The 230,686-nt window shown below is 68.8% G+C and carries 193 protein-coding genes, 2 pseudogenes and 1 riboswitch (2 of these 196 cut by a window edge); of the genes and pseudogenes, 93 read left to right on the top strand and 102 right to left on the bottom strand.

All coding sequences use genetic code 11. The features are described 5' to 3' along the window. The 3 genes from OO71_RS33165 to OO71_RS33155 all read right to left on the bottom strand — a co-directional run. A protein-coding gene (locus tag OO71_RS33165; RefSeq protein ID WP_033293883.1) for an MFS transporter crosses the window boundary here: on the bottom strand, window positions 1-1,238 show its 5' portion. 154 nt of this gene lie to the left of the window's left edge; 1,238 of the gene's 1,392 nt are visible here — the first part of the coding sequence; it begins with the start codon at window positions 1,236-1,238; the stop codon falls past the left edge of the window. Between the two features lie 79 nt (window positions 1,239-1,317). Further along, the gene (locus OO71_RS33160; RefSeq protein ID WP_051792529.1) at window positions 1,318-3,669 is read right to left on the bottom strand and encodes a GH92 family glycosyl hydrolase; all 2,352 of its coding nucleotides are present in this window, start codon (window positions 3,667-3,669) and stop codon (window positions 1,318-1,320) included. 60 nt (window positions 3,670-3,729) lie between these two features. Continuing rightward, complete coding sequence (locus OO71_RS33155) at window positions 3,730-6,537, bottom strand: ABC transporter substrate-binding protein (protein ID WP_033293882.1); 2,808 nt, start codon at window positions 6,535-6,537, stop codon at window positions 3,730-3,732. 251 nt (window positions 6,538-6,788) lie between these two features. Here OO71_RS33155 and OO71_RS33150 point away from each other — a divergent pair, with 251 nt between their 5' ends. Beyond that, complete coding sequence (locus tag OO71_RS33150; protein ID WP_156096670.1) at window positions 6,789-8,135, top strand: hypothetical protein; 1,347 nt, start codon at window positions 6,789-6,791, stop codon at window positions 8,133-8,135. Window positions 8,136-8,185: 50 nt separating this feature from the next. Here OO71_RS33150 and OO71_RS33145 read toward each other — a convergent pair whose 3' ends face one another. Both OO71_RS33145 and OO71_RS33140 read right to left on the bottom strand, forming a co-directional pair. Next, window positions 8,186-10,351, bottom strand: a complete 2,166-nt coding sequence (locus OO71_RS33145; protein WP_033293880.1) for a 3-hydroxyacyl-CoA dehydrogenase NAD-binding domain-containing protein — start codon at window positions 10,349-10,351, stop codon at window positions 8,186-8,188. A gap of 4 nt (window positions 10,352-10,355) precedes the next feature. Continuing rightward, complete coding sequence (locus tag OO71_RS33140; protein ID WP_033293879.1) at window positions 10,356-11,567, bottom strand: acetyl-CoA C-acetyltransferase; 1,212 nt, start codon at window positions 11,565-11,567, stop codon at window positions 10,356-10,358. A gap of 148 nt (window positions 11,568-11,715) precedes the next feature. Between OO71_RS33140 and OO71_RS33135 the strand changes: the two genes are divergently transcribed. The 4 genes from OO71_RS33135 to OO71_RS33120 all read left to right on the top strand — a co-directional run bounded on the left by OO71_RS33135 (window position 11,716) and on the right by OO71_RS33120 (window position 16,782). Then, the gene (locus OO71_RS33135; RefSeq protein ID WP_033293878.1) at window positions 11,716-12,903 is read left to right on the top strand and encodes a TetR/AcrR family transcriptional regulator; all 1,188 of its coding nucleotides are present in this window, start codon (window positions 11,716-11,718) and stop codon (window positions 12,901-12,903) included. A gap of 53 nt (window positions 12,904-12,956) precedes the next feature. Further along, window positions 12,957-14,147 carry a low temperature requirement protein A gene (locus OO71_RS33130; protein WP_033293955.1) on the top strand — a complete coding sequence of 397 codons (1,191 nt, stop codon included), beginning with the start codon at window positions 12,957-12,959 and terminating at the stop codon, window positions 14,145-14,147. A gap of 96 nt (window positions 14,148-14,243) precedes the next feature. Continuing rightward, window positions 14,244-15,539, top strand: coding sequence for an acyl-CoA dehydrogenase family protein (locus OO71_RS33125; RefSeq protein ID WP_033293877.1), 1,296 nt, complete (start codon window positions 14,244-14,246; stop codon window positions 15,537-15,539). 37 nt (window positions 15,540-15,576) lie between these two features. After that, window positions 15,577-16,782, top strand: coding sequence for an acyl-CoA dehydrogenase family protein (locus OO71_RS33120; protein WP_033293876.1), 1,206 nt, complete (start codon window positions 15,577-15,579; stop codon window positions 16,780-16,782). Between the two features lie 79 nt (window positions 16,783-16,861). Here OO71_RS33120 and OO71_RS33115 read toward each other — a convergent pair whose 3' ends face one another. Continuing rightward, window positions 16,862-17,107 carry an AMED_5909 family protein gene (locus OO71_RS33115; protein WP_033293875.1) on the bottom strand — a complete coding sequence of 82 codons (246 nt, stop codon included), beginning with the start codon at window positions 17,105-17,107 and terminating at the stop codon, window positions 16,862-16,864. A 215-nt stretch (window positions 17,108-17,322) separates the two neighbouring features. On the opposite strand from OO71_RS33115, the gene OO71_RS33110 reads away from it, so the two are divergent. Both OO71_RS33110 and OO71_RS33105 read left to right on the top strand, forming a co-directional pair. Continuing rightward, the gene (locus tag OO71_RS33110; RefSeq protein WP_033293874.1) at window positions 17,323-18,066 is read left to right on the top strand and encodes a DUF5919 domain-containing protein; all 744 of its coding nucleotides are present in this window, start codon (window positions 17,323-17,325) and stop codon (window positions 18,064-18,066) included. 9 nt (window positions 18,067-18,075) lie between these two features. Beyond that, the gene (locus tag OO71_RS33105; RefSeq protein WP_033293873.1) at window positions 18,076-18,546 is read left to right on the top strand and encodes an NUDIX hydrolase; all 471 of its coding nucleotides are present in this window, start codon (window positions 18,076-18,078) and stop codon (window positions 18,544-18,546) included. Between the two features lie 44 nt (window positions 18,547-18,590). Here the strand turns inward: OO71_RS33105 and OO71_RS33100 are convergent, their stop codons facing one another. From OO71_RS33100 to OO71_RS49465, 3 genes are all read right to left on the bottom strand, one after another. Then, window positions 18,591-20,546 (bottom strand): hypothetical protein, encoded by a 1,956-nt coding sequence (locus tag OO71_RS33100; RefSeq protein WP_211260689.1) that lies wholly within the window; start codon window positions 20,544-20,546, stop codon window positions 18,591-18,593. Further along, window positions 20,543-20,875 (bottom strand): hypothetical protein, encoded by a 333-nt coding sequence (locus OO71_RS50515; protein WP_156096669.1) that lies wholly within the window; start codon window positions 20,873-20,875, stop codon window positions 20,543-20,545. Before OO71_RS50515 ends, OO71_RS33100 begins: the two co-directional genes overlap by 4 nt. A 245-nt stretch (window positions 20,876-21,120) precedes the next feature. Further along, complete coding sequence (locus OO71_RS49465; protein ID WP_162186143.1) at window positions 21,121-22,362, bottom strand: dsDNA nuclease domain-containing protein; 1,242 nt, start codon at window positions 22,360-22,362, stop codon at window positions 21,121-21,123. 669 nt (window positions 22,363-23,031) lie between these two features. Between OO71_RS49465 and OO71_RS33095 the strand changes: the two genes are divergently transcribed. After that, the gene (locus tag OO71_RS33095; protein WP_033293871.1) at window positions 23,032-23,580 is read left to right on the top strand and encodes a dihydrofolate reductase family protein; all 549 of its coding nucleotides are present in this window, start codon (window positions 23,032-23,034) and stop codon (window positions 23,578-23,580) included. A 288-nt stretch (window positions 23,581-23,868) separates the two neighbouring features. Here the strand turns inward: OO71_RS33095 and OO71_RS33090 are convergent, their stop codons facing one another. From OO71_RS33090 to OO71_RS33065, 6 genes are all read right to left on the bottom strand, one after another. Then, entirely contained in the window at window positions 23,869-24,918 is a 1,050-nt protein-coding gene (locus OO71_RS33090; protein ID WP_033293870.1) for an alpha/beta fold hydrolase, read from the bottom strand. 107 nt (window positions 24,919-25,025) lie between these two features. Beyond that, window positions 25,026-26,183, bottom strand: a complete 1,158-nt coding sequence (locus OO71_RS33085; protein ID WP_033293869.1) for an acyl-CoA dehydrogenase family protein — start codon at window positions 26,181-26,183, stop codon at window positions 25,026-25,028. Next, window positions 26,180-28,165 carry an acetyl/propionyl/methylcrotonyl-CoA carboxylase subunit alpha gene (locus OO71_RS33080; protein ID WP_033293954.1) on the bottom strand — a complete coding sequence of 662 codons (1,986 nt, stop codon included), beginning with the start codon at window positions 28,163-28,165 and terminating at the stop codon, window positions 26,180-26,182. Before OO71_RS33080 ends, OO71_RS33085 begins: the two co-directional genes overlap by 4 nt. Window positions 28,166-28,170: 5 nt before the next feature. Next, window positions 28,171-29,784 (bottom strand): carboxyl transferase domain-containing protein, encoded by a 1,614-nt coding sequence (locus OO71_RS33075; RefSeq protein WP_033293868.1) that lies wholly within the window; start codon window positions 29,782-29,784, stop codon window positions 28,171-28,173. A gap of 180 nt (window positions 29,785-29,964) precedes the next feature. Further along, window positions 29,965-30,462 carry a hypothetical protein gene (locus tag OO71_RS33070; protein ID WP_156096668.1) on the bottom strand — a complete coding sequence of 166 codons (498 nt, stop codon included), beginning with the start codon at window positions 30,460-30,462 and terminating at the stop codon, window positions 29,965-29,967. A gap of 52 nt (window positions 30,463-30,514) precedes the next feature. Continuing rightward, on the bottom strand, window positions 30,515-31,105 hold the full coding sequence (locus OO71_RS33065) for an SACE_7040 family transcriptional regulator (RefSeq protein ID WP_033293866.1): 591 nt from the start codon (window positions 31,103-31,105) through the stop codon (window positions 30,515-30,517). Window positions 31,106-31,258: 153 nt separating this feature from the next. On the opposite strand from OO71_RS33065, the gene OO71_RS33060 reads away from it, so the two are divergent. Further along, window positions 31,259-32,059: an SGNH/GDSL hydrolase family protein gene (locus OO71_RS33060; protein WP_051792528.1), complete on the top strand. Its 801-nt coding sequence runs from the start codon at window positions 31,259-31,261 to the stop codon at window positions 32,057-32,059. 66 nt (window positions 32,060-32,125) lie between these two features. On the opposite strand, the gene metX is transcribed toward OO71_RS33060, so the two are convergent. Together metX and OO71_RS33050 are read right to left on the bottom strand one after the other, a co-directional pair. Further along, a complete protein-coding gene (metX, locus tag OO71_RS33055; RefSeq protein WP_033293865.1) occupies window positions 32,126-33,241 on the bottom strand; it encodes a homoserine O-acetyltransferase MetX in 1,116 nt (371 codons plus the stop codon). Further along, window positions 33,238-34,536 carry a bifunctional o-acetylhomoserine/o-acetylserine sulfhydrylase gene (locus OO71_RS33050; RefSeq protein ID WP_033293864.1) on the bottom strand — a complete coding sequence of 433 codons (1,299 nt, stop codon included), beginning with the start codon at window positions 34,534-34,536 and terminating at the stop codon, window positions 33,238-33,240. The genes metX and OO71_RS33050 overlap by 4 nt, the downstream gene beginning before the upstream one ends. Before the next feature lie 171 nt (window positions 34,537-34,707). Between OO71_RS33050 and OO71_RS33045 the strand changes: the two genes are divergently transcribed. Beyond that, the gene (locus tag OO71_RS33045) at window positions 34,708-35,190 is read left to right on the top strand and encodes a hypothetical protein (RefSeq protein WP_033293863.1); all 483 of its coding nucleotides are present in this window, start codon (window positions 34,708-34,710) and stop codon (window positions 35,188-35,190) included. Here OO71_RS33045 and OO71_RS33040 read toward each other — a convergent pair. Continuing rightward, window positions 35,178-35,552: a glyoxalase superfamily protein gene (locus OO71_RS33040; protein ID WP_033293862.1), complete on the bottom strand. Its 375-nt coding sequence runs from the start codon at window positions 35,550-35,552 to the stop codon at window positions 35,178-35,180. The two genes, OO71_RS33045 and OO71_RS33040, sit on opposite strands and share 13 nt — an antisense overlap. A gap of 107 nt (window positions 35,553-35,659) precedes the next feature. Here OO71_RS33040 and OO71_RS33035 point away from each other — a divergent pair, with 107 nt between their 5' ends. Beyond that, a complete protein-coding gene (locus tag OO71_RS33035; protein WP_033293861.1) occupies window positions 35,660-37,228 on the top strand; it encodes a PucR family transcriptional regulator in 1,569 nt (522 codons plus the stop codon). Window positions 37,229-37,296: 68 nt separating this feature from the next. On the opposite strand, the gene OO71_RS33030 is transcribed toward OO71_RS33035, so the two are convergent. Then, complete coding sequence (locus OO71_RS33030; protein WP_033293860.1) at window positions 37,297-38,238, bottom strand: zinc-binding dehydrogenase; 942 nt, start codon at window positions 38,236-38,238, stop codon at window positions 37,297-37,299. Window positions 38,239-38,428: 190 nt separating this feature from the next. Here OO71_RS33030 and ald point away from each other — a divergent pair, with 190 nt between their 5' ends. Together ald and OO71_RS33020 are read left to right on the top strand one after the other, a co-directional pair. Then, a complete protein-coding gene (gene ald / locus OO71_RS33025; RefSeq protein WP_033293952.1) occupies window positions 38,429-39,544 on the top strand; it encodes an alanine dehydrogenase in 1,116 nt (371 codons plus the stop codon). Window positions 39,545-40,045: 501 nt separating this feature from the next. Continuing rightward, window positions 40,046-43,801 (top strand): ABC transporter ATP-binding protein, encoded by a 3,756-nt coding sequence (locus tag OO71_RS33020; protein ID WP_425388726.1) that lies wholly within the window; start codon window positions 40,046-40,048, stop codon window positions 43,799-43,801. Between the two features lie 51 nt (window positions 43,802-43,852). Here the strand turns inward: OO71_RS33020 and OO71_RS33015 are convergent, their stop codons facing one another. Continuing rightward, entirely contained in the window at window positions 43,853-44,125 is a 273-nt protein-coding gene (locus OO71_RS33015) for a hypothetical protein (RefSeq protein ID WP_033293858.1), read from the bottom strand. A 1,099-nt stretch (window positions 44,126-45,224) separates the two neighbouring features. Here OO71_RS33015 and OO71_RS33010 point away from each other — a divergent pair. Continuing rightward, the gene (locus OO71_RS33010; protein WP_084145446.1) at window positions 45,225-48,944 is read left to right on the top strand and encodes a multifunctional oxoglutarate decarboxylase/oxoglutarate dehydrogenase thiamine pyrophosphate-binding subunit/dihydrolipoyllysine-residue succinyltransferase subunit; all 3,720 of its coding nucleotides are present in this window, start codon (window positions 45,225-45,227) and stop codon (window positions 48,942-48,944) included. A 56-nt stretch (window positions 48,945-49,000) separates the two neighbouring features. Here OO71_RS33010 and OO71_RS33005 read toward each other — a convergent pair whose 3' ends face one another. Continuing rightward, on the bottom strand, window positions 49,001-49,450 hold the full coding sequence (locus OO71_RS33005; RefSeq protein WP_033293857.1) for a nitroreductase family deazaflavin-dependent oxidoreductase: 450 nt from the start codon (window positions 49,448-49,450) through the stop codon (window positions 49,001-49,003). Between the two features lie 156 nt (window positions 49,451-49,606). Between OO71_RS33005 and OO71_RS33000 the strand changes: the two genes are divergently transcribed. The 3 genes from OO71_RS33000 (at window position 49,607) to OO71_RS32990 (ending at window position 52,672) form a co-directional block, all read left to right on the top strand. Then, window positions 49,607-50,839: an FAD-dependent oxidoreductase gene (locus OO71_RS33000; RefSeq protein WP_033293856.1), complete on the top strand. Its 1,233-nt coding sequence runs from the start codon at window positions 49,607-49,609 to the stop codon at window positions 50,837-50,839. A gap of 82 nt (window positions 50,840-50,921) precedes the next feature. Beyond that, complete coding sequence (locus OO71_RS32995; protein ID WP_033293855.1) at window positions 50,922-52,139, top strand: MFS transporter; 1,218 nt, start codon at window positions 50,922-50,924, stop codon at window positions 52,137-52,139. 5 nt (window positions 52,140-52,144) lie between these two features. After that, window positions 52,145-52,672 carry a GNAT family N-acetyltransferase gene (locus OO71_RS32990; RefSeq protein ID WP_033293854.1) on the top strand — a complete coding sequence of 176 codons (528 nt, stop codon included), beginning with the start codon at window positions 52,145-52,147 and terminating at the stop codon, window positions 52,670-52,672. On the opposite strand, the gene OO71_RS32985 is transcribed toward OO71_RS32990, so the two are convergent. From OO71_RS32985 to OO71_RS32970, 4 genes are read right to left on the bottom strand one after another with little or no spacing between them, the layout of a single operon-like run. Further along, a complete protein-coding gene (locus OO71_RS32985) occupies window positions 52,669-53,559 on the bottom strand; it encodes an ABC transporter substrate-binding protein (protein WP_033293853.1) in 891 nt (296 codons plus the stop codon). The genes OO71_RS32990 and OO71_RS32985 overlap by 4 nt on opposite strands. After that, window positions 53,556-54,260 (bottom strand): ABC transporter permease, encoded by a 705-nt coding sequence (locus OO71_RS32980; protein WP_033293852.1) that lies wholly within the window; start codon window positions 54,258-54,260, stop codon window positions 53,556-53,558. Before OO71_RS32980 ends, OO71_RS32985 begins: the two co-directional genes overlap by 4 nt. Further along, window positions 54,257-54,949, bottom strand: a complete 693-nt coding sequence (locus tag OO71_RS32975) for an ABC transporter permease (protein ID WP_033293851.1) — start codon at window positions 54,947-54,949, stop codon at window positions 54,257-54,259. The genes OO71_RS32980 and OO71_RS32975 overlap by 4 nt, the downstream gene beginning before the upstream one ends. Further along, window positions 54,949-56,037: an ABC transporter ATP-binding protein gene (locus tag OO71_RS32970; protein ID WP_033293850.1), complete on the bottom strand. Its 1,089-nt coding sequence runs from the start codon at window positions 56,035-56,037 to the stop codon at window positions 54,949-54,951. The genes OO71_RS32975 and OO71_RS32970 overlap by 1 nt, the downstream gene beginning before the upstream one ends. Window positions 56,038-56,133: 96 nt before the next feature. Between OO71_RS32970 and OO71_RS32965 the strand changes: the two genes are divergently transcribed. Beyond that, window positions 56,134-57,549, top strand: a complete 1,416-nt coding sequence (locus OO71_RS32965; RefSeq protein ID WP_033293849.1) for a bis-aminopropyl spermidine synthase family protein — start codon at window positions 56,134-56,136, stop codon at window positions 57,547-57,549. 139 nt (window positions 57,550-57,688) lie between these two features. Continuing rightward, a complete protein-coding gene (locus OO71_RS32960) occupies window positions 57,689-58,942 on the top strand; it encodes an ATP-binding protein (RefSeq protein WP_245633863.1) in 1,254 nt (417 codons plus the stop codon). Between the two features lie 54 nt (window positions 58,943-58,996). Here the strand turns inward: OO71_RS32960 and OO71_RS32955 are convergent, their stop codons facing one another. Beyond that, window positions 58,997-60,181: an NAD(P)-dependent malic enzyme gene (locus tag OO71_RS32955; protein ID WP_033293847.1), complete on the bottom strand. Its 1,185-nt coding sequence runs from the start codon at window positions 60,179-60,181 to the stop codon at window positions 58,997-58,999. Window positions 60,182-60,524: 343 nt separating this feature from the next. Here OO71_RS32955 and OO71_RS32950 point away from each other — a divergent pair, with 343 nt between their 5' ends. After that, the gene (locus tag OO71_RS32950; RefSeq protein ID WP_033293846.1) at window positions 60,525-61,130 is read left to right on the top strand and encodes a dTDP-4-dehydrorhamnose 3,5-epimerase family protein; all 606 of its coding nucleotides are present in this window, start codon (window positions 60,525-60,527) and stop codon (window positions 61,128-61,130) included. On the opposite strand, the gene OO71_RS32945 is transcribed toward OO71_RS32950, so the two are convergent. Continuing rightward, window positions 61,119-62,729 carry a GMC oxidoreductase gene (locus OO71_RS32945; protein WP_033293845.1) on the bottom strand — a complete coding sequence of 537 codons (1,611 nt, stop codon included), beginning with the start codon at window positions 62,727-62,729 and terminating at the stop codon, window positions 61,119-61,121. The two genes, OO71_RS32950 and OO71_RS32945, sit on opposite strands and share 12 nt — an antisense overlap. A 42-nt stretch (window positions 62,730-62,771) precedes the next feature. Further along, the gene (locus OO71_RS32940; RefSeq protein ID WP_033293844.1) at window positions 62,772-63,260 is read right to left on the bottom strand and encodes a hotdog fold domain-containing protein; all 489 of its coding nucleotides are present in this window, start codon (window positions 63,258-63,260) and stop codon (window positions 62,772-62,774) included. Window positions 63,261-63,346: 86 nt separating this feature from the next. Here OO71_RS32940 and OO71_RS32935 point away from each other — a divergent pair, with 86 nt between their 5' ends. Both OO71_RS32935 and OO71_RS32930 read left to right on the top strand, forming a co-directional pair. Then, window positions 63,347-63,937 carry an acid phosphatase gene (locus tag OO71_RS32935; protein WP_033293950.1) on the top strand — a complete coding sequence of 197 codons (591 nt, stop codon included), beginning with the start codon at window positions 63,347-63,349 and terminating at the stop codon, window positions 63,935-63,937. A gap of 1 nt (window position 63,938) precedes the next feature. Beyond that, the gene (locus OO71_RS32930; RefSeq protein WP_033293843.1) at window positions 63,939-64,421 is read left to right on the top strand and encodes a GNAT family N-acetyltransferase; all 483 of its coding nucleotides are present in this window, start codon (window positions 63,939-63,941) and stop codon (window positions 64,419-64,421) included. On the opposite strand, the gene OO71_RS32925 is transcribed toward OO71_RS32930, so the two are convergent. Then, window positions 64,418-64,900, bottom strand: a complete 483-nt coding sequence (locus tag OO71_RS32925; protein ID WP_084145445.1) for a hypothetical protein — start codon at window positions 64,898-64,900, stop codon at window positions 64,418-64,420. The genes OO71_RS32930 and OO71_RS32925 overlap by 4 nt on opposite strands. Window positions 64,901-65,222: 322 nt before the next feature. Here OO71_RS32925 and OO71_RS32920 point away from each other — a divergent pair, with 322 nt between their 5' ends. Next, window positions 65,223-66,149 carry a diacylglycerol/lipid kinase family protein gene (locus OO71_RS32920; RefSeq protein ID WP_033293842.1) on the top strand — a complete coding sequence of 309 codons (927 nt, stop codon included), beginning with the start codon at window positions 65,223-65,225 and terminating at the stop codon, window positions 66,147-66,149. A gap of 274 nt (window positions 66,150-66,423) precedes the next feature. Continuing rightward, window positions 66,424-66,678, top strand: a complete 255-nt coding sequence (locus tag OO71_RS32915; protein WP_033293948.1) for a WhiB family transcriptional regulator — start codon at window positions 66,424-66,426, stop codon at window positions 66,676-66,678. Window positions 66,679-67,334: 656 nt separating this feature from the next. Here the strand turns inward: OO71_RS32915 and OO71_RS32910 are convergent. Then, a complete protein-coding gene (locus OO71_RS32910) occupies window positions 67,335-68,855 on the bottom strand; it encodes a sensor histidine kinase (protein ID WP_033293841.1) in 1,521 nt (506 codons plus the stop codon). Between the two features lie 178 nt (window positions 68,856-69,033). Between OO71_RS32910 and OO71_RS53470 the strand changes: the two genes are divergently transcribed. Then, a complete protein-coding gene (locus OO71_RS53470) occupies window positions 69,034-69,108 on the top strand; it encodes a 50S ribosomal protein bL37 (protein ID WP_098515123.1) in 75 nt (24 codons plus the stop codon). 59 nt (window positions 69,109-69,167) lie between these two features. Here OO71_RS53470 and rsrA read toward each other — a convergent pair whose 3' ends face one another. After that, window positions 69,168-69,488 (bottom strand): mycothiol system anti-sigma-R factor, encoded by a 321-nt coding sequence (gene rsrA / locus OO71_RS32905; RefSeq protein WP_033293840.1) that lies wholly within the window; start codon window positions 69,486-69,488, stop codon window positions 69,168-69,170. Further along, window positions 69,485-70,111 (bottom strand): sigma-70 family RNA polymerase sigma factor, encoded by a 627-nt coding sequence (locus OO71_RS32900; protein ID WP_033293947.1) that lies wholly within the window; start codon window positions 70,109-70,111, stop codon window positions 69,485-69,487. Before OO71_RS32900 ends, rsrA begins: the two co-directional genes overlap by 4 nt. Before the next feature lie 184 nt (window positions 70,112-70,295). Here OO71_RS32900 and ybaK point away from each other — a divergent pair, with 184 nt between their 5' ends. After that, on the top strand, window positions 70,296-70,775 hold the full coding sequence (ybaK, locus tag OO71_RS32895; protein WP_033293839.1) for a Cys-tRNA(Pro) deacylase: 480 nt from the start codon (window positions 70,296-70,298) through the stop codon (window positions 70,773-70,775). 94 nt (window positions 70,776-70,869) lie between these two features. Here the strand turns inward: ybaK and OO71_RS32890 are convergent, their stop codons facing one another. Both OO71_RS32890 and OO71_RS32885 read right to left on the bottom strand, forming a co-directional pair. Further along, on the bottom strand, window positions 70,870-71,478 hold the full coding sequence (locus OO71_RS32890) for an alpha/beta hydrolase family protein (RefSeq protein ID WP_033293838.1): 609 nt from the start codon (window positions 71,476-71,478) through the stop codon (window positions 70,870-70,872). Further along, window positions 71,475-72,230 (bottom strand): SOS response-associated peptidase, encoded by a 756-nt coding sequence (locus OO71_RS32885; RefSeq protein ID WP_033293837.1) that lies wholly within the window; start codon window positions 72,228-72,230, stop codon window positions 71,475-71,477. The genes OO71_RS32890 and OO71_RS32885 overlap by 4 nt, the downstream gene beginning before the upstream one ends. A gap of 119 nt (window positions 72,231-72,349) precedes the next feature. Here OO71_RS32885 and rsgA point away from each other — a divergent pair, with 119 nt between their 5' ends. From rsgA to OO71_RS32870, 3 genes are all read left to right on the top strand, one after another. Beyond that, a complete protein-coding gene (gene rsgA, locus OO71_RS32880) occupies window positions 72,350-73,375 on the top strand; it encodes a ribosome small subunit-dependent GTPase A (protein WP_033293946.1) in 1,026 nt (341 codons plus the stop codon). Window positions 73,376-73,579: 204 nt separating this feature from the next. Further along, window positions 73,580-74,476 carry an SCO4651 family lipoprotein gene (locus tag OO71_RS32875; protein WP_033293836.1) on the top strand — a complete coding sequence of 299 codons (897 nt, stop codon included), beginning with the start codon at window positions 73,580-73,582 and terminating at the stop codon, window positions 74,474-74,476. Between the two features lie 146 nt (window positions 74,477-74,622). Further along, window positions 74,623-75,405, top strand: a complete 783-nt coding sequence (locus OO71_RS32870) for an SCO4651 family lipoprotein (protein WP_033293835.1) — start codon at window positions 74,623-74,625, stop codon at window positions 75,403-75,405. 128 nt (window positions 75,406-75,533) lie between these two features. On the opposite strand, the gene OO71_RS32865 is transcribed toward OO71_RS32870, so the two are convergent. Both OO71_RS32865 and OO71_RS32860 read right to left on the bottom strand, forming a co-directional pair. Then, window positions 75,534-76,025 carry a DUF6912 family protein gene (locus OO71_RS32865; protein WP_156096667.1) on the bottom strand — a complete coding sequence of 164 codons (492 nt, stop codon included), beginning with the start codon at window positions 76,023-76,025 and terminating at the stop codon, window positions 75,534-75,536. Continuing rightward, entirely contained in the window at window positions 76,022-77,419 is a 1,398-nt protein-coding gene (locus OO71_RS32860) for a WS/DGAT/MGAT family O-acyltransferase (protein WP_033293834.1), read from the bottom strand. The genes OO71_RS32865 and OO71_RS32860 overlap by 4 nt, the downstream gene beginning before the upstream one ends. 34 nt (window positions 77,420-77,453) lie before the next feature. Between OO71_RS32860 and OO71_RS32855 the strand changes: the two genes are divergently transcribed. Next, entirely contained in the window at window positions 77,454-78,218 is a 765-nt protein-coding gene (locus tag OO71_RS32855) for a TrmH family RNA methyltransferase (protein WP_033293833.1), read from the top strand. Here OO71_RS32855 and OO71_RS32850 read toward each other — a convergent pair. Further along, window positions 78,211-78,594, bottom strand: coding sequence for an HAD-IA family hydrolase (locus OO71_RS32850; RefSeq protein ID WP_033293832.1), 384 nt, complete (start codon window positions 78,592-78,594; stop codon window positions 78,211-78,213). The genes OO71_RS32855 and OO71_RS32850 overlap by 8 nt on opposite strands. 168 nt (window positions 78,595-78,762) lie before the next feature. Here OO71_RS32850 and OO71_RS32845 point away from each other — a divergent pair, with 168 nt between their 5' ends. After that, window positions 78,763-79,239, top strand: coding sequence for an Rv3235 family protein (locus tag OO71_RS32845; protein ID WP_033293831.1), 477 nt, complete (start codon window positions 78,763-78,765; stop codon window positions 79,237-79,239). 23 nt (window positions 79,240-79,262) lie between these two features. Here OO71_RS32845 and OO71_RS32840 read toward each other — a convergent pair whose 3' ends face one another. The 6 genes from OO71_RS32840 to mtrA form a co-directional block, all read right to left on the bottom strand. After that, window positions 79,263-80,576, bottom strand: a complete 1,314-nt coding sequence (locus OO71_RS32840; RefSeq protein WP_084145444.1) for a cytochrome P450 — start codon at window positions 80,574-80,576, stop codon at window positions 79,263-79,265. A 48-nt stretch (window positions 80,577-80,624) separates the two neighbouring features. Beyond that, a complete protein-coding gene (secA, locus tag OO71_RS32835) occupies window positions 80,625-83,531 on the bottom strand; it encodes a preprotein translocase subunit SecA (RefSeq protein ID WP_033293830.1) in 2,907 nt (968 codons plus the stop codon). Window positions 83,532-84,546: 1,015 nt separating this feature from the next. Then, the gene (hpf, locus tag OO71_RS32830; RefSeq protein WP_033293829.1) at window positions 84,547-85,230 is read right to left on the bottom strand and encodes a ribosome hibernation-promoting factor, HPF/YfiA family; all 684 of its coding nucleotides are present in this window, start codon (window positions 85,228-85,230) and stop codon (window positions 84,547-84,549) included. 2,374 nt (window positions 85,231-87,604) lie between these two features. Then, window positions 87,605-89,356, bottom strand: coding sequence for an LpqB family beta-propeller domain-containing protein (locus OO71_RS32820; RefSeq protein WP_033293828.1), 1,752 nt, complete (start codon window positions 89,354-89,356; stop codon window positions 87,605-87,607). Then, window positions 89,353-91,083, bottom strand: a complete 1,731-nt coding sequence (mtrB, locus tag OO71_RS32815; RefSeq protein WP_033293827.1) for an MtrAB system histidine kinase MtrB — start codon at window positions 91,081-91,083, stop codon at window positions 89,353-89,355. Before mtrB ends, OO71_RS32820 begins: the two co-directional genes overlap by 4 nt. A gap of 7 nt (window positions 91,084-91,090) precedes the next feature. Then, window positions 91,091-91,768 (bottom strand): MtrAB system response regulator MtrA, encoded by a 678-nt coding sequence (mtrA, locus tag OO71_RS32810; RefSeq protein ID WP_005150760.1) that lies wholly within the window; start codon window positions 91,766-91,768, stop codon window positions 91,091-91,093. Window positions 91,769-91,941: 173 nt separating this feature from the next. Here mtrA and OO71_RS32805 point away from each other — a divergent pair, with 173 nt between their 5' ends. Together OO71_RS32805 and OO71_RS32800 are read left to right on the top strand one after the other, a co-directional pair. Next, on the top strand, window positions 91,942-92,727 hold the full coding sequence (locus OO71_RS32805) for an IclR family transcriptional regulator (protein ID WP_033293826.1): 786 nt from the start codon (window positions 91,942-91,944) through the stop codon (window positions 92,725-92,727). Window positions 92,728-92,826: 99 nt separating this feature from the next. Next, complete coding sequence (locus tag OO71_RS32800) at window positions 92,827-95,055, top strand: FAD-dependent oxidoreductase (RefSeq protein WP_033293825.1); 2,229 nt, start codon at window positions 92,827-92,829, stop codon at window positions 95,053-95,055. On the opposite strand, the gene OO71_RS32795 is transcribed toward OO71_RS32800, so the two are convergent. Next, a complete protein-coding gene (locus OO71_RS32795) occupies window positions 95,046-95,936 on the bottom strand; it encodes an SDR family oxidoreductase (RefSeq protein WP_033293824.1) in 891 nt (296 codons plus the stop codon). The genes OO71_RS32800 and OO71_RS32795 overlap by 10 nt on opposite strands. 85 nt (window positions 95,937-96,021) lie before the next feature. Here OO71_RS32795 and OO71_RS32790 point away from each other — a divergent pair, with 85 nt between their 5' ends. Next, a complete protein-coding gene (locus tag OO71_RS32790) occupies window positions 96,022-96,594 on the top strand; it encodes a TetR family transcriptional regulator (RefSeq protein WP_033293823.1) in 573 nt (190 codons plus the stop codon). Here OO71_RS32790 and OO71_RS32785 read toward each other — a convergent pair. Together OO71_RS32785 and OO71_RS32780 are read right to left on the bottom strand one after the other, a co-directional pair. After that, the gene (locus tag OO71_RS32785) at window positions 96,591-97,232 is read right to left on the bottom strand and encodes a dTMP kinase (protein WP_033293822.1); all 642 of its coding nucleotides are present in this window, start codon (window positions 97,230-97,232) and stop codon (window positions 96,591-96,593) included. The two genes, OO71_RS32790 and OO71_RS32785, sit on opposite strands and share 4 nt — an antisense overlap. A gap of 25 nt (window positions 97,233-97,257) precedes the next feature. Beyond that, the gene (locus tag OO71_RS32780) at window positions 97,258-97,512 is read right to left on the bottom strand and encodes a hypothetical protein (RefSeq protein ID WP_033293942.1); all 255 of its coding nucleotides are present in this window, start codon (window positions 97,510-97,512) and stop codon (window positions 97,258-97,260) included. A 301-nt stretch (window positions 97,513-97,813) separates the two neighbouring features. Between OO71_RS32780 and OO71_RS32775 the strand changes: the two genes are divergently transcribed. Then, window positions 97,814-98,806 carry a hypothetical protein gene (locus OO71_RS32775; protein ID WP_033293821.1) on the top strand — a complete coding sequence of 331 codons (993 nt, stop codon included), beginning with the start codon at window positions 97,814-97,816 and terminating at the stop codon, window positions 98,804-98,806. 333 nt (window positions 98,807-99,139) lie between these two features. Here the strand turns inward: OO71_RS32775 and OO71_RS32765 are convergent, their stop codons facing one another. Further along, window positions 99,140-99,607, bottom strand: a complete 468-nt coding sequence (locus OO71_RS32765; protein ID WP_033293819.1) for a YbaK/EbsC family protein — start codon at window positions 99,605-99,607, stop codon at window positions 99,140-99,142. A gap of 46 nt (window positions 99,608-99,653) precedes the next feature. On the opposite strand from OO71_RS32765, the gene OO71_RS32760 reads away from it, so the two are divergent. Further along, window positions 99,654-100,196 (top strand): helix-turn-helix domain-containing protein, encoded by a 543-nt coding sequence (locus tag OO71_RS32760; RefSeq protein WP_051792527.1) that lies wholly within the window; start codon window positions 99,654-99,656, stop codon window positions 100,194-100,196. Here OO71_RS32760 and OO71_RS32755 read toward each other — a convergent pair. The 3 genes from OO71_RS32755 to ahcY all read right to left on the bottom strand — a co-directional run bounded on the left by OO71_RS32755 (window position 100,193) and on the right by ahcY (window position 102,509). Continuing rightward, complete coding sequence (locus OO71_RS32755) at window positions 100,193-100,645, bottom strand: type II toxin-antitoxin system VapC family toxin (protein ID WP_033293818.1); 453 nt, start codon at window positions 100,643-100,645, stop codon at window positions 100,193-100,195. The two genes, OO71_RS32760 and OO71_RS32755, sit on opposite strands and share 4 nt — an antisense overlap. Further along, on the bottom strand, window positions 100,639-100,926 hold the full coding sequence (locus tag OO71_RS32750; RefSeq protein ID WP_033293817.1) for a FitA-like ribbon-helix-helix domain-containing protein: 288 nt from the start codon (window positions 100,924-100,926) through the stop codon (window positions 100,639-100,641). Before OO71_RS32750 ends, OO71_RS32755 begins: the two co-directional genes overlap by 7 nt. A 101-nt stretch (window positions 100,927-101,027) precedes the next feature. Next, window positions 101,028-102,509 (bottom strand): adenosylhomocysteinase, encoded by a 1,482-nt coding sequence (gene ahcY, locus OO71_RS32745; RefSeq protein WP_033293816.1) that lies wholly within the window; start codon window positions 102,507-102,509, stop codon window positions 101,028-101,030. Window positions 102,510-102,594: 85 nt separating this feature from the next. Here ahcY and OO71_RS32740 point away from each other — a divergent pair, with 85 nt between their 5' ends. Then, complete coding sequence (locus OO71_RS32740) at window positions 102,595-104,874, top strand: hypothetical protein (RefSeq protein WP_156096665.1); 2,280 nt, start codon at window positions 102,595-102,597, stop codon at window positions 104,872-104,874. Between the two features lie 236 nt (window positions 104,875-105,110). Here OO71_RS32740 and OO71_RS32735 read toward each other — a convergent pair whose 3' ends face one another. The 8 genes from OO71_RS32735 to OO71_RS32700 all read right to left on the bottom strand — a co-directional run bounded on the left by OO71_RS32735 (window position 105,111) and on the right by OO71_RS32700 (window position 113,178). After that, window positions 105,111-105,842 carry a hypothetical protein gene (locus tag OO71_RS32735; protein ID WP_051792526.1) on the bottom strand — a complete coding sequence of 244 codons (732 nt, stop codon included), beginning with the start codon at window positions 105,840-105,842 and terminating at the stop codon, window positions 105,111-105,113. A 273-nt stretch (window positions 105,843-106,115) separates the two neighbouring features. Then, window positions 106,116-107,630 carry an amino acid permease gene (locus tag OO71_RS32730; protein WP_033293815.1) on the bottom strand — a complete coding sequence of 505 codons (1,515 nt, stop codon included), beginning with the start codon at window positions 107,628-107,630 and terminating at the stop codon, window positions 106,116-106,118. Between the two features lie 77 nt (window positions 107,631-107,707). After that, on the bottom strand, window positions 107,708-108,622 hold the full coding sequence (locus OO71_RS32725; protein ID WP_033293814.1) for a cation diffusion facilitator family transporter: 915 nt from the start codon (window positions 108,620-108,622) through the stop codon (window positions 107,708-107,710). Window positions 108,623-108,723: 101 nt separating this feature from the next. Then, on the bottom strand, window positions 108,724-109,956 hold the full coding sequence (manA, locus tag OO71_RS32720; RefSeq protein ID WP_033293813.1) for a mannose-6-phosphate isomerase, class I: 1,233 nt from the start codon (window positions 109,954-109,956) through the stop codon (window positions 108,724-108,726). 67 nt (window positions 109,957-110,023) lie between these two features. Beyond that, window positions 110,024-111,109, bottom strand: coding sequence for a hypothetical protein (locus OO71_RS32715; protein ID WP_033293812.1), 1,086 nt, complete (start codon window positions 111,107-111,109; stop codon window positions 110,024-110,026). Continuing rightward, window positions 111,102-111,329 carry a Trm112 family protein gene (locus tag OO71_RS32710; protein WP_033293811.1) on the bottom strand — a complete coding sequence of 76 codons (228 nt, stop codon included), beginning with the start codon at window positions 111,327-111,329 and terminating at the stop codon, window positions 111,102-111,104. The genes OO71_RS32715 and OO71_RS32710 overlap by 8 nt, the downstream gene beginning before the upstream one ends. A 65-nt stretch (window positions 111,330-111,394) precedes the next feature. Further along, window positions 111,395-112,750, bottom strand: coding sequence for a phosphomannomutase/phosphoglucomutase (locus OO71_RS32705; RefSeq protein ID WP_033293810.1), 1,356 nt, complete (start codon window positions 112,748-112,750; stop codon window positions 111,395-111,397). Between the two features lie 74 nt (window positions 112,751-112,824). Then, window positions 112,825-113,178: a DUF3499 domain-containing protein gene (locus tag OO71_RS32700; RefSeq protein ID WP_033293938.1), complete on the bottom strand. Its 354-nt coding sequence runs from the start codon at window positions 113,176-113,178 to the stop codon at window positions 112,825-112,827. Window positions 113,179-113,257: 79 nt separating this feature from the next. Between OO71_RS32700 and OO71_RS32695 the strand changes: the two genes are divergently transcribed. Next, window positions 113,258-113,722 (top strand): metallopeptidase family protein, encoded by a 465-nt coding sequence (locus OO71_RS32695; protein ID WP_033293809.1) that lies wholly within the window; start codon window positions 113,258-113,260, stop codon window positions 113,720-113,722. Window positions 113,723-113,806: 84 nt separating this feature from the next. On the opposite strand, the gene OO71_RS32690 is transcribed toward OO71_RS32695, so the two are convergent. Beyond that, on the bottom strand, window positions 113,807-117,100 hold the full coding sequence (locus tag OO71_RS32690; protein WP_033293808.1) for a glycosyltransferase family 2 protein: 3,294 nt from the start codon (window positions 117,098-117,100) through the stop codon (window positions 113,807-113,809). A 913-nt stretch (window positions 117,101-118,013) separates the two neighbouring features. Further along, window positions 118,014-118,259, bottom strand: coding sequence for a WhiB family transcriptional regulator (locus OO71_RS32685; RefSeq protein ID WP_211260707.1), 246 nt, complete (start codon window positions 118,257-118,259; stop codon window positions 118,014-118,016). 302 nt (window positions 118,260-118,561) lie between these two features. On the opposite strand from OO71_RS32685, the gene OO71_RS32680 reads away from it, so the two are divergent. Continuing rightward, window positions 118,562-119,320, top strand: a complete 759-nt coding sequence (locus OO71_RS32680) for a site-2 protease family protein (RefSeq protein ID WP_033293806.1) — start codon at window positions 118,562-118,564, stop codon at window positions 119,318-119,320. Window positions 119,321-119,324: 4 nt separating this feature from the next. Here the strand turns inward: OO71_RS32680 and OO71_RS32675 are convergent, their stop codons facing one another. From OO71_RS32675 to mshB, 3 genes are read right to left on the bottom strand one after another with little or no spacing between them, the layout of a single operon-like run. Further along, the gene (locus OO71_RS32675; RefSeq protein WP_033293805.1) at window positions 119,325-120,107 is read right to left on the bottom strand and encodes a hypothetical protein; all 783 of its coding nucleotides are present in this window, start codon (window positions 120,105-120,107) and stop codon (window positions 119,325-119,327) included. Beyond that, window positions 120,100-120,501 carry a hypothetical protein gene (locus OO71_RS32670; protein ID WP_033293937.1) on the bottom strand — a complete coding sequence of 134 codons (402 nt, stop codon included), beginning with the start codon at window positions 120,499-120,501 and terminating at the stop codon, window positions 120,100-120,102. The genes OO71_RS32675 and OO71_RS32670 overlap by 8 nt, the downstream gene beginning before the upstream one ends. Further along, complete coding sequence (mshB, locus tag OO71_RS32665) at window positions 120,498-121,325, bottom strand: N-acetyl-1-D-myo-inositol-2-amino-2-deoxy-alpha-D-glucopyranoside deacetylase (protein ID WP_033293804.1); 828 nt, start codon at window positions 121,323-121,325, stop codon at window positions 120,498-120,500. The genes OO71_RS32670 and mshB overlap by 4 nt, the downstream gene beginning before the upstream one ends. A 730-nt stretch (window positions 121,326-122,055) precedes the next feature. Between mshB and OO71_RS32660 the strand changes: the two genes are divergently transcribed. The 5 genes from OO71_RS32660 to OO71_RS32640 all read left to right on the top strand — a co-directional run bounded on the left by OO71_RS32660 (window position 122,056) and on the right by OO71_RS32640 (window position 128,051). After that, on the top strand, window positions 122,056-123,804 hold the full coding sequence (locus tag OO71_RS32660) for an ABC transporter family substrate-binding protein (RefSeq protein WP_033293803.1): 1,749 nt from the start codon (window positions 122,056-122,058) through the stop codon (window positions 123,802-123,804). 186 nt (window positions 123,805-123,990) lie between these two features. Continuing rightward, on the top strand, window positions 123,991-124,971 hold the full coding sequence (locus tag OO71_RS32655; protein WP_033293802.1) for an ABC transporter permease: 981 nt from the start codon (window positions 123,991-123,993) through the stop codon (window positions 124,969-124,971). Continuing rightward, window positions 124,964-125,932 (top strand): ABC transporter permease, encoded by a 969-nt coding sequence (locus OO71_RS32650; protein ID WP_033293801.1) that lies wholly within the window; start codon window positions 124,964-124,966, stop codon window positions 125,930-125,932. Before OO71_RS32655 ends, OO71_RS32650 begins: the two co-directional genes overlap by 8 nt. Further along, a complete protein-coding gene (locus tag OO71_RS32645) occupies window positions 125,929-127,023 on the top strand; it encodes an ABC transporter ATP-binding protein (protein ID WP_033293800.1) in 1,095 nt (364 codons plus the stop codon). Before OO71_RS32650 ends, OO71_RS32645 begins: the two co-directional genes overlap by 4 nt. After that, window positions 127,020-128,051 carry an ABC transporter ATP-binding protein gene (locus tag OO71_RS32640; protein ID WP_033293799.1) on the top strand — a complete coding sequence of 344 codons (1,032 nt, stop codon included), beginning with the start codon at window positions 127,020-127,022 and terminating at the stop codon, window positions 128,049-128,051. Before OO71_RS32645 ends, OO71_RS32640 begins: the two co-directional genes overlap by 4 nt. Window positions 128,052-128,061: 10 nt before the next feature. Here the strand turns inward: OO71_RS32640 and OO71_RS32635 are convergent, their stop codons facing one another. Together OO71_RS32635 and typA are read right to left on the bottom strand one after the other, a co-directional pair. Further along, window positions 128,062-129,834, bottom strand: coding sequence for an ABC transporter family substrate-binding protein (locus OO71_RS32635; protein ID WP_156096664.1), 1,773 nt, complete (start codon window positions 129,832-129,834; stop codon window positions 128,062-128,064). Window positions 129,835-130,008: 174 nt separating this feature from the next. After that, entirely contained in the window at window positions 130,009-131,937 is a 1,929-nt protein-coding gene (gene typA, locus OO71_RS32630; protein WP_033293797.1) for a translational GTPase TypA, read from the bottom strand. Window positions 131,938-132,160: 223 nt separating this feature from the next. On the opposite strand from typA, the gene OO71_RS51350 reads away from it, so the two are divergent. Next, window positions 132,161-132,319, top strand: a complete 159-nt coding sequence (locus tag OO71_RS51350) for a hypothetical protein (RefSeq protein WP_169776593.1) — start codon at window positions 132,161-132,163, stop codon at window positions 132,317-132,319. 3 nt (window positions 132,320-132,322) lie between these two features. Here the strand turns inward: OO71_RS51350 and OO71_RS32625 are convergent, their stop codons facing one another. Further along, window positions 132,323-132,622, bottom strand: coding sequence for a YciI family protein (locus OO71_RS32625; RefSeq protein ID WP_033293796.1), 300 nt, complete (start codon window positions 132,620-132,622; stop codon window positions 132,323-132,325). Window positions 132,623-132,791: 169 nt separating this feature from the next. On the opposite strand from OO71_RS32625, the gene trpS reads away from it, so the two are divergent. Further along, complete coding sequence (trpS, locus tag OO71_RS32620; protein ID WP_033293795.1) at window positions 132,792-133,811, top strand: tryptophan--tRNA ligase; 1,020 nt, start codon at window positions 132,792-132,794, stop codon at window positions 133,809-133,811. A gap of 49 nt (window positions 133,812-133,860) precedes the next feature. On the opposite strand, the gene OO71_RS32615 is transcribed toward trpS, so the two are convergent. Genes OO71_RS32615 through OO71_RS32605 form a run of 3 tightly spaced genes read right to left on the bottom strand, consistent with a single transcriptional unit; the run spans window position 133,861 to window position 136,310 of the window. Continuing rightward, on the bottom strand, window positions 133,861-134,256 hold the full coding sequence (locus OO71_RS32615) for a (deoxy)nucleoside triphosphate pyrophosphohydrolase (RefSeq protein ID WP_033293794.1): 396 nt from the start codon (window positions 134,254-134,256) through the stop codon (window positions 133,861-133,863). Between the two features lie 24 nt (window positions 134,257-134,280). After that, window positions 134,281-135,603 (bottom strand): ATP-binding protein, encoded by a 1,323-nt coding sequence (locus OO71_RS32610; RefSeq protein ID WP_033293793.1) that lies wholly within the window; start codon window positions 135,601-135,603, stop codon window positions 134,281-134,283. After that, window positions 135,600-136,310 carry a response regulator transcription factor gene (locus tag OO71_RS32605; protein WP_033293792.1) on the bottom strand — a complete coding sequence of 237 codons (711 nt, stop codon included), beginning with the start codon at window positions 136,308-136,310 and terminating at the stop codon, window positions 135,600-135,602. Before OO71_RS32605 ends, OO71_RS32610 begins: the two co-directional genes overlap by 4 nt. A gap of 146 nt (window positions 136,311-136,456) precedes the next feature. Between OO71_RS32605 and OO71_RS32600 the strand changes: the two genes are divergently transcribed. The 3 genes from OO71_RS32600 to OO71_RS32590 all read left to right on the top strand — a co-directional run bounded on the left by OO71_RS32600 (window position 136,457) and on the right by OO71_RS32590 (window position 139,494). Continuing rightward, entirely contained in the window at window positions 136,457-137,542 is a 1,086-nt protein-coding gene (locus OO71_RS32600) for a sigma-E factor regulatory protein RseB domain-containing protein (RefSeq protein ID WP_033293791.1), read from the top strand. Continuing rightward, window positions 137,539-138,543 carry an ABC transporter ATP-binding protein gene (locus OO71_RS32595; protein ID WP_033293790.1) on the top strand — a complete coding sequence of 335 codons (1,005 nt, stop codon included), beginning with the start codon at window positions 137,539-137,541 and terminating at the stop codon, window positions 138,541-138,543. The genes OO71_RS32600 and OO71_RS32595 overlap by 4 nt, the downstream gene beginning before the upstream one ends. Before the next feature lie 72 nt (window positions 138,544-138,615). Then, entirely contained in the window at window positions 138,616-139,494 is an 879-nt protein-coding gene (locus tag OO71_RS32590; protein ID WP_033293789.1) for an ABC transporter permease, read from the top strand. On the opposite strand, the gene OO71_RS32585 is transcribed toward OO71_RS32590, so the two are convergent. From OO71_RS32585 to OO71_RS32575, 3 genes are read right to left on the bottom strand one after another with little or no spacing between them, the layout of a single operon-like run. Beyond that, a complete protein-coding gene (locus OO71_RS32585) occupies window positions 139,464-140,498 on the bottom strand; it encodes an ABC transporter ATP-binding protein (protein WP_033293788.1) in 1,035 nt (344 codons plus the stop codon). The genes OO71_RS32590 and OO71_RS32585 overlap by 31 nt on opposite strands. Further along, the gene (locus OO71_RS32580; RefSeq protein WP_084145442.1) at window positions 140,498-142,123 is read right to left on the bottom strand and encodes an ABC transporter permease; all 1,626 of its coding nucleotides are present in this window, start codon (window positions 142,121-142,123) and stop codon (window positions 140,498-140,500) included. The genes OO71_RS32585 and OO71_RS32580 overlap by 1 nt, the downstream gene beginning before the upstream one ends. After that, window positions 142,099-143,166 carry a thiamine ABC transporter substrate-binding protein gene (locus tag OO71_RS32575; RefSeq protein WP_425388725.1) on the bottom strand — a complete coding sequence of 356 codons (1,068 nt, stop codon included), beginning with the start codon at window positions 143,164-143,166 and terminating at the stop codon, window positions 142,099-142,101. Before OO71_RS32575 ends, OO71_RS32580 begins: the two co-directional genes overlap by 25 nt. Before the next feature lie 21 nt (window positions 143,167-143,187). Beyond that, window positions 143,188-143,298, bottom strand: a riboswitch (TPP riboswitch). Between the two features lie 93 nt (window positions 143,299-143,391). On the opposite strand from OO71_RS32575, the gene OO71_RS32570 reads away from it, so the two are divergent. Continuing rightward, on the top strand, window positions 143,392-143,685 hold the full coding sequence (locus OO71_RS32570; RefSeq protein ID WP_033293787.1) for a 4a-hydroxytetrahydrobiopterin dehydratase: 294 nt from the start codon (window positions 143,392-143,394) through the stop codon (window positions 143,683-143,685). Between the two features lie 492 nt (window positions 143,686-144,177). Here OO71_RS32570 and OO71_RS32565 read toward each other — a convergent pair whose 3' ends face one another. Then, a complete protein-coding gene (locus OO71_RS32565; RefSeq protein ID WP_156096663.1) occupies window positions 144,178-144,861 on the bottom strand; it encodes a hypothetical protein in 684 nt (227 codons plus the stop codon). 661 nt (window positions 144,862-145,522) lie between these two features. Between OO71_RS32565 and OO71_RS32560 the strand changes: the two genes are divergently transcribed. After that, window positions 145,523-148,402, top strand: coding sequence for a DEAD/DEAH box helicase (locus tag OO71_RS32560; protein ID WP_051792525.1), 2,880 nt, complete (start codon window positions 145,523-145,525; stop codon window positions 148,400-148,402). Here OO71_RS32560 and ychF read toward each other — a convergent pair. After that, window positions 148,399-149,481, bottom strand: coding sequence for a redox-regulated ATPase YchF (gene ychF, locus OO71_RS32555; protein ID WP_033293785.1), 1,083 nt, complete (start codon window positions 149,479-149,481; stop codon window positions 148,399-148,401). The two genes, OO71_RS32560 and ychF, sit on opposite strands and share 4 nt — an antisense overlap. 105 nt (window positions 149,482-149,586) lie before the next feature. Between ychF and OO71_RS32550 the strand changes: the two are divergent. The 3 genes and pseudogenes from OO71_RS32550 to OO71_RS32540 form a co-directional block, all read left to right on the top strand. Beyond that, a pseudogene (locus tag OO71_RS32550) lies at window positions 149,587-150,630 on the top strand (bifunctional transcriptional activator/DNA repair enzyme AdaA); the annotation flags it as partial. 419 nt (window positions 150,631-151,049) lie between these two features. Next, entirely contained in the window at window positions 151,050-151,397 is a 348-nt protein-coding gene (locus OO71_RS32545; RefSeq protein ID WP_211260717.1) for a DNA glycosylase family protein, read from the top strand. A gap of 15 nt (window positions 151,398-151,412) precedes the next feature. Further along, entirely contained in the window at window positions 151,413-151,916 is a 504-nt protein-coding gene (locus tag OO71_RS32540; protein WP_156096662.1) for a methylated-DNA--[protein]-cysteine S-methyltransferase, read from the top strand. A gap of 714 nt (window positions 151,917-152,630) precedes the next feature. Here OO71_RS32540 and OO71_RS32535 read toward each other — a convergent pair. Both OO71_RS32535 and OO71_RS32530 read right to left on the bottom strand, forming a co-directional pair. Continuing rightward, a complete protein-coding gene (locus OO71_RS32535; protein ID WP_033293783.1) occupies window positions 152,631-155,594 on the bottom strand; it encodes an AAA family ATPase in 2,964 nt (987 codons plus the stop codon). Then, entirely contained in the window at window positions 155,591-156,745 is a 1,155-nt protein-coding gene (locus OO71_RS32530; RefSeq protein ID WP_033293782.1) for an exonuclease SbcCD subunit D, read from the bottom strand. Before OO71_RS32530 ends, OO71_RS32535 begins: the two co-directional genes overlap by 4 nt. A 219-nt stretch (window positions 156,746-156,964) precedes the next feature. On the opposite strand from OO71_RS32530, the gene OO71_RS32525 reads away from it, so the two are divergent. After that, the gene (locus tag OO71_RS32525) at window positions 156,965-157,879 is read left to right on the top strand and encodes a DNA recombination protein RmuC (RefSeq protein ID WP_033293781.1); all 915 of its coding nucleotides are present in this window, start codon (window positions 156,965-156,967) and stop codon (window positions 157,877-157,879) included. Window positions 157,880-158,982: 1,103 nt separating this feature from the next. Beyond that, window positions 158,983-159,870 carry a DUF6542 domain-containing protein gene (locus OO71_RS32520; protein WP_033293780.1) on the top strand — a complete coding sequence of 296 codons (888 nt, stop codon included), beginning with the start codon at window positions 158,983-158,985 and terminating at the stop codon, window positions 159,868-159,870. A 312-nt stretch (window positions 159,871-160,182) separates the two neighbouring features. On the opposite strand, the gene OO71_RS32515 is transcribed toward OO71_RS32520, so the two are convergent. Then, window positions 160,183-161,193, bottom strand: coding sequence for a 4-hydroxy-3-methylbut-2-enyl diphosphate reductase (locus tag OO71_RS32515; RefSeq protein ID WP_033293779.1), 1,011 nt, complete (start codon window positions 161,191-161,193; stop codon window positions 160,183-160,185). Between the two features lie 151 nt (window positions 161,194-161,344). Here OO71_RS32515 and OO71_RS32510 point away from each other — a divergent pair. The 6 genes and pseudogenes from OO71_RS32510 to OO71_RS32485 all read left to right on the top strand — a co-directional run. Next, window positions 161,345-161,971 (top strand): annotated as a pseudogene (locus OO71_RS32510) (lipid droplet-associated protein); the annotation flags it as partial. A 566-nt stretch (window positions 161,972-162,537) separates the two neighbouring features. Beyond that, entirely contained in the window at window positions 162,538-163,794 is a 1,257-nt protein-coding gene (gene xseA / locus OO71_RS32505) for an exodeoxyribonuclease VII large subunit (protein ID WP_033293778.1), read from the top strand. After that, window positions 163,791-164,198, top strand: a complete 408-nt coding sequence (locus OO71_RS32500; RefSeq protein WP_162186142.1) for a hypothetical protein — start codon at window positions 163,791-163,793, stop codon at window positions 164,196-164,198. The genes xseA and OO71_RS32500 overlap by 4 nt, the downstream gene beginning before the upstream one ends. After that, window positions 164,195-164,419 carry an exodeoxyribonuclease VII small subunit gene (locus OO71_RS32495; RefSeq protein ID WP_033293777.1) on the top strand — a complete coding sequence of 75 codons (225 nt, stop codon included), beginning with the start codon at window positions 164,195-164,197 and terminating at the stop codon, window positions 164,417-164,419. The genes OO71_RS32500 and OO71_RS32495 overlap by 4 nt, the downstream gene beginning before the upstream one ends. A gap of 88 nt (window positions 164,420-164,507) precedes the next feature. Beyond that, window positions 164,508-165,566, top strand: a complete 1,059-nt coding sequence (gene glpX, locus OO71_RS32490) for a class II fructose-bisphosphatase (protein ID WP_033293776.1) — start codon at window positions 164,508-164,510, stop codon at window positions 165,564-165,566. Window positions 165,567-165,585: 19 nt separating this feature from the next. After that, entirely contained in the window at window positions 165,586-166,338 is a 753-nt protein-coding gene (locus tag OO71_RS32485; RefSeq protein ID WP_033293775.1) for a S1 family peptidase, read from the top strand. Window position 166,339: 1 nt separating this feature from the next. Here OO71_RS32485 and OO71_RS32480 read toward each other — a convergent pair whose 3' ends face one another. Further along, entirely contained in the window at window positions 166,340-167,311 is a 972-nt protein-coding gene (locus tag OO71_RS32480) for an NAD(P)/FAD-dependent oxidoreductase (RefSeq protein WP_033293774.1), read from the bottom strand. A gap of 133 nt (window positions 167,312-167,444) precedes the next feature. Between OO71_RS32480 and OO71_RS32475 the strand changes: the two genes are divergently transcribed. Beyond that, a complete protein-coding gene (locus tag OO71_RS32475; protein WP_156096676.1) occupies window positions 167,445-168,842 on the top strand; it encodes a class II fumarate hydratase in 1,398 nt (465 codons plus the stop codon). 18 nt (window positions 168,843-168,860) lie between these two features. On the opposite strand, the gene OO71_RS52555 is transcribed toward OO71_RS32475, so the two are convergent. Beyond that, window positions 168,861-170,270, bottom strand: a complete 1,410-nt coding sequence (locus OO71_RS52555) for a DMT family transporter (RefSeq protein ID WP_245633862.1) — start codon at window positions 170,268-170,270, stop codon at window positions 168,861-168,863. A gap of 88 nt (window positions 170,271-170,358) precedes the next feature. Here OO71_RS52555 and pdxR point away from each other — a divergent pair, with 88 nt between their 5' ends. The 4 genes from pdxR to OO71_RS32450 all read left to right on the top strand — a co-directional run bounded on the left by pdxR (window position 170,359) and on the right by OO71_RS32450 (window position 176,739). Continuing rightward, the gene (gene pdxR, locus OO71_RS32465) at window positions 170,359-171,726 is read left to right on the top strand and encodes a MocR-like pyridoxine biosynthesis transcription factor PdxR (protein ID WP_033293772.1); all 1,368 of its coding nucleotides are present in this window, start codon (window positions 170,359-170,361) and stop codon (window positions 171,724-171,726) included. A gap of 92 nt (window positions 171,727-171,818) precedes the next feature. Beyond that, window positions 171,819-173,501 (top strand): PstS family phosphate ABC transporter substrate-binding protein, encoded by a 1,683-nt coding sequence (locus OO71_RS32460; RefSeq protein ID WP_051792524.1) that lies wholly within the window; start codon window positions 171,819-171,821, stop codon window positions 173,499-173,501. 68 nt (window positions 173,502-173,569) lie between these two features. Then, a complete protein-coding gene (locus OO71_RS32455; protein WP_033293771.1) occupies window positions 173,570-175,102 on the top strand; it encodes an ATP-dependent DNA ligase in 1,533 nt (510 codons plus the stop codon). A gap of 989 nt (window positions 175,103-176,091) precedes the next feature. After that, window positions 176,092-176,739: a Pr6Pr family membrane protein gene (locus OO71_RS32450; RefSeq protein WP_033293770.1), complete on the top strand. Its 648-nt coding sequence runs from the start codon at window positions 176,092-176,094 to the stop codon at window positions 176,737-176,739. On the opposite strand, the gene OO71_RS32445 is transcribed toward OO71_RS32450, so the two are convergent. Next, window positions 176,699-177,919 carry an NADH:flavin oxidoreductase/NADH oxidase family protein gene (locus OO71_RS32445; RefSeq protein WP_033293769.1) on the bottom strand — a complete coding sequence of 407 codons (1,221 nt, stop codon included), beginning with the start codon at window positions 177,917-177,919 and terminating at the stop codon, window positions 176,699-176,701. The genes OO71_RS32450 and OO71_RS32445 overlap by 41 nt on opposite strands. A gap of 96 nt (window positions 177,920-178,015) precedes the next feature. Here OO71_RS32445 and OO71_RS32440 point away from each other — a divergent pair, with 96 nt between their 5' ends. Continuing rightward, window positions 178,016-178,636, top strand: coding sequence for an MBL fold metallo-hydrolase (locus tag OO71_RS32440; protein ID WP_033293768.1), 621 nt, complete (start codon window positions 178,016-178,018; stop codon window positions 178,634-178,636). A gap of 80 nt (window positions 178,637-178,716) precedes the next feature. After that, window positions 178,717-179,214, top strand: coding sequence for a cupin domain-containing protein (locus tag OO71_RS32435; protein ID WP_033293767.1), 498 nt, complete (start codon window positions 178,717-178,719; stop codon window positions 179,212-179,214). 393 nt (window positions 179,215-179,607) lie between these two features. Here the strand turns inward: OO71_RS32435 and OO71_RS32430 are convergent, their stop codons facing one another. Next, on the bottom strand, window positions 179,608-180,075 hold the full coding sequence (locus tag OO71_RS32430) for a DUF309 domain-containing protein (RefSeq protein WP_033293766.1): 468 nt from the start codon (window positions 180,073-180,075) through the stop codon (window positions 179,608-179,610). Between the two features lie 67 nt (window positions 180,076-180,142). Between OO71_RS32430 and guaB1 the strand changes: the two genes are divergently transcribed. Continuing rightward, window positions 180,143-181,582, top strand: coding sequence for a GMP reductase (guaB1, locus tag OO71_RS32425; protein WP_033293765.1), 1,440 nt, complete (start codon window positions 180,143-180,145; stop codon window positions 181,580-181,582). Window positions 181,583-181,645: 63 nt separating this feature from the next. Here guaB1 and phoH2 read toward each other — a convergent pair whose 3' ends face one another. Then, a complete protein-coding gene (gene phoH2, locus OO71_RS32420) occupies window positions 181,646-182,932 on the bottom strand; it encodes an RNA 5'-3' helicase PhoH2 (protein WP_156096675.1) in 1,287 nt (428 codons plus the stop codon). A gap of 734 nt (window positions 182,933-183,666) precedes the next feature. Here phoH2 and OO71_RS32415 point away from each other — a divergent pair. Continuing rightward, window positions 183,667-183,918 (top strand): hypothetical protein, encoded by a 252-nt coding sequence (locus tag OO71_RS32415; protein WP_033293927.1) that lies wholly within the window; start codon window positions 183,667-183,669, stop codon window positions 183,916-183,918. Window positions 183,919-183,972: 54 nt separating this feature from the next. Here OO71_RS32415 and OO71_RS32410 read toward each other — a convergent pair whose 3' ends face one another. Continuing rightward, entirely contained in the window at window positions 183,973-184,731 is a 759-nt protein-coding gene (locus tag OO71_RS32410; RefSeq protein ID WP_084145452.1) for an isoprenyl transferase, read from the bottom strand. A gap of 105 nt (window positions 184,732-184,836) precedes the next feature. On the opposite strand from OO71_RS32410, the gene trhA reads away from it, so the two are divergent. Continuing rightward, on the top strand, window positions 184,837-185,511 hold the full coding sequence (gene trhA / locus OO71_RS32405) for a PAQR family membrane homeostasis protein TrhA (protein ID WP_051792523.1): 675 nt from the start codon (window positions 184,837-184,839) through the stop codon (window positions 185,509-185,511). Between the two features lie 338 nt (window positions 185,512-185,849). Here trhA and OO71_RS46705 read toward each other — a convergent pair whose 3' ends face one another. Continuing rightward, the gene (locus OO71_RS46705; protein ID WP_245633861.1) at window positions 185,850-186,431 is read right to left on the bottom strand and encodes an MBL fold metallo-hydrolase; all 582 of its coding nucleotides are present in this window, start codon (window positions 186,429-186,431) and stop codon (window positions 185,850-185,852) included. Between the two features lie 10 nt (window positions 186,432-186,441). Between OO71_RS46705 and OO71_RS52550 the strand changes: the two genes are divergently transcribed. Both OO71_RS52550 and OO71_RS32395 read left to right on the top strand, forming a co-directional pair. Then, on the top strand, window positions 186,442-186,771 hold the full coding sequence (locus OO71_RS52550) for a hypothetical protein (protein ID WP_245633860.1): 330 nt from the start codon (window positions 186,442-186,444) through the stop codon (window positions 186,769-186,771). Between the two features lie 23 nt (window positions 186,772-186,794). Then, a complete protein-coding gene (locus OO71_RS32395; RefSeq protein WP_051792522.1) occupies window positions 186,795-187,736 on the top strand; it encodes an AraC family transcriptional regulator in 942 nt (313 codons plus the stop codon). Here OO71_RS32395 and OO71_RS32390 read toward each other — a convergent pair. The 3 genes from OO71_RS32390 to OO71_RS32380 all read right to left on the bottom strand — a co-directional run bounded on the left by OO71_RS32390 (window position 187,656) and on the right by OO71_RS32380 (window position 192,203). Then, entirely contained in the window at window positions 187,656-189,497 is a 1,842-nt protein-coding gene (locus OO71_RS32390; protein WP_033293761.1) for an acyl-CoA dehydrogenase family protein, read from the bottom strand. The genes OO71_RS32395 and OO71_RS32390 overlap by 81 nt on opposite strands. A gap of 64 nt (window positions 189,498-189,561) precedes the next feature. After that, on the bottom strand, window positions 189,562-190,119 hold the full coding sequence (locus OO71_RS32385; protein ID WP_033293760.1) for a hypothetical protein: 558 nt from the start codon (window positions 190,117-190,119) through the stop codon (window positions 189,562-189,564). A 92-nt stretch (window positions 190,120-190,211) separates the two neighbouring features. Then, entirely contained in the window at window positions 190,212-192,203 is a 1,992-nt protein-coding gene (locus tag OO71_RS32380; RefSeq protein ID WP_033293759.1) for a thioredoxin domain-containing protein, read from the bottom strand. A 113-nt stretch (window positions 192,204-192,316) separates the two neighbouring features. Between OO71_RS32380 and OO71_RS51035 the strand changes: the two genes are divergently transcribed. Together OO71_RS51035 and OO71_RS32370 are read left to right on the top strand one after the other, a co-directional pair. Continuing rightward, on the top strand, window positions 192,317-192,616 hold the full coding sequence (locus OO71_RS51035) for a helix-turn-helix domain-containing protein (protein ID WP_033293758.1): 300 nt from the start codon (window positions 192,317-192,319) through the stop codon (window positions 192,614-192,616). After that, window positions 192,613-193,836 carry a type II toxin-antitoxin system HipA family toxin gene (locus tag OO71_RS32370; protein ID WP_063740142.1) on the top strand — a complete coding sequence of 408 codons (1,224 nt, stop codon included), beginning with the start codon at window positions 192,613-192,615 and terminating at the stop codon, window positions 193,834-193,836. Before OO71_RS51035 ends, OO71_RS32370 begins: the two co-directional genes overlap by 4 nt. A gap of 2 nt (window positions 193,837-193,838) precedes the next feature. On the opposite strand, the gene OO71_RS32365 is transcribed toward OO71_RS32370, so the two are convergent. Continuing rightward, window positions 193,839-194,165: a hypothetical protein gene (locus OO71_RS32365; protein ID WP_033293757.1), complete on the bottom strand. Its 327-nt coding sequence runs from the start codon at window positions 194,163-194,165 to the stop codon at window positions 193,839-193,841. Continuing rightward, a complete protein-coding gene (gene mca, locus OO71_RS32360; protein ID WP_033293756.1) occupies window positions 194,162-195,076 on the bottom strand; it encodes a mycothiol conjugate amidase Mca in 915 nt (304 codons plus the stop codon). Before mca ends, OO71_RS32365 begins: the two co-directional genes overlap by 4 nt. Window positions 195,077-195,243: 167 nt before the next feature. Between mca and OO71_RS32355 the strand changes: the two genes are divergently transcribed. From OO71_RS32355 to OO71_RS32345, 3 genes are all read left to right on the top strand, one after another. Further along, on the top strand, window positions 195,244-195,702 hold the full coding sequence (locus tag OO71_RS32355; RefSeq protein ID WP_051792521.1) for a DUF4307 domain-containing protein: 459 nt from the start codon (window positions 195,244-195,246) through the stop codon (window positions 195,700-195,702). Window positions 195,703-195,889: 187 nt separating this feature from the next. Continuing rightward, window positions 195,890-196,390: a transcription elongation factor GreA gene (greA, locus tag OO71_RS32350; RefSeq protein ID WP_033293755.1), complete on the top strand. Its 501-nt coding sequence runs from the start codon at window positions 195,890-195,892 to the stop codon at window positions 196,388-196,390. Between the two features lie 98 nt (window positions 196,391-196,488). Beyond that, window positions 196,489-197,286, top strand: a complete 798-nt coding sequence (locus tag OO71_RS32345) for an MBL fold metallo-hydrolase (protein ID WP_033293754.1) — start codon at window positions 196,489-196,491, stop codon at window positions 197,284-197,286. Here the strand turns inward: OO71_RS32345 and OO71_RS32340 are convergent. Continuing rightward, a complete protein-coding gene (locus tag OO71_RS32340) occupies window positions 197,270-197,740 on the bottom strand; it encodes an Lrp/AsnC family transcriptional regulator (protein ID WP_425388724.1) in 471 nt (156 codons plus the stop codon). The genes OO71_RS32345 and OO71_RS32340 overlap by 17 nt on opposite strands. A gap of 121 nt (window positions 197,741-197,861) precedes the next feature. Between OO71_RS32340 and hppD the strand changes: the two genes are divergently transcribed. The 4 genes from hppD (at window position 197,862) to OO71_RS51030 (ending at window position 202,292) form a co-directional block, all read left to right on the top strand. Next, window positions 197,862-199,061, top strand: coding sequence for a 4-hydroxyphenylpyruvate dioxygenase (gene hppD / locus OO71_RS32335; protein ID WP_033293923.1), 1,200 nt, complete (start codon window positions 197,862-197,864; stop codon window positions 199,059-199,061). A 203-nt stretch (window positions 199,062-199,264) separates the two neighbouring features. Beyond that, complete coding sequence (locus tag OO71_RS32330; RefSeq protein WP_033293752.1) at window positions 199,265-199,837, top strand: YbaB/EbfC family nucleoid-associated protein; 573 nt, start codon at window positions 199,265-199,267, stop codon at window positions 199,835-199,837. Window positions 199,838-199,899: 62 nt separating this feature from the next. Then, window positions 199,900-200,205 carry a type VII secretion target gene (locus tag OO71_RS32325; RefSeq protein WP_033293751.1) on the top strand — a complete coding sequence of 102 codons (306 nt, stop codon included), beginning with the start codon at window positions 199,900-199,902 and terminating at the stop codon, window positions 200,203-200,205. Then, a complete protein-coding gene (locus tag OO71_RS51030; protein WP_051792520.1) occupies window positions 200,205-202,292 on the top strand; it encodes a WXG100 family type VII secretion target in 2,088 nt (695 codons plus the stop codon). Before OO71_RS32325 ends, OO71_RS51030 begins: the two co-directional genes overlap by 1 nt. A 399-nt stretch (window positions 202,293-202,691) precedes the next feature. Here OO71_RS51030 and OO71_RS51025 read toward each other — a convergent pair whose 3' ends face one another. Continuing rightward, on the bottom strand, window positions 202,692-202,991 hold the full coding sequence (locus OO71_RS51025) for a hypothetical protein (protein WP_162186141.1): 300 nt from the start codon (window positions 202,989-202,991) through the stop codon (window positions 202,692-202,694). Between the two features lie 295 nt (window positions 202,992-203,286). On the opposite strand from OO71_RS51025, the gene OO71_RS52545 reads away from it, so the two are divergent. The 3 genes from OO71_RS52545 to OO71_RS32300 all read left to right on the top strand — a co-directional run bounded on the left by OO71_RS52545 (window position 203,287) and on the right by OO71_RS32300 (window position 207,056). Then, the gene (locus tag OO71_RS52545; protein ID WP_033293749.1) at window positions 203,287-204,624 is read left to right on the top strand and encodes a hypothetical protein; all 1,338 of its coding nucleotides are present in this window, start codon (window positions 203,287-203,289) and stop codon (window positions 204,622-204,624) included. Window positions 204,625-204,629: 5 nt separating this feature from the next. Further along, window positions 204,630-205,481 carry an immunity 49 family protein gene (locus OO71_RS32305; RefSeq protein ID WP_033293748.1) on the top strand — a complete coding sequence of 284 codons (852 nt, stop codon included), beginning with the start codon at window positions 204,630-204,632 and terminating at the stop codon, window positions 205,479-205,481. A gap of 1,206 nt (window positions 205,482-206,687) precedes the next feature. Then, on the top strand, window positions 206,688-207,056 hold the full coding sequence (locus OO71_RS32300) for a hypothetical protein (RefSeq protein ID WP_425388723.1): 369 nt from the start codon (window positions 206,688-206,690) through the stop codon (window positions 207,054-207,056). Between the two features lie 4 nt (window positions 207,057-207,060). On the opposite strand, the gene ilvA is transcribed toward OO71_RS32300, so the two are convergent. Next, on the bottom strand, window positions 207,061-208,266 hold the full coding sequence (ilvA, locus tag OO71_RS32295) for a threonine ammonia-lyase (RefSeq protein ID WP_033293747.1): 1,206 nt from the start codon (window positions 208,264-208,266) through the stop codon (window positions 207,061-207,063). Between the two features lie 95 nt (window positions 208,267-208,361). Here ilvA and OO71_RS32290 point away from each other — a divergent pair, with 95 nt between their 5' ends. Then, on the top strand, window positions 208,362-208,649 hold the full coding sequence (locus OO71_RS32290) for a hypothetical protein (RefSeq protein ID WP_033293746.1): 288 nt from the start codon (window positions 208,362-208,364) through the stop codon (window positions 208,647-208,649). 692 nt (window positions 208,650-209,341) lie between these two features. Here OO71_RS32290 and OO71_RS32285 read toward each other — a convergent pair. The 6 genes from OO71_RS32285 to OO71_RS32255 form a co-directional block, all read right to left on the bottom strand. Then, window positions 209,342-210,499: a cystathionine gamma-synthase gene (locus OO71_RS32285; protein ID WP_033293920.1), complete on the bottom strand. Its 1,158-nt coding sequence runs from the start codon at window positions 210,497-210,499 to the stop codon at window positions 209,342-209,344. A gap of 77 nt (window positions 210,500-210,576) precedes the next feature. Continuing rightward, complete coding sequence (locus OO71_RS47805) at window positions 210,577-211,296, bottom strand: hypothetical protein (RefSeq protein ID WP_051792518.1); 720 nt, start codon at window positions 211,294-211,296, stop codon at window positions 210,577-210,579. Window positions 211,297-211,381: 85 nt separating this feature from the next. Continuing rightward, the gene (locus OO71_RS32270) at window positions 211,382-211,921 is read right to left on the bottom strand and encodes a hypothetical protein (protein WP_156096656.1); all 540 of its coding nucleotides are present in this window, start codon (window positions 211,919-211,921) and stop codon (window positions 211,382-211,384) included. 249 nt (window positions 211,922-212,170) lie between these two features. Then, window positions 212,171-213,703, bottom strand: a complete 1,533-nt coding sequence (locus OO71_RS32265) for a hypothetical protein (RefSeq protein ID WP_245633859.1) — start codon at window positions 213,701-213,703, stop codon at window positions 212,171-212,173. A 114-nt stretch (window positions 213,704-213,817) separates the two neighbouring features. Continuing rightward, a complete protein-coding gene (locus tag OO71_RS32260; protein ID WP_033293744.1) occupies window positions 213,818-215,188 on the bottom strand; it encodes a cystathionine beta-synthase in 1,371 nt (456 codons plus the stop codon). Between the two features lie 98 nt (window positions 215,189-215,286). Beyond that, entirely contained in the window at window positions 215,287-216,201 is a 915-nt protein-coding gene (locus OO71_RS32255) for a pentapeptide repeat-containing protein (RefSeq protein WP_033293743.1), read from the bottom strand. 120 nt (window positions 216,202-216,321) lie between these two features. On the opposite strand from OO71_RS32255, the gene OO71_RS32250 reads away from it, so the two are divergent. Then, entirely contained in the window at window positions 216,322-217,542 is a 1,221-nt protein-coding gene (locus OO71_RS32250) for an acetyl-CoA C-acetyltransferase (protein WP_033293742.1), read from the top strand. 265 nt (window positions 217,543-217,807) lie between these two features. Then, window positions 217,808-219,460: an ABC-F family ATP-binding cassette domain-containing protein gene (locus OO71_RS32245; RefSeq protein ID WP_033293741.1), complete on the top strand. Its 1,653-nt coding sequence runs from the start codon at window positions 217,808-217,810 to the stop codon at window positions 219,458-219,460. Between the two features lie 54 nt (window positions 219,461-219,514). On the opposite strand, the gene OO71_RS32240 is transcribed toward OO71_RS32245, so the two are convergent. The 3 genes from OO71_RS32240 to OO71_RS32230 form a co-directional block, all read right to left on the bottom strand. After that, window positions 219,515-221,053, bottom strand: a complete 1,539-nt coding sequence (locus tag OO71_RS32240) for a DHA2 family efflux MFS transporter permease subunit (RefSeq protein ID WP_033293740.1) — start codon at window positions 221,051-221,053, stop codon at window positions 219,515-219,517. 189 nt (window positions 221,054-221,242) lie between these two features. Then, a complete protein-coding gene (locus OO71_RS32235) occupies window positions 221,243-222,517 on the bottom strand; it encodes a YeeE/YedE family protein (protein ID WP_033293739.1) in 1,275 nt (424 codons plus the stop codon). A 226-nt stretch (window positions 222,518-222,743) separates the two neighbouring features. Further along, on the bottom strand, window positions 222,744-223,604 hold the full coding sequence (locus OO71_RS32230) for a Bax inhibitor-1/YccA family protein (RefSeq protein ID WP_033293738.1): 861 nt from the start codon (window positions 223,602-223,604) through the stop codon (window positions 222,744-222,746). 319 nt (window positions 223,605-223,923) lie between these two features. Between OO71_RS32230 and OO71_RS32225 the strand changes: the two genes are divergently transcribed. The 4 genes from OO71_RS32225 (at window position 223,924) to OO71_RS32210 (ending at window position 229,799) form a co-directional block, all read left to right on the top strand. Beyond that, window positions 223,924-225,393: a SpaA isopeptide-forming pilin-related protein gene (locus OO71_RS32225; protein ID WP_033293737.1), complete on the top strand. Its 1,470-nt coding sequence runs from the start codon at window positions 223,924-223,926 to the stop codon at window positions 225,391-225,393. A 16-nt stretch (window positions 225,394-225,409) separates the two neighbouring features. Next, window positions 225,410-226,120: a class F sortase gene (locus OO71_RS32220; protein WP_033293736.1), complete on the top strand. Its 711-nt coding sequence runs from the start codon at window positions 225,410-225,412 to the stop codon at window positions 226,118-226,120. A gap of 490 nt (window positions 226,121-226,610) precedes the next feature. Then, complete coding sequence (locus tag OO71_RS32215; RefSeq protein ID WP_033293735.1) at window positions 226,611-228,602, top strand: SDR family oxidoreductase; 1,992 nt, start codon at window positions 226,611-226,613, stop codon at window positions 228,600-228,602. A 120-nt stretch (window positions 228,603-228,722) separates the two neighbouring features. After that, entirely contained in the window at window positions 228,723-229,799 is a 1,077-nt protein-coding gene (locus OO71_RS32210) for a coiled-coil domain-containing protein (protein ID WP_033293734.1), read from the top strand. Here the strand turns inward: OO71_RS32210 and OO71_RS32205 are convergent. Next, window positions 229,772-230,686, bottom strand: the 3' portion of a protein-coding gene (locus OO71_RS32205) for an amidase family protein (RefSeq protein WP_084145438.1). Its footprint extends 444 nt past the window's final position; the window shows 915 of its 1,359 coding nt (coding positions 445-1,359); its start codon lies beyond the right edge, outside the window; its stop codon occupies window positions 229,772-229,774. The two genes, OO71_RS32210 and OO71_RS32205, sit on opposite strands and share 28 nt — an antisense overlap.

Below are 230,686 nucleotides of genomic sequence, written 5' to 3'. Positions count from 1 at the left end.
TGCGCCAGCATCGTCGCCATGACTGCGCTCGACGTCGACGTGCCGACCGAGCGCATGAGCGAGTTGAGGCCGTTCGCCGACGCCGTTTCCGTCACCGGGACCGCGCTCATGATCAGCGCCGGCATTGCCGCGTAAGCAATCCCGATCCCGGCACCGATGATCACGGATGCAATGACAAGCTCGAAGGCGTTGTCCATCAGGAAAATCGCGAACCCGTACCCGACCGCGACCACCGCTGTTCCGGTCATCAGCGTGGCACGGGCGCCGTAGCGGTTGGTCAAGCGCGCGGACACCGGCGAGAGCGCCATCATCACCAGCCCGTTCGGCGCGAGGCACAGACCGGTTTGCACCATCGTGAGCCCGAGTCCGTACCCGGTCACCGACGGCGCTTGCAGCAACTGCGGGAACGAAAGCGACATCGCGTACATCGCGAAGCCGACCATGATCGACGCGAGATTCGTGAACAGCACCGGCCTGCGCGCGGACACCCGCAGGTCCACCAGCGGGTCGCGACGACGCAGCTGATACCAGCCCCAGCCGATGAGCACGACGACCGAAAACCCGGCGAATCCCAGCGTCGCCGGGCTGCCCCAGCCCCATTCGCCGCCCTTCACGATCGGCAGCAGGAAGCTCGTGAGCCCCACGATCAGGCCGAGCGTGCCGAGGTAGTCGAACGGCGCAGGTGTGCGAACCGGCGACTCCGGGACGTACCTCAGGATCAGCAGTGCGCACATGACGCCGAGCGCGGCCGAGCCCCAGAACAGCACGTGCCAGTCGGTGTGCTCGGCCACCACGGCCGCGAGCGGCAGCCCGATCGCGCCGCCGACGCCGAGGGTCGCGCTCATCAGGGAAACCGCACCGCTCACGCGTTCGGCGGGCAGTTCGTCGCGCATGATGCTGATCCCGAGCGGGATCACGCCCATCGCGCATCCCTGCAGCCCGCGGCCGACGACCATCAGCGCGAGGGAACTGGTGAGCGCCGACACGACCGAGCCGGTGACCAGCGCCCCGAGACTGACGAGCAGCATCCGCCGCTTGCCGTAGAGGTCGCCGAGCCGCCCGCTGACCGGCGTGATCACCGCCCCGGCGAGCAACGTGACGGTGATCACCCACGACGCGTCCGCCGGCGTCGTGCCGAGCAGCCGCGGGAACGCCGGGATCAGCGGGATGACCAGCGTCTGCATGAACGACGCGACCAGCCCGCAGGAGGCCAGTACCCCGACGATCGCCCGCGCCATCACGTCCCCGCCTCCCGTATGCCGTACCGGATTTGCACGGTACCGGCCGGATCACCCGGAAAGGACGGGGCGTGATCGATCAGACGTTTCCGGCTGCTCCATTCGGAGCAACGCCGGTGAGCACGAAGTCCAGCTGTCCGCCGTAACGGGTCAGCGACGCCGGTACTTTCCAATCCCGCTGCGGAAAGCCGTTGCGCCACACCGACTGCACGTACTTACCCGAGCCGTGTCCGTTGATCGACAGCACCGCACCGCTGTCGGAACGCACCACGGCGCGCGGGAACAGCGGGCTCGACAGCAGCATCTCGCCCGAGCCCGGCGTGCGCGGGTAGAGGCCGAGCGCGCTGAAGACGTACCACGCCGACATGGTGCCGAGGTCGTCGTTGCCGGGCAGCCCGGACGGACCCGTCGTGTACACCGTGTCCACGATCTGCCGCACCGTTTCCTGCGTCTGCCACGGACGGCCGAGCTCGTTGTACAGCCACGGCGCATGGATGTCGGGCTCGTTCGTCGGGTCGTACTTCAGCGGGCCGCCGCCGCGGAGCTGCCAGTTCCCGGCCGCGTCGTGGAAGAATCCGTCGAGCCGTTTCGCAGCGGTTTCCTTGCCGCCCATGGCTTCCGCGAGCCCGGACACGTCCTGCGGCACCAGCCAGGTGTACGCCGCCGCGCTGCCCTGGGCGAAGCCGCGGTCGCTCGCCGGGTCGAACGGGGTGACCCAGGAGCCGTCGAGGTTGCGCGCCTGCATGTATCCGGTTGCGGGGTTGAAGACGTTCCGCCAGTAGCCGCCGCGCGCGTTCAACTCGGCGGCTTCCTTGGTACGGCCCAATTGCGCCGCCCATTGACCGAGCGCGTAGTCGGCGATCGAGTCCTCCAGCGTCTCAGCTCCGCCGCCCCAGCAGTGGCACCCGTCGTTGGCCGCGTAGTGCGATTGGAGATATTGCGCGAGATTTGGCCGCTGACCGACGCATTGACCCGGGCATCCCGCGTCCGGCAAGCCTTCCGGCCGCGGCACCGTCGCTTGCGCGTACAGTGAATCGAAGGCGCCGCGGTAGTCGAAGTTGCGTACCCCCATGGCGTAGAAAGTCGCGAGCGTTGCGGCCGACGGGTCGCCGGTCATGACATGCGTCGCGCCGTTCACGTGTACCCAGCGGTCCCAGACCCCGTCGTTTTGCTTGGCGTAGTTGAACAACGACTGCGCGAAGTTCCCGGCCACCCGCGGCTTCACCAACGCGAGCAGCTGGATTTGCGCGCGATACTGGTCCCAGCCGGAGAAATTGCTGTACTGCGCGTCCTGGCCGCGTTCGAGCCGATGCGGTACGCGATCCATGCCGAGATACTGCCCGTCGACGTCGCTGACCAGGTTCGGCTGCTGCAGCGAGTGGTACAGCGCGGTGTAGAACACGGTGCGCTGATCGGGTGTACCGCCGCCGATGCGCACGCGGTTCAGCTCGGAGTTCCAGGCCCGGCGGGTCCCGCCCGCAATGGAGTCCACAGTGGACCGCGGCGGCTGCTCCGCGCGCAGGTTCCGCTCGGCGCCGTCGAGGGAGACGTACGAGATCGCGATCCGCATCGTGACCTGGCTGCCCGGCGCGAATCCGACCCAGCCACCGGACCCGCGACCGGCACGGTCCTTGCCGGTCGCGTACCCCTCGCCGCCGCTCTGGTCACGACCGCCCGGCTGCAGAGTGCCGTCACGCCAGGTCCCGTTTCCGGTGAACGGCTGGTCGAACTGCGCGGTGAAATGCAGGCGGTAGTAGCTCTTTCGGTTGTTGACCCCGCCGTTGGCGCGCCGTCCGCAGAACGCGCCGGTGAGCACCGACCCGGTCACCTGGCGGCGCGCCGGATCGATGTGCGTCTCGGCGTCCTCGCTGCCATTGAGCGAATTCGACGTGCGGAACAACAGGTTCGCCGGCTTGTCCACCGGGAACGCCAGGCGGCCGATCGCCGTGCGCTCGGAAGCGGCGAAGTCCGTGGTCACGCCGTTCGCGAGGCCAAGCCGGTACCGCCCAGGCGTCGCCTGCTCGTCCGCGTGGCGGAAATCGCTGGCGTACACGGCATCTTTGGTGTCCGCAGTCGGCGACGACGTGACGTCACCGGCGTACGGCATGATCGGTACGTCCCCCGCGGCGCCGGGATTGCAGCCCGCACCGTTCACGTGCGTGAGGCTGAAACCGCGTAGCCGCGTGGTGTTGTACTGGTAGCCATTGGCCGCGCCGGTGCTGGTCTGGTCGCCGCGGGTGCTGGTGGGGCTCCACGCGAGCATGCCGAACGGCGCGGTCGCTCCCGGGTACGTGTTGCCGTCGCCTGCCGAGCCGATCAGCGGATCGACGGACGCGACCGGGTCGGCCACCGCGGCCGATGACAACGTTGTCGGAATAAGACTGGAGCTGAGCAGAATGGTGGCGAGAACCACCGTGACACGACGGCGCATGGCCGCGACCCTAGCCGGACCCGGTGACATTCGGGAGAATTCAGGCCGAACGCCCCGCGCTCAGCCGTCCGCCGGGCACCAGGGATCGGACGAATGGACCACTGCCTTACCGCAGAAGCCGTGCAGCGCTGCGTCGACCTCCCCGCCTTCCACCCGCAGCACCGCGACCGGCTTGTTCTCCGGCACGTTGCGGCCGATGTCGCCGCCGTAGTCGATGGTTCCGGTGACTCCCTCGATGTATTTGTTGGTCTGGTTGGCATCCGGCCGCGAAGTGTGGATCGCCGTGATCTCGCGCCAGACCGCGCCGGGTGTCACCGGGATGTCCGCCGACGTCTCGCGCAGGTACGCCGTCGCGGTGATCATCACGAGCGCAGCGTCGTATGACAGCGCCGCATGCCCGTCGAAGGAACGGCCGCGTGCCGTCTGCTCGAACGGGAACAGCGTGCGGTTGAGCGTGGTGTAGAAGTCGCGCGCGAGGCCTTTCGCCTCGGTGGCAGGCTCGCTCGCGAGCGACAGATAATAGTACGGCAGCGCGCGATTCTGTTCCCGCGCCACGGAATCCGCGACGAATCGCGAGACGTCGTCGTCGCCGATGATCGTCGCAGTGCTGCCGCATTGTGCTGCCCCGGCGAGGAAATCACCGAAATCGGGTACCCCGCGACCGGCGAAGAATGCGAACCCGTTGTAGGAGCAGGTATCCCGGCCAGCGGCTGCCGCGTTGCCGACGATCCGGTCGCCGTACCGCACGTGCGAAGGCGGCGCGACCTGTCCGCCATCCGGCCCAAACGCGCGTGCTTCGACGGCAAAGCCCCGCTCTTTGTACGACTTCAGCAGATCGTCGCGGAGGTTGGTGCTGTACGTATCGGCGTCGTCGTCGGAGTAGTACACGCGCACGGTGCGCGGCCCGGGTTGCTGGGCAGTGAACGCCGCGGCGACGGCCGCCTCACGCCGGTTCTGTGGCGCGACCTGGAAATAGATCGGGTTCTGGTCGGCGAGCTGGTCGGCCGTGAGCGTGGACGCGACCACCGGGATGCCCGCGTCGCCGAGCGCACGGATCGTCTCGAACGTCGGCTCGCTGCTCATGTCGAGCCCGACCACGCCGACGATGCTCGGGTCCTCCTGCGCCATCCGGCGCAACTGCCGCGCGACCGCCACGCCTTGCCGCATGCCGAGCCCGGCGTTGGCGATCAGCATCCGCACGATCGGCTCGGCCGTCGCGGTCGCGTTGAGCTGCCGCAACTGCGCGACGGCAAAGCCTTCCAGCGACTCGCGTTCCGCAGTGAGCCCTTCGGACGTCCCGTTCGACGACGTCAGCGCCTCCAGGTCGACCAACGTGATGTACGGCCGCTCCGGATGGGCTGCATGCAGTTCCGCGGCGCGCCGGTTCTGGTCGGCGATCACCGATTCGACCTGGCGGATGGTGTCGTCGGCAGGCTGGAAGAGTGTGAACGTCCCGTCCGACATCCCGACGCATTCGGTGCCGGTCCAGGTCAGCCACTCGCTGGTGGTACCGCAGTGACTGGCGCGGAAGCCTTGGTCGCGCACCACGAGAAAGCCCGCGACCAGCAGGAGGATCAGCGCGGGCACCCCGGCCCGTACCCAGCGGGTGGCCCACCAGGCCGGACGGGCCTGCCGCCGGGGCAGGTCGTACGTGTCGCCGAGGGCCATCATCCGCTTGCGCACCTCGGCTTTGCCGCCCTCGGTCTGCGGACGGTCGAGCCCGATCGGCAGGTACCACGCGGTCGGCCGGCGGGCGCGCCGGTCTGCGCCGAGCGCGTTCTGCCAGGCCCGATACGCGTCGGCCGCGTCCGTGGCGTGGTACTTCGGCCGCGTGACGTTCGGCGCGTCATCCGGCGGCGGCGCCTGGCTCGCGCTGACCACGAGCAGCGGGTCGAAGAGCCCGACCTGGTTGCGGACGTCGTTGATCAGCTTCAGCAGCCGGTACCCCCCATTGGCGGTACCCACTTCGTCGAGCAACAGCACCGGGTACGTCATCCGGCGACGGCGCCAGAACTGCCACGGCCGCACGGTATACGCGCGGCGCAGGTCTTCGAGGAACGCGTTGACCAGCAGCCGCGCAACGAATTCCGGCGATTCGTTCTGCCATTCGCCGTCGGTGAGCCGCAAGGCGAAGCGCACGAAACTGCCGGACATCTCCGGCGCGAGATGCGGCTGGCGCAGGAACCAGCGGTACCGCCCGGACAGCCCCGGCACGCGGCCGGTCACCGCGAGCCGGAACGTCGCGAGGGTCAGCAACCGCAGCACCAGCAAGGGAAAGCGCCAGGTCGGATGCTGCGGTACGAGCTCGCGGCTCACGTTGTCGAGCGTCGAGCGGAAGCGGATCAGGAGACCGTTCTCCTGCAGTTCGCGAAGGAGGGTGCGCTCGGGATCGCTGTCGTCGGGCGGAAACCGCTTCGCCATGAGCTGGTCGACCAGCGTGAACAGGCCGAACCGCAACCGGCTACCCCGCGTGCGAGGACTGCGGAGCAGCGTGTTCCGGGTGTGCCACAGGATTTCGCGCACAGCCTCGACACTCGCGTCGGTGGCGTCGCCGGTGGTGTCGGTGTCGGGAAACTCATCGAGAGACAGGTAAGCGAATCGCACGGTCCCGTCGGGTTTTGCCCGCCGCAGCCGGGAACCGAGCTCCTCGAGCACGCCCTCGCGCGCATCGCCGACGAGGCACACCATCGGCAACCCACGCCGCCCGGTCCGCTCGCGGTGATACCCGGGCCGCCACTCGCCGTCATCCCGCAACTCCCGCGGCCGATCACCGACCCGAGGCCGCTGGTAGAGCGCCCCGATGAGCTTGACCAGCCGATCAGCCCCGGCAAACGCGAGCCGCTCCCCCTCCGCGGTGGTCTGTTCCATGCCGCAGTTTCCCATGCGGGAGCGGGAGGGGTCCCGCGTTTGTGCCGATGCCACGGGAACTTTCGGGCAGAGTTGCTTGGCAAGCGGCCGTTCGGGTGGTTCCACAGCGGTGATCACAGACCGTTGCTTTCACGGTCACGAGCCTTCCACCTATCAGCGGCAGACAACCGGCGACAGGTCCGGTGGGCTGGAAGACGCTGTGGGCAAACCACTGACATGAGGGGCGGACGATCGTGGTGTTCGAAGGTGCTTTGAGGCAGCTCACCCAGCGGTCATGGGTGGCGATCCAGTCCACCGATGATCTTGCCCGCCAAGTGCGGAGACAAGCGGCGAAGCGTGACGAGCAGCTGAAAAAGGAAGAACGTGCCCTCCCCCTGCGGAAAAGCTCCCTCGATCCCGTCTCGCGGAACGAGCACTCCAACGGCTTCGACATCACCCCTTGGGAGCTGCTGCAGACATTCGGCCGGGCTACCGCATTGTCGGGGCAGAACCCGTCTCGCGGGCTCTCTCAGCACTGGAACTGCCTGCGCTATCTGACGACTTTGCTGGCCGCGGGCAACCGAATGACTCGGTCCTACGACGGAAAGAACGCCAAATACCACCGGCTGAGTGTTCAGGCACAAGATCTCGGCATCGCTTTCGCCGTCGCCGCAGCGCAGCGGATCCTGCGGAAACGGCATCCGGGTTACCGCTTCGAAGCGGTCGACATCGACCTTGCTCTCGACGCAGGCTGGACATTGCGCGGCCAGAACACTGCGGTGAAGGGCACTGCCCGCCAACGACCTGGCTATTTCCTTGTCGGGAGGCGAGCAGGACAGCCGCTGCTCCTCGTGGTCGTCGACGGACGAGGTTCCCACGGCCGGGCGGCCCTGCAGTACGACCAGCTGGTCAAGTCCGCCGAGCGAGTACACGCGATCGCGCTCGGCGCAACGGATACACCTGCGCCGAGCCTCCTGATGTCAGCTGCGTTCGCGTCCGAAGGCGGAATCGAAATCCGGCTGCTTGATCCGCCGGGGGAAAGTGAACTAGCCATTCCGGGCCAGCCATTGCCAGTCCTGCACGGACCGGTGACGGAGGAGAACTTCTACCCGGACATCGCTACGCAGAGCCAAACCGGCGAGCACCGGAGCCGCCCCGGCTTTCACCTCAAGCCGGATCGGTACGAGTGGTTTTCCCGAGTACTGGTCCGAAGCGCGGCGGCCGCACTACTCACGTTCGTGGGGGATCGCGATCACGCAGACCAGTACCTTACGCGGCGGCAGCAACTCCGGTTGGGGCGTGATCGGTCTCAGCACGCGCTGAACGCCGAATGCGACGTCCGGGTTACGCTCGGCGGAGTAAATCTGGTCGGCACCGATCACATTTTCCGGTTCGAAAGCAAGCGGGTAGAGGTGTTCTCGGCGATGCCCGCGCGTCTGCACACCATACTCGCGGCACAGGACACCAAAGGCTACGAGGATCAGCTGCCCGCAGTCCGGACAGCGTGGGCACAGCGTGTCGAGCGGATTCAGGAAGACTGGAACGGGATCATCACCATGGACGACGACGGAGCGGTGATGGGGCTGCGCTGGTTGGGCGACGGTATCCCGCTCGTGTGACGGAGCCGGTGGGGCCGCCCCGGGAAATCCCCGGAACGGCCCCACCGCCATCACTCGTAAATCTCCCCCCGAGAAGCCTTCGCCACCAAAGACTCCGGCGGCAGGAAGTGGTCACCGTACCGGGCAGCCAATTCCCGGGCCCGGTCGACAAACCCCTGCAACCCGCCCGGATACTGGTTGATGTACTGGATCACCCCACCGGTCCACGCCGGGTACCCGATCCCGAAGATCGACCCGATATTGGCGTCCGCCACCGAAGTCAGCACGCCCTCGTCGAAGCACTTCACCGTTTCCAGTGCCTCGGCGAAGAGCATGCGCTCCTTGAGATCCTCGAACGGCACGTCCGCGCTGCCCGACTTGAACGCGTCCCGCAGGCCCGGCCACAGGCCCGTGCGCTTGCCGTTCTCGTCGTACTCGTAGAAGCCCGCTCCGGTGGAGCGGCCCTTGCGGTCGTACTCGTCGAGCATCCGGTCGATCACGGCCTCCGACGCGTGCGCCGTCCACGTGCCGCCCGCGGCCTCGACCGCGGCGCGCGACTCCTTGCGGATCTTGCGCGGCAGCGTGAGCGTGAGCTCGTCCATCAGCTGCAGCGGCGGCGCGGGGTACCCGGCCTGCGCACCGGCCTGCTCGATCGACGCCGGTTCGACGCCCTCGCCCAGCGCGGCGACCGCCTCGTTGATGAACGTGCCGATCACGCGTGACGTGAAGAACCCGCGGCTGTCGTTGACGACGATCGGGGTCTTGCGGATCTGAAGCGTGTAGTCGAACACCTTGGCCAGCGTGGCCGGCGCCGTCTTCTCCCCGCAGATGATCTCGACCAGCGGCATCTTGTCCACCGGCGAGAAGAAGTGGATCCCGATGAAGTCTTCCTGCCGTTTCACGCCCTCGGCGAGCGTGGTGATCGGCAGCGTCGACGTGTTGGACCCGAGCACCGCGTCGGCGTTGACGACCCCCTCGATCTCGCCGAACACCTTGTGCTTCAGCTCGACGCTCTCGAACACGGCCTCGATCACGAAGTCCACGCCCGCGAAATCGGCCGGGTCGGCAGTCGGCGTGATCCGGGCCAGCAGCTCGTCGGACTTCTCCTGCGTGGTCTTCCCGCGCGAGAGCGCCTTCTCCTCGAGCTTGACCGCGTAGCCCTTGCCCTTGTCGGCCGCCTCCTGCGAAACGTCCTTGAGCACCACGTCGATGCCCGCCTTCGCGGACACGTAAGCGATGGCGGCACCCATCATCCCGGCGCCGAGCACGCCGACCTTGCGCGCGGTGTACTTCTCGAAGCCGTCCGGCCGCGAGCCGCCGGAGTTGATCGTCTGCAGGTCGAAGAAGAACGCCTTGGTCATGTTCTTCGCGACCTGCCCGGTGGCCAGGTGCACGAAGTACCGCGTCTCGACCTGGATCGCGGTGTCGAAGTCCACCTGGGATCCCTCGATCGCGGCGGACAGGATCGCACGCGGCGCGGGCATCGGCGCGCCCTTGAGCTGCTTGCGCAGGTTCGCCGGGAACGCGGGCAGGTTCGCCGCGAAACTCGGGTTCGATGGGGTGCCGCCCGGGATCTTGTACCCCTTGACGTCCCACGGCTGCACGCCGCCTTCGGGGTTGGCCTTGATCCACGCCTTCGCGACGGGCACCAGCTCCTCGACGGTGTCCACGACCTCGTGCACCAGACCCAGCTCCAGCGCCTTGCGCGGCTTGTGCCGCTGGCCCTGCAGGAGCACGTTGAGCAGCGCGTTCTGGATGCCCAGCAGCCGCACCGTGCGGACCACGCCGCCGCCACCGGGCAGCAGGCCGAGGGTGACCTCGGGCAGCCCGATCTGGCTGCCCTTCGCATCGGCCGCAATGCGGTGGTGCGTGGCGAGCGCGATCTCGAGACCGCCGCCGAGCGCCGCGCCGTTGACGGCGGCGACCACCGGCTTGCCCAGCTGCTCGAGCCGGCGCAGGTTGGCCTTCATCTGCCCGGTGCGCTCGGTCATGTACTGCGCGTCCGCGGGTGTGACGCGGATCAGGTCACGCAGGTCGCCACCGGCGAAGAACGTCTTCTTCGCGGACGTGATCACCACGCCGGTGAGGTCGTCCTTCTCCGCCTCCAGCCGCTCCACGGTCGCCGCGAGCGACGTGCGGAAGGCCTCGTTCATCGTGTTGGCGGACTGGTCCGGATCGTCGAGGGTCAGCGTGACGATGCCGTCGGAGTCCTTGTCCCAGCGAATCGTGTCGGTCATGTCCTCACACCCGCTCGATGATGGTCGCGACGCCCATACCGCCGCCGATGCACAAGGTGACCAGCGCGCGGCGCGCCTGGCGGCGTTCCAGCTCGTCGACCACGGTGCCGACCAGCATCGCGCCGGTGGCGCCGAGCGGGTGGCCCATCGCGATCGCGCCGCCGTTGACGTTCACCTTCTCCTCGGGCAGGTGCAGGTCCTTCATCCACTTGAGGACGACGGACGCGAATGCCTCGTTGAGCTCCCACAGGTCGATGTCGTCCGGGGTGAGGCCCGCGGTCTTCAACACCTTCTCGGTGGCCGGCGTCGGGCCGGTGAGCATGATCGTGGGCTCGGAGCCGATGGACGCGGTGGCGACGATGCGCGCCCGCGGCGTGAGGCCGAACGTCTTGCCCGCCTGCTCGCTGCCGACCAGCACGATAGCCGACCCGTCGACGATGCCGGAGGAGTTCCCGCCGGTGTGCACGTGGTCGATCTTCTCGACCTGGTGGTACTTCTGGAGCGCGACGGCGTCGAACCCGCCCATCTCGCCGATCATCGTGAAGGCGGGCTTGAGTTTGCCGAGGCCCTCCACGGTGGAGCCGGGACGGCGGTGCTCGTCGTGTTCGAGGATCGTGACGCCGTTGATGTCCTTCACCGGCACCACGGACTTCGCGAAGTAGCCGCCGGACCACGCCGCCTCGGCCTTCTCCTGTGAACGCACGGCGAACCGGTCGACGTCCTCGCGGGAGAAGCCCTCCATCGTCGCGATCAGGTCGGCGCCGATGCCCTGCGGCACGATGTACTGGTCGTACGCCGTGGCCGGGTCCATGAACAGCGCGCCGCCGTCGGAACCCATCGGCACGCGCGACATGGACTCCACGCCGCCCGCGATGATCAGCTGGTCCCAGCCGGAACGCACCTTCTGCGCCGCGACGTTGGTGGCCTCCAGGCCGGACGCGCAGAACCGGTTCAGCTGCACGCCCGCGACCGTCTCGGGCAGGCCGGACACCAGCGCGGCGGTGCGCGCGATGTCGGCGCCCTGCTCGCCGATCGGGGACACGACGCCGAGCACGATGTCGTCGATCGCCTTCGGGTCGAGGTTCGGGTGGCGGACCTTGAGTTCCTCGATCAGGCCGGCCACCAGGTCGACCGGCTTGGTGCCGTGCAGGGCACCGCCCTTGTTCTTGCCCCGGGGCGTGCGCAACGCCTCGTAGATGTAGGCCTCGCTACTCACTGAAACACTCCTCCGCGAAGCGGCATGGGTGGACACTACTGCCGACTGTACCGCTTGGCCGACGCTAATGCTCATTAACATAATGCCGATGAACCCCATGGTGTCAATGGGTTGCCGACGGTCTGGTCCGCGCTATGGTGAGTTCACCATGAGTACCCAACCCGCCCGCGGCACGCGGCCTCGCGACCGCAAAGCCCAGCTCGCCGCCATCGCGGCCGAGCTGTTTCGCGCCCGCGGGTTCCACGGCGTCTCGGTCATCGACATCGCCGCTGCGGCGGGGGTCACCGCACCCGCGCTGTACCGGCATTTCGCCGACAAGCAGGCGATCCTGACCTACGTCGTACTGGCCGGGATCGACGACATGGAGTCGATCACCGGCGCCGCGCTCGCCGATTCCGCCCCGCTGCCCGAGCAGCTGAACACCCTGTTCACCGGCCTGGCGACGCAGTCGGTCGAGCATCGGGAAATCGCCGCGCTGTGGCGGTGGGAAGGCCCGCATCTGCCGCGCGAGCAACGCCGCGAGATCCGTCGTCGCTCGGCCGCGGTACTGGACGCGTGGACGAAAGCCCTGCTCGGCATCCGCCCCGACCTGGCCGCGGACGAGGCCGAACTACTCTGCTGGGCCGCGCTGTCGGTGTTCGGCAGCATCGCGGCGCACCACACGACGGTGGCACGCAAGCGTTTCGTACCGCTGCTGGTCGAGCTGGCGCAAGCTGTCCTCGACGCGTCCCTGCCGTCGGCGATCGAGCCGCCGCCCTCCGCGGTGACCAGCCTGGGCACCCCATCCCGGCGCGAACAAGTCCTGACCGCCGCGACGACGTTGTTCGGCGAACGCGGTTTCCACGCGGTGAGCATGGAAGACATCGGCGCCGCGGCAGGCATCGCCGGACCCAGCGTGTACCGGCATTTCCCCAGCAAGGTCGCGCTGATGGTCGCGATCGGCCACCGGGCAGCCGACCGGCTCGCCGTAGCCGCCGAACAAGCCCTGCAGGCCCCCGACGAGCGGACAGCGCTGGGCCGCCTGGCCGCGTCGTACGTGCATGTCCTGCTGCGCACTCCGGAACTGCTGGTGTCGTTCACCACCGACCGCGGGACGACGCCGGACCGCGACAAGGCCGACCTGCGGCGCGTCCAGGTGGACTACGTCGGCCAGTGGGTCTCGCTGCTTTCCGCCGTGTTCCCGGAGCTGCCCGCGCGCGAGGCGAAAATCCGGGTCCACGCGGCGCTGACCATCGCGAACGACCTGAGCCGCACCGGACGGGTCAAGAACCGGCCGCACCTGCAGGCGGAGCTGACTGCCCTGCTGCTTGCGGTACTGGGGCTCGACCTCGGCTGAACGCTCTGCGCGGAATCCCTCCTGCCCGGCCCGCGGATGTGCAAGCATTTTCCGTGCCCACGAGACGGTTGCATCTGGTCCGCGCGGACGAGGGTCACCGCGTCACGACCATCGAGCTCTTCTTCGACCTCGTCTTCGTCTACGCCATCACCCAGACCACGCAGCTGATGGCCGGGCACCTGAGCCTGCTCGGCGTCGGCGAGGGGCTGCTGGTGCTGGCGGTGCTGTGGTGGTGCTGGTGCAGCTACGCCTGGCTCGGCACCACCATCCACGTCGACCACGGCATCGCCCGGCTGGCGATGTTCGGTGCGATGGCGGTGATGTTCCTGGTCGCGCTCACCGTGCCGGAAGCGTTCACCGACGTGCCGGGCGGGCTCGACGGGCCGCTGCTGTTCGTCGTCTGCTACGGCATCGTCCGGGTCCTGCACCAGGTCGCGTACCTCGGCGCCGCCCGGCACGACGCCGAGCTCCGCCGGGTACTTCTCCGGATGTTGCGCGGGCTGGTCCCGAGCCTGGCGCTGCTCGCCGTTGCAGCGGTGGTCGGCGGGCCATGGCAGCCAGTCCTGTGGGTCGTCGCGCTGCTGGTGGACTACCTCAACGTGTACCTGTCCGGCCCGGCAGGCTGGCGGCTGAACTCGCCCGCGCACTTCGCGGAGCGGTTCGGGCTGATCGTGATCATCGCGCTCGGCGAATCGATCGTGGCAATCGGCATCGGGATCGGCCAGCTGCCGCTGACCTGGCTCGTCGCCGCGTCGGCGATCTGCGGGATCGCGCTGGCCGCCGGGATGTGGTGGACGTACTTCGACCTGGTGGCACACGTCGCCGAGAGCCGCCTCGCGCGCGCCACCGGGGTCGCGCGGACCAAGATCGCCACGGATTCCTACACCTACCTGCACCTGCCGCTCATCGCCGGCATCGTGCTCGTCGCGCTCGGATTGAAGAAGACGTTCCTCACCCTGTCCGACAGCGCACACCACAGCCCGTCCGACGCACTGCACGGCGTCCCGCTGTGGGCACTCACCGGCGGGCTCGCGCTGTACCTGGTCGCGCTCAGCTCGCTGCGCCGCCGCAACCTCGGCAGCTGGAACCGTCAGCGGCTCGTCGTCGCTGTACTCCTGCTCGCGCTGACACCGCTCTTCGACCACGTCCCCGCGGCCCTCGTGCTGCTGTTCGTCACGGTCGCGGTCCTGCTGCTCATCGCGTTCGAACGCACCCCGCTGGCCCGCCGCCCCACGACCGGGTGACCCGCGCCTGGCGGATTTGCGCATCTCACGCTAACCTACTCACGAGTAGGTAACAGAGGGAGAGGCGACATGGCTGCGCCAAGGAAACGAGACGCAATGGGCCTCGGCCTGGCCGCGCTCACCCGGCTGGCCGGGAGCAAGGCGATCGAGCGGACCGGGCTGCGCGGGCCGGTGCAGAACCTGGTCAAGGCGGGCACCCGCACGGGTTTCCGCGCGGCGGGTGCGGCGACCAGGTCGTTCACGTCGGTCCAGCGGCTGGGTGAACCGGCCCGGCTGGCTCCGGCCGCCGGCAGCGGGCTCTTCGACCTCACGCCGAGCGAGGATCAGCAGCTCATCGTGGAGACGGTCGGCGAGTTCGCGGCCGAGCAGCTGCGCCCGGCCGCAGCCGACGCCGACGAGAAACTCGCTGCGCCGGAAGGTTTGCTGAGCCGCGCGGCCGAGCTGGGCATCAGCCTCGTCGGCATCCCCGAGGAGCTGGGCGGCGCGGGTACCGAGCGGTCGGTGGTCACGAACGCGCTGGTCGCGGAGGCACTCGCGCACGGCGACCTCGGGCTGGCGGTGGCTGTACTGGCGCCGTCGGCGGTGAGCACGGCGCTGGTCGCGTGGGGCGACGAGCAGCAGCAGGCCGATTACGTCCCGGCGTTCACCGGCGACCAGGTCCCGGCCGCGGCGCTCGCCCTGCTCGAACGTACGCCGCTGTTCGACCCGTTCAAGCCCGCCACCAAAGCGAAGCGCACCCCGAAGGGTTACCAGCTCGACGGCGTGAAGTCGCTGGTCCCGCGCGCCGCGGAAGCCGAGCTGTTCCTGGTGTCGGCCGATCTGGAAGGCCGCGGGGCGGCGTTGTTCCTGGTGGAATCGTCGAGCGCGGGGGTGACGGTCGAGGCCGAGCCCGCAATGGGCTTGCGCGGCGCCGCCACCGGAAAGCTGCACCTGGAGAAGGTCGCGCTGCCTGCCGGTGCACTGCTCGGCGGCGGCAAGGCAGACGTTTTCACCGAAGTGGTAAGGCTTTCCCGGCTCGGCTGGGCAGCACTCGCGGCCGGGGTCGGCAAGGCGGTGCTGGACTACGTGGTGCCTTACGTCAACGAGCGCACCGCATTCGGCGAGCCGATCAGCCACCGTCAGGCGGTCGCGTTCTCGGTGGCGGACATTGCAATCGAGCTGGAGGGCCTGCGCCTGGTGACGCTCCGCGCCGCCGCGCGCGCCGAGCAGGGTAAGGAATACGCGCGAGAGGCCGCGCTCGCCCGGAAACTCGCCACCGACAAGGGAATGCAGATCGGCAATGCCGGGGTGCAGCTGCTGGGTGGGCACGGATTCGTGAAGGAGCACCCGGTGGAACGCTGGTACCGCGACCTGCGCGCGATCGGCGTGATGGAAGGCGCCGTCCTGCTGTGACCCCTTTGCTTCGCTTGCTGCGAAAGGCTGTGTTTTCATGATCAATCTGGAAACCCCGAAGAAGGCCGGTGCCCTGATCAACCAGGCGTACCAGGCCGCGGCCGAGGTGTTCCGTCCGATCTCCCGCAAGTACGACCGGGCCGAGCACACCTATCCGTCCGAATTGGACATGTTCGCGGCCTTGCTGGACGGCCTGAACTCCTCCGGCGAGGGCGGCGCAGGTGCGGCAGGCGTCCGCCGCTCCCCGGATGCGGGCAGCGGCAACCGTAACGGGGCGAATTTGAATGTCGCGCTGGGCACCATCGAAATGTGCTGGGGTGATGTTGGCCTGTTGCTCTCGATGCCCCGTCAAGGCTTGGGAAACGCGGCAATCAGCTCCGTCGCGACGGACGAGCAACTCTCGCGCTTTGCCGGTCTGTGGGCCGCCATGGCCATCACCGAACCGGACTGCGGCTCGGATTCCGCCGCCATCACCACCACGGCCACAGTGGACGGTGATTCTTATCTTTTGAATGGTGAAAAAATCTTCGTAACGTCCGGCCAGCGTGCCGATGCGGTGGTCGTCTGGGCCACCCTCGATCGGTCCAAGGGCCGCGCGGCAATCAAGTCCTTCGTGGTCGAGAAGGGCACGCCGGGGTTCGAAGTGGTGCGGGTGGAACACAAACTGGGCATCCGCGCTTCGGATACGGCGGTGCTGCGCTTCGAAAACTGCCGGGTACCGAAGGAAAACCTGCTGGGCACTCCGGAGATTGATACGGGAAAGGGCTTCGCGGGGGTCATGCAGACCTTCGACAACACCCGCCCGTTGGTGGCCGCCATGGCTGTCGGCCTGGCCCGCGCCGCCCTGGATGAAACCCGCCGGGTGTTGACGGAATCAGGCATCTTTGTTGATTACGACCGCCCTGCTCTCACCCAGCACGCCGCGGCCGCCACTTTCCTGCAGTTGGAAGCGGATTATGAGGCTGCGTACTTGCTGACGCTGGAGTCGGCCTGGATGGCGGATAACCGTAAGCCCAATTCTTTGCAGGCGTCGATGGCCAAGGCAAAGGCTGGCCGGACGGTGGTTGAGGTGACCCTCAAGTGCGTCGAGCTGGCGGGTGCTTATGGGTATACAGAGGAGTCGCTGCTGGAGAAGTGGTCCCGAGATGCGAAGATCTTGGACATCTTTGAGGGGACGCAGCAGATTCAGCAGTTGATCGTGGCCCGCAGGGTTCTCGGGAAGTCTTCCGCTGAGTTAAAGTAATCCACGGGCTGCCCGGTCGCTTGCCCTCTCGTGCCTCCGCAACCGGGCGTAACGTGTGGTTTCGCCGATCTACCCGGTACTAATCAGCAGGCTTGCCTTCCGCCTCAGGTTGCGCCGAGATCTCGCCCGCCCTCCGTTCCTCGTATCCGGCCCAGTACAACGCCTCATGGTGATGAGTCCGGTCGAGGTCCGCGACAGCCTTGTACAACCGTGCGTTGCCGAGCCGGAACGCCCGCCATGCCGAAGGATTCGCACCACTCGTCGGCCGACGATCCAGCACGACCTCGTGGGCGTCCAGCAACGTCTTCGGCTCACCTTTCGCCACGCCTACTCCTCCCCGCGCCTCGCCCGTCGGCTGGTTACCGCCCCGCTTGTCCGAACCAGGCTGTTTCAACGTTCACGCCTACCTCTGGCGTCATGCCCCAGCGATCTGATGCCTAGTCTCCGTCAAAACGCGGGACGTGATCACCACGTGGCGGGACATCTTGGGACGTCCCTGATACCGTCGAAGACGTCCCTACACGTCCCAAGGGGGTTTCGATGCCGAACGAACGCCTGCGCGACGCGCTGCTTCGCAACGGCCTGACACTGGAGCAGGTCGCCATGGCGGTCGGTGTCGATCAGAAGACCGTAGAGCGCTGGATCACCACGAGCCGGACGCCCTACCCCAAGCACCGGCACAAGATCGCTGCCATGGCGCGCGAGTCAGAGACCTACCTGTGGCCCGACTCGGTCGCCCCGGAGCGCAAAGCCGAGACGGCCGCCGCCGAGCTTGTGCAGGTCTTCCCGCACCGCAATGCCGTCCCAGTCGAATTGTGGGACCGGCTGATCAAGGACGCATCGGAGACCATCGAGATCCTGGTACATGCTGGCTTGTTCCTAGTGGAACGCCCGCGGTTCATCAAGGACCTGGCCACCAAGGCAGCCGCTGGCGCAAGAATCCGACTGATGTTCGGAGAACCCGGCGGAGACAGCGTCGCCCTACGCGGCGACGAAGAGCAACTCGGCGACGGAACGCTCGCCGCACGCATCCGCAATGCACTGGCGTCCTACCGGCCTTTGGTCGGCGTCGATGGAGTGGAGATGCGGTTCCACAACACAACGCTCTACAACTCGATCTTCCGCTTCGACGACGAGATGATCATCAATACGCACGTGTACGGGTTTCAGGGAGCCCACGCCCCCTCTCTCCACCTGCGGAGACTTTCCGCCGGGGACCTCTTCGAGACGTACTCGGAAAGCTTCGAGTCAGTGTGGAACCTCGCCAAGCCCGCCACCTTCTAGGAAGGCAGCATGACCCGAGTCGACTACTACAACGACCCGAATGCGCCGAAGGCCAACAGCATCGCGGTAGCGGTGTCCGCGTTCATCCAGGACGACGAAGGCCGAATTCTGATGATCAGGCGCACCGACAACGACCTGTACTCCATCCCGGGCGGCCAGCTTGAACTCGGCGAGACACTGGCAGAGGCGGCGATCCGGGAGGTCCGCGAGGAGACAGGCATCGATTGCGAAGTCACGGAGGTAATCGGTCTGTACTCAGATCCAAGACACGTCATCGCCTACGACGACGGCGAGGTCCGACAAGAGTTCTCAATTTGCTTCCGCGCCAAAACGACCGGAGGAAGCTTACGCACTAGCAGAGAAAGCAAAGAAGTCCTCTGGCTTCATAAGGAAGGTATCTTCGATCTGAACATTCACGAATCAATCAGGTTGCGACTTAGTCACTCGCTAGAAAATAATAGACCTGTCTATTTTTCTTAGCGTGAGCCACAGCGAGCTTCTTTCCTATAATTACAGATCGTCCATCACTCAGCACCCCTGTCCTCGGCACGTTGCCCCGGGATCCTGATCAGGCGATCGTTGTGATCAACAGTCAATATAACACGATCGACAAGGTCGAGCAGTAAACCCCTCGGCAACTCGTTATCGACCGCCACCAACTGCAAAGCATTACGATAGTCATTATCAATCCGCTGAAGTAGGCGGTAGATATCCGAAACCCTTGCCATGTCGAAGCCCTCATAGCCGGCATTGGCCGAGAGCCCATCCAGGACCAGAAGGCCAGGCATCGGCAGGTTTCTGTCTATTGCGACCGTGTGGTGCGCTAGAGCATGAGCTATATTCACGAGAGTCTTCAGGCCCTGACTTGACAACTTATCGAAATCTCTTCCAGAGATAATAGGCAGGTAGTTACTTCTATTGATTTTTACACTAAGCCCGTCTTCAAACTCCGGAATGTTCAGGAATTTGAGATACTCAAGCATTCTTTTCTCTAGCGCCTTGACATTTTCCTCCGGAGTGGCATCATCAAGTTCCATACCGGATATTTCGGCCAATATCTGCTCACGCTCTTCTTCGAGCGTCGTGCGCTCCTCATCGCGTATCCGCAACTTCTGATGAACCTCAAGATACTCAAGAAGACGCTTTATATTGGCCTCGAGGTCTGCCTCTTTTGCAGCAAAGTATTCAAGACGCTGCGCATTGTCCGAAACGTACGAGGCAGTAAGCTGGTCCAGTTGCGCCGCGGCATCGCCTATACTCGATTCCAGCTTTCGCAACCGCGACCTCAGATCTGCTAGCGTTGCAAGACGCGCTTGTATTACCTCTCCGGTCTCCGCCACTTGTTCTGAAACTCTTGCCTGTTCAGCCAACAAGTCGTCTCGCGAACTGGCGCGACGGGGCTCCTGCATACACAAGTAGCAGTGATCTTTGTCCACCCTCCCGTGATTGATATCGCTACCACATCTTGGGCAGACTACAAAATCAAAGTCAACCAACCATTCATCAGCCACCACCGCACGAGTCAGCCGTGCCGCCTGACTTTTGAGTTGCCGTTCCAGGTCCCTCAAGTCTGATAGCTGCACTTCAATCCGCCGCATGTCCTCCAACATTTCTGCTTGCTCGTTGCGCCGAGCAATGACGGAAGACCTCAGTTCACTTACACCTGGAATCGAACCTACGTCGACGCCAAGTTGAATCTGCGCTTCACGAATTCCTTCGAGTTGACGATGCAGTTCCTCTAGCTCAGCTTCGAGCGCTGGGGCGTCGTAGAAGGGAGTCGCCGACAGCAACGTTCGGATCGCTTCCGAGTCACGATCTATTGCTTCTAACCTAAGCTCAATACTTCGAAGTTCTGCCGCTTTCCTTGCCGCTTCCACGTTGTAGTAGCCATATGCAAGCTCAAAGACCGCGCGCCTTTTCCCGTCTCTAAAAGGATGATGATGACCGAAAACTTGTGTGTCAATTTCATCTCCAGTTACCACGCAGTATCCAAGCCAGTCCGTCATCGTCACCGGCGTGACCGACTCCGTCGGCTTACTGCGAGCACGAGGAACGCTCACCGCCGGGATCGAAAGCTGCTCCAGGAGAAAGGTACTGTATGGCTGCCCTTTTCCACCCGCTGGCAACCTGAAGGCCACAGCTTCCCGTTCCTCATCCGACTGCACCTCCGCCACATCAACAGGCGCGTTATTAGTAGTAACGAGCGGCCTGAAAATCTTCCACTCATGTTGGCTCAAGCGAATATCGCCAAGGAGAGTGCTAATAAACTCGGTTTCGGGCGGCAGCCCCGATGGCACTGCACCCAGAAGTGATCTAATGAGTCGAACAAAAGTGGTCTTGCCACTAGAGATTTCACCCTGCACAATGTTTAGACCTGGCTTGAAGTATACTTCCCTGCCGCCGCCGATAAGATTCAATCTTACTAGTTCGACACTGCGCGCCCTTGAGAAGTTGTCACTGGAGCTTGTTGTGATACTCAAGTTAACTCCTCACGCCAAACAGCATCAGAAATCTCCGGTAGTTCATAGAGATAATTCTTCAGCGTAGTTCCAGACTTATCTAAGTACTTTTTCGCTAGACGCAATCGATCCACGATTTGCGCGAAGCTTTCGTCAGATCGAAGTTCATTTGAAAGACGCTCCCCCCTAGGCGTTGTCCTGTAACCAAAACCAGGACGCCCTCCCAGTGGAGATACAACCACAAGACCTCGACCGATCAATGAGCCCAGAATAGCAAAGTAGGCCGGATCCCAGGGGCCGTAACGGTAGCGCATCATGCGATGCATCAAGCGGGAAGTCAGTTTGGTCAAGTATAGATAGATCCTTCTCACTAGCCCCACGCATAGCTATCACTCGCGAGAAATGCTTCGGATACCTGATCAAAAAGTCCAGCTTGGCAAGTTTTACCCGGCCTTCGAGAGTTCGTTCTCGCCCATTTTTCCCTCGACTGAACTCGTCAATCAAAAGCAGCACTCGCGCTTCAGACTCAGGAGTAGCCCTATACAAGTTCCTGCTCGTACGAGAACGCCTACCGTCTTCCATCGAGGACAGCTTATCACTTGGGGTCACTGACATATCTCCAAGGGAAACGGCATTCATCCGAAAGATGCGCCAGAAAACCGTAGACCCGGAGCCCGTCTCGCGAGAACAAGTCCTTGCGGTCGAGATCTCCCAGTATTCTCGGGTTACTGAGAAATTCTAGCGATATCGACACAGCAGGCTTGGAGAAAATTGCGGGGTTTACAATACCTGCTTGATGAATCCTGTGAGCCGTGGATTTCGCAACAACCAACACTCGAGAGGCGAGTTCTTCCAGGACTTCTTCAGCATCTCGACGCGAAGCGAGTAGAAGTTGCCGTTCGATTTCCATCTCAGCTCGAAGCGACTTAGTTATTTTGGTTGTTTCATCGTCAGCACCGGCTGTCATTAGCTTCAACTCGAGCGCTGACTCGGAACTCCCGTCCCTGACCCGCTGGAGTATTTCACTCGACGTGACATTTGGCGTAAGAGGGGCAATCTCACGGAGAACCACGCAGCTGAGAACCTGGAGACGGCTAACTACAGCGTCACCTGGAGGTCTTGTTGCATCGAGGGTTTGCGTCGGATCAACAAAGGATAACGTTTCTAGCAGTCGTGAGTAAAAACTGAGAACCACCTCCGCCGATTGCGCGGATTCAACTAACTGAAGAAGCTTCCCATACAAGTCTTCAGCTTCAGAGACACTCATCGAAGGCCAGATTCGACCGATTTCTAGGATCGCTTTGGCGTCAACATTGAACCTTGAAGGCTGATTTGGATACACCTTGAATCTAGATAGGAAGTCGTCTAAGTGAACCTTGGGTACGCCAGCCTTTATAATCTTCGTTCGCGTAGATGCGTCGGCCGAGGTCGGATCATGTACGAATTTGACCGTTGCGGCAGCATCTGAGATCGGACCTTCCAAGAACAGCTCGAAGGTCGCTATTGCAAGACATCCGCCTTCCCGGGCGGCAGCATATGAGCGAGCCAGGGATTCGATTCCCGACTTGCACATTTTAGCAATACTCCACGATCCACGGTTCCGCGTTTTGAGCTGAATGAAGCGAATATGGTTCGAATACACCAATACAACATCTTCAACCTGCTCACATACTGCGTACTTCAAATCGGGATCATTATTCAGATGCGCGATCCATAAGCGAACCACTTGCTTCGCCTGCCATCGATAGCGTCCGAAGGTATCTACGCCGGTGGAATCTGACTCCAGACGCGCCACGTTGTCCAGCAAGTCTTTCGCACTAGACGGCGGGTGCTCCATCGGACTCCTCGTGCTAAATGGCAGCGTCTCTCTTGCCGAACTTGGCTCTATGGGATCAAGGGCGCGCCGCCGGTGGCGGCGCGCCTGTCGCGCACGTAGCCCCTCGCCTGGGCGGCCGCATCCGCTTCCGACACGGCGGGCAGCCGCTCCGCTTCGCCCGCCGACAGGGCGGTACGGCCGCCAGCGGGTCACCTGGCGCAGCGCCGCGCGGCGGCGGCACACGAGTCCCCAGAGCCAACGTTGGCCTCCTCTGCGAGCGGTCGTGACATACGGGTCGTTCGTAACTCGATCTCCGTTACGCATCGTCGTGAGGGACCTCCATCCCGACGCCTGATCGTGACAACGGCCGGTAGCACCACGTCAAGACGGTGAAGCGTGTCTTGACCCGGCACCACCGGCCGCGTGCTGGCTTCGTATCGGGATGCAGGGGTAGGTGTGGCTGTTCCGCCAGGCCGTCTCCAGGCCTTCAGAGGCCAGGGAGCAGCGACAGACGACGAGAACTAGCGAGATGCATCAGCGCAGTTCAGAGGCTATTTACCGCGAAGGGAGCGAGGTCGACGAAACCCAGCTGAGAAATTCTGGACATCTTCGAGGGGACGCAGCAGATTCAGCAGCTCATCGTTGCTCGACAGGTTCTGGGGAAGTCGTCCGCTGAACTAAAGTAGCCCGATGCGACCCCTTCGGTATTCGATCAACGTCACGGTGGACGGATGCTGCGATCATCGGGCCATCCCCGCCGATGAGGAGCTTCACCGGCACGCGGAGGGCATCCTCGCGCAGGCTGATGCACTCCTCTTCGGCCGGGTGATCTACGAAATGATGGAGTCCGCATGGCGCCCGTCGAAGCGGGCTGCGGAACTGCCGGAGTGGATGGAACCCTTCGGCCGGACCATCGACGCGGCGCGGAAGTACGTGGTCTCGAGCACGCTCGACCAGGTGGACTGGAACGCGGAACTCGTGCGCGGGAACCTGCAGCACGCCGTTGAGCAGCTGAAACAGGAGCCGGGCAACGGCCTGCTCTTGGGTGGCGTGCAACTCCCGCTGGCGCTGGCGGAGCTGGACTTGATCGACGAGTACGAGTTCATCGTGCACCCGAGGGTGGCGGGCCATGGACCGACCTTGTTCGCTGGGCTCGCAAATTACGTCGACCTGAAGCTGGTGGACCGTCAGGACTTTGCCTCGGGTGCGGTTGCATTGCGGTACGAACCACGGCAGTAGCCGGGACAACGTCGCGTGCGATGCCTGGCAACCGGGGGCTGTCCGTCCTCGGCGCAATCAAGCACCGACCAGCAGGTTCAGCCGTTCCACGCTATCCATCTGACAACGCGGAACTCATACACATCCCCCAACCCGCCACACCGTGGACAGGGCTTGCGGTCTCGATCCATCCCCGAGCCAAAACATTCCGGGCAAGTCTTCGGCTTCGGCATCGATGGCTCCCACGGCGGTAGACGACGAAGTCGTTCTAGCTGTTACCAAATGCCGACGCCAGCAGCCCGCAGGAGATCAACGCTCATCCAGGAACTCATCCAAATACCGCCATGTAGTCCCCCGTGCGCGGCGGCCCGTCAGGACCCCCAAATGCCCACCCGGAGCAGTCCGGAACTGCACCTCAGGCGCATTCTCCAGCAACTGCACCACCCGCTCCACCGAAGCCCGTGGCGCGATCGTATCGTTTTCCCCCGCTACCACCAGCATCGGCGCCTTCACGTCGGACAAACTGATCTTCCGCCCGTTCAGATCGACAGTCCCCTCGGCGAGATCATTGGTCCGGAACAACCGGTGATACAACTGCCCGAAGGTACGCCCGGGATAAGCGTACATATTGTCCATGAAATGATCGACCGCCTCGATCTGGGCCAGATAGTCACGGTCGTCCAGATTTCGGAGGATGGCCAACGGCTTGGTGATTTCCTTCGAAATCCCCGTCGCGCGGAAAACGCGGGTGACCAAATAGGACGGTGCGCCGCCGAAGACGCGGTACACCGGGGTCAGCAGGTGGCCGCCGGTGAGGTCCACCAACGGGCGGAACGGGGCGACGATCGGGATGGCCGTGAAGTCCACCGGGGAGCCGATGGCGGTGATCGACTCGATCGGCAGGTCCGGCTGGTCCGCGTCCACCAGCATCGCGAAAATCCCGCCTAGTGACCACGACACCAGGTGCACCCCTTGGCCACCCGCGTCCTGGCTCACCTTGCGGATGGCGCGCGGCAGTACCTCGTCGATCCAGTGCTCGATGCCGAGGCGGCGGTCGGAGAAGGCGACCATGCCGTAGTCGACCAGGTACGTCGGCCTTCCGGCGTCCACCAGGTGCTCGATCAGGCTGCAGCCGCGGCGCAGGTCGAAGCACAGGGCGGGCGCGGCCAGCGGCGGCACCAGCAGGATCGGCGGCCCGGACACCTCCGCCGCGCCGTGCGTCATGCGGTACACCGAGCGGTTGGGGCCCTGGTCGATCAGCACCCGGGGCATCGGCCGCAGGTCGGCGACCCCACCCTGGAACACCTTGCCCACGACGTTCGCCGCGGCGGCGGCCAGCCGGGCCGGTGGGGAAACCATGTCGCGCCTCCTGCAGTTCGTCCTGCAGGCATCTTGCCGGGTACGCGGCTACCGCATCAACCTGCCACTCCCGCAAGCACCCGGCAAGCACTCGATCAGGCAGACGATCAAGCACCGACCCCCAGGTGCCGCGCGATGAGCATCCGCTGGACCTCGCTCGTGCCCTCGCCGATTTCCAGGATCTTCGCGTCCCGGTAGAACCGGCTCACCGGGAACTCGTTCATGAAGCCGTACCCGCCGAAGATCTGCGTTGCGTCGCGGGCGTTGTCCATCGCTGCGTTCGACGCCACCAGCTTCGCGATCGACGCTTCCTTCTTGAACGGCTCGCCGCGCAGCATCTTCGACGCCGCCTGGTAATACGCGAGACGCGCGGTGTGGGCGCGGACCTCCATGTCCGCGACCTTGAACTGGATCGCCTGGTATTCGCCGATCCGGTGGCCGAACGCGACCCGGTCCTTCACGTACTTCAGGCATTCGTCCACGCAACCCTGCGCCAGACCCACGCTCAGCGCGGCGATCGCGACCCGGCCTTCGTCCAGAATGGACAGGAACTGCGCGTACCCGCGGCCCCGCTTGCCCACCAGGTTCTCGGCAGGCACCCGGACGTCCGAAAAGGACAGTTCGTGCGTGTCCGAGCAGTTCCAGCCGACCTTCGAGTACTTCGGCGCCACGGTGAAGCCCGGCGTACCCGACGGCACGATGATCGCCGAGATCTCCTTGCGGCCGTTCTCCATCACGTCGGTGACCGCGGTGACGGTGACCAGCCGCGTGATGTCCGTACCCGAGTTCGTGATGAAAGCCTTGCTGCCGTTGATGATCCACTCGGCACCGTCGAGCCGGGCACGAGTGCGCGTGGCACCCGCATCCGACCCGCCGCCGGGCTCGGTGAGGCCGAACCCGCCGAGTGCCTCGGCCGTGGTCAGTTTCGGCAGCCAGGTTTCCTTCTGCTCCTGCGTCCCGAACCGGTAGATCGGCATTGCGCCGAGGGAAACCCCGGCCTCCAGCGTGATCGCGACCGACGAGTCGACCCGCGCCAGCTCCTCCAGCGCGAGGCACAGCGCGAAATAGTCCCCGCCCATGCCGCCGAACTCCTCCGGGAAAGGCAGGCCGAACAGGCCCATCTCGCCCATCTTGGCGACCAGGTCGTACGGGAATTCCTCCTTCTCGTACAACGGTCCGATCACCGGCGCGACCTCGTTGTGCGCGAAGTCCTCGACCGTCTTGCGAAGCGCTTCGTACTCTTCGTCCAGCCGGAAGTCGATCACTGCTTCTCCTCTGCTGCGCTCACCACGGCCAGCGTCTCGTCGAGCGCGACCTGCTGGCCCGCCCGCACGGAAAGCTCACTCACCACACCGTCGATCGGAGCCGTGACAGTGTGTTCCATCTTCATCGCCTCGACGACCAGCAGCGGCACCCCGGCACTCACCACGTCACCTTCGGCGACCTTCACCACCAGCACGGTGCCCGGCATCGGGCTCTTCACCGGACCGGCACCCGCCGCCTCGCCGCGTGCGGCCAGCGACACCTCCTGGTCGGCGAATGCGAACGACCGACCCTCCCGAGCCAGCCACACTGTCCTATCCGGACCGTCGGCAAAGCGGTACCGCTCCAGGCCGTCAGCGCGCCGAACCTCCAGCAGATCACCTTCACGACGCGCGGAAACCCGCACCGGCTCAGCGTCGTCCACTGTCACCGAAGCATCCGCCGGGGTGCCTTCAACCCGGACCACGGCCTGGAATTCCCCGGCACGCAACCGGAAAGTGACTCCGCCCGGACCGCTGAGCCGCCAGCCATTCGGCACGTCCCACGGGTCCACCACTGCACCGGACGGCTGCAACGAAAGCAGCCGATCCATTGCCGCAGCAACGAAAAACTCCGGCGGCACATCAGAAGAGACCAATTCGGACAGTCGCCGGTCGACGAGTTCCGTGTCCAGCCGACCGGCGCGCACGTCGTCGTCGGCGAGCAGACCGCGCAGGAACGCGACGTTCGTACCCAGGCCGAGCAACGCGGTGTCAGCCAGCGCCCGGTCGAGTTTCTGCAGGGCCGAAGCACGATCCGGGCCATACGCAATGATCTTCGCCAGCATCGGGTCGTAATTCGACCCGATCACCGCACCCCGGGTCATCCACGAATCGACCCGCACACCGTCGCCCGACGGCTCGTGCACCGCCAGCACCGTGCCGCCGGTGGGGATGAACCCACGCGCCGGATCCTCGGCGTACACGCGGGCTTCGACCGCATGGCCGTCCAGCCGCACGTCCTCCTGCTTCAGCGTGAGTGGCTCCCCTGCCGCCACCCGCACCTGCCAGGACACCAGATCGAGGCCGGTCACCATTTCCGTGACCGGGTGCTCCACCTGCAGCCGCGTGTTCATCTCCATGAAGAAGAACTCGTCCGGATTGTGCGCGGACATGATGAATTCGACCGTACCCGCGCCGACATACCCGACCGACCGCGCGGCTTCCGCTGCCGCCGCACCCATTTTCGCCCGCGTGGCCTCGTCCAGCAGCACCGACGGCGCTTCCTCGATGATCTTCTGGTGCCGTCGCTGCAGACTGCACTCACGCTCGCCGAGGTGCAGCACCGTTCCGTGCTGGTCGGCCAGTACCTGGATCTCGATGTGCCGCGGGGTGGTGACGAACCGCTCCATCAACAGCGTGTCATCGCCGAAAGAGCCCTTCGCCTCCCGGCGCGCGGACTCGATCGCAGCGTCCAATTCGGACTCTTCGTGGACGAGCCGCATACCCTTGCCACCACCACCAGCGGACGGCTTCAGCAGCAGCGGATATCCGACGCGTGCGGCAGCGGCGGCAAACCCGCCCTCCGGAATGTCCACATCGGACGCACCAGGCACCACCGGCACTCCGGCCGCGGACACTGTTGCCTTCGCCCGGATCTTGTCGCCCATTTTGTCAATGGCTTCCGGCGGCGGGCCGATGAACACCAGCCCGGCTTCCTCGCACGCCCGCGCAAACGCGGTGTTCTCGGCGAGAAAACCGTATCCCGGATGAACAGCTTGTGCGCCGGTTTCCTTTGCGGCCGCTACAATCGCCGGGATCGACAGGTAGCTCTTCGCGGCTTCAGCCGGGCCGATGCGCACCGCGGTGTCCGCCTCACGCACATGGCGCGCGTCGGCGTCCGCATCGCTGTACACCGCGACGGAACGAATTCCGAGCTCGCGCAGCGAGCGGATCACGCGGACGGCGATTTCCCCGCGATTGGCGACCAGAACAGTCTCGAACACCCTCATCACATCCGGAAAACGCCGTAGTTGACTTCGGGCAAAGGAGCATTGGCGGCGGCCGACAACGCGAGGCCGAGCACCGTGCGGGTGTCCGCCGGGTCGATCACGCCGTCGTCCCACAGCCGCGCCGTGGAGTAGTACGGGCTGCCCTGCTCCTCGTACTGGTCACGAATCGGGTCCTTGAACGTCTCTTCGTCCTCTGTGGACCATTCACCGCCGCGACCCTCGATCGCGTCGCGCCGGACCGTCGACAGCACCGACGCCGCCTGTTCCCCGCCCATCACGGAAATCCGCGCATTCGGCCACATCCACAGGAACCGCGGCGAATACGCCCGGCCACACATCGAATAGTTACCCGCACCGAACGACCCGCCGATGATCACGGTGAACTTCGGCACCCGCGCGCACGCCACCGCGGTGACCATTTTCGCGCCGTGCTTGGCAATCCCACCAGCCTCGTACGCGCGCCCGACCATGAATCCGGTGATGTTCTGCAGGAACACCAAGGGAATCGACCGGCGGTCACACAGCTCGATGAAATGCGCACCCTTCATCGCGGACTCGGCGAACAACACGCCGTTGTTGGCAATGATGCCGACCGGATGCCCGTGAATGTGCGCAAAACCGGTGACGAGCGTGGCCCCGTATTCCTTCTTGAACTCCGAAAACCGGCTGCCGTCAACGACCCGGGCGATCACCTCGCGGACGTCATAAGGCGTGCGCGAATCCGTGGGTACCACGCCGTACAGCTCACGCGGGTCAGCGGAAGGCTCCTCGATCGCCTGCACGTCCCACGGCCGCGGCGTGCGCGGGCCGAGCGTGGAGACGATGTCGCGGACGATGCGCAACGCGTGCGCGTCGTCGTCGGCGAGATGGTCGGTGACGCCGGACTGTCGCGAGTGCACGTCGCCGCCACCCAGCTCCTCAGCGGTGACCACCTCGCCCGTCGCCGCCTTCACCAGCGGCGGACCGCCGAGGAAGATCGTGCCCTGGTTGCGCACGATCACGGCCTCGTCGCTCATCGCCGGAACGTACGCGCCACCCGCGGTGCACGAGCCGAGCACAGCGGCGATCTGCGGAATACCGCGCGCGGACATGGTCGCCTGGTTGTAGAAAATGCGCCCGAAATGCTCACGGTCCGGGAAAACCTCGTCCTGCCGCGGCAGGAACGCGCCACCGGAGTCGACGAGGTAAATGCACGGAAGATTGTTGTGCAGCGCGACTTCCTGCGCGCGCAGGTGCTTCTTCACCGTCATCGGGTAGTACGTGCCGCCCTTGACCGTGGCGTCGTTGGCCACGATCACGCATTCCCGGCCGGACACCCGCCCGATGCCGGTGATGATGCCTGCCGAGGGCGCCTCGTCGTCGTACAGCCCGGTGGCCGCGAGCGGCGAGAGCTCCAGGAACGGCGAACCCGGGTCGAGCAGCGTGTCCACGCGGTCGCGCGGCAGCAACTTGCCGCGTTCCACATGGCGGGCCCGGGACTTCTCGCTACCGCCGAGCCGGGCCTCGGCCAGCCGCTTGTGCAGGTCCTCGAGCAGTTCGCCGTGTGAGGTGACGCTACGAGTGAAAGTGTCGCTCCGCGGGTCCGCGGAGCTGCGCAGTACCGGCGTGTCCATGACTCCCCGTCGAGACGTTAGCGGTCGTTAACTCCGCCGCCGATGTTAGTGCTCGTTAACCGACGTGTCCAGCCCAGCCGAAAGCACCCCAACGTGGCATTGGTTGCATCTCACGCACCGAATGCCACATTGGGTGCGTCACATGCACCGAATGCCACATTGGGGCGATCGCCGGGACGGTCAGCCCGCGACGGCGTCGGAGATCCAGCCGGCCACCGGCAGGTCCCGCTCCAGGCATTCGACCGACAGCCGGATCGTCCAGCGCAGCGCCTGCAGCAGGAGGCTGTCGACCTCGCCGGGAGCCGCGCTGGCGAGCGCGATCTCCACCTGCTCGCGCGCGGCCGCAGTGTTGCCGTGTACCTCCGCGAGCAGCGTACGGACCGCAGTGCGCACCGGCGGGTCAGCCTGGTCGATCGAGACTTCTTCGCCCGCTTCGTCGAACACCTGCACCTTGACCGGCGCCGTGCCACCGTCACCCAGCGTGGACACCATCGCGCTGCACTCGCCGAAGAGCAGCAACATGAGCGCCTTCGTCTCTTCGGAGCGCTCGCCCGGTTCTTCGGACGACGGCGTGACCTCTTCCAGCGCCTCCGCGTCTTCGCCAAGGCTGATGGCGACGAGCGCGCGCTGCGCCTTCTCGACGAGCCGCTGCTCGCCTTCGCTCCGGTCCGCGGTCACGTGCCTATCAAACACCAGACCGGCGATCGTGGGGATACCCCGGATCCGGGCCTCAACTCGCAGCGGAAAGCGCACCCAGCGCGAGCCGGCACAGCAGATCGGACAGTTCGCCGTCACCGAGATGGCGGTTGTACGGGGTCGAGTTGATCAAGCCGAACACGGCGTGTGCCGCCGACCGCGCCTGCCGCTCCCCGAGCCCCGGCACGGCCTCGCGGATGGCCCGTACCCACACCTCGACGTACTGCCGCTGCAGGGCCCGCACCTGCTTGCGATCACCGTCGGTGAGGTTCGCGAGGTTGCGTTCCTGGACGGTGATGAGCGCCGGATGGTCGAGCGCGAAGTCGACATGGAAGCGCACGAGCGCGGCGAGCAGCTCGTCCGGCGTACCCCCGGCGTCGGCGCGCGCGGTGCCGCCCTCGAGCAGGTAGTGGCTGATCGAGTTGAGCATCTCGCCGAGAATGGCGTCCTTGCTGCGGAAATGCCGGTACAGCGCCGGTCCGGAGATGCCGACGGCCGCGCCGATGTCGTCGATGCCGACGCCGTGGAAACCGTGGTGCGCGAACAGCTCGGCGGCCGCGGCGAGAATCTGTTCCCGCCTGTTCGCCTTCTCGCCGTTCACCAGAGGGGTGGGATTCGCCGACATCCGGCCATAGTAGGTCGCCCGGTTAGCGAGCGCTAACTTCCGGTGCTACTTCCTGGTTGGGCCAAGTGGGGACACCTGGCTTTTCGGGGGTGCCGGTGGGGTTTGCACCTGGTAAAGGTTTAGCGCGTCAAGCTGTCACGACAGGAGTGACCTATGGCCCGTCAACCGTCACGAAGCATCCTTCGGAAGTGCGCGGCCCTGGGGGTCGCTCTCGCCGCCACGCTGGGGTTCGCGAACACCGCGACCGCTGCCGCGGCCAACTACGTCGCGCTCGGCGACTCCTACTCCTCCGGGGTGGGCGCCGGGAGCTACGGCCCCGGCGGCTGCAAACGCAGCGCCAACGCGTACGGCCAGCTGTGGGCCAACGCGCATTCCGGTACGAAGTTCACCTTCCTCGCCTGTTCTGGAGCGCGGACCGGGGACGTGGTGACCCAGATCGGGTCGATGCCGTCGAACGCCACGCTGGTCACAGTGACCGTCGGCGGCAATGACGCCGGGTTCACCGACGTGATCAAGACGTGCACGCTCAACGACGACACAGCGTGCGTCAACCGGGTGAACACCGCGAAGGCCTACGCGCAGAACACCCTTCCGGCGCTGCTGGACCGGGTCTATTCGGCGGCGAAAGCCAAGGCGCCCAACGCAAAGCTCGTGGTGCTGTCGTACCCGCGCTTCTACACCGTGCCGGGCTCCTGCAACGTCGGGCTGAGCGACACCAAACGCTCGGCGATCAACTCCGGCGCCGACACGCTCGCGTCCGTGCTGTCCTCGCGCGCCGCAGCCGCCGGTGCCAAGTTCGTGGACGTCCGCCCGGCCTTCGTGGGCCACAACATCTGCTCCGCCGCCGGCGACTACCTGCACAGCCTGACCTGGCCGGTGGACGAGTCGTACCACCCGACCGCCGCCGGACAACGGGGTGGCTACTACTCGCCGCTCACCTCCGCGATCGGCTGACCTCAATTCCGTGAAGGGAACCATCACGGAATTAGATTCCGTGATGGTTCCCTTCACGGACGTTCTTCACCCCAGCAAAGACTTCACCAGCGCGGCGATCTGGCCGGTTTCGATCAGAAACGAATCGTGCCCGTACGGCGACGAAACCACCTCCGCCACCCCGCCGGCCCCGGCCGCGATCTCCGCCGACTGGTACAGCGGATACAACCGATCGCTGTCCACCCCGGCAACCACCGCCCGCGCCGTGACCCGGCCCAGCGCAGCAGCCACCCCACCACGGCCGCGGCCGATGTCGTGAGTGTTCATGGACTCGGTGAGCACCACATAAGACCCGGCATCAAAGCGGCGGACGAGCTTGTCCGCATGATGGTCCAGATAGGACTCGACAGCGAATCTCCCACCGCGCAACGGATCCTCGCCCTCCTGTGGACGGCCGCCGAACCGCTGCGCCAGCTCCGGCTCGCTGCGGTAAGTCACGTGCGCGATCCGCCGCGCCACCCCCAGTCCGCGGTGCGGACCTTCAGCAGCCGCGTAGTAGTCACCCCCGTGCCAGGCCGGATCGGACCGGATCGCCTCCAGCTGCGGCGCAGTCCAAGCGATCTGCTCGGCCGAAGCACGCGCGGTCGACGCCAGCACCAGCACCGACGCGACCCGTTCGGGTAGCGAAACCGCCCACTCCAGCGCCCGCATCCCGCCCATCGAACCGCCCGCCACCGCGGCCCAGCGTTCGATGCCGAGCGCGTCCGCGAGCGCGGCCTCGGCGTCGACCTGGTCCCGCACCGTCACGGCCGGGAAGCGGCTGCCCCACGCGCGACCGTCCGGGCCGGGCGACGACGGTCCGGTCGAGCCCTGGCAACCGCCGAGGACGTTGGGTACCACCACGAACAGCTGATCGGTGTCGAGCGCCTTGCCCGGTCCGATGAGGCCGTCCCACCAGCCGGGGCTCGGATGGCCGGGAAGAGCCGGACCGGCGGCGTGGCTGTCGCCGGTGAGTGCGTGCTCGACCAGCACGGCGTTGGCCGCGGCGGAGTCGAGCGTTCCCCAGGTTTCGTACGCGAGGGTGTAGCCGGGCAGCGACCCACCGGCCTCCAGCGCGAGCGCGCCGGGACCGGTGAACCACTGCCTTCTGCCGGAGGGGTCCCCCGCCCGCCACGCGCCGGTGACGGGCGGAGGACCGGTCACAGTTCCGCCTTCGCGGCGCGGAAACCTGCCTCCAGGTCGGCCTTCAGGTCCTCGATCCCCTCCAGCCCGACGGCCAGCCGCACCAGGCCCGGCGTGACCCCGCTCGTGACCTGTTCTTCCGCGCTGAGCTGGGCATGCGTGGTCGACGCGGGGTGCACGATCAGGCTGCGCACGTCGCCGAGGTTCACGAGCTGGCTGTGCAATTCGGTACCGTCCACGAACTTCCGGCCCGCCTCGACGCCACCACGCAGCTCGAACGACAGCACCGCACCGACCCCGCGCGGCAGGTACTTCTTCGCTGCCTCGTGATACGGGCTCGACGGCAGCCCGGCGTAATACACCTTCTCGACCTCGTCACGGCCCTCCAGCCACTCCGCGAGCGCCTGTGCGTTGGCGACGTGCCGCTCCAGGCGAAGCGACAGCGTTTCGATGCCCTGCAGGATGAGGAAACTGTTCAGCGGGGCGATGGCCGCGCCGGTGTCGCGCAGGACCTGCACGCGGGCCTTCGCCGCGAACGCACCCGGGCCGAGCGCTTCCCAGTACTTGAGACCGTGGTAGCTCGGGTCGGGCTCGCTGAAGCCGGGGAACCGGTCCGGGTCCTTGCCGAAGTCGAAGGTGCCACCGTCGACCAGCACGCCCGCGACAGTCGTCCCGTGGCCGCCAAGGTACTTCGTGGCCGAGTGCACGACGATGTCCGCGCCGTGCTCGATCGGGCGGACCAGGTACGGCGTGGGCACAGTGTTGTCGACGACCAGCGGGACACCTGCCTCGTGCGCGACGTCGGCGACCGCGCGGATGTCGAGCACGTTGCTGCCGGGATTGGCGAGCGATTCGGCGAAGAACAGCTTGGTGTTGGGCCGGACCGCAGCGCGCCACTGCTCGACGTCGTCCTGATCGTCGATGAACGTGACCTCGATGCCGAGCTTCGGCAGCGTGTAGTGGAAGAGGTTGTAGGTGCCGCCGTAGAGCGCCGGGCTCGTGACGAAGTGGTCGCCCGAACCGGCGAGTGTCAGGATCGCCGCGGTGACCGCTGCCGACCCGGATGCGAACGCCAGCCCGGCCACGCCGCCTTCGAGCGCGGCGACACGCTGCTCGAGCACGTCCTGCGTCGGGTTGTTGATGCGCGTGTAGATGTTGCCGGGCTCGGCGAGGCTGAACAGGTCGGCCCCGTGCTGGGTGTCGCGGAAAACGTAGGAAGTGGTCTGGTAGATCGGCGTGGCGCGGGCCCCGGTGGCCGGGTCGGGTGCCGCACCCGCATGGATCTGCTTGGTCTCGAAGGACCAGTTGTCGGGCATCGGTTTCTCCTAGCGGTCGCGAGGGGTCGGCTGCAGGGCCCGAAGCTAACGACGCGCCGAGCCGGGTCCCAACCACTCTCACGAGGTGGGAGCCCTACGCACGGGAACGTACGGTGAAGTGCCGAGCACTGACGGACGACAGACCCACTGCTGCCGCGCACCCTCTTGGGCATGGATTGGCGAATGCGTCCGGTCACCCGGAAGTGGTTCCTGGTCGGCCACGTCGTCACGTCGGTCGGCTGGATCGGCGCGGAACTCGCGGTGCTCGTGTGCAGCGTGGTCGCAGTGACCGGCTTCGACACAGCGACCACCCGCAGCGCGCACGTGATGGCCGGGCTGCTCGCCAGTGCGCTCTACTTCCCGGCGAGCCTGCTGGCGCTGGCGACCGGGGTCGTGCTCGGGCTCGGTACGAAGTGGAAGCTGGTGCGCCACCGCTGGGTGCTGGTGAAACTCCTGGCGACGCTGGCGTTGTTCGGCGGCGGAAACCTGCTCGTGGTGCCGTCCTTCGTCGCCCATGGCGAGGCTGCGGCGCGTGGCGAAACGATCGGCGCGAGCGCGGTCGCCGGTACCGGCGCGATGAGTGTCGGGTTGACGCTGCTTCTGCTGGCGACCCTGATCTCGTACTTCAAACCGCAGTTGCGTCAGCGTTCCTGAAGCGCGAACCGGTTCCCCTCCGAATCGGTGAACATCGCCCACCAGCCCCACGGCTGTTTTTCCGGTTTCGCGGGGAAATCGACGCCCTTGGCGGACAGCTCGCGGTACGTCGCCTCGATGTCGTCGGCGTGGAAGAAGAAGTTCGACGTCGGCAGCTCGGGCCTGCCCTCGCCCACCGGACCCGACACGTCGAGCACCAGGATCGTGCCGTCCGGGGACGTGACCTCGACCCAGCGGTTGCCCTGGTCGTCGTACGGGGCGTCGGTGGTCACGGTGAAGCCGACCGTCTCGGTCCAGAACGCCTTCGCGCGTTCCTGGTCGGTCACCGGCACGACGATTTTGCGTACTCCCTGGATGCCCATGCGGTCCTCCGTTCCGTCCTGATTGTCCCCAACGTAGTGCCGCAAGTGCCGGAACCGGGGCAGTCTTCTACCGTTCGAGCAAGAACGGAGAAGCACAGGAGGTGGTTGTGGTCTCGGTGCGCAGCGTCGTGGACCGGGTCGGGCCCACGCTGCTTCACGCGCTCTTCGTGCCCGAGGGCTGCCCCGCGGTCGGTGATGTCGTGATCGCCGAGCCGGGCGCGGAGTCCGCCATCGCCGCCGGTGACCTGGTGCTCGGCGTCGCCACGACCGAATCGGCCGACGCCGCGGCACTCGTCCGGGTGAGTGCCGGCCAGGGCGCGGCCGCGGTGCTGCTGAAGCCGCCGCTCGCCGGTAAGCAGGCCGTGCGGCGGGCAGCCAAGACTGCCGGGATCGCGCTGATCCAGGTGCATTCTGCGACGTCCTGGGCTCAGCTGGTGTGGCTGTTGCGCACGGTCCTCGACGCGCTTGCCGACGAATCCGAGGCCCTCGAAGAAGGCGGTGACCCCGGTTCGGGTGATCTTTTCCGGCTCGCCGACGCCGTCGCCGCGGTGGTCGACGCGTCCGTGACCATCGAGGACACCAACTCGCGTGTGCTCGCCTACTCCGCGCGCCAGGACCTCACCGACCCGGCCCGCGTCGCCACGATCATGGGCCGGCGTATCCCCGACGACGTCCTCGCCCGGTTCCGTTCCCGCGGCGTCTTCCGGGAACTGTCGCGGGGCAGGCAGACCATCTTCGTCCCGGCCCAGCGCGACGGCACCCTGCCGCGGCTGATCGTGCCGATCCGGATGGGTGGCGAGCTGCTCGGGTCGATGTGGGCGGTGGTGCCGGGCCCGGTGTCGGAGGAACGCGCGGCAGCGTTCGCCGACGCGGCGCCGGTCGTCGCGCTGCACCTGTTACGGCGTCGGGCACACACGGACGCACAGCGCCGCGCATCGGCCGAACTGCTGCGCGCGGTCCTGGAGGGACAGGTTCCGCCGCGCCGGGTGGTCGCCGAACTGGACCTTGCCGACGAGCCGCACCGGGTCGTCGTGGTGGACGTCAACGGCGGCGACAGCCGAGACGCCGAAGGACTGTTGCTGGCTCTGCTGGAACGGATCTCCCAAGGCGTCGGACGGCGGCCGGTCGCCACCGAACTGGGCGGGCTGCTGTACGTCGTGGTGCCGGACCACGCAGGATCCGGAGGATGGCCGGAACTGCGCGACGCCCTGCTCTCACAACCCGCGTCACGCCGGGGCGGAATGCCGCACGCCGCCGCGGGCGCACCCGCCGAGCCGACCGCGCTCGCGGCTTCCCGCGCCCAGGCCGACGAAGCGCTGGGCCTGCTGCGCGCCGGTCTGGTGGAGGACCGCGTGGTGGCGTACGACGAGGTGTGGACCGCGCTCGTGCTTCACCGCGCAGCCGCCGGGGCGACGTCGGCGCACGTATCCGAGCTCGGCCCGCTCGGCATCCTGCGCGCACACGACGAATCGAGCAACGCCGGGTACGTCGACACTCTCTACGAATGGCTCCGCCACCCCGGCGACCCGCGTGCGGCCGCCGAACGCCTGCGGATCCACCCGAACACGTTGCGGTACCGGATGAAACGACTGCACGACCTGGTCCCGCTCGACCTCGACGACCCCGACGTCCGGCTCGCCCTGCTCACCCAGCTGATCGCACTCCGCTGGAGCTGACGACGTAACTGAGATCGTGGACAGTCGGCCCCTCAGTCAGCGGCCAGGCAAGAAACTGGCGAATGCGGTCATGCGATCAGCAACGTCTTACCGATCGTGCCACGGGATTCGATCGCCGCGTGTGCGTCGGCTGCGCGTTCCAGCGGAAAACGCTGCCCGATCACCGGAGTCAGCTGTCCGGAAGCAGCTGCCGCGAGCGCCGACTCCGTGTACTCGCGCATCGCGGCCACGTCGCCGATTGACCGCACCAGCGTGATGCCGCGGGCGGCAGCGTCCTCTTCGGACACTTCGGACCACGAACCGCTTGCCAGGCCGTAAATTGCCATTCGGCCGCCACGGCGGAGCAACGAAAACGCCGCCGTGCCGACTGCGCCGCCGACGCCGTCGAACACCACATCCACCTCGCCGGCGTGAGCGGTCCAGCTCGGATCGGTGTAGTCGACGGCCAGGTCAGCGCCCAGATCCCGGGCGCGGGCAAGCTTTTCCGCCCCGCCGGCCGCCGCGACGACCTCTGCGCCCGCCGCCTTCGCGAGCTGTACGAGAAGGCTGCCGACCCCGCCCGCGGCAGCTTCCACCAGCACCCGTTCCCCCGGCGCCACCGCGGTCGCGCGCACCAGCCCGGTCGCCGTGCGGCCGTCGGCGAGGAGCGCGACCGCTGCGTCGAGGCTCAGCGCGTCGGGCACCGGGAACACCAGCTCCGCGTCCACGACCACGCGCTGGGCGTACCCTCCGCTGCCGCCGGTGGACGTCACCACGCGCTTCCCGACCAACGCCGGGTCGACCCCGTCCCCGGCGCGGCTGATCACCCCGCCGACCCCGTTGCCGGGCACCATCGGCAGGGCGCCCGCGAAGGGGCCGGTCCCGGTCGCCCGGAACTGCGTCTCCACGAAGGTGACGTTGGCGAACGCCACCTCCACCAGCACCTGCCCCGTACCGGGCGCCGGATCGGGGGCTTCCCCCGCCACCAGCACCGCCGGTCCGCCGAACTCCCGCAGCCACACCGCTCGCATGTACGCCCTTCCTCACCGTCTCCGCCGGAAGCCAGCCAACTACCTCGAGTGCGGTCGAGGTCAAGGGCGTTGTCCTGGCAGCACTATCGACCCCGCGCAAGACTGTCCTGACGGAATGATGACACCGCCGTCCGGGTAGATCACCGTGAGTGGCAGCACCTTCGACTCGATCCGCCGCCAGGAGGCCGCAGTGCGCATCGCCGTTCCCCGTGAGATCAAGAAGCACGAGTACCGGGTCGCGTTGACCCCGGCCGGCGTGCACGAACTGGTCGGTCGCGGGCACGACGTCTTCGTCGAGACGGGTGCCGGGACCGGGTCGTCCATCACCGACGAGGAGTACGTCGCCGCGGGGGCGAAGGTGCTCGCGACGGCGGACGAAACGTGGTCCGAGGGCGAGCTGGTGCTGAAGGTCAAGGAGCCGATCGCCGAGGAGTACCCCCGGCTGCGCAAGGACCTGGTGCTCTTCACCTACCTGCACATCGCCGCGGACCGTCCGCTCACAGACGCGCTGCTGGCCGCGGGCACCACCGCGATCGCGTACGAGACCGTCCAGACGGCGAACGGCGCGCTGCCGCTGCTGGCGCCGATGTCCGAGGTCGCGGGACGGCTCGCGCCGCAGGTCGGGGCGTACGCGCTGATGAAGCCGAGCGGTGGCCGCGGCGTGCTGCCCGGTGGGATTCCCGGCGTGCACCCGGCGCGCGTGGTCGTGATCGGCGGCGGCGTGGCAGGTCTGAACGCCGCCCGGGTGGCGCTGGGCCTCGGCTCGGACGTCGAGATCCTCGACACGAACGTCGACCGTCTCCGCCAGATCGACAACGACTTCGGCGGCCGCATCCGCACGGTCACCTCGAACCGCCTGTCGGTGGAGGAGTCGGTGCTGGAGGCCGACCTGGTCATCGGCGCGGTCCTGGTCCCTGGCGCGAAGGCCCCGAAGCTGGTCTCGAACGACCTCGTCTCGCGCATGAAGCCGGGCAGCGTCCTCGTGGACATCGCCATCGACCAGGGCGGCTGCTTCGCCGACTCCCGCCCGACCACGCACGACGACCCGACCTACCAGGTCCACAACTCGGTCTTCTACTGCGTGGCCAACATGCCCGGCGCAGTCCCCCGCACCTCGACCTACGGCCTGACGAACGTAACCCTCCCCTACGCTGTGGCCCTGGCAGACAAAGGCTGGAAACAAGCCCTGACCGGCAACAACGCCCTGGCCCAAGGCCTGAACACCCACTCGGGCGCCCTAACGAACGCCCCAGTAGCCACCGCCCACAACCTCCCCCACACCCCCCTAGAAACCGCCCTGTCCTGACACACGCAAAGAGGCGAGGGATCCAACGGATCCCTCGCCTCTTTTTTTCACCCACCACAAACAAAAACCCCCACACCAAGCACCGTGGGGGTCCGGGGGGCTCGGCCCCCCGGGTAATACGACGCCCCTTCGAGGTGAAGACGCCGCCAGGCGTCAAACAGGAAGGGCCCAGAAGGGGCGACCCGCTCGACCAGCCTGGGGGTCACTGGGAGCGGGTCGCCAGGTACCAGCTTAGGGAATAAAGGGCGGGTGCGCTTCCCCGGGGTGGGTATCGGTGGTGGTGGGCTTTTTCACCGGGTGAACACGCAACCTGTCGGATCCGGACCACGGACCTGCTCTTTCCGCATGCCAGGGCCGTTTCGGGGGAGTCGGCGGCGGGGTCGGCGGGTTGCCGTCGTGACGAGCGTCGCCCGCCCGCGAGGACGTCGCGATTGCCCGAAAGGTCCCGTGGTCGCGGTCGCGCGGGAATAAACTGTCGGTCCCCTTGCCTAGGGTTGAGATGTGACCACCACTGCGACGCCTGCGCGTCAAGACCGTCCGGCTGTTGGGACGGCGCCTCGGCCCATCGGCTGGGTGCGCCGGTTGTCCGCGGCTTGCTGGGAGCACCGTGGCGTCGTCGTGCTGGCGATGACGGCGGCGGTGCTGAGCGTCGGGGTGCAGGCGGCGACCCCGTTGCTGGTGCGGTCGGCGGTCGACGACGCGGTGGCCGGGCACACTTCGGCGCTGGCCGGGCTCGCGGTCGCGCTGGTGGCGTTGCAGGTGGTGGCGTTCGGGTCGGCGTTCCTGCGCCGGTACGTCGGGGGGCGGCTGGCGCTGGACGTCCAGCACGATCTGCGCAACCGGGTGTTCGGTGCGGTTTCGCGGCTGGACGGCGGGAAGCAGGACGCGTTGCGCACCGGGCAGGTCGTGTCGCGGGCGATTTCGGACCTGCAGCTGGTCACCGGGCTGTTGATGCAGGTGCCGTTGTCGGCCGGGTCGGTGATTTTCGCGGTGCTGGCGCTGGGCGCGATGCTGTGGATGTCGCCGCTGCTCACGCTCATCGCGCTGGTGGTCGCGCCTGCGGTCGGGATCGTGGTCGCGCTGAGCAGACGGCGGCTGTTCCCGGCGACCTGGTCAGCGCAGCAGCGAGCGGCGGACGTCGCGCAGCACGTGGAGGAAACCGTCACCGGCGTGCGCGTCGTGAAGGGGTTCGGGCAGGAAGCCCGCGAGGTTTCGCGGCTGGAACGCACGGCGCGGAAGCTGTTCGCGGAACGGCTGCGGGCGGCGAGGTTGTCCGCGCTGCCAACGGCCACCACCACCGCGTTGCCCGCCGCGGGGCAGGTCGTGGTGCTGGCGATCGGCGGCATGCTGGCGCTGAACGGGGAGATCAGCCTCGGTACGTTCCTCGCGTTCGCCACGTATCTCGCGGCGCTGATCGGACCGGCGCGATTCCTGTCCGGGCTGGTCGTGCAGGCGCAGCTCACCCGCGCGGGTGCGGAACGGGTGTACGAGCTGATCGACGCGCAACCCGAGGTCACCGACAGTCCCGACGCGCGGCCGCTGCCACCCGGGCCGCTCGGCGTCGACCTCGAAGGCGTGAAATTCGGCTACACGCGCAGTGATCCGGTGCTCGACGGGCTCACGCTCAGTGCGCGCCCCGGCGAAACACTCGCGCTGGTGGGCACGGCCGGGTCCGGCAAGTCCACGATTTCCTTGCTGCTGCCCCGGTTCTACGACGTGCACGAGGGTTCGGTGCGGGTCGGCGGGCTGGACGTGCACGACGTGCGGCTGAAGGATCTGCGCCAGGCAATCGGTGTGGTGTTCGAGGAAGCGTTCCTGTTCTCGACGTCGGTACGGGACAACATCGCGTACGGGCGTCCGGACGCGAGCGACGAGGAGGTCTACGCCGCGGCGCGTGCCGCGGAGGCCGACGAGTTCATCCGCGCGCTGCCCGACGGGTACGCCACCGAGGTCGGCGAACGCGGGCTCACGCTGTCCGGCGGGCAACGGCAGCGGCTCGGCCTCGCCCGCGCGCTGCTCACCGATCCGCGCGTGCTGATCCTGGACGACGCCACGTCGGCGATCGACACGATCACCGAGGCGGCGATCCACGACACGCTGCGCGCGGTCACCGCCGAGCGCACCACGCTGCTCATCGCGCACCGGCGGTCCACGCTGCAGCTCGCCGACCGGATCGCGGTGCTCGACCAGGGCCGGGTCATCGATGTCGGCACCGAGGCGGAGCTGCAGGCGCGGTGCCCGTTGTTCCGCGAGCTCGTCGCCGGGCCGGGCGACGACGTCGAGAAACCGCACCACTGTGACAACCTCGAGCCAGGCGCCGACGGCACCACCGCCGTGCTCTGGCCACGCGACGACGACCACGACGAGGTCGACGCGCTCGCCGAGGCCGCGCAAGCCCGCGGTGGCGTACCAGGTGGCGGCACCGGTTTCGCGGGCAGCGGAGCGGACGTCCCGCCCACGCCCGAGCTGCTGGAGGGCGTACGGCGGCTACCTCCGGCAAGCGACCGGCCGCAACTGTCCGATGTGGACGTCACGGCGCCGGATCCGGGGTTCCGGCTGGCGCGGTTGCTGCGTCCGGTGCGGTGGCCGTTGATGGGCGTGATCGGGCTCGTCGCGGCCGACGCGCTGGCGTCGCTCGCGCTACCGGCTTTGTACCAGCGCGGGGTCGACCAAGGGGTGCTGCCGGGAGTGGCGAGCGTCGTGTGGCTGCTCGCGGGGATCGGCGCGGTGGTGGTCGCGGCCGACTGGTTCGTGGTGCGCTGGCAGACGCGGCTCACCGCGCGGGTCGGCGAGACAGTGCTGTATTCGCTGCGCGTACGCAGTTACGCCCATCTGCAACGGCTGGGTCTGGATTACTACGAACGTGAGCTGTCCGGGAAGATCATGACCCGGATGACCACGGACGTCGACGCGTTGTCCACGTTCCTGCAGACCGGTCTCGCGACCGCTGTGGTCAGCGCGCTCACGTTGGTGGGCATTACGGTCGCGCTGTTGGTCACCGATGTCGCGCTGGCTGCGTACGCGCTCGCCATGCTGCCGATCCTGCTCGTCGCCACGCTGGTGTTCCGCCGGGTTGCTTCACGCGCGTACACGGAAGCGCGCGAGAAGGTCAGCGTTGTCAACGCGGACATGCAGGAGAACGTCAGCGGTCTGCGCGTCGCACAGGCGTACACACGCGAAGAGCGCTCGGCGGCCGTGTTCGCGTCGCGCAGTGACGACTACCGGCGGTCGCGGCTACGAGCGCAACGCTACATCGCGACGTACTTCCCACTTGTCACGCTGCTGTCGGACCTGGCGACCACCACGGTGCTCGTGGTCGGCGCAAACCGCGTGGCAGCAGGCACGCTCGAGGCAGGCGTACTGCTCGGGTTCCTGCTGTACCTGCAGCAGTTCTTCTCGCCGATCCAGCAGCTGTCGTCGGTGTTCGACGGATACCAGCAGGCGCGCGTCGGGCTGAGCCGCATCGGCGACCTGCTGCGCACGCCCACGTCGGTGCCCGCCGCGGAACGACCGGTCACGATGCCCGCGCACCTGTCCGGCGAAGTGCACTTCAAGGACGTCGACTTCTCTTATGCCGGCACCGAAAAACCCGCACTGGAACATCTGACGCTGGACGTGTCCCCTGGCGAAACCGTGGCCTTGGTCGGCGCAACCGGCGCCGGTAAATCCACCGCGGTGAAACTCGTCGCGCGTTACTACGACGCGACGGGCGGCGCAGTCTTGATCGACGGCGTCGACGTCCGCGAGTACGACCTGCCCGAACTGCGCGCGCGGATGGGCGTCGTCCCGCAAGAGGCGCACCTGTTCTCGGGCACCGTCGCGGACAACGTGCGCTACGGCCGCCCGTCCGCCACCGACGCCGAGGTCGAAGCCGCAGTACGAGCAGTCGGCGCCATCGACGGGATCGCCGCCCTGCCGTCGGGCTTCCACCAGCCGGTAGGCGAACGCGGCCGCTCGCTGTCCGCAGGCCAACGGCAGCTGGTCGCCTTGGCCCGCGCAGAACTCGTAGACCCGGACGTCCTGCTCCTGGACGAGGCGACAGCCGCCCTCGACCCGTCCACGGAAGCCGCCGTCCTGCGCGCGACGGAACACCTGTCGCGCCGCCGCACCACGTTCGTGGTCGCCCACCGCCTGGCCACCGCGGCCAAGGCGGACCGCATCGTGGTGCTGGACCACGGCCGCATCGTGGAACAAGGCACCCACGGAGAGCTGGTCGCGGCAGGCGGCCATTACGCAAGGTTGTGGGCTTTGGGCTGAACCATTACCGCGCTGCCCGCGCCGCCGGGTTCAGGGAAGCTACCGCCAGGTTCAGGGAAGCTCGCGCCAGCGAAGGTCGCCCCAGCCGGCGGTCGTGACGTCGGCACGCTCGGCCCAGCGAGTCGTACCCGGACGGACGTGCGTGTCCGGCCCGATGGACCAGTCCGGCTCGGCAGGCTCGACGTGGTCGAAGTCCTCAATGCCCGACGGAGTGCGCCACACCGCGGTACAGGAGTCGCACATCAGCACGACGTTGCCATGCTCGGTCACGACGGGCCGGACCAGCCCCTGATCCCAGAACGACGGACACTCCACCAGCCACATCGCACGTCACCACCTCGCCGGAACCACCGCGCCACCCAGCCGACGGGTGCCGCATCCTCCGGCCAGTGCACCCGCCCGGCATGAACACCCGCCCCACAAGACCCCACGAGGGAATCAACGTTGCCCGAAGACCACGTGCCCTCCCGATGAGGACCAGACCACCTCCGAGCCTCGCCCCACCCCGCCGCCATGCCGCGCCATGTAATCCCGCGCGCCGTCCCGCCCTGCCGCCGTCTGTCACGCCGCCATCCCGCGCCACCTGCGCGGTCCCGCCCTGCCACCGTCGTGCCCTGCCGCCAACCCGTCCTGCTGCCATCCGTCGCGCCGCTATCCCGCGCCACTGCTTCCCGCGCGCCACTCCGCCCCGCCGCCATCCGCACCCCACGCGGCATCCCGCCCCATCCACCGTCCGTCGCGCCGCTATCCCGCGCCACTGCGTCCCGTGCGCCATCCCGCCCCTGCCGCCATGCCGCGCTGCCTGCGTCCCGTGCGCCATCCCGCCCCACCGGCACCGCGGCCGCCATCCCGCGCCCCCGTTTACCCGTGCGCCATCCCGCCCATTCGCCCTCCGTCCCGCCACTGCCCCGCCATCCGCACCACTCCGCCCCCGCCGCCATCCCGCGCCACCCGCACCCCGCGCGGCATCACACCCCATCCACCGTCCGTCCCGCCGCTATCCCGCGCCGTCCCGCCCACCGGTATCCCGCGCCACCCCCGCACGCCATCCCACTCACCGCCGCCCGTCCCACCGCCACCCCTCCCTCCGACACCTCACCCAGCCCCGAAACACCACCCCCGGAAAGAGGGAAACCCCCCACCAACCCGCCCACCCCCACTCGAAACCGCCCGGAACCACCCGTCCGCACCAGTGCCGCTCCCGCCGTACCTCCTCGGCCTGCCCGAACGGGCCCTCCTGCTGACCCGCGCGTACCAGACCTTTCGGGGGTTCTCAGCGCACTTGATCGAGTCAGTGATCGATCCCTTAGTGCGCCACGCCTCACACGGGGCAGTTCCATCACACGTCAGTCACGGAGGGGGTTAGCCTGGTAGGCGCATTAGCACAGACAAAGATCGAGACGGATAGAGGCGAGCCCAAGCCGTGTCCAGCAGCAGCCCTGCGTCACAGTTCGGCCCCAACGAGTGGCTGGTCGAGGAGATGTACGACCAGTTCCTTGCGGACCCCTCCTCAGTCGATGCCGCGTGGCACGACTTCTTCGCGGACTACAAGCCGACGCAGTCGGCGCAGGCGAAGGCCGACTCCGCACGGCAGACCGCGGCCACCCCCGGCACGGAGAACGGGCACGTCAGCGAGCCGTCCGCACAGGCGGTCCGCAACGCCGAGTCGGCCGCCAAGCAGGCGGCGGCACCCAAGACCCCCACGACCACCGCCCCGGCCGCCACGGCACCCGCCAAAGCACCGGCACCGGCCACCCCTGCCAAGGCCCCGGCAAAGCCCGCCCAGTCCGCCTCCAAGAGCGAGCCCGAGTCCAAGCAGCTGCGTGGCGCCGCCGCGGCCATCGCCAAGAACATGGACGCGTCGCTCACCGTGCCCACCGCCACGAGCGTCCGCGCGGTACCGGCGAAGCTGATGGCCGACAACCGCATCGTCATCAACAACCACCTCAAGCGCACCCGCGGCGGCAAGATCTCCTTCACCCACCTCATCGGGTACGCCATGGTGCGGGCGCTGAAGGACTTCCCGAACATGAACCGGCACTACCAGCTGGTCGACGGGAAGCCGTTCGCGGTCACGCCGGAGCACGTGAACTTCGGCCTCGCGATCGACATGAAGGGCAAGGACAACTCCCGCACCCTGGTCGTGGCTTCGATCAAGGGCGTCGAGGACCTCACCTTCATGCAGTTCTGGCAGGCCTACGAGGACATCATCAAGAAGGCCCGCAACAACAAGCTCACCGCGGACGACTTCTCCGGCACCACGATCTCCCTCACCAACCCTGGCGGCATCGGCACCAACCACTCGGTGCCGCGGCTGCAGGCGGGCCAGGGCGCGATCATCGGCGTCGGCGCGATGCAGTACCCGGCGATGTTCGAGGGCACCAGCGAGAAGACCCTGGTCGACCTCGCGGTCAGCAAGATCATGACCCTCACGTCCACCTACGACCACCGCATCATCCAGGGCGCGGAGTCCGGTGAGTTCCTCAAGCGGATCCACGAGCTGCTGCTCGGCGAGGACGGCTTCTACGACAACGTCTTCACCAGCCTGCGCCTGCCGTACGAGCCGATCCGCTGGGTCGCCGACATCCCGGACGGCCCGGTCGACAAGACCGCGCGCGTGATCGAGCTGATCGACGCCTTCCGCATGCGCGGGCACCTGATGGCCGACACCGACCCGCTCAACTACCGCCAGCGCAGCCACCACGACCTCGACGTCCTGTCCCACAACCTCACCCTGTGGGACCTCGACCGCGAGTTCCCGGTCGGCGGCTTCTCCGGCCAGGAGCGGATGAAGCTGCGCGACATCCTCGGCGTCCTGCGCAACTCGTACTGCCGCACGGTCGGCATCGAGTACACGCACATCCTCGACCCCGAGGAGCGCGGCTGGATCCAGGAGCGCGTGGAGATCCCGCACGAGAAGCCGGACCCCACGGTGCAGAAGTACGTGCTGTCGAAGCTCAATGCAGCCGAGGCGTTCGAGACGTTCCTGCAGACCAAGTACGTCGGCCAGAAGCGGTTCTCGCTGGAAGGCGGCGAGACCGCGATCCCGCTGCTGGACACGCTGCTCGACAAGGCCGCCGAGTACGAGCTCGACGAGGTCGTCATCGGCATGCCGCACCGGGGCAGGCTGAACGTGCTTGCCAACATCGTCGGCAAGCCGATCAGCCAGATCTTCCAGGAGTTCGAGGGCAATCTCGACCCGGGACAGGCGCACGGCTCCGGTGACGTGAAGTACCACCTCGGCGCCGAGGGCAAGTACTTCCGGATGTTCGGCGACGGCGAGACGAAGGTGTCGCTCACCGCGAACCCGTCACACCTGGAGACGGTCGACCCGGTGCTCGAGGGCATCGTCCGCGCGAAGCAGGACATCCTCGACAAGGGCGGGTCCGGCTTCACCGTGCTCCCGGTGCTGATGCACGGCGACGCGGCCTTCGCGGGCCAGGGTGTCGTGGCCGAGACGCTGAACCTGGCGCTGCTGCGCGGGTACCGCACCGGCGGCACCGTGCACGTGATCGTCAACAACCAGGTCGGCTTCACCACCGCGCCGGAGCACTCGCGCTCCAGCCAGTACGCCACCGACGTCGCGAAGATGATCGGCGCGCCGGTCTTCCACGTGAACGGTGACGACCCGGAGGCCGCGCACTGGGTCGCGAAGCTGGCCGTGGACTACCGCCAGGCGTTCCACAAGGACGTCGTGATCGACCTGATCTGCTACCGCCGCCGTGGCCACAACGAGGGCGACGACCCGTCGATGACGCAGCCGGCGATGTACGACATCATCGACACGAAGCGGTCGGTCCGGAAGATCTACACCGAATCGCTGATCGGCCGCGGCGACATCTCCGTCGAGGAGGCCGAGGCCGCGCTGCGCGACTTCTCCAGCCAGCTGGAGCACGTCTTCAACGAGGTGCGCGAGCTCGAGAAGCACCCGGCGAAGGCGAGCCCGTCGGTGGAGGAGGAGCAGCAGATCCCGGCGAAGGTCACCACGGCCGTGTCGCGCGAGGTCGTCGAGCGGATCGGCGACGCGTTCGTCGACCTGCCCGAGGGCTTCACCCCGCACCCGCGCGTGAAGCCGGTGATGGAGCGGCGGCACAAGATGTCCCGCGAGGGCGGCATCGACTGGGCGTTCGGCGAGCTGCTCGCGTTCGGGTCGCTGGCGCTGGAGGGCCGTCTGGTGCGGCTGTCCGGCCAGGACTCCCGGCGCGGCACGTTCACCCAGCGGCACTCGGTGTACATCGACCGGCGCTCCGGCCAGGAGTACTCGCCGCTGCAGAACCTGGCCGACGAACAGGGCCGCGTGATGATCTACGACTCGGCGCTGTCGGAGTACGCGGCGGTCGGTTTCGAGTACGGCTACTCGGTGGCGAACTCCGACGCGCTGGTGATGTGGGAAGCGCAGTTCGGGGACTTCGTCAACGGCGCGCAGACCGTGATCGACGAGTACATCTCTTCCGGCGAGGCCAAGTGGGGCCAGCGTTCGGACGTCGTGCTGCTGCTGCCGCACGGCCACGAGGGCCAGGGTCCGGACCACACGTCCGGCCGGATCGAGCGGTTCCTCTCGCTGTGTGCCGAGCACTCGATGACCGTCGCGGTGCCGTCCACCCCTGGCAACTACTTCCACCTGCTGCGCCGGCACGCGCTCGACGGGATCCAGCGCCCGCTGATCGTCTTCACGCCGAAGTCCATGCTGCGCAACAAGGCGGCGACGTCGACGGTCGAGGACATCACCGGCCAGAGCCGGTTCCTGTCGGTGATCGACGACGCTGCGGTGGACCCGGCGAAGGTGCGCAAGGTGCTGCTGACGTCGGGCAAGCTCTACTGGGAGCTGGTCGCCGAGCAGGCCAAGCGCGAGGCGGACGACGTCGCGATCGTGCGGATCGAGCAGTACTACCCGCTGCCGAAGCGCAAGCTGCTGGCCGCGGTGGAGCGCTACTCGAACGCCCGGCAGATCACCTGGGTGCAGGAGGAGCCGGAAAACCAGGGCGCGTGGCCGTTCTTCGGCCTCACCCTGCCGCGGAAGCTGCCGGAGGCCTTCGCAGGCCTCGAGGTGGTGGCGCGGCGTCCGATGGCCGCGCCGTCGGCCGGTTCGTCCAAGGTGCACGAGGTCGAGCAGAAGGCGTTGATCGCCAAGGCTTTCGACTGATTTTGCGGGTTACGGAGGAGGCCGCCGCGGGGATTCCCGCGGCGGCCTTCGCCGTTTCAGGCGTCTTCCAGCCGGAACACCGCGATCCGCTCGGCCGCCGCGGCCACGCCGTCCGGGGTCGGCGATTCCGCGAGCCCCGTGGTGACGTACCGGCGGCCCACACTCGCCGGACCCGCCGCGACGACCTCCCGCAGCACCGGCCGCCGCTCCTCCACCGGCACCTCCACGAACCGGACCCGGCTCGTCCGCCGTCCGCGCGCCAGCGTCCCTTCCCCGGCCGCCCGCACATTCGCGACCCAGGCCGCCTTCGGGAACGCCTGGATCAGATACCGCTTCCCGCCGACGCGCAGCACCGCGAGCGGGAAGGTGCGCGGCTCACCGCTGCGCCGCCCGGGGACGGTGAGCAGCTGCGTCGGCCCGAACGCGAGCCCGGCGCGCTGCAGGGCGGTGACGAACCGGTTGATCTTGTTGACCTTGCGCCGGTATCCGGCAGCCTTCGTGTCCATGCCGTCGAGCGTACGCCAGATAATACGAGTTTCATATCATCAAAAACTCGTAGATATACCTTGCGGGTATGCCCCGGGTACCGGAACGGCAGTGGCGACGATCGCACGAAGCACGTCTACTGGTGCGGCACAACGGAAACTACGGAGGGAGCGGGCGTGCACTACGACGTCGTCGTGATCGGAGGCGGTGCCGGGGGTATCGCCTCAGCCGTCGGGGCGGCGCAGACCGGCGCGCGGGTGCTGCTGGTGGAGCAGTACCCGTACCTGGGCGGCGCGGCCACGATCAGCTCGGTGCTGACGCTGTGCGGGTTCTTCGACCAGAACGGGGAGCAGGTCGTCGCGGGAGTCGGCGAGCAGGTGCTGCAGCGGCTGCGCGAGCGCGGCGCCTATGAGGAGAAGACGATGGGCTGGACGGGAAACAAGATCGTCCTGCTCGACCTGGAGACCACGAAGCTGGTCTATGACGAGCTGGTCACCGAGGTCGACGTCCTGCTGCACACCACGCTGATCGGCGCGACGCGGGTGAACGACCTGGTCACCGAGGTCGAGCTGTATCACCGAGGGGGTCGCGAACGGGTCACCGCGGGTGCGTTCATCGACGCCAGCGGCGACGGGGCGCTGCTCGCCGCGGCCGGGGCGGGCGTCCGCATTGCGCCGCTGGGCGAGCGGCAGACCAGCACGCTCGTCTGCCGGTTTTCCGGCGTCGCCGAGGACGCCGACCTGTCCCGCGACGGCCTGCGTGCCGCCGTCGCCGCCTACCGGCGCGAAACCGGGGTCGACCTGGTTCGCGACTACGGCATCGCCGTGCACCTGCCGGTGACGCGCGACGTGATCGCGCTGCTGGTCGACGAGCAGACCGACGTCCTCGACGCGGTCGCGCTCAGCCGCGACGAAGCCGATGCCCGGCGGCAGGCGTGGCAATATCTGGACGCGCTGCGCAAGCATCTACCCGGCTGGTCCGCCGCCCGGCTCGAAGAAACGGGGCCACAGCTGGGAATTCGCGAGGGACGGCATCTGCTGGGCCGCGAGCAGATCACCGGACGCGACGTCCTCGGCGCCCGCAAGCGCCCGGACGTCTCGATCGGCCGCTGCGGCTGGCCCATCGAAGACCACGCCGGACCGGGGGTGACCCGCTACGAACCGATCGACGGCCACGGCTGGTACGACGTCCCGTACGGCGCGATCTGCTCGGCCGACACCGCCAACCTCTGGGCCGCGGGCCGCCTGACCAGCTCGGACGACGACGCGTACGCCTCGGTGCGGGTGATGGGCACGGCGTTCGCCACCGGGCACGCCGCCGGGGTCGCGGCCGCGCAGTACGTCGACGGCCACGCCCACGACGTACCCGCCATCCGCACCGAACTGCACCGCCAGCACGCTCTCGCCTGACCTCACCGCAAGTCCGTGAAGGGAACCATCACGGAATTAGATTCCGTGATGGTTCCCTTCACGGACCTCGATAGGAGTCTCAATGCCGAGTTCCCGCTACCGCTGGGTCGTCCTGCTGCTGTGCTGGGCGGTGTTCACGATGACGTCGGTCGACCGCTCGACCTGGGGTCCGGCGTCGTCCGCGGTGAGCGATTCGCTCGGGGTACCGCTCGCGGCCCTCGGGATCTTCGCGACCTGCTACTACATCGGGTACGTCCTCTCGAACTCCGCGGGCGGTTTCCTGTCCGACTGGCTGGGCAGCCGCGCGATTCTCGGCACGAGTTCGGTCGTGGCGGGCGTGCTGATGGTCCTTTTCGGATCGACGACGTCCATCGCCTGGGGCCTGGCGCTGCAGGGACTGCTCGGCCTCTTCGCCGGGGTGGATTTCTCCGCCGGGATGAAGCTGATCACCACGTGGTTCCGCCCAGCGCAGCACGGACTCGCGAGCGGGATCTTCATGACCGCGACGTCGCTCGGCACCGTGGTGGCCAACGCCGTCGTCCCGACGCTCGTCAAAACCAGCGGCTGGCCGGTGTCGTACCACCTGTTCGGCGCGGTCACGATTGCGCTGGGGGTGCTGTGCGTGGTGTTCCTCCGCAACGGCACCACCGAGACGGGGCCGGTGCGACGCACGCTGCCCGATCCGCGGCCGCTGTTCCGCAACCGCGACCTGCTGCTGCTCGGCCTGGCCGGTTTCGGTGGCCTGTGGGGTACCTACGGTTTCGTCACCTGGTCCAACACCCTGATGGTCCGCGGCGAGCACATCGACCCGGTGCGCGCGGGCGTCGTACTGGTGATCTTCTCCGGCGCAGCCGTGCTGGTGAAGCCACTGGTCGGGCTGCTCACCGACAAGCTCGGGCTGGGCAGGCGCATCCCGGTGATCGCGGTACTGGTGCTGTTCGGCGCGGCGCTGCTGGTGTTCGGGTCGCTCGGCAGTTACGGCGCTTTCCTGGCTGTGGCCCCGATTCTCGGCATCGGCGCGTACGCCTACAGCCCCCTCACCGCGGCGATGATCCCGGCACTCGCCGGTCCACGGCTGGCCGGGTCCGCCGCCGGGACGGTGAATGCGTTCTGGCAGCTGGGAAGCGTGATCGTACCCGCGGTCGTCGGCCCGGTCTTCCACGCGACCGGCTCGTTCTACGCGGCTTTCGCCACCCTCGCCGCCGGACCGATCCTGGGTGCGCTGGCCCTCCTCGGCATGCGCGACGACCGCCCGGCGGCAAATTCGGTTTCCCCGTCAGCCGCAGTTCGGGGAGACTGACCGGCATGCTGATCCGCCAGTCAGGCACCGATGACGCCCCCGCGATCCACGCCGTGCACACCGCCGCCTTCCGCGTGCACAACCCCGAGGTCACCGGTGAAATCCCGGAAGCCCGGCTGGTCAACGGCCTCCACGCGGACGGCGACCTGATCCCGGCCCTGTCCCTGGTCGCGGTGCAGGACGGGCAGGTGATCGGCCACGCCTGCGCCAGCCCGGCACACCTCGAAAACGACCGGACGTCCGCCGTCGGCTTCGGCCCGCTGGGCGTACTGCCGGACCACCAACGCAGCGGCGCGGGATCTGCGCTGGTACACGCAACGGTCGGCGCGGCCAATGCCCTCGGGTACGCGCTGGTGGTCCTCCTTGGCGACCCGGGGTATTACTCCCGCTTCGGCTTCGTTCTGGCCGACACGCTGGGTATCACGCCGCCGGTGCCGGAATGGGCGCCGCACTTCCAGGCGCTGCCACTGGCGGGGTACACGCCGGAGAACCGAGGAGCTTTCCGCTACGCGGCTGCTTTTGACCGGCTCTAGGTCTTCAACCCGTTCCGCTGCAAAAACTCGTTCGCGATATCCACCGGATTCCGCTTCTCCCCCGTGTACTGCACGTTCAGCTCCGTTAGCTGCTCCGTCGTCAGCGCCTTCGACGCCCGGTTCAGCGCGGCCACCTCCTCGGCGTTCAGCACGCCCTTCGCCACCAGCGGGACGATGTTCTGCGCCGGGAACATGTGCTTGTCGTCTTCGAGTGGCACAAAGCCGTTCGACGCAATTGTCGCCGACGTGCTGAACAGGTCCGCCACCTGGACGTCACCCGACTTCAGCGCCGCGACCGTGACCGGGCCGCCCGTGTCCGTGGTGCGGATTTCCTTGAACTCACACCCGTACAGCTGCTTGATCCGGTCCTTCCATCGGCTGCTCCACTGCCCCGGCCCGCCCATCACCAGATCCTTGCAGCGCGGGCCAAGGTCGGAGAACGTCTTCACCCCGGTGTCCGCGAGCTGCTTCCCGACCACCAGCAAGTCCTTGTCCTGCGCCGGAGATTGGTCGAGCACCTCAAAGCCCGCAGGAAGCTTCGAACGAAGCTGCGCGTAAACATCCTCCGACGTCGTCACCGGGGTGTTCTTGTCGAAGTACCGCAACAGGTTCCCGCTGTAGTCCGGCACCACGGACAAAGACTTGTCCTGCAACGCTTTCACCACGACCTCGCGGCTGCCGACCGGCGGGCGTACGGTGATCTTGTGCGCACCGACCTCGCGTAGCGCACCGGCGTAGATCTGGGCGAGCAGCAGGCTCTCGCCGACGTCCGACGCGCCGATGATGATGTCGCCGCTGTTACCGCCCTCGCCGCCGCCGGCCAGCGGATTCCCGCACGCCGACGCCAGCAGGGCCAGGCCCGCCACCAGCACCCCCCACCGCTTCACGCCACTCCTCCCGCCGCCACGGCCTTGCCGGACGCCGCTTGCGCCGCCAGCCGGACTCCCTTGGGTACCAACGCCCGTTGTACTGCGGCGAGCAGCAGGTCAGCCACGATTGCCAGCAGCGCTGTGAGAATCGCGCCCGCGACGACCTCGGTGTAGTCCAAAATGGCCAGTCCGTCGAGCAGGAACCGGCCGAGGCCACCGAGACCGACGTACGCGGCCACCGCGGCGGTCGCGATCAGCTGCAGCACCGCGTTGCGAATTCCGCCCAGCACCAACGGAAGCGCAATCGGCACCTCCACTTGCCACAGCCGCTGCCAACCGGTCATCCCGATGCCCTGGGCGGCGTCGACCACGTTGTGCTCGGCGGCCTGCAGACCCGCGTACGTACCTGCCATCACCGGTGGAATCGCCAGCACCACCAAGCCGATGATGGTCGCCGTGGTGCTTTCGGTGAAGAGCAAGAACAAGAACGTGACGAGCCCGAGCGTCGGCAGTGCGCGGATCACGTTGCCCGCTCCGACGAGTACGACGCCGCCGCGTCCGGTGTGGCCGACGAACAGTCCTACCGGGATTGCGATCACCAGCGCGATGACCAGCGCCAGCAGCACGTATCCGACGTGCTCGGCGAGCCGGACGCCGATCCCGCCCGGACCTTGCCAGTTCGCAGCTGTGGTGAACCAGCCGAAGACGTCCCCGATCATCCGGCCACCTCCGCGGCCGGCGCGCGGCCCGCTCGTTCCCAAGGCGTGAGGAGATTGCGCAGTGCCACCAGTAGCAGGTCGACGACCAGCGCGAGCAGCATCGTCAGCACGATGCCGACCACGATCGGCGAGAAGTACTCGCGCTGGAATCCGTCGGTGAACAGCACGCCCAGCGCCCCGGTACCGATCAGCGCGCCGACGCTCACCAGGCTGATATTGCTCACCGACGCCACCCGCACTCCGGCAGCCAGCACCGGTACCGCAAGCGGCAGTTCCACGCTGAAGAACCGGCGCGGGGCGCGGTACCCGATCGCCGTGGCGGCCGCGATGATGTGCGACGGCACCGCGTCCAGCGCGTCGAGCACCGGCCGCACGAGCAGCGCGGTGGTGTAGATGGTGAGCGCGACGATCACGTTGACACTGTCCAGGATTTTCGTCCCGATGATGCCCGGGATCACCACGAACAGCGCCAGCGACGGGATCGTGTACAGCAGATTTCCCACCACCAGCAGCACACTGCGCACCGGCCGCCAGCGATGGCCGAGCCAGCCGAACAGGATCGCCGCCGCGATGCCCGCGACGAGCGGCACGAGCGCGAGGTACACGTTCTCGGCCAGGTTGCCGAGGATCTCGTTGCGGTTGCTGGCACTCGACAGGTAGCGGCCGAGCTCGCCGAAGAAGCCGTCCATCAGGACGCCTGCGGGGACGCCTCGATCACGTCCAAGACCTGGTGCGCGACCACCGTCCCGAGCACGCGGTTCTCGTCGTCCACCACCACCCCGAGGCTGGCCGGTGACGACAGCGCGGCGTCGAGCGCGCCGCGGATCGGCGTACCCTGCACGTACAGCGATCCGCCTGCCACGAGGTGGGTTTCGGCTAACGGGCCGTCCACAGTGGACCCCGGCGGAAGCCAGCCGCGCGGCTGTTTCTCGTCGTTCACCGCGAGCAGCCAGCCCTCGGACGGCGCATCGAACGTGCTGCCCAGCTCCACCGTGTTCGCCGGGGACACCTCGACACCGCTTGCGGGAAGGAACGAAAGCCCGCGGTAGCCCCGATCCCGGCCGACGAACGAGGCGACGAAATCGTCCACCGGATGCCGCAGCACGTCGGCCGGAGTGCCGTACTGCGCGAGCTTCCCGCCCACGCGCATGACCGCGACCTTGTCGCCGAGCCGCACGGCCTCGTCGATGTCGTGGGTGACGAAGACGATTGTCTTGCCCAGCTGGGATTGCAGCCGCAGCAGCTCGTCCTGGAGTCCTTCCCGGACGATCGGGTCGACCGCGGAGAACGGCTCGTCCATCAGCAGCACCGGCGAATCCGCGGCCAGCGCACGGGCCACGCCGACGCGCTGCTGCTGCCCGCCGGACAGCTGCGCCGGGTACCGCTTGCCGAGCTCGGCAGGCAGCCCGACGGTCTCGAGAAGCTCGGCCGCCCTGGCGCGCGCTTTGCGTTTGTCCCATCCGGACAGCAGCGGCACGGTGGCGACGTTGTCGAGCACTGTCCGGTGTGGAAAGAGACCGGCGTGCTGGATCACGTACCCGATCCCGCGGCGCAGCACCGCCGGGTCGCCCTCGCTCACGTCCTTGCCGTCCAGCAGCACAGCGCCCGAAGTGGGCTCGACCATCCGGTTGATCATCCGCAGCGACGTCGTCTTGCCGCAGCCGGACGGGCCCACGAACACCGTGATCGTGCCGTCCTCCACCGTGAGGGAGAGGCCGTCGACCGCGACCGTGCCATCCGGATACCGTTTGGTGACGTCGCGGAATTCGATTGTCACAGACTTCTCCCCACGTCCGGTGCAGAGTCCGACGGTAGCCCACTCCCGGAGCCTTGGCAGCTCGTCCCGGAGAATGGCCGTCTACCCTCAGAGCCCGTGACCGCTCTCGACGACGTCCTGGCCGCGCACGGTGCCGCCGTCCGCCCGCTGTATGAGGTACTCGGCTTGCTGCGCAGTGGTTCCTACGAGCTGGCCGACCTGGTGCGCCTCACCGCAGCGCCACGGCGAAGCGTCGAGGACGTGCTGACAGCGCTCGAAGCGGACCTGGAACGATCAGCCGCCGGAGTCCGGATCGCGCCGGACGCGCGGCCTGCGTACGCGTCGTACGCGCTGCCGGAGCTGCCCGATGCGCTCGATGCAGCAGTCGCCGCACAGCCCGCTTTGCTCACCATGCTGACCGAGCGGATCGCCGCAGTCCCACCGCCGCTCGCCGCGCTGGACCACGTACAGGCAACGCCGGAGACGGTGCTGCGGCGGGCGTTGTGGCTGAACGCGCGGTACGACCTGCGCCGCAGCAAGGTGTTGTTCCTCGGCGACCACGATCTGACGTCGCTCGCCGTCCAAGCGGTATGCCCGGAAGCCGACCTGACCGTGGTCGACCTCGACGAGCGCGTGCTGTCCTACCTGGACGATACGGGCGTGTTCACCGCGCACGCGGACCTGCGGGTCGGCCTGCCGCCCGCGGTCACCGGCAAGGCGGACCTGGTGTTCAGCGATCCGCCGTACACCCCGGAAGGCATGGGCCTCTTCGCCGCGCGGGCAGTGCAGGCGCTGCGGGAGCCGACGGAGGGCCGGATCCTGCTGGCGTACGGGTACAGCCCGCGGCATCCCGCACTGGGCGCGCAGGTACAACGTTCGCTGGCGACGCTGGGTCTCACGTTCGAGGCAATCCTGCCGGACTTCAACCGCTACACCGGCGCGCAGGCCATCGGCAGCGCGGCTGATCTGTACGTGTGCCAGCCGACAGCGAAGGCCAAGAAGTCGTTCGCCCGCAAGGGAAGCTCGGCGATCTACACGCACGGACCCCAGTCGGTCGAATCGGCCGGGACGAAACCGGGCCTGCTGGCCGCCGTCCGCGAAATCGCCGCCGAGGGCGGTCTGGCGCTGGAAACCCGCCCGGTAGGCTGGGCAACGTCCGGCCCGGAAGGCGACGCAGTCGCGATGGACCTGTCAGCGGACCCGGGACCGTGGCTGCTGCGCACGCTACTGGGCACCAACGCCCGCCGCTTGGCGCTGCTGGTGCCGAACAACCACCCAGACCTCGCGGACGCTCCTTCGCAGGCGTCCCTCACCGCTTTGGTGGCAGAGAAGTACCGGCTGCGGCTGCTGCGGAGCACCCCGGACAACCGGCACGCAATCGTGGTGGCCGACCTGGTCGACCGCCCGTCCGACCTCCTGACCCGAGCCCACGCCCGCCTGGCGAACGTCTCCCTGTCCGTACCGGAGGACCTGGAGGAGCTCCGGCTGGTGGATGTACCGCGGCATCGGCTCGCGGAGCTGGTGCGGGGGTGAGCGGCCAAAGTGAAGTCACCCCAGCGGCCAGATTGAAGGCACCCTAGCGGCCAAATTGAAGCTACCCTAGCGGCCAGATTGAAGATCAACTAGCGAACACTGGTCAAAAATGACCTCTGACCTGCTACAATAACCTACCGTGACGTCACGGATGGGCTTCTTCAACCGACGGGCGCAGACGCTCACTGCCGAGGCGCTCACCGACACTCGAGTCGTCCTGATCAACGGAGCCCGGCAGGCAGGCAAGAGCACCCTCGCCCGCATGATCGCGAACGATTCGGACGTCGAGGTCCGCAACCTCGACCGCCCGCAGGACCTCGAGGCGGCTCGCACCGACCCCAGCGGGTTCGTCGACTTCGACCGGCTGATGATCATCGACGAGATCCAGCGGGCGCCGGAACTGTTCCTCGCGATCAAGGCGGTGGTCGACGCCGACCCGCGGCCCGGCCGGTTCCTGCTCACCGGCTCGTCCCGGATCCTTGCGCTCCGCGGTCTCCCGGACACGTTGCCGGGCAGAAGCGAAACCACCGAGCTGTGGCCGCTCTCCCAGGGCGAGATCGACGGCACTCGCGACGATTTCGTCGACGCGGCCTTCGCGCTGGGACCCGACCTGCACCACCATTCCGAACTCGATCGACGGGACTATGCCGAGCGAGCGGTCCGCGGGGGCTTCCCCGAAGCTGTCCACCGGCCCGACCCGCGCCGGCGCGCCCGATTCTTCGAGTCCTATCTCGACGATCTGATCACCCGCGACATCAGGCAGCTCGGCGAGATCGAGCGGCTCGCTCAGCTGCGCACGCTGCTGCAGCTCATCGCCGGGAGGAACGCCGGTCTGCTCGTACCCACCTCGCTCGGCAGCGACGTCGGCCTGAACTACCACACCACCCAGCGGTATCTCGGGCTGCTCGAAGAGATCTTCCTGATCAAGCGAATCCCGGCGTGGTCCCGCAACATCACCGCACGTTCGGTCGACACTCCCAAGGTGGCCTTCGTCGACACCGGAATCGCGGCCAATCTCGTGCAGGCCGAACCCGGCGCCCTGATCCGTCCTGGCGGCGAATTCGGCTCGCTCCTCGAAGGATTCGTCCTCATGGAGCTGGCCCGGCAGCTCACCTGGTCGGACAGCCGGGCCCAGCTTTACCACTACCGGACCAAGGACAAGGTCGAAGTGGATGCCGTCCTCGAGAACCCCCGAGGCCAAGTGGTCGCGATCGAGGTGAAGGCAGCCACCACCGTCACTTCCGGAGACTTCCGCGGTCTCCGTCACCTCGAACAACGGCTCGGGGACGACTTTCTCGCCGGTTATGTGCTCCACACCGGCACCGACACCTTGCCATTCGGGCCGAAACTGCGCGCAGTACCCGTCAGCGCGCTATGGCAGCTCGCCGCCTGACCAAAAGAAAGGCTCCCCGGCCAACCAGCCGGGGAGCCCTTCCACAACCAACCCTCAGCCGGTAACCCCATCCTGCTCAGCAGCCTTCGCCACCGCAGCCGCCACCTCCGGTGCCACCCGCGGGTCCAGCGGGCTAGGCACAATCCGATCCCGACCGAGATCATCCGTCGCCACCGCCACGATCGCCTCCGCGGCCGCCAGCTTCATGTTCTCCGTGATCGCCCGCGCGCCCGCGTCCAGGGCGCCCCGGAAGACACCCGGGAAGGCCAGCACGTTGTTGATCTGGTTCGGGAAGTCGCTCCGCCCCGTCGCCACGATCGCGGCGTGCCGGGCGGCCTCGGCCGGGTGGACCTCCGGGTCCGGATTGGACAGTGCGAACACGATCGAGTCATCCGCCATCGTGGACAGCAGTGACGGGTCGATGGTCGCGCCGGAAAGGCCCAGGAACACGTCCGCGCCGCGCAGAGCCTCGGCGAGGCCACCGGTGAGGCCTGCCTTGTTGGTGGTCTCGACGAGCTGCTGCTTGATCGGGTTCAGGCCCTCGCGGCCCGCGTGGATGATGCCGCGCGAGTCGAGCACCGTCACGTCCGCCACGCCTGCCGCCAGCAGGATCTTCGCGCAGGCCACGCCCGCTGCGCCCGCACCCGACACGACCACCCGCTCGGTCGCGATGTCGCGGTCCAGCACCAGGTTCGCCCCGCGCAGGGCCGCCAGCGTGACGATCGCGGTGCCGTGCTGGTCGTCGTGCATGACCGGGCAGTCCAGTGCCTGCTTGAGCTTGTCCTCGAGCTCGAAGCACCGCGGCGCGGACACGTCCTCCAGGTTCACCGCGCCGAACGACGGGCGCAGCCGCACGAGGGTCTCCACGATCTCGTCGACGTCGGTGGTGTCGAGCACCAGCGGAATCGAGTCCAGCCCGCCGAACGTCTTGAAGAGCACCGATTTGCCCTCCATCACCGGCAGCGACGCGCTCGCGCCGATGTCGCCGAGCCCGAGCACCGCGGTCCCGTCGCTGACCACTGCCACGAGCCGGTCCGCCCACGTGTAGCGCTTCGCCTTTGCGGCGTCCTCGGCAATGGCCCGGCTCACCTTCGCCACCCCTGGCGTGTAGGCGATCGAGAGGTCACGCGGGTCGGCAATCGGCCGGGTGGCCGCCACGGAGAGCTTGCCGCCCTCGTGCCCGGTGAAGATCTCGGCGTCGGACACGGTGCCCGTAACGCTGCTGGCCTGGTCGGTCATCGGGTTTCCTGTCGTCGGGATGACGGGAGCTGGGTGGATCTGGGTCATCGAACGTACTCCTGGGACTGCGATCGGGGGACCACCGGCTGACGGGCGAAGGCGCGCCCGCCGCCCATGGGAACTCGTCCTCCGGACGGCAGCCCAGCGCGGTAGCGCCGGCCTGTCGGCGAGGCGTCACGGCGGCCATCCGATCCGTGGGGTGTGGCGATGGCCGCGGACGCTGCGGTCCGTCAATCATGACAGGCCCCCGTACACCCCCGACCCCTCGGTGCGGTTGATGTCACAGATTCGCCGTTCCCAAGACGTCCGTCCGGTTTCGGAATCCGCTCGATAAGGTGGCGTCATGGACTTCCGCCCGCTGAAAGTCGCCGACGCTTTCGAGTTCACGCCGCGCGTCTTCCCCGACGAGCGCGGGCTCTTCGTCGCGCCGTTCCAGGAGGACGCGCTCATCCGTGCCACCGGGCATCCGCTGCGGGTCGCGCAGACGAACCACAGCGTCTCGCGCGCGGGCACCATTCGCGGCGTGCACTTCGCCGACACCCCGCCCGGGCAGGCGAAGTACGTCTACTGCCCGTCCGGCGCACTGCTCGACGTACTGGTGGATCTCCGCGTCGGCTCGCCCAGCTTCGGCCAGTGGGACGCGGTCCGCCTCGATTCCCAGGACTACCGCGCGGTGTACGTCGCCGAGGGAATCGGGCACGCGTTCGTCGCGCTTGAAGACGCCACCGTGATGGCGTACCTGTGCTCCGAGCCCTACAACCCGACCGGCGAACGCGGCGTCAGCCCGCTCGACCCGGCGCTCGAACTCCCCTGGCCGGCCGACCTGCCGCCGATTGTGTCCGAAAAGGACCGTGCCGCGCCGACGCTCGCCGATGCGCTGGACCAGGGCTTGCTGCCGCAGTACGCCGACTGCGTGGCCCACTATGAAACGCTGCGATCACCCTCGTAAGACGTCCTCGGCCAGCACCCGCTCCACGTTCCGCTCCGCCAGCGCGGTGATCGTCACGAACGGGTTCACCCCGGTACTGCCCGGAATCAGCGACCCGTCGGTGACGTACAGGTTGCGATATCCCTTCACGCGCCCGTAGCCGTCGGTCGCCTCGCCGAGTACGAGGCCGCCGAGCGGGTGGTAGGTGAAGCGGTTCTCGAACGGCCGGGTGTCGCCGAAAAGGTCGTAACGGTAGATCGTGCGGTTCTTCGCGTTGATGCGGTCGAACAACGACTTCGCCGCGTCGATCGAGGGCTGTCCCTGATCCGGAGTCCACTGCAGTTTCGCGGAATCACTGGCGGGGTCGTAGGCAAAGTGGCCGCGTTCGGGGTTTTTCGTGATCGCGAGGTACAGGCTCACCCAGGTTTCGAGACCGGCGGGCACCGGCGCGATCTCCGCGAACACCGGATGCACCGGGTGGTCCCAGTCGTCGATGCCGAGCGCGGGCATCGCCGACTGCAGGCTGCCCGTCGTGTCCCACACGTGGTTGGCGCGGCCGAGCATCACGTTGCCGTTGGTGCCCCAGCCCTGCCCGACGGCCTCGGGCAGCCGCGGCAGCCGTCCGGTGTCCCGGGCGCGCAGCAGCAGTTCGGTGGAGCCGAGACTGCCCGCGCCGAGGAACAGGTACTTCGTGGTCACGTGCCTGGTGGAGAGCACATTGCCGAGCGCGTCGGATTCACGCACGACCAGCGTGTACGTCCCGTCCGGCTGCTGGCTGATCTCGCGGACCTCGTGCAGCGTCTGGATCGTGACGCGGCCGGTGCCGAGCGCGGCGGCGAGGTAGGTCCGGTCGAGCGAGCGTTTGCCGTGGTTGTTGCCGTAAATCACCTCGGACGCCAGCGCGGATCGCTCGACGGTGCCGGCTTCTTCGCGCTTCAGATAGTCGAAATCGTAGACGCTCGGCACGAAGGTGGTACGCAGCCCGGTTTTCTCCGCAGCTTTCCGGGAAACGCGGGCGAATTGATACGAACGGCAGGTCTCGAACCAGTTTTCGTCGATGTGGTTCACCCCGAGTGCCGCGTTGGCGCGCGAGAAATACTTGCCGTACATCTCGTCGGCATCCACCTGCGGCAGGATTTCCTCGAAGTACGAACGTTTCGGCGGCACCGCCATTGCGCCGTTCACCAGCGAACCGCCGCCGACACCGCGTCCGACGTACACCGACATCCCGTCGTAGTTCACCCGGTCCAGCACTCCGGCGTACGGCTGGATGTCGCGATTCGCGATGTCCAGCCACAGGAATGACGCGAGCGGTGCTTCGGTGCGCTTTTTGAACCACATTGCGCGCGCGTCGGGTTTCAGCATGCGGCAGAAGATCCGGCCGTCCGGACCCGCTTCATTCCACAGCTGGCCCATTTCGAGCATGAGCGTGGACACGCCCGCTTCGCCGAGCCGTAATGCGGTGACCGCGGCGCCGTACCCGGTGCCGATCACCACCGCCGGCGAGTACTCCGGCAAGGTCTCGGCCCGCGCGGGGTTCGCCGAGATGCTGGTCAAGCCGAAGGCGGCGGCGGAGTTCAGCGCGGCGAGGCCGAGAAACCGGCGGCGATTGAGAGGCATACCCAGATAGTAAACGCCGTTTACTCAAGACCGCCGCCGAGTTCACTCAGGCGGGCTAGAGCTTTTGCGCGGCGTGACCCACACCGTGATCGTCGCGCTCACCACGGTCGCCCCACCGCTGTCGACGATCCGCACCGGCACCGGCAGATCGAACCCATGGTCGCCGAACTCCGGAATTTCCGGCAATTCGGCAATCGCGCGCAGGCCGGTCCCGGCTTTCGCGACATAACTCACTTCCATCCCCTTCGGCAGCCACCGATGCGACGCCGGGACGGTCGCCTCGGCCAGCATGCCCATGGCGATTTCGGCGAGGTTGCAGGCGGCGATCGCGTGAAAGGTCCGGATGTGGTTGTGGACACCCCACCACTTCGGCGCGGTCACCGAGCAGTACCCCGGACGCAGCTCACGCACGGTCGGCAGCACGGTGGCGAAGTAGGGCACCCGCAAGCACATCGCAGCGGAAAACAGCTGCTTACCGCCGGGCTTCGCGACCAGCCGGCGCCACAGCGCGTACGTCGATGGAGACCCCATCAGCACCTCCCAAGTGAAGTTACTCACGAGTAGCCAAGCACACGATGCACCTGCCCGGCAAACCCGGCGCGGCTATATTCGGGCCCGTGGCACATCAGCTGTTTCTTCTCCGGCACGGCCAGACCGAATGGTCGGCGAACGGCAGGCACACCGGGCGGACCGACATCCCGCTCACCGAGGCAGGTGAGGACCAGGCGCGCGCCGCCGGTGGCACGCTTCGCACGCTGCTCGGCGGCCCCGGGCTGGTGCTGTCCAGCCCGCGCGCCCGCGCCGTGCGCACTGCGGAGCTCGCCGGCCTGCGCGTCGACGAGGTCACCGACGAGCTGGCCGAATGGGACTACGGCGACTACGAAGGCGTCACCACGCCGAAAATCCGCGAGACGGTGCCGGACTGGACCGTCTGGACGCATCCGGTACCCGGCGGCGAAAGCGCGGCCGACGTGCAGGCGCGCGCGGACAAGGTGCTCGACCGGGCCCGCCGCGAAATCGAGCGCGGTGACGTCGTGCTGGTCGGCCACGGGCATTTCAGCCGCGTGCTGGTCGCGCGTTGGCTCGGGTTGCCCGGTACCGCGGGTGTCCACTTCGGACTCGACCCGGCCGGTCTCGCGGTACTCGGCGACGAACGCGGCGAACCGCAGATCGAGCACCTGAACCTGCTGCCCGCGCTGGAGGGTTGACGTGCCCGACCCCCGCGTGCGGCGGATCCGGCCGGAAGACGTCGACGCCGTCGTGGAGCTGGTCTACGCGCTGGCCGAATACGAGCGTGCGCTGCCGGAATGCCACCTGACCGCCCCGCAGCTGCACACCGCGTTGTTCGGCGAGGCACCGGCGCTGTTCGGCCATGTGGCCGAGGTGGATGGTGCCGTCGCCGGATTCACCTTGTGGTTCCTCAACTTTTCGACCTGGCGCGATACGCACGGCATCTACCTGGAGGACCTGTACGTCCGCGAGGACCAGCGCGGTTCGGGCCTCGGCAAGGTGCTGCTCGCGACGCTGGCCGCGGAATGCGTGGCCAAGGGGTACCACCGCCTGGAGTGGTCGGTGCTCGACTGGAACCCGGCCGTCGGCTTCTACCGCGCGCTGGGCGCCCAGCCCCAGGACGAGTGGACCGTGCACCGCCTCACCGACGAACCACTGCACGCACTCGCCAAAGAGGCCTAGTCCTGTTCGTGGCGCTCTCGCTCGGCCCGCCGCCCGGCGAGACCGCCCCGTTCGGCAGCCTCCTCCTCGGTTTCGTCGTCGTGCATGCCGAGCGCCCACGCGCGCGCCGGGCGCCGGAAGAGCAGCACCAGCGCGGCCAGGCCGCACAGCCCGATCGGCACGCCCCACACCGGCTGCCCGGACGGGCCGAGCAGGTACCAGCCGACCCCCATCAGCAGCAGCGCGACCACCACCCCCGGCGACCGCGCCCACGTCCGGCCGAACAGCAGCCCCACCGACGCGGCCAGGAAAATCAGCCCCAGCACCGCGTACGTGCCGAATTCGGCCCAGACGTTGTTGCCCGGCAACGGCGGCGTGCTCAGCCCGTGCACCAGCAGCACCACGCCGAGCACCAGCAGGCCGACCCCAGGCAGGCCGGTGAGGACCCCGGCGATCCGGACCTCGATCGGGGTGGGCGGCAGGTCCTCGGGGTGCGACACGGGCGCGGCCTTTCAGCTGCTTTGCGGGAGCACAGCCACTCGACCAGCGCGAGTCACCGTGCGTGAGCACTACCGATCGTATGCCACCCGGTCGGCCGTTTTCGCGCGGCGGCAGTCACGTGAAAATCGGGGTTGTCGTCGATGAGCGGGCGGTCGGCCCGGGTGCACTTGTCACGACGCGCGGAGTTTCGCCGTCTGCAGAGGAGGGCCGCCCGGCACAGGGTCACCGAGGAGATTTCCGGGGACGGCGCCCGCTGAGCTTCGCGTCACCTTGTGCCGCGAGAGGTACTCCCTCCGGGTGGATGTCACTTACTCTGCGGTAGTGCGCGCGATCCTCGTCGTGAACCCCCAGGCCACCTCGACCACCGCAGGTGGCCGGGACGTGCTGGCGCACGCACTGGCCAGCCAGGTCAAGCTCGACGTCGTCGAGACCGACTACCGCGGCCACGCGCTGGCGGTGGCCCGTTCGGCGGCCCGTGACGGCTTCGACCTGGTCGTGGCGCACGGCGGAGACGGCACGGTCAACGAGGTCGTCAACGGTCTCCTCGCCGATTCGACCGGCGTTCCCGGGCGCGCGGGCGCGGTGCCGATGCTGGGCGTCGTACCGGGTGGTTCGGCCAATGTGTTCGCGCGCGCCATCGGGCTGCCCGCCGATCCCGTCGAGGCGACCCACCAGCTGCTCACCGCACTGGAGACCGACCGCCGCCGCCGGATCGGGCTCGGACTGGCCGACGGGCACTGGTTCACCTTCAACGCCGGGCTCGGCTGGGACGCCGACGTCGTCGGCCGCGTCGCGAAGGCGCGTGGCAAGCAGACGAGCTCGACCCTGTACCTGCGCGCCGCGGTGCGCTCCTACTTCCGGCCGCCACTCGGGCGCCCGCCGCTCACGGTGCGGATCCCGGGCGAGGAACCGGCCGAAGCGGTGACGGCATTCGTGTCGAACACCGATCCGTGGACCTACCTCGGGGAACGTCCGGTCCACCTCAACGCGGGCTGCTCGTTCGAGAGCGGGCTGGGCCTGTTCGCGCTGAACGGTCTGCGTTTGCCCACCGTGTTCACGCATGTACGGCAAGCTCTGCTCACGGAGAGCGACCAGCACGGCCGCCGCCTGCTACGCCGCGACGACGTCCCGCTAATCCGCATCGATGCAGATGAGCCGGTCAACTTCCAGGTCGACGGGGACCTCGTGGGGCAGCGCACGCGGGTCGAATTCCAGAGCGTCCCGGATGCACTCACGGTAATCGTGTGACAGACCGACTACTGATCGCCCGCGGCAAAGTGCCGCCTGCCGCTCGGCGACGCAAACCCTCCGTTCACCGCACCGGCCTTCCGGCGAGCGGTCCGTTTCAGACAGAAACCGCAGGTCAGAGGCTTAGCTCGGGCGGGTGAGCTGACTCACCGATCTTGTCGAAACCCTTGTCGAACGCGGTGCTTCGTGAAAGCATTCACAAGCACCCAAAAACACGACCGCCATGACGACTGTGGCGCGGCCCTCCCGCGTCACTGTGAAGGAGCTCACGAACATGGACTGGCGCCACGACGCGGCCTGCCGAGACGAGGACCCCGAGCTGTTCTTCCCCGTGGGGACCAGCGGTCCGGCTCTGTTGCAGGTCTCCGAGGCGAAGGCCGTGTGCCACCGCTGCACCGTCGCTTCCGACTGCCTGGCCTGGGCTCTGGCCAGCGGCCAGGACGCCGGCGTGTGGGGCGGCATGAGCGAAGACGAGCGACGCGCGCTCAAGCGCCGCCGTACGCACATCGGCACGCGTACCACCGCCTGAGCCTTCCCGGCTCAGCTGCACCACACCAGTATCGCAAGCACCATTCCGGCCGGATCTTTCGCCCCCGGGCTTCACCTTTGCCCACGCTCTGGGGTGATACCTCTCCGGCCCGAGCGTAACAACGAAGGTCGGCCACCCAGCACCCGGGTAGCCACCTCACCCCAGGACACAGCTCCTGCCGCGAACGTTGAACGGGCCGGTACCCCGATTTCTTCACATCGGTACCGGCCCTTCGGCGTGTCCCGGGCCAATTCCGTGAAGGCCACCTTCACAGCCTTCAATTCCGTGAAGGCCACCTTCACGGAATCAGATTCCCTCAAGGTTCCCTTCACGGACTCCAATTCCCTCATGGTTCCCTTCACGGACCTACATTCCCTCATGGTTCCCTTCACGGACTTTCCCGGCCCGCCACCCACCCACTGACGAAGCCGCACCCGCGCACCCATCGAACCCAGGCACCCAGACCCGGCCCTGCACCCCGATACGAAGCCAAAAACACGGGCGGCGGTGGGTTGTCAAGGCATCTTTCCCGCCTTGACAACCCACCGCCGCCCGTAGTCACAATCAGGCTTCGGGGTGCCCCACGCAACAGTTCCCCGCCGCAAATCCCCACCGCCGCGCATAACCACCGCAAAGATCAGAACCACCGCAAAAGATCACAACCGCCGCGAAAGAGGAATCCTCAACGCCGCCTCAGTGCCCGGCACCCGATTCCCCGCCGCATCCGTCCGTGCCTTCCGCAACGACAACGAGCCCCGCAGTTCGGACTCCACCAGCGTCCGTACGATCTGCAACCCCAGCCCGTCACTGCGCTCCAGCGAAAACCCGGACGGCAGCCCCCGCCCGTCGTCCCGGATCAGCACGTCCAGCCACCGGGCCGACCGCTCCACGATCAGCTCGACCTTCCCCGGCCGCCCCTGCGGAAACGCATGCTCGATCGCGTTCTGCACCAGTTCGGCCAGCACCATCACCAACGGCGTGGCAATCTCCGCCACCACCACGCCGAACGACCCCTTCCGCGTCAGCCCCACCTGAGACTCCGCGGTCGCCACCTCCCCCACCATCGGCAGCACGTTGTCGAGCAGCTTGTCCAAATCGACCCGCTCGTCAACCGAGATCGACAACGCCTCGTGCACCATCGCAATCGACGACACCCGACGCACCGATTCCCCCAGCGCCAGCCGAGCCTCCTCGCTCGTCGTACGCCGCGACTGCAGCCGCAGCAACGCAGCCACAGTCTGCAGATTGTTCTTGACCCGGTGGTGAATCTCCCGGATCGTGGCGTCCTTCGACATCAACGCCCGGTCCCGCCGCTTGACCTCCGTGACGTCGCGCACCAGCACCAGCGCACCAGCAGGCTGCCCGGCAGGCCGCAACGGCAACGCGCGGAACAACACCACCGCACCACGCTTCGAATCAGCCTCGGTACGCGTGGACGGCTTCCCGTCGAGCGCCTCGATGATCCTGTGTGACACCTCGGTGGCGTCGAACGGATCGCGAATCAACGACCGCGTGAGCGGAGCCAGCCGCTGTCCGACCAGGTCCGATTCGTGGCCCATCCGGTGATAGGCCGACAGCCCATTCGGACTCGCGAACACCACGGTGCCACTCTGGTCGAGCCGCACCAGCCCATCGCCGACCCGCGGGCTCGTGTGCGTATCAGTCTGGTTGCCGCCAGCAGGCGGGAAAGTGCCGTCCACGATCATCTGGCACAAATCGCCCGCACTGCCCAGATACGCGATCTCCAGCGGGCTCGGCACCCGGGGCGCGGCGAGGTTGGTCTCGCGGCTCAGCACTGCGATCACGTTGCCGTCGAAGCGCACCGGCACGGCTTCGCGGCGCATCGGGAGGTCGCGGTACCAATGCGGGTCTTCCTCGCGGCAGATCTTCACCTCGCGGATGGCCTTGGCCAGCTGCGGGTGCTCGTCGATGGTGAAACGCGTGCCGACGACGTCCTCGGGATGCGCGGTGGGCGCGGTGGTGGGGCGGGCGTGCGCGACGCACACGAAGTCGCCGCCATCGGACTGGTGTTCCTCGGAAACCGGGACCCACAGCAGGAAATCGGCGAACGACAGGTCGGCGAGCAGCTGCCATTCCGCGACGACGGTCTGCAGGTGGTCGGCCGCCTCGCCGGGGAGGCCGGTGTTCTCGGCGAGCAGGTCGGACAGCGTGGACACGGCTATCGGCCACCCTCACGTGTGGTGTGTTCGTTCATGACCGGCCACCTCCTGTAGTCCATCCAACCAGAGCGTACGACGGGTGCTGCCCGGCAGCGCAGGCCGCCGTGACACACTGGAGCGGTTGACTCGTGCCCGGCCGTGCGTCCGGGCCAGGCAGTACACCGAGGAGAGAACCATGTCGAAGCGCGCCCGCAAGCGTCGCGACCGCAAGAAGAACGGCGCCAACCACGGCAAGAAGCCCAACGCCTGAGTCCGCGCCCGGACACACGAAGGCCCCCGCACCGCCTGGTACGGGGGCCTTTCGGCACGTTATTCGCCGGTGCGCTGCTCGACGGTGATCTCGGTGCGCTCCACCGTGACCCCGCCCTGGGTGGCGACCGTCTGCCGGATCGACGCGCGCAGCCTGCTCTTGAGCTCCGCCGGGGCGTGCTCGCCGCCGCACTTGCGGGCCAGCAGGTGCTTGATCTGCTCGTCGATGCCGTACTCCTCGAGGCACGGCGGGCAGTCGTCGATGTGGCGGCGCAGCTCCGCGTCGCGCTGCGGGCTGCACTCGCTGTCCAGCAGCAGGTAGATCTCGGCGAGGGCCTCCTCGCAGCGCATCTTTTCCGCGGGCGTGTCGTCCGTGCTCATCGTTTCGCCACCTCCTCGCGGGGCACCCGGATGAAGCCGCGCTCGCGCGCGACATCGGCAAGCAGCTCGCGCAGCTGGGCGCGGCCACGGTGCAGCCGGGACATCACGGTGCCGATCGGAGTGTCCATGATCTCGGCGATCTCCTTGTACGCGAAGCCCTCGACGTCGGCAAGGTAGACCGCGAGCCGGAACTCCTCGGGCAGCTTCTGCAATGCGGCCTTGACGTCGGTGTCCGGAAGGTTGTCCATCGCCTCGACCTCGGCCGACCGCAGGCCGACCGAGGTGTGGCTTTCCGCACGGGCGATCTGCCAGTCGCTGATCTCGTCCGTCGGCTGCTGCACGGGCTGCCGCTGGCGTTTGCGGTAGCCGTTGATGTAGGTGTTGGTGAGGATGCGGTACATCCACGCCTTGAGGTTCGTGCCTGCCTTGAAGGACGCGAACGCCGCATAGGCCTTCAGGTAGGTTTCCTGGACCAGGTCCTCGGCGTCGGAGGGGTTGCGGGTCATCCGCATCGCAGCCGAGTACAACTGGTCGAGCAGGGGCATCGCGTCGCGCTCGAAGCGCTCGGCAAGCTCCAGCTCGTCGGCCGCCGTGTCCGGCGCGGAGTTGGGGGTGCTCGGCAAACCGTTCCCTTCCCGTTCGGCGTCGATGCGCGTGCGCGCATACGGCGACACCGAGTTTACGCGGGGTCCGGGCAGGCCCCCGGGAAGGCTCCTGCCGGGGCGGGGAGTGGTGAGCGTGGTGGTCACGGTGTCTTCAACAGAGCGTGGTGACGGGGCATTCCCGGCGGCTTCGTAGACTCGCGCCATGGCGGGCAAGGGCACTCCGGCAACAGCGTTACTGCAGAAGCAAAAAGTGGCGCACACGGTGCACACCTACGACCACGACCCGCGGGCGGAGTCCTACGGCCTGGAGGCGGTCGAGGCATTGGACCTGGAAGCGGCGCGGGTGTTCAAAACCCTGGTGGCGGACGTCGACGGGAAACTGGTGGTGGGCGTGGTACCGGTCACCGGACAGCTGGATTTGAAGGCCTTGGCCGCGGCGGTCGGTGGCAAGAAGGCGAAAATGGCGGACCCGGCAGCGGCCCAGCGAGCGACCGGGTACGTACTGGGCGGGATCTCGCCGCTGGGACACCGCAGCCGCCTGCCGGTGGTACTGGACGGCTCGGCAATGGCTTTCCCGACGATGTTCTGCTCGGGCGGCCGGCGGGGTCTCGAGGTGGAGGTCGCACCGGGGGATCTGGTGCGGTTGGCGGGTGCGGTGGTGGCGGGGATCGCGGCCGGGTGACCACAGCAGTTGTCCACAGCGGCGGTGAGCTGTGGACAACTCGCGATAATCATCGTTGACCTGCGGTAACCGTGGCCGAAGGTGGTCCATCGGCTCACAAATGCGGCCGCACAACCCGTCCCAGCCACTCCGTCGCCGCCCGGGCCACCGCATCCAGATCGTGCGACAACGTGTGATCTCCGGGAACCACCACAATCTCATGGTGCGGCGCAGCCGAAGGCCGCCCGAACGGGTCCCGTTCCCCTTGGATCACCAGAGCGGGCACGGTCACCGCGTCCAGTTCCGGCTGCCGGGTTTTCTCCGGGCGGCCCGGCGGATGTTCCGGAAAAGCCAGGCACAGCACCGCAACCGCCTGACCATCAGCCGCAGTCCGGCACGCCACCCGCGCCCCCGAAGAACGACCGCCGAACACCAGTGGCAGGTCGTCGAACCGGGCGGAAACCTCGTCCGCCACCGTCAGCCATGCGGTGTCCAGCTGCTTTGCCGGGGCAGGCGCGCGGCGGCCCGCGACCCGGTACGGCTGCTCCACCAACGCCACGTGCACCCCGGCCGACTTGGCCGCCCGCGCCACCGCCACGAGGTCCTTGGCGCCGATTCCACCGCCCGCTCCGTGGCCCAGCAGCAAAACCGCATCGCCCTCGGCGGCGCAGTGCAGTTCCACCCGCGCCGGGCCGTGTTCGGTGTCGATCTCCAGGGTGGTCATGGCGTGTCGAACAGCGCGTCGACCGACTGTTCGCGCTCGGCTCGCTGCAGCAGTTCCGGTCCGTTGTTGCGGACGTTGTTCACCAGGCTCGACACCGGCCGCAGCTCCAGCGATTCGACGACCGCGGGCGGCGTCGGCACCAGCAGATCGTCCACTTCGGACTGATCGGGATCGAGCCAGCCCGCCCAGTGGTCGCGCGGCACGATCAGCGGCATCCGGTGGTGGACGTCGGTGAGCTGCCCTTCGGCGTCGGTCGTGATGATGGAGAACGTGATCAGCGGCGAGGCGTCCGCGTCGTCCTTGGGCCGCCAGGTTTCCCAGATCCCGCCGAACGCGATCGACGCGCCGGACGGGTCCGTCATGTAGAACGGTTCCTTTTCCTTGCCCGTGCGCCGCCATTCGAACCAGCCGTCGGCAGGCACCAGGCACCGCCGCGACGCGAGCGCGCGCTTGAACGCGGGCTTCTCCTTCGCCGTCTCCGCGCGCGTGTTGATCATCCGCGAACCGACCGCGGGATCCTTGGCCCAGAACGGGACCAGGCCCCAGCGCATGATCCGCAGCGACCGCTCGGCGGGCTTGTCCTCCAGCACCAGGCCCTCGTCGTCGCGCGGATGCCGCTGCACCACCGTGACGACGTTCTTCGTGGGCGCGACGTTGTGATCCACCCGCGCCCGGCCCTCGGTCAGGTCGACCGCGGCGAACTCTTCGACCAGCTTCGCCGGGTCTTTCGTCGCGGCGTAACGGCCGCACATGCCAACCTCCTCGGGATGCCTCACGGCCATCGTTGCACGCAGACCGGGCCCGGCGCGACCGGCATGGGATCATTCGACCAGGCACGACCAGGCAGGGCTACCGGGAGGACGTGGGCGGCTTGGCGCGAGGCGACTGGAGGCGGCTGGACGAATCCGACGTGCGCGTGCGTCCCGGCAAAGGCTCCAGGCCCCGCAGCAAGCGCAGGCCCGAGCACGCGGACGCGGTCGCGGCCATGGTGATCGGCAAGGACCGCGGACGATGGACGTGCGCGGTGAACGCCGACCCGGACCGCGTCGTCATGGCCATGCGGGCCCGCGAGATGGGCCGGGTTTCAGTGGTCGTCGGGGACATGGTCGCGCTGGTCGGCGACGTTTCCGGGCTGCCGGACACGCTCGCCCGCATCGTCCGCGTCGACGAGCGCACGAGCGTCCTGCGCCGCACCGCCGACGACACCGACCCGTTCGAGCGCGTCGTGGTCGCGAATGCCGCGCAGCTGCTGATCGTCACGTCGCTGGCCGATCCGCCGCCGCGGCCCGGGTTCATCGACCGCTGCCTCGTCGCGTGCTACGCCGGCGGCCTGGAACCGGTGCTGTGCCTCACGAAAGCCGACCTGGCCAGCCCGGACGCACTGCTCGCCGGTTACGCGGGCCTCGACGTGCCGACCGTGGTGACCCGCCACGACGAGGAACCCGAGGGGCTGCGCGAACGCCTCGACGGCCGGGTCACCGCGCTGGTCGGGCACTCCGGTGTCGGCAAGTCGACATTGGTCAACCGCCTGGTGCCGGCCGCCGAGCTGGCCACCGGCGATGTCAGCGCGGTCGGCAAGGGGCGGCACACGTCGGTGGCGGCGGTCGCGTTGCCGTTGCCACCGCCCGGCGGCGGCTGGGTCGTCGACACGCCTGGAGTGCGGTCGTTCGGGCTCGCGCATGTCACCGCCGACGACATCGTGAACGCCTTCGAGGAGTTCGCCGAGGCCGCCGAGGAATGCCCGACCAACTGCGGCCATCTCGGCCCGCCCGAGGACCCGGACTGCGCGCTGGACGACGTCGTCACCGACGGTAATGCGGGTGCCGACCGATTGGCGTCACTGCGCCGTCTCCTGGTGTCGCGGGCCGGTGGCGGAGAAGCCCGTACCGAATCGTGACCATCGCGCTGACCTGCGCGTTCGAAACCGGGCGAAACGAACCTTCGGCGCCGAGGGAACCTTTCGCGCCCAGGTGGCGTCAGAGGGGCGACCTTGCGGAGTCACCCCGCCGGTGGCCCGCACGCCGTACCGCGGTGGAGTAACCGTCGCGGGGCTCCGGCGATAATGCGGGTGAAGAGACGACATTCCTACTAGGGGGAACCCATGCGTAAGACCACCACGTTCGCTGTCGCCGCCGGTGCGGCGCTGGCGCTCGTGCTGACCGGCTGCGGCTCGAAGGCCGAGAACGGCACCGCCTCGCCGGCCGGGCAGGCGAAGGACCAGTCCGGCGTCGGGCTGTCCGCGCCGTTCAGCGACGCGCTCAAGCTGGCCGACGCGGCCAAGCAGGGTACGGAGAAGTCCAAGTCGGCCAAGATGTCGATGGACATGTCGGTCGGCGGCAAGGCCGTCACGGCCGAGGGCTCGATGAGCTTCAACGGCGCCGACTCGGCGTTCACCATGACGATGAACACCCCCGACGGCACCACCGAGATGCGGTACGTCGACAAGACGCTGTACATGAAGATCCCGGCCGCGCAGGCCACGCAGTTCGGCACCGACAAGCCGTGGCTGAAGATCTCGCCGGACGCCACCGACCCGCTGTCGCAGACGTTCAGCAAGTCGATGTCGTCGGCCTCCTCGCAGAGCGACCCGACGCAGATCCTCGACCAGGTCGCCAAGGCGGGCCGGATCATCAGCTCCGACCAGACCGAGCTGAACGGCCAGAAGGTCAACCACTACAAGGTGGAGCTGGACGTCAACAAGTCCGTCGAGGCGTTCGCGAGCAAGGACCTGCCTGCCGAGGTCAAGTCGCAGATGACGAAGATGCTCGAGGGCAAGGACATCAAGATCCCGGCCGAGTTCTGGCTCGACAAGGACCAGCTGCCGCTGCAGGTCACGATGGACCAGTCGCAGATGATGCAGGCGCTCGGCGCGGGTGCCGCGGGCGCGGGCAAGATCACCATCAAGTACTCGGACTGGGGCGCCCCGGTCGACGTCACCGCGCCGCCTGCCGACCAGGTGGGCGACTTCAGCGAGATCGTGAAGAAGATGGGGCACTGACCCCTCGCTTCCCGGCGGGCCCCGAGCTGCTTCGGGGCCCGCTTTTGTGCGCGCTACTGCCGGTAGCACCCGTTCCCCCGAACGGGGCGAGCCGGGGTGCTGTGCTTGGCTGGAGGCACTTTCGGCCGGTCAGAGAGGTTTTTCGGATGCGCTGGACGGCCGTGGTGGGTGTCTTGCTGACGATGGCCACTGCCTGCAGCAGCCCGCCCGCCCGCTTCACCGACGCCCGCGCGCTCGCCGACGCCGTCTCCGCCGCGACCATCGCCGGGCGCACCGCGAAGTTCACCGCCGACGTCACCACGGGGACCCTCGTGTCCCACGGCGAGGGCCAGGCGAAATTCGACGCGGCCGGGACGTCGCTGTCCATGACCACGGACTACGTCGGCGAGCCGCTCGAGCTGCGGCTGGTCGCGCACACGCTGTATGCGAAGGTCCCGGAAAGTGCCCGTGACCAGGTCAGCGACGGTAAGTCGTGGGTGAAGGTGTCGCCGGACGGGTCGGACCCGTTCTCGCAGGTCCTCGGCGGGAGCCTGGCGCAGCTGGCCGAGCAGAACGACCCGGCGCGCACGCTGGACCAGGTCCGCACGGCCGGGACGGTGGCGTCGAGCGAGGAGACGACGCTGGACGGTGCTTCGGCGGAGCACTACCGGTTGACGGTCGACCTGGCGAAGCTCGGCTCGCAGCTCCCGGCCGGTCTGCCGGCGGAAGCCCTGACCCACCTCGGCGGCCAAGGCACGACGGTCCCCCTCGACCTCTGGCTCGACCCGCAGCACCGGCCACTGCAGCTGATCCTGGACCTGTCGCCGGTGCTCAAGGCCACCGGTGAGACTGGAGCAGCTCAGGTCAAGGCCCGCTACACGGACTGGAACACGCCGGTCACCGTCGATGCACCGCCGCCCGCGGAAATCGGCACCCTTCCCGGCGGTTGAACCACGTCACCCGCCGCCGCTGCCGAAGATCGCCCCAATGTGGCATTGGGTGCATCCCACGCACCCAATGTGGCATTCGGTGCGTCACATGCAACCAATGCCACATTGGGGTGGTGTGGGCCGGACGGTCAGAGCAGCTCCAGCAGGAACGGGAGTTCCTGGGGCGCGTACCAGGCCAGCTCGTGGTCCTCGGCGTCGCCCAAGGTGAACTCGGCGTCCTCGTCGCCCAGGTCCGCCGCGTCGATCACCGCGGAAGCGGCAGCTACGGCATCCGCAGCCTCGGCAGCATCGACGTGGATCGCCGCGATCTGCGACAGCGGTACCGGACCGGCCAGGCGCACGACGGCCGCGTCCAGGTCTGGCCGCAGGGTCGCGTCGTCGACATCCACCGAGACCACCGCGCGGCGCGGTTCGCCCTTCTCCTCGGCTGCGATCAGCCGCAGCGAGGCGCGAGCCGCGTCCAGCAGGGCCGCGTACTCGAGTTCCTCGTCGGAGCCGCTCACGTACGCCTCGCGCAGTGCCGGCGTCAGCGCGAATCCCGTACCGCTGCGCGCGCGGAACTCGCCGTCTCGCTCCAGGTCTCGCAGCATCGCGATCGTCGCAGGCAGATAGACCCTCACCAGTGCGCACCCTTCAGCTCTTCCAACGCTTCCTCGATCATCCCGCCCAGCAGGCCGACGTCGAACGCGGCTTTGCGGTCGCCGTTCAGTCCGAAGTAGACGCCACCGTGGTACGACGTCACCCCGATCGCCAGCGCCTGGGTGCGCATCAGCGGCATCACGGGGAACATTTCCACCAGTCTGGCCTCCCCCGCGTACACCGGCACCTGCGGCCCCGGCGAATTCGTGATCATCAGGTTGAAAATGCGGCCGGACAGCGATCCGCCTGCCCGCGCGCCGAGCGAATGCAGGGTCGCCGGGGCGAAGCCGCTCACCTTCAGCAGCCCGCGCGCGGCCACCGAACGGCCCGAATCGAGGTGGTCGGCCATCGCGTGGCCGATGTGCTGCAGCCGCAGCACCGCGTTCGGCTCGCCGACCGGCAGGTCGACCAGGTACGCCGCGACCTGGTTCCCGACCAGCGTCGGCGTGGCGAACTCCGCCGTCTCGACGTCGTTGACCGCCATCGGCACCAGCGCGCGCACCGTCGCCGTCGGCGCGAGGTTTTCCCCGCGGGACAACAGCCATTCGCGCAGCGCACCGGTGATCGCGGCCAGGATGACGTCGTTGACCGTGCCGCCGTGGTCCCCGCGGATCTTGCGGAAGTCCTCCAGCCGCGTGCGCACGACCGCGAACACGCGGCCGCCGGACACCCGGACGTTCAACGGTCCCGGCGGCGCCGGACGCGCGACCGTCGCCGCGACCCCACCGAGAGTTTCGGCGACCTTGCTCACCGTGGCGACCGCGTCCCCCGCCGCCGCCCGGACGTTCTCCACCAGCTCGCCGGGCCGCTGCACGGTCTCGCTCACCGCGTCGAGCACCAGCTGGGTACGGCTCGGCTCACGCCGCGGCGTCCAGGTGTCCTCGAACGGCTCCGGCGGCTCGGGCGTCTCGTCGAGGATGAGCTGGCCGAGGTCGATCGTGCCGACACCGTCCACAACGGACTGATGCGTCTTGGTCACCATCGCCACCCGGCCGCCCGCGAGCCCCTCGACGAAGTACGCCTCCCACAGCGGCCGCTCGGGCGCGAGCCGCCGCGACATCAGCCGCGCGACCAGGTCGAACAGCTGCTCGTCGCTACCCGGCTGAGGCAGCGCCGATCGCCGGACGTGGTAGTTCAGGTCGAAGTCGACGTCGTCCACCCACACCGGCCGCGCGAGATGCCCGGGCACCGCGAGCACGCGCTGGCGGTAGCGCGGCAGGAACGCCAGCCGCGTGCCGACCAGGTCGAGCACCTGCTCGTAGGTGAACCCGGACGACGGCCGCTCGAAGATCGCCACGCCTCCGACGTGCATCGGCGTCGTCTGGTCCTCGACGTACAGGAACGAGGCATCCAGCGCGGACAGGCGGTCGGGCATGAGCCGATCCTTACACAATGCGAGACTGACCGGCGTGGGTGATGAGCAGCCGGGGTCGCCGAAGGACCGTTTCCTGACCGTATACGGGCGCAAGCCGGTGCTGGAGGCGCTCGGCGACCCGGACCTGCACGTGGACAAGGTGATCCTCGCCGACACCTCGCGGGGCCCGAATGCCGCGGAGATCCAGCGTGCCGCGAAAGCCGCCGGGGTACCCGTGCAGCGCGCCAGTGCGCATCGGGTGAAAGTGTTGGCGGGCAACGGAAAACAGGACCAAGGGGTACTCGCCGACGTCGTCGCGCCACGGATGCGCGCGCTCGCCGCGGCACTGGACGACCGCCGTCCACCCGCGCGGCTGCTCCTGCTCGACGGCATCACGACACCCGCCAACGTCGGCATGATCCTGCGCACCGCGACGGCTGCCGGACTGTCCGGGGTGGTCGTGCCACGCCGCGGGGTCGCCGCGCTCGATCCGATGGTGGTCAAGGCGTCCGCGGGCGTGGCGTTCCGGGCGCCGGTGCTGCGCTGCGGGTCGGCGCGCGAGGCGGCGGAAATGCTGGTGGAAGCCGGATACAGCCTGTTCGCGCTGGGCGCCTCGGCGGCGACGTCGGTGTTCGAGGTGGACCTGCCGCAACGGTCGGCGTTCGTGCTCGGCGGCGAAACCGAAGGCGTCGGCGAGGCGGTCGCGGAACTCGTGACGGAGTGGGTCTCGATCCCGATGCCGGGCGACGTCGAATCGCTGAACGTGTCCGCCGCAGCGGCGGTGCTGTCGTTCGAACTCGTGCGGCGGGGGGTCAGCTGAACAACGCGACGAGCTCGTCGAGGGTCCCGGCGACGCTGCGATGGTGCACGCCGACCATCCCCGCCGCGACCGCCCCACGCACATTGCGCTCGGCGTCGTCCACGAAAACACAACTGGGCGCAGCGAGCCCCAGCCGTTCTGCCGCGACGAGGTAAATCCCGCGATTCGGTTTGGCGACCCCGACTTCGCCGGAGAAGACGAGCGCGTCGAAGTATTGGGAGAGCTCGGTTTTCACCCCGGGCGCCGCGCCGGGAGCGTTTGAGACGAGCGCGGTGCGGGTGCCGCGGGCTCTGGCTTCGACGAGATATTCGTAGAGCAACGGCGCTTCGGAATCGGTGAGCACACCGGCGTAGTCGACGAGCAACCCTTTCAGCACCCGGTCAGCCTATCCCGCGGGTTGATCGGCAACGCGCATAGCGCAGGTTGCAGATCCTGTCACCTGGGTTCGGCATTCTTCCCCGGATCAGGCAAGCGCTGTCTCCCCACCGCTGCGGAATCCGCACCAATCCGCGTGTGGCAAGTCCGTGTTTCGGGGAGGAAACCCATGACGCACCACTACCTCCGGCTGCTGTCCCCGGACGCGGCAGCGGGATTCCGAAGAAAGCACCGGCGGATGAACCGGCCGTCGCCGTACGACTTGCCGCCCGCGGGGTTTCGCGTGTTACGGATCACCGACCCACCCGGCGAACGCCAACTCACCCAGCGGCTCAATGCCATCCTCGAGGTCCTCGCCGGTCGACGCGCGGCCGGGCAGATCCGGCCGCTCGTCGATGACGCCCTGTTCTCCCGGCTCGCCACCCAGGACCTGCTCCCCGGAATCCGCTACCACGTCGCCGGTGACCTGCGACTCTGCCGTCCCGCGGACTCCGCGCTCGAAGCCAGCACGACCATCCACGCGGGCCTTCGCGTATACGCGCTCGCCGCCCGATTCGAGCGCACCCGCATCGGCTGGATTTGCACTCGCTTTCACGTCCTCGCCCCGCGCGCCAACCTTGCCCAGTCCGGGCGGGCCGCGGCGTGAGGATGGGACCGCTGTCCTGATGATCAGGTCAGCCGGACCGGAAGCGTCGAGAACCCGCGGAGAGTGGTGGTCGGACTCCAGGCCGGGACGCCGTTCGGCTGCAGAGACGGCGCGCGGCGGGCGAGTTCGCGGAATACCAGCCGACCTTCGAGGCGCGCCAGCGGGGCGCCGAGGCAGAAGTGGATGCCCTGACCGAAGGCGAGATGCCGGGTGGGTTCGCGATTCGGATCGAACCGGTCGGGATCGGGATGGATCGCCGGGTCCCGGTTGGCCGCGCCGATCAGGATCACGACCTCACTCCCGGCAGGCACCTCGACGCTCTTCGGCGAGGCGGCCGCCGGCACGTCGCCAGTCAGCGCTGAACTCCCCGCCGGTGCCGGACCTGCGCCGTCGGTTTTCGGGGTCACGCACGCAATTGTCGTGGCCTTGAGCGCAATCCGGCTGGTCAGCTGCACCGGCGAATCGAACCGCAGCACCTCCTCCACCGCGCGGTCCGCCAGCTCACCCTCAGCCCCGAGCGCGGCCAGCCCGTCCGGACGCTGCAGCAACGCGTGCACCCCGTTGCCGATCAGGTTCGTGGTGGTCTCGTGCCCGGCGACCAGCAGCAGCGTGAGCGTGACGAGCAGTTCGCCTTCGGTGAGCTGGTCGCCCTCGTCGGTGACCTGCACCAGGTCGGACAGCAGATCCTCGCCCGGACGGCGGCGGCGCTGCTGCGCCAGATCCCGGAAGTAGCGGACGAACTCCCGCCGCGCACCGGTCGCTTCGGCGATTTTCCCTTCCGGGACAAGGAAATCCGGGTCAAGCACGCGGGCCATCGCGTGCGACCACTCGGCGAACTGCTGCCGGTCACTCAGCGGGACGCCGAGCATCTCGCTGATCACCTCGACCGGCAGCGGCGCCGCGAGCGCGGCCATGAGGTCGCCTTCCCCCGCGTCAACCAGGTCGGACACCAGCCGCGCGGCGATTTCCTCGATGCGCGGCCGAAGCCGTTCCACCGTCCGCGGCGTGAACGCCTTCGACACCAGCCGCCGCAACCGGGTGTGGTCCGGCGGGTTGAGGCCGAGGAACGACACCACCACGCGGCCGTCGTCGTGCACCGGGTCGTCCGGGTGCCGCAATGCGGGGTCGAGCACGCCCGCCTCGGGGTGGCCCCACGCCGGGTCACGCAGGATCGCCGCAGCCTCGGCGGCACCGCTCACCACGAAGAACCCGGGCACGATCTCGGCGACCGGCGAACGCTCGCGCCACTGCCGGTACTGCGGATAGGGATCCGCCTTGTGCCCGTCCGCGAACAACTCCGCGAAGCCGGCCAGATCCGGTTCCAGTGCAGCGCTCACGAGCGTCCCCCCTCACCGGGCCGTCCACTGTGGACGGCCCGGGTACCGTCAGCGGCGCGGTCCCTTCTTGCCCTTCTTCGCCTGTGCCCGTTCGGCGGCACGGCGCTCCCGCCGGGTACCCCCGGCGGCGTTCGCGTCGTCCGCACTGTCCGAATGGGACTCGACGCCGCCGCCCTCTGCCGGGCCGGACATCGTCAGCCCGGATTGGACACCGCCGCCGACTCCCTTGCCCCGCAACGCATTCGGCACCGATTCGGGGTCGGTGGCCGGCGGCTGCGGCGGAGCCGGACGCGCGTGCTTGCCCCCGTCGTCGTCACCGAACGCGGATGCCGCGGCGGCAGTGGCGGACGTGAGCCCGCCCGGCAGCGCCGAGGGTTCCGGCTGCTGAGCGGGTTCCGGCTCGGCGCGCTCGACCTGCAGGTTGAACAGGAAGCCGACGGCCTCCTCCTTGAGCGAATCGAGCATCGCGCGGAACATGTCGTAGCCCTCGCGCTGGTACTCGATCAGCGGGTCGCGCTGCGCCAGCGCACGCATCCCGATGCCCTCCTTGAGATAGTCCATCTCGTAGAGGTGCTCACGCCACTTGCGGTCCAGCACGGTGAGCATGACCTGGCGCTCGAGGCGGCGCATCGAGCCTTCCTCGCCGACCAGCTCGTCGATTTCGGCTTCCCGCTTGCGATACGCGTCGAGTGCGTCGTCGACCAGCGCCTGGCTGAGGCTTTCGGCTTCGAGGTCGCCGTCCTCGATCAGGTCGTCCCAGTCGAGGCTCACCGGGTACAGCGTCTTCAGCGCGGTCCACAGCTGTTCGTGGTCCCAGTCCTCGGCGTACCCCTCGGAGGTCGCGCCCTCGGAGTACGCCTTCACCACGTCGATGATCATGTGCTCGATCTGCTCACGCAGGTCCTCGCCCTCGAGCACGCGGTGGCGCTCGGCGTAGATGACCTTGCGCTGCTCGTTCATGACCTCGTCGTACTTGAGGACGTTCTTGCGCGTCTCCATGTTGAGCTGCTCGACCTGGGTCTGCGCGCTCTTGATGGCCTTGGACACCATCTTGTGCTCGATCGGCACGTCGTCCGGCAACCGCATGGTGGTCATGACGCGCTCGACCATCACCGCATTGAAGCGGCGCATCAGGTCGTCACCCAGCGACAGGTAGAACCGCGATTCGCCGGGGTCGCCCTGGCGGCCGGAACGACCACGCAGCTGGTTGTCGATGCGGCGCGACTCGTGCCGCTCGGTGCCGAGCACGTAGAGACCGCCGGCGTCGCGCACCTCGTCGGCCTCGGCCCTGGCCTCTTCCTTGATCTCCTCGAGCACCTTCGGCCAGGCGGCCTCGTACTCCTCGGAGTGCTCGACCGGGTCGAGACCGCGCTCGCGCAGCACCTGGTCGGCGATGATGTCCGGGTTGCCGCCCAGCACGATGTCGGTACCCCGACCGGCCATGTTCGTGGCGACCGTGACCGCGGACTTCTTGCCCGCCCGCGCGACGATCAGCGCTTCCTTGTTGTGGTACTTCGCGTTCAGCACCTCGTGCGGTACGCCCAGCTTGAGCAGCAGCTTCGACAGGTGCTCGGACTTCTCCACGCTCGTGGTGCCGACCAGCACCGGCTGGCCCTTCTCGTGCCGCTCGGCGATGTCCTCGGCGACGGCCTCGAACTTCGCCTGCTCGGTCTTGTAGATCAGGTCGGCCCGGTCGGCGCGGACCATCGGCCGGTTCGTGGGGATCGGCACCACGCCGAGCTTGTAGGTCTGGTGGAACTCGGCGGCCTCGGTCTCGGCGGTACCGGTCATCCCGGCCAGCTTCTCGTAGAGCCGGAAGTAGTTCTGCAGCGTGATCGTGGCGAGGGTCTGGTTCTCCGCCTTGATCTCGACGCCTTCCTTGGCCTCGATCGCCTGGTGCATCCCCTCGTTGTAGCGGCGGCCGATCAGGATCCGGCCGGTGAACTCGTCGACGATCATGACCTCGCCGTCGCGGACGATGTAGTCCTTGTCCTTGTGGTAGAGCTCCTTGACCTTCAAGGCGTTGTTCAAGTACCCGACCAGCGGGGTGTTGGCGGCCTCGTAGAGGTTCTCGATGCCGAGCTGGTCCTCGACGAACCGCACGCCCTTCTCGGTGACCGCGACGGTGCGCTTGCGGACGTCGGTCTCGTAGTGGTACTTCGAGTTGATCAGGTTGGCCTTCTCGACCCGCTCACGCGTGCTCATCGTGGTGGTGTCGATGCCCTGCATGAGCGGCGCGAGCCGGGCGAACTCGACGTACCACCGCGACGACTGGTCCGCCGGGCCGGAGATGATCAGCGGTGTGCGGGCCTCGTCGATGAGGATCGAGTCGACCTCGTCGACGATGGCGAAGTTGTGCCCGCGCTGCACGCAGTCCTCGAGCGACCAGGTCATGTTGTCGCGCAGGTAGTCGAAGCCGAACTCGTTGTTGGTGCCGTAGGTGACGTCGGCGTTGTACTGGCGGTGGCGCTCCTGCGGGTTCTGCTCGGCGAGGATGACGCCGACCTCGAGGCCGAGGAAGCGGTGGATGCGGCCCATCCACTCGGCATCGCGCTTGGCGAGGTAGTCGTTGGTGGTGACGACGTGCACGCCCTTGCCGGACAGTGCGTTGAGGTACGCCGGAAGCACGCAGGTGAGGGTCTTGCCCTCGCCGGTCTTCATCTCGGCAACCTGGCCGAGGTGCAGCGCAGCACCACCCATGAGCTGCACGTCGTAGGGCCGCTGCCCGAGAACGCGCTTGGCCGCCTCCCGCGCGACGGCGAAAGCCTCCGGAAGCAGCTCGTCCAGGGATTCGTCCTTGCCGTACCGCTCGCGGAACTCGTCGGTCTTGGCCCGCAGGTCGGCGTCCGACAGGTCCTTCACGTCGTCTTCGAGGGTGTTGATGTGATCGGCGATGTTGCGCAGCCGCTTCACCATCTTGCCCTCGCCCGCGCGGAGCAGGCGGTTCAGCACCATCCGGTCGACCTCACTAGCTTGATCATGATCGCACCCAGGCCGGTCCCGGGCAGTATCGCCACGACGGGCGCCCGTGTGCGCCGCCGACGTCTCCCCCATCGTAGGGAACGCGAGCTGGTCCGCGCACGCACGTCGTCGCAGAAGGTCACGAGGGGTTCTGACGGGGTCTTCCGGTGGGTGGGTACGGGGGTGGTTGGCGGGTGGTTCGGGGGTGCTTTGGGGCGGGCCCGGTCGGGCTTGGCTCATGGTTGCGCCTGCCCTGTCCTTGGGTGGCTCGTGGGTGGTTCGTGGGTGGCTCGTGCCCAGGTCACGGGTCAGTTGTGGCCGACGGGGTGGCCAGTTGCGCGGGGCGGACTCGGCTAACGGACGGCTCCCGCACGGCCCGTGGGCCAGCCATGATCGACTTGGGGCGGCTGACGGGCCGGTCGAGGTCGGCTGGCAGCGGGTCGAGCTCCAATCGGAAGGAGAATCGCTCGGGTTTCCCAGGCGAGCCGTGTTCGCACTCGGCCCGTGGCCGACCTCGCCGTTCCCCGGGCAACTGTGCTCGGGTCGCATGGCCGTCCACGCGTTCCCCGGGCAAGCCGCGTTTTCGCTCGGGTCGCATGGCCGTCCTCGCGTTCCCCAGACAAGCCGCGTTCTCGCTCGGGCCGCATGGCCGTGCTCGCGCTCGGCCGTCCTCGCGTTCCCCAGACAAGCCGCGCTCACACTCGGGCCGCATGGCCGTGGTCAGGTTCCCAGTGCAGCGTTGCTCGCTCTCCAGCCGCGTGCTCCGGAGTCGGCAGGTGGTGCATTTCTTGTGAACAGCAAAGTGCTCTGCTCGCGGCGGCCCGCTCGGCCAGGCATCCGGCTCATCCTCGCGCTGGGTCTGTGCTCGGTCGGGTCTTCCTCGGTTCCCTGGCAGGTCGCGCAGCGCGCGCCGACGGCGTTGCACCGCGCTCAGGGTGGCTCCGGACGCGTGGATGGCCCGCGCGCGGGTGCGTGCGGGCCATCCTGCGGGTAGGTGGTGCCGGGCGGGTCAGCCCAGCCGGATCACGCCGTAGTCGAAGCCCTTTCGCCGGTAGACGACGCTGGGGCGACCGGCCTCGGAGTCGTTGAACAGGTAGAAGTCGTGGCCGACCAGTTCCATCTCGTAGAGAGCCTGGTCAACCGTCATGGGGTCCGCGGCGTGTTGCTTCTCGCGGACGACGCGGCCGGGCTGATGGCCCAGGTCCTCGTCTTCCCAGCGCTTCTGCCGGGGGATGTCGCCCGCACTCGTCGCCGCGAAGCCGTTGACCATCGGCTCGGTCGCGTCGGGTGCGTCCAGGACCGCGGTGCCCATCGTGGGCCGGGTGACGGCATCGGCTCCGCCCGCCATCGAAGTCGCTTCGGCGACCGACTCCGGACGGCTGCGGCCGTAATGCACGCGCCTGCGGTCGTGTGTCCGCCGAAGCCGGTTCTCCAGCTTGGTGACGGCGGAGTCGAGCGCTGCGTAGAAGTCGGCGGCACACGCCTCGGCGCGTACGGCCGGACCACGGCCTTTCCCGGTGATCTCGACGCGCTGGCAGCTCTTCGCCTGCCTGCGGTTGGGCTCGTGGAAGAGCTCCACGTCGTAGCGGATGACCTTCTTGTCGTAGCGCTCAAGACGGGCCAGCTTCTCGCTGACGAGCGCCCGGTAGTGCTCGGGCACCTCCACGTTGCGGCCCTTGACGACGATGTCCATACACGACCTCCCTCGCTGAAAAAGACGGCGAGCTGTTGTGTTCTCACGGCGCCGGTACTGCGCGGGTGCGGCGGGCTGAGAAGAATTCGGCGGCCGGTCACGACGTCTCGTGGCGGATGCTCGAACGCGGGACTCAGCGGGCCTCCGGCGCCAGGGACATGGGCTGCACACCTCCCTGCCTGCAGGTTCTGCTGATAGCGGAGCACGTTAGCTTCATCACGCCGTCCGCAACAGCCCCCGAGCCGGGGGATGTCACGATTCGGGAACCCGTTACGGCGCGCAGCGAAACGCCCGTGCACGCCCGGAAACCACCGCCCGGAAGGCCGAACGCGCGAGTGGATGTTTCACGCGGACGGCGCAACGGAACAGCACCTCGGACGCCGAGGGTGACAGCCCCGCACCCCGCAGCCGCCACCCCGGTGGAGTGCTCAGCCGCCGGGGTGATTCCGGCCCAGACCCTCATACCCGGACAACGGCCGGCAAGGGTGCGGGGTTCCCTCTTGACATCACTCGTGTAGGTGACGCCTGGAGGTGGTGGCCGAGCGTGTTTCGTTGCGGGGCGGGCGGTTGAGAGGATTGACGGGTTGGGGTTGGGTGGGCGGCTGGGTCGGGTGGACGGTTGGCCGGACTGGCGGGCTGAGCCGGGTGGGCAGTCGGCCGGACCAGCGGACTTAGTCGGGTGGGCGGACCGGCGGGCTGAGCCGAGTGGGCGGACCGGCGGACTGGATCAGGTGGGCAGTTCGGCCAGACCGGCCGACTGAGCCGAGTGGGCGGACCGGCGGACTGGGTCAGGTGGGCAGTTCGGCCAGACCGGCCGACTGAGCCGAGTGGGCGGTTAGAGCGGGATCGACCGGCTGGACCGGGTGAGCGGTTTGGTGGGAGTGGCTTTGTAGCGGGGTGGGGTGATCCGGCTGGGCGGTGGATTGGGAAGAGATGGTCGAGCGGGAGCGTGGTTGGCTGGGCGGCCAGTCCGGCCGCCCAGTGGGCAGGACTGCGACGGATCGAACGGGGGGCAGATTCAGCTGTGGGGCGGACGGCCAGCCGCAAAGCGAACTGGACGGCGGGCGGGTCGAACCGAGGCAGGTTCGGCTGCGCACCGGACGGCCAGGCCGCGCAGCAGACTGGATGGACGGTTGAGCCCGAACGGATCTAGCCGCGAGACCAGCTGGAGGACGGTTGAGCCGAAGCCGGTTGAGCCGAAGCTGGCCGCGCTGCGAAACGGCCGGACAGGCCGAGCAGGAGGACGGTTGAGCCGAAGCTGGCCGCGCTGCGAAACGGCCGGACAGCCCGAACAGTGGACTGGGCGGACGGTTCGAGCCGAAGCGATCCAGCTGCGGGCGGACGGGCCGAACCACGCGGCTGGAAGGGACGGCGACGATCAAGCCGAGGCCCCACAGAAACCAGGGCCGCATAGTTCGCGGGGGGCCACGACAACCCTCCGCCGTCGTGTGAATGGCCGAGCTCGACCGGTGGTTCGTGGCGGATCAAGCTCCTCTCAGGTCGTTTGGTCGAACTGCAACCGGGTTCCTTCCAGCCACCGGTACTCCCGTGACTGTGCGTGTCTCAGACGGTCGCCAGCAGGGCTACCACCGCCGTCACCTTGATGCCTGCGTTTTTCAACGTGGTGACGCATGCGGCGGATGTGGCACCTGTGGTGATGACGTCGTCCACGACGACTACTCGGGTTCCTGGTGGGGGTCGCCCGGAGGGGGTGTAGTGGAGGTGGCCTTCTAGGTTTCTGGCGCGTTCCGCGCGGCTCAGGCCGACTGCGTCGCGGCCGCCTTTCAGTGTCAGGGCTGGGGCGACGTAGGCGCCGACCCGGCGGGCGCACACCTCGGCCAGTCGCTGGACGTGGGGGCCGCCGCGGGTTCTCGACGCTGTCCTCCGGCTTGGGGCCGGGACCAGGCACCAGGGCGGGGTGCCGGAGGACAGGGCAGCGAAGGACGGCACGGCAGCGAATGAGGACAGGGCAGTCGCCAATGCCCGGCCCAGGGTGGGGGCAACGTCGCGGCGGCCGCGCTCCTTGTAGGTGATCAGGATTCGTTTTGCGACGCCTTCGTAGCGCGCCAATGCGTACGCGGGAACCAGGTTTGCCAGCGGGGCGCGGGATACCGGGGTGGGGGTCCCCCACACTCGTGAGCAGGCGGAGCAGACGGGGGCGCCGCGGGTGTCACAGCCGGCGCATCGGGACGGGAGTAGCAGGTTCAGCAACATGACAATCAGTGTGCACCCGACCACCGACAGTTTCGAAAACCAGAGGGAGTCCAGCGACGCGTGAACTGCGGACCGCAGTAAGTCGCCCGGGACAGGCTGCGACCTGATGACGAACAAAGGTGCTGGTGACCGCAGCGCGAGGAAAAGCCAGAACCCAAGCTCACCCCGGATAAAACGGATCCGCCCCCACCATCGTGTGCGCCTGTGGCCGCCATACCTCACCCAGCTCAGTCGCGTTCCACAAACCTCCGCCGTCGGCTACCACGATCGGGCGGCTCGGGGCGGCCGCGACCGCTCGGACCGGGGCCGTCAGGTTCGAGCTGTTGTACGCGTCCATCCGGCGGCCGTCCACGGACACTCGCTCCACCGGTTGCGACGGTGACGACGTCGTGGCCACCAGCGTGTCCGGCGTCGAGCCCCAGTCGACGTCCGCCACCGACGACAGTGCGCCCGGTTGCAGGACCCTGGGCTCGCGCAAGGTGACCGTGTCGCCGGTGCGCACCACCGACGCCACTACCAGCTGGCCGTTCACTGTCGCGGCCACGCGGGCGCCGTCGCGGGACAGGCGCAGGGTGCCGATCTGGCCGAGCGCCAGCAGGTCGTTCGCGTTCACGCTCTGGCGTAGCCATCGGCCGCTCGGGTCGAGGACCATGCGCGCGATGATGGCGTGGTCGACCACCGTCCACACCTCGCCCGACGGGCCTGCGCCGGTGGGGGCCGGACGCCACGTCGGGCGGCTCAGGCTGCCGCCCACCAGCTCCACCGGCGGCAGGTCACGGCCCATATCGCCGATGCGCAGCTGGACCCCGCCGCCGCTGTGTTCGACCACCGCCAAGCGCTTGCCGTCGATCGACTGGGCGCCGCTCACCACCGCGTACGCGCCGCTTCCCGCGGGGCCTGGGATGGGCGCGCCGTCGCCAAGAGAACGGATGCGGCCGCCGACCGTCATCATGCCCATCAGGTCCGGGCTGGGCGACGAAGCCGCGCTGTACGCCGGGACATCGCTGCTACGCCAGTACTCGTGATCACGCACCAGTGGCGCGCCGTCGGCCAGCAGCCGGATCCGCGTGGACGTGACCGTCTGCATCGACAGCACGATCTGCGCGGCGATCAACGACCGCGTCTCCGGGCTGGCCCCGTTCAGCCCGCTCAGTGGCACCGTCAGCGAACCGTCGTCGTTGTTCTTCACGTTCGTTTCGAGCGAGACCCCGTCGCCCAGCAGGTTTTTCACCGCGCCGGTGAGCCCGGCCGACGGGCCCGCCAGGATCAGGTCCATCACCCGCCCCGGCATGCCCGACTGCGGTTTTGCTGCCACATAACGCAAATCCGGGACGAACGTGCCCGAGTCGGGCGAGTAGAAGCTGACCGCGACCCGGTTGTAGTTGCCGTTGAACTCGTCGTCGGTCACCAGGAGCACCGGCGGCGGGCTCGAAATCCGCCACTGCCCGTTGGCCTGCTTGCGGACCTGGAACGTCTGCTCGGCGGGGCCGCTGCCGGGGATGAACGTGCTGTCGGTGCTCAACGTTCCGAGCACCGACCCACGCACCGAAACCGTGCGGACGTTCGGATCCGCGGGCGGCGTCGACGTGGGCGACGGGGTCGCCGTGGTGTCGTAAACCGTGCTGAACGTGTTGTCGATGATCGTGATCGCGCGCGTCGGCTTCCACGCGCTGCGCTGCCGTTCGTCGAGGAAGGCGCGCGAAGCGGCATTGCCGGACCGCGGGTCGGCGTTGGCCTTGATGAACAGCCGGACGATGTCGAGCGGGTCGGCGTTCTCCGGCGGTTCCGGCGCGTTGTTGGCCTGCTGCGGCGGTTTCTCCGCGGACACCACCACCGGCTGCGATTCCAGCGGCACGTTCGCGCAGCCCGCGAGCAAGACCAAGCAGGCCACCAGGAGCAACACGCGCCTCACTGGCCGACCTCCTCACGGTCCGGCGCCGGATCGGCCAGGATGGCCTCCGGCGCGGGCTGCAGTTCGGCGACCGTCGACGGTGACAGGGTGATCTCCGAAACGGCGTCGGCGGGCGGCAGCACCAGCGGGCTCTCCACGATCGGCACGCCCTGCCGGCGCGGCACCTCGAGCCGGAAGCACGCCCCCTGCCCCGGCTCGCCCCACGCGTCGAGGACGCCGCCGTGCAGCCGCGCGTCCTCCTGGCTGATCGCCAGCCCGAGACCCGTACCGCCGGTGCGCCGGTTGCGCGACGGATCGGCCCGCCAGAACCGGTTGAACACCAGCTCGTCCTCGCCCGCCCGCAGGCCGACGCCGTAGTCCCGCACCGTGATGGCCACCGCGGTCTCGTTCACCCCGACGGTGAGCACGACGGGTTTGCCCTCGCTGTGGTCGACGGCGTTGGCCAGCAGGTTGCGCAGGATCCGCTCGATCCGGCGCGCGTCCACCTCGGCGGAGGTGTCCTCGTCCGGCAGCACCAGCTCGACCGCGCTGCCTGCCGACCCCGCGAGCACCCGCACCTGCTCGACGGCGCGGGTCGCGATCGGCCGCACGTCGATGTACTCGGCCGACAGCTCCTCGACACCCGCGTCGAGCCTGCTGATCTCCAGCAGGTCGCCGAGCAGTGCCTCGAACCGGTCGAGCTCGTCGACCAGCAGTTCGGTGGACCTGGCGAGCCCGGGCGGGAACTGCTCGCGCGACGCGTGCAGCACGTCGGCGGCCATCCGCACGGTGGTCAGCGGCGTGCGCAGCTCGTGTGACACATCCGAGGTGAACCGGCGCTGCAGCCCGCCGAACTCCTCGAGCTGGCGGATCTGCTTCTGGATGCTCGCGGCCATGCCGTTGTACGACACGGCGAGCTTGGCCAGGTCGTCCTCGCCGACCACGGCAAGGCGCTGGTCGAGGTCGCCGCCCGCGAACTGCTCGGCCGCCGCGACCGCCTGCCGGACCGGCCGCACCACCTGCCGGACCACCAGGTTCGTGATGCCGGCGAGCAGGAGCAGCAGCACGAGACCCGCGACGAACAGCGTGTTCTGCACGGTGGACACCGTGTTCTGCTCGCTCGTGAGCGGGAACAGCAAGTACAGCTGCAGCGGGCTGGCCACCGAGCTCAGCGGCGTGCCGACGATGAGGTACGTCGTGCGCACGCCGTTCTCGTCGACCGTGTGCTCGAGCCGCGCGAGGTGGTCGGCCTCCACGAACTGGCGCAGCCGCACCGGCACGGACGCGAACGGCCCGACGTACACCGGGTCGCTGCCGACCTGCCCCCGGCCGACGCTCGCGAGCACCGGCTCGAACGTGCCCGCCGTGGAACCGGCCGGCGACGACGACGTGGTGGAGATCTTTTTCAACGCGTTTTCCAGGCGCGTGTGCAACGCGTCCGGCGATTCGCCGCCGACCCCGACGAGCTCCCGCGCTGCCGTGTCGGCGAGCGCCTGGGTCTGCTCGATCGCGGCCCGGCGCTTGGTGTCGAGCAGCCGTTCGGTGATCTGGTTCTGCAGCACCATGCCCAGCACGAAGACCACGGCCGACGACAGCGCGAGCGTCGAGATGGTGACCCGGAACTGCAGCGAATGCCGCCACAGCTCGTTGAACGCCACGGCGCGGCGGCGGGCGAAGACCACGACCCGGCGGACCAGCCGGACCGTGGCGCGGGTGGCGGCACGCAGCCGCCCCGCGGAAGCGGTCATCGCACGATCACGGCGGGCCGGCCTTGTAGCCGACCCCACGCACCGTCAGCACCACCTCGGGGTGCTCCGGGTCCTTCTCCACCTTCGACCGCAGGCGCTGGACGTGCACGTTCACCAGCCGCGTGTCCGCCGCGTGCCGGTACCCCCACACCTGCTCCAGCAGAACCTCGCGGGTGAACACCTGCCGCGGTTTGCGGGCCAGCGCCACGAGCAGGTCGAACTCCAGCGGCGTGAGCGGGATGGCCTTGCCCTCGCGGGTGACCTCGTGGCCGGGCACGTCGATGGCGAGGTCGCCGATGGTGAGCGACTCGGCGGGCTCGGCCTCGGTGCGGCGCATCCGCGCCCGCACCCGCGCGACCAGCTCTTTCGGCTTGAACGGCTTGACGACGTAGTCGTCGGCGCCGGACTCGAGGCCCAGCACTATGTCGACGGTGTCGCTCTTGGCCGTGAGCATGACGATCGGCACGCCCGACTCGGCGCGGATCGCCTTGCACACGTCGATGCCGTTCATCCCGGGCAGCATCAGGTCCAGGAGGACCAGGTCCGGTTTCAGCTCCCGCAACGCGGGCAGCGCCCGCGAACCGTCCGCGACCACCGCGGTGTCGAACCCCTCTCCGCGGAGCACGATGGTGAGCATCTCCGCGAGCGCGGGGTCGTCGTCGACCACCAAGACACGTGCCTTCATGACCACATGTTCGCACTCCTTCCCGCACTCGTCTCCGCGACCCGCGCGTTTGACCACCGGAAAGATCAAGATCACCGGCCTGCGCTAGGCCATCCGGAGCCATCCGGACCCCTCGGGAGCCGGGTTCGCCCGCTCAGCCGAACAGATCGCAGCGGAGCGGTTACTGTTGCGTCATGCGGAACCAGGACTCGGGAAACGCAACGGGAAGTGCGGTGCAATCCGTCGACCGCGCGATCACGGTGCTGGAACTGCTGGCCCGCGGAGGCGAGACCGGGATCACCGAAATCGCCGGTGAGCTGGGGGTGCACAAGTCCACGGTGTCCCGGCTGCTCAGCGTGCTGGAGGCGCATGGGCTGGTCGAGCAGCTCGGCGAGCGGGGCAAGTACGCGATCGGCTTCGGCGTGGTCCGGCTCGCCGGGGCGGCCACCGGCCGGATGGACCTCGCGAAGCTCGGCAGGCAGACCTGCCAGTCGCTGGCCGAGGAGCTGGGCGAGACGGTGAACATCGCGATCGCCGACGACGGGGTCGCCATCAACATCAGCCAGGCCCGCGGGTCGGCGGCGATCACCACGCAGAACTGGACCGGCCAGCGCACGCCGCTGCACGCCACGTCCAGCGGCAAGGTGCTGCTCGCCGCGATGGACGAGGCCGACCGCAAGCGCATGCTCGGCCACGACCTGGAGCAGTACACGCCGCGTACCACGGTCGACCGCGACGAGCTGGCCACCGAGCTCGACCGCGTGGCCGAGGACGGGTACGCGGCCTGCTTCGAGGAGCTGGAGCTGGGGATGCACGCGGTCGCGGTGCCGGTGCGCGGACCGGGCGGCGAGGTGGTGGCGGCGATGAGCGCGTCCGGCCCGTCGTACCGGCTTTCCAAGCAGCGGATCCGGCAGATCGTGGCCCCGATGGCGTCCGCCGCCAAGGAACTCTCCGCCCAGCTCGGGTACTTCTCCACCTGAGCCGTCTCTTGACAGCGCGCCCCGGATCGCGCACTTTTTGGTGTTGCAGAAGACGGAACGCCGATCTTCATCCGCAACGCGCGCAGGGGGTACCTCGCGATGGCACCTCGACCGCGAGTGATCGTGATCGGCGCCGGGCTGCTCGGCTGCGCGGTCGCCGACGAGCTCACCGAACGCGGCTGGACCGACGTCACGGTGCTCGAACGCGGGCCGTCGATCGGGTCGTCCGGGGCTGGCGTGCTGGTCCGGACTCATCGGGACCGGGCGGTCACCGAGTTCGCCAAGTACACCGCGGAGAAGTACGCCGGACTGACCGTCGACTGGTGCTTCCAGCCGGTGGGCAGCCTCGAACTGGCGACGACGCCCGAACAGCTCGCTGACCTGCGACGACGGCACGGCTGGGCCACCGCGTCGGGGATCCGGGGCTACCTGCGGGATCCGGGCGAATGCGCTCAGCTGCACCCGCTGCTCGACCCGGCGAAGGTGCTCGGCGGTCTGCACGTCCCGGAGGACGGGCTCGTGAAACCGGCCCGCGCGGCGCTCGCGCAGGCACGTCGGGCCGAGGCTCGGGGCGCACGATTCCTGACCGGGCAAGAAGTCGTCGAGATCGTGCGCGCGGCCGGGCGCGTGACCGCGGTGGCGACCGCGACCGACCGGTTCCGCGCCGACCTGGTCATCTCGTGCGCCGGGCTGCGCGGCCCTTCGGTGGGACGGCTGGCCGGCCTCACGGTGCCGGTCGTGCCGATCGCGTACGACCACGCACGCACGACGCCGCTGGCCGGGCTGGCCGGGCACAACGACGACTTCACCGAAGCGGGCAAACCGGTGCTGCGCGTCGGCGGGCTGGAGATGCGGGAACACGTCGACCGGCTGGGGATCACTGCGCTCGGCCCGGCCGAGCCCGGCGGTGCGTTCGCTCCGGCCGGGTTCGAGGAATCGTGGACCGCCGCGCTCCGGTTGATGCCCGCGCTCGCCGACGCGAAGGTCGAGGAAGGTGTCCGCAGCCTGTTTCCCGGCACGCCGGACGGGTTGCCATTGCTGGGCGAGCACCCGGAGGTCGACGGGTTTTGGGTCGCCGAAGCGCTGGGCTGCACCTGGTCCGCCGGAGCTGCGCGGGAGCTGGCGCGATGGCTCGTGGAGGGCCAGGCGCACCTCGACCTGCACTCGGTCGATCTCGCGCGGTTCGATCGGGTACAGCTCGCTCCGGGGCAGGTTCGGGAGCGCAGCCTGGCATCGGCCGGGCATCTTTCAAAGACGGCGGGGCTGGTTCGGTCCACGCCGTGCTACGAACGCGAAGTCGCCCTTGGCGCGCATTTCCGCGACGAGGACGGCTGGACGCGGCCGCAGTGGTACCGCGACGGCCGAGAGGAAGCCGTCGCGACCCGGAGCCAGGTGGCGCTGTTCGACCTCACCCCGAGGCGGAGGCTGGAGATCACCGGCCGTGGTGCGTTGCCGTTTCTGCAGACGATGACCACGAACCAGCTCGACCGTCCGCCCGGCACGATCACGGAAACGTTGCTGCTGGGGGAAGACGGCGGGGTCCGCAGCGACCTCACCGTCGCGCGGCTGGAGCCCGAGCGGTTCCACGTCGCCGTGCACAATCACCGTGACGTCGCGTGGTTACGCCGTCATCTCCCCGGCGACGGCACGGTGCAGTTGCGCGAAACCACTTCCGGCACTTGCTGTCTCGGCCTGTGGGGACCGCTTGCCCCGCAGGTGTTGCCCGAACTGTCCACATCGGACTCCCGTGCGTGGCGGACGTACGCCGGCGAGGTACCGGTGACCGTGCTGCGAGTGTCCGAAGTGGGCGAACCCGGCTGGGAACTGCACACCGGCGCAGACCTCGGACGGCAGCTGTGGGACACGCTGTGGGCGGCCGGGCAGGCGCACGGGATCGTCGCGGCCGGGCAGGATGCGTTGCGGAGCCTGCGAATGGAGGAAGGGCACCGAAAATACGGCGTCGACGTGACCACTGAGCACGACCCGTACGAAGCGGGTCTCGGCTTCGCGGTGCGGATGGACAAGGGCTACTTCCTCGGCCGCGACATGCTGGTCGGCCGCTCGCCCTCGACGGTGAGCCGGAAGCTGACGTGCCTGACCGTCGAGGACGCGCGGCCGATGCAGGGCCGGGAACCGGTGTATGCCGAAGGTCGCCCGGCGGGGTTCGTCACGAGCGGCGCATTCGGTTACACGGTGGGCAAAAACCTCGCGTACGCCTGGCTTCCGGTGGAATACACCCGGCCGCGCACGCCGGTGGAGATCGAGTACTTCGGTGAGCGGCTCGCGGCTCGGGTGGCCGCGGAACCCTTACGCAGAAGTCACGAATAGCTGATCGCCAGGTCGTCGAGCAGGCCCGGGTGCTCGGGTTTCCAGTCGAGGATCTCGCGTGTGCGCGTAGCCGACGTGGGGTTGTCCACCTGCACCATCGGCGCCAGGAAACCGAAGCGAGCTTCGGCCTCGTCAGGGGCGATGGACGCGGCCGGGACACCGGCGAGCCGTCCGATCGCCTCGGCGAGCTCCCGGAACGGGATCCCTTCGTCGCCGACGGCGTGCAGCACCGTGCCGGCCGGGGCGTTGTCCAGCGCCAGCCGGTAGATCCGGCCCACGTCCAGGGTGTGTCCGGCGGGCCAGCGGTTACCGCCGTCGCCGACGTACGCGGAAACCCCGGTGGAGCGGGCGATCCGGATCAGGTTCGGGACGAAGCCGTGCTTGTCGAGCGCGCTGTGCACCGACGGAGGCAGGCGGACGACCGACGACCGGACGCCGCGATCGGCCAGTCCCCGCACGAAGTTCTCGGCGTCGACACGGTGGCCGCTCGGGAATACGTCGTCCTCGGTGCCGACGTGGTCCAGACCGGCGAGCATCAACGTGCCCGTGGTCGCGACCAGCGGTTTGCCGGTGCCGACGAGCGCTTCGCCGATGACCTGCAGAGCGATCAGATCCGCGGCCACGGCACCCGCGTAGTCCCCGCTCATCATCGCGTCGTGCTTGAACGCGAGGTGGATGACGCCGTCCGCCTCGGCTGCGGCGGCGCGCAGGCCGTCGAGGTCGTCGAGGTCCCCGCGCCGCACCCTGGCACCCCGCTCGGCAAGCACCGCCGCAGAGGCGTCCGACCGGGCCAGGCCGATCACCTCGTGCCCGGCGGAGAGGAGTTCGGGGACGACCGCAGCACCGACGTGGCCGCTGGCCCCGGTGACGAAAACACGCATGACATTACCTTCCGAAGTTGATGACACCTGGTGACATCAACCGTACTCCTGATGTCACCAGGTGTCATCAACTAGACTGGACGGCATGGGCCGCTGGGAACCGAACGCGCGGGAGCGACTGGAGCGAGCCGCGCTCGAGCTGTTCACCGAACGCGGCTACGACCACACCACCGTCGCCGAGATCGCCGAACGCGCCGGGCTCACGAAGCGCACGTTCTTCCGCTACTTCGCCGACAAGCGCGAAGTCCTGTTCTGGGGGCAGGACGAGCTGAGCCGGCTGTTTTCGGAGGGGATCGCCGCCGCGCCTGCGGAAGCCACGCCGTTCGAGGCGGTCGGCGGAGCACTGGACGCCACCGCGGCGGTGTTCGACGGCGAGCGGCAAGCCTTGGCGCGGCAACGGCAGCCGGTGGTCGCCGCGCACAGCGACCTCGTGGAACGCGAATTACTCAAGCGCACCAAGCTGGTCGCGGCAATGCGGGACGCACTAGCCGCACGCGGGGTCCCGGAACCGACGACGACCGTCGCGGCGGAACTCGGCTGCCTCGCCTTTGCGACGGCCTTCGGCCGCTGGGTCGCGCCGGACGGTAAACGGGATTTCGGTTCCCTGGCAACGGAAGCACTGGACGAACTGCGCGTGGCGGCCGGGTCCCTGGGCTAGGAAGTCAGGGACTTCGCGAGCATCGGCAGGTCGACGCCGCCCACGCCGTCGAGCACCTGCCACGGCGCGAGCCACGACGTCTCAGCCAGCTCGTCATACACCGCGGCACAACGCTGTTGCAGGGAATCGTCGGACTCGAACGCGTCGCGGCCACGGGCGGAATCCGCCTCGGCCCGCTGCACTGCCCGCTGCCCGGCCACCTCCGGGCTCACCCGGAGCAGCAAGTGTGCGTCGGGACGCGGCAACGCAAAGCGGGTCACCTCGAGGTCCCAGACCCAGCGGACCACTTCCCCATCGGCATGCTGACGCAGGCGCGCGGCGGCGTACGCGGCGTTCGAGGCGACATAGCGATCGAGGAGGACGACGTCGTTCGCGGCCAGCAGGTCGCGGATCTCGCCGACCGCGCCGCTGCGGTCGAGGGCGTAGAGCATTGCCATGCCGTACACCGAATCGGCGAGGTCGCCGTGCCCGCGGTGCAGTGCTTCGCGCACCAGGTCGGCGTGGATGCTGCGGCCGTAACGCGGGAAGGCGAGACTGCCGACGCGCGCGCCCGTCTCTTCCAGCGCAGCAGTGAGCCCTTCGGACAGCGTGCGCTTGCCCGCTCCGTCCAAACCTTCGATCACGACCAGTCGACTCACGCTTAGAAGATACTGGTTGCCCCTGTCAGGCGGCCTCGCGGCGGGTGTAGGCGAAGTAGCCGACCGGTGCGGCGATCAGCACGCCGGCGAGGCACAGCAGCGGGATCCAGTCGTCGTCCTGCTGGTCGGGCTGTCCGCCTTCGCCGTCCCTCGCGACCACTGCGGCGCGGGGTTCCGCGGTGGTCGCGAGGACGTTGCCGGTGCCAGCGGGCTGCGCCGCGCCCGCGCCCGGTGCCGACACCGGCAAGGCAAGGCCCGCGAACGCCAGGAGGAGGAGCAAGCGTCCGACGCGCCTTCGACGCCCGGAAGTGCCGCCCACATGACCCTGTTTCCCCAGCACTGTGACGCACCTCCAGCCTCGACGTAGCGAGTGGTGGTCACAACGGTGAACAGGTCGGTCACTCGGAGCAAGGTGCGGTTCGGGTTGCGCGGGTGTTCCGGGTCGGTGCTGGAACACGGAACGGCTACCCTTCCGTGGCCAAGCACTCCAAACGGGGGTCGGACCCGATACTGTGCGCTGCTAACGTGAACGTTCCGCGGCATTCACGCCCAGTGCACGGGCGGGGGGCGAAGGGACAGCGGTGGCACGAGACGGGGATGGCCCACTGATCATCGAACCTGGCAGGCGCAACCCGGGGGAGCTGCCGTCCGAGCTGACCGACGCACTCCGCACCGGGGAGTTCCACCAGGCCCTGCGGCTGGCCATCGCACACCGCGGCCTGTCCCTCGCCCGGCTGCGCGCGCACCTCGCCCTCCGCGGGATCCATATCGGACAGTCGACGCTCAGCTACTGGCAGCGCGGTCTGCGGCAGCCGGAGGTCCCGAAAGCACTACCCGCGGTGCGTGCGCTGGAATCGGTGCTGCAGCTGCCCGCCGACTCGCTGGTCGTGCTCATCGGCCCACGCAACTCGCGAGCCCGCGGCCACCAGGCGGCGGCATCGTTCCACGACCTGCGCTCGGGCGAGATGGGGGCGATCGTCGAGCAGCTGCTGAGTGACCTGGGGGTGCTGCCGTCGTCCCGGCAGTCCAACGCCGACCTCGAAATGCTGGCGGTACACGACCGGATCACCATCGACGGACAGCGGCATCAGGTGCGCTTCAGCACCCGCCTGGTGACGCGCGCGCGGCGGCACGGCCCGGACCGCTACGTGACGGTGTACAACGGCGACCCGGGCTGCCGGATCGACGACGTCCAGCTGGTCACCGCCGAAGGCTGCCGCGTCGGCCGGATCCGCCGCCACCCCGGCAGCGAGACGATGGCGACCGAACTGCTCTTCGACCGCAAACTCGCGGAGGGCGAAATCCACGTCTTCTGCTTCGAGGTACGCGACGATTCGGCCGCCATTTTCCCGGGGTATTACCGCATGCTGCGCGACCAATGCGCGAGTTACCTGCTGCAGCTGCAGTTCTCGCCCGCCGCGATGCCCGCGCGGTGCACGAGGGAAGTCCGCGCTCGAGACGACGCGCTGCCGGTGGAGGCGGAGGAGCTGCCGTGCGACACGGGCGGCGTGACGAGCGGGTATTTCCGCGACACGGGTCCGGGGCTGGCGGGGATTGCGGTGGAGTGGAACTGACCCGCTGGTTTTCCCGGGTTTCGGCCCGGGCGATCCGGGAAAGCTTCAGCCGCAGATTCCACCAGCCGGTTTCCTCGCGCTGACCGGCCATTCCAACCTGGCCGACTCCGCCAGCCGAGCCTCCGCCAGACCGGCCTCGACCAAGCCGGTCCCCGCCAACGCTGGCTCAGCCAAGCCGGTTTCCGCCAACGCTGCCTCAACCAAGCCGACCCCCGCCAACGCTGCCTCAGCCCAGCCGGTCCCCGCCAACGCGGACCGGCGGCCCACCCCGCCCGAAATTCGGGCCCTCACCACAGCCGTTTCAGCAGCAACCCCCGCCGATCCGCCGCGGGATCAGCCGTCCACCCGAGTGACTGTGCCGCCCGTGATGCGGGTCAGCTCGTCGAACGTCGTCGGGAACACTGCGTTCGGGGTGCCTGCCGCGGCCCAGATTTCCGGGTACTCGCGCAGGGTCTCGTCCACCAGCGTCTCCAGCGGGGCCGGGTGGCCGACCGGCGAGACGCCGCCGATGACCTGGCCCGTTGCCGCGCGGACTTCCTCCGGCTTGGCCCGGCGAATGCGGGCACGACCGAGCCGGGTGGCGAGCGCCTCGACGTCCACCCGGTGCGCGCCGCTGGTCAGGACCAGGAGCGGGGCGTCGTCGGCCATGAAGATCAGGCTGTTCGCGATCGCGCCGACCGGGCAGCCGAGTGCGTCTGCGGCTTCGGCAGCCGTCCGCGTGGATTGCGGCAAAGTCCGCGCCTCGCCTTCGACTCCTGCCGCATCCAGGGCGTCCTGCACGTTCTGCACCGCCGCCGACATCGCATACCTCCTGAGGTTCCGTAAACAGAACACTAGACTAGGCGGCGTGTCCACGTCATCTGCCCCCGATGGGCGCGCGCTCGCCGCCACCGTCGGCAGCCGCATCCGTACCCTGCGCACGCGTGCGGGCGTCGGCCTCACCGCACTCGCCGCCGGCAGCGGACTCGGCAAAGGGACCCTGTCCGAACTCGAAAACGGCCGCCGCAACCCGACCCTCGACACCCTCTTCGCCATCGCCACCGCACTGTCGATCCCACTGAGCGACCTGCTCTTCGGCGACGACGGCCCAGCCGAAGCCCACGGCGACAGCGTCACCGCCACCCTGCTCGGCCGCTGGGAAGACCCGGCAGGCATCACCGAGGTCTACCGCCTGACCATCCACGAGCGGACCCAAGTGTCCAAAGCACACCACCCCGGCGTCCGGGAGGTGCTGACCGTCTTGACCGGCACCGCCGAGGTCGGCCCGATCGACGCACCGACGACCGTGCACACCACGGAAACCTGCACCTTCCTCGCGGAAACCGACCATGTTTACCGGGGAATCGGCGGCCCGGCGACTGCCGTGCTGACCATGCGGTATCCGCGTTAGCGGACCGGAAGCCCGTTGGCTTTCGCCGCCTCGGCCTGACGTTCGTCGCGGGTGACGACCGTGACGGGTTCGCCTCCGGTCAGCTCGGCAGTCTCATGCATGACCACCGCGAGGTGGAGCGCATCGAGCGTGCGGATCGGATAGTTCTCGGTGACCAACCGTTGCGCAGCCGGGAAAACGCGATCCGGGCGGAACGGAATCAGCACGAGTGAGCCGTCCGGCGAAGCGAGGTGGTCGAAATGCTCGAGGACGATCCGAGCGTCCGGAAGCCGCCCGGATCGCTTCGCCGCGGTGAATACGCTCGCGAGCTCGATCCGAGTGAGCTCACTGCTGAGCACCAGATCCGGGCCTTCGAGAAGGAGCTCACGCATTTCGCGGTGGCCGGGCTCGTCCTTGAGATACGCGGTGGCCAGCGCACTGGTGTCGGCGTAGTAGCACTCGGTCACCATTCCCCCCTGCTCCAGTCGAGATAGTCGCCGATGGTCGCACCCCATCCACTGGAGAAGTTCTCGATTTCGTCCAGCGAGGCCACCTGGGCAGGCGGCTCGACGTAGGCGATCTTGCCCTCGTCGATCAGCCGGCGTTTCCACTCGGCCCGCGACTCCACCTGCTGCACGACGCCCCTCAACGCTTCGGTGACCAGGTCGTTCATACTGCGCCCCTCGGCTTCCGCCCGGGCCTTCAGCCGCGCGTGCAACTCGTCGTCGACGCGGGTGATCAGCTGTTTCACCCCACCATGATAACACTTCACCCATTCGAGCTATCACCTGTTTTCAGCCGCAGACAAAGCCGCCCCGAAACGCATTTCGGGGCGGCTGTTCTGTCAGCGGATCAGTAACGGTAATGCTCGGATTTGAACGGGCCCTCGACGTCCACGTCGATGTATTCCGCCTGTTCCTTCGTGAGCTCCGTCAGTTCGCCGCCAAGGGCGTCGAGGTGGATGCGGGCCACCTTTTCGTCCAGTTTCTTCGGGAGGCGGTAGACCTCCTTGTCGTACTCCTCGTACTTCGTGAAGAGCTCGACCTGTGCGATGACCTGGTTCGAGAAGCTGTTCGACATCACGAACGACGGGTGCCCGGTCGCGTTGCCGAGGTTCAGCAGCCTGCCTTCCGACAGCACGAGGATCGTGTTGCCGTTCGGGAACACCCATTCGTCGACCTGCGGCTTGATGTTCACCCGCCGCACGCCCGGGTAGCGCGCGAGGCCGGCCATGTCGAGCTCGTTGTCGAAGTGGCCGATGTTGCCGACGATCGCCTGGTGCTTCATCCGCGCCATGTGCTCGACCATCACCACGTTCTTGTTGCCCGTGGTGGTGATGACGATGTCCGCCTCGCCGAGCACGCTCTCCAGGCGCTTGACCTGGTACCCGTCCATCGCCGCCTGCAGTGCGCAGATCGGGTCGATCTCCGTCACGATCACGCGCGCGCCCTGGCCGCGCAGCGATTCCGCGGCGCCCTTGCCCACGTCGCCGTACCCGCAGACCACCGCGACCTTGCCGCCGATCAGCACGTCGGTGCCGCGGTTGATGCCGTCGACGAGGGAGTGCCGGATGCCGTAGCGGTTGTCGAACTTCGACTTGGTGACCGAGTCGTTCACGTTGATCGCCGGGAACAGCAGCTCACCCGCGGCCGCGAGCTGGTACAGCCGCAGCACGCCGGTGGTGGTCTCCTCGGTGACGCCGCGCACGCTCTCGCCGACGCGGGTCCACTTGGACCCGTCCGCCCCTGTGCTTGTTATCGACGCCCGCAGCAGCTCCAGGAAGACCTTCCACTCGTCGGAGTCCTCGTCGTCGGCGGGCGGGACCACGCCGGCCTTCTCGTACTCGGTGCCCTTGTGCACGAGCATGGTCGCGTCGCCACCGTCGTCGAGGATCATGTTCGGGCCTTCGCCCTCCCACGTGAGCATCCGCTCGGTGCACCACCAGTACTCCTCGAGCGTTTCGCCCTTCCACGCGAACACCGGTACGCCCTTGGGCTCCTCCGCCGTGCCGTGCGGCCCGACGACCACCGCGGCGGCCGCGTGGTCCTGCGTCGAGAAGATGTTGCACGAGGCCCAGCGGACCTCCGCACCCAGCGCCACCAGCGTCTCGATCAGCACCGCGGTCTGCACGGTCATGTGCAGCGAACCGGCGACCCGCGCGCCCCGCAACGGGTAGACCTCCGCGTACTCGCGGCGCAACGCCATCAGGCCGGGCATCTCGTGCTCGGCCAGCCGGATCTCCTTCCGGCCGAACTCCGCGGCCTCGAGATCGGCGACGGCGAATTCGAGGCCGCCCCGGGTGTCGTGCCGCTTGACAACGCTTTCGGGGGTCATAGTGCGGTTCCTCCAAGGTTTGATGGCACCTGAACAGTACCGTTGTCGATTCGACCCTGACTCGATCGGATGAGGAGAGACCACCGTGCCCGCCCCGCTCCCCGGCCCTGACACCCGCATCGTCGAAGTGAGGGTGGCCGGACTCGTGGGCACGAGCGGTGAAACGCTCCTCGACGCGGTCTCCACCGCCGACGTCGCAGGCGACGGCCTCGGCCGCGTGGTACGCCCGGCCGACCGGCTGCGCCGCCCCGCGCCGGGCCCGGTGGTACCCGCGCTCGGCCGGTCGATCCCGCGCACCGTCGAAGGCTACCTGTGGAGCGGCATGACGTCCGGGGGTGCCGCCAAAGCCGCCTGGGCGCTGCTGTTCCCCTTCTCACTGGCGAACGTCGCGTTCTGGATGCTGCCGCCAGTCCACCGCGCCAGCTGGCTCGGCGGGCTGTGCCGCGGGCTGCTGCGGATCGCCGCGGTGCTGCTCACGATGTTGCTGGTCAGCCAGGTCGCCGCGGCCGTGCTGGACCTCCTCGCCACGCAATGCCTCGCGCCCGGACGAGCCTGTCTCACCTGGGTGCCGTCCGGGCTGCGCGCCGGACCGCTGCGAATCGGTGCCGGGGTGGCCGTGCTGCTCGCGCTGGTTTACGTGCTGCACCGGATCTCGTCCACGAACTGGCGCGTCCGCCCGCCCGACCATGCCGGGCGCAAGGGCGTCCCGCTGCATCTGCGCGCCGACCCGGAAGCACCCGGCATGTCCGCGCTGCACGCCGTGGCGGCGCTCGCGTGCATCGCGTTGCCGTTGCTGGGCGGGCCGTTCCGGGTGCCGACCCAGATCCCGCAGCTGATCGCGTGGATCTGTGCGCTGGCGTTGGTGCTCGCGGTGCTCATCGGGGCGTCGATCGGCGCTGACCCGGGTCGCATCGCCCGGCGCACTCTGCTGACTTTCGCCACCCTGCTGGTCGTCGTGGCGGCTGTGCTGGCCCTGCCGGTCGGTGGCCGGTTGCCAGGTGTCGACAGCACGGTTGAAGGCCTCGGCGGCGCATTGCTGGTGGTCACGGTGTTGTTCGCGCTCGCGCTGGTGCCGTCGGCGTTGCTGGCCCGCGCGGGCTGGCGGGACCGGCCGCGCCGCCTGCGGCCGTGGCTCGGCGGCTGGGCCGCGGCGCCGGTACTCGCCCTGGCCGGGCTGCTCGGCGGCGGCTTCGGAGCCGGGCTGGCCATCGTCCTGCGGCGCCTGCTCGGCACGTCCGGGCTCTCCCTGCCGACGACGTACGACCTGGTCACCGTCCTGTGGGGCGGCGGGCTGGGCCTGATGGCGCTGGTGAGCGTGGCGGGGTACGCGATCGCCGTCCCGCTCCGGCGCCGCCGCCGTGGCGTCCCGCCGATCGTCGAGCTGATGGAACACGACCGGCAGCAGGAACAAGACGCGGCCAAGGCGTGGGCGCGGTCCGCTTGGGAACGCCGCCACCTGCACCACCTGGCGATGATCGTCGCGCTGGGCCTGTGCGTGGGCGCGGTGACCCTGCTTGTGGTGCGCTTCGGCTTCGACCTGCAGCCGGGCTGGTTCACGCCCGTGTCGGCGATCGGGGTGTTCGCGCTCGGCGGCCTGGCAGCCGGTCTGCTGCGGGTGGTCTATTCGGCGGCCCGGTCACCGCAACGCAGCAGGCACCTCGGCGCACTGGCGGACCTCGTGTCGTTCTGGCCGCGCGCGGCGCATCCGGGGGTACCGCCGTGTTACGCGCTGAAGATCGTGCCGGAGCTGGCCGAGCGGGTGAAGGAACATCTCGCCGAGCCGGGTACGCGAGTGGTGCTGTCCGGGCTGAACCTCGGCAGCATCCTCACGGTGCTCACCGCCGCCCGCCTGAGCGCCGAGCTCCCCGCCGACGAACGCGACCGCGTCGGCCTGCTCACCGCCGGGTCACCACTGCAATGGGGTTACCAGCGAGCGTTCCCGGCAGTGCTGCCGCAGGATTCGCTGTCGGAGCTGTTCGCCACGCTGGACGGCCGCTGGCGCGCCCTGTGCCGAGGCACGGACATCTTCGGCGGCGGCGTCACCACGTGGCGCCACCAAACGAGCGGCAAACACCTGATCGGCGACGGCTACCTGCCGGCAGGCGGCTGGGGCCCCCTGGAAACAACACCAGACGACGCAGGAGTCCTGATCCTGGGCGGCGACCACTGGCTACCCGACCCACTCCGCGCCCCAGACGGCCGCCGCCGCTGGGCCCCCGGCGTACTGAAACACACCGAATACCTGGCCGACCCGGAATGGGACAACGCCGTCGCAATGGCCGCCGGTCTGGGCCGCCCCAACGGCCGCACCCGCACTCTCGGCGAACAAGGCTCCCTCTTCGGCGACCTGCCCCGCCCCCGCTAACGCCGTGAAGGCCACCTTCACGGACTCAGATTCCGTGAAGGTTCCCTTCACAGCCTTTGACCCACCACCCCAGCCGCACCCGCGCACCCACGAGACCGGGCACCCAGACCCGGCCCTGCACCCCGATACGAAGCCAAAAACACGGGCGGAGGGTGCTTGTCAAGGCATCTTTCCCGCCTTGACAAGCCCCCTCCGCCCGTAGTCACAATCCCGGCTTCGGGGTGCCCTCAGTCAGCTCACTCGGACGACCCGCGCCGCCGCAGCTTCAGGAACGCCAGCAATCCACCACCGGCCACGATCAGCAACCCGGCCACCCAGAACAGCCAAGCGTTGTCGAACCCGGTGCTGGCCAGACCGCCCCCGGTCCCCTTCTCATTACCCGCAGGCACCACCGCAGGCGCGCTCGTAGTGCTGGGCGCAGAAGTCGCGCTACCCGACGTCTTGCTGGTCGTAGTCGTCGACGGCGCCGTGGACGACGGCGGCGCAGTGTGCGTCGTAGTCGTGGTCGGCGGCGCGGTGGTCGTGGTCGGCGTCGTGGTGGTGGTCGGCGGAGTCTTGATCCCGCACGCGAACCAGTGGCTGATCACCGGAATGTTGCCACCGTTGTTCAGCGGCGAACGCAGCTGAGTCCACGGCGGCACGACCGGCAGACCGCGCTTGCCCGGCTCGTAGACGTTGTACCGAGGCCCACCCTTGACCACGATCGCGGTGACCGTGACACCCGGCTTCACCGCGGTGATGCTCACGTACTGATCCTGCTGTCCACCACCGGTGACCGTGAGGTCATCCGGACCGAGATTCACGCCGGTCAGCCCCGCCCCGCTGCACGTGGTGACGTTGCCCTCGTGGATCGTCGCCCGGCTGTCTTCGGTGTCGGCGGCAAGCGCCGCCGTCGCCGAGCCGAGCAGGGCGAGTCCGGCGACCGCGGCAACCGTGAACCCGGCACGCAATCTGGCGGTAGTGGACATGGGGCAACTCCTCTTGAGCTGAACAGGAACGACGAAAAGCGCATACCGCGACCCTCCGTAGGACCCCGACCACCGTTCGGCCGAATTGCCCGAGCGTGATTACTCCGCGAGAGGGAAGACGACGCGAAAGTTATCGCACCCGTCTCACCTGGTCATCCCGGCCCCGAGGAGCGACCCGAAACGATATCCGCGAGTTGCCTATCTGTGATCCCTTGTGGGTGAGCCATGAGAAAACGGCCCGTCTCCCGGCTGGGGAGACGGGCCGTACCCGGGTCAGTCGACCGGCTCTCGCTCCGCTTGCCGCTGCCCGAGCAGCGAACGCCGCCTGCTGTAGGCGAAGTACAGCACGACCCCGATCGCCATCCAGGCGACGAACCGCAGCCAGGTCAGGACGGTCAGGTTCAGCATCAGCCAGAGGCAGGCGAGGATCGCGAGCGGCGCGATCACCCAGACGCCCGGCACCCGGAAGGCCCGCGGCAGGTCCGGCCGGGTGCGGCGCAGTACCAGCACCCCCGCGGACACCAGCACGAAGGCGAACAACGTGCCGACGTTCACCATTTCCTCGAGCTTGTCCGCCGGGAAGAACGTGGCCGCGACCGCGACGAGGGCGCCGACCAGGATGGTGGCCCGCTTCGGGGTCCCGCGCTCGCTCGTCTTCGCCAGGGAACGCGGCATGAGCCCGTCACGGGACATCGCGAAGATGATCCGCACCTGGCCGAGCATCAGCACCATGACGACGGTGGTGAGACCGGCCAGCGCACCCACCGAAATGATGTTCGCGGCCCAGTCGACGCCGTTCGCGGAGAACGCGGTGGCGAGCGTGCGGTGCTCGTTGCCGGGACCGGCGGGCGTCGACAGTTCGGTGTAGGGCACCATGCCGACGACCACGAGCGACACCGCGACGTACAGCACCGTCACGATGGCCAGCGAACCGAAGATGCCGCGGGGGACGGACTTCTGCGGGTTGCGGGTCTCCTCCGCGGTGGTGGCGACGATGTCGAAACCGATGAATGCGAAGAACACCAGCGAGGCACCGGCAAGCAAGCCGAAGATGCCGAACGAACTGCTCGCGCCGCCCGCCAGAACCGAGAAGAGCGACTGGTCGACGCCGCTCTTGCCCGCCCCGGCCGGCTGGTTCTCCGGAATGAACGGCGTGTAGTTGGCCGCCTTGATGTAGAAGATGCCGAGGATGACCACGAAAAGCACGACGGCGACCTTGATTCCGGTGATCACCATCGAGAACCGCGACGACAGTTTCGTACCCAGTGCAAGCAGGGTCACCAGCGCCAGCACCACGATGAGCGCGCCCCAGTCGATGGCGAAACCGCCGCCGAGGTCGATCGACGTCTTAGCGCCCTTGCCGAAGAGGTATCCGAGCACGGTCTGCAGGTAGACGGACCAGCCTTTGGCGACGGCAGCGGCGCCGACGGCCAGCTCGAGGATCAGGTCCCAGCCGATGATCCACGCCATGAACTCGCCGAAGGTGGCGTAGGAGAACGTGTACGCGCTCCCGGCCACCGGAACCGTGGACGCGAATTCGGCGTAGCACAAGGCGGCCAGTGCGCAGGCGATCGCCGCGAGGACGAACGCGAGGGACACCGACGGGCCGGCGAAATCACCCGCCGTCCGAGCGGTGAGCGTGAAGATCCCGGCACCGATGACCACCGCGACGCCGAAGACCGTCAGGTCCCATGCGCTCAGGTTTCTCCGGAGTTTCGTCTCCGGTTCATCCGTATCGGCAATCGATTGCTCGATGGACTTGGTGCGCCACAAACCCGTTCCGGGCAACGTTGACCTCCTGCGGTGACCTTTGTGGGGACGGCCGTCACCCTAGCGTGGACGGTCACCGGCAGCTGACCGGCTGGTCACTGCATGTCGCGGTCCAGGTCCGGTTCGAGGTAGATCAGCGTGGCGACCGGGACTTTCGCGCGTACGCGGGCCTCGGCGTCGTCGATCGCGGTGGCGACCTGGCCGGTGTCGAGACCGGGGATGAGCGCCAGTTTCGCGGCGACGAGCAGCTCGTCCGGGCCGAGGTACTGGGTGCGGATGTGGATGACGCGCTCGACCTTGCCCGCGGCGAGCTCGTCGATGATCGTGGCGAGGTCGGTGTCGGTGGCGCCCTCGCCGATCAGCAGGCTCTTCATCTCGACGATGAGGATCACCGCGATGACGCCGAGCAGCACCCCGATGAATACGGTGCCGATGCCGTCGAACACCGGGTTGCCGGTGAGCACCGACAGCCCGACGCCGAGCAGCGCGAAGACGAGACCGACCAGCGCACCGGTGTCCTCCAGCAGCACCACCGGAAGCTCGGGTTCCTTGGACTGGCGGATGAACCGCCACCAGCCGGCGTCCCCCTTGATCTTGCGCGATTCGCGGATCGCGGTGGCGAAGCTGTACCCCTCCAGCCCGATCGCGACGACCAGGATGATCACCGCGACGATCGGCGTCTCGAGCGGTTCGGGCTCGAGGATCTTGTGGATGCCCTCGTACAGCGCGAAAGCCGAGCCGAGGGTGAAGAGCATGAGCGCGACGATGAACGAGTAGAAGTACCGCTCCCGCCCGAAGCCGAACGGATGCTCCCGCGTGGCCCGCCGTTTCGCCGACTTCTGGCCGAGCAGAAGCAGCCCCTGGTTCGACGTGTCGGCCAGCGAGTGCACCGACTCGGCCAGCATCGACGACGACCCGGTGACCAGGAACCCGGCGAACTTGGCCACCGCGATCCCGGCATTGGCGGCGAGCGCCGCGATGATCGCCTTGGTACCCCCACCAGCTGACACAGCCCGCTCCCTGCTCGCGCCCGAATTGCCGGGAGGGAGCCTAGAGGAGCCGCCGGAGCGCCCACGCGACCGGCCTGCTCAACCCTCGCGGAGCACCCCGCTCAGTCCTCGTAAGTGCCCGCCGTTGCGCGGAACAGCTGAGTGCGTTCACCGGCTGCCGGGCGGACTCGGACCTGCGGGTCTGCGGCACGCAGCCACATCGACTGGCCCCGGCGGAGTTCGGCCTCTTCGCCGTCGGCCGCGGTGACCAGCAGGGCACCTTCGGTGCACAGCAGGATCTGCGGGCCGGTGGAGTCGAGCGCCAGCTCCGTCTCGTCGCCGGGGGTCCATTCGCGGCGCGACAGTTCGAATTCCGGCGCGTCCGTGTGGTACACCGCCATCTGCCCGTCGGCCGTTTCTCCGTGCTGTACCGGCATTTCCCCGCACGCGAAGTCGACCACGCGCAGCAGCTCGGGTACGTCCACGTGCTTCGGCGTGAGACCGCAGCGCAGGATGTTGTCCGAGTTCGCCAGGATTTCCACCGCGGTTCCGTGCAGGTACAGGTGCAGGTTTCCGGCCGGGAGGTAGATCGCTTCACCGGCGCGCAGGGTCAGCCGGTTGAGCAGCAGCGCGGCGAGGACGCCCGCGTCGCGCGGATGTACCTCGCCCAGTTCCAGGATCGTGCGGCACTCCAGTGCGAACTCGCCGCGGTCCTGTACGTGCCGCACGCACGCGTCGAGTACCTCCGGCAGCAGCTCGTCCAGCGCGGACTGCGGCAGCGTGATCCACGTGGTGAACAGCGCCCGCAGGCCGGACGGGTCCGGTTCCGCCTCGATCAGCCCGGTGTACTTGGCGAGCCCCGGCGTTTCGATTGCCTTCAGCAGCTTGACCGAGCGGTGCGGGTCGCGGAATCCGGCCAGCGCATGGAATTCCGTGAGCGCGCAGACGAGCTCCGGCTTCGCCGTGGGGTCCGGGTAGTTGCGGTTGGCGGCGTCGCGCGGGATGCCGAGCTTTTCCTCGCGGGCGTGCCCCTCCGCGGCCTGCGCGGCCGACGGATGGGCCTGCATCGACAGCGGTTCTTCCGCGGCCAGGATCTTCAGCAGGAACGGCAGCCGGTTGCCCCAGCGCTGCGCGCACCGCTGCCCGAGCTGGCCGACCGGATCGGTGTCGACGAGGTCGAGCAGGCTCAGCTCGGTGCCGTCCGGGCCGATCACGTACGACGGGTCCCCCGGATGCGCTCCCATCCACAGCTCGGCCTCGGGGTGCGGCGCAGGTACCGGACGGCCCTGCAGCCGCGGGATCGCGGTGCGCGATCCCCAGGCATAGGGCCGTACGGCGTTGCGCAACAGCTCCACTGTCAACTCCCCTGTCCTTCCCATCGGCCGGGCCGATGTGCCGCGGCGCGCGGCCGCGCATACCCCCTCAGGCGGAGGCCGGTTCGTATCTCCCGGCCCCGCCGATGCTGCCCGCCGCGAGCCCGAGGTAGACCGCGGCGAGCTCGAACCGCAGCGCGAGCACCGCGGCCCGGACGATCTCGTCGGCCTCGATCTCCTCGGCAGGCGCGATCAGGTCCGCGCCGGGCAGGAACTCCTCGGCTTGGTACCGGGCCGCCTCGGTGGCCGGTCCGGTGCGCACCGACAGCAGCAGCACTCGGGTCGCGACGCCGCCGGACACGTCATCCGGGTCGGCGAAGATGTCCCGCTCTCCGCCGCCGGACAGCGCCACCCGGCGCAGCGCCGGACGCGCCAGCGCCTGCCGGTAGTCCTCCACGTCGCACACCAGCGCGGCGTGCGCGGCGAACGCATGTGCCGCATGCTCGCCCACCGCCACCGCGACCGGGTCGAGACCCCACAGCAGCGGCAACCGGTCCGCGACCCGCAGCGCGAGCGCCTTCGCCGGGTTCGCGAACGACTCCCGGGCGAGATAGTCCTTCTCCGCCTCCAGGTCGAGCTGGTCGGCGAGCAGCTGGACGTCGGCGACCAGCAGGCCGAGCGCGTTCGCGGTGAGCAGCCCGGCGGCCAGCCCACGCGGGAACGCCAGCTCCGGCGGGACCGGTACGCGCGGCGCGAGCAGCACGCCCTTACCCGCCACCGAAGCCGCGACCGGACCCTCGGCAGGCGCGGACAGCACCACCGACGCGCCGAACCGGGCGGCCCGCTCCAGCGAAGCGGCCAGCTCCCGGTCACCGGCGTCGTCGGTGTGCGCGAACACCACGTCCAGCGCCCCGATCCAGGACGGCACGGACTCGGCCACCACGACCGGCACCGGGCACGACGGCGCGAGCAGCGCAGCCAGCAGGCGGGTGATCGTGCGGCTCACCCCCGGCCGGTCGATGAGCACCAGCGAACGCGGACGGCCGAGGTCGAGCCGCTCGCTCAGCTCCAGCTCGGCCGCTGCCTCGGCGGTGGCCCGTACCTGCGCACCCGCCATCGCGGCAGCTCGCAGCAGGCCCGCGCTGTCGGCCTCGGCCAGCCGCGCGGGATCGTCGAGCAGGGAATCGTCAAGCACTGTCGGCACGGTCGTCACCTGGCTCGGCAGTACCCGGCAGCTGCGCCTCGTCGAGCAGCAGCACGGGGATCCCGTCGCGCACCGGGTACACCCGGCCGCATTCGGTACAGGTCAGCGCGTCGGCCTCGGGGTCTTCGGCCGTGCCGGGACGCAGCGGGGCGTGATCCGGCGACGGGCACGCGAGGATCTCGAGCAGCTGCGCGTCAAGCGTGATGGCCATGGTTCCTCCATACCACGCGTCGATGGACAGTGAAGGGCAACTTCCGGACACAATCGGACACCCGATCACCCCCGGACGAGGGCGAGCACCTCGCCGGTGAGTGCCTCGACCGCGGCCCGGTCGGCGGCCTCCACGTTGAGCCGCAGCAGCGGTTCGGTGTTGGAGGGGCGCAGGTTGAACCACGCGCCGCCGGGAAGCTGCACGGTGAGCCCATCCAGTTCGTCGATCTGCACGCCGGACTTGCCGGTGTACGCGTCCTTGACCGCGAGCATCCGGGCGACCTGGTCGTCCACCGTCGAGTTGATCTCGCCGGACGCGGCATACCGCGAGAAGTCCTGGGTGAGCGCGGACAGCGGGCCGTCCTGCTCGCCGAGCGCGGCCAGCACGTGCAGCGCGGCCAGCATGCCGGTGTCGGCCCGCCAGAAGTCGCGGAAGTAGTAGTGCGCGGAGTGCTCGCCGCCGAAAATCGCCTCGGTACGGGCCATTTCGGCCTTGATGAAGGAGTGCCCGACCCGCGTGCGCACCGGCTTGCCGCCGTGCTCGGCCACGATCTCCGGCACGCCCTTGGACGTGATCAGATTGTGGATCACCGTGCCGCCCGGCTCCTTGGCCAGCTCGCGCACGGCGACCAGCGCGGTGATTGCGCTCGGCGACACCGGCTCGCCCCGCTCGTCGACCACGAAACAGCGGTCCGCGTCGCCGTCGAAGGCCAGCCCCGCGTCGGCGCCGACCTCGCGGACCTTGGCCTGCAGGTCGACGATGTTCTTCGGGTCGAGGGGGTTGGCCTCGTGGTTCGGGAAATTGCCGTCGAGCTCGAAGTACATCGGGACGACGTCGATCGGCAGCCCGTCGAACACCGTCGGCACGGTGTACCCGCCCATGCCGTTGCCCGCGTCGACGACGACCTTGAGCGGCCGCGAGCGGGTGAGGTCGACGAGACCGCGCAGGTACGCGGCGTAGTCGCGGAGGACGTCACGCTCGGACACGCTGCCGCGCCGGCCCTCGAACTCGGGTACGCCCTGCTCGACGGTGTCGCGGATCTCGGCGAGCCCGGTGTCCTGCCCGACCGGGGCGGCACCGGCGCGGCACATCTTGATGCCGTTGTACTTGGCCGGGTTGTGGCTCGCGGTGAACATCGCGCCGGGCAGGTTGAGCGAGCCGGAGGCGAAGTACAGCTGGTCGGTGCTGGCCAGGCCGATGGACACCACGTCGAGGCCATGGGAGGTGACGCCGTCGGCGAAGGCCGCGGCCAGCGCGGGCGACGAGTCGCGCATGTCGTGGCCGATCACCACTGACGGCGCCTCGGGCTTGATGAGCAGGGCGAACGCGGCCCCGAAGTCCCGGACGAGGGCGGCGTCGAGCTGTTCGCCGACCACGCCGCGAATGTCGTAGGCCTTCACGATGCCCGAAAGGTCTGGCACGCCTTCTCCCCGCCGCTAGTCTCGTGGCGGCGCCGGTCGCGCCGCGGGCGAAAGCCTACCGGCGAGAGGGCGGCTCAGGCGCGCCCGGGGAGGACCCGCAGGTGCCCACGGCGTCCGGAAGGGCCTTCCGGCTCGGGCGGCGGTGCGGGCAGGTCGGAGCGGCCGGCTTCGCGGACGGCCTCGGCCAGCGCGGTGAGCTCGTCGGCGGACTGCTCGGGCGCGGCGAACGCCCCCTCGTGCCGCACGACCTCCCAGCCCTTGGGCACGGTGAGCCGCAGTGCGTGGGCTTCGCAGAGGTCGTAGGAGTGCGGTTCGGAAGCGGTGGCCAGCGGCCCGACGACGGCGGTCGAATCGCGGTAGGCATACGTGAGCGTGGCGACAGCGGGTTCGGGGCAACCCGTTCGCGAACATTTCCGTACGCTCCGCACGATCGGCAACGATAGCGGGTCGCCGCGACCACGTACCGGCGACACGCGCGTACCCCCGGCGACCGCATAGACTTGCGCAGTGGCGACGGCTCGTGACTACCGACAACGGCAGCGGCTGCGACGGGACCGGCACGGCCGGGGCCTGCGTGGAACGCTCTACCCGGCGACCCTGCCCGCGGCCGCCAGCCGCGCGGAGCGGTTCGACGCACTGGTGCTCGACGCACTGGAACCGATCGAAGCCCGGTGGCGCCACGAGCTGACGAAACTGGACGTCGCAGTCGACGACGTGCCCGAGGTCCGCACCGACGGCCGCGCCCCGGCCGAGGGCGTACTGCACGACAACACCGTCCCCCTGTCCCGGCTGGTCCCGGCCGGGGTCGACCGCACCGGCATGCCGACGCGCGCCCGGATCGTCCTGTACCGCCGCCCGCTGGAAGCCCGCGCGAAGGACCCGTCGGAACTGGCCGACCTGGTACACGACGTACTGGTGGAACAGGTCGCGGGCTACCTGGGCGTGGAACCGGACGTCATCGAAGGCGACTGACGCCGAGTTCCGTGAAGGGAACCATCAGGCCAGCAGATTCCCTCATGGTTCCCTTCACGGAATCCAAGTCCGTGATGGTTCCCTTCACGGACGTCGAGACGGAATCGCAGTCAACGCCGTGAACAACACCGCCGCCAGCTGCACCAACAGCAGCAGGCTGCGCTCGGTACCCGGGAACATCAGCGAGATCTCCGACGACTCCGGCGGTACCGACACCGCGACCTGATGCCCCCACGCAGGCACGATCGGCACCGCCTTGCCGTTCACGCTCGCCTGCCAGCCCGCCTCCTGCTCCGCGGCGAGCACGAGCAGCCGCCCCGTCGGGCCCTCCGACGCACGTACCCGCACGTCCGGCAGCCGTGCGTCCACCGGTGAAATCCCCGGGTTCGTCCCCGGCGCACCACCACCGGTCACCGCCTGCTTGGCCAGCTCCGGCGAGATCAACGCCACCTGGCCGGACTTGGGTAGCAGCCGGAGCGTCGGACGTCCGTCGGTGGTCGGCGCGGCGGCCGCGACCAGGTCGTTCGCGGCAGTGGCGAAGGCCCGCGCGTCCGTTCCGGCGGGTAGCACGACGTACTGCACTCCGGACGCCGCAGCAGCCGCCAGCACCCGCTTGAGCGCGGCCACGTCACCCTCACCGAGGCCACGACGCCAGTCCGCCAGCCGGTCCGGAGTCCCTGCAACCGGGGCAAGTTCGTCATCGCCGAAAAGCGCCAACCGACCACCGGTCTGCCGAACCTGAGCCGCCCCGACGTCAAGGATGGCCCGCCCGGTAGCAGTGACATCCGCCGCCACCTCGGGAGCGAGCTGCGGCCGCGGCTGAGCGGTGAGCGGACCCTCCGACCCCGTCGCGACAGCCCCCGCACCCAGCGCCGCGACCACGACCGCACCGGCAACCGCCAGCACCTTCGGCAGCCACGACGCAGGCGCCGCGACACCACCGCGCTGCCACGTCGCCAGCACCGCCCACAGCAATCCGGCACCGACCACCAGCAGCGGAACCCCGGCGTACCCCGGCGCAGCCGCCCCGCCCTGCATCGGCGTGAGCTGCACCTGCCGCACGACCACGACCCCGGCAATCCCCAGCACCGCAAGCGCCAGCCCGCCGACCACCTGCTTCCGCGGCCGGACCACCAGCGCGACGAGCGTCGCCGCCAGCACCGCGACGCCGATCGGCCACGCTCCCGGACCACCTGGCGTGAGCCCGGCGAGGTCCGTCGCGGAAGCGGGCGCCGCCGGTCCGCCGAGGCCGTGCAGGAGCAGTTCCGGATGCCGCAGCAGCACGGTCGGCCATGGCAGCAGCAGGACCAGCGGCAGGATCACCACGATCCCGACCGACGCGACCCGCCGCGCCAGCCCGGACGGCGCGGGCAGCACCACGAACCCGGCGAGCAGGCCGACCAGCGCGAGCACGTGCGCCAGCGGCGAAAATGCCCCGAGCAGCGCGACCCCGAACGCGGACAACGCCGAGACGTGCAGCCAGCGCGTACCCGGTTTGGTCAGCAACCGGACGATGCCCGCGACCACGAGCGGCAGCACGATGTGGACCACGACGACGTCGAGCTGACCTTGCGCGACGGACGCCGTGGCAGCGGGCAGCAGAGCGTACGTGGTGGCCACTGCCGCGCGAACCCAGCGGCGGACGGCGAGCTTGCGCGTTGCGGTGTACGCGGTGAGCGCGGCGAGTGGAATGTCACCGATGAGCAGGATCGCGACGAGCGCCGCCGGGCCGCCGATCGGGGCGAAGAGCGCGCCGATGGTGCCGAGCACGGGCAGCGTCGCGGGCGCGGGCGCGCCGGTGCCGCCCGCGACCGGGTGCCACGGCGACAGGTACGTCGACCAGATCTCGCCGAGCCCGCCGACCGGGAGGAGTTTTCCGCCCCAGAGGTCGAGGCCGAGCCGGTCGCGGTTGATCACCAGCGCGAGCGCGGTGAGGACGACGAGCAGCACCACCACCGGCGCGAAGATCGTCGCGGCGAGCACGCGGCGCCGGTTGACCTCCACGAACACCAGATCCGGTTCCGCGGGCGCCGGTTCGGGCCGCGGTTCGGGTGACGGATGATCTTCCTCGACCGGCTCGACGTCCGCCTCGGGTTCCTGCGTTTCGGGCAGCGTGACGGCGACGACCGTGCCCGGGCGGCGCAGCCCCGCGCCGTGCGTGCTCAGGCCGCGCAACGCCCCGGCGGGCAAGGCATCCGGGCCGACCGGCCGCGCGCCGGACGCCGCGAGCGCTTCCGGCGGAATCCACGCGGACTCCTGTTCGACGCTTTCCGGCACCCTGCCGAGCGCCACCTCGCTCTGCACCCCGCGCTGCACGAGCCCGACGACTCCGGCCCGGATTGCGTTGCGCAGCCGCGTGATCCGGCTCGTGAAGAGCCCGCGGACGGTACCCGGGCGCGGTTGTTCCCGCCGCCACGCCCGCGCCGCGCGAAGGTTTCCCTTTCCACCACAGAGATATCCGAGCGCGGCGAGTTCCGCGTTCGCCTCGGCGGTGCGGCGCAGCACGAAGAACACCAGCGCGCGCAGCACCAGCAGCACGGGCAGCCGGACGAGACCGAACCAGAACGAAGCGGGCGAGCAGTTCACCAAGAAGACGCGCAGACCGTGGGAACGGTTCGCGGCGGCGAGCGAACGGCCTGCCGCGTCCGGAGTGCGTTGCCCGGTGGAGAGCGCACGGGCGTGCCGGACGCGCGCCGCCGGGACCGACAGCACGAGTGCACCGGCGGCGTTGGCGCGCCAGCCGAAGTCGAGATCCTCGCGCAGCAAGGGGAAATCCGGGTCGAAGCCGCCGACGCCGTCCCAGAATTCCCGCTGCACCAGCAATCCGGCACTGGGGACGGCGAGGACCTCGCTGGGTTCCTCGCCGGGGGCGGCCATCTGCTGGCGGTGCCCGGAGGCGTCGGTGGAAAGCCCGGCCTCGACGATCAGCCGCGGGTCGGTCCAGTCGATCCCGAGCGGACCGAGGACTTTCGCGGACGGGTTCTCCTCGGCGGCGAGCAGGAGCCGGTCGAGACAGTCGGGCTCGGGGGCACAGTCGTCGTGCAGGACCCACAGCCAGGTCCCCGGGTCGCCCCACCGCTCGACGGCGTGCGCGACGGCCGCGGCGACCGCTTCCGCAAACCCGATTTCACTCGACAGAGTGACAACTCCGGAAAGAACGGGGTCCTCGTCGACCGCCCCGGGACGGGCAGCTTCGGCGAGGAGTTTGGCCGTCCGGTCGGTGGACCCGGTGTCGACGGCGAGCACGTGCCGGGGACGCACCGTGCTGCGCCGCAACGCGGAAAGCGCCAGGGGCAGCCATTCTTCGCCGTCGTGACAGACCACAATGGCCAGAACGGGCAACGTCCGCACGACGGGCGGGACGAGGGTGCGGGGCAAGAACGGCTCCTGCAGGACGAGACGATGGTCCGGCCACCCTACGGCCTGCGTACCGGCCCCGGCGGGGAACCCACACGGGAAGCCCGAATCCCACCACCTGGACCCGGCGGCGGGCTCACCACGCGGCGGACCAGGGTTCACCACGCGGCGGCGCCGGGTTCACCACGCGGCGGCGGAGCCGGGTTCACGAGGCTGGCAACGGCGAATCCCGCCGATCCCAGCCCAACGGCCAGCCGAATCCGCCGCAGCCGAGGGTCGGGGATCCCGCCGGGCGGGGTGAACCCGCCCAGCACCAGCCGAACTCACCAACCCGGACGAGGACTCAGAGGACGGCCCGGCCGAAGTAAAACCCCACCCACAAGGGATGACCGAGTCCCACCACCTGGACTCAATAAGCCAGCCGAACCCGCCTGCCCAGACGAGAGTTCAGGGAATGCCCGGCCGGAGTGAAACCCACCCACACCAGCCGAACCGGGTGCCGAATCCGCCGCGGCCGAGGAACGGACGTTCCCGCCGATCCCAGCCCAACGGCCAGCCGAATCCGCCGCAGCCGAGGGTCGGGGATCCCGCCGGGCGGGGTGAACCCGCCCAGCACCAGCCGGACTCGCCTACTCAGACCGGGTTCCGGCCGGAGTGAAAACCCCACCCAGGCCGGAATTCGGCGACGTGCCCAAGCCGACGTGAACCCCGCGCACGCAACCGAACCCACCTACCCAAACGGGTGTCCGGCGGGTATGCCCGGCGAGTGAAACCCAGCCGGACAGACCTACGCGACCCGACCCGAACGGGGGTCCGGGGGCGTGCCCCCGGGCGGGGTCTGGGGGTTGCACCCCCAGAAGACACGGTGAAGGTCAGCCGGTCCACGCTCTCCGTGGACACACCGCCCCCGAGACCGGAACCTCCCGGAACCCTCTCAGATTGCGCGTTTCTTCAGCTTCCGGCGTTCCCGTTCGGACAGGCCGCCCCAGATGCCGAAGCGTTCGTCGTGTGCCAGGGCGTATTCCAGGCACTCGTCCTTGACCTCGCAGCCAAGGCAGATGCGCTTGGCCTCGCGGGTCGAGCCGCCCTTCTCCGGGAAGAACGCCTCCGGGTCGGTCTGCGCGCACAGGGCGCGCTCTTGCCAGTCCTGCTCTTCGGGGACGTCGAAAAGGTCGGTCAGATCCCCGAGCTGCTGCTCCGGGTTCTCTCCCCAACCCACGACGTGCCCCCACTCCCTGTTGTCCGCTTCCAACCGCACGTCCGCCTCCTCGCTCCTACGCACTCCCCAGGCTGGCGGTGGTGAAACGACACCCGCTGTCCCCTCTCGGCAGCGAATGACATCACTGTGATTACACCCGTGTAGTGCGGCCAGGTCAAGCCGAGTAGCGAGTTCGGGGGATACCTGGGCCCGCGTGCGCAAGGGGACACGCCGAAGACTTCACACCGGGCATACGGAAGACTGGTGCTGTGCAGAGATCAGCAGTGCGCCCGAGCCCGATCTTCCTCGGCCTCCTCGTCGTGACCGTCGCCGGTGGTTTTCTGGCCGCATACGGTGATCCCACGACTCTCACGGGTAATCGCGACCCGATGTTCGTCGCGGGCGTCGTGCTGCTCGTCGCGGGCGGCTGGATCGTTTCCCTCACGCTGCACGAGTTCGGCCACGCCTTCGTCGCGTTCCGTGGCGGCGACCACGAGGTCGCTCACAAGGGGTACCTCTCGCTCGACGTCCGGCGCTACGCCGACCCCGTCTTGTCTCTTGTGCTGCCGCTGGTCTTCCTGCTGATCGGCGGCATCCCGTTGCCCGGCGGTGCGGTGTGGATCAACCGCGGAGCGTTGCGTACCCGCGCGACGGCGTCATGGATGTCACTCGCCGGTCCGCTCACCAACCTCGCGGCCGGCGCTGCGCTCTGCCTCGTCACGATGCTCGTGCCGATGGCCACCGGCCTCTTCTATGCGATGTCGTACCTCGCCCTGCTGCAGGTGATGACCTTCCTGCTCAACATCCTCCCGGTGCCCGGGCTGGACGGCTGGGGCGCGATCGAGCCGTACCTGTCGCCGCAAGCGCGGGCGTTCGGTGCGCGGGTGCGGCCGTGGGCGCCGCTCGCCCTGTTCGCGCTGTTCTTCCTCTTCCGGCCGGTGTCGAACCTGTTCTGGTCGGTCGCCGGGAGCATCTACGGGGCGATCGGCGGCAGCGAGCTGGCCGGAATCGTCGGGCAGAGCGCGTTCCTGTTCTGGCGGTGAGTGTTCAGGCCCACTGCCGGTGCGCCATCAGCCAGCGGTGTGCGCGTTTCCACACCGTCTTGAGCCCGGAGCGCTCCCCGAGGTAGTCGCCCGCCGCGCCGACCACCGGCAGCATCCCGAGCGCCCGGTGCACCCAACGGCCGCGCGGGCGCTTCTCGAGCTCGCCCGTGATACCCCACAGTGACCGGCCGAGCCGCCAGAGTGTTCCCCCCACGGCTTTCACGGTGACCTTGCCGTGCTTGCGACGGGACTCGTCGAGCTCTTCGGTGAGGCGGGCGGTCTCACTGTCCTCCGAAGACGCTGAAGACGCTGAAGCCACTGCGGACCCGGCGTCGATCTCCCGCTCGAACAACACGGACGCGATCAGCCGGACCCGGCTCTCGACGTCGGTCACCCCGTACTCCCCGGCAATCGCGCACAGCACCAGCCCCTGCGACGCCGCGCCGAGGGTGTCCTGCACCGGCAGCCGGTCGGCGAGCGCGCCGCCGAGACCGGGGATCGACGTCAGCAGCGCGGTGAGCCGCCCCACCCGGTTGATCCACCAGCCCGCGCGCTGGTCGATGTCCATGCCCGCCCACGCCGCGGTGCCCGGGACCTTCACCGCGGTGAGCGCGTCGAGCACCTTCTTCTTGAGACCGTCATCGGCGAACTCGTCCTCGCCGCGACGGGCGCGGGCCTGCAGGCCGAAGGGATCCGACTCGCGCAAGGCGTCGAGCACCGGCCCGCAAGCACGGACGAACGGGCGCAGCGCCGCCACCACCTGACGGTCCGAAATGGTCTCAGCCATGCGCACTCCCCCTCGCCGACGCCCGGCCGAGCCCGCCGCCGAGGACGAGCGCCGCCGGCAGCGCACTCGCGCCGAGCAGCAGCAGCGAACGCCAGTCCTGGACGAGCACGAGGTCGCCACCCGGACCGAGCAGGCCGACCCCGAACACGACGATGACCCACACCAGCAACGGCACGAACGACAATCCCGGCCGGACGAGCTTCGCGGTGGTCAGCACGAGCCACGGCGTGGTGACCGCGCCGACGAGCGCCATCACCGGAAGCGGCACCACGTCGAGCGGACCCACGCGCAACGGCAGGAAGAACAGCTCGAGCAGAGCAAGCAGAACAGCGTCGAAGGTGAGCAGCAGCAACAGCAGCCACTGCGCCCGGGTCAGCGGGGCAGGCACGGTCACCACCCGCCGAACAGGTCGGTCTCGGCTCCGTGCCCGTCGCCGTGGGCGAGGACGAAGTACTCGGCGGACGGGACCGGCTGCGCGATGTCGTTGGTGAGCGCGAAGTGGGCCACCGCGCCGTCGACCACGGTGAGCTGTGTTTCGTGTGCCCGCAGTGCCGCCAGTTTTGCCTTCCGGTGCGCGGAGATGTCGATCACGGTGCCGATCTTGCCGTCCGGAGTGGACGGAAGCTCGCCGTCGGCGGCCACCCGGAAGGGGGAGTTCGCGCGGGCCCGCAGCTCCGCCAGCCCGGCCGCGAGCGCGGACTCGGACTGGACCACGTGGAACACCCGCTCGACCGACGGTGCGTCCGGCGCGGCGGCCATCGTGATGTCGTGCGCCCGGATGTGGTCGGGATGGCCGTAGCCGCCGAAGGAGTCGTACGTGACGACCACCTGCGGGGCGAAATCGTCGAGGAGCGCGCGCAGCTGGGTGGTCTGTTCCACTGCCGAGCCGCCGGTGAACGCCCGCGGATGCGCGGCCGCCGGGGTACCCGCCATCCCGGAGTCACGCCACCGGCCGATGCCGCCGAGGTACTCGTGCCGGGTGAGGCCGAGCGCGACGGCCGCGGCAGCCATCTCCCCCGACCGGTACCCGCCCAACTGGTCGGCCTCGGCGGCGGCGAGGTGCGCCAGCCGTGGCGGGACGATCTCGCCCTCCTCGCCGAGCGTGCAGGTGACCACACAGACCTCGGCGCCCTCGGCGGCGTACCGGGCGATGGTGCCGCCGGTGGCGATGCTCTCGTCGTCCGGATGGGCGTGGACCAGCAGCAGCTTCCGCTTCACGCCCCCAGATTAGTGACCCGCCTTCCCCGCCAGGGGACCCGCGGCTGGGGACCACCGTTCCGGGTGCGGGAACGACTCCGGCAGCAGGACCGGGAACAGCCATCGGAACGGCCCCGCGAACCGCCTCGGAACTGTCCGGGAAACGCCGTGCAGGGACTACTCGGCGGCGTGCACGGGAAAATGCAAACGCATCCCAAATAGTCGGACCGGATTCCCGCCAGATGGGCGTTCCGATTTGCGGAACGTTCCGCCGTCCGGAATCCCGGCCGAAGGACGGAAGATACCCGGAACGCACTTTCGCCGGACGGCCGCCGCGGCCTCCTCCGGCGAGAGCATTCGGTTCACGAGATCGGGCTATTTTCTTGTCACTTCGGGTTTGTCACGGCTGTGTGACTACTCCATTCGCAGGGGTCCACAAAGCGGAACCCGTCGGTTATTGTCCCCCGAGCCGATGGACCGAACGCACCGGAGAGACACCCGAAATGGTTCCCGACCCTCCCGAGATCCACTACCGAAAGTAGTCGATCAAGTGCAGAACCCGAGGTGGAACTAGGCAGCACGAGATTGCTGTTCCGCAACGATCTCACTGAGAGTGTCCGGATCGATAGGTTTGCCGTCTGTCCAATGCCTAAGTTCCACGACTACGGTGAGCAACGCGATATACATCGGTGCTTGCGGTCACGAAGAGGTCGCCTCGCACACCCGCGACGGCGTCGAGCAAGGAGAATGAATGTTAGTGACGACTAGGTCGCGCGCCGCGAAGCTCGGCGCGTTCGTCGCGGGCGCGGCCCTTCTGCTCTCCGCATGCGGTGGTGGCGGGGGCGGCAACAACGCAGTGCAGACCGGGCAGGCATTCGCCGACTGCGACAAGAACCCGAACACCTGCAACTCGGCGCCCGGCGATCAGCTCCAGCAGGGCGGCGATGTCACCTTCGCGATCGAGAAGAACGTCCCGAACTGGAATGTGACCTCCGCCGAAGGCAATGTGTTCGAAACGGGCATGGTCACCAAGGGCATCCTTCCCTACACGTTCTATTCGACTCCCGACCTCAAGCCGGTGCTGAACAAGGACTTCGTCGAATCGGCGGAGATCACCAGCACCAGCCCGCAGACGATCGTCTACAAGATCAACCCGCAGGCGTCCTGGTCGGACGGCACGCCGCTGTCGGCGGACGACTTCGTCTACAACTGGAAGGTCCAGAACGGCAAGGACTGCAAGGACTGCGCCGCAGCCAGCACGTCCGGCTACGACCAGCTGAAGTCGGTCGTCGGCTCCGACAACGGCAAGACCGTCACGGCCACCTTCGACAAGCCGTTCACCGACTGGAAGCAGCTGTGGAGCTCCAGCGGCGCGATGTACCCGGCGCACCTGGCCAAGCAGCACGGCGACATCAACACCGCCGAGGGCCTCGCGTCGTCCTACAAGTGGTTCGGCGAGACCGTGCCGACCTGGTCGGGCGGCCCGTGGAAGATCTCGAAGTTCGACAACAACAAGTCGGTCACCGAGGTCCCGAACGAGAAGTACTGGGGCGCCAAGCCGCACCTGAACAGCGTGGTCTTCCGCATCATCACCGACGCGACGCAGGAACCGACCGCACTGCAGAACAACGAGGTGCAGGTCATCTACCCGCAGCCGCAGGTCGACCTGGTGAACCAGGTCAAGCAGATGCCGAACATCTCGTCGTTCATCGGCCTCGGCCTCACCTGGGAGCACTTCGACTTCAACCTGAAGAACCCGGCGCTCGCCGAGAAGCCGTTGCGCCAGGCGCTCTTCACCGCGATCAACCGCAAGGACATGATCGCGAAGACCGTCGGCCAGTTCACCAACAAGGTCGAACCGCTGAACAACCACAACTTCATGCCGCAGCAGACCGGCTACAAGGACGTGGTGTCCTCCACCGGGCAGGGCAGCGGTGACATCGAGAAGGCCAAGAAGATCCTCACCGACGCCGGGTACAAGATCAACGGCAGCCAGCTGTCCGACCCGAGCGGCAAGGCCGTTCCGCCGATGCGGATCCGCTACACCGTCGGCAACCAGATCCGGCAGAACGAGTGCGAGCTCTTCGCACAGGCCGCGGCCCAGCTGGGCGTCAAGGTGAACGTCCAGTCCACCGACGACCTCGGTGACACCACGACGAGCGGTGACTACGACATCATCGTGTTCGCCTGGGTCGCCTCGCCGTTCCCGTTCGCCGGCGCGGTCCAGAACTGGACCACCGGTTCGGGCAGCAACTACGGCAAGTACAGCAGCAAGCAGGTCGACGACCTGATCGCGCAGGCCAACGCCGAGACCGACCAGACAAAGGCGGCGGACCTGCTCAACCAGGCGGACCAGCTGATGTCGGAAGACGCGTACGTGCTTCCGCTCTACCAGAAGCCGACCTTCATCGCGGCCTCGGACAAGATCGCCAACATCCGCAACAACTCGACCCTCGACGCGCCGGTCTACAACATGGCGGAGTGGGGCCTCCGGAAGTGATCACCGCCCGGTAGATTCCCGCTGGGCAACCGGTGAAGGGCCGGCTCGGAGCCGGCCCTTCACCGTATCCGCGAGCGGTGCCCGCTTGCTGTCCCGAACCCCCGATTGCCCCGTTTCGTCGCCTCGGCCCTGCCACCACCAGCGGCGGGCGCAGGCAGAACACCCGTCAAGAGCAGGAAGACCTCCATGCTTGCCTTCGCACTGCGCCGGCTTTTCGTCTCGGTGCCGATCCTGATCGTGTCGACGTTCGTCGTCTTCGTGATGGTCTCGCTGTCGGCCAACCCGTTGACCCCGCTGATCACGCGCAACCCGCCACCGCCACCGCGGACCATCGAGCTCGAACGCATCCGGCTGCACCTCGACCAGTCGATCATCGAACGCTACTGGCACTGGATCACCGGCGTGCTGAGCGGTGATTTCGGCCCCTCGGTCCAGTCCACCATGAACATCGGCCACGAGGTCTTCGCCCGGTTCGGCGTGACGCTCCGGCTGATCGTGCTCGCCATGGTCGTCGCCCTGATCCTCGCCGTGATCATCGGCGTGATCAGCGCGGCCAAGCAGTACTCCAAGTTCGACTACACGGCCACCTTCTTCGGCTTCCTCTTCCTGTCTATGCCGTCGTTCTGGTTCGCGATCGTGCTGAAGCAGATCGGGATCTCGGTCAACGACACGGTGGGCAACCAGGTCTTCTACACCATCGGCTCGTCGTCGGTGATCACCTCCGGCGGATTCTGGGCCCAGTTCGGCGACGTGCTCGGGCACCTGATCCTGCCCACCATCTCGCTCGCGCTCACGAGCTACGCGGCATGGAGCCGGTTCCAGCGCGCGTCCATGCTCGAGGTGCTGAACAGCGATTACGTCCGGCTCGCGAGAGCGAAAGGCCTGCCGCGCTGGACGGTCACCCGCAAGCACGCGCTGCGCAACGCGCTGATCCCGCTCACCACGGTGACCGCGCTCGACATCGGCTCGATCCTCGGCGGCGCCGTGGTCACCGAAACCGTGTTCCAATGGCAGGGTGCGGGTGCATTCCTGCTGGACTCGATCAGGCGCAGCGACGTCTACGCCGTGGAGGCGTGGCTGCTCATCGCGGCCACGTTCATCATCGTGCTCAACCTGATCGCCGACCTGCTCTACGGCCTGCTCGACCCGAGGATCCGCTATGCCTGACGACGCCTCCGCCTTCCCCACCCCGCCCACGACGCTGGGCGGCGCCCGGTTCGCCCCGGGTGACCCGCAGACCCCGGGGAGTCCCGCGCCCGAGCGCGAGTTCACCGTCAAGGAGCGCAGCCAGGCGCAACTGGTGTTCCGGCGGTTCCTGCAGCACCGGCTCGCGATGATCAGCCTCGTCGTCTTCGTGCTGATCATCCTCTTCGCCTACGTGGGCGGTGCGCTCTGGAAGTACCACCCCGGCGACATCACCGACCAGAACTCGGCGCCGCCGTCGGGCAACCACCCGTTCGGCACCGACGCGGTCGGCCACGACACCCTCGCGCAGGTGATGCGCGGAACCCAGATCTCGTTGCAGATCTCCATTCTCGTCGCGTTGTTCGCGACGATCGTGGGCACCGTGTGGGGTTCGGTCGCCGGGTACTACCGCGGCTGGATCGACACGCTGCTGATGCGGGTGTCCGACCTCGTGCTCACGCTGCCGCTGCTCGCGGTGGCCGCGGTGCTCGGCCACCAGTCGGGTGGTACGTGGTGGCTGATCGCGGTGGTCATCGCCGGGCTGTACTGGGCGTACGTGTCCCGGGTAGCCCGCGGGGTCGTGCTTTCGTTGCGGGAGAAGGAATTCGTCGAAGCGTCGAAGGCGCTCGGCGCGAGTGACGCCCGGATTATTTTCCGGCATCTGGTGCCCAACGCACTCGGCGCGATCATCGTGAACCTGACGATCCTGGTGTCGATCGCCATCCTGCTCGAGACCGCGCTGTCGTTCCTCGGCTTCGGCGTGCAGCCGCCGGACACGTCGCTCGGCCTGCTCGTGAGCAGTGCGCAGACCGCGGTGGACACCCGGCCGTGGCTCTTCTACTTCCCGGGCGTCTTCATCATCCTGATCGCACTGACCATCAACTTCATCGGCGATGGCCTCCGGGACGCGTTCGACCCCCAGCAGACGAAGGTGCGCGCATGACCCAGTACGACTCCGACGGACGGGGCGGCGATCCCGTCCTCGTCGTGGAGGACCTGACCGTGCAGTTCCCCACCGGCGAGGGCGTCGTGAACGCCGTGCGCGGGGTGAGCTACCAGCTGCGCCGCGGCGAGGTGCTGGGCATCGTCGGCGAGTCCGGCTCCGGCAAGTCGGTGACCTCGCTCGCGGTGATGGGGCTGCTGCCGAGGACCGCGAAGGTGTCCGGCTCGATCCGGTTCGGCGGGGTGGACCTGCTGAAGGCGAACGAAAAAGAACTGAACAAGGTCCGCGGCAAGGGCATCGCGATGGTGTTCCAGGATCCGATGACGTCGCTGAACCCGGTGTACAACGTCGGCGACCAGATCGCCGAGGCGATCACCGCGCACCACGACGTGCGCCGGGACGTGGCGCGCAAGCAGGCCGTCGACCTGCTCGACCTGGTCCGGATCCCGAACCCGCAGCAGCGCGCGAACGAGTACCCGCACCAGCTGTCCGGCGGCATGCGCCAGCGCGTGGTGATCGCGATCGCGATGGCCAACAACCCGGACGTGATCATCGCCGACGAGCCGACCACCGCGCTCGACGTGACCGTGCAGGCGCAGATCCTGGAAGCACTGCAGGCCGCGCAGAAGGAGACCGGCGCCGCGATGGTGCTGATCACCCACGACCTCGGCGTGATCGCCGGACAGGCCGACCGCGTGCACGTGATGTACGCGGGCCGGGTGGTCGAATCCGGCACGGTGGACGACATCTTCTACACGCCGCGGATGCCGTACACGCTCGGCCTGCTCGGCAGCCTGCCGCGGCTGGACGTGAAAACCGAACGGCTCACGCCGATCACCGGGTCACCGCCTGCCACCACGAACATGCCGCCGGGCTGCCCGTTCAGCCCGCGCTGCCCGCTGGCGCAGCCGATCTGCGACGAGGAGGAGCCGCCGCTGGTGGCCGGTCCCGCCGGAACGGCCGCTGCCTGCCACTTCACCGAGCAGGTCGTCGGGAAGGACCCGGCCGAGCTGTTCAGCGCCACCTCGGCCGACGTGGCAGCCGTCCCGGTCGCCGTCGACGCCGCAAGCGACCCGGAGACGAACCGATGACCGAGGCCACGGCGACGCGGACGCCCGTTCTCTCCGCGCAGCACCTGGTGAAGCACTTCCCGATCCGCGGCGGCGGCCTGCTGCGCCGGACGGCGGGCGCGGTGCAGGCGGTGTCGGACGTGTCGTTCGACATCTACCCGCACGAAACGCTGGCGCTGGTCGGCGAATCGGGCTGCGGCAAGTCGACCACGGCTCGGGTGGCGCTGGCGCTGCAGCCGCTCACCGACGGCAAGGTGACGTACGAGGGCAAAGACCTCGCGAAGATGTCGAAGCGCGAACTGCAGCGGCTGCGGCGAAGCATGCAGATCGTGTTCCAGGACCCGTACGCGTCGGTGGACCCGCGGCTGCCGGTGAACGAGATCATCGCGGAACCGTTGCGGATCCACGGGTTGTACGCCGACAACGGCCGCCAGCAGGTCCGGGACCTGATGAAGACGGTGGGCCTGCGGCCGGAGCACGGAAACCGGTTCCCGCACGAGTTCTCCGGCGGGCAGCGGCAGCGGATCGGGATTGCGCGGGCGCTCGCGCTGAAGCCGAAGGTGCTGGTGCTGGACGAACCGGTGTCCGCATTGGACGTTTCGATCCAGGCCGGGGTGCTGAACCTGCTGAAGGATTTGCAGGCGGAGTTCGGGCTGTCGTATCTCTTCGTGTCACACGACCTTTCGGTGGTGCGGCACGTGTCGGATCGCATTGCGGTGATGTATCTGGGCAAGATCGTGGAGACGGCGCCTGCGGAGGAGTTGTTCGAGAGCCCGGCGCATCCGTACACGCAGGCGTTGATTTCGGCGATTCCGGTGCCGGATCCGCGGTTGGAACGTACTCGGCAGCGGATTGTCATCACCGGGGATGTGCCCAGTCCGGCCAATCCGCCGTCGGGGTGCCGGTTCCGGACGCGGTGCCCGAAGTTCGCGAATCAGCTGGATGATGCGGGCCGCAAGAAGTGCACGACGGAAGAACCCGCACTGGTCGACCGCGGCCACGACCACCCCGTCGCCTGCCACTTCGCGGAAAGCCTGCAGCTGATCTGAGCAAGGCCGGTCAGGTGGCGCCGCGGGTCCAGTTGACGGCCGAGCCGAAGGGGCCAAGGAAGGGAGGGCCCGGGGTCAGGCCGGAGATTCCTTTGCCCACGGCAAGGGTTTCTGCTTGCTGGAAGAGCGGGACCACGACGTTTTGGGACCACAGCTGGGGTTCCAGGGTCTTCAACGTGTCGGTGGTGGTGGCGGAGCCGGTCAATCCGGAGTCGATGGTTGCTTGCAGGGACTCGTCGCACAGCCCTGCCGGATTGGCCGGTACCTGCGGTTTCGTCTTGTCCGCGGTCGCGTGGTCGGGGGCGCAACCATAGGTCGACGCCAGTACCGTTGCCGGGTCACCGCCGACCGGCTGGCCGATCACCGCGATGTCTACGCCCACGTTGCCATTCGAATCCGGAGCCGCTTGCTGTTTTCCGTTCACCACCGGCATTGCCAGCAGTGACGAGAACAGGTCACGCGGCGGTGGCTTGATGCTGTTGACCTCGACCCCGGCCGCAATGAGTTCCGACGACAGTTCTTTCGCGATCGAGGCGTACGGTTCCTGTTCCCCTGGCGAGGCGAGCACGAGCGACAGCGTCTTGGTTCCCTTACGCCATACGCCCGATTCCTTTTTGTACCCGGCGGCGGTGAAGTACTCCTCCGCCTTCGCCACATCCGGGGCCGCGGGTGGGCCTGCCGGAATGGTGGCTGCGTAACCTTTTGCGGACGGGGGCAATACTTGTGCATCCGCTTTCAATGCGCCCGAAGGGCCGCCTTTTGCCCCGGCGGCGATCAGCTTTCCGCGGTCCAGCAGCGCGGCCACCCCGGCGCGGATCCGGCTGTCCGAGAGCGTCGCGCTGACCGGGCGTAGCAGGACCGCCGCTGTGCGTGGGCTGGCGACGGTGTGCAGTTTCACCGCCGGGCCAAGGTCGTTGAGCAGCTGCAGGCCGGTGGCATCGGTGCGGGTGAGGGAAAACTGGTCGGTACCGCTGCGCAGTGCGGTGGCGATGCCGGACGGGTCGGAACGGCGCAGCACCAGCGTGTCGACGGCGGCCGGTTTTTCCCAGTACCGGTCGTTGCGCTGCAGGATCGCCTCGCCGCGGGCGGTGTCGATGGTCTTGATCGCGAACGGCCCGGCCACCGCGGGGAAACTCGTGGCGAGCGCGGTCGCCCAGCCGCCCGGCGCGTCCTTGAGCAGATGCTGCGGCAGCAGGTTGTCGAACAACGTCTGCCAGGCCGGGTACGGCTTGCTGAAGGTGACCTCGACGCCCTTGCCGCCGTCGCGCGATTCGATGTCCGAGATCAGCCGGTACCCTGCCGGTTCGATCACGCCGGGCTGGGACTTCATCGCGTTGGCGAGGTAGATGAAGTCCTCGGTGGCGATCGGGGCGCCGTCGGACCAGGACGCTTCCGGGCGGATCAGGTACTTCACCGTGAACGGCACCTGCGACACGACCTCGGCCGACACCATCAGCGTCTTGTCGAGGCTGCGCGTGCCGTCGTCAGCCTGGCGGAACACCGAAGGCAGCAGCAGCTGGGACAGCGCGGTGGTGATGGTGGACGAGTCGGCGATGGTGTGCGGGTTGTAGCCGCCGACCACGTCGTCCACGCCGACCACGATCTGCGACAGCGATTGCGCCGGGGCGGTGCTCGACGGCGGCGCCGACGTGACCACCGGCGGCGGCGGCGTGTTCGAGCATGCGGAGAGCAGCACTACTGCCAGCGCCAGCACCGGCCCCAGCCGGCGTCCGCTTCGCACGCTCGTCCTCCTGAAAGTTCCCCCACGGCTCCGAGCGGACATGCTGCCACGCCCGGGCCACGGCCGGCACCGAGATTCCCATATCGGCGATCCCCTCCCGACACCGGTGCGGATACCGCCAACAGAGTGGACGTTTCAGCGGCCCATTCGGTTCACAGAAAAAGGGCGCCTCCCGCAAATGGGAGACGCCCCTTGTCGACGACCTGGTCAGCCGAGTCAGCCGTTGTCGCGGCTCTTGGCGCGCGAACGCTCCTTGGCGCGGGTGGAGATGTCGAGCGTGACCTTGCGGACCCGCACGACCTCCGGCGCCACCTCGACGCACTCGTCGCTGGCGCAGAACTCCAGCGCCTCCTCCAGGCTCAGCTTGCGCGGCCGGGCGAGGCGCTCCAGCTCGTCCCCGGTGGACGAGCGCATGTTGGTGAGCTTCTTCTCCTTGGTGATGTTGATGTCGAGGTCCTCCATGCGCGGGTTCTCGCCAACGACCATGCCCTCGTACACCTCGGCGCCCGGCTCGACGAAGAAGCTGCCGCGGTCCTGGAGCTGGATCATCGCGTACGCGGTGATCGGGCCGGACCGGTCGGCGACCAGCGAGCCGGTGTGCCGCGTGCGGATCTCGCCCGCCCACGGGAAGTAGCCCTCGAACACGTGGTTCGCGATGCCGGTGCCGCGGGTTTCGGTGAGGAAGTCGGTACGGAAACCGATGAGGCCACGCGACGGGAGCACGTAGATCAGCTTGATCCGGCCGGTGCCGTTGCCGCTCATGTCCTCCATGCGGCCCTTGCGGGACGCGAGCAGCTGCGTGATCGCGCCGAGGTGCTCCTCCGGCGAATCGATGTACAGCCGCTCGAACGGCTCGTGCAGCTTGCCGTCGATGGTGCGCAGCACGACCTGCGGCTTGCCGACGGTGAGCTCGAAGCCCTCGCGGCGCATCTGCTCGACCAGGATGGCCAGCGCGAGCTCGCCACGGCCCTGGACCTCCCAGGTGTCCGGCCGCTCGGTGGGCAGCACGCGGATCGACACGTTGCCGACCAGCTCGGCGTCGAGACGGGCCTTGACCAGGCGGGCCGTGACCTTGTCGCCGCCACCGCGACCGGCCAGCGGCGAGGTGTTGACGCCGAAGGTCATCGAGATCGCGGGCTCGTCGACGGTGATCCGGGGCAGCGCGACCGGCTCCTCGGCGTCCGCGAGCGTGTCGCCGATGGTGATCTCCGGGATACCCGCGATGGCGACCAGGTCGCCCGCGCTGGCTTCGGTGGCCGGCACGCGGGTGAGCGCCTCGGTGACGAGCAGCTCGGAAATGCGCACGTTCTGCACGGTGCCGTCTTCGCGCATCCACGCGACCGTCTGGCCCTTGCGGAGCTTGCCGGCGTGGATGCGGATGAGCGCGATGCGGCCGAGGAAGTTGGACGCGTCGAGGTTGGTGACCAGTGCCTGGAGCGGGGCGTCCGGGTCGGCGACCGGCGGCGGGACGTGCCGGAGCAGGGTGTCGAACAGCGGGTCGAGGTTCTCGCTGTCGGGCAGGCCGCCGTCCGCGGGCTGCACCAGGCTCGCCTTGCCGGCGCGGGCGGACGCGTAGACGACCGGGAGGTCGAGGATCGCGTCGTGGTCGGCGTCCTCGATGTCGCTCGCGAGGTCGAGCAGCAGGTCGTGGGTCTCGTCGACGACCTCGGAGATCCGCGCGTCGGGACGGTCGACCTTGTTCACCACCAGGATCACCGGCAGGCCTGCTTCGAGCGTCTTGCGCAGCACGAACCGGGTCTGCGGCAGCGGGCCCTCGCTCGCGTCGACCAGCAGCACCACGCCGTCGACCATCGACAGGCCGCGCTCGACCTCGCCGCCGAAGTCGGCGTGACCGGGGGTGTCGATGACGTTGATCGTGATCGGACCGGTTTCGGTCTGCCGCCGGATCGAGGTGTTCTTCGCGAGAATGGTGATGCCCTTTTCCCGCTCGAGCTCACCGGAGTCCATCACGCGGTCGACCGGCTCGGCGCGCTCGGCGAAGGCGCCGGACTGCCGGAGCATGGCGTCGACCAGCGTGGTCTTGCCGTGGTCGACGTGGGCGACGATCGCGACGTTGCGCAGGTCGGGCCGGGTCTTGCCGGACGCGCGGCCGGGCTGGACCGCGGTGGCGCTTGCTGCGGGCACGCGAAGACTCCTGAATGTCGAAAGAAAGGCTGGTGGTGCCGCATGGAGAGCGGGAAAACGGGCGCCGGACATCCAGGACCGGCTCTCGATGACCGGCTCTGGCCACACGCGGACCACACCAGGATACCTGCCGGTCCGGTGTGAGGAGCGCCACGCCCCATGATCGGTTAGGCTCACCTGACCTAATAGGTCAGCAGAGACCCGCCCGACCCGAGGAGCGCACGTGGGCAAGAAGCACCCGGACGACCCGCGGGCCGTCGTGCGCAAGCTGATGAAATCGGGCAAGGTCAAGAAGAAGTGCTGCCGCTCGAAGAGCCGGTGCAAGAAGTGCCCGGTGCTGGCGTTGAAGAAGGCGAAGACGCAGCTGGCGAAGGCGGCTTGACCCTCACGAGTCGAGGATCTCGTTCACCAGCCGCAGTTCCGGGGCGGTCCGGGTGGGCGAGAAACGGATGACCTCGTACGTCGCGAGCCCCTGCACCGCGAACGGGTCCGTGGCGAGGATGGCGTCGAGGCGGCCGCGGTCCATCGGGCGGGTGATGATCACGCCGCCGACCCGGGGATTTCGCCCGCCCGAGGCGAGGAAGTGACCGTCCTCGTACTGCCGCGCGAGCCACTCGCCGTGGTCCGGCAGCGCGCGGTCGATCTCGTCGAGCGGCGCGGTGTAGGTGAGCACTACGACGAACATGGGTCGACGGTAGCCGGGTGTTAGACTCACCGCATGCGCATCTCGAGGATCCAGTGGTGGCCGCCCTTCGGCGGCCCCGACGCTCTGCGCTGATTTCCACGCAAACGGCCGCCCCGGTGGGCGGCCTTTTCCGTGTCTGCCCCCGGGGCTCCTGTCCAGGGAGGAACCCATGGTCCAGCTGTCCGGCATCACCCCGTCCGGCCACGTCCAGCTCGGCAACCACCTCGGCGCGCTGCGCCGCTGGGCGGCCGACGGCGGGCCGGACGACCTGTACTTCGTGTCCGACCTGCACGCGATGACGACCGCGCACAACCCGGCCAAGCTGCGGTCGCTGGCGACTGAGCAGCTGGCCGTGCTCGTGGCGACCGGGATCGCGCCGGAGCGGGTGTTCGTGCAGTCGGATCTGGCGCGCGAGCTGGGTGCGCTGACCTGGGTCCTGGAGTGCACCTGCTCCTACGGCGAGGCCGCGCGGATGATCCAGTTCAAAGAAAAGTCCGCGGCGCGCAGCGCCTCCGTTGAGGGTGGCGGCGGGGGCATGGATGGAAAGTCGAAGGGGCAGGCCGGGGTCCGGCTCAGCCTGCTCACGTACCCGGTGCTGATGGCGGCCGACATCCTGCTGCAGGGCGCGGACGAGGTACCGGTCGGCGAGGACCAGCGGCAGCATGTCGAGCTGGCGCGCACGCTCGCCCGCCGGTTCAATTCGACGTACGGGGAGGTGTTCACCGTTCCCGAAGCGACGCTCCCACCTGCTGGGGCGCGGGTGAAGGACCTGGCCGAGCCTGCGCGGAAGATGTCCAAGTCCGCCAACGATTCCGCCGGGGTGGTGTTCGTGCTCGACGAGCCGGATCAGATCCGGCGGAAGGTCCGGCGGGCGCGGACGGACGGGGGTTCGGTGCCTGCGTACGACCCGGAAAACCGGCCGGGGATCGCGAATCTGCTCGACATTCTTGCCGCATGTGCCGGAGGTGATCCGGCGGAGCTGGCGGACGAGTACCCGTCGTACGGGGTGCTCAAGGACGCCGTCGCCGACGCGGTGATCGAGGAGCTGCGTCCGGTGCGGGAGGGAACGCGCGCGCTGCTGGACGATGTCGCCGAGCTGGAGCGGGTGCGTAAAGCAGGTGCGGAACGGGCCATCGACCGCGGCGCGCACCGAGTGTCAGCCGCGCTGCGGATGGTGGGCGCTGCTTGAAGGTCCGTGAAGGGAACCATGAGGGAATCTGAGTCCGTGATGGTTCCCTTCACGGACTACTGACCAGAGCGTGCAGGGCGGGGAGGAGGATTCGGTCGGCGGGGAGCCAGTCGACGTCGTCCAGTTCGTCCTCGCCTACCCAGCGCAGCGCGGTGTGCTCGACGGCCCGTGGTTCGTTGCCCGGGGACAGCAGTGCGGCGGAGTACACACGCAGCACTTTTCCGCCCGGCAGCGGCACTTCCGGGCCGACCCGGCCGCCGACGGTGACCACGACGTCCAGTTCCTCCTGGCATTCCCGGGCCAGCGCGAAGGCCTCGGTCTCGCCCTCCTCGACGCGTCCGCCCGGCAGCTCCCACTGACCCGCGTGGTGGGGCGGCCAGGCTCGCTGCTGGGCCAGCAACTTCCCGTCGCGCACCAGCGCCGCGCCCACGATGACCCCGTCCATGGCGCTCAGTCTCCCCCACCGGGATCAGCTCTCCCGAGCCGCCCGCCAGGTGACCTCGAAACGGGCGCCGCCGTCCGGTGACTCCCCCACGCGGACCTGCCCACCGCGCCGTCGTACCGCCTCGGCGACCATCGCCAGGCCCAGCCCGGTGCCGCCGGACGAACGCGCGCGGTCGTCGGACACCCGGTAGAACCGGTCGAACACCTTGCTCCGGTGCTCGGGCGCGATGCCCGGCCCGTCGTCGTCCACCACCACGCGCACTTTCGACCGCGAAGCCAGCACTGACACCACGATCTGCCCGGACGCGTACCGGCAAGCGTTGCGCAGCAGGTTGTCCAGCACCAGCTCGACCTCCTGATGCCCGGCCGACGCCCATGCCTGCGCGATCGCGCTGCTCACCCGCGTGTCCGGCGCCCCGGACGGCAGTCGCCGGACCGCCGCGCGTACCTCCGACACCACCTCGACCGGCTCCGCGGGCGGCACCTCGCCCGCGTCGGAGCGGGCCAGCGCGAGGAGCCCGTCCAGCAGGCCGGACAGCCGTTCGGCCTCGGTGAGGATGTCGGAAAGCGTTTCCTGCGCCAGTTCCGGGTCCGGATTCGTCACCGCGACCTCGGCCTGTACGCGGATCGACGCGACCGGCGACCGTAATTCGTGCGCGGCGTCCCCGGTGAACCGGCGCAACCGCTGGCTCACCTCTTCCTGGCGCTCCAGCAGCGCATTGAACTCCTTGGCCAGCGCGCGCATTTCGTCGTGCGACGTCGGCAGCGGAAGCCGTGCCCCGGGCGGCAACGTGCGGACCAACCCCCGCATCCGCGCCACCGGCCGCAGCGAAAGCCGTACCACCAGCCAGGTCGCCAAACCGGCCACCAGCGCCCCGATCAGCGCGACCAGGATCAGCCACAGCCCGCCGTAATGCACGGCCGCGCCGAACCCGACGAGCCCGGCACCCGCGGCGACCAGCCGCTGGCTGCCGTCCGGCGCGCTCACCACCTCGCCACGCCAGCGCGATCCGTCCGACTGCACCGGCACCCCGGCCTTGAGCTGCGAGACCTCGTCGTCGGTCAGCTTCGGCCGGGACCGGCCGTCCACCGGCGCGCCCGAAATGTCCAGTACCCGCACCGAAACCGGGTCCGCCGAGCTGATCGGGACGCCTGAGGCCACCTCGCTGCTGGCCGGTCCGAGCGCAGCCGACAGCTCCCGGTCGACGGAGTTGACGAGCAGCGGTTCGAGCTGGCTCGCGGCGAGCGAGGCGAGGCCGAGCAGGCAGCCGAGGGTGATCGCGGTGGCCAGCCCCGTGATCCGGACCTGCAGTGAACGGCCACGCCACCACGACAAGGAGCCGATCACATGACCTCGTCGAGCTGGTCGTCCGAAGCCAGGTAGCCGTGTCCGCGCACGGTGCGCACGATCGATCCCGCGCCGACCGCATCGAGCTTGCGCCGCACGTAACCGACGTACACCTCGACGAGGTTCCGCGTGACCGCCTGCTCCTCACCCCACACCGCACGCAGCAGCTCGTCCTTCGTGACCACCGTGCCCGCCCGGCCGACGAGCACCTCCAGCAACGCGAACTCGCGCGGGCTCAGCGGTACTTCCTGCCCGTCCCAGCGGACCTGCCGCAGCGCCCGGTCGACCTCCAGCGCACCGAGTTTCAGCGCGCCGCGCGACGCGTCCGGCCCGGCCCGGCGCAGCACCGCCCGTACCTGCGCGACCAGGACGACGAACGAGAACGGCTTCACGAGGTAGCCGTCGGCGCCGAGGTCGAGGCCGTCGGCCTGGTCGATTTCGCCGTCCTTGGCGGACACGAGCAGCACCGGCGTGGTGACGTTCTCCGCGCGCAGCCGCTCCAGCACGCGGTAACCGGACAAGCCGGGCAGCATGATGTCCAGCAGCACGACGTCGAACGAGCCGGTGCGCGCGAGCTGCAGCCCGGTGGGCCCGTCCGCGGCGGTGACCACGTCCATGTCTTCCGCGCGCAGGCCGCGTTGCAGTGCCTTGCGCACGCCCGGTTCGTCGTCGACCACCAGTACCCGAGGTTTCACGAGCTTCATCATGACCGGTTTGCGCAGCTGACGCGCGTACTCTCAGCACCATCTCAGCCCGGCGGGCAGAACATTCAGGGGTATCTCAGCGTCGGCGGGGGAGCGTCGGTGCCGGGAGACCGGGCACACCCGAGCCTGGGTACACAGGGAGAGACGACATGGATCCGAAGAAGAAGGCCATCACCGCGGCCGTGGTCGGCACCGCGCTCGGCGTGGGCGGCCTGGTCGTGGTCGCGATGCCGGCCTCGGCGGGGGATGCGCCGAAGCTGCCGCAGGTCAGCGCTGAGGACCTGGTGCAGTCGGTGATGACGGCGAAGCCGGGGCCGTTCGACGGCACGGTGACCGTGAGCAACGACCTCGGCCTGCCGAACGTCGGCGGGGCGATTCCGGGGGCGGGCGCGCTGAACGTCGATTCGGCGCACGTGTTCACCGACGGCAACGGCAAGGCGAAGGTGTCGCTCACCAAGGGGGCGACCCAGGAGACGATCATCCACGACGGCGCCACCGTCTGGAACTACAACTCCAAGAACAACACCGCGACGAAGACCACCATCCCGGCGGGGGTCGCCACCGGACGTCCGGAGGCCGACAAGACCGCCGACCCGGCCACCGCGGCGAAGCAGCTCCTCGCGAAGGTGCGCGAGAGCAGCAACGTGAAGGTCGACGGCACGGCCACGGTCGCCGACCGGCCGGCGTACGAGCTGGTCCTCACGCCGAAGCCGAGCGAGCGCACGCTGCTGCGCGAGATCCGCGTCGCGGTCGACTCGCAGACCCGGCTGCCGCTGCGGCTTTCCGTGCTGAGCAACGGGACCACGGCACCGGCGTTGCAGCTGTCGTTCAGCAAGATCGAGTTCACGCCGCAGCCCGCGGACCTGTTCACCTTCACCCCGCCCAAGGGCGCGAAGGTCACCGAGAAGCAGGCGAAGGTCGACGACAAGGCGAAGGCGACGGCCGAGCAGGCGAAGCAGGACACCAAGCTCGTCGGCGACGGCTGGGACACCGTCATCACCGGCAAGGTGCCCGCGGACGCGCTGCAGCCGAAGCAGGCGCAGAGCGGTGAGAAGAAGCAGAACGCCGACCCGCAGCAGCTGCTGAGCCGCTTCGCGAAGCGCGTCAACGGCGCGTGGGGCAGCGGCTATCTGGTCACCACGAAGGTCGGTGGCGCGGTACTGACCGACGACGGCCGGTTCGCCATCGGCGCGGTCCCGGAGCAGGTGCTGTACGAAGCCCTGGGTGCGAAGTGACAAGCACCGCGGTCGAAACCGGGGCGGGCATCTCGGACGAGGTGCCCGCCCCGGCGGTACCGCTGGCCGCGCGCACCCGCGGGCTGCGCAAGGTGTACCGCAGCACGGTCGCGGTGGACCACGTCGATCTGGACGTGCCCGAGGGCGCCGTGCTCGGCATGCTCGGGCCCAACGGATCGGGCAAGACCACCACGATCCGGATGCTGCTCGGGCTCGTGCGGCCCACCGAGGGGTCGGTCGAGCTGCTGGGCAAGAAGATGCCGGAGGAGGCCGCGCACGCGCTGCCGGACGTCGGCGCGCTGGTCGAGGGCCCCGGGTTCCACCCGTTCCTCTCCGGCCGCGACAACCTCCTGCGGTTCGCCGCGGCCGAACCGCGGCTGGCGTCGTCGGTGATCCCGGCGGCGGTGGACTCCGCGCTGGAGCGCGTGGGGCTCACCGACGCCGCGCGGAGGCGGTACAAGGGCTATTCGCTCGGCATGAAACAGCGGCTCGGCCTGGCCGGGGCGCTGCTGGTGCCGCGGCGGATGGTGGTGCTCGACGAACCCACCAACGGTCTCGATCCGGCGGGTACCAGGGAGATCCGCCGCATCATCGCCGAACTGCACGCGGACGGCGTGACCGTGGTGGTTTCGTCGCACCTGCTGGCCGAGGTGGAGGCGACCTGCACGCACGTGGCGGTGCTGCAGGCGGGCAACGTGGTCGCGCAAGGTGAGCTGACGGAACTGCTGGAATCGGGGAACGCCGCGCTGCTGGTCCGCACGCCGGATGCCGAGCGGGCGGTGGAAACGTTGCGGGAGAACCGGATCGGGGCTCGGTTGACCCCGGACGGCATCCGCGCGGACCTCACCGCCACTGCCGCGCCGCGGGTCCTGCAGGTGCTGGTGCAGGCCGGGGTCGAGGTGCACGAGGCGACCCGGGCGCGTACTGGGCTGGAGGATCTTTTCGCCCGGCTGACCGAGGGGGAATCGGCGCCTGGCGATTCTGACGAGGGGGACTCATGACCACCGCCGACGTACTTTTTCCCGCGGAGGCGAAATGAGCACCGCCGACGTACTTTTTCCCGCGGAGGCGAAATGACTACCGCGACGCTGACCGCGCCGGTAAGCCGGACCGGACACGACACCGTACCGATCACCCGGCTGTTCGCCGCGGAACTGCGCTGGATCTTCCGGCGTCCGCGCACGCTGGCCGTACTGGGGTTGCTGGCGCTGGTGCCGATCGTGATCGGGATCGGGCTCACGCTGGTCGACGACGGTCCCGGCGGAGGAGGATCGAACGACAGCGGGGCCGCGCTGCTGTCGTCCGCGGTGAACAACGCGTTCGTACTGCCGATCGCCGCAATGGTCATGACGCTCACGTTGCTGCTGCCGCTGGCCTCCGCAATGGCCGGGGCGGACGCGATCGCCGGTGAGGCGGCACACGGCACGCTGCGCGGCTGGCTCGTCGCGCCGGTGAGCCGTGGCCGGCTGCTGGTGGTGAAAGCCTTCGGCGTAGCAACGGTTTCCGTGGTCGCGGTGCTCGCGATGTGCGTGACCGGCGTGGTCACCGGGCTGATCATCAACGGCACGGATTCGCTGTTCACGTTGTCGGGTACCACGTTGTCGCTGGGCGGAGCGCTGCTGCGGATCCTGATCGTCGGCGGCTGGATCGTGCTGCAGCTGTGGGCGGTCGGCGCGGTCGCGCTGGCCATTTCGAGCTGGACGGAACACCCGATGCTCGTGGTCGCCTCGGTGCTGGCGACGAACATCGTGTTCACCATCCTCGGCTTCCTGACGTCGCTCAGCTGGCTGCATCCGTTCCTGCTCACCAAGAACTGGACCGAAGCCCCGGCCGGGGTCCTGCAGGACCCGATGGCCACGACGATGCTCAGCGAAGGCGCATTGCGGGCGGCGTGCTACATCGTGGTCGGGCTTTCGCTGGCCTACGGACGTCTCGCCACGCGCGACGGCTGACCAACCCGGGCAACCCCGTCCGCGTCGAGCCGGAGCCGGACGGGGTCGCCCGCGCGCAGGTCCGCCGTCACCGGCGCGACTGCGTCCACTGTGTACGCTCCACATCGGACTACCAAGCGCAGGTGTTCCCGCCGGTGCACCGCCGCTTTCACTTCCCCGGGTACTCCTTCGTCAGCCACCCGCAAACCATGCGGGCGCAGTCCCAGTCGGACCGCGCCGTCGTCGAGGCCGGGGATTTCCACGGTACCCAGTTCCGTCTGCACCACCCCGTTGGCGGCATTTCCGTCCACTAACGTTGTCACGCCAAGGAAACGGGCGACCTCGTCGTCCGCCGGATTTCGCCAGACCGACCGGACCGCGCCTTCCTGCCGGATCTCCCCGGCGTCGAGCACGGCCACGCGATCGGCGAGGGTGAACGCTTCCTCCTGATCGTGCGTGACCAGCAGTGCGGTGATCTTGCTGCGCCGCAACAACTCCGCCAGGTCGATTGCCAGCTGCTCACGCAGCCCGGCGTCCAATCCGGACAGTGGCTCGTCGAGCAGCAGCAACCGCGGTTCCGGCGCCAGCGCGCGGGCGAGCGCGACCCGCTGCGCCTGCCCGCCGGACAGCTCGGTCACCCGTCGGCGCTCGAAACCCTCCAGCCCGACCAGTTTCAGGAGTTCCTGGACCCGCTTCGCCTGCCGATCCCTTGGTACCCCGTGCATCCGCAGCCCGAAGGCGATGTTCGCGGCGACATCGCGGTGCGGGAACAACTGTCCATCTTGGAATACCAGGCCGAACCCGCGTTTGTGCACCGGCACCGCAGCCAGGTCCGTGCCGTCCCACGACACCGAACCCGATGTCATCGGCTCCAGTCCGGTGATCGCCCGGAGCAAAGTGGACTTTCCGGAGCCGGAAGGTCCCAGCAGGGCAAGGACTTCGCCGTCCGAGATGTCGAGCCGCGCGTCGCGGACGGCGGCGAATGATCCATAGTGGACAGTCAAGTCCCGTACCGTGAGGGCCATCAGAACTCCCCGACCGCGCTGCGTCCGAAGCGGTCGATCAGGGCCACGGCCACGACAGTCACCACCATGAGCAAGGCGCACGCAGCGTACGCCATCTGGTTGTTGAGCTCGCCAGGACGGCCGAGCAGGGTCACGACGGCCACCGGCAGCGTCGGCGCGTCCGGCCGCACGAGGAAGCTGGTCGCGCCGAATTCGCCCAGCGCAACGACAAATCCGAACCCGGCCGCCGCCACCACGGACCGCGCAACCAGCGGCAGGTCGATCTCCCGCCACACCCGCGCCGGGCTCGCGCCGAGCGTGGCGGCGGCGTGCCGTAACCGGACGTCGACCGCGCGCAGCACCGGGAGAATCATCCGTACCACCAACGGGATGATCACCAACGCTTGCGCGAACGGCACGAGCAGCGGCGACGTGCGAAGGTCGCCGGGCAACGCGTCGAGTGTGACGAGGTAACCGAATCCGACGGTCACCGCGGACACCCCGAGCGGCAACATCAGCGCGGCGTCCATTGTCTCGCCCATTCCGCGCGCGAATCGGCCGGGCGAACGGCGAAGCGCCACCAGCACCACGCTGGCCACGAGACCGACTGCCATTGCCAGCAAGGTCGCATCGGTGGCCGCGGCAAGCGAATTCTGTGCTGCCACCCAGCCGGACACCTGCAGCGCGTCCTTGGCGCCGGTCGTATTCAGCGCGCGATACCCAGCGAGAGACCAACCGTCCGAAGTGGACACCGACTCCACCAGCAGCGCGACAATCGGGGTCAGCAACAGGCCGAGCACGACGGCGGCCGCGCCGACTGTCCACCACTCCCCTCGACGCGGACGACGTGCGGTGACCTGCGCAGACCGTAGCTGTACCGCATTTTCCCTCCGTCGCCGCGCCACCGCGCCGAGCGCCAGCGCAGCAACGACGGCCGCGAGCTGGATCAGCGACAACGCGGCGGCGCCGGAGAGGTCAAGGAGATCGACGGTCCGCAGGTAGATCTCGGTTTCGAGGGTCCGGTAACTGCCGCCGCCGAGGATCAGCACGACCCCGAAACTGGTGGCGCAGAAGAGAAACACCACCGCAGCCGCCGACGCGATGGCCGGGCCGAGAGCGGGTAACGTCACCGAACGGAAGGCCCGCCACGGCGATGCACCAAGCGCCCGTGCCGCTTCCGCTGCCCGCGGGTCGAGGTGCGCCCACAGCCCGGCGACAGTGCGGGCGACCACCGCGACGTTGAAGAAAGCGTTGGCCAGCACCAGCGGCAGCACACCACCGTCCGGCCAGAGCGCGCGGAACGCCAGCCCGACCACCACGGTCGGCAGCACGAACGGGACCAGCACGATCGTGCGGGCCAAGCCGACGCCGGGCAGCCGGACGCGGGCGAGCAGGTACGCCACCGGCAGCCCGGTGAGCACCGCGACCACCGTCGACCCGGCCGCGCTGGCCACGGTGAACCCGGCGAGCCGCCACGTCTGCGGGTCGCCGAGGACGGTGTCGACGCCGCCTGCCGAGAAGCCCCGGCCGACGATCGCGACCACCGGCCAGGCGAAGAACACCACCAGGAAGGCGACCGGCAGCAGTCCGAGCAGGGTCAGCCCGACGATGCGCGGGGAGGTCACGCCCCCATGAGCGAGCGCCATTCGCCGATCCACTTCTCCCGGCCCGCCTGCACCTGGTCCGCGGGCATGGTGGCCGGGTTCTGCGGCGGCGGGGCCGCGGTGGCCCAGCCCGCGGGCAGTTCGACGCCCTGGCGCGCCGGGTACACGTACATGTTGGCCGCCACCGTGGTCTGGAACTGCTGCGACAGCAGGAAGTCGACCACCTTCTGCGCTTGCGGGACCTGCTTGCTGTTGGTGAGCACACCTGCGTACTCGACCTGCCGGAAGCACGTGTCGAGCAGCGCCTTGGTACGCGGTTTGCCGTCGTCGCCGATCTCCGCGGCGGGCGAAGACGCGTACGACACCACGATCGGCCGCGGACCCTTGCCCGCGGAGCCGGAGAAGTCCTTGCTGTACGCCTCTTCCCAGCCGCTGACGACCTTGAGGCCGTTGTCCTTCAACCGCCGCCAGTAGTCCTGCCAGCCGCTCTCGCCGTACTTCGTGACCGTGCCGAGCAGGAACGCCAGCCCAGGCGACGCGGTAGCCGGGCTCTCGGCGACCATGAGGTCCTTGTACTTCGGGTCGGCGAGGTCGTCGTAAGTCTTCGGCTCGGGAAGGCCCTTCGCCGCGAAGTAGCCGCTGTCGACGTTCACGCACACGTCACCGAGGTCGACCGCCGCCAGCCGGTGCTGTGGGTCGACGGAGTACCGCTGCGGCCCACGGTCAGCCTCAGGGCTCGTGTACGGCTGGAAGACGCCCTCACCGAGCGCGCGCGACGCGAAGGTGTTGTCGACGCCGTACGCGACGTCGCCGATCGGGTTGCCCTTCGTGAGCACGAGCTTGTTGGTGAGCGCACCGGCGTCACCGGATTTGAGGATCTTGAGCTTGATGCCGGACTGGCGCTGGAAGGCGTCGAGGACATCCTGCGGGGCGGCGAACGAGTCGTGCGTGACCAGCGTGACCGTGGGGGTCTGCGGTTGCGAACCCGCCGTGCTCCCCGTGCCGCCGCCGGACAGCGAGCAGGCGCTGACCAGCGCCGAGACCGTGGTGAGGCCCAGCACCGCGCGGACAGTCCGCCGCATCATCTTCCCCTCCTGCACTACGCCGGGATGCGGGAGAGGCCTCCCTGCGCCGGCATGATCCGGATCCAGGTGCGAACGGTCGCGGGGCTGCACCCGCCTCTCAGCCCGGCGTACCGGACTCCCGTGGCATTGCACTGGAGCGTAGCTGACCCGATCGGGGGACACGTGACCCCGGTTCGATCTCCCCGGCCGGTTTCGCGACCGGCCGGGGAGCGCGACACTGGGACAATGCCTGAAATCCTGAGCGACTCCGCCGCCGACGAGGCCCTGACCGCCCTGCCCGGCTGGCGGCGCGAGAACATCACCATCGTCCGCGAGGCCGAACTGCGTACCTTCCCGGCCGCCATCGCCGTGGTCGACCGCGTGGCCGAACTGGCCGAGGCCGCCGACCACCATCCGGACATCGACATCCGCTGGCGCAAGCTGATCTTCCGGCTGAGCACCCACTCCGAAGGCGCCCTCACCGACAAGGACCTCGCCATGGCCCGCCAGATCGACGGCGTACTGGCTGACCAGGTGTGACGTCGGCAACGACGGCAACACCGATCGCGGGGTGGAACGTCTTCTCCATGACAGTACGTGATGGAGGGACGGGGAATGACCCAGGCGATCGTGGTAGGAGCAGTTTCGTTCGGCTTGATGGTGGCCGCCGCCGGAGGGGTGTTGTGGCACACGGCGCGCACCCGGCGTGATCTCGAGCACAGGCGGTAACGCGGACCTTGATCAAGGCGCTATGCAGGCGTCATCGTCGGCACTCGCCCGCATAGGACCCGCCATGAACAGCACGTCCGCCCAGCTCACCACCACGCAGCGCGCGTGGGTCACCACCTTCGCGACGGCAGTCACCCTGCTCGTGATCGTGGCACTCGGCCTGCTCGGCTGAACGCTCGTCAGCCTCGGATCCCCGACCGGCTCGGCGCGTTTCACCTACCCGCGTCATTGCCCGAGAGCTGGCAGGTGGGGGGAAGCGGCTGCTCGGCGTCCGTCCGGACGCGGCCACCACTCCGGTATCACTCAGCCGGAACCGGCAGGCAAGGCGTTGCCAGGGACCTGCCGATGTCGCCTGGCGTGCTCGACCCACCCCGGCGGCAGCCACTGCCCGGTGACGAGCTGCGGATGCCGGGGATGCACGGCGTGCGCCCACGACACGAACAGCAACTCCGCCCAATCCGACTGGAGCAACCAGGAAACCGGCCCGCCCTTGCTGTTGCCTGCCACGTGCACGACGGCAGGGGCGACCATCGCCGCGCCGGTGATCCCACCCCAGCTCCACGGATGGACCTGCGGCGTGTACAGGTGAAAGCCGTGCTCGCTCAGGTAGAGCGCACCGTTCTCGATGGGAACCCAACGCGGGGTTGCTGCCGCAGCCGCGTTCCTCCGTGCCCGTGATCGGGCGACCGCGGAGCCGGCCAGCGACCCGGCGACGAGCCCCACCCCGAGTGCGCCGGTCCCGAACACGAACGGCGTCGAGACACTCCAGCTACCATCCCCGAGCGCCCGGAAATCCGAGACGACAACCGGTCCCGATGCCCAGAACCGTTCACCGGCCACGTTCCGCCCGGGAAAGGGCGCAAGCACTTCTTCCACCTCAGCCGGGTCGCCGCCGTTTTCCAGCAAGGCCGCCAGCTGACAGGTGTAGCTCAGCACCTCGTCCCGATAGGTCCACGGGGCCTCTGCAATCGAGGCGGACTTTCTCACGCGCGCCATTCGAACCCCCTCACTGAATGAGGCGCCGATCGTAGCGGAACATGCGGCCTGGATCCCAGAGTGGATCATCGAGTATTGTGCCGACTGCACTCAATGGAGGGGAGCCATTCCAGTGCGGGAAAACGTGCATGCGGCGCGCCTGGTGCAGTTCTGGCGCACAGTGGAAATGTTCGGCCCGCAGGGCGTTCCTGATCTGACGCCACCTCGCGCCATCGCAAGGACTGACCACCTGGTCTGCGATGTTCAGCCCGGAGAACCGGCTCCGTGGGAAGCGGAGCATCCACTGTCCCAGGCTTGGCTGCCGCCCGACAAAACCTGGCAATTCGTCGTATATGGTGCCCTATACGACATCGCGGCCGTGTACGAGGAGCTCAGCGCACAATTCGGCCGGGCAGCTCATCAGGAAGAAAATCGGAAAGGCGAACAGACTGCGGTATACGCGTTCTCGGTCGACTCCGCAGGAAGCCTTATCGAGGATTCCCCAGTATTGTCCGCCTGCGCCTGGTCAATCAGCAGACTGCACTCACCTGGACTACGAGATCCGAAGTGGCTTGACGGTTTCGATGATGACGCCACATTCTTCACCGGCGAGCTGAACCGACTCTCGCCGAGGAAAAGGCCGGGGACCGGCCGGCAGAGGCTCGGCACGGCAGTGGCCGGCCAGGTCAGAGAGGCGGCCAAGGACGCGGTCGCTGCCGGTGCGAAGGCGGCCGGTGCGGCGGTGAAGTCTGCTGTGGTGGCCGGGGCGACCTCGCTGACCGGTCCCGTCGCGGGCCCGGTCGTCGGCGGAATCGCCGGCGCCACGGCAGGTGCCTTTGCTGAGCGGCTACTCACTCTGCGTGACGCGGAGCACGTCCGGGAGGAGAGCGAATCCGGCGATGAGCGGATGCCGCGAATCCACCTCACCTCGAAGACCTTGCACGCGTTCACCCGCGAGCTGGTGGCTGCACTCGGGGTGACCGACAGTCTCCGCGCTGGCGGGATCCGCGTCCGGTGCTACCAGATCTTGCGCCAGAACGCCGGAACCGCGAACGATCAGGACTTCCTCAACAGCCCGGTCGCCGACGACCTGGGGAGGATCGCGGACGAGGTCCGCATTGGCCGCAGCGGTGCTGCTCTGCAGGCCTTCCTGAGCGAGAAACCCACGGTGCCACCGCACGACCGGATAGATCTCCGGGCAAACCCCGGCGCTCTGCTCGCCGGGGTCGAACCCGCGACCCTCCCCGGAGGGCGCTGGCCCTCGGCATACCCACTCGTCGTCGGCCAGCAGTTCGCGGTCGACCGGATCATGGCCGAACCGGACAGCGGTCTCTTCGCGGTGAACGGGCCGCCCGGCACCGGCAAGACCACCCTGCTGCGGGACGTGGTCGCCGGAATCGTCGTCGAACGGGCGAGGCGGCTCTGCCGGCTCGAAACACCATCGGAGGCCTATACGGAACCGCTGGCGGCAGTTCGCCCCTATACGAGCCGGGTCCGCGCGCTCCGGCCCGACCTTGCCGGATTCGAGATCGTCGTCGGGACGACGAGCAACGACGCAGCAGCCAACATCACGCAGGAGATGCCGGCCATGTCCGCGATCGGTGGTGCGGCGGACGAGGCACTAGCCGCCGGCTACTTTCCCGAACTGGCCTCGCACGTACTGGGGAAACCGGCCTGGGGGCTGGTCGCCGCGATGCTCGGGAAGATGCAGCATCGCCGAGACTTCGCGAACAAGTTCTGGTGGAGCGGGTATCCCGGGTCGAGCGACGACAAGGGACCCGGGCAAGAAGGCGACGTACTCGGGATGAAGGCACTTCTCCGGAGGGCCCGCTCCGCATCGGACCCGGCCGGTGACTGGGAGGCCGCGGTAGCCGATTTCACCGAAGCGGACGCCAAAGTGCGGAATCTGGCAGCCGCCCGGCAGGAAGCCGCCGACACCCTCACCGAACACGCACGGTGCCAGCGGGTCGTCGCGCTGACCTCAGTGCATCTGCGGCGGTCGCACGCGCATTGCGCCGAGCTCTCCGAAGCGGCTCGTCAGGCCGGGGAGCTCTGTCGCCAAGCAGAGCTGGCCCTGGCCGAGACCGATCGGCGGATCCGCGGATGGCTGGCCTGCAGACCGCGTTTCTGGACCACCCTGGTCACACTTTTCCGCGCGGCACGGGACTGGGGTAGAGGCTACCGGGAACTCCTGGGCCTGCGGTGGGCAGCCGATCGGGAACACCAGATACGTTCGGGTGCCTTGGCCCGGCTGACAAACGACCTCCGGCAGGCAGAGCAGAATCGCGCCTTGTCAACCGCCAAGCACGCCGAAGCCGAGCACGCGCTTGCTCAGGTCCAGGCCCGGGTGGACGCGATATGTGCGTACTGGCCCGGGGTTGTTCCGGTCGGCAGTGCGGTCGCCGGTGACAAGCAGCTCCAGCTGTGCCCGCCGTGGGCCGACCCGGAGTTCACGGCGGCTCGGACCCAGCTGTTCCTCAGCGCGCTCGCCCTGCACAGAGCATTTCTCTTCGCGACAGCGGAGCAGGCCGACGTCAACCTCTCCGCTGCAGTCCAGCTCATCCAGGGGAAGGTGAAGCTCAGTCCGCCGACGGCACTCGCTGCGTGGCAGTCGTTGTTCATCGCAGTTCCCGTCGTGTCGACCACCTTCGCGTCACTACCGCGGCTGTTCACGGATCTCGGCAGTGAGTCACTCGGCTGGCTCTTCGCGGACGAAGCGGGACAGGCCACACCGCAACAGGTGGCCGGCGGGATCTGGCGCTGCCGGCGCGCGGTGATCGTCGGCGACCCACTGCAGCTGGAGCCGATCGTCACGCTGCCCGTGCCTGCGCAGCACGCGCTCCGGAAGTACCACGGCGTCACCGAACAGTGGACTCCGGAATCCACCTCGGCCCAGCAAATCGCCGACCGGCACGCCAGGCACGGCACATGGGTTCCGGCGCCGGTCGGCGAAGGGAAGGTGTGGGTCGGCGCGCCACTACGGGTTCACCGGCGCTGTGACCGACCCATGTTCCGGATTTCGAACGCTGTCGCATACGGCGGCGATCTGATGATCTACGGCACCCCGGCGCGTCCTGGCTTTCCCGGCCGGAACGAATGGATCGACGTGCGTTCCGAGCAAGCGAATGGCAATTGGATACCGGCGGAGGGAACAGCGTTGGTCACCCTTCTCGATACTCTCCGCGACCAGGGCATCGCACCTCAGAGCATCCGCGTGGTCAGCCCTTTCGCCGAGGTCGTGCGGAACGCCAAGACCTGCGTGGCCGATGCTTTCTCCAGGGAATTCCCGGAGTCCAACATCAGCACCGTGCACAAAGTGCAGGGCCGGGAGTCCGAGGTTGTCGTGCTGGTCCTGGGAAGTGCACCAAACCGGTCGGGCGCCCGCCAGTGGGCGGCGGAGAAACCCAACCTGCTCAACGTCGCGGTTTCGCGCGCCAAACGCCGGTTCTACGTGATCGGCAACCGCAGCCGATGGAAGGACCTACCACACTTCACGGTACTGTCCGCGGAACTGCCGGTGACCGCGGCCGACCGGTCATCCGGCTGTGACTAGACGTTGAAGCGGAATTCCACCACGTCCCCGTCGGCCATCACGTAGTCCTTGCCTTCCATCCGGACCTTGCCTGCCGAGCGCGCGGCGGCCATCGAGCCCGCTTCGACCAGGTCGGCGAACGACACGACTTCCGCCTTGATGAAGCCACGCTCGAAGTCGGTGTGGATCACGCCGGCAGCCTGCGGGGCGGTGGCGCCCTGCGGGATCGTCCAGGCGCGGGACTCCTTCGGGCCTGCCGTGAGGTAGGTCTGCAGGCCCAGCGTGTGGAAGCCCGCGCGGGCGAGCGCGTGCAGGCCTGGCTCCGGCTGGCCGACCGATTCCAGCAGCTCGCGCACGGACTCCTCGTCGTCCAGCTCCAGCAGCTCGGCCTCGACCTTCGCGTCGAGGAACACGGCGTCCGCGGGGGCGACGAGCTTCGCCAGCTCCTCGCGGCGCGCGTCGTCGGTGAGGACGGCTTCGTCGGCGTTGAAGACGTACAGGAACGGTTTCGTGGTGAGCAGGCTCAGCTCACGCAGTGCGTCGGCGTCGATTTCCTTCTGTGACTGGAAAAGCGTGCGTCCGGAGTCGAGGATCTCCTTGGCCAGCTGGGCGTTCTCGAGCGCCGACCGCGCTTCCTTCTTGGTACGGGCCTCTTTCTCGAGCCGCGGCAGGGCCTTGTCGAGCGTCTGCAGGTCGGCGAGAATGAGCTCGGTGTTGATGGTCTCGATGTCGGACATCGGGTCGATGCGGCCGTCGACGTGCACCACGTCCGGGTCGTCGAACACACGGATGACCTGGCAGATCGCGTTGGCCTCGCGGATGTTGGCGAGGAACTTGTTGCCGAGCCCGGCCCCCTCGGACGCCCCCTTCACGATGCCCGCGATGTCCACAAAGGACACCACGGCGGGCACGGTCTTCTCCGACGAGAAGATCCCGGCCAGCTGGTCCAGCCGCGGGTCCGGCAGCGGCACCACGCCGACGTTCGGCTCGATCGTGGCGAACGGGTAGTTCGCGGCGAGCACGTCATTGCGGGTCAGCGCGTTGAACAGGGTGGACTTGCCGACGTTGGGCAGGCCGACGATACCGAGGGTCAGACTCACGGCCGGTAAGTCTACGTGGCCCCTCCACCGGCCTGGTGAGGACGCCCGAAGGTAGTGTCGGATTTCCGCGAGTCAAGGCTCTCACCTGCTGGCATCATCGACCACATGGCTACCTCGACCATGCCGATCTGGCGCGACACCGAACGCTGCTACCGCGCGGTGACCGCCCGCGACCAGCGGTTCGACGGCCAGTTCATCATGGCCGTGCGCACCACTGGGATCTACTGCCGGCCGTCCTGCCCGGCGCTCACGCCGAAGGCACAGAACGTCCGGTTCTACCCGACGTCGGCAGCCGCACAGGCGGGCGGTTACCGAGCGTGCCGCCGCTGCCTGCCGGACGCCGTTCCGGGGTCGCCGGATTGGAACGTCCGCGCCGACCTGGCCGCCCGAGCCATGCGCCTGATCTCGGACGGCCTCGTCGAACGCGAAGGCGTACCCGGCCTGGCCCGCCGGCTCGGCTATTCGGAACGCCAGCTGGGCCGGGTACTGACGGCCGAACTAGGCGCCGGGCCGCTGAGCCTGGCACGAGCACATCGCGCCCATTCCGCGCGGTTGCTGATCGAGATGTCGCAGCTGCCCCTCACCGACGTCGCGTTCGCCGCCGGGTTTCCCAGTATCCGGCAGTTCAACGAGACCATCCGCGAGGTATTCGCAACCACGCCATCACAACTGCGCGCAGCAAGCCTCCGCCGCGGACGCCCAGCCTCACTACCCAGCGCAACGAAACTCAGCCTGCGGCTACCGTTCCGCGCCCCGTTCGATGCATGGGGCGTGCTGAATTACCACGCCGCGCAGGCACTACCCGGCGTGGAAGCCGTATCGCACGACGGCTACGGCCGCACCCTGCGCCTCCCCCACGGCCCAGCGTCGGTGTGGATGAGCCCACGCACCGACCACGTCCAGTGCGACCTGGCTCTGTCGGATCTGCGCGACTTGAGCAGCGCAGTAACCCGAGTACGCCGCCTACTGGACCTCGACGCCGACCCGGAGGCCGTCACCCGAGTCCTGTCCGCCGATGACGCCCTCGCACCACGGGTGGCCGCTGTGCCGGGAATCCGCGTGCCCGGGGCGGTGGACGGCCCGGAGGTCCTGCTGCGAGCGTTGCTGGGGGCGGCGGTTGTTGAGGTTGTCCCGCTTGGGGAGCCGGTGTCGAGTGGAGTGCCGGTTGCCTTGAGGACCCGGTGTCGAATGCTTCGCTTCGGGAACCCGCCTCGGCCATCGGCCTTGAGGACCCGGTGTCGAATGCTTCGTCTCGGGAACCCGCCTCGGCCATCGGCCCTGGGGAACCGGTCTCCGCTGCTTCCCTTCCCAAACAAACCCAGTCAGACGGCGCCCCCGACGAGCGGCTCCGATCCGGCGCGCTCTTTGGCAAACTCCCCGCCACCCCCAGCGATCCTGCACGTTCCGCCGACCAACCCGACAGGCGCACCCGATCAGCCGCGACCCCCAGCAACCGCGCCCGATCCGCCGACGCACCCGGCAGGCGAGCTCAGCCTGCCGCCGCCCCCGGTAAGCGACCTCGCTCTGCCGACGCACCCGACAACCCGCCCCCTGCCACCAACTCGCCAATGGACGCACTCACCACCCTCTTCCCGACCCCGACGGCCATCGCTGAGGCAGCCGTGAACCCGCTGGTCACAACAGTTGCCTCAGCAATCGCCGAAGGCTTCCTGGACCTGCACATGGGCCGGGACGCCGACGAGCTGCACGCCGAAATGCTGTCCTTCGGCGTCGACGCAGCCACGGCCGATTACGTTGTCATGCGCGTGCTCGGCTCCCCCGACGTCCTCCTGACCTCCGACCCCGCCATCCGCCGCGGCGCAGCCGAGCTGGGCATCGATCTGGCGACGTCCGCCCGCGGCTGGCAACCGTGGTCCTCGTACGCCGGCATGTACCTCCGTTCCCGAGTCGCTTGAGGAGATCCTTCCCCCGTGCCCACCGCTTTCTGGTCCACAATGGACACCCACATCGGCCCGTTCACCGCCGTAGTTTCCGGCGACGGCGCGGTACTGGCCTCCGGCTGGACAGGCGACGTCACCGAGTTGACGCCCCTCATCTCCCCGTCCCTGACCCCGTCGACACTCACCGAACGCCGTGACCTGGGCCCCGTGACGAAGGCCATCCGCAGCTACCACGGCGGCAACCTGGACGTCGTCGCGGACGTCGAGGTACGCCAGCGTTCGGGCCCATTCCGCGAGCACGCGTGGGAGATGCTGCGCAAGGTCCCGGCCGGCAGCCCGGTGAGCTACGCCGAGTACGCCGCACTCACCGGCAACCCGTCCGCAGTCCGCGCGGCAGCGTCGGCGTGCGCCCGCAACGCCGCGGCCCTGTTCGTACCCTGCCACCGCGTGGTCCGCACCGGCGGAGCAATCGGCAACTTCCGCTGGGGCGTCGACGTCAAGCGCTGGCTCCTGCACCACGAGGAACCCGCCTGACTCCGGCCGCGCGCAGTCGGGCCAACGCTCGGCCGCCTCCAGTCGGGCGGCGCTCGGCCGCGCGCAGCCCGGCCACGGTCAGCCGCAGGCCGCCGGACCACGCTCGGCCTGACCATGGGGTCAGCCGCCAACAGTCGGGTGGCGCTCGGCCACAGGCCGACGGACCGGACCACGCTCGGCCACAGGCCGCCCGACGAAGCTCGGGCTGACCACGCGGTCAGCCGCCAACAGTCGGGTGGCGCTCGGCCGCGTGCAGCCGGGCCAACGCTCGGCCGCAGGCCGCCTCCGGACGAAGCTCGGCCGCAGGCCGCCGGACCAGGCTCGGTTCGCAGGCCGCCGGACCACGCTCGGACGGGCCACGGTCAGCCCGGGCGAACCATCGTCGCCCCGACGAACACACGGCACGCGTGGCGCCCCGGGCCAACCCGATCCCCGGAAGGCGGCCCGGCCCTGCAACCCGGGGCCGACTCACTCCCGGCAGACGGCGCCGCCCTGCAACCCCAGGGCCGACCCGATCCCGACAGACGGCGCCACGCCTGCAACCCGCAGCCGTCCCGGCCCCGTCCCCGTCCCCGGAACACGGCGCCACGCCTGCAACCTGACGTCGGCCCGGCCCCGCAAGGCGGCGCCACTCTGCGGCCCGGAAGTCGGCGCTGGTGTCCAGTCAGGGGCATCCATCGAGCCGGTGGTGTTCAGCGGCTCGCGCTGAGGTCGTCAGGCCATCTGGAGTTCCACTCTCGAACCGGTTCGGGACTTCCGCACGCGCAGCCGGGTGGGGATGCGCTGGCGGAGTTCCTCGACGTGCGACACCAGGCCCACCACGCGACCGCCGGCGCGGAGTTCGTCGAGGATGTTCATCACCACGTCGAGCGTTTCGGCGTCGAGGGTGCCGAAGCCCTCGTCGACGAAGAGGGTGTCGAGCAGCGCGCCGCCGGTCTCACCGGCGACTACGTCGGCCAGCCCCAGCGCCAACGACAGCGACGCGAGGAACGATTCGCCGCCGGACAAGGTTTTGGCCGGGCGGATCGAGCCGGAGTAGTCGTCCAGCACGTCCAGCCCCAGGCCGCCTCGCGTGCCGCGGGCGCCGGCTGCGTCCGAGTGCACGAATGAGTACCGGCCCTGGCTCATCGTCCGCAGCCGCGCGGTCGCCGCGAGCGCGACCTCCTCGAGCCGGGCCGCGAGGACATACGAGCGCAAGGACATCTTCCGCGCGTTCTGCCCTCGCCCATTGACCACTTCGGACAGTGCGCGTAGCTCGTCGTACTCCTGTTCCACCGGCCCCAGCTCCGAAAGCGCGGTGCCCAAGCGTCCGGCCAGCTTCACCAGCTCCCGGTGTTGCGCGGAAATCGCTTGCTGGGCAGCGAAAGCCGTGTCCGCTCGAGCACGTGCGGCCTTCGCGGTCTCAGCCAGGGGCGCGACCTCGACGACGTCGTCCGGCCCGATCCCGAACAGCTCGGGTTGCGCGAGCATCTCGCGTGCGCCCGCCGCGGTTGCCTCGGCGTCCGCGAGGCCCTGCTCGAGCTTCGCGATCTGCTCGTCAGTGCGTACTGCCGCGCGCATCTCCTCAAGGGCGGAGAACCCCTTGGCGTGCAAAGAAATCTCCACCAGATCCCGTTGCTCGGCAAGCCGGGTTTCCGCTCCGGACACTGCGGATTGCGCCTCGGCCGCAGCGTCGAGCGCGCCGGCGAAGGTGAGCAGATGCTGCCGCCGCGCCGGAACGTCGGGGAACTCGCCCCTGCCCGCGAGTAACCGCTGTTCCCGTTCGGCCATCCGCTCGTCCAAGGCCCGGATCTCGCTGGACGCCGTCGTCGCTGCCTGCTCGGCCAGGCGGCGCTGTTCGACCAGCTGCTCCGCATCGCGCTCCAGCTCGGCGACCTTCCGGTTGAGCTGTTCCTTCCGCTGTGCCTGCCCGGCGAGCTCTACGACCGACGTCTTGGCCTCGACGAGCGCAGCCGCGACATCCTCCGCTGTGCGCCCGTCCAGCCGTTCGTGCAAGGAGGCCACGCGAGCCTTCGCTTCCTCCAGCGCGGACACCACTCGCTGACGCAACGCAGACGCTTTCTGCTCAGTCTCTTCTGCAGCCCGTTCTTCGGCCGCGTCCACAAGTGGCGCCTCGTGGTTGGCCGGCGCCGGATGATCGGCCGACCCGCACACGGGGCAGGCATCGCCCGCGACCAACCCGGCCGCCAGCTCGGCCGCCATTCCTTCGAGCCGCCGTTCCCGAAGGTCGAGGCGGCGCTGCCGAGCCTCTTGGTGTGCGTCGACCACCTCGCTCAGCTTTGCCTCGCCCCGCACGACCCGGGCCTCGGCCGGCGGCAGCTCCCCGGCAGCGCGGCTGAGCGCCGTCAGCTCATCCACCCGCGCTTTGGCACCGTCCAGTTTCGCTGCCGCTTCCCCGGCCGCTGTCGCCTCGGTACGCGCAGCCGCGACCAGAGTGGGCAACTCCGTCAACCGCTCAGCGAGCGCGGCAATTCGCTCGGTTACCGCACCAGCCGCCGTTTGTCGTTCAGCGCGCCGATCCTCGTCCGTCTGCTGTTGTGCGGCCTCGGCAGCCAGTTCGGCGAGCGCGCCCGCCTCCTCACGGACGGAACCAGCGCGTTCGCGGAGGTCAGCGACGGCCAATCCGACCGCGTCGAACCCCAGATCGGCGAGGTCCCGGATGCGGTCGGCTTCGAGCACCTGTGCATCACTGAGCTCGGTCGTGCGCCGATCCATCAGCTCCGTTTCGGGCACCACCGCTGCTGCCCGCCGGGCGACCGCGATTTCTGCGGTCCACTCGGCCCGTTCGCCTGTCTGCTCAACGATGTGCGCCAGCCTCGTGTGCGCGGTGCGGACTCGGCGGACCTTCTCCGCGTCCTCTTCGGCCTCGCGCAAGGCGACATCGGCTTTCTTCGTTGCCGAACGTGCTTGCGCTGCCTCGGTTTCCGCCGCTTCGGCCTTGGCAGCGACCTCGGCCAGCACCGCCTCGACCCACTCCGCCTGCTCGCTTTCCGGCGGCTCCTGCTGGGCTTGCTGTGCGTAGCGCGCGACCAGCTCCCGGACTTCCTGCTGCCGCTTCTCCCATGCCCGGCCGCGTTCCGCGCGCAGATCGGCAAACCAGCGTTCGACATCGGAGAATCGCTCCGTGCCGAACAACCGTTCCAGCAGCTTTTCGCGTTCCGTCGTATCGCTGCGCAGGAACTTCGCGAACTCTCCCTGCGGCAGCAGCACGACCTGGAAGAACTGCGGAGCCGTCATACCCAGCAGCCGCTCGACGGTGCGCGCCACCTCGTCGATGCGGATGATCCCGTCGGGCGGCAACCCCGCGGGTGGTTCACCGATCCACGTCAGCGAAACCCGAGCCTGCTGCGTCGTGGATCCGCCACCGCGTTTCTTCGGCCGCTGGTACTCCGGGCTGCGTACGATCCGCAGCCGCTGACCCTGCACGGTCAGCTCCAGCACGACCTCCGTGAGACGCTCGGGCTCGGCCAGATCGCACCGCAACCGCTTGACGTCGCCGCGCGCGCCCGGGACCACACCGAACAACGCGAACGCAATCGCGTCGAGCAGCGTGGTCTTGCCTGCGCCGGTGTCGCCGTGCAGAAGGAAAAGGCCGTCGGCGCCGAGCGCGTCGAAATCGACCACCTCCCTGCCCGCGTACGGGCCGAAGGCTTCCACCTCCAGCAGATGCAGTCTCACAGCTTCGCCACCGCCGCCCGGTTGGCCGCTTCGAGCGCGAGATACACGAGCCGTTCCTCGCGCTCGGTCGGTGGGGCACCGCGGCAGTCGTCGAGAAAGCTGCGCGCGATCTCGATGTCGCTGCGGCCGCGGACCGCTTCGGCGTACTTCAGGTCCGTGCCGGTGACACCGCCGTCCGGTCGCCAATCCATTTGCACCGCATAGGGAAACCGCTCCCGCAGCAAGCGCATGGCATCGACCGGCCGGACCCGGTCGGTGATCGTGACCGACAGGAAATGGTCGCGCCACTGCTCGTGCTCCGGCTCGGAGAGCAGCGCGGCCAGCTCGCCGCCGAGTGTCGCAAGCGGACGTGGCACCGGCAGCTCGTGGCGGCGGACCTGGGCGAGCCCGGCGTCGTCGAGATCCACGAGCCACACCGACTTCCGTTGCCGGGCCTCGGAAAACGAGTATGCCAACGGACTTCCGGAATACCGCAAATGCTCCGCGAGCGTCTGCGGACCATGCAGGTGGCCGAGTGCGACGTAGTCCACCCCGTCGAACACGGAGCCGGGGACCTGTTCGACCCCGCCCACCGCAATCGTGCGCTCCGACTCGCTCGCCTCGCCGCCGGTGACGAAAGCGTGCGCCAGTACGACCGATCGCGTGCCCGGGCGAGCAGCCAGGTCGTCGCGCACCCGCCGCATCGCCTCACCGAGCACACCGGTGTGGCCGCGGGCCTCCGGCACGCCCAGCGCGTGCCGTGACGGCTCGGGTTCGAGATACGGGATGCCGTAGACGGCCACGGCACCGTGTTCGTCTTGCAGCACAACGGGTTCTGCAAGTCCCTCAATGGTCGCGCGGATGTGCAGCCCGCCTGCTGCGGCAAAGTCGGCGAACGCACCCAGCCGTGCTGCCGAGTCGTGGTTGCCGGGCGTAATCACGAGTTCCGCGCCGGCCCGGCGGATACGGGCGAGCGCGGCCGTGGCCACGCGGACGGCCTCGGCGGACGGCACCGCCCGGTCGTAGATGTCACCGGCCACCACCACGACGTCGACCGACTCGCGGTCGACGAGTTCGGCGATGTACGTGAAGGCAGCCTCCTGTTCGGTGAGCAGATCGGCGCCGTGGAACGTGCGGCCGATGTGCCAGTCGGAAGTATGGAGGAGTCTCACAGCGACCACGTTAGGAGCAGACCCCGACCAAATGCCGGAGACTCGCCGATGCTCCACTCGAACGTGTGTACGAAGCCGATCGAGGCGTCCGGACACGCCCAGCCCCGAATCAGTGAAGTCGCAGGTCAGCTACACAGCGCGACCGCGGGTCCCGTTTTTTGTCGGTGTGGTCCGCCATGATGTCGAGCGTCCGAACACCCCGACGGAGAGGAGGACCGGGTGGAGACGGTGATCACCACCGCGGCCGTCGTGCTCGCGCTCATCCTGTGCGTCGCGGTCGCCGTGTTGTGGCGGCTGTACAACGACGGAATGCGACGGGCTGACGCGGCTGCACGGCTCGTGGCGGCGGAGCGCGCGAAGGGCGACCAGCAACAGCTCGCGCTGCGCCGGTACGAGGTGGCGTTCGCGTCCATCCATGGCCGCGGCGAACTCGGTGAACAGGTGCTGGCGGAAACCGCGCGGGCACTCGGGCTGCGGGAGGGACTGCACTTCACCCTGCAGACCGATCTGGCCGGCGGCGGGAGCGTTAAACCCGATCTGGTGCTCAATGTCGGCGGCGGCCGGGCGGTTCCGGTCGATGCCAAGGCGAGCATGGCCACTTGGGCAGAGGCCGTCGAAACCGACGATCCGGACGAACGCCTCGACGCGTTGCGCGTCCATGTCCGGCAGCTGCGCTCTCGCGCGGCGGAGCTGGCGGGCAAGGGCTACCAACGCTGGGCCGACGCGATCTACGGCACCATCATGTTCGTACCGTCCGACGCGGCCGTGGTGGCCGCGCTCGACACCGATCCCGAACTGCTGCGCTGGCTCATCGACCGGCGGGTGTTCCTGTGTGGCCCCACGGGATTCGGAGTACTGGCGTCAGCGGCGCTGTTCGCCGCCAGCGACCGGGCGCTCGTCGAGGACGTCGAGCAAGTGCGTGCGGGCGCCGCCGCCGCGCACCGGGCCGCGGGCAACGCGGTCGACGCGCTGAACCTGTCCACGACGCATCTTCAGCGCTTCGTCTCGGCTCGGCGTCGTGAGCTCGAGGCGCTCGAGGCGTTCCGTGCGACGGTGACGCCGTTGACCGACGCGTCCGGCAGTCCGGCGCCCGTACCGCAGCTCCGGAGGGGAGACGAAGTGGCAGCTGGTTGAGGCTGTGGCGCGATGGTTGCGGTCCTTGACAGTCGTGATTGGACAGTCGGCGGGCGCGGTCCGGCGGTTGTTGTCGATCTGAGGCGCAGCGGTTGGCTCCGTTCACGGTGTGACGATTGGCTGTCTTGTTGGGCGCGGTCTGTTGTGTCCATTCGTAGGCGCGCCGGCGGCTCCGTTTGTGCCGTGGTCGATTGGCGTCGTTCGCGGGTGTAGCGGGCTATCGGTTCGCTGGTGCGGTCGGGTTGGTTGACGCAGTCGACTCGTTGGCGCAGTCGGGCTCGCGGGCTGGGCTCGGTGGCGCAAACGGGCTCGAGGGCTCGGCTCGAGGGCAACACTCGGGTTCGCAGGCCGGGCTCGAGGGCTCGGCTCGAGGGCAACAGTCGGGTTCGCTGGCTAAGTCGGCTGGCTCGTTGGTGAGTGGCTGATCAGCGAGTGGCTGCTGACCGCCGGTGAGTGACTGAGCAGCCGATGCCGGGCCAACGCCCCCGCGACGACGGGCCCAGTCAGCCGTGACGGCGGACAGGCTGGAGGTGCGGCCAACGCCCATGAAGCCTCGGGTGGCGGGTGACCTCGCCTGCGGCATCGCCGTGGCGCGTCAAGCTCGATGCTGCCCACGCTCGGACAGAGTCCGACAGAGTACGAGGGGCAGTCAACGACAGCGGCAGAGGAGGCCGTATGGCCTAGAACGCATGGAGGTGCACGTATTGGGGCACAGCCGAGCGAGCGGTCGAAAGGGCATGATTCCGGCATCGTGCGGGCAAGGTCTCGGACGGTTGGGCGTTCACCGGGTCGTCAGGTCCCGGTCGAGTTCCGGGGCGGCGAATGTTCCGGGACATGACCGGCGACGCCTCCGTCCGGTCCGGACGGTCGTGACATAGCCTGGGCCGGTCCCGGGCCGTGGGACGGGCACGTGCTGCATACCGCCGGTATCACCGCTGGTCAGAGGTCTGGTCCACGGGCTCCCCGTCCGGTGGAAGTGGACGTGGCGGCCGCACCGGGAGTACCGCTCGACCGAGCGAAATGTCATACGGTCGAGTGGCTGCTCAGTGCTGTCCTCGGCAGTGCCAACAGGATCGTGACAAGTACGGGCTACGGTGTGCGTCGTGACCGCGATACGCGATCGCCAGAGCGATCCCGATGCCGAAGACGCTCCCGTACCCTGGGACGAGCGTCTCGCCGTCGGCACGAGGCGTGGTTTGCCCTGGTGGGCGGCTGTGCTCGTGGGCTTCGGCTTGGCAGTGCTCGGCGCCATCATCGACGAGAAGACCAGGGGCAGCCTCGATTTCGTCTTCAAGGCGGGGTACTTCCTCGGGGCCGTGATCGCGGTCGGCGCGGTGCAGAGACGCGCTCTGTTCGGTCCGATGGTGCAGCCGCCGCTGGTGCTCGCCGTCACGGTGCCGGGGGTCGTGCTGCTGACCGGCGGTGGCGCCGGCGGCAGTGACACGCTGTCGAAGCTGCTCAACATCGGGACTCCGCTCATCAACGGGTTCCCGACGATGGCGGTCACCACCGGCGTCACATTGCTGTTCGGGTTTTTCCGCATTTACCGCGAGCGCGATCCGGACGCACCGGTCAAGCTCAAGGACGGCAAGCCGCCACGCGAGCGCGGCGATGACGACGCAGCCGGACGGTCCCGCCCTCGGACGCCTGCCGGTCGTACCGGGCAGACGCCTCCGCCGGGCAACCGGCGTCGTCCGGCGCGCGATGGGGACCTCGACGCTCCGCCGGTCCGGCGTCCGCGGCCACCGGCCGACCCCGGCGCGCGCCCGCGGCGGGAAGCGGCCGACCCGAACGTCCGTGGCGGGCGTAAGCCTCCGCCGGAGGGGCGTCGGCCGCGTCCGCCGGAGGGCGACCCACGCCGTCGCGACCCGCGGGGTGACACGCCGCCGCCGCGCCGACGGCCGCGCGCCGACGAACCGCCACCCGGCCGCCCACGTCCGCCACGACGCGAACCTCCGCGGCGCCAACGACCTTGGGACGACGAAGCCTGATCGCCGAAGGCCCGCGACGACAAAGCCCGATCCCCGAAGGCCCGCGATGACGAAGCCTCATGCCTGACGATCATCGACCGGTCAAATTCCAGGCAGGCAAAGCGTCGGCATCTTGAGCACGCCCACGGCGAGGTTCACCGGGGTCGCCAGCAGCCAGGCAAACGGCTGCGGTAGGCGGGGCGAGCGAACTCAGCGCCGGAAAGACTGTCAGGCGTCGAGGTCGGTACTTTGCTTGTCTGGCAAGCCCTGTCGACCGCGAACCCATCGAACGGGTACCCAAGGTGGTTTAGACCACCAAACCAGCCGAGCGGATCACTGCTCCGGCTTCGTCGCCTTCCGCAGCTCCTTCGGCAGCGCGAAAGCGATCTTCTCGTTCGCCGTCGTGACTTCGTCCACCTGGCCGTAGCCTCGGTCGGCCAGCCACTTCAGCAGGTCCATCACCAGAATGTCCGGCACCGAAGCGCCCGACGTCACCCCGACCGTCGACACCCCTTCCAGCCAGGCTTCGTCCACCTCGCGGGCGAAGTCGATCAGGTGCGACGACCGCGCGCCCGCCTTCAGCGCGACCTCCACCAGGCGCTTGGAGTTCGACGAGTTCGTCGAGCCGACCACCAGCACCAGATCACATTCCGGAGCCATCGCCTTGACCGCGACCTGACGGTTGGTGGTGGCGTAACAAATGTCGTCGCTCGGCGGGTCGGCCAGGCCGGGGAAGCGTTCGCGGAGCTGGTCGACGCGTTCCATCGTCTCGTCGACGGACAGCGTCGTCTGCGACAGCCAGATCACCTTGGACGGATCGCGCACGTCGACCTTGTCGACGTCCTCGGCCTTGTCGACCAGCTGGACCTTGTCCGGCGCCTCACCCGCCGTGCCCTCGACCTCCTCGTGGCCTTCGTGGCCGATCAGGAGGATGTCGTAATCGTCCTTGGCAAAACGGTTGACCTCTTTGTGCACCTTGGTGACCAGCGGGCAGGTGGCGTCGATGGTGCGCAGGTTCCGTTCCCCGGCCTCGGCGTGCACCGCGGGCGAAACGCCGTGCGCCGAGAACACGACCAGCGCACCCTCGGGTACCTCGGACGTTTCCTCGACGAAAATCGCGCCACGTTCCCGCAGGGTGTCGACCACGTGCCGGTTGTGCACGATCTCCTTGCGCACGTACACCGGCGGCCCGTACAGCTCCAGTGCCTTCTCGACAGCGACGACCGCGCGGTCCACGCCGGCGCAGTACCCGCGCGGCTTCGCGAGCAGCACGCGTTTGGCGGCGCCGGACCGGGTGATCGTCGGGGTACCGGCGGGATCGGTTCCGGGACTCGCAGAAGTCATGCCTCCAGGGTACGGGCTATGCCGGTTCGGGTTTGAAGTCCTCTTTCGGATGACCAGGTAGGCCGTTCGGGCTGTGCCGGGAGTCACGTCGAGTGTGGTCGGCCACCCGTTCGGTTGGGCAGGACGGCCCTGATACGGCAAGCTCGACCCCATGAAGCCACTCCCGCTCCCCCTCCGGGTCGCCGCGGGCCTTGCCGTCACCACCGCCGAACGGGTTCGTGAGCTCCCGAAGCAGCTCACCGGCCTGCCGGTCACCGTCGTGAGCCAGGTACTGCAGCTGTCCATGCGCGTCCAGCAGCAGGTCACCGAACTGGCCATCAAGGGCGACGACGCACTGTCGATGCTGCGTCCCGTCGAGGACACGCCCAGCTGGGCCACCTTCGACGAGGACGCCGAGCCCGACCTCCCCCCGTCCCGGCCGAAGCTCGTCCCGGTCGACGACCTGCCCGAGCCGCGCACCAACGGCCACCGCACCCCGCCGCCGGACTTCTCCGCAACCGAGGACCCCGTCGACGACCCGTGGGTCGAGGAGACCCGGGCGCTCGCCGAGGAACACGCCGAGGGCGAGAACGACAGCGGCGGTCCCGCCGGCCTCACCACCTACGACGACCTCACGCTGCCGCAACTGCGCGCCCGCCTGCGCCGGTTGACCGTGCCGCAGCTGGAGGAATTGCTGGAGTACGAGAAGGCCAACGCCGACCGCGCGTCGTTCGTGGGCATGCTCGCCCGGCGGATCGGGAACGCGCGCAAGGCGGATGAGCAGCCAGGCGAGTCCGACGCGGCGCTACCGGGCGGGGCTGGCCCTGGCGACGAGCACCACATGACGCAGCGGGCCAGCTCGGTCGAGCCGGGCGCGGCCGAAGCTGCCGTCGCGCACCGATCCCGTGCCAGCGAGTCTGGCATCGGCGAATCGGACGGCGTCACCGAGCCTGGCCCGAGCGAGTCCGACCCCAGCACGCACGACGTCACCCAGCTCGGCACCAGCAAGTCGGCCGTCGGCAAGCCTGACACCACCGAGCCCGGCCCGAGTTCTTCCGACGCCAGCAAGCCCGACACGACCAAGCCGACCGTCAGCAAGCCCAGCACCGCCGAGAGCGGTACGAGTGAGTCCGGCACCAGCAATCCCGACACGAACAAGCCCGGCGCCAACAACTCGACCGTCAGCAAGCCCAGCACCGCCGAGCCCGGCACAAGCGAGTCCGGCACCAGCAAGCCCACCATCACCGAGCCCGACACGAACAAGCCCGGCAAGAACAAGCCCGCCACCAGCAACGAGCGCAACACCAGTAACTCCACCACCAAGAACCCCAGCCCCGAACAGCCCGCCGACCCCGCGGAAGGCCAGTGAGCAGCGACCCCACCACCAGCGCGGAGCATCCCTGGCCCGTCCGCACCGTCGCGCGCAAGATCGGCGACTGGATCCACCGGCTCGGCGACGTCTGGGTCGAAGGCCAGGTCACGCAGATCAGCGCGCGTCCCGGTACGCAGACTGCGTTCCTGACCCTGCGCGATCCGTCGGCGGACGTCTCGATGTCCGTCACCTGCCCGATGTGGCTCGTGCGCGAACTCGCGACGCCGTTGCGCGAAGGCGACCGCGTGGTCATCCACGCGAAGCCGTCGTACTTCTTCGGCCGTGGCACCTTGTCCCTGCGCGCCGACCAGATCCGCGCGGTCGGCATCGGCGAACTGCTCGCGCGCATCGAGCGGCTGCGGAAGCTGCTTGCCGCCGAAGGGTTGTTCGCCCGCGAGCGCAAACGGCCGGTTCCCTTTCTGCCCAAGGGAATCGGGCTGATCACCGGACGTGCTTCGGCGGCCGAGCGCGACGTGCTCGTGAACGCCCAAGCCCGCTGGCCGCACGTGTTGTTCAAGGTCGTCAACACCGCCGTCCAAGGTCCGCAAGCCGTGCCGCAGATACTGCGCGCACTGTCCACACTGGACAGAGACCCGGACGTCGACGTGATCGTGATCGCCCGCGGCGGTGGCAGCGTCGAGGATCTGCTGCCGTTTTCCGACGAAGCGCTGTGCCGGGCGGTCGCGGCCGCGGGTACGCCGATCGTCAGCGCCATCGGGCACGAGCCGGACACCCCGCTGCTCGACCACGTCGCCGACCTGCGCTGTTCCACCCCGACCGACGCGAGCAAGCGCATCGTGCCGGACGTGCGCGAGGAAACCGCCCGCGTACGGCAGATGCGTGACCGTGGCCGACGCGCGCTGCACGGCTGGGTCGACCGGGAGACGCGGCTGCTGACCCAGTTGCGCAGCCGTCCGTCGCTTGCCGACCCGCTCGGGCCGGTCCAGCGCCGCCTCGACGACGTCGAAATGCACCGCGAGCGGGGCCGTCGCGCCATGCTCGGGTTGCTCGCCAAAGACCAGGCCGAGGTCGCGAACGCGCGGGGCAAGCTGACCGCGCTCGGCCCGGCCGCCACGATGGCGCGCGGCTACGCGGTCGTCCAGTTCTCCGATTCCGCAGGCAACCTCCAGGTACTCCGGTCCGTCTCCCAGATCGAGGACGGAGCGCAGCTGCGCGTGCGGGTCGCCGACGGGGCGGCCCAGGCCATCACCAAGTCCGTCGAACCGACTGCGGAAGGAGACCGGCCGTGATCCAGCAGGCCCCGGCATTTCTCCCGCTCACGGTCGACGCCGCCGCCCGGCTCGGCGCCGATCCCCTGCTCCGGCAGGCGCTCGCCACCGATCGCGCAGCCGGCGAGTGCTGGACCGCGTTGCTCGCGGGCTGTGGAACGGCTGCTCGGCGAGGTTTGGCACCACAGTTGCGGAGGCTGTCGGAGGCGACGTCCGAGCACGTCGGAGCACGGTGGTGGGTGGCCGAAGGGGCCGGGCACCGGCGTCGGGTGGCGAGTGCGCAGGAGAACCTCGAGGACGCGATCGCAGACGGTGACGGGCAGGAGTTCGCGCTGGCATTCGTCGGCTACGACCACGCGATGGCGAGCGCGGTAGTCTGCGCGCACAGCCCCGTGCACCGGAAGGTCGGAGAACGTCGAGCGTGAGCCAAGCAAACCCCGCCGGACTCGGCTACGAGCAGGCCCGCGACCAGCTCGTCGAGGTCGTGAAGGAACTCGAAGCGGGCGGATTGTCCCTGGAGCAGTCGCTCGAGCTGTGGGAGAAGGGCGAGCAGCTCGCGAAGGTGTGCGAGCGGCATCTGGAGGGCGCGCGCGAGCGGATCGAGGCGGCGCTGGCCTCGGTGGAGACCGACGACGACGCAGAGTGACGTGCACCATGCTGACTGAATCGGTCAGGTGACGCGGCGATCTGACAGACTGGGCACCCGCCGACGAACCGTGTTCCGGGAGGCCACCATGACCACCGCCAGCGACCGCAGCCGACGCGAAGCGCCCGACCGCAACCTCGCCATGGAACTGGTACGCGTCACCGAAGCGGCCGCCATGGCCGCCGGCCGCTGGGTCGGCCGTGGCGACAAGATCGGTGGCGACGGAGCGGCCGTCGACGCGATGCGCCAGCTTGTCTCCACTGTCTCGATGCGCGGCGTCGTCGTGATCGGCGAAGGTGAGAAGGACGAAGCGCCGATGCTGTTCAACGGCGAGGAGGTCGGCAACGGCGACGGTCCGGACTGTGACGTCGCGGTCGACCCCGTCGACGGCACCACGCTGATGGCCAAGGGGATGCCGAACGCGCTGGCCGTACTCGCCGTCGCCGAGCGCGGCGCGATGTTCGACCCGTCCGCCGTGTTCTACATGGAAAAGCTGGCCGTCGGCCCGGACGCAGCGGGCAAGGTCGACATCTCCGCCCCGGTCGCGGAGAACATCCGGCGCGTCGCGAAGGCGAAGAACTCCAGCGTCAGCGACGTCACGGTCTGCATCCTCGACCGGCCGCGGCACGAGCAGCTGGTGAAGGAGGTCCGCGAGGCGGGCGCCCGGATCCGGTTCATCTCCGACGGCGACGTCGCGGGTGCGATCGCCGCCGCCCGGCCGACCACCGGTGTCGACATGTTGCTCGGCATCGGCGGCACGCCCGAAGGCATCATCGCCGCGTGCGCGATGAAGTGCCTCGGCGGTGAGCTGCAGGGACGGCTGTGGCCGAAGGACGAGGCCGAGCGCGAGAAGGCGCTCGCCGCGGGCCACGATCTCGACCGGATCCTGCTCAACGACGACCTCGTGACCGGCGACAACGTGTTCTTCTGCGCCACCGGCGTCACCGACGGCGACCTGCTGCGCGGCGTGCACTACCGCGCCGGTGGAGCGACGACGCAGTCGATCGTCATGCGGTCCAAGTCGGGGACGGTCAGAATGATCGACGGTTACCACCGGCTCGAGAAGCTGCGGGCGTACTCGTCCATCAACTTCGACGGCAACCTCGATCTCGACGACGACGACCGCGCGGTTCCGCCGCTTCCCTGACCTGGCAAGGAGTTCCCCGGTGCCGAAACGGCTGATCGCGCTACTGCTGGTTGCCCTGACGGGACTGATGGGGGCAGCAGGCAGCGCGTCAGCGGCGCCGGGGATCGTCGGCGGCGCTCCGGCGGATCAGCCGTACCCGTTCGCGGTTTCGCTGCACACGTCGTCCGGCGCACTGTTCTGCGGCGGTTCGCTGATCACGCCGACCTGGGTGGTCACGGCGGCGCATTGCCTGTCCGCAAAGGACCCGGCGAAGGTCGGGCTGCGCGTCGGCAGCAACGACGCCGGGCAGGGCGGGGAAACGCCGCAGGCGGCCGAATTCGTGCTGCACCCGCATTTCAACACCGCCACGCAGACCGGTGACCTCGGCCTGATCCGGCTGTCCGCGCCGGTCAAGGCCACGCCCCTCGCTCTCGGCAGCACGGCAGACCCCGGCGCGGCAGTCCGGGTGATCGGCTGGGGCCAAACCTGCGCGACGCCGAACTGCGGCCCGGTCTCGACGTCACTGCAGCAGCTCGACACCCACCTGGTCGAGGGCGCGAAATGCACGTCGGCCTTCGACGGGACATCCGAGCTGTGCACGGAAAGCCCCGGCGGATCAGGTTCGTGCTACGGCGATTCCGGCGGCCCGGAACTGATGCGCGACGGGGACCGGTGGACACTCGTCGGCGTGGTCAGCCGCGCCGGAAGCAGCTCGCCGACATGCGGAACGGCACCGTCGATCGCGACGTCGATGGTGGCGTATCAGCCGTGGATCGCGGAGAAAACCGGCTGACTCACTCGACGTTGCTGGAGTGCCCAGGGAACAAATGCGCTTCGGGATTCAGCGCCACCGCGATATTGTTCACCGCGGTTGCTGCTTCACCGAAACCCGTTGCGATCAGCTTCACTTTCCCCGGGTACGCCGCGACGTCCCCGGCCGCGTAGACGCGCGGGCGGGCCGTCGCCATGGTCGAATCGACGGCGATTGCGCGGTGGTCGATTTCCAGGCCCCAGCTTTCGATCGGACCCAGATCCGCGGTAAAGCCCAGCGCCGCAACCACTGCGTCCGCGCGCAGCTGCTCCGGTTCGCCGCCCTTCACCGTGACGTCCACCGCGGTCAAGGCGCCATCCGGAGCTTCGACGAAGCGCGACACCTCCGCGTCGGTGACCAGCCGCACGCCCAGTTCCCGTACCTGCCGCACAATCGACTCGGCCGCCCGGAACTTCGCGCGCCGGTGCACGAGCGTCACGCTCGCCGCGACCGGCTGCAGTGCGAGGCACCAGTCGAACGCCGAATCACCGCCGCCGACGACGACCACGTGCTGGCCCGCGTGCGCGTCCAGCGACGGCACGAAGTGGACCATTCCGCGGCCGAGCCAGCCGTCGCCGGCCGGCAGCGGGCGGGGCGTGAACTCGCCGATACCCGCGGTGATCAGCACCGCGCCGGCGCGCAGTACGTCGCCGCCGTCGAGGGTCAGTTCGAGGCCGCCGTCGACGCTTTCCAGCTTCTCCGCCTTGCGGCCCAGCAGGTATTGCGGCTGCCACGGCGCGGCCTGGTCCACGAGGCCCTGCACGAGATCGCGGCCTTTGATCGCGGCGAATCCGCCGACGTCGTAGATCATCTTCTCCGGGTACATCGCGGTGACCTGGCCGCCCGGTTCGGGCAGCGAGTCGACCACGGCCATCGACAGGCCGCGGAATCCCGCGTAGTAGGCGGCGAAGAGGCCGGTGGGACCGGCTCCGATGACGACGACGTCGAACTCCATGGGCTCGCTCCATGCCAGTGGTGGGTGGCGGTGATCGAGAACACAGCCGATCCTAGCCTCGTACGGACCGGCGCCGGTGGGTACCGGCCGACGTGCGCAAGCCACCGGGCCGTTTGCGTGGTTCGGGGCCAGAATCGAAGGTATGGAATATCGGATCGAACACGACACCATGGGTGAGGTCCGCGTCCCGGCCGACGCGCTCTACCGGGCACAGACCCAGCGTGCCGTCGAGAACTTCCCCATCTCCGGCCGCGGTCTCGAGCGCGCCCAGATCCGTGCGCTCGGCCTGTTGAAGGCCGCCGCCGCCCGGGTGAACGCGCGGCTGGGCGTCCTCGACGCCGACGTCGCCGAAGCCATCGCCAAGGCCGCCGACGAGGTCGCCGAGGGCCGCCACGACGAGCACTTCCCGATCGACGTCTTCCAGACCGGGTCGGGCACATCCTCGAACATGAACGCGAACGAGGTCATCGCCACGCTCGCCACCCGCGCGCTCGGCCGCGACGTGCACCCGAACGACCAGGTCAACGCGTCGCAGTCGTCCAATGACACGTTCCCGACCACAATCCACGTCGCCGCGACCGAGGCCGTTCTCACGGACGTGATCCCGGCGCTGGACCACCTCGCGAGCGTGATCGAGACGCGCGCGGCAGAGTGGCAGGACGTGGTGAAGTCCGGCCGCACGCACCTGATGGACGCGGTGCCGATCACGCTCGGCCAGGAGGCGGGCGCGTGGGCCGCACAGATCCGGTTCGGCATCGAGCGCCTGCAGTCCGGCCTGCCGCGGCTGGGCGAACTGCCGATCGGCGGCACGGCGGTCGGGTCCGGACTCAACGCGCCGGACGGCTTCGGTGCCGCCGTCGCGGCCGAGCTCGCGCAGCTCACCGGCCTCCCGCTCACCGAGGCACGCGACCACTTCGAGGCGCAGGCAACGCAGGACAGCGTGGTCGAGACGTCCGGGCACCTGCGCACGGTCGCGGTGTCGCTGAACAAGATCGCGAACGACCTGCGCTGGCTGGGTTCCGGCCCGCGCACCGGGCTCGCCGAACTGGCGCTGCCGGACCTGCAGCCGGGCTCGTCGATCATGCCGGGCAAGGTCAACCCGGTGATCCCAGAGGCGACGTTGCAGGTGGTCGCGCAGGTCGTCGGCAACGACGCGGCAGTCGCTTTCGCCGGCGCGGCAGGCAATTTCCAGCTCAACGTGAACCTGCCGGTGATCGCCCGCAATGTCCTGGAATCGGCGCGCCTGCTCGCAGCCGTGTCGCGACTGTTGGCGGACAAGGTGTTCGCCGGAGTGACGGCCAACATCGAGCGCACGCGACAGTACGCCGAGGGCTCGCCGTCGATCGTCACGCCGCTCAACAAGTACATCGGCTACGAGGAAGCCGCTGCGGTGGCAAAGCAGGCACTGAAGGAACTCAAGACAATCCGCGAGGTCGTGCTGGAGCGCGGTTATGTCCGCGACGGCAAGCTGACGGAAGCCCAGCTCGACGAAGCCCTGGACGTCCTCCGCATGGCCCGCGGCGGCAAGTAGCGTCGGAGGTCGTCGCGTTTATCGGGCGCGGTGGTCCGTGAAGGCCACCATGGGGGAATGTGATTCCGTCATGGTTCCCTTCACGGACATGTCCGACGGTGCCGTCAGAGGCGTGTCGGGCAGCGCTGCGATGGGCCGCTCCGGCGCTGGCGCCATGGGCGTTTGCGGCGCTGGTGCCGCGGACCGCTCCGCCACTGGTGCCACGAGCCTCTGCGCCACTGGTGCCACGGGCGTTTGCGCTGCTGCCACGGGTGCCTGCGGCGCTGCCACGGGGGTCTGCGGCGCAGTTGCCTTACGCTCCTCCGGCGCTGCTGCTGCCCTGGGTCGCTCCGTTGCTGGTGCCGCGGCCCCCTGCGCTGCTGCCACGGGCGTCTGCAGCGCGGTCGCCACAGGCACCTGCAGCGCGGTCGCCACGGGCGTCTGCAACGCGGTTGCCGCAGGCGTCGGCAACACGGTCGCCACAGGCACCTCCGGCGCGGTCGCCACAGGCACCTCCGGCACGGTCGCCGCACACTCCTCCGGCACCGCCACCCGCTCAGCCTCCGCGGAACCATCCGCGGCCGCGTGCGCAGGCGTCACCGGCCGCAGTCCACATGCGACACCCGCAGCGACCAGCGCGACGCCCACCAGGTCCACCACCGCGAACTGCTGCGCACCGATCAGCACCGCCACCACCAGCCCGGACACCGGCATCAGCCCGATCAGCACACCCGCACGGTCGGCACCCAGACCCACCACGCAGCTGTACCAGAGCACGAACGCCACGGCCGTCACCAGCACGGCAAGCACAAGCAGCGCAACGAGTTCCCGCGCGTCCGGCAACCGCCACGCCCCGCCAGGATCGGCCACCGTCCCGACGATCGCGCCGCCGCCCGCGGCCGCGAAGCAGCTCCACATGGACGTGGCAAGCGGGCCGAGCCGACGCAACAGCCCCACCGCGAGCAGGGTGAACGACGCCTCGCACAGCATCGCCAGCGCAGCCAGTGCCAGCCCCGCCGGGGAGGCCGAGCCACCGCCGGACAGCAGCACGATGCCGAGCCCGGCCAGCACCGCACCGACCACCGGCGCCGTGGACGGACGGCGACCGTCAAGCAGTGGTGCGACCAGAGCCAGCACGAGCGGGCTGGCGCCGAGGAACGCAGCTACCGCGCTGGGTTCGGCATAGCGCTGCGCCAGCAGCAGGCACGCCTGGAACCCGATCATGCCGGTGGCGGCGAGCCCGAACAGCGTCGGCACGTCGACCAGCCGCGGCCGCGGCAGCGGGCTGCGCCGGACCTTCGCCCAGCCGAGCAGGAGAAGGCCGCCCAGCGCGTACCGCAAGGCTTGCCCGGTGATCACCGGGTACCCGTCGAGCAGGCCGGTGACCGGCACCGATCCGCCGACCAGCACCGCGCCGACCACTCCCGAAAACACCACTGCACGTTTCACGCCGACCAGTGTCGGCTGCCGAGTGGTCCATTCAGAAGGACCACTCGATCCTGGTCTGATTGGACCACTTTGTCATACGCTCACCTCCGTGGACGTCGAAACCATCAGGGAACTGCTGCTTCCCGCCACCACCGGTGGCCGCCGGGGCCGTGCCGTGGAGGCCGCGTTGCGCGACGCGATCCGCACGGGACGGCTGACCGTGGGCACCCGGCTGCCGTCCAGCCGCGACCTCGCCCGCCAGCTCGGGCTCGCCCGCGGAACGGTGACCGCGCTGTACGAGCAGCTGACCGCCGAGGGCTACCTGCTGAGCAAGCACGGCTCCGGCACCCGCGTCGCGCCGATCGACGATCCGGCGCCGGATCGTCGTATCAGCACGGCGAAATCGCCGACGTGGGAGTTCGACCTGCGTCCCGGACTGCCCGCGCTGTCGGCATTCCCGCGAGCCGAATGGCTTGCGGCCGAACGGGAATCCCTCAACGCGACGCCCGACCTCGGACTCGGCTACCCCGACCCCACCGGACATCCGGCCCTGCGGGCGGAACTGGCCGCCTATCTCGGAAGGGTGCGAGCGTTGCCGACAAGCCCGGACGACATCGTGGTCACCAGCGGTGCTGCGGAAGCTCTTTCATTGATGGCAGACACGTTACCCGAACAAACGATCGCTGTCGAGGACCCCAGCCACCACGGCCAAGCCGCCCTTCTCCGCGACCACGGACTGGCGCCGGCCGGAATCCCGGTCGACGACAAGGGAATCGACGTCGAGAAACTGTCCACTTCGGACTGTTCAATCGTACTGGTGACAGCCGCGCACCAGTTCCCCTTAGGCGTCGCACTCCACCCCGAACGCCGCCGGATGCTGCTGTCCTGGGCGGTAGAAACCGGTGGCCTCATCGTGGAAGACGACTACGATGCAGAACATCGCTACGACCGCCCCGCCCTCGGCGCGATGCGCGCACTGGCCCCGGATCATGTCGCGTACATCGGCAGCGTCAGCAAAGTTCTCGCGCCCGCGTTGCGCATCGGATGGCTGATCCCGCCGCCACGGCTACGCGAAGCCGTGGCCAGGGTTAAAGAAATGCACGACCTCGGCTGTCCACCGCTTCCGCAGGCCGCGCTCGCCCACCTGATCGCCACCGGCGGTTACGACCGGCACCTGCGCCGCACGCGCCGGCTGTACCGAGCGCGCCGGGATGCGCTCATCGAGGCACTCGCGGAGCGGTTGCCCCAGTGGCAACCGGTGGGGATCGCGGCCGGGCTGCACCTGGTCGTCCGGCTGCCCGACGGCACGGATGACCTGCAGCTGCAGGAAAACCTCGCTGCCGCAAGCGTGTACGCCCCGGCGTTGTCGACATATTCCCATGCGGCACCGCGGTATCCGGGTCTCGTGCTCGGCTACGCCGCGCTGCCGCCGGACCGGCTCCGCGCCGCGGTCGAGCGGATCGCGTCGGCCTGTTGAACCGCCGGTGAACTCCTGGTGCATCCGGGAGGGGTCCCGCCGCGGACGCCTAAAATTGATTTTCTCGGACGCGGGCAGGGGGAAGGACGACCGTGAGCTTCGGGGAAATGATGCGGGCGCTCGCCGAGGTGCTCACGTCCGGCCGCGGCATCGTGCCGATCGCCGTGATCGCGGGCGCGACGATCCTGGCCCCGATCATCGACCGTTACGTCATTCGGCGCAGGCGCATCATCTACCGGGAACTGTACAACTCGAAGATCGGACTCAGCCCGATCACCCTCAGCGAACCGGGAAACGGTGCCACGCAAGCGGATCCGGAACTCGTCCGGACAGCGCAGCTGCTGGAACCGCTCAGCGTCGTCGTGATCCGCATCCGCAACACCGGCAGCTTCGACATCGGTCCCGCTGACTGGGAACACCCGCTGCAGTTCACTTTCGGCAACCGAGTCGTGTGGGATGCGCGGGTATCCGAAGCTCGCGACGGCCTGCGCGACGTAGTTCGTAACGGGCTCGAATTCTTCACCCACGACCAGCCGACGCCCGAACCCGGCACTGCGCGGCTGTCCGGCGTGCGAGCGTTGCTGCCGCAACGGCTGTCCGATTTCCTGCGCCAACCCGACGCCCCACCCGTGCAGACCCCGCAGTGGCACGGGGTCCGGCTCGGTCAGCTTTCACTGAAACGGCGGGAAAAGTTCAAGCTTGTGGTGGTGTTGCGCGAGCCGGATGGCTGGCAAGGCGGTTCGCTGTCGAAGGAACTGGACGTCACCGGGCGGCTGAGTGGTGGGCGGATCAAGGATGAACGCAAACAGCGCTGGCTGTCCTGGCCAGTGGTCACGGTCGCAATCGGCGTACTGTTGACCGGAGCGCTGATCAGCATGCTCATCGTCGCCGCGTCGCGCGCTTCGGAACCCGGTTGTGGCACGGGTTCCCTTGCCGTGCACGGATCCAGTGCGTTCGTGCCGATCATCGACAGCATCGCGAAGGAGTACCACGGACTGTGCTCCGGCGCGGAAATCACCACTCAGGCCGCGGGAAGCGTTTCCGCCGTACGAGAACTTGGCCAGCTGGCGCCGGACGCGAAGGACAGTCTCGCCGTGTTGTCCGACGGCAAAGCCGCCGAGGCCGGGCCTGAGCTGGTCGCGCAACCGGTCGCTACGCTCGTGTACACGTTGGTGGTCAACAGTTCCGCCGGCGTTGACCGCCTGACCACGGAGCAGGTACGCGGGATCTTCAGCGGGCGTTACCGCGACTGGTCCCAGCTGCGGGAAGGCCCGTCACTGCCGATCCGGGTGGTCGGACGCGGGCAGGAATCGGGTACGCGCAAGACCTTTGAGCAGAAGGTGCTGAGCGCGGCCGAACCGGGGCTGTCGTCCGACGACTGCCGCACGCCGGTCCGGGACCCGAACGCAGCGGTGGTGCGCTGCGAACGCGGGACGACAGCCGAGTTGCTGCAGGCGGTCGGTGACACTCCGGGCGCGATCGGGTACGCGGACGTACCCGCGGCCAAGGTTTCCTCTGCACGCGGCGGCCGCGTGACGCTGGCCCAGCTCGACGGCCGCTACCCCGACGTGACCAGCATAGACGCGGGCTATCGCTTCTGGACGGTGGAATACCTGTACACGAAGGGCGTGCCGGAGAACGACTCGCTGCTGAAGCAGTTCCTGGACTACCTGCGCAGCAGCACGGCCCGGGCGGAATTGCAGGACGCAGGGTACACGCCATGTGTGACAAAACAGGGGCTGATGGACCGGTACTGCACCCGACCGGATGCCTGATCAGTTTCTTTCACCCGGTCGAGGCCGGCTCCGCAGTTTTTGTCGGTGGTGGGGGTCATGATGACCGGGTGTTGCTCACCGACCTCGTCACCGCATCCGCCGAACTGGCGGCCACTCGATCCCGGAAGGCGAAAATCGCCGTCCTGGCCACAGTCCTGCGCGCGGCCGAATCCGGCGAGCTGCACGCTGTGATCGCGTACCTCACCGGGCAGACCGCGCAGGATCGGCTGGGTGCGGGCTGGCGCACGCTCGCCGATCTTGCCGTCCGTCCGGCCCCTGAACCTGCAGTCGCGGTGGCCGAGGTCGACGCTGCGCTCACCGAGGTCGCGGCCGCTGCGGGCGCGGGTTCGGTGAAACGGCGGGCGGATGTGCTCAGCGCGTTGTTCGCCCGGTTGACCGAGGCCGAGCAGGAGTTCGTGATCCGGCTGGTCACCGGGGAGCTGCGGCAGGGCGCGCTGGAGGGAGTAATGGTCGACGCGGTCGCGGCGGCGGCCGAGGTGGAGGTCGAGCAGGTCCGGCGCGCGTTCATGCTGTCCGGGCGGCTTCCGGTCACCGGGCAGGCGGCGATGACCGGTGGCGCGGCGGCGCTCGCGGAATTCCGGCTGGAGCTGGGCCGTCCGGTGCGGCCGATGCTGGCGTCACCGGCAGAGTCACTCGAGGAAGCCGCGGCGGAGCATGGGAATGCCATCGTCGAGTACAAAATGGACGGTGCGCGGATACAGGTGCATCGGCAAGGTGCGGAGGTGCAGGTATATACCCGAACCCTACGGGAAATCACCGGCAGCGTAGGCGAATTGGTGGAACTCGTACGGGCGCTGCCGTGCGAATCCGTGGTACTCGACGGGGAAACGCTCGCGCTCACCGACGACGGGCGGCCACGGCCGTTCCAAGAGACGATGAGCCGTTTCGGCAGCACGCGGGAGGAACAGGTACGGGCGTTGCTGCTGCGGCCGTACTTCTTCGACTGTTTGCACCTTGACGGCGTCGACCTGCTCGACGTGCCACTGTCGCAACGGAACGAAGCACTCCGGCGGGTCGCGGGCGAGCACGTGATCCCGGGAGAGATACAGCCTTCGTCGCCGGGCGCGGTGCTCGACGCGGCGATGGCGGCCGGGCACGAGGGGGTGATGGTGAAGGACCTCGAGTCGATCTACGCGGCAGGGCGGCGCGGGCGGGCGTGGCTGAAGGTGAAACCGGTACACACCATCGACCTCGTGGTGCTGGCGGCGGAATGGGGACACGGACGGCGCACCGGCAAGCTGTCCAATCTCCACCTCGGCGCCCGCGATCCCGACGGCGGGCCACCGATCATGGTGGGCAAGACGTTCAAGGGTCTCACCGACGAGCTGCTGGCCTGGCAGACCGAGCGGTTCCAGGAGATCGAGACGGACCGCGACCGGTGGACTGTCCACGTGCGACCGGAAATGGTGGTCGAGATCGAACTGGACGGCGCGCAGGTGAGCACCCGCTACCCGGGAGGGCTGGCGCTGCGGTTCGCCCGCGTGGTCCGGTATCGGCCGGACAAGGACCCCGGTGAAGCCGACACGATCGACACGGTGCGCGGGCTGCTGCGTGGAAGTCGTCCCGAGGAGGCGTCGTAATGAGTGGGGGTGGCGGGCTGGGTTTGCTCCGCGAGTGCTGGAGTCGCGTGCTGCGGGCTGTCCGACCGCATCGGGTCGGGTGGGCTGCACGCCCTCGCAGTGCCGGAGCTGCAGGTTGGGTGTCCTCCCGAAGCATCGGAGCAGGGCGCTCATGCGGGAGGGTGGGCTTGCATGCCGGCTGGAGCACCTGGGTTATCGGAGCAGCGTTGGCATGTGCTCAACTCGCCCGACGCACCGACCCGAGCGCGCACCGCTTCTGGCGCGCGCCGGAAGCCGGGGGCACTTCACCCGATGCACTCCAGCAGCGACGGCGTGCACCTCACTCACGTCCGGCGCTCGCCAGCAGTGGCAGCACCCACCCGCGGCGCCCGACGCACCCTCTGCAGCGGCACACCCCCAGTGCTCGGCGCTCCCTAGGAGTGGCGGCACGTATCCCACGTGCGATACCCGACGCACCCGAGCACAAACCCTCACCCGCGGTACCCCAGCAGCCGCGGCACTCCAGCAGCTACCGCACGCCCCCACCCGACGCACCCCGGCAGCAACGGCACGCCCCACCCGCAGCACCCCGGCAGCAACGGCACGCCCACCCGCAGCACTCCAACAGCTGCGGCACACCCCCACCCGCAGCACCCCAGCACCCCCCCACCCAAGGCACCCCAACACCTACAGCACGCCCCCGACCAGCAGCACCCCAACAGCCACGGCGCACCCCCGACCCGCGGCCCCTCCACAGCCGCAGCATGCAGCCTCACCCCCGGCGGCCCGGCACGACTCACCAACGGCAACGCAGCCCACTGCGCCGGAGCGCAGGTCGGCACGCACCCACCTTGAGGACCAGAGCACTGTCGGCATGCACCCACCCTGAGGGCCGGAGGCGAGCGAAGCAGCACACAGCACCCCGCCCACCGCCCAGGTCTCGCGCCCGCCGTCCACCCGCAGTCGTGTCGTGGTCGGGGAAACCGCACCGGGGACGTAATCTCCTCGGTATGCCCTCGAAAGCGTTGGCCCGGCTGTGGTTCGGGGTGACTGCGGCCGTCGTGCTGGTCGCGCTCGTGATACAGATCGTTGCGGTCGTGCGGGCGCACGGGCCCTACGCAAGTGTCGTTGCGCGGGTGGCGAACGTGTTCACGTACTTCACCATCCTCTCGAACGTCCTCGTTCTCGTCACCACGGCGGCGTTCGCGAGGGGGCGTGGAACGTCGCCGCTCATGCGGGTGCTCTGGCTCGATGCGCTGGTCGGGATCGTGGTCACTGGCGTCGTCTACCAGGTTGCGCTCGCCGGGCTGTTCGACCTGCACGGGCTGAACCTCATCGCGGACATCCTGCTGCACCGCGTCAGCCCGGTGCTGTGCGTGCTCGGCTGGCTGTTCTTCGCTCCGCGCGTGCTCGGCTGGCGGGTGGTTCCGTGGTCGCTCGTGTACCCGCTGGTGTGGCTCGCGTTCACGCTGGTCCGCGGCGCGCTGGACGGTATGTACCCGTACCCGTTCATCGACGCCGGCGACCTCGGCTACGGGCAGGTCACCGTCAACTGCCTGATCATCGGCGTGCTCTTCGTCGCGCTCGCGAGCGGCGCGCGGGTCGCCGACCGGCTGCTCATGCGCGCACGCGGCGGAACGCGTTCAGCGGATCGTTGAGCCCGGCGTGCGCGAGTGCCCGCCATGCGCCGCGCCCCAGGTCAACCGGCTTGCCTGCGGCGACGCGATGCATCTGCTGGGTGTGCCACTGCACCTCCAGCAGGCTGTCCGCGAGCCGGATTCCCGTGTGCGGGCACCGCCGTTCCGCGCGGACGTCGTCGCCCGCCAGCAGGCGTCCGGGCAGCGTCGGGTCCACCGTGAACGGGCGGCCGAGCCCGATCACGTCCAGGGCACCGGATTCCAGCGCGGCGGCCATCGCGGCGGCCGTGGTGAAACCACCGGTCACCATGAGCGCGACAGGGCTGATCTGCCGCGCTTTCGCCGCGTAGTCAAGGAAATACGCCTCGCGCTTCGCCGTGCTCGCCCGGCCGGACCCCATCATCGCGGCGCGTTCGTAGGTGCCGCCGGAAATCTCCAGCAGGTCGATGCCTGCGTCGCCCAGTGCGCGGACCACCTGCAGCGACTCGTCCTCGCCGAAGCCGCCACGCTGGAAGTCCGCGCTGTTGAGCTTCACCGAAACCGGCACGCGATCGCCGACCGCGGCCCGGACTGCGCGCACCACCTCCAGCAGGAACCGGCTGCGATCGCGGCCCCACTCGTCGTCGCGGCGGTTCACCAGCGGTGACAGGAACTGCGAAATCAGGTACCCGTGCGCGCCGTGCAGCTGGACCCCGGCGAACCCGGCGTCGACGAACGTCCGTGCGGACAGTGCGAACTTCGCCACCAGCGCCTCGATTTCGTCCCCGGTGAGCGCCCGCGGTGCCGCAAAGGCCGTCCGCACGCCGCGGTCCCCGAACGGCACCGCCGAAGGCGCAACTGGCCGCCGCGACAGATACCGCGGGCTCTGCCGCCCGGGATGGTTGAGCTGGACCCAAAGCTGCGCGTCAGTCCCGTCGACGGACCGCGCCCACCGCCGGTACACCGACGGGTCCGGAACATCCGGCACCGAGACGTTGCGCGGCTCGCCGAGCGCCGTCGGATCGATCATCACGTTGCCGGTCACGAGCAGGCCGGCGCCGCCGTTCGCCCAGGTCCGGTACAGGGTGGCGAGCTCGTCCGACGGCGCGTTGCGGCGATCGCCCAACTGCTCGCTCAGCGCCGACTTCGCCAGGCGATGCGGCAGGACCGCGCCGCATTGCAGCTTCAGGGGTTCGGCCAGCAGGTCCCGGGGGTCGGTCATGGCGGTCCCGTCGTCGCGGTGGCAACTTACTTCAAGTAAGGATACTCGATAGTAGATACCGGCGGTATGCCCACGGGACCACTAGGGTCGGCGGACATGACGGCGATAGTGCAGAACCTGGTCACGTCGGGCGTGTTCGAGCTCGACGGCGGCAGCTGGGACGTGGACAACAACGTCTGGATCGTCGGCGACGACACCGAGGTGATCGTGATCGACGCCGCCCACGATGCGGAGGCCATCGCGGACGTCGTCGGCGAGCGCACGGTCCGCGCGATCGTCTGTACGCACGCGCACAACGACCACGTCAATGCTGCCCCCGACCTGGCCAAACGCACTGGCGCGCCGATCCTGCTGCACCCGGCCGACCGCGTCGTCTGGGACCTCACCCACCCGGACCGCGCCCCGGACGCCGACCTCTCCGACGGCCAGGCCATCACCGTCGCCGGCACCGACCTCACCGTGCTGCACACCCCGGGCCACGCCCCGGGCGCAATCTGCCTGTACAGCCCAGAGCTGGGCGTCCTCTTCACCGGCGACACCCTGTTCCACGGCGGCCCCGGCGCCACCGGCCGGTCGTATTCGGACTACCCGACCATCGTGCAGTCCATCCGCGACCGCCTCTTCCCCCTCCCGGACCCCACGATCGTCCGCACCGGCCACGGCGAGGCCACGACGATCGGCAAGGAGAAGGCGGCGTCGGCAGACTGGCCGGCCTGACCCGCGGCGATACCGAGAAAGTATCGGGCATACCGAAACGGTCTTGGACGGTCCGGCCGCCGCGACGCTGGAATTGGATCATGAACGACCGCCCGGAACCCGACAGCCGCACTCCCGCAAGCGTTTCCGTGGTCGGCCCTGGCGACGGCGAGGTGCTAGTCCTCGGCAAGACGCGCATGCGCATCCTCGAGGACGGCAGCACCACCGAAGCCCGCCTCGGGATCGCCGAGTCGGTTGTCGCGCCGCACTCGCCCGGACCGCCGCAGCACCGGCACGCCCGGCACGACGAAGGCTTTTACGTCGTCTCCGGAACGCTGCGGTTCACCGTCGGCGAGCAACAGCACGACGTGTCGGCCGGCACGCTGGTCATGGTCCCACCCGGGGCCCCGCACACCTTCGCCAACGTTTCCGACGAACCGGCCGTCATGATCAGCACCTTCACCCCGGACCTGTACGTGCAGTATTTCCGGGACATGCACGACGCCATGGCGGACGGCCGGACGTTCACTCAGGACGACAACATCCGCATCATGCGGAACTACGCCACCGAGCCCGCCACCGAATTCCCCGCCCACTGACCGGCCAGCCGGACCCAGGCCCAGCAAACCCGAGCCAGCCGAACCCAGGCCCACCGAGCCTGAGTTGGCCGTTCCCGGGCCAGTCGAACCAGAGAATGCCGGACCCGGGCCAACTGGACCCGAGCCAGCGAGAAACCCAGGCCAGCCGAGCCAGGCCAGCCGAGCCCGAGCCAGCCAGAACGCAGGACAGCCGAGCTGGGCCAGCCGAGCCCAAGCCCCCAACCCAGGTCAGCCGAGTGCGGCCAGCCGAACCCGAGCCAGCCAAAACCCAAGTCAGCCAATCCCAGCCAGCCGAACCCAAGCCGCCCAAAAAACCAGGTCGGCCGATCCAGCCAGCGGGACCCAGGTCAGCCGAACCCAGGTCAGGCCAACCCCGAGCCAGCCGGACCCAGGTCAGCCGGTCAGCCGGGGAATCTCCGGCTCCACCCGCACCCGCTCACGTGCCTCCGCCGCAAGCGTTTGCGCCCAGGTCTGCAGGCCGGCGACGTCGATCCCATACGGCGGCTCCACGCGGAACGGCTCGATGTTCTCCACCCCGCGTTCGAGCAGCGCCACCGCGCCTGTCCCGTTCCCGCGCAGCGCGTGCGTCAGCCCGACCGCGAGTTGCGCCAAGCCACGCCACAACTCGCGCTCCGGGCCGTCGATGGACTTCCACGCGTCCTCGAACACCTCGTGCGCATGGAACGGACGTCCGGCGTCCAGTAGTTCCTGCGCCTCCACCAGGGTGTCCGCGGGGCTGCGTTGTACCCCCTCCGGCTGGCGCGGCACTCCGTCAGCGCCGTAGGGCAACGGGCGGCCAAGGCCGTCGCGCGGGCGGGCGTTGCGGGCGCGTCCCAGGTCGTCGCGGTCACGGCTCTCCACGCGGCCATTCTTCCACGAGCCACGCCGGGTTAGCGTCCCGCGCGCAAGCCACGTAGCCTGGGGACTCGTGCGCTTTCTGGATGGGCACGTGCCCGCTCACGACCTGACCTACGACGACGTGTTCCTGCTGCCGAACCGTTCGGACGTGGAATCCCGCTTCGACGTCGACTTGTCCACTGTGGACGGTACTGGCGCGACGATTCCCGTGGTGGTGGCCAACATGACCGCCGTCGCCGGGCGGCGGATGGCCGAGACGGTCGCCCGCCGCGGTGGTCTCGTCGTGCTGCCGCAGGACGTCGACACCGCCGCGGTCACCGAGATCGTGTCCTGGGTGAAGTCCCGGCATGCGGTCTGGGACACGCCGCTGGTGCTCACCGGCGGTGACGCGGTGGCCGACGCCCTCAACCTCGTGCACAAACGAGCACACGGCGCGGTCGTCATCGTCGATGGGGACGGCAAGCCGGTCGGCATCGTCGATGAGGCCGCCTGCGCCGGGGTCGACCGCTTCGCGCGGCTGGCCGACGTCGCGGAACCAGCCGCTGTCGCGGTGCCGCTGGACACGCCGTCGCGCGAGGTTTTCGAGCTCCTGCACAGCAGCGGTGGACGCCTTGCGCTCGGCCTCGACGCCCGCGGTCGCCTCGCCGGCGTGCTCACCGAGGTCGGCGCGCTGCGGTCGGAGATCTACGTTCCGGCCACCGATACACAGGGCAAGCTGCGCGTGGCCGCCGCGATCGGCGTGAACGGCGACGTCGCGGCGAAGGCAGAAGCGGTGCTGGCTGCAGGCGTTGACGTGCTGGTCGTCGACACCGCACACGGGCACCAAGAGAAGATGATCGCCGCGCTCAAGGCCGTCCGGTCAGTGTCGCCGAAGGTGCCAGTGGTGGCCGGCAACGTGGTCACCGCCGAGGGCACGCGCGACCTCATCCACGCCGGTGCAGACGTCGTCAAGGTCGGCGTCGGGCCTGGCGCCATGTGCACCACGCGGATGATGACCGGCGTCGGCCGCCCGCAGTTCTCCGCGGTCGCGGACTGCGCCACTGCTGCCCGTGAGCTGGGTAAACACGTGTGGGCGGACGGCGGCGTACGGCATCCGCGGGACGTCGCGCTGGCGCTGGCCGCGGGCGCGTCGGCGGCGATGGTCGGCTCGTGGTTCGCCGGTACCCACGAATCGCCCGGCGACCTGCGCTACGACGAGCAGGGCCGACCGTACAAGGAGTCATTCGGCATGGCGTCGAAGAGGGCCGTCGGCGCCCGTACGCGCACGGACAACGTCTTCGACCGCGCGCGCAAGGCGCTGTTCGAGGAGGGCATCTCGACGTCGCGGATGGCGCTCGACCCGACCCGTCCCGGCGTCGAAGACCTGCTCGACTCGATCTGCTCCGGTCTCCGCTCGTCCTGCACGTACGCGGGCGCGCGCACGCTCGAGGAGTTCCACCAGCGGGCTGTGCTGGGCGTGCAGTCCGCGGCAGGCTTCGCCGAAGGTCGCCCGTTGCCTTCCGGTTGGTAAGTCCGTGAAGGGAACCATCACGGAATCAGATTCCGTGATGGTTCCCTTCACGGACAAGCTGGCTCAGCCGTGGTCCTCCAGCATTTCGGTGACCAGCGCGGCGATCGGCGAGCGCTCGGACCTCGTCAGGGTCACGTGCGCGAACAGCGGGTGCCCCTTCAGCTTCTCGATCACCGCGGAGACGCCGTCGTGCCGCCCGACGCGCAGGTTGTCGCGCTGGGCGACGTCGTGCGTGAGCACCACCCGCGACGCCGTGCCGAGCCGGGACAGCACCGTGAGCAGCACGTTGCGCTCCAGAGACTGTGCCTCGTCCACGATCACGAACGTGTCATGCAGCGAGCGGCCGCGGATGTGCGTGAGCGGGAGCACCTCGAGCATGCCGCGGTCGAAGACCTCGTCGAGCACGTCCTGGCTCACGAGCGCGCCGAGGGTGTCGAACACCGCCTGCGCCCAGGGCTGCATCTTCTCGGTCTCGGACCCGGGCAGGTAGCCGAGGTCCTGGCCGCCGACCGCGTAGACCGGGCGGAACACCACGACCTTCCGGTGCTGACGGCGTTCCATCACCGCCTCCAGGCCCGCGCACAGCGCCAGCGCCGACTTGCCGGTACCGGCGCGCCCGCCGAGCGAGACGATGCCGACGTCGGAGTCGAGGAGCAGGTCGAGTGCCACCCGCTGCTCGGCGGACCGGCCGTGCAGGCCGAACGCCTCGCGGTCGCCACGCACCAGCCGCACCCGCTTGTCCGCGGTGACCCGGCCGAGCGCGCTGGAGCTGCCCGCGAGCAGCCGCAACCCGGTGTGGCACGGCAGTTCCCCCACCTCGCCGAGGCCGAACTCCGCCGGATCCGCCGAACCGCCCGAGAAGAGCGCGTCGATCAGCTCCTGTGGCGCGTCCACGTCCGCCATCCCGGTCCAGCCCGACGGCGTGACCTCCTGTGCCCGGTACTCGTCCGCGGTGAGCCCGACCGCACCCGCCTTGACCCGCAGCGGGATGTCCTTCGTCACCAGCGTGACCGACGGCCGCTCCGTCGCGAGGTTGAGCGCGCACGCGAGGATGCGGTGGTCGTTCGAGTCGGTGCGGAAGCCCACCGGAAGCACGGACGGGTCGGTGTGGTTCAGCTCCACCTGCAGGGTGCCGCCCTGGTCCCCGATCGGGATGGGGGCGTCGAGCCTGCCGTGCTTGAGCCGGAGGTCGTCCAGCAGCCGGAGGCTTTCCCTGGCGAACCAGCCCAGTTCGGGGTGGTGGCGCTTGGCCTCCAGTTCGCTGATGACGACCAGTGGCAGTACCACGGCGTGTTCGGCGAACCGGGTGACCGCCCACGGGTCGGAAAGCAGTACCGACGTGTCGAGCACGTAGGTGAAGCGGGCGGATTCGGGCGAGATCGAGGCTTTCTCCGGGGCCGAGGCACCGGTCGAAGAACGGCCTGAGGCCTTGCGGGGTGAACGCTGCGCAGTCACGACGGCATCTCCCTCGAGGGCGTGTGCACCCCACGCCCGCACTCGCTGGGCCGGGCACCTCCCTGGCTGGGTCCGCACTTCCTGACGCTGGCTGCGTCAGCAGGCACGGCCACGAGGGCCGGGTGCCGGCCCCCTCGTGCATCTCGCAGGCGGCTGAGCCGCCCCCTCGATCAACGCCACGACCAGGGCCTCCCGCGAGGACCCGCACGGAACGCGAGCCCTCACTTCCGGAAGGTACCCACGTCCGCCGGATCCTGCAGGCAGCCACACAGGTGATTCGCCGATTCGTCATCCCACCGTCAGTCGTACGAAACGGAGCGTCGACGACGATCACCCAGGGTCACCGGGTCGGGCGATCGGGGGGTCACGCATTCGCATGATCTTGGAAAATCAATTACAGAACGCAGGCAATTTACTGGTAAAGGGGCTTGTACCACGGGGCAGAGCGGAATGCAGTTTGCGTGCTGGAGACTGGACCGGACCGGGTGAACCAGGGCTTCCACGGCTCACACAATGGGCGTACGCGACATTCACGAGAGGTCATTCGGGGGTAATTTCCTCACTGCGGGACACCCCACCGGAACACTCGGTGCCCCGGATCCCAGTATCTCTACTTAGGAGTGTGCGAAGTGCTGAAGAAGGCTGGAATCGTCGCCGGTGCTGCCGCGGGTCTCATGATGATCGGCGGGACGGCGTTCGCCTCCCCGGTCGCGACCCAAGGCGCCCCGGACCCGACGTTCGGCGACGCCTACGCCACCTTCATCGAGGGCGGCGGCGCGCTGGGCTACGGCGCCGCGTCGCTGGTCGCGGGTGCCTACACCGGCATCGCCCTGACCCCGGCTCTGGTGGCCCACTCGTTCGAGCACCACGGCCACCACTGATCACCGCTTGACGCGAAGGCCCCGGAGCCCGGCTCCGGGGCCTTCGCCGTGCGCTCAGGCGCCGAAGCGGCGATGCCGCCAGGCGTAATCACGAAGTGCGCGAAGAAAGTCGACCCGGCGGAATGCGGGCCAGTACGCCTCGGTGAACCAGAATTCCGAATGCGCTGATTGCCACAGCAGAAAACCGGAAAGGCGCTGTTCACCGGATGTTCGGATAATGAGGTCCGGATCGGGCTGACCGGATGTGTACAGATGTTCCGAGATGTGGTCGACATCGAGGATTTTCGCCAATTCCCGGATCGACGTTCCCTCGTCGGCGTGCTGCAGCAGCAGTTTGCGGACGGCGTCGGCGATTTCCTGCCGCCCGCCGTACCCGACGGCGATGTTCACCTCCATGCCCGCGCGGTCCTCGGTCCGCGCCGCGGCGGCGGTGAGCTTCTGCGCCACCTCGAGCGGCAGCAGGTCGAGCGCACCGACGATGCGCAACCGCCACGGCACCTCGGGGCCGGCGAGCTCGTCGGTGACGTCGGTGATGATCTTGAGCAGCGGGGTGAGCTCGTCCGGGTCACGGTTGAGGTTGTCGGTGGAGAGCAGCCACATGGTGACGACCTCGACCTCGGCCTCCCGGCACCAGCTGAGGAAGTCGGCGATCTTCTTGGCCCCGGCGCGGTGCCCGTCGGCCACATCCGCGAACCCGGCCTCCCTTGCCCAGCGGCGGTTGCCGTCGAGCATGATCGCGATGTGTCGCGGATGCCGACCGGCCGCCTGCTGAATCAGGCGGCGGCCGTAAACGCTGTAGACGACGTCGGACATGAAGGACCGGAGGCTCACGTCGCCCGAGCCTACGCACCCGGTACGGCCACGTGTGACGCGCCACGGGGGCTGGCCAAAAAGCTGTGGTCCCGTAGCCTGGGGCCGGTGAGCGTGACGACCGAGCCCCCGTCCCTTCCCGAGGACACCCGCCCCCGGCTACGCGGCCACATCCACTTCTGGTCGTTCTTCGGCGCAGTCGCGGCCGCCGCCACGCTGATCAGCCTCGCCGCGTCGACGGTCTCGCCGGTGGCCGCGCTGGCGACGTCCGTGTACGGCCTCACCGTGCTGGGCGTGTTCGGCGTGAGCGCGCTCTACCACCGTCGGCTGTGGAGCCCGCGTGCGTACAAATGGATGAAACGCGCCGACCACTCGATGATCTTCCTGTTCATCGCGGGCACGTACACGCCGTTCACGCTGCTGGCCATGTCGAAGCCCACGGGATACGTGGTCCTGGGCATCGTGTGGGGCGGCGCGATCCTGGGTGTGACGATGAAGATGCTGTGGCCGCATGCCCCCAGGTGGCTGGGCGTGCCGATCTACATCGCACTGGGCTGGGTGGCGGTGTTCGTGCTGCCGGAACTGCTGAACAACGCCGGGGTGGCGGCTTTGGTGCTGCTGTGCATCGGGGGCCTGTTTTATACCCTTGGTGCGGTTTTCTATGCGGTGAAGTGGCCGAACCACTGGCCGGAGACGTTCGGGTACCACGAGTTCTTCCATGCGTGCACGGTGTTGGCCGCGGTGTCACATTATGTGGCGATCTGGTTGGCGATGTACGCCTAGCTGCTCGTACGAAGAGAAACACCAGCTTCGTGCGCAAGATCTGAAGCATCGGCGGATCGATGTACGCTGCAGGGTGAACGGCCGCCGGTACATTTGAGCGGTTACTCGGGCTCCGTCCACCGAGAAAACCAAGGCGCCGCCTGGACGCAGGCAGCGGCGCAGCTCGCCCAGCAGGGGAGCCGCCTCCAGCGCAGCCGAGCTCCAGGACCTCGAGGCCACGGATATCGCCTGCCAGACGCAAGATCGCAGGCCGTTCATACTGCGCGTCAGGACCGCTGCGGTCCGCGAAACGAGCGTACGTCTGGGCGTGATCGCGATGCATGGACCTGCCCCCGAGACTACGACCGCCGAGTAACCGCGAACCCCTCCCCGTACCGCGACGCCTCCATCACCCCACTCCCCGCGAAATGGGCCGGTATCACCAGCTCACCCAAATCCGCCGCTCGTCCCAGCACTCGGCGGCGGGTGGCGACGGCATCGGCCGGATCTTCGCAGAAGCAGCTGTTGTGTTCCGGCGCCACCATCTGTACCGGGCTGTGCACCAGGTCTCCCACGAAAACCGCTCGGTCGGTTCCCGACTGCAGGCGCAGCAAGGACGAACCCGGGGTGTGGCCGGGCGCGGATTCGAGCGTCAGGTTGGCGTCGATGCGGTGGCTGGCCTCCCACAGGGTCGCGCGGCTCAGTACCGGCGCGATGCTGTCGGCGTACATCAGGCGGTTTCCCTCGCGGCGTTCCGGGGCGAGGGAGTGGTTGCGGGGATCGAAATACTCCTTGTCCGCGCGCGGGATCAGGTACTGCGCGTTCGGGAACGTCGGGACCCAGCCGTCGCCGTCGCGGCGGGTGTTCCAGCCGACGTGGTCGTAGTGGACGTGGGTGTTGACCACGACGTCCACGTCCTCCGGCGGTGGCCAGCCGGTCAAGGAAATCCGTGTGCTGGTGGTCGGCCATCGGCAGCTGCGGACGCTCCCGGTCGTTGCCGACGCCGGTGTCCACCACGATCACCGCGCCCTCGCTGCGCAGCACCCACGTCTGCACCGCGCCGCGGCAGACGTCGGATTCCGGGCGCCAGTGATCCGGCGCGAGCCACGCCTCGTTGTCCCGCCACAGTTCGGGCGGGCTCGGGACCAGAACGCGCGCCGGAGCGATCTCGCCCTCCCATTCGACAACCCGGATGACTTCTACCGAACCCAGATGCATAATCGCAGGTTAAGCGAGAAGAACAAGACGATCCATGGTCAAAAGAAGCAAACTGATACGTGAAAATCTCAGCAGGAAGACGACGAGTGGACATCCTCAGCGACGCGATCGCCGTGATGCGGACCGGGGAACCGGCATCGAACCGGCTGTCCGTGGGTACCGAGTGGTGCTACCGCCTGGCCCCGTACGAAGGCGCCGGCTTCCACGTCGTGTTGCGCGGCGCCGGCTGGCTGCTGACCGAGCACCGCGACCCGCTGCGGCTGACCACCGGCGACGCGGTCCTGCTCCCGCACGGCAGCGCGCACGTTCTGTCGAGCACCCCCGACGACCACGGCGCCGTGCCATTCGAAGACGCAGGCACCAGCACCGGCGGGGCCGCCGAAATGTTGTGCGGCAAATACCGTTTCGACCGTTCCCGCGCGCATTTCCTCATGTCCGCGCTGCCCGACGTGATCCACCTGCCCGCGGACGTGGGCGCGCACCCCGAGCTGCACGCGGCGATTTCCCTGCTCGGCACTGAGCTGCACGGGGCGCAGCCGGGCCGGGACGCGGCGGTCGGCGGGCTGCTCGACCTCCTGCTCGCTTACCTGGTCCGCGCCTGGCTGGCAGAAAATCCTGGTGGCGGATGGCCGAAAGCGTTGCGCGACCCCGAAATCGCCGCGGCGCTCGGGGCATTGCACGCCGACCCGGCCCGCCCGTGGCGGTTAGCGGACCTGGCCACGGAGGTGGGGCTGTCCCGCGCCACGCTGGCCCGGCGCTTCACCGCGCTGACCGGTCGGCCGCCGATGGCGTACCTGACGTGGTGGCGCTTGACCATCACGGCGCAGCTCTTGCGCGCTGGCGACCGTCCGTTACCCGCCATCGCCCGACAAGCCGGGTACAGCACGCCCTTCGCGTTTTCGCACGCCTTCAAGCGACAGTACGGCGTCGCGCCCGCGCAGTACCGCTCAGCCGCGAAGCATGGGAGCGGCGAGGAACTGCTCAGGGATGCCAAACCCGTCCACCAAGGTCCGCGCGTGAGGGCGTAGAGCCGCGCACAAGCTGTTCACCGCTGCGGTCACAGCTTTCGCGCGTCCCGCACTGATTCGACCGTGTTCAAGGAACCACGCGCGGTCGGCTTCAATCGTTGACAGCGCGTACAGGTCACACAGTCGAGCCAGCAATACTTGAGCATCCCCATCGGGACAATCGTCAACAGCGCGCGCGAAAGCGGATAGGACGACACGCTCGACGTGTACGCGGCCAGCGAGCAGCACGTGGTCCTGCGCAGCATTGAAGGTGCCGAAGGGATCTTCGGCGGCGCGGCGCAGGCGGTTGGCGACGCCGTCCAGTACGTGTTCTTCGCGGTCTTCGAAGAGACGCTGTTGCCACTCTCGGTCGAAGAGCCCTGACTCCATCAGGGGTTCGATGAAAGCGGCCGTGCGCTCCCTGACGGCGTCTACTACCTGCTCCGCAACAAACCGCGCCGTCGCAAGTGGACTCAGGTCCTCGAAGTGTTCCTTGTACTGCGTCAGCAACCCCTTCGCGACCAACTGCAGCAACACCGTGTTGTCGCCCTCGAAGGTGGTGAACACGTCAGTGTCGGCTTTGAGGCCAGCAAGCAGGTTCTCTGACAGGTACCCAGCGCCACCACAGGCTTCGCGCGCGGCCTGGATGGTGGCTGTCGCGTGCCACGTGTTCACGGCCTTCAGCCCGGCCGCGCGCGACTCGAGCTCGCGTTGCTCTTCCGCGGGCGCGTCGGGCGCGATGTCGTTCAGCGTGGCGACGAGCTCTTCTTGCGCGAAATGCAGCGCGTACGTCTTCGCCAACGCGGGTAGCAGTTTTCGTTGGTGCCCAAGGTAATCGAGAATCACGACCTCGTCGCCCTCGGGACGCCGGAACTGCCGCCGCTGCTCGCCGTACCGGATCGCCAGCGTCAGCGCGCGTTGCGTCGCGCTCCCGGCGCTACCGCCGACGCTCACCCGGCCGCGGATCAACGTGCCCAGCATCGTGAAGAACCGGCGGGCATCGCTCTCGATCGGGCTCGAATACGTGCCGTCCTCGGCGACGTCACCGAAACGGTTCAGCAATGCCTCCCGCGGTACCCGCACCTGGTCGAACGTCAACCGGCCATTGTCGACCCCGTTCAGCCCGGCTTTGTGCCCGCAGTCCTCGACGGTGACCCCCGGAGCGGGCGCACCGGAATCGTCCCGAATCGGCACCAGAAACGCATGTACGCCACGGGATTCGTCGCCAGTGATCAGTTGCGCAAACACCACCGCCAGCTGCCCGTCGCGCGCGGCGTTGCCGATGAACTCCTTGGTGGCGCCGGAATCCGGGCTGTGCACCACGAACTCGCGCGCGGCCGGGTCGTACGTCGCGGTGGTGTGCAGGTGCTGGACGTCGGAGCCGTGGCCGTGCTCGGTCATCGCGAAACAGCCGAGCAGGTCGAGATTCATGATGCGGTGCAAGTACTTCTCGTGATGCGGCGAGGTGCCGAGCAACTGCACCGCGCCGCCGAACAGGCCCCACTGCACCCCGGCCTTGACCATCAGCGACAGGTCGCCGAAGCCCAGCATCTCGAAGGAAATCACCGAGCCGCCGACGTCGCCGTACGCCGCGTTGAAGCACGACGCGAGTTTCCGCAGGTCGTCGAGCACCTGGACGCGGTGCGCCTCGACGTCGAGACCGACGGTGTCCCGATACGTCAACTGCGCGCGCACGTCCCGTTTCAGCTCGGCCCACCGGCCATCGAGGACAGCGGTGAGCACGTCCGGGTCCACCTTCGCGGGCACAGCTGGGACGTCCACGGCTCCTCCGATCCGGCGGGGTCACTCACCGGTCAGCCTGCCTCAGCGGAGGAGCCGCCGCAGCTCAGCCCAGGTCAGGGCCCTTCGAGCGCAGGTCGTCGACCTTCGTCATCGCCTCGCGCAGATCGGTGAGCCAGCTGTCCGCGTGCTCGCCGACCAGCCGCACCGCCCAGGCCAGCGCCTCGGACCGCGACCGCGCGACGCCCGCGTCCACGAGCGTGTCCAGCACCAGCCGCTCGGGCTGCCGCAGCCGCGTCATCACCGGTACTGACAACGTCGTGAACAGGGCTTTCGTCCCGCCCAGCTTCGCGCCCCACGCGACCTTGCGCTGGTAGCGGTGCTCGGCCTGCCGGGCGATCTCGATGCGTTCGTCGCGCGTTTCCTCGCGGAACCGGCTGATCCGCCCGTCCTCGGCCGCCGCGCGGGCTGCGTCGTCGGCATATTCCCCGGTCAGCGTCGGCAGTTCCCCGACGACGACGATTTCCTCGCGGTCCACGGTGACCTCCGGGGCGCCGGTGAACCAGCCCTCCGGAAGCCGTCCGCCGAACCACGCCGCCGCGTCGTCCGCCGACGGCACCTCGACGTGCTGCCAGCCGCCCCGGCCTCGCCAGCCTCGTCCCATGACGTCCACCACCCTTGATTACATGATTACGTCACTACTCAAGCTACGCCGATTCCACCGTCACCGGTATGGCGTTCACCAGGGGCGGAATCTCAGAACTGGGCCACGAGCTGCGCGGACGTGGTCACCGGGCGCTCGCATACGTAGCCGCGGCACACGTACGCCGCGGGCTCGCCGTCGACCAGCGGCCGGTCGGCGAGCAGCGGGACGCCGGGCGCATCCGGGTCGCCACCGAGCACGATGCCGCCGCCGTGGATGTGCTGCGCGGCGGTCGTGACCAGGGCTGCGCGATCGGCCCCGACGACGGCGACCTGCACCGGCCCGGACTGCGCCGCCTCCGCCACCGACAGCCAGTGCCCGGCGAACCGCGGCACGCGCGCGGCGAGCAGGCCGACGCGGCGGAGCGCGAGTTCCGCGGCATCCCGGTATCGCGCCGCCTCCTCGTGCCCGGCGAGTGCGGACGCCGTGAGCAGCGCCCCGGCCAGCGCCGATGCACCGGACGGGCTCGCGTTGTCGGTCGGATCGGACGGCCGCTGTACCAAGGTTTCGGCGTCGTCAGCCGTGTCGTGGTAGGCGCCCGGCGTGGTTTCGGACGCGAAATGCGTCAACGCAAGGTCCAGCAGCCGGGTTGCCTCGGCGAGCCAGAGAGGTTCGCCGGTGGCCTGGTGCAGGGCGAGGAGACCGTCCGCGAGACACGCGTAATCCTCCAGGACCCCCACGGGCGCGCCAACGGTCCCATCGCGCGAACTCCGCCGCAGCCTTCCGTCGACGACGTGCAGGTCCAGCAGCAAGGAAGCCGCGGCCCGGGCCAGTTCGATCCACTGTGGACGTTCCAGCGCGACCCCGGCCTCGGCAAGCGCGGAGATCGCGAGACCGTTCCAAGCGGCGACAACCTTGTCGTCCCGCCCGGGTTGCGGACGCTCGGCACGGGCGGCGAGCAACGTGTGCCGGACGCGTTCGAAGCGCGTGAAATCGTCCGGATCCGTTAGGAGGCGGAGAGTCGAGGTGCCGTTTTCGAAGTTACCTTCATCGGTGACGTCGAAGAGCGAAGCGGCCCACGGACCGTCGTCGCCGAGGACTTCCTGCAGCTGCGCGGGCGTCCAGACGTAGGTCAGACCCTCGACGCCTTCGGTGTCCGCATCGAGTGAAGCGGCGAAACCACCTTGCGGGGTAAGGAGATCATGCTCCAGGAACCGGACGATCCCCTCGGCCACGCGCCGCGCCGACGACGAGCCACGACGAGCCAGATGCGCGTACAATCGAAGCAGCAACGCGTTGTCGTACAACATCTTCTCGAAGTGCGGGACAATCCACTCGGCGTCCACGGAATAGCGCGCAAAACCACCGGCGAGCTGGTCGTGGATACCGCCGCGGGCCATCGCGTCCGCAGCGGACTCGGCGAGCGCAAACGCCTCCGCCGATCCCGTGCGTTCGTGGTGGCGCAGCAGGAATTCCAGCACCATGGACGGCGGAAACTTCGGCGCGCCACCGAAACCGCCGTGCACCGGGTCGGCGTCCTGCGCAAGCTTCGTGACGGCACCGGCCAGCACCTCGGCGTCGACGGCCGTTTCCTTCAGCGGACCGCTTTGCTCGGCGAGGTGCCCGATGATCTGTTTCGCGCCCTCCCGCAGGTCCTCCGGCCGCTCGTCCCAAGCTTCGGCGACGGCCACCAGGAGCTGCGTGAACGACGGGATCCCGGGCCGCGGCGCGGGCGGGTAATAGGTGCCGCAGTGGAACGGTTCGCCCTCGGGCGTGAGGAAACACGTCATCGGCCAGCCGCCCTGACCGGTCATGGCCTGAGTGGCGGCCATGTACACCGCGTCGATGTCCGGCCGCTCCTCGCGGTCGACCTTGATGTTGACGAAATGCGCGTTCATCAGCGCCGCGGTGCCCTCGTGCTCGAAGGACTCGTGCGCCATCACGTGACACCAATGGCAGGCGGCGTACCCGACCGACAGCAGGATCGGCACCCCGCGGCGGCGGGCCTCGGCGAGGGCGTCCGGGCCCCACTCCCACCAGTCGACCGGATTCTCCGAATGCTGCAGCAAATACGGCGAGGTACTGCCGGCGAGCCGGTTCGTCATGACTCCAGCCTCGCAGACCGGGCGACCGTACCGCGCACCCGGCCATTAATGGCAAGCAACATTGCCATTATCTGCTATAGTGGCAATGTTGGTTGCCGTAAGGGAGGTGCCTGATGCGTCGAACCAGCCCCGCGAAGACCCACCGGGCGGCCACGCTGATCGGCGAGCACGTGGTCACGTGGCGCAAGCTGCGCGGCCTCACCGCCGAGCAGGTCTGCCAGCGCGCCGGGATTTCCCGGCCCACCCTGCGCAAGGTGGAAACCGGCGATCCCACCGTCACCGTGGAGACGTTCCTCAACGTGCTGCGTGCCCTCGGCCGCCTGGACAGCGTGGTCGACGCGCTCGACCCATACGAAACCGAGTTCGGCCGCGCGCGCGCCGACCAGCTGCTTCCGGATCGAGTACGGCGGTGAGCGACGAAATCCGGGTCGCCGTGACCATCGGCAGCGAGCCGGTGGAGGCCGGCACCGCCTATTTCCACCGCCGCCGCAAGTCGGTCACCACCACTTTCACCTACGACACCGATTACCTGGCCAACCCGGCGGCGTACGCCATCGATCCCGCGCTGCCGCTCGACACCGGCCGCGGTTACGTCGACGGCCTGCCCGGCGCGTTCGCCGATTGCGCGCCCGACCGATGGGGCCGCGGCCTGATCACCCGCCGAATCCGGGCAGGCGAACCGGCTCCCCGGCAGATCAGCGACGTCGACTACCTGCTCGGCGTCTCCGACGTCACCCGCCAAGGCGCGCTCCGCTTCCGCCGGAAAGGTGACCCGGAGTTCGCGCATCCGGCGGCCGACGTGCCGAAACTCGTCCGGCTCCCGGAGCTGCTGGCCGCGGCCGATCACGTGGCCCGGGACGACGAGGCGGCGCTGTCCGAGATCAAGATCCTGCTGGACGCGGGCACCGGAACGCTGGGCGGAGCGCGTCCGAAAGCGTCCGTGACCGGCGACGACGGGCTGCTGTACATCGCCAAGTTCCCCCATCACCACGACCGGTGGAACGTGATGGCGTGGGAGAAAACCGCGCTCGACCTGGCCGAACAGGCCGGAATCGCGGTGCCGGGACGGCGGCTCACCCAGGTCGGCGACCGCACTGTGCTGCTGCTCGAACGGTTCGACCGGCGCGGCGGCGAGCGCATCGGCTACTGGAGCGCGATGACGCTCGGACAAGGCAACGACGGCGGCGACCACGATTACCTCGACCTCGCCGCCGACCTCACCGACCATTCCGCCGCCGCCGACGAAGACCTCGAGGAACTCTGGCGCCGGGCTGCGTTTTCAGTCGCCATCCACAACACCGACGACCATTTCCGCAACCACGGCGTCCTCCGCGCCGGGAACGCGTGGCGGCTCTCCCCGGCGTTCGACCTCAACCCGAACCCGGACCTCGCCGAGCAGCGCACCACCGGCATCGGTGGCGTCACCGACCGGCGCAGCGAACTCCCCGGCCTCAGGACCGCGGCCGACGCGTTCGGGATCCGGCCCGCGCGGGCGCGCGAAATCCTGACCGACGTGTCCGCGTCCATCAGCCGGTGGCGCGAGGTCGCCGCGTCGAACGGTGTCCCCGAGCGCGAGTTCGCCCGCTTCGCGGCCGTGTTCGACAGCTTCCGGGACGACGTCGACGCGGGGTAGGTTCAGTCGGTTTTCTTGCCCGCCGCAGCGTCCGGCTTTTTCTCCTCCACCGCCTGCTCGACGGCCTTTTCCGCCGTGGTGTCCACCGGCTCGGCAGCTTCCGGTTCGGCCTCGGGGGCAGCGTCCTTGTCGAACGTCGCCGGAATCCTCTTCAGGTGCTTGCTCATCGACCGGACCAGGAAAACGACCGCGATCAGGAACAGGATCAGCACCAGCAGCCCGACGGGCGAGGACTTGCCGAAGTCCTGGCCCTGGCCGCCGTTGTCTCCGCTGTCCGGCTGCTGGGCCAGCGTCACCGCCGCGGTGAGCGGGACGACCGCGAAACTCATGGACTCACCTTCTCCTTGATGCCTGCGAACAGATCGTCCTCCGGCAGCGTGCTGTCCACCAGTGAGCGGTTGAGCTCGTACTCCTCGGTGGGCCACACGTCGCGCTGGATCCCGAGCGGTACGGCGAACCAGCGGCTGGTGGGGTCGATCTGCGTGGCGTGCGCCTTGAGCGCCTCGTCGCGCACCTCGAAGTATTCCCCGCACTCGACCCGCGTGGTCACCCGCTCCATGATGTCGGCCCGCTCGGGGTCCCAGGACTTGAGCCACTCCTCGTACGGCGACTCGATCCCGGCTTCCTTGAGTGCGGTGTCGAAGGCGACCATCCGGGCCTTGGAGAAGCCGTGCAGGTAGTACAGCTTGAGCGGCTGCCACGGCTCGCCCGCCGCGGGGAACCGCTCCGGGTCGCCTGCCGCGTCGAACGCCGCGAGCGACACCTCGTGGGTGCGGATGTGGTCCGGATGCGGGTAACCACCGTTCTCGTCATAGGTGGTGATGACGTGCGGCCGGAACTCGCGGATCACGCGTACCAGCGCCTCGGTGGACTCCTCGAGCGGGACCACCGCGAACGAGCCTTCCGGCACCGGCGGCAGCGGGTCGCCCTCGGGCAGCCCGGAGTCGACGAAACCGAGCCAGCGGTGGCTGACCCCCAGTATCTTGGCCGCGTTCGCCATCTCCTCGCGGCGGATCTCGGTCATGTTCAGCAGCACGTCCGGCCGGTCCATGGCCGGGTTGAGCACGCTGCCCGCCTCGCCCCCGGTGCAGGTCACGACCATCACTTCGTGCCCTTCGGCGACGTAGCGGGCCATGGTTGCGGCGCCCTTGCTCGACTCGTCGTCGGGATGGGCGTGCACCGCCATCAGGCGCAGTCTCTGCTTGCGGTCGGCTGTCGTCAGCTCGTCGGCTCCCACCATCGTCCGAACGGCCCTTTCCTGTCCTGTTATTCCGTGACACCTGGTTGTGCCGCGGTTGTGCGCCCCGGCTCCGCGCCGCCGGAGCGGATCGCGGATACTCGACCACGGGTGGGCCGGCTCCACCCATTGTCCCCAGGGGTACGACAAGTTCGACCGGAGGCCCGGATTTGCAGACCGGTGAGACCGTGACCACCGAGGGCGACGCGCCGCGCGTGCGTCCCGCGGACCGGTACGGCACCGCGGGCCGGGCCCGGCCGTCGAAGCGCTGGCGCAGGTGGTTGTACCTGGTCGTCGCGCTGGTCGTGAGCGGCGCGATCACCTGGATCTACTACCTCAACCTCGGGCAGGCTCCGATCGAGGCCGAGCGGATCGGGTTCGAGGCCCGGCCGGGGGACGCGATGCAGGTCACGCTCAACGTCACGCGCGACGACGACAGCAAGCCGGGCGTCTGCATCGTGCGGGTGCGCGACAAGTCCGGTGCGGAAAGCGGCCGGCGGGAGGTGCTGGTCCCCGCCGGGGCCGCACACAGCAGGTTGAACACGGTGGTGAAGAGCATCGGGACCCCGGTGACCGCCGACGTGTTCGGCTGCTCGTATGCCATACCACGCTATCTGTCAACCCCATAGCGGCCGACGGAGTGAAATGCGCGGCGAACGTCCGCGCAGCGGGAAATGGACCGGCGTCGACCTGTCACGCCGTGATAAGCTCGTACACCAGCACGGTCCGCGACGGGCCGTGTTTTTCCTTTATCTCGAACCGCGTGCCACGCGGCGGCCGGCTTGTACACCCAAGCCTGGCAGGCCCTACGAGGAGATGGTGACCGTGAGCGACACCAAGGTGACCTGGCTCACCCAGGATGCCTACGACAGGCTCAAGCACGAGCTCGACGAAATGATCGAGAATCGTCCGGTCATCGCCGCCCGCATCAACGACAGCCGGGAAGAGGGAGACCTCAAGGAGAACGGCGGCTACCACGCGGCCCGCGAGGAGCAGGGCCAGGCCGAAGCCCGTATCCGGCACCTGCAGGAGCTCCTGCGCAGCGCGAAGGTCGGCGAGGCCCCCGACGACGACGGCACGGCCGGTCCGGGCAAGGTGCTCACCGTGAAGTACGACGGGGACGACGACGAAGAGAAGTTCCTGCTCGCCACGCGTGAGGAGGGCGCAGAGGGCGCGCTCGACGTGTACTCCCCCGAATCGCCGCTGGGCAAGGCGCTGCTCGGCGCCAAGGAAGGCGAATCGCGCGAGTACGAGCTCCCGAACGGCAGGACCATGAAGGTCACGCTGGTCAAGGCGGTGCCCTACACCGAGTCCTGACCCGGTTCCGCCGAACGCGCGCCCGCCCGGATTTCCCGTGGCCCGGCGCGCGTTCGGCGGTCTAGCGTGTTTTCCCAGCCGACGGCTGGGAGGACCCGATGAGTAGCGAACCCGTCTGTCTCGCCTGCGGAATGCAGTACGCCGCCCCGCGCGCGGATTGCCCGATCTGCGACGACGAACGGCAGTACGTCCCGCCGGGCGGGCAGCAGTGGACGGATCTGGCCACGCTGCGCGCCGATCGGCGGCCGCGGGTCGAGGAGCAGGGTCCGGGCATCATCGGCATCGGCTCGGACCCGGGGTTCGCGATCGGCCAGCGGGCGCTGCTGGTCCGCGCGGAGAGTGGCAATTTTCTCTGGGACTGCGTGGCGTACCTCGACGACGAGCTGGTCGGGAAGATCACCGAGCTCGGCGGGATCACCGGCATCGCGATCAGCCATCCGCACTACTACACGACGATGGTCGAGTGGGCGCACGCCTTCGACGTGCCGATCTACCTGCACGAAGGCGACGAGCAGTGGATCGGGCGGCCGGATCCGTCGATCGAGCTGTGGACCGGCACCACGCTCGACGTCGCGCCCGGTCTGCAGCTGATCAACCTGGGCGTGCACTTCACCGGCGGCACTGTGCTGCATTGGCCGGACGGTGAAGGCGGACGCGGCGCGCTGCTGTCCGGCGACATCGTGCAGGTGATTCCCGACCGTACGCACGTGGGGTTCATGTACAGCTACCCGAACCTCATCCCGGAGCGGCCGAACGTCGTACGGCACGCCGCGGAACTGTTGGAGCCGTACGCGTTCGAAGCAATTTACGGCGCATGGTGGGACGCGATTGTGCGCACTGACGGCCATAACGTCGTACAGCGCTCCGCTCAGCGGTATCTCACGTACGTGGCTTAGCCGTCCTCTCGAGCAACGGCCGTACGCGCGGCGGTACTGGCGTGGACAGCGCGATCGAAGTCGACGTACGCAGAACGTCTGTCACGCCAACCACTTCGTCGATGACGCGTTGCAGGTCGTCGTTGTCGCGCGCGACGAGACGTACGAAGAGGTCACCTTGGCCGGTGGTGGCGTGTACCTCGCACACTTCGTCGATGGCCGCGAGCGCCTGCGCGACGCCCGCGCGTTTGCCCTGCGCGATTTCCAGCACCGCGAATGCCGTGAGCCCGTACCCCATCGCGGCCAGGTCCAGCTCGGGCGGGAAGCCGCCGAGGATGCCGCGTTCGGTAAGGCGATCGAGCCGCGCCTGTACGGTGCCCCGCGCGACGCCGAGCCGGCGGGCGCATTCCAGTACGCCCAGCCGGGGTGAGTCGGTGAGCAGCAGCAACAGCCGCGCGTCGAGTGAGTCCAGCACCGGTTTCTCCCTGCACAGGTTGTCCATGGTGACCGTGGAATCCCAGGATATGCTGAGCACATTGTCCAGCTGAAATCGAATCGATTGCACAGCTTGCCAAACCGGACCCATGCTTGACGGCATGACCTCCACGATGGATCCGCACGGCGCACTCGACGACGTCAGCTACGACCAGCTCCGCCAGCTCGTCGGACTGGTCGACCACGATGCCTCGACCGACCCGTTCCCGGTCAAGGCTCTCGACGCGGTGGTGTTCATTGCCGGCAACGCCACCCAGACGGCGTGGTTCTACCAGGTCGCGTTCGGCATGCAGCTGGTCGCGTACTCCGGCCCCGAGACCGGCGAGCACGACCACAAGGCCTTCGTGCTGAAGTCCGGCTCCGCGCGCTTCGTGATCACTGGTGGTGTGAAGCCGGACTCGCCGCTTCTCGACCACCACCGCAGGCACGGCGACGGCGTGATCGACCTCGCGCTCGAGACCACCGACGTCGACAAGTGCGTCGCGCACGCCCGCGCGCAGGGCGCGACGATCCTCGAAGAGCCGCATGACGTTTCCGACGAGCACGGCACGATCCGCCGTGCCGCCATCGCGACGTACGGCGAGACGCGGCACTCGCTGATCGACCGGTCGCGCTACAACGGCGTCTACCTGCCCGGCTTCGAGCCGCGCGAGAGCGCCGTCAAGCGGCCCGAGGGCGCGCCGAAGCGGCTGTTCCAGGCGGTGGACCACTGTGTCGGCAACGTCGAGCTCGGCAAGATGGACTACTGGGTCGACTGGTACCACCGCGTGATGGGCTTCGTGAACATGGCGGAGTTCATCGGCGACGACATCGCCACCGAGTACTCGGCGCTGATGAGCAAGGTCGTGTCGAACGGCAACCACCGCGTGAAGTTCCCGCTGAACGAGCCGGCGATCGCGAAGAAGAAGTCGCAGATCGACGAGTACCTCGAGTTCTACGAGGGCGCGGGCTGCCAGCACATCGCCTTGGCCACCAACGACATCATCGCCACCATCACCGCGATGCGCGCGGCCGGGGTCGAGTTCCTCGACACGCCGGACTCCTACTACGACGACCCGGAGCTGCGGGCGCGCATCGGCGAGGTGCGCGTGTCGATCGAAACCTTGAAGGAGCACGGGATTCTCGTCGACCGCGACGAGGACGGCTACCTGCTGCAGATCTTCACCAAACCGATCGGCGACCGGCCCACGGTGTTCTACGAGCTCATCGAGCGGCACGGTTCGCTCGGCTTCGGCAAGGGCAACTTCAAGGCCCTCTTCGAGGCGATCGAGCGGGAGCAGGAGCGCCGCGGCAACCTCTGATTCCCTTACCCCACCTGACTTTTCGGCCCGTTCGCGACCTCGCGTCGCGGACGGGCCGAATTACTACTGTGCGCTGCCCGAAGTTCGCGTACAGTAGTCGGCACATACTCGTACTGCGCCGGGCGGACCAATTCCGGACCGTGCGGAACCGGCGGCGCTTCGCGTCCGTCATTGTGGGGAAGTCAGCGTGAGAAGGGGGCCCGATGCCCGACAGCATCGACGCGAGCGAGCGGATGATCGACGGCTGGACCAAACAGCTCCAGCAAACCGCCGCGCGCTATCAGGCGATGGCCGAGCGGATGCAGGGCCAGACCGTCACCGAGCGGTCGAAGGACGGCGCCGTCGAGGTCACCGTCGACAGCAAGGGGCTGCTCAAGAACCTGGTGCTCGCGGAATCCGCGGCAGGCAAACGGATGGCGGACGTGTCCGCGGAGGTGCTGCGGCTCGTCCAGCGGGCACAGGCGCGGATTCCCGAGCTGCTGCAACAAGCCGCGGCCGAGACGGTGGGCGGGGACGAGACCACGGAAACGCTGGTAGCCGACGCGCAGCGCACGTTCCCGGCGCCGCCTGCCGAGGAGCCGGAGGAGTCGGAGACCGATCGGGCGCGGCGGTTCTTGCCGGAGGATGCGCAGGAACCGCCTGGTGGGGACGGGTCCGGGCCAGCGGGGCCGGCTGCGCCGGGGGCTGCTGTGCCGGGGTCTGCTGCGCCGCCGCCACCACGTCGCCGGAGGTCGCCGGACGATGACGACGACTTCGGCGGATCGATCCTGTCCTGACCCTCGGTCGTTCCAGCATTCCAGTTCTCAGCGTTCTCAGCGTTTTCAGGGGGAAGAAACCCATGGCACCCAGGGGTTACGAGATCGGTGGCGATCTCGAATCGCACGCCCGCCAGCTCGACGGGATCGGCGACGGGCTGAAGCAGGCCGTCGATGCCGCGAACCAGGTCAGCATGCCCACCGGCGCGTACGGCATTCTGTGCCAGCCGTTCCGGATGATGCTGGACCCGGTCGAGGAGTACGGGATCACCGCGTTGCAGAACACGGTCACCGCCATGGACGCGCAGGCGAAGAAGGTGCGCGACGCGGCGAAGGCGTATCTCGGCTACGAGGACGAGGCCGCCGGCGCGATGAAGGCGGGTGACTGATGCCGGACGGCAACCCCCTGGTCGTCCAGCCGAAACAGGACGGGGACGGCCCCGGCCCGTTCACGGCAGGCAACGGTGACTACGGCTACGCCACCGGGATCGGCATCGCCGAATCCGCGATGGACGCGTTCAACGGAATCAAGGACGGAGACTGGGTTTCCGGCGGCCTGGGCGTGGCGAGCCTGGCCGGCGAAATCGCGGGCGCGGCGATCGACCCGTTCGGCTACCTGCTGTCGTCGGTGGCGTCGTTCCTGATGGAGCACGTACAGCCGCTCAAGGACATGCTCGACTCGGTCGCGGGTGATCCGCCGGTGATCCAGTCCTATGCGGACACGTGGGGCAACGTCGCGAAGTCGTTGCAGGAACGGCAAACCGACCTCACGAACGCGGTCAAGACCGGCACCGCGGAGTGGAAGGGCGACGGCGCGGACGCGTACCGCAAGTCGGCGTCCGAAGCAGCCGAGGCAATCGGCGGCGCGGCAACGGTCGCGAGCGCGATCGGCACGGTCACCATGATCATGGGTCAGGTCGTCGCTTTCGTGCGGGAAACCGTCCGGCAGCTGATCGCGGACCTGGTGGGCAAGCTGATCTCGTGGGTCATGGAGGAGGTGTTCTCCCTCGGCTTCGGGACGCCACTGGTGGTCGCGCAGGCGGTCACGGCAATCTCCAAGTGGGGCGAGAAGATCAGCGAACTGCTGAACAAGCTGTGCGACACGATGCGCCGCGTGTCACCGCTGCTCGGCAAGCTCGCCGAGGTGTTCACGAAGATCATCAAGATCCTGGGCAAGCTGGCCGGCAAGGTCACCGGCCTTGACGTGATCAGCACGAAGAACATCAAGACAGGCGGCTTCTTCCACCACGGCAGCGGTGGCGGGGGCGGCAGTGGCGGCGGACACCACGGTGGTTCGGACTCGGACTCCGGCTCCGGGCCTGATTCGAGCTCTCACTCCGGGTCTGACCCGGACTCCGGTTCCCATTCCGGCTCCGACCCGAACTCCGGCTCTCATTCCGGCTCCGACTCAGGCTCCGCTTCCCATTCCGGCTCCGACCCGGATTCCGGTTCGAACTCCCCGGACTCGAATGGTTCGCACCACTCCGCCAACCCCGGATCAGATGGCCCCGATTCCCCCGGCCACCAGGGTTCGGCCAACGACATCCCGTCGTCCTCGAACAACTCGCCATCGTCCCCTGACCACACCGGACCGTCCACAGTAGACACTCCGGCCTCCACCCGGCGCACCCCGGAAACCACAGGCGGAGCCCAGCCGGACACAACGCCGTCCACCTTCACCGGCGACCCGACCCCCACCTCCGCACACCCGGACAGCTCCCCCGGCAGCGGATCTCCCACCGGAGGCAGCCCCACCCCATCCGCCGGAACCCCGCATTCCAGCAGCGGATCGAGCACCCACCATTCGAGCAGCAACGACAGCTCGACGTCGGCAAGCGGTTACGCCCCACCCCGCACCGATACCCCGGAATTGACGCCGACCGCCCGCACCACGGACACCCCGTCGACCTCATCACCAAACCAGCCACAAGCAGGCGCCCTCCCACCCCAGGGCGGTGGCGGCGCCACCCCAGCCAACGCCCCCGCCACCGGCGGAACCCCTCCAGCCCGCCCAGGCAGCGGCGCCAACTGGACGGGCACCCCCGGCTCAAGGGCCCCGGACGCAACTCCGAACCGCGCCCCCGACACCACCCCACCACCCCGCCGCTCACCCGACGGCGGAACTCCACCGACCCGCACGCCCGACCGCCCCGGCACGCCCAGCCGACACCAGCGGTTCCAGCCCCCACCGCTCAACCGACGGCGCATCCTCACCACAACGACCCGCAGACTCCTCGAGCGGCAGTCCACAACGGACGGCCGACTCGCCGAACAGCGGCCAGCAACGTCCAGGCGACGGCGCTTCAACACCACAACGCCCGACAGACGGCAGCTCCACACCACAACGTCCCGGCGACAGCAGCTCCACACCACAACGCCCGGGCGACAGCGGCTCCACACCACAACGCCCGGGCGACAGCGGCTCCACACCACAACGGCCTGCAGACGGCGGCTCGGCACCACAACGCCCGACTGACGGCAGCCCCACACCACAACGCCCTGCAGACGGCGGCTCGGCACCACAACGCCCAGGCGACAATGCCGACACCGGGCAACCGCGCCGCCCCGGGTCGGACTCGTCCACCGGGCGTCCGGAGCCAGCGCCGGGCGGATCGCAAACCCCGTCGCCGCGGGGGCCTCATGGATCCGGCGACACGTCCGCCCCACCGGCCGCGGTCGCTGCAGCGGGTCCGGGCGGCGGTGCCCAGCGCGGACCCGACACCGGTGGCACTCCCCGACGGCCCGACGGCTCCCCCGAGCCCGTCGCCCGCGGCGGCGCCCGCACCGAAACCGCGCCCACCGGCACGAAACCCGGAAACGGCGACCCGAACAGTCCACATCGGACTCCCAAGGACGGCGCCCCCGCAACCAAACCTCACGACGGCACCGGCAAACGCGGCGACCACCCGGACGGCACCGGTAAGCCCGGCGACCACGGCAACGGCACCCACAACGGCACCGGCAATGGCAGCCACAGTGGCACCGGCAATGGCACCCACAACGGCACCGACACCGGCAACGGCACCGAAAGCCCCAGCCACAGCGACGGCTCGGGCCACCACAACGACCCCGAGCACCACAACCCGGACAACCCACCGCACCACGACGACAGCACGGGCCACCACGACGACACCCCGCCGCACCACGACGAGCCGCTTTCTCCCGACGAGGTCAACCACCGGCACTCCGAGGACACCCCGGCGGGCAGCTCGTACCACCGCGACGACCCGGAGCTCGGCGATCTCCCGCACCGCGTCCACCCGGATCCGGATGGGCGTTACTCCGTCGACGTACACGTCACCCCCGACGGTCACGCCCGCATCGGCGACCGGCACTACACGCCGGAGGAATTCGCCGATGTCCTGCGCCACAACGGGAACTACGACGGCAGGCCGATCCGCCTGATCGGCTGCGACGCCGGGTCCAACGATTTCGCGCACCGGCTCTCGCGGGAGCTCGACACCGAGGTCATGGCGCCCAGCAAACCGGCCTGGACCGACGCAAACGGGCGCGTTTTCTCGTCCGACTACGAAATCGGCCCCGATGGACGGATGCGACCACGGATTCCACCGGACGGCGAGTGGTCCGTGCACTGTCCGGACGGGACGTCGCACCACGTCGGCGACGACGGGTTCGCCCCGGACGGGCGGCACCACGATCCGCACGACGTCGATGCCGACAGTTCCCGTCACCGCGGCGAGAACGACGACGACGTCGACTGGCGCGACCGGCCCGGCCCCGACGGCCGCACCCCGCGGCAGAACCTCGATGACCCGGAGTACGTCAAGAAGCACTACTACCTGCGTACCAACGCCGACGGGTCACAAGAACTCCGCATCCGGCACACCGCGGTCGACCCGCAGAACCCGCCGCATCCCGTGGACCTCGTCGACGGCAAACCGGTGTTCAAGCACGACCGGCCGGCCGCCGAATCACTCGGTTTCGACGAGTCGCGTTCCGGCTCGCACCCGCCGCAGCGCGGTCACGAGGGCGCCCCCGAACACGACGCCGGAACCGGGCAACACCACGACGACCACGGCACCGGCGAGCACGGCACCGGCGACCCGCAGCACGTCTCCGGACCGCATTCGGACACCTCGAACTGGCGGGACAAGGACTACGACGCGATCGACGACAAAATCGCCGACCGCGAGGCCAAGAAGGCGGAGCTGGCCAACACCCCGGCCGACTCCGACGACTGGACGGCCGCGCACAACGCGAAGAACGACGCGTCCGAGGTGCTGGGCGAGGAGACGTCCGGGCACGCAGTACGCGACCGGCTGCACCGCGATTTCTCGGACGCCTACCCCGACGAGCATTTCGACGTCCGCGAGCACCCGGACGCGCCGGAAGGCAGTCACCGGTACCAGATCGTCGACGCGGACGGGAACGTGCGCGCCGACATCACGCCCCGCCATCCCGTCGACGGCGCCAAGCCGGGTCCCGGAAACTTCGACCATATCTGGGAAGTCGACTACCGCAACGGCGGCGAACCGCACTACATCGTGCACGAGGCGAAGGGCCCCGGCGGCAAGCCGAGCGAGCGGTACCTGCCCGAGGTCGCGCGCACGTACAAGCAGGGGCACCCCGCGTACTTCGACGACATCGTCAAGAAGATGGCGCGCACCGACCCGGAACTCGCCGACGCGCTCGAACGTGCAAAGCTCGACAAGAGGCTCGATTACGTGGAGGTGCGGTCGCTGGTCGACGAATCCGTGACCCCGCACCAAAACCTCGGCTACGACTACAAACCGTACAATGGTTACGACTACCAGTCACCGCTGCGTCCCGCGTCCGGTGAGGAATGAGATCGATGACCACCGTTGCAAGGCATTCCGTCGACGTCGCCGTGGCGTGGAAGCAGATCGAGGCGCTGTCGCCGCAGGTCGGCTTCTACCTCGACTACCTCGCCAAAGACACGAGCGCACTCGCCAACGTGCTGCGCCGGGAACTGATGCTCGGGCAGTACCGCACCGTCGTCGACCCGGACGCCGCCGACCCGGACACCTGGGAGGACCTCGGCCTCGCCGCGCAAGCCGCGGCCGCCGCCTTCACCGCGGCAACTGCGCCGGAGGGACAAGAAGTCGACGCGGTGATCGGCCGTCCCCTGCGCTTCGCCGGCACCGGCCCCACCGAGCGGGCCGACGCGGGTGCATGGCTCACCGCGGCATGGCTCGCCATCATCACGCGCGACGACGTGCTGATCCAGCAGCTGGCCGCAGTCCCGCTCGACGTGCTGCGCGCATCGGGGATCGAGCACGACGCGTACATGTACCCGTGGGTCGAGACCTTGCAGACGTTCCTCGCACACCGCGAGGTCACCCCGGACATGTTCCTGCCCGCACTCGACGGCACCGACCCGGACACCGCGCAGTTCACGCCACCCGCGCCGATGCTGCAGCTCGTGTACCCGCCGATCCGGATGTTCTACTACCTGCTGCGGCGGAATGCGGAGAAGTTCACCGAGGCATTCGCCGACGCGCTGGAGCAGCACCGCACCTACTGGACCGGCGAGGACCGCGCCGACGAGCCCGACGGGTTCATCGCACTGGCGCCGCTGGCGGTCGCGGTGCTGGCCCGGTCGGTCGGCATGTCGTTCGACGTCCAGTCCGGCTACGCCCCGGCCAACCTGCTCGCGGGCACGCGCCCGGCACAGGACGGCTGAGCCGATGGTGTCGTCCGCCGGATTTCGCCCCCGCGGTGAGGAGTCGCTGAAGCCATGACCCGGCCACCGGTGCCGCTCACGCCGGCGCAGCAACAGGATCTCGTCCAGCAAATCGGGCACGCCGCCGCAGCCGCGGTGCCGCCGGGATGGCAGCAACTGCAGGTCACCTGCCGGGCAGCGGGACGGCACGTGGAAGTCGACGTCGCCGCCGTGGCCCCGGACGGCCGCTCGTACCCGATCCCGCCACACCCCGAGGTCACGCGGCTGCTGGGCATCCTCCGCCCGGGCATGTACCAGCCAGGCCGAGGCACCTGGCTGAGCGCGACCCTGGTGTACGCCCCCCAGCGACCGCCGTTCGCGGACTACCAACCGGACGTCGAACCAAGGTGGCGCCAGGCCCCACCCCCGATCGGCTTCCAGGACGAGCTGCGCTTTTTCCCGCGCGCAGACCATTTCGTACCGCCGTGGCTACGGCAACGGGCCGGATTGCCACCCGCTCCGGCGCCCGTCGCAGCGCCGGGGCAGGGTGCGCCTCCACCGGCTCAGCCACCTGCGCCTCCGCTGCCGCAGCCGGGTTCTGCGCAGGCCGAGCCGCCGCCGGTCACGCAACCGCCGGGTCCTGCGCAGGCCGGGCCACTGCCGGAGTCACAGCCAGATTCCGGGCAAGCTGCACCATCAGGAACACCGCAGCACAGTGCCGGACAGGCGACCCCACCGCCCGATGCCGGGCTGTCCACGCCAAACTCGCCGATGTTCCGTGCGGAACAACCCTTGCCCTCCCTTGCTGAGGGCTCACAATCCGGGCCGCCGCCCCTGCCCAATGCAGGACAGGCAACTCCGCCACCGCTCCCCGACCCCGGGCAAGCAACTCCGCCACTTTCGCCGGAGGCCGCGCAACCCGCGCCGCAGCTGTTACCCGATCCTGTCGAGGAAGCTCCAGCGCAACCGGGCGCGGAACAGGCTGCATTGCTGCCTTCCGAGTCGGCGCAGGAAACTCCGCCGCCGCTCGAGGCTGCGCAACCAACCCCGCCGCCCCTTCCCGCGCGGCAGCAGGCAATCCCACCGTCGCCATTCCAAGCTGCGCAACCAACCCTGCCGGAGGGCGACACCTCAGCGTCCGAGGAACCAACCCCCGAGACAGAAGGACCGGAAACCCTTGTCTCCCAAGAGGATCGGGCCACCCCGCCAGCAGGTACCGCGGCCGAAATGCGCACTCCGCGGGTCTATGACGGGCTTGACGACGCCGGTCATCCCGTAGTCGAGCGGGAGCCGTTGTCACCAGAGGAGCGGGAGCGTGTTCTCGCTTATCTCGACGATGCCCCGGTGATCCTCGCGTCGCGCAGCAACGACACCGACGCCTTCGACCCGTCTCGCACCGATGTCGTCCCGTTGAACTTCCGCACTGACGGCCGCTGGGTGTGGCCCGGCGCGGTCGCCTACTACCTGCGCGTGCACGAGATTGCGCCGGATCCGGAGTTGGTCGCGCATATCCGGGCGGCAGGGTTCGCGGTACCGGAGGTCGGAGAGCCCGCGCAGGAACTGGCGGTGGAGGCGGTCACCGGAAGTCCACAGTAGACAGTCAGCTGACGATCGTGAATCCTGCGTCGGCGAGGGCGGCCGTCACCTCGGTGCAGTGCTCGGGGCCGCGGGTTTCCAACGCGAGCGCGACGTCCACCTCGCCGAGGGCGAGGCTGCCCGAAATGCGGGAATGCTCGACGTCCAGGACGTTCGCTCCCTTGTCCTTGACGCACGACAGCACCGACACCAGCGAGCCCGGACGGTCCGGCACCCGCAGGAGCAGCTTCAGGTAACGCCCGCCTGCGGTCATGCCGTGCTGGATGATCTGCTGCAACAGCACCGGATCGACGTTGCCGCCGGACAGGATCGCCACCACCGGCGCCTCGAATGCGCCCGGGTGCTGCAGCAGCGCGGCGACCGGCGCGGCGCCGGCCGGTTCCACCACCAGCTTGCGTCGCTCCAAGCACAACAGCACCGCGCGGGACAGGGATTCCTCGCTGACCGTGACGACGTCGTCGACCAGCGACGAGACATGCGCGTAGCTGACCGGCCCCGGCTCGCCGACGGCTATTCCGTCCGCCATCGTGTGCACCTCCCGCAGCCGGACCGGCGAACCGGCGGCGAGCGAAGGCGGGAATGCGGCGGCGTCCTCGGCCTGCACGCCGACGATCCGGACGTCCGGATTCGTCGCCTTGACCGCCGACGCGACCCCGCCGACCAGGCCGCCACCGCCGGTCGCGACGAGGATCGTCTTGACGCCCGGCACCTGCTCGAGGATCTCGAGGCCGACGGTGCCCTGCCCGGCGATCACGTCGACGTGGTCGAAGGGATGGATGAACACCGCCCCGGTCCGTTCGGAAAACTCGATGGCGGCGGCGAGGGTTTCCTCGAGGACGGCGCCGTGGAGGTGGACGTCGGCACCGTAACCGCGGGTGGCGGCGAGTTTCGGCAACGGGGCACGCAGCGGCATGAAGACTGTCGACGAAATACCGAGCAGCGACGACGCGAGCGCAACCCCCTGCGCATGATTCCCGGCACTCGCCGCGACGACGCCCCGCACGCGCTCCTCGGCGGACAGGCCGTGGATGCGGGTGTAGGCGCCGCGAATCTTGAACGAACCGGTCCGCTGGAGGTTCTCGCACTTGAGGTACACCGGGCCGCCGTGGAGCCGGCGCAGGTCGCGGGCGTGCTCCATCGGCGTGACGCGGGTGACGCCTTCGAGGAGCTTGCGGGCTTCCTCGATGCGCTCGACGCTGACCAGTTCCATGGCGCCGATGATGCCACCGACGGACGGCCGGGGTGCGCCGGCCGGGAGACCGGTACTCTGATTACAGCAGCCACACATGATCAGGGAGTGCGACCATGGCACGCGCGCAGGACGCGACCACCGCCCGGGCGAAGTACCCGCCCCGCTCCGGCCTGCTGCCCCTGGCCGCGGGCATCGTGTCCGCAGTGGCGCTCACCGGCGCAGCCTTCGCAACCGTCGACGCAGCCGGCTGCCACGGCCCAGCCCAGTACATCCGCCACGACAACCACGTCGAACTGGTCGGCGGCTGCGTCGACGGCACCGAACTCCCTGCCGCACCGGCCCAGCCGCAAGCAGAGCACCACGCGAAGACCGGAATTCAGCCGAGCAGCTATCGTCCTTGAGTGCCTTGTTTTTGTTGTGACACAAGGTTTTTCGGGCAGTTGTGTTCTTGCGCGGGGTTGAGCGGACCGGTTCAGCGCGGGTGACTGATCGGAGCTTGCACACGAGCGGGCCAGGTTCGCCCGCGAACTGCCAGAGTGCGCCGGGGCGGGCCAGTGGTGACGGAGTGGGTCGGCTGGGCTGGAAAATGGGGCAGAGTTTGCAATGTGGACTGAGCGGTCCGGCCTGAGCTCCGCAGCAGCCCACTCGACGACCCCAACCCCCGCGGCCTGAGCCCCGGTCCGACGCCCGTTGCCGGGTTACCCGGCAGTCCGGTCCGCAGCCCATCAGTCCAGCTCAGTTGCGGCAATTCCCGGCGGCGCGATGGAACCCGAGCGACCTGCTCGGCGGCTCGGCCAACCCAACCCGCAGCCCCCGCATCCGACCACCTGCGGCCCGCCGTGCTCAACCGCGGCATCCCCGGCAGCCCGGCGCGACCGGCTAGCGGCCGCCTCGGCGGCGTGGCCTGCTCGGCAACACGGACCAACCCAACCTGCGGCCCGGCCCGGCTCAACCAACGCAAACCCCGCCAACCCGGCACGACCGCCTAGCGGCCTGCACGGCAACACCGCCACCAGCCCGGCCTGCCCCGCGCCGCAACCGCACCCCAGCCAGACCCAACCAGCCAAGTTCAACTTGCCGCGATAACCCCAGCTCAGCCCAATGCCTGCGTAAGATCCGCCACCAAATCGCGGCCATCCTCGATTCCCACTGAGAGCCGGATCAGGTCCTCCGGGACTTCCAGGGTGGAACCGGCCGTCGAAGCGTGCGTCATGCGGCCTGGGTGTTCGATCAGGCTCTCGATCCCGCCCAGGGATTCGGCCAGGATGAAGAGTTTTGTGCGGGATGCGACGTCCAATGCGGCCTTCTCGCCGCCTGCTACGCGGAATGACACCATTCCTCCGAAGCGGCGCATTTGCTTTGCCGCTACCTCGTGACCTGGGTGTTCCGGCAGGCCCGGGTAGTAAACCTGCGTGACCTTCGGGTGTTTGGCCAGCGTGCGGGCCACCAGGTCGGCGTTGTCGCTGTGCCGGTCCATGCGCAGGGCCAGCGTCTTGAGGCCGCGGAGGGTGAGCCAGGCGTCGAACGGGCCGGGGACCGCGCCGGCTGCGTTGCGCAGGTAGAACAGCTGCTCGCGGAGTTCGTCTTCGTTCGTGAGGACTGCGCCGCCCACCACGTCCGAGTGGCCGCCCAGGTACTTGGTGGTCGAGTGCACCACGATGTCTGCGCCGAGGGCCAGCGGGGTTTGCAGGTACGGCGTCGCGAAGGTGTTGTCGACCACCAGGCGGGCGCCTGCGTCGTGGGCCACGCCGGCCAGTGCGGCGATGTCCGCGATGCCCAGCAGGGGGTTGGTGGGCGACTCGCACCAGATCAGCTTCGTCTCCGGGCGCATGGCGGCCCGGACGTCCTCGATGCGGCCCAGGTCGGCGACCGTGTGCTCGACGCCCCACAGGCTGAGCACCTTGTCGATCAGCCGGAACGTGCCGCCGTACGCGTCGTTGCCCAGCACCAGGTGGTCACCGGGGCGCAGGACCGTGCGCAGCACCGCGTCGGACGCCGCCATGCCGGATGCGAACGTCAGCGTGTGCCGCGCGCCCTCCAGCGCCGCGAGGGCTTCCTCCAGTGCGGTGCGCGTGGGGTTGGCCGTGCGCGAGTACTCGTAGCCACCCTCGCGGGTGCCGCCGACGCCGTCCTGTGCGTACGTGGACGTCTGGTAAATCGGCACGATGACGGCACCCGTGCGAGGGTCGGGCTGCTGCCCGGCGTGGATCGCGCGTGTTTCGAAACCCAGGACGGAGTAGTCGTCGGCCATGCTTTCCAGGGTACGGCCCACCCCCGACAATCCCATCAGCTGGGAGGCAACTCACCATCCGGGAGACAAACCCGCAGTTACCAGCCCTGTGCAGGCGGGTAACCACCCGGAGCGGGCGCACCCGGCGCGGTCGGCCGGTAGTTGACCCAGTCCACGGTCGGCTTGACGATCGCCAGCACCAGCGTCGCGATCGGCGGGAGCATGGCGACCAGGGTGCCGCCGACCCCGGCGCCGACGATCCGTGCGCTGTCCTCGAAGCCCGACGCGCCGACCGAGAAGATCACGACCGACACGACCCGGATCGCGATCGCCAGCCCGGAACCGATGATCACGCACAGCCGCCCGGACGCCTTGTGCAGGAACAACGCGATGGCACCGTAGAAAAGCAGCCCGGTGAGCGCCAGGTTGACGATCAGCGACACGTAGACCATGCCGACCCCGCGGGTGAAGTTCGCGACCACCACGATCGACCCGATGACGCCGATCACCGCGAAAATGCCGCCGAGGATGGCGAGCACCCCGGCGATGATCGCGGTGGCGCCGTTCGGCTTCGGCTGGAGCACGCCGGGGCCGCCCGGGTACGCCGCATACGGCTGGCCGGGATACGGCTGCCCCTGGTACGGCTGACCACCCGGGTACGGCTGCCCTGGCGTGGGCTGGCCACCCGGCTGCGCCGGCGTCGGCTGGCTGCCCGGGTACGGCTGCGCCGGCGTCGGCTGGCTGCCCGGGTACTGCCCGGGGTGCTGGCCGCCTTGCGGCTCCTGGGGCTGGCCCTGCGGGTTCTGGGGGTAGGTCACGGGGAGTCCTCGGAAAGCTCGGACCCGCCGGCGGCGGGTGAAGTCCCCGTATCGTGCCAGTCCGGCGGCGGTTTCGGGGCGAAATTCACCAATGTCGCGAAGGTGGCGAAGACGGCACGACAGGTACGCGGTACCGCAGGTAACCAAAGGTCGTCGGCAGCACAGCCAGCACGAAAACGAGCAGTACCGCGGCCGACAAGGCCACCCGGTCGATCGCCGCGAACGTTTCGAACCGCAGGAGCGTGCGGAAATACTCAGCGTAAGCCGGTGGACCATTCAGCGTAGGTTCCAGCAGGATCGCCCCGGCTGCGATCAGTGCGCCCGCGATGAGCAAGAACGCGCCTGCTGTTGCGCGGAAGAAGGTCGCGACCGCGCCGACCAGCAGGACGAGCGCGGCGACCAGGTACGCACCGAGGTCCACGAGCGTCCACGGCGACAGGTCGCCGAGGCTGAACCCGGACGGGATGTCGATGAACTGGGTGACCGGGAGGTACCCGGCTGCCACCGCGGCGACGAGCCCGAACAATCCCGCCGTGATCGCGGTGAACGCGTTCGGCCTGCGCGGAGCCGGGACTGCCGCGGAAGGGGCCCGCCGCCGTGCCGGTTGTCCCTGCGGGCCGCTCACGGTGGGTCTCCCTCGGGCTGAAGGCGATTCGGACGGCGCTCACCCTAGCCCGGAAATGCGCAAATGGGGACAGCGTCAAGTGCCGGTTCGGCGAACCGCACGCAATTCCCTCAGCTGCCGGAACAGGTTCTCGGACGGCTTGGTGAGCATTCCACGGCAATTCTTCCGACCCCGCGAAAAGTGCACCGGAAACGCCGAAGGGCGCCTCCACCCGGATCGGCGGAGACGCCCTTCGCGACGTTCAGGAACTCACCATTGCTGCTGCGGCGGCTGGCCGTAGCCACCCTGCTGCGGCGGCGGGCCGTACCCCGGCGGAGGCGGCTGCCCACCCGGCGGCGGGTACTGCCCCGGCGGCGGCGGGTACTGGCCGGGCTGGCCGTATCCCGGCTGCGGCGGCTGACCGTAACCACCCGGCTGCGGGGGCTGGCCGTAGCCCGGCTGCTCGCCCGGATGGCCGTACCCCGGCTGCGGGGTCGGGGCGCTCGGCGGGTTCTGGCCGCCCGGCTGCGGGAAACCACCGCTGCCCGGCTGTCCGTAACCCGGCTGCGGCGGCTGACCAGGCTGGCCCGGCTGACCGGGCTGACCCGGCTGGCCCGGCTGGCCGAAACCACCCGGCTGCCCGAAGCCCGGCTGCCCGCCGAAACCACCCGGGCCACCCGGACCACCAGGACCAGGACCGGCAGGACCACCGGAGGACGGGCCGCCGAGCCCGACGAACTGCGCGGTCGCCGGAATCAGGCCGAGCACGCCGATGATCAAGATGACGATGCCGAGGATCATCGTGAGCGTGCCGAGGTCGCTGCCGACGTTGTCGGTGCTCGCACCCGCACTCTTCAGCTGGTCGACGAACTTGCCGCTCAGGGTGGTGCCGTTGAGCAGCAGGATCGAGAACAGCGTGAGCAGCACACCGCCCGCGGCAACCGCCATCGGCACGAACTTGCGCAGCCCGCCGAGCCGTCCGGCCAGCGCGAGACCCACGCCGCCGGCCAGCGCGACGACCGCGCCGACGACCACGAAGATGGCGTACAGCATCAGCGTGCCCGGGCTGGAGAGGCCGGACTCCTGCAGGAACTTGTCGAGCGCGGCCGCGTTGGGCGCCCCGTCGAGGTAGGTCGAGAAGTCGCTGACCTTGCCGATGTACACGAACGAATAGATCAGCGAAACCAGCGCGAGCAGCGCCGCGACGCCGCCCGCAACGTAGCCGTACAGCGCGTTGCCGCCACCCGGAGCCGCGGGCGGCGCACCGAACTGCGCAGGCTGGCCGAATGCGGGTTGACCAGGCTGGCCGAAGCCCGGCTGACCGCCGAAGCCACCCTGATCGAAACCACCCGGCGCACCGAAGCCCTGCGGCTGACCAGGCTGACCAAGTTGACCCGGCTGACCCGGCTGCCCGAACCCGCCGGGCGGGCTCTGCTGCGCGAAGCCGGCGACAGCGGCCGGGTTGTCCGCGGCGCTGGGCGGCGGGGCGTACGGGATGTTCTGCGGCTGCTGGCTCGGCGGAACGAGCTGCGTCGACTCGGCCGTGCCCTCGGCACCCAGCGGGTTGACGACCTGGGTGGCCTCACCCGGCTGGCCGGGCTGCACGACCTGCGTCGGTTCCGGGGTCTCGCCGAACGCGCCACCACCCGGTGCGGGCGGCTGCGGCTGGCCCGGCTGGACCACCTGGGTCGGCTCCGACGCGCCGAAGGGACTGTCCTGCTGTGGTGTCGGTCCACTCGACGGGCCCTGCGGCGGCTGCTGGCCGCCGTCCCAGGGCTGGTTCGGTGGCTGCGGAGCACTCATGTGGGTCTTGAACCCCCTTGACGATGACGCTAAAAAGTTCTATCGCGTGCACGCTATCGGATGGGACGCCGGGCCGCTCGCAGACGCCCCGGCCGGAACCCCGTGATCCCGCGCCTACCGCCCGGCGAGGAACGCGAGCAGATCGTGCCTGGTGACGACGCCCGCGGGCTTGCCGTCGATCAGCACGAGCGCACCGTCGGCGCCCTCGAGCGCCTTCATCGCGGCACTCACCTGCTCCCCCGCGCCGATCGTCGGCAGCGGAGGTGACATGTGCGTTTCGAGCCGGTCGGCGAGCTGGGCCTTGCCGGTGAACAGCGCGTCGAGCAGGTCCCGCTCGTTGACCGCGCCGACCACCTCGGCGGCCATCACCGGCGGCTCCGCGCTGACGACCGGCATCTGGCTCACGCCGAACTCCGACAGGATGGCCACCGCCTCGGCGACCGTCTCGTTCGGATGCGAGTGCACGAGGCTCGGCAGCGCGCCGCTCTTGCGCGTGAGCACGTCGCCGACCGTCGCGCCCGAGGAATCCGGCGGCAGGAAGCCGTAGGACGACATCCAGGCGTCGTTGAAAACCTTGGTGAGGTAGCCGCGGCCGCCGTCGGGCAGCAGCACGACCACGACGTCGTCCTCGGTGAGGCTCTCGGCCAGCTTCAGCGCGGCAGCCACGGCCATCCCGCAGGAGCCGCCGACCAGCAGGCCCTCCTCGACGGCGAGGCGGCGGGTGGTCTGGAAGGAATGCGCGTCGCTGACCGGGATGATCTGGTCGGCGATGCCACGGTCGTACGTCTCCGGCCAGAAGTCCTCGCCGACGCCCTCGACCAGGTACGGCCGCCCGGTGCCGCCGGAGTACACCGAACCTTCCGGATCGGCGCCGACCACCTGCACCCGGCCGTCGCTGACCTCCTTCAGGAACTTCCCGGTACCCGAGATGGTGCCGCCGGTGCCGACGCCTGCGACGAAGTGCGTGACGCGTCCGTCGGTCTGCTGCCAGATCTCCGGGCCGGTGGAGTGGTAGTGGCTCGCCGGGTTCTCCGGATTGGCGTACTGGTTGGGCTTCCACGCGCCGTCGATCTCGCGGACGAGCCGGTCGGACACGTTGTAATAGGAGTCGGGGTGCTCCGGCGCGACCGCGGTGGGACACACGACGACGCGGGCGCCGTACGCACGCAGCACGTTGCGCTTGTCCTCGCTGACCTTGTCCGGGCACACGAACACGCACTTGTAGCCCTTGCGCTGGGCCACCATGGCGAGGCCGACGCCGGTGTTGCCCGAGGTCGGCTCCACGATCGTGCCGCCGGGCCGCAGCTCGCCGGAGGCCTCGGCGGCCTCGATCATCCGCAGCGCGATCCGGTCCTTCACACTGCCGCCCGGGTTGACGTACTCGACCTTGGCGAGCACGAGCGGCTTGAGCCCCCGCGTGAGCGAATTCAGCTTGACCAGCGGGGTGTTGCCCACGAGGTCCACGATGTGTTCTGCGTACTCCACGCGACCAGCCTAAACAGCCGGGTACGGCGGCGGCGACTTGCCGGGGGTCTCCGGGCGCGGCGCGGGCGGTGCGGCGCCGGCGGTGCGGCGCCGGACCGTCAGCCGGAAACACCCGACGGAACCACCCGGAGCCAGCCGTCGTCGCCCGGTTCTTCTTCCCATCCGGGAGGCCAGCTGCGTTTGTACCCCGGTTTCGCGAGTGCCCCGGACAGCCGGGCCGCCGATTTCACGCCGAATTCCGCGTGCTGTTCGAACTTCGTGCCGCGGAACGCGTCGCGGTCGCCGCCGAAGGTCGTGCCGCGGAAGTCGGCGCGTTCGGTGAAAACGGCTTGCGTGAAATCGGCATTGCCACGGATTTCGGTGCCGCGGAAGGTCGCGAATTCGTGGAACTCGGCCTGGTAGCAGACGATGGAACGGATTGCGCAGTGCGTGAGCGTGAACGTGACGAGCCGGGCACCGGAGAGATCCAGGTCGATGCCGGGCCAGTACGACCCGGCGTTCTCCGGGCGGAGGTGCAGTACCAGGATCCGCTGCGCAGCCTTGCGGACCTGCAGCTCCTCACCGGATTCGGCGGACCCCGGTTCGAACGGCATCCGCAGGTACGCGCACAGCACGTTGACGATCGTCTGCCGCTGGTCCGGATGGTCCTGGGCCAGCCGCTCGAGCGCGTACAGCCCGGCCAGCCGCACCGGCGCTTTGTCGCTGCCGAGCTGGTCGGCGGCCTTGCCGTACATCTCGGTGATCCGGCGCTGGGTGGCGTCGTGGTCCTTCTGCTCGAGGTCGAGCTCGGCGGACCGCTGCCGCCGCGCGGCGAGCAGCAACGCGGCCGCGCCACCGGTGCCGACCACCACGTTCGCGGCCGTGCGGAGCGCGTCGAGCCGCGCGGAATCGGCCGGAGTACCTCCGCCGAGCAACAGCAGGAGCAGGCTCGCGGCGGCCGCGGCGAGCAGCACCAAAGCTGCACCCCACCAGGCGATCGTACGGCTGGACAAGACCCGGCTGCGCTCCGTCACGGCCGCGATCCTGCCATGGGCGTGAGGTGGTGCACGTCGCCTTCGGCTTTGCGGGCGGCGGAAGAAGCGGCAAGATAGTGAGCAACCGCTTAGTGCCGCCGACCCGAGGAAGTGTCCGTCATGCCCGAAGCCGTCATCGTCTCGACTGCCCGCTCCCCGATCGGCCGTGCCGGGAAGGGGTCGCTGGTCGGGATGCGTCCCGACGACCTGGCCGCGCAGATGGTGCGCGCGGCGCTGGACAAGGTGCCCCAGCTGGACCCGGCCGACATCGACGACCTGATGCTCGGCTGCGGGCTGCCCGGCGGCGAGTCCGGGTTCAACATGGGCCGCGCGGTCGCCGTCGAGCTGGGCTTCGACCACCTGCCCGGCTGCACGATCACGCGGTACTGCTCGTCCAGCTTGCAGACCACCCGGATGGCGCTGCACGCGATCAAGGCGGGCGAGGGCGACGTCTTCATCTCGGCCGGGGTCGAGGCCGTGTCGCGGTTCGTGAACGGCAGCTCGGACTCCTGGCCGGACACGCACAACCCGCTCTTCGCCGACGCCGAGGCCCGCACCAAGGCCACCGCGGAAGCCGGTGCCGACAGCTGGCACGACCCGCGCGAGGACGGCAACGTGCCGGACGTCTACATCGCGATGGGCCAGACCGCGGAGAACCTGGCGCGGCTCAAGGGCGTCACGCGGGCGGACATGGACGAGTTCGGCGTGCGCTCGCAGAACCTCGCCGAGAAGGCGATCGCGAATGGCTTCTGGGCCAAGGACATCACGCCGGTCACGCTTCCCGACGGCACGGTGGTGTCGAAGGACGACGGGCCGCGGGCGGGCGTCACGATCGAGGGCGTGTCCGGGCTCAAGCCGGTGTTCCGCCCCGACGGCCGCATCACCGCGGGCAACTGCTGCCCGCTCAACGACGGCGCGGCGGCCGTGGTGATCATGTCCGACACCAAGGCGCGTGAGCTCGGCCTGACGCCGCTGGCGCGCGTGGTGTCCACCGGCGTCACCGGGCTTTCGCCGGAGATCATGGGGTACGGCCCGGTCGAGGCGTCGAAGCAGGCGCTGTCCCGCGCCGGACTGTCCATTTCGGACATCGACCTCGTCGAGATCAACGAGGCGTTCGCCGCGCAGGTGATCCCGTCCTACCGCGACCTCGGCATCGACCTCGACCGGCTGAACGTGAACGGCGGCGCCATCGCGGTGGGCCACCCGTTCGGCATGACCGGCGCGCGGATCACGTCGACGCTGATCAACTCCTTGCAGCACCACGACAAGCAGTTCGGCCTCGAGACGATGTGCGTCGGCGGCGGCCAGGGCATGGCGATGGTGCTGGAGCGGCTTTCGTAGTACTGGCAACGCAAAGACCCCAATGTGGCGTTGGGTGCGTCAGATGCACCGAACGCCACATTGGGTGCGTCACATGCACCCAATGTGGCATTGGGGCGCTTGGTGGCCTGTGGTAGATTGTGATCATGCATTTGTACTTCCTGTGACGGCTGGGTAGCCGCCGCGCTCGTCGAGTATCTCCGAGCCTGTGGCGGCCACTCGTTCTGGCCCATTGCCGTCCTTGCGTACGCACCTGGCTTGTGCTGCGCCTGCTCGAAAGACTCAAATGCACACCTCTTCTCACCGTCTACCTGCGCGCGCCCGCGCGCAGCTCATTGCCACCGACGTCTCCGTGATGCGCGGCGCCACCCCCGTTCTCCACCACGTCGATCTCACTCTGACCCAGGCTTCGCGGGTCGCGATCGTCGGCGAAAACGGGCGGGGCAAATCGACCCTTCTCCACGTGCTGACGGGGACACTCGGCGTCGACAGCGGCGCCGTCCAGTCCGTCGGCACGATCGGCGTCGCCGAGCAGGAGATGGACACCGCCGATGAACGGAGCGTCGGGGAAGCGGTCGCGGATGCGATCGCCGAACCGCTCGCTGCGCTGGCCAGGCTCGACGCCGCCAGCCACGCGCTCACCGATGGCACCGAGTCTGCCGCCGAGGAGTATGCGATTGCGCTGGAACGCGTCGAAGCGCTTGACGCGTGGGATGCCGAGCGGTGCGTGCAGATCGCGCTCGAAGCACTCCATGCGGAAACCGACCTGACGAAGCTGCTCGCCGAACTGTCCGTCGGGCAGCGCTATCGCGTGCGCTTGGCCTGCCTGCTGGGAACCGACGACGACTTCCTGCTGCTCGATGAACCCACCAACCACCTCGATCGCAGTGGGCTCGATTTCCTCACCGCACAGCTCCGCTCGCGCAATGGCGGGGTCGTGGTCGTCAGCCATGATCGTGCGCTGCTGTCGGACTTTGCGGAGACGATCGTCGATCTCGACCCGACTCCGGACGACCGGCCGCGCGTCTACGGGAACGGGTACTCGGGCTACCGGGAAGGACGCTTGGCCGAACGGGAACGCTGGGAGCAGGAATACGAACGGCAGCAGGACGAGCGCACCCGGCTGCAGAACGACCTCAGCGCCGCACAGAACCGGCTCGTTTCGGGCTGGCGCCCGGAGAAAGGTTCACCGAAGCACGGACGGGCCACCCGGGCAGGCAGCCTCGTGCAGAACGTGCACCGGCGACGCGAAGCGCTCGAAGCGCATGCCCTCACGGTTCCGGAACCGCCACAGGTGTTCCGGTTCCCCGAGCTACACACGCGGAATGGCGCGACTCTGCTGAGCGTCGAGAACGTGAGCGTCGCCGGGCGGCTGCGTGAACCGGTGTCGTTCTCGCTGTCGCACCGAGGTCGGCTCGTCGTGACCGGCCCGAACGGCGCAGGCAAGTCCACGCTGCTCCGAGTGGCCGGTGGCGAGCTGACGCCAGACACCGGAGCGGTGCGCAAATCCACTGGCACACGCTTGGGATTTCTCCGGCAGGAGAGCGATCTACCGCCGGATCGGCGAGCGAGCGAGGTGTACCACACGCACGTCGAGACACACGTTTCCGACGGCACCGTGCCGTCTTCGGAAGCGGTCGGGCTGTCGCAGCTCGGCCTCTTGAAACCGCGAGAGTCGGGCAAACGGGTGGGCGAGCTCTCAATGGGCCAGCAACGCCGTCTCGACCTGGCGCTCGTGCTTGCCCTGCGCCCGCACGTGCTGCTCCTGGACGAGCCGACGAACCATCTCTCCATCGCGCTCGTCGACGAACTCACCGAAGCATTGGGAGCAACCGAAGCGGCGGTCGTGCTGTCCTCGCACGATCGGCAGCTCCTTCGCGACGTGGCCGGATGGCCGAGCATCGACCTGTCTGCCGAAAGCGCGGTGCCGGTGCACTGAGACCGCCCGGTGGGGCTGCAGAAAAGCAGCTCCACCGGGCGGTTTCCGCGGAACTCAGTGCATCGGGACCGGCGACGCGACCTCGCCGGGTTCGCCTGCCTCGGCCGGAACCGGACGGCGTTTCGGCAGGAAGAACGCGGGTACCAGGCACAGCGCCAGCAGGATCGTGGCCCACAGGAACGTTTTGGCGAACGAGCCGCCGGCCAGGCCTGCGGCCGCGTCGTGCGAGGCCGGGGTCTGGATCGCCACGGTGGCGGCCAGCTGGCCCTGGCTCGTCGGCACGCCGAACTTCCCGGCGAGCAGCGCCGCCAGGATGATCGACATCACCGCGGCACCGATCGCGCCCGCGGTCTGCTGCAGGATGTTCGTGGCCGTGGACGCCTTCGCCATGTCCTTGGACTGCAACGTCTGCAGCGCGGCCGAGGTGATCGGCATCATCGTGCAGCCCATGCCGAGGCCCATCACGAACATCGCGGACAGCAGGAGCACGTACGACGTGTTCGCGCCGACCTGCGTGAACGCCACCATGCCTGCCACGATCAGCACCAGGCCGGGCAGCACGATCCGGCGCGGCGCGATCTTGTCCGCCAGCCGTCCGGCGATCGGCATCGCCACCATCGCGCCGAAGCCCTGCGGTACCAGCAGCAGACCCGCCTGCAACGCGGATTCTCCGCGCACCAGCACGAAATACGTGGGCAGCAACAGCATTGCGCCGAAGAACCCGATGCAGAACACCGCCATCGTGATCATCGCGACGGAGAACGACCGGTTGCGGAACAGCTTCAGGTCGACCAGCGGATGCGCGACCCGCTGCGCCCGGAGCACGAACGCCACCAGCAGCACGACCCCGGCCAGCGCGGGCAGCCACACCTCGACGTCGGCGACCGTGCCGGTGGACGGGATCCGCGAGACACCGAAGATCAGTGCGGCAAGACCCGGCGACACCATCAGCATGCCGAGGAAGTCGAAGCGGCCGGACGGTTCCGGGTTGTCCTTCGGCAGCAACCGCAGCGCGAGCAGGAACGCGATGATCCCGATCGGGACGTTGATGTAGAAGATCCAGCGCCAGCTCACCGCGTCGACCAGCCAGCCGCCGAGGATCGGCCCGCACATCGGGCCGAGCAGCATCGGCACGCCGAGCACGGACATCACGCGGCCGATCCGCTGCGGGCCCGCGGTGCGGGTGAGGATCGTCATGCCGGCCGGCATCAGCATGCCGCCGCCGAGACCCTGCACGACGCGGAAGGCGATCAGCGATTCGACGTTCCACGCGAGCCCGGCCAGCATCGAGCCGACCAGAAACGTGCCGATCGCGAGCAGGTACAGCCGTTTCGTGCCGAACCGGTCGGCCGCCCAGCCGGTGACCGGGATCACCGTGGCGAGCGCCAGCATGTAACCGGTGGCCACCCACTGGATGGTGTCGAACGAGGTCGCGAACTGGATGGTGAGCTTTTGCAGTGCGACGTTGACGACGGTGGTGTCGAGAATCGCCATGATGGCGCCGAGCACCACCACGGAAGCGACCTTGAGCACGGCCCGGTCTAGTTTGTCACCGGAACCGTCCGGCGCGGCCGGAGTCGCTGGTGCGGACATGCGGAACCCCATCTGCGAGAGTGGTGGAAAGCGCAAGCCCGTGCAGCGACGACGCGGACACGGTTCCCCCTTGCGCGCATCAGAGAATAACTGAGGCGCGCGGAAAGCCGTACCCGATTTCGCTCTGGACGCAATTGTGTGGGGACTTTTCGCGCGACCCGGGAGGACCGGCGAAAAGTCCCCTGTTGATCAGCAGATACTGTCCGTGGGCGCCGGGTTGCCCAAACCGAACAACGGCCGCACTTTCAGCCCGATCCACGTACCGAAAAGCGCGAAGGCACCCCACAGCCAGCCGTGCAGGCTGCCGACGGAAATGCCGCCGAGATATGCGCCGATGTTGCAGCCGTTCGCCAGCCGCGCGCCGATGCCCATCAGGATTCCGCCGAGAATCGCGGCCACCGCGGTGCGCCACGGGATCGAGCTGTGGATCTTCCACGCCCCGGCGGCCGCGGCGGCGACGCCCGCGCCGATCATGATGCCGATGTCGGTGAGGCTCGTCTTGTCCTGCCAGATCGGCTTGGACAGCGATGCCGCGTTCGCCTTCAGCTGCCAGAACTCCCACTGCTCCGGGTGCAGCCCGAACACCTGCAGGATTTTCGCGCCCCACAGGCTGAACGCGCTCGTGACGCCCCAGATGCCGCCGGACACCAGGTACACCGCACCGGCCAGCACGCCGAGCACCACCGCACCCACGAGAATCGGCCATGAGCCACGGAAGATCCGGGTGAACCCGTGCGCGGTCGGCACGGTGTCGACCGGCGGCGGCACGCGCCGCTTCTGCACGAGGCGCGTGGCGAACACGATGCCGACCAGCACCGCGATCGTGATGGCCCAGGAACCGAACCAGCCGACGTGGTCCGACAGCAGGAACCCGGACACCTGCGGCCAGCCGGTGAAGAGCGGGTAACCCCAGGTGTAGAGCACGGAACCGGTGATGAAACCGCCTAGGGTGAGCACGATCGTCGACTGCCCGGAGCCGACCGCGAAGAGCGTGCCGGACGCGCAGGCGCCGCCGAGCTGCATGCCGATCGCGAAGAGCGTCGCGCCGACGAAGAGCGCCAGCCCGATCGGCCCGACGTTCGCCACCGGCAGCGGCTTGCTGCCGAACAGCCCGGCGCCGGTACCGCAGATCAGGGCGATCAGCGTCGCGGCGGTGCCGAGGAGCAGCGTGTGCGCCCGCAGGCCCTGTCCGTTGCCGACCGCGATCAGCTGCCGCCAGGCCGACGTGAACCCGAAGCGGGAGTGGAAGAGCGCGAGGCCGAGCGCCAGTCCCAGGATGAGCAGCACGCCGAACTTGGCGCCGTAGGTGGCCCAGACGTACGCGGTCAGCCCGGCGGCCAGCACCCCGGCGACAGCGAGCGGGACGACCCGGACCGGGTCCTCCGGTTTCGGCGTCGGTGCTGCGCACGACGTGGGGAATTCGAGCAGTTTCCGCTCGTCGGCAGGGGAATCGGTGGTCGCCACCACGTCTCCTGGTCTTGTCGGGGATTCTCGGAGACCTCCCGGGGATGGGGGGCGATCAACGTTAGGACCACCGCCGGACCGGTCGCAGCTCGTCCCACAGAGTGCGACGAACGGCCGAAAACGGGCGGCCGAATGGCGGCTTTGTACCGGGTCGCTTGCCGGGTCCGGGCACAGAAAAGGCGCCCCGCCTTACGCGGAGCGCCTTCTCGGGAATCCTGTGCGAGGGTTACTCGCGCAGGTAGGACAGCAGTCGCAGGATCTCCAGGTACAGCCAGACCAGCGTGGTCATCAGGCCGAACGCGGCGTACCAGGCCCACTTCGACGGCATGCCGGCGCGGATCATCTGGTCGGCCTGGTCGAAGTCGAGCAGGAAGCTGAACGCGGCGATGCCGATGACCACGAGGCTGAAGATGATCGCGATCGGGCCGCCGTCGCGCAGCGGGTTGAAGCCGAAGAACACCGCGGTGACCAGGTTCACCAGCATCAGGATGGCGGCACCGGCGACCGCGCCGACGATCCACTTGGTGAGCTTGGGCGTGACCTTGACCGCACCGGTCTTGTAGACCACCAGCATCGCGACGAACACGCCCGCGGTGCCGATCAGCGCCTGCAGCGCGATCCCCGGCTTGACCAGTTCGAACAGGCCGCTGAGCGCCCCGAGGAACAGGCCTTCGGCAGCCGAGTAGACAAGGGTGAGCGGACCGCTCGGCTTCTGCCGGAAGATGATCACCAGCGAGATGATCAGGCCGACGATGAGGCCGCCGATCAGCGCACCGAGCAGGGCCCCGCTCGGCGCGATGCGGCCGAGCGAATCGGGGACCAGCTGGGTCTGCGCCCAGATCGCCGACAGCACGCCCACGAGGAGCGCGACGCCGAGGGACATGCCGGTCTTGATGACGACGTCGTCGACGGTCATCGGACGGTCGGCGGAGGCCGTGCCCATCTGTCCCGGACCGTAACCCGGAACGCCGCCTTGGCCCTGCGGCTGGCCGTATGGCTGCTCGAAGCCGACATTCGGCCCGTACTGACCGGTCGCGGTCGTGCCGCGCGGCAGTTTGCGGAACGCCGGGTTGCTACTGGAACGCACCTGTCCTCCTGGACCTTATGGCACCTTGCGTCGGGTTCAACGACCGCGCGGGCTCGCTGGTTCCCCATCGGGTAAAGACGACTTTACTCATCACCCGGGTGGGTGGCGAGGCCCGCAGGTCCCACCGTATGCGACGGAGATCACGACCGTTCACCGCAGGTCACCCGATGGTCTCTAGACAACACGGGTGATCACCCGCGAACCTTCACTTCGCGTGTTGGGAAAGTAACCGAACGCGTGTCGGGGAGTTGTTCGATCAGGTGAACTGTGGTGCCGCCGGACCCGGGTCGGGCAGGCATGTCGAAGGAGTCAACACACCATGGGGTGGATCTCACGCCCGCGCGCTCGCTGGCGCGCAGCCACCGGGCTGGTCGCTGCGGCGCTGCTCGGGGCACTCTCCGTCACCGCTCTCGGAACGACCCCGGCCGCCGCCGCCAGCAAGGAAAGCGTCGGGCACCGGATCGACCTCGGGAACGGCCATCACGACTGGCTCGGCTCGTACCAGGTCGGCGGCAAGGACGTGTTCTGCGTCAGCTTCCACCTGAAGGCGCCGGACACCGGCGAGGAGTACCAGCCGGGCGACCCGCTGCGCACGAAGTGGGGCGACCCGCTGCCCGCGAACGAGGCGGCCGACATCTCGTACCTGCTGCTGCGCTATGGCAACACGAAGAACAACGACGAAGCCGCCGCGCTGGCACACCTGCTGCACTCATGGACGGCCAAGCCGCGCAGCGACGCCGACCTGAAGCCGGGTCTGCCGCCGGACAAGATCGGCTACAACGCGCCGGACTACCTGAACAAGCTGCGCGCGGCTTCCTCGGCCGCCGCCGACGACGTCGCCAAGATGACGGCCGAGGCCGAGGCGAGCCGCGGTCCGTGGACGGCGTCGGTCACCGCACCGAAGGGCGACCAGCACGTCGGACAGGCGGCGGACTGGACGGTCACGGTGAAGAACGCGAAGGGCAAGGGCGTCGCCGATGTTCCGGTGAAGCTGACGGCGACCGATGCGAACGTCGGGGCTGCTGTTCCTGCGTCGGAGTCGGGTTCGGGCAACGCTGCGCCGCAGGCTGCGCAGTCGGACACGACGGTGAAGACGGGGGCCGACGGAACGGTCAAGGTGAAGCTGACCCCCACTGGTGACCAGCCGAAACTGGTCGCATCGCTGTCTGCACCGGCGGATGTGCCGCGCGTGCAGAACCCGGTGAACGCGAACGGCAAGGTGCAGAACGTCGTGTCCACCGGCGGCGAGAAGAAGCTGACCGCGCAGGGCGTGGTCGCGATCGCGAAGCCGGGCAAGGTGCAGGTGACCAAGACCGATGCCAAGACCGGCAAGGGCATCGGCGGCGCGACGCTGCGGATCACCGGCAAGGACCGTAAGAGCCCGGCCACCGCACAGGACGGCAAGCCGCTCAACGGTCCGGACGGACAGCCCGTGGTGGTCACCACGAGCGGCGACAACGGCGTGGCCGCGGTGGAGAATCTCCTTGCCCCGCAAGAGATTTGCGTCGTCGAGGTGAATGCGCCGCCGGGCTACACCAACGCGTTCGACCCGAAGAACCCGCCTGCCGCGTGCGGGTCACTCCAGCCGGGCGGCACACTGGCGCTCACAGTGGCCAACACGCCGAACGAAGTGCCGCACGCGATCCCCGCCGGTGACCAGCCGGTGGCGATGGCCCGCGGCACGGTCGAGACGAGCTTCTCTGTACCGGGTCTGTCCGGTCTCGGTGCGCTGGTGCTCGCCGGGTCGGCGCTGGTCGGGCTCGCCGCGCGGCGGTCGGCCCGGCGGTAACCGGAACGGCAGGGGTATGACGGGAAAAGGCCGGCTGATCGGCGGCTTCGTACTGGGCGCGGCGAGCGTACTGGCAGTGGAATTCGCGACGGTCGTGATCACGTCACCGCCGACGGTGGCGGTGGCCGGGAATGCTTCCCCGGCCGCTGCTGTCGCGCCGGTCACGCCGGTCACGCCTCAGCAGCTGGCGCCGTCCTCTTCTGCTGCCGCGCCGCCGTCTTCGCAGAACAGCGCGGCCGCCCCGCCACCCGCCGCCCCCGCAGAACACCGCCCGACCCAGCCAGGCCCGCAAGCACCAGGCACGCTCCGGCTGCCAGGCGGCGGTACGGCCACGATGGTCCGGCAGGATCTGGGCCCGGGCAACACCCTGCCGGTCCCGTCGGACGTCGGCCAGGCAGCATGGTGGGGCGCAGACCTGGACGCAGTGAGCGGCGCAAGCGTTTTCGCCGGCCACGTGAACTGGCGCGGCGCGACCGGCCCGTTCGCGGAACTGTGGAACGAACGCATCGGCGGCACCGTGACAATCGTCGACCAAGCAGGCAAGACGACCCGCTACCGAATCTCCCAACTGGTCACCGTGCACAAAAACGACCTGCCCGCCCGCGCCGACGACCTCTTCGGCCAAGCAGGCCCTCACCGAATAGTCCTGGTGACCTGCGGCGGCCGCTGGATCGGCGGCAGCGACGGCTACGAAGAAAACCGCGTAGTAATCGCCGACCCGGCATAACGCGGCACAACCCCGCCCCGACGCATTCCGTGAAGGGAACCATCACGGAATCAGATTCCCTCATGGTTCCCTTCACGGACCCACATTCCGTGAAGGTTCCCCTCACAGACCGCATTCCCTGAAGGTTCCCCTCACGGACCTAAATTCCCTCATGGTTCCCTTCACGGACCCGCATTCCGTGAAGGTTCCCTTCACAGACTTCCCCCGCCACCCCCACCAACCCCCGCCGCAGCCGCAGCCGAAAGCCCCCACACGTGCGGAGGGTGCTTGTCAAGGCATCTTTCCCGCCTTGACAAGCACCCTCCGCACGTCGTCACAATCCAGCTTCGGGGTGCCCCCACGCAACGGACCCACGACAGCAAACCCCACCGCAACAGTTCCCCCACCCAAGCAAAGTTACTTGCGAGTAACATCACCCTCCCGAGCTGTGGTCACCACAGCCTCAATGCAGCAGAATGGGTCCAGCAATGCACGGCGGAGGGTGATGGCAATGGCGACATTCCTGGTGACAGGCGCAACCGGCTTGATCGGGCGTCAGTTCACCCGATTGCTGCTCACCCGGCCCGACGCGGAACGGGTCACCCTCGTCGTACGGGCGTCTTCGCGGGCGAAGCTCGCCGCGCTCGTTGACGGGTGGCCGCATGCGGATCGCGTCATGCTCGTCACCGGGGATCTCGGCGAGCCGCTGATGGGAGTGTCCGAAGCGGACCGCGAAAGCCTGCGCGGCGTCGACCACGTCGTGCACCTCGCTGCGCTCTACGACATCACCGCCGACGACGAGACCAGTATCCGGGCCAATGTGGACGGTACACAGAACGTCGTCGACCTCGCCGCGGACCTGCGGGCCGGTTGTCTGCACCACGTGTCGTCGGTGGCCGTCGCCGGTGATCACGACGGGCTCTTCACCGAGGACATGTTCGACGTCGGCCAGCGGCTGATCACTCCGTACCACCGGACGAAGTTCGAGGCCGAGAAGCTGGTCCGCGAACAGCACGACGTGCCGTGGCGGGTGTACCGGCCCGCGGTCGTCGTCGGCGATTCGCAGACCGGCGAGATGGACAAGATCGACGGCCCCTACTACCTCTTCCCCGCGATCAGCAGGCTCGCCGGGCTACCCGACGTGCCCATCGCGGGTCCGGATCTGGGCGACACCAACGTCGTTCCGGTCGACTACGTCGCGAAGGCCCTGCTGGAACTGGTCACCACCCCGGGGCTCGACGGCCGCGCCTTCCACCTCGTCAACCCCGAGCCACAGCCGGTGGTGTCGGTCTACAACGCCTTCGCGCGCGCTGCCGGGGCGCCGACGATCACGGTGCAGCTGGGCGACCGGGTGTCGAAGGGGATTGTCGGGCTGGTGAAGCTCGGCGAGCACATTCCCGGCTTCACCATCGCCCGCGACGCGGTGCTGGAGCGGCTCGGCATTCCGCCGGTGCTGCTGGAAACCATGGCGTTCCAGTCGGTTTTCGCGTCGGCTGAGACGCGCAAAGCGCTCGCCGGCAGCGGCATCGAGGTGCCACGGCTCGACGAGTACGCGGCCACGCTCTGGCGGTACTGGCGCGAGCACCTCGACCCGTTCCGCGCACGCAAGCACGGTCCGCGCGGCGAGCTGGACGGACGCCGGGTGATCATCACCGGTGCGTCGTCGGGGATCGGACGGGCCACCGCGCTCAAGGTCGCCGCCGCGGGTGGCGTGCCGCTGCTCGTCGCACGGCGGCAGCACGAGCTGGAGGAAGTGCGCGACGAGATCATCGCGGCGGGCGGGACCGCGTCGGTGTACCCGGCCGACCTCACCGACGAGGATTCGGTGCACAAGGCCGTCGACGCGATGCTCGCCGAGCACGGCCGGATCGACATGCTCGTGAACAACGCCGGCCGGTCGATCCGCCGGTCGATCAGGCTGTCGTACGACCGGATGCACGACTACGAACGTGCGATGGCGATCAACTACTTCGGCGCGGTCCGGCTGATCCTTGCTGTCCTGCCGCACATGTCGGAGCGGAAATTCGGGCACATCGTGAACGTGTCCTCGATCGGGGTACAAGGGATCGCGCCGCGGTTCTCCGCGTACGCCGCGTCGAAAGCCGCGCTCGACTACTTCTCCCGCATCGCGGCGACCGAAACGCACGGTGACGGGATCACGTTCACCACCATCCACATGCCACTCGTGCGGACGCCGATGATCCGGCCGACCAAGATCTACGACGCGTTCCCCACGAAATCGCCGGAGCAGGCGGCGGACATGGTGCTGAAAGCGCTGGTACAGCGGCCGAAGCACATCGGCACCCCGGCCGGGCAGGCCATCGGGCTCACGTACACGCTCGCGCCTGGGCTCACCGACGCGATCGCGTACCAGGGCTTCCGGATCTTCCCGGACTCCACGGCGGCAGGCGGCAGCGGGAAACTGAAGATCGGGCGGGGCGAGAAACACCTGTCCCGCGCGGCAATGGCGCTGGCCCGGCTGTCGCGCGGCTTCCACTGGTAGTCACGGAGCGCGCCGGCGGGTGAGGCCGTTCAGGCGAGATTGCCACGAGAAGGCACCCCGGGCCGGTGATTCACCACTCCTGACGGCGCCGTTACCAGGTGCGCGGGTACGGTCGTGGGCATGGTTCCCGAGCGAGACAACGGCCTCCTCCCGCTGCGGCGCGAATACACCGAAGCCTGGCGCGGCTTCGACCGCACCGAGGTGCGGCAGTACCTCGATCATCTGGAGGGTCAGCTGCATCGGCTGATCACCGACCGCGACACGGCGACGACGCAGGTCACCACCCTGTCGCGGGAGCTCGAGTCGGCGCGCGGAGAGGTGTCGAAGCTGCAGGCCCGCGTCGACGAGCTGATGAAGCCGCCGGAGCGGCTCGAGGACCTGGACGAGCGGATGCAGCGCACCGTCCAGCTCGCCCACGCGCGGGCGGACGAGATCACCAAGCGCGCGCAGGTGGCGGCCGAGAAGCACTGGGCGTCGTCCACCGAGGCGTCCACGAAGCTGCGCGAGCGGTACCACCGGCTGGTCGAGGAGCTGGACAAGCAGGCCGAGGCCCTGCACTCGGAGCACGAGGCAGCGCTGAAGGAAACCCGCGCCGAGGTGCAGCGGCTCACGGTCGAGGCGGCGCAGCGCCGGGAACTCCTCGACAACGAGGCCGAACGCAAACGCCGCAAGATCGAGCGCGACTTCGATTCGAAGATCACGTCCGAGCGCGCCGCGCACGAGAAGCTGATCGCCGACCAGCGCACGGCGAGCAAGAACCAGGCCGAACGCCGCATCGCGGAAGCGACGGCGGAAGCGGCGCGGCGGGTCGAGGAAGCCACCACGGAGTCGAAGCGCCGTCTCGACGAGGCGACCACGCAGGCCGCGCAGCGCACCACGGCGGCCACGCGGAAGGTCGAGCGGCTCGCGGAAATCCGTGAGCAGGCACGCAAGAGCCTGGCGATGGCGGACGAGGTCCTCGGCCGCAGCGAGGGTCTGCTGACTTCGCTGCCGTCGGAATCGGTGCTCCCGGCCGCGGCGAAACTGGTCGGTGGCGACGACGCGGCCAACCCGGACCCGTCGCCAGGGGAAGCGGCAAAGTCCGGTGCGCCCAAGCCGAAGCCCAGCCCGGGGAATGGTTCGAACGGAAACAGCAGCGCCGGGAATGGGACGCCAGCGAAGTCCCAGCCTCAGACTGCGGGGAAGCCGAGTTCCTGACGACGGTGTCCCTCGTTAGCGGACCTGACACTTACGAGGGGTTCCAGCTCAGCCGCCAAGCCGAGCAGCAGTGGCTCTCCCCCGGGCCGGGTCACCAGCTGCACGCACGTCGCCAGATCGCGCGCCGGATCGTGGGACACCGGGATCGACAGCGCCGGATACCCCGCCAGATTCCACGGACTGGTGAAAGCCGCCACGCGCATCGACGGGATTGCGTTCACCGGCCAAGACAACCGGTGCCAGCGGCGAGCCTTCAACGGAAACGTGGCGAGGGTGGGCGTCACGAGCACGTCGTGCGCGGCGAAGAACTGCTCCGCGACGGCTTCCCACTCCAGCCGGGCTCGGTCGTTCACGAGAGGCTTCGTCAGTTTTCCGACGCGGACGTGCGTGCGAGTCCGCCGCTGGAGGCGGGTCTCGTCGAACGCAGCCGCCGTCTCGGCCGGGCCGGCGAACCACCTGGTGATCAACCCGCTCAACGCGCGGAGCGGGTACGCCGGTGTCGCGGGCGCCACTGAATGCCCCAGCCCACGCAGCAAGCCGGCCGTCTGGTCGACTGCTGCCCGCAACGGCCGGGGCAACGGAGCGTGGGTGAACGGCACCTGCGTCGACACCGCGATCCGCTGCGGGCCGGGCGGGGCGAGGTCCGTCCATTCCGGACGGTCGGCGAGCACGGACAGCAAGAGCGCGGCGTCGGCGGCAGTCGTTGCGAGTGGGCCGTGCACGGAGAGGCCGAACCAGCCCTGCGAGGCCTCCGGGATGACGTCGCGACCCGGTTTCAGGCCGACGATTCCGCACATCGCCGCGGGAAGCCGGATCGAGCCGAGACCGTCCGTGCCGTGGGCGATCGGTACCAGGCCCGCCGCGACCGCGGCCGCGCTGCCACCCGA

Source organism: Amycolatopsis jejuensis (assembly GCF_000717335.1).
GTDB classification, from domain to species: domain Bacteria; phylum Actinomycetota; class Actinomycetes; order Mycobacteriales; family Pseudonocardiaceae; genus Amycolatopsis; species Amycolatopsis jejuensis.
Note: the sequence above shows the minus strand (reverse complement) of the source record. Positions and strands in the feature narration are given on the sequence as shown.

Coding starts and splice junctions, on each gene's coding strand:
- OO71_RS33160 (WP_051792529.1), bottom strand. CDS start 3,669: ATGCGCCGTCGTGTCACGGTGGTTCTCGCCACCATTCTGCTCAGCTCC.
- OO71_RS33155 (WP_033293882.1), bottom strand. CDS start 6,537: ATGGAACAGACCACCGCGGAGGGGGAGCGGCTCGCGTTTGCCGGGGCT.
- OO71_RS33145 (WP_033293880.1), bottom strand. CDS start 10,351: ATGACCGACACGATTCGCTGGGACAAGGACTCCGACGGCATCGTCACG.
- OO71_RS33135 (WP_033293878.1), top strand. CDS start 11,716: ATGAGTACCCAACCCGCCCGCGGCACGCGGCCTCGCGACCGCAAAGCC.
- OO71_RS33125 (WP_033293877.1), top strand. CDS start 14,244: ATGGGCCTCGGCCTGGCCGCGCTCACCCGGCTGGCCGGGAGCAAGGCG.
- OO71_RS33120 (WP_033293876.1), top strand. CDS start 15,577: ATGATCAATCTGGAAACCCCGAAGAAGGCCGGTGCCCTGATCAACCAG.
- OO71_RS33110 (WP_033293874.1), top strand. CDS start 17,323: ATGCCGAACGAACGCCTGCGCGACGCGCTGCTTCGCAACGGCCTGACA.
- OO71_RS33105 (WP_033293873.1), top strand. CDS start 18,076: ATGACCCGAGTCGACTACTACAACGACCCGAATGCGCCGAAGGCCAAC.
- OO71_RS49465 (WP_162186143.1), bottom strand. CDS start 22,362: ATGGAGCACCCGCCGTCTAGTGCGAAAGACTTGCTGGACAACGTGGCG.
- OO71_RS33095 (WP_033293871.1), top strand. CDS start 23,032: ATGCGACCCCTTCGGTATTCGATCAACGTCACGGTGGACGGATGCTGC.
- OO71_RS33090 (WP_033293870.1), bottom strand. CDS start 24,918: ATGGTTTCCCCACCGGCCCGGCTGGCCGCCGCCGCGGCGAACGTCGTG.
- OO71_RS33075 (WP_033293868.1), bottom strand. CDS start 29,784: ATGGACACGCCGGTACTGCGCAGCTCCGCGGACCCGCGGAGCGACACT.
- OO71_RS33065 (WP_033293866.1), bottom strand. CDS start 31,105: ATGTCGGCGAATCCCACCCCTCTGGTGAACGGCGAGAAGGCGAACAGG.
- OO71_RS33060 (WP_051792528.1), top strand. CDS start 31,259: ATGGCCCGTCAACCGTCACGAAGCATCCTTCGGAAGTGCGCGGCCCTG.
- OO71_RS33050 (WP_033293864.1), bottom strand. CDS start 34,536: ATGCCCGACAACTGGTCCTTCGAGACCAAGCAGATCCATGCGGGTGCG.
- OO71_RS33045 (WP_033293863.1), top strand. CDS start 34,708: ATGGATTGGCGAATGCGTCCGGTCACCCGGAAGTGGTTCCTGGTCGGC.
- OO71_RS33040 (WP_033293862.1), bottom strand. CDS start 35,552: ATGGGCATCCAGGGAGTACGCAAAATCGTCGTGCCGGTGACCGACCAG.
- OO71_RS33030 (WP_033293860.1), bottom strand. CDS start 38,238: ATGCGAGCGGTGTGGCTGCGGGAGTTCGGCGGACCGGCGGTGCTGGTG.
- OO71_RS33015 (WP_033293858.1), bottom strand. CDS start 44,125: ATGTGGCTGGTGGAGTGTCCGTCGTTCTGGGATCAGGGGCTGGTCCGG.
- OO71_RS33005 (WP_033293857.1), bottom strand. CDS start 49,450: ATGGACACGAAGGCTGCCGGATACCGGCGCAAGGTCAACAAGATCAAC.
- OO71_RS32995 (WP_033293855.1), top strand. CDS start 50,922: ATGCCGAGTTCCCGCTACCGCTGGGTCGTCCTGCTGCTGTGCTGGGCG.
- OO71_RS32990 (WP_033293854.1), top strand. CDS start 52,145: ATGCTGATCCGCCAGTCAGGCACCGATGACGCCCCCGCGATCCACGCC.
- OO71_RS32980 (WP_033293852.1), bottom strand. CDS start 54,260: ATGATCGGGGACGTCTTCGGCTGGTTCACCACAGCTGCGAACTGGCAA.
- OO71_RS32975 (WP_033293851.1), bottom strand. CDS start 54,949: ATGGACGGCTTCTTCGGCGAGCTCGGCCGCTACCTGTCGAGTGCCAGC.
- OO71_RS32955 (WP_033293847.1), bottom strand. CDS start 60,181: ATGACCGACCAGGCCAGCAGCGTTACGGGCACCGTGTCCGACGCCGAG.
- OO71_RS32950 (WP_033293846.1), top strand. CDS start 60,525: ATGGACTTCCGCCCGCTGAAAGTCGCCGACGCTTTCGAGTTCACGCCG.
- OO71_RS32945 (WP_033293845.1), bottom strand. CDS start 62,729: ATGCCTCTCAATCGCCGCCGGTTTCTCGGCCTCGCCGCGCTGAACTCC.
- OO71_RS32940 (WP_033293844.1), bottom strand. CDS start 63,260: ATGGGGTCTCCATCGACGTACGCGCTGTGGCGCCGGCTGGTCGCGAAG.
- OO71_RS32915 (WP_033293948.1), top strand. CDS start 66,424: ATGGACTGGCGCCACGACGCGGCCTGCCGAGACGAGGACCCCGAGCTG.
- rsrA (WP_033293840.1), bottom strand. CDS start 69,488: ATGAGCACGGACGACACGCCCGCGGAAAAGATGCGCTGCGAGGAGGCC.
- ybaK (WP_033293839.1), top strand. CDS start 70,296: ATGGCGGGCAAGGGCACTCCGGCAACAGCGTTACTGCAGAAGCAAAAA.
- OO71_RS32890 (WP_033293838.1), bottom strand. CDS start 71,478: ATGACCACCCTGGAGATCGACACCGAACACGGCCCGGCGCGGGTGGAA.
- OO71_RS32885 (WP_033293837.1), bottom strand. CDS start 72,230: ATGTGCGGCCGTTACGCCGCGACGAAAGACCCGGCGAAGCTGGTCGAA.
- OO71_RS32875 (WP_033293836.1), top strand. CDS start 73,580: ATGCGTAAGACCACCACGTTCGCTGTCGCCGCCGGTGCGGCGCTGGCG.
- OO71_RS32870 (WP_033293835.1), top strand. CDS start 74,623: ATGCGCTGGACGGCCGTGGTGGGTGTCTTGCTGACGATGGCCACTGCC.
- OO71_RS32860 (WP_033293834.1), bottom strand. CDS start 77,419: ATGCCCGACCGCCTGTCCGCGCTGGATGCCTCGTTCCTGTACGTCGAG.
- OO71_RS32845 (WP_033293831.1), top strand. CDS start 78,763: ATGACGCACCACTACCTCCGGCTGCTGTCCCCGGACGCGGCAGCGGGA.
- secA (WP_033293830.1), bottom strand. CDS start 83,531: ATGGTGCTGAACCGCCTGCTCCGCGCGGGCGAGGGCAAGATGGTGAAG.
- hpf (WP_033293829.1), bottom strand. CDS start 85,230: ATGGACATCGTCGTCAAGGGCCGCAACGTGGAGGTGCCCGAGCACTAC.
- mtrB (WP_033293827.1), bottom strand. CDS start 91,083: ATGACCGCTTCCGCGGGGCGGCTGCGTGCCGCCACCCGCGCCACGGTC.
- mtrA (WP_005150760.1), bottom strand. CDS start 91,768: ATGAAGGCACGTGTCTTGGTGGTCGACGACGACCCCGCGCTCGCGGAG.
- OO71_RS32805 (WP_033293826.1), top strand. CDS start 91,942: ATGCGGAACCAGGACTCGGGAAACGCAACGGGAAGTGCGGTGCAATCC.
- OO71_RS32800 (WP_033293825.1), top strand. CDS start 92,827: ATGGCACCTCGACCGCGAGTGATCGTGATCGGCGCCGGGCTGCTCGGC.
- OO71_RS32795 (WP_033293824.1), bottom strand. CDS start 95,936: ATGCGTGTTTTCGTCACCGGGGCCAGCGGCCACGTCGGTGCTGCGGTC.
- OO71_RS32790 (WP_033293823.1), top strand. CDS start 96,022: ATGGGCCGCTGGGAACCGAACGCGCGGGAGCGACTGGAGCGAGCCGCG.
- OO71_RS32765 (WP_033293819.1), bottom strand. CDS start 99,607: ATGTCGGCGGCGGTGCAGAACGTGCAGGACGCCCTGGATGCGGCAGGA.
- OO71_RS32755 (WP_033293818.1), bottom strand. CDS start 100,645: ATGGTGACCGAGTGCTACTACGCCGACACCAGTGCGCTGGCCACCGCG.
- ahcY (WP_033293816.1), bottom strand. CDS start 102,509: ATGACCCCCGAAAGCGTTGTCAAGCGGCACGACACCCGGGGCGGCCTC.
- OO71_RS32735 (WP_051792526.1), bottom strand. CDS start 105,842: ATGTCCACTACCGCCAGATTGCGTGCCGGGTTCACGGTTGCCGCGGTC.
- OO71_RS32710 (WP_033293811.1), bottom strand. CDS start 111,329: ATGGCCATCACGCTTGACGCGCAGCTGCTCGAGATCCTCGCGTGCCCG.
- OO71_RS32675 (WP_033293805.1), bottom strand. CDS start 120,107: ATGGCTGAGACCATTTCGGACCGTCAGGTGGTGGCGGCGCTGCGCCCG.
- OO71_RS32660 (WP_033293803.1), top strand. CDS start 122,056: ATGTTAGTGACGACTAGGTCGCGCGCCGCGAAGCTCGGCGCGTTCGTC.
- OO71_RS32655 (WP_033293802.1), top strand. CDS start 123,991: ATGCTTGCCTTCGCACTGCGCCGGCTTTTCGTCTCGGTGCCGATCCTG.
- OO71_RS32650 (WP_033293801.1), top strand. CDS start 124,964: ATGCCTGACGACGCCTCCGCCTTCCCCACCCCGCCCACGACGCTGGGC.
- OO71_RS32645 (WP_033293800.1), top strand. CDS start 125,929: ATGACCCAGTACGACTCCGACGGACGGGGCGGCGATCCCGTCCTCGTC.
- OO71_RS32640 (WP_033293799.1), top strand. CDS start 127,020: ATGACCGAGGCCACGGCGACGCGGACGCCCGTTCTCTCCGCGCAGCAC.
- OO71_RS32635 (WP_156096664.1), bottom strand. CDS start 129,834: ATGTCCGCTCGGAGCCGTGGGGGAACTTTCAGGAGGACGAGCGTGCGA.
- OO71_RS32625 (WP_033293796.1), bottom strand. CDS start 132,622: ATGTTCGTCGTAGTGCTCACCTACACCGCGCCGCTCGACGAGATCGAC.
- trpS (WP_033293795.1), top strand. CDS start 132,792: ATGGTCCAGCTGTCCGGCATCACCCCGTCCGGCCACGTCCAGCTCGGC.
- OO71_RS32615 (WP_033293794.1), bottom strand. CDS start 134,256: ATGGACGGGGTCATCGTGGGCGCGGCGCTGGTGCGCGACGGGAAGTTG.
- OO71_RS32605 (WP_033293792.1), bottom strand. CDS start 136,310: ATGATGAAGCTCGTGAAACCTCGGGTACTGGTGGTCGACGACGAACCG.
- OO71_RS32600 (WP_033293791.1), top strand. CDS start 136,457: ATGGATCCGAAGAAGAAGGCCATCACCGCGGCCGTGGTCGGCACCGCG.
- OO71_RS32590 (WP_033293789.1), top strand. CDS start 138,616: ATGACTACCGCGACGCTGACCGCGCCGGTAAGCCGGACCGGACACGAC.
- OO71_RS32585 (WP_033293788.1), bottom strand. CDS start 140,498: ATGGCCCTCACGGTACGGGACTTGACTGTCCACTATGGATCATTCGCC.
- OO71_RS32580 (WP_084145442.1), bottom strand. CDS start 142,123: ATGGCGCTCGCTCATGGGGGCGTGACCTCCCCGCGCATCGTCGGGCTG.
- OO71_RS32575 (WP_425388725.1), bottom strand. CDS start 143,166: ATGATGCGGCGGACTGTCCGCGCGGTGCTGGGCCTCACCACGGTCTCG.
- OO71_RS32570 (WP_033293787.1), top strand. CDS start 143,392: ATGCCTGAAATCCTGAGCGACTCCGCCGCCGACGAGGCCCTGACCGCC.
- OO71_RS32545 (WP_211260717.1), top strand. CDS start 151,050: ATGGACGCACTCACCACCCTCTTCCCGACCCCGACGGCCATCGCTGAG.
- OO71_RS32515 (WP_033293779.1), bottom strand. CDS start 161,193: ATGACTTCTGCGAGTCCCGGAACCGATCCCGCCGGTACCCCGACGATC.
- glpX (WP_033293776.1), top strand. CDS start 164,508: ATGACCACCGCCAGCGACCGCAGCCGACGCGAAGCGCCCGACCGCAAC.
- OO71_RS32480 (WP_033293774.1), bottom strand. CDS start 167,311: ATGGAGTTCGACGTCGTCGTCATCGGAGCCGGTCCCACCGGCCTCTTC.
- OO71_RS32450 (WP_033293770.1), top strand. CDS start 176,092: ATGCCCTCGAAAGCGTTGGCCCGGCTGTGGTTCGGGGTGACTGCGGCC.
- OO71_RS32445 (WP_033293769.1), bottom strand. CDS start 177,919: ATGACCGACCCCCGGGACCTGCTGGCCGAACCCCTGAAGCTGCAATGC.
- OO71_RS32440 (WP_033293768.1), top strand. CDS start 178,016: ATGACGGCGATAGTGCAGAACCTGGTCACGTCGGGCGTGTTCGAGCTC.
- OO71_RS32435 (WP_033293767.1), top strand. CDS start 178,717: ATGAACGACCGCCCGGAACCCGACAGCCGCACTCCCGCAAGCGTTTCC.
- OO71_RS32410 (WP_084145452.1), bottom strand. CDS start 184,731: ATGTCCGACGTCGTCTACAGCGTTTACGGCCGCCGCCTGATTCAGCAG.
- OO71_RS32385 (WP_033293760.1), bottom strand. CDS start 190,119: ATGGGACGAGGCTGGCGAGGCCGGGGCGGCTGGCAGCACGTCGAGGTG.
- OO71_RS32380 (WP_033293759.1), bottom strand. CDS start 192,203: ATGACGAACCGGCTCGCCGGCAGTACCTCGCCGTATTTGCTGCAGCAT.
- OO71_RS51035 (WP_033293758.1), top strand. CDS start 192,317: ATGCGTCGAACCAGCCCCGCGAAGACCCACCGGGCGGCCACGCTGATC.
- OO71_RS32365 (WP_033293757.1), bottom strand. CDS start 194,165: ATGAGTTTCGCGGTCGTCCCGCTCACCGCGGCGGTGACGCTGGCCCAG.
- mca (WP_033293756.1), bottom strand. CDS start 195,076: ATGGTGGGAGCCGACGAGCTGACGACAGCCGACCGCAAGCAGAGACTG.
- greA (WP_033293755.1), top strand. CDS start 195,890: ATGGTGACCGTGAGCGACACCAAGGTGACCTGGCTCACCCAGGATGCC.
- OO71_RS32345 (WP_033293754.1), top strand. CDS start 196,489: ATGAGTAGCGAACCCGTCTGTCTCGCCTGCGGAATGCAGTACGCCGCC.
- hppD (WP_033293923.1), top strand. CDS start 197,862: ATGACCTCCACGATGGATCCGCACGGCGCACTCGACGACGTCAGCTAC.
- OO71_RS32330 (WP_033293752.1), top strand. CDS start 199,265: ATGCCCGACAGCATCGACGCGAGCGAGCGGATGATCGACGGCTGGACC.
- OO71_RS32325 (WP_033293751.1), top strand. CDS start 199,900: ATGGCACCCAGGGGTTACGAGATCGGTGGCGATCTCGAATCGCACGCC.
- OO71_RS51030 (WP_051792520.1), top strand. CDS start 200,205: ATGCCGGACGGCAACCCCCTGGTCGTCCAGCCGAAACAGGACGGGGAC.
- OO71_RS52545 (WP_033293749.1), top strand. CDS start 203,287: ATGGCGCCCAGCAAACCGGCCTGGACCGACGCAAACGGGCGCGTTTTC.
- OO71_RS32305 (WP_033293748.1), top strand. CDS start 204,630: ATGACCACCGTTGCAAGGCATTCCGTCGACGTCGCCGTGGCGTGGAAG.
- OO71_RS32300 (WP_425388723.1), top strand. CDS start 206,688: ATGCGCACTCCGCGGGTCTATGACGGGCTTGACGACGCCGGTCATCCC.
- ilvA (WP_033293747.1), bottom strand. CDS start 208,266: ATGGAACTGGTCAGCGTCGAGCGCATCGAGGAAGCCCGCAAGCTCCTC.
- OO71_RS32290 (WP_033293746.1), top strand. CDS start 208,362: ATGGCACGCGCGCAGGACGCGACCACCGCCCGGGCGAAGTACCCGCCC.
- OO71_RS32285 (WP_033293920.1), bottom strand. CDS start 210,499: ATGGCCGACGACTACTCCGTCCTGGGTTTCGAAACACGCGCGATCCAC.
- OO71_RS32265 (WP_245633859.1), bottom strand. CDS start 213,703: ATGAGTGCTCCGCAGCCACCGAACCAGCCCTGGGACGGCGGCCAGCAG.
- OO71_RS32250 (WP_033293742.1), top strand. CDS start 216,322: ATGCCCGAAGCCGTCATCGTCTCGACTGCCCGCTCCCCGATCGGCCGT.
- OO71_RS32245 (WP_033293741.1), top strand. CDS start 217,808: ATGCACACCTCTTCTCACCGTCTACCTGCGCGCGCCCGCGCGCAGCTC.
- OO71_RS32240 (WP_033293740.1), bottom strand. CDS start 221,053: ATGTCCGCACCAGCGACTCCGGCCGCGCCGGACGGTTCCGGTGACAAA.
- OO71_RS32225 (WP_033293737.1), top strand. CDS start 223,924: ATGGGGTGGATCTCACGCCCGCGCGCTCGCTGGCGCGCAGCCACCGGG.
- OO71_RS32220 (WP_033293736.1), top strand. CDS start 225,410: ATGACGGGAAAAGGCCGGCTGATCGGCGGCTTCGTACTGGGCGCGGCG.
- OO71_RS32215 (WP_033293735.1), top strand. CDS start 226,611: ATGGCGACATTCCTGGTGACAGGCGCAACCGGCTTGATCGGGCGTCAG.
- OO71_RS32210 (WP_033293734.1), top strand. CDS start 228,723: ATGGTTCCCGAGCGAGACAACGGCCTCCTCCCGCTGCGGCGCGAATAC.